This is a genomic window from Salinicola lusitanus, assembly GCF_038648475.1.
Classification (GTDB): Bacteria; Pseudomonadota; Gammaproteobacteria; order Pseudomonadales; family Halomonadaceae; genus Salinicola; species Salinicola lusitanus.
Genome location: NZ_CP151919.1, coordinates 1,141,164 through 1,371,849 on the forward strand (window position 1 = coordinate 1,141,164; position 230,686 = coordinate 1,371,849).

General features: G+C 65.3%; 203 protein-coding genes (2 of these 203 only partly in view). 117 read left to right on the forward strand and 86 right to left on the reverse strand.

The window, feature by feature from the left end; genetic code table 11:
- Together hldE and AAGT95_RS05300 are read right to left on the reverse strand one after the other, a co-directional pair.
- Positions 1–229: the 5' portion of a bifunctional D-glycero-beta-D-manno-heptose-7-phosphate kinase/D-glycero-beta-D-manno-heptose 1-phosphate adenylyltransferase HldE gene (gene hldE, locus AAGT95_RS05295; protein WP_342595777.1), read on the reverse strand. Its footprint begins 1,202 nt before the window's first position; 229 of the gene's 1,431 nt are visible here — the first part of the coding sequence; it begins with the start codon at positions 227–229; its stop codon lies beyond the left edge, outside the window.
- The gene (locus AAGT95_RS05300) at positions 219–1,328 is read right to left on the reverse strand and encodes a glycosyltransferase family 9 protein (RefSeq protein WP_110601571.1); all 1,110 of its coding nucleotides are present in this window, start codon (positions 1,326–1,328) and stop codon (positions 219–221) included. Before AAGT95_RS05300 ends, hldE begins: the two co-directional genes overlap by 11 nt.
- Before the next feature lie 125 nt (positions 1,329–1,453).
- On the opposite strand from AAGT95_RS05300, the gene AAGT95_RS05305 reads away from it, so the two are divergent.
- Positions 1,454–2,662, forward strand: a complete 1,209-nt coding sequence (locus tag AAGT95_RS05305) for a glycosyltransferase family 4 protein (RefSeq protein ID WP_342595778.1) — start codon at positions 1,454–1,456, stop codon at positions 2,660–2,662.
- Between the two features lie 3 nt (positions 2,663–2,665).
- On the opposite strand, the gene AAGT95_RS05310 is transcribed toward AAGT95_RS05305, so the two are convergent.
- On the reverse strand, positions 2,666–3,793 hold the full coding sequence (locus tag AAGT95_RS05310) for a glycosyltransferase family 4 protein (RefSeq protein WP_342595779.1): 1,128 nt from the start codon (positions 3,791–3,793) through the stop codon (positions 2,666–2,668).
- Positions 3,794–3,976: 183 nt separating this feature from the next.
- On the opposite strand from AAGT95_RS05310, the gene AAGT95_RS05315 reads away from it, so the two are divergent.
- From AAGT95_RS05315 to AAGT95_RS05340, 6 genes are all read left to right on the forward strand, one after another.
- Positions 3,977–4,714, forward strand: coding sequence for a 3-deoxy-D-manno-octulosonic acid kinase (locus AAGT95_RS05315; RefSeq protein ID WP_342595780.1), 738 nt, complete (start codon positions 3,977–3,979; stop codon positions 4,712–4,714).
- Between the two features lie 5 nt (positions 4,715–4,719).
- Positions 4,720–6,561 carry a DUF3413 domain-containing protein gene (locus AAGT95_RS05320; protein ID WP_342595781.1) on the forward strand — a complete coding sequence of 614 codons (1,842 nt, stop codon included), beginning with the start codon at positions 4,720–4,722 and terminating at the stop codon, positions 6,559–6,561.
- Positions 6,562–6,678: 117 nt separating this feature from the next.
- Positions 6,679–7,467: a glycosyltransferase family 2 protein gene (locus AAGT95_RS05325; protein ID WP_342595782.1), complete on the forward strand. Its 789-nt coding sequence runs from the start codon at positions 6,679–6,681 to the stop codon at positions 7,465–7,467.
- 4 nt (positions 7,468–7,471) lie between these two features.
- Positions 7,472–8,542: a glycosyltransferase family 4 protein gene (locus AAGT95_RS05330; protein WP_342595783.1), complete on the forward strand. Its 1,071-nt coding sequence runs from the start codon at positions 7,472–7,474 to the stop codon at positions 8,540–8,542.
- Between the two features lie 110 nt (positions 8,543–8,652).
- Positions 8,653–9,750: a D-alanine--D-alanine ligase gene (ddlA, locus tag AAGT95_RS05335; protein ID WP_342595784.1), complete on the forward strand. Its 1,098-nt coding sequence runs from the start codon at positions 8,653–8,655 to the stop codon at positions 9,748–9,750.
- 125 nt (positions 9,751–9,875) lie between these two features.
- Positions 9,876–11,438, forward strand: a complete 1,563-nt coding sequence (locus AAGT95_RS05340; protein ID WP_342595785.1) for a sulfatase-like hydrolase/transferase — start codon at positions 9,876–9,878, stop codon at positions 11,436–11,438.
- A gap of 170 nt (positions 11,439–11,608) precedes the next feature.
- Here AAGT95_RS05340 and AAGT95_RS05345 read toward each other — a convergent pair whose 3' ends face one another.
- Together AAGT95_RS05345 and AAGT95_RS05350 are read right to left on the reverse strand one after the other, a co-directional pair.
- Positions 11,609–12,553, reverse strand: coding sequence for a hypothetical protein (locus tag AAGT95_RS05345; protein WP_198655647.1), 945 nt, complete (start codon positions 12,551–12,553; stop codon positions 11,609–11,611).
- A gap of 107 nt (positions 12,554–12,660) precedes the next feature.
- A complete protein-coding gene (locus AAGT95_RS05350) occupies positions 12,661–13,833 on the reverse strand; it encodes a glycosyltransferase (RefSeq protein ID WP_342595786.1) in 1,173 nt (390 codons plus the stop codon).
- An 84-nt stretch (positions 13,834–13,917) separates the two neighbouring features.
- On the opposite strand from AAGT95_RS05350, the gene AAGT95_RS05355 reads away from it, so the two are divergent.
- On the forward strand, positions 13,918–14,880 hold the full coding sequence (locus AAGT95_RS05355) for a glycosyltransferase family 8 protein (RefSeq protein ID WP_110601592.1): 963 nt from the start codon (positions 13,918–13,920) through the stop codon (positions 14,878–14,880).
- A 52-nt stretch (positions 14,881–14,932) separates the two neighbouring features.
- On the opposite strand, the gene waaF is transcribed toward AAGT95_RS05355, so the two are convergent.
- Both waaF and rfaD read right to left on the reverse strand, forming a co-directional pair.
- Positions 14,933–15,979 (reverse strand): lipopolysaccharide heptosyltransferase II, encoded by a 1,047-nt coding sequence (waaF, locus tag AAGT95_RS05360; protein ID WP_342595787.1) that lies wholly within the window; start codon positions 15,977–15,979, stop codon positions 14,933–14,935.
- On the reverse strand, positions 15,972–16,940 hold the full coding sequence (gene rfaD / locus AAGT95_RS05365) for an ADP-glyceromanno-heptose 6-epimerase (protein WP_342595788.1): 969 nt from the start codon (positions 16,938–16,940) through the stop codon (positions 15,972–15,974). Before rfaD ends, waaF begins: the two co-directional genes overlap by 8 nt.
- Before the next feature lie 181 nt (positions 16,941–17,121).
- Between rfaD and glyQ the strand changes: the two genes are divergently transcribed.
- The 4 genes from glyQ (at position 17,122) to AAGT95_RS05385 (ending at position 23,215) form a co-directional block, all read left to right on the forward strand.
- On the forward strand, positions 17,122–18,084 hold the full coding sequence (gene glyQ / locus AAGT95_RS05370) for a glycine--tRNA ligase subunit alpha (protein ID WP_342595789.1): 963 nt from the start codon (positions 17,122–17,124) through the stop codon (positions 18,082–18,084).
- A 2-nt stretch (positions 18,085–18,086) separates the two neighbouring features.
- Positions 18,087–20,153: a glycine--tRNA ligase subunit beta gene (gene glyS / locus AAGT95_RS05375; protein ID WP_342596518.1), complete on the forward strand. Its 2,067-nt coding sequence runs from the start codon at positions 18,087–18,089 to the stop codon at positions 20,151–20,153.
- A 225-nt stretch (positions 20,154–20,378) separates the two neighbouring features.
- Entirely contained in the window at positions 20,379–20,990 is a 612-nt protein-coding gene (gene gmhB, locus AAGT95_RS05380; protein WP_342595790.1) for a D-glycero-beta-D-manno-heptose 1,7-bisphosphate 7-phosphatase, read from the forward strand.
- Between the two features lie 143 nt (positions 20,991–21,133).
- Positions 21,134–23,215 carry an AsmA family protein gene (locus AAGT95_RS05385; RefSeq protein WP_342595791.1) on the forward strand — a complete coding sequence of 694 codons (2,082 nt, stop codon included), beginning with the start codon at positions 21,134–21,136 and terminating at the stop codon, positions 23,213–23,215.
- Between the two features lie 220 nt (positions 23,216–23,435).
- Here the strand turns inward: AAGT95_RS05385 and AAGT95_RS05390 are convergent, their stop codons facing one another.
- Positions 23,436–23,834: a hypothetical protein gene (locus AAGT95_RS05390; RefSeq protein ID WP_157958444.1), complete on the reverse strand. Its 399-nt coding sequence runs from the start codon at positions 23,832–23,834 to the stop codon at positions 23,436–23,438.
- Between the two features lie 203 nt (positions 23,835–24,037).
- Here AAGT95_RS05390 and exaC point away from each other — a divergent pair, with 203 nt between their 5' ends.
- Both exaC and AAGT95_RS05400 read left to right on the forward strand, forming a co-directional pair.
- Entirely contained in the window at positions 24,038–25,558 is a 1,521-nt protein-coding gene (gene exaC, locus AAGT95_RS05395) for an acetaldehyde dehydrogenase ExaC (RefSeq protein ID WP_342595792.1), read from the forward strand.
- A gap of 186 nt (positions 25,559–25,744) precedes the next feature.
- Entirely contained in the window at positions 25,745–26,053 is a 309-nt protein-coding gene (locus tag AAGT95_RS05400) for a hypothetical protein (protein WP_162302631.1), read from the forward strand.
- Positions 26,054–26,071: 18 nt separating this feature from the next.
- Here the strand turns inward: AAGT95_RS05400 and AAGT95_RS05405 are convergent, their stop codons facing one another.
- A complete protein-coding gene (locus tag AAGT95_RS05405; RefSeq protein ID WP_342595793.1) occupies positions 26,072–27,046 on the reverse strand; it encodes a threo-3-hydroxy-L-aspartate ammonia-lyase in 975 nt (324 codons plus the stop codon).
- Between the two features lie 107 nt (positions 27,047–27,153).
- Here AAGT95_RS05405 and AAGT95_RS05410 point away from each other — a divergent pair, with 107 nt between their 5' ends.
- Positions 27,154–27,627, forward strand: coding sequence for a GNAT family N-acetyltransferase (locus tag AAGT95_RS05410; RefSeq protein ID WP_342595794.1), 474 nt, complete (start codon positions 27,154–27,156; stop codon positions 27,625–27,627).
- Positions 27,628–27,725: 98 nt separating this feature from the next.
- On the opposite strand, the gene gabT is transcribed toward AAGT95_RS05410, so the two are convergent.
- Together gabT and AAGT95_RS05420 are read right to left on the reverse strand one after the other, a co-directional pair.
- Positions 27,726–29,003 (reverse strand): 4-aminobutyrate--2-oxoglutarate transaminase, encoded by a 1,278-nt coding sequence (gabT, locus tag AAGT95_RS05415; protein WP_110601610.1) that lies wholly within the window; start codon positions 29,001–29,003, stop codon positions 27,726–27,728.
- A gap of 91 nt (positions 29,004–29,094) precedes the next feature.
- On the reverse strand, positions 29,095–30,516 hold the full coding sequence (locus AAGT95_RS05420) for an APC family permease (RefSeq protein ID WP_342595795.1): 1,422 nt from the start codon (positions 30,514–30,516) through the stop codon (positions 29,095–29,097).
- Between the two features lie 178 nt (positions 30,517–30,694).
- On the opposite strand from AAGT95_RS05420, the gene AAGT95_RS05425 reads away from it, so the two are divergent.
- Complete coding sequence (locus AAGT95_RS05425) at positions 30,695–32,131, forward strand: PLP-dependent aminotransferase family protein (RefSeq protein WP_342595796.1); 1,437 nt, start codon at positions 30,695–30,697, stop codon at positions 32,129–32,131.
- A 33-nt stretch (positions 32,132–32,164) separates the two neighbouring features.
- On the opposite strand, the gene AAGT95_RS05430 is transcribed toward AAGT95_RS05425, so the two are convergent.
- From AAGT95_RS05430 to dnaA, 8 genes are all read right to left on the reverse strand, one after another.
- Positions 32,165–33,319: an ABC transporter ATP-binding protein gene (locus AAGT95_RS05430; RefSeq protein WP_342595797.1), complete on the reverse strand. Its 1,155-nt coding sequence runs from the start codon at positions 33,317–33,319 to the stop codon at positions 32,165–32,167.
- A 7-nt stretch (positions 33,320–33,326) separates the two neighbouring features.
- A complete protein-coding gene (locus AAGT95_RS05435) occupies positions 33,327–34,202 on the reverse strand; it encodes a carbohydrate ABC transporter permease (protein WP_110601618.1) in 876 nt (291 codons plus the stop codon).
- On the reverse strand, positions 34,199–35,104 hold the full coding sequence (locus AAGT95_RS05440) for a sugar ABC transporter permease (RefSeq protein WP_342595798.1): 906 nt from the start codon (positions 35,102–35,104) through the stop codon (positions 34,199–34,201). The genes AAGT95_RS05435 and AAGT95_RS05440 overlap by 4 nt, the downstream gene beginning before the upstream one ends.
- Before the next feature lie 54 nt (positions 35,105–35,158).
- Positions 35,159–36,451 carry an ABC transporter substrate-binding protein gene (locus AAGT95_RS05445; RefSeq protein ID WP_342595799.1) on the reverse strand — a complete coding sequence of 431 codons (1,293 nt, stop codon included), beginning with the start codon at positions 36,449–36,451 and terminating at the stop codon, positions 35,159–35,161.
- Positions 36,452–36,892: 441 nt separating this feature from the next.
- The gene (gene gyrB, locus AAGT95_RS05450) at positions 36,893–39,307 is read right to left on the reverse strand and encodes a DNA topoisomerase (ATP-hydrolyzing) subunit B (RefSeq protein WP_110601622.1); all 2,415 of its coding nucleotides are present in this window, start codon (positions 39,305–39,307) and stop codon (positions 36,893–36,895) included.
- 19 nt (positions 39,308–39,326) lie between these two features.
- On the reverse strand, positions 39,327–40,412 hold the full coding sequence (recF, locus tag AAGT95_RS05455) for a DNA replication/repair protein RecF (protein WP_110707393.1): 1,086 nt from the start codon (positions 40,410–40,412) through the stop codon (positions 39,327–39,329).
- Between the two features lie 221 nt (positions 40,413–40,633).
- Complete coding sequence (gene dnaN / locus AAGT95_RS05460; RefSeq protein ID WP_110601626.1) at positions 40,634–41,737, reverse strand: DNA polymerase III subunit beta; 1,104 nt, start codon at positions 41,735–41,737, stop codon at positions 40,634–40,636.
- A gap of 166 nt (positions 41,738–41,903) precedes the next feature.
- Positions 41,904–43,382 (reverse strand): chromosomal replication initiator protein DnaA, encoded by a 1,479-nt coding sequence (dnaA, locus tag AAGT95_RS05465; RefSeq protein ID WP_110601628.1) that lies wholly within the window; start codon positions 43,380–43,382, stop codon positions 41,904–41,906.
- A gap of 604 nt (positions 43,383–43,986) precedes the next feature.
- Here dnaA and rpmH point away from each other — a divergent pair.
- The 4 genes from rpmH to mnmE all read left to right on the forward strand — a co-directional run bounded on the left by rpmH (position 43,987) and on the right by mnmE (position 47,846).
- Positions 43,987–44,121 carry a 50S ribosomal protein L34 gene (rpmH, locus tag AAGT95_RS05470; protein WP_019019264.1) on the forward strand — a complete coding sequence of 45 codons (135 nt, stop codon included), beginning with the start codon at positions 43,987–43,989 and terminating at the stop codon, positions 44,119–44,121.
- Positions 44,122–44,132: 11 nt separating this feature from the next.
- Positions 44,133–44,516 carry a ribonuclease P protein component gene (gene rnpA, locus AAGT95_RS05475; protein ID WP_110601631.1) on the forward strand — a complete coding sequence of 128 codons (384 nt, stop codon included), beginning with the start codon at positions 44,133–44,135 and terminating at the stop codon, positions 44,514–44,516.
- A gap of 105 nt (positions 44,517–44,621) precedes the next feature.
- A complete protein-coding gene (gene yidC, locus AAGT95_RS05480) occupies positions 44,622–46,310 on the forward strand; it encodes a membrane protein insertase YidC (protein WP_110601633.1) in 1,689 nt (562 codons plus the stop codon).
- Between the two features lie 144 nt (positions 46,311–46,454).
- Positions 46,455–47,846, forward strand: coding sequence for a tRNA uridine-5-carboxymethylaminomethyl(34) synthesis GTPase MnmE (mnmE, locus tag AAGT95_RS05485; protein ID WP_110601634.1), 1,392 nt, complete (start codon positions 46,455–46,457; stop codon positions 47,844–47,846).
- 80 nt (positions 47,847–47,926) lie between these two features.
- Here the strand turns inward: mnmE and AAGT95_RS05490 are convergent, their stop codons facing one another.
- On the reverse strand, positions 47,927–49,363 hold the full coding sequence (locus tag AAGT95_RS05490; RefSeq protein ID WP_342595800.1) for a PLP-dependent aminotransferase family protein: 1,437 nt from the start codon (positions 49,361–49,363) through the stop codon (positions 47,927–47,929).
- A gap of 194 nt (positions 49,364–49,557) precedes the next feature.
- Between AAGT95_RS05490 and AAGT95_RS05495 the strand changes: the two genes are divergently transcribed.
- The 5 genes from AAGT95_RS05495 to ggpS all read left to right on the forward strand — a co-directional run bounded on the left by AAGT95_RS05495 (position 49,558) and on the right by ggpS (position 55,810).
- The gene (locus AAGT95_RS05495; RefSeq protein WP_342595801.1) at positions 49,558–49,791 is read left to right on the forward strand and encodes a DUF1127 domain-containing protein; all 234 of its coding nucleotides are present in this window, start codon (positions 49,558–49,560) and stop codon (positions 49,789–49,791) included.
- A gap of 43 nt (positions 49,792–49,834) precedes the next feature.
- Positions 49,835–50,734 (forward strand): PhzF family phenazine biosynthesis protein, encoded by a 900-nt coding sequence (locus tag AAGT95_RS05500; protein ID WP_342595802.1) that lies wholly within the window; start codon positions 49,835–49,837, stop codon positions 50,732–50,734.
- Between the two features lie 68 nt (positions 50,735–50,802).
- On the forward strand, positions 50,803–51,882 hold the full coding sequence (locus AAGT95_RS05505) for a lipoate--protein ligase family protein (protein WP_110601638.1): 1,080 nt from the start codon (positions 50,803–50,805) through the stop codon (positions 51,880–51,882).
- Between the two features lie 208 nt (positions 51,883–52,090).
- A complete protein-coding gene (locus AAGT95_RS05510; RefSeq protein WP_342595803.1) occupies positions 52,091–53,386 on the forward strand; it encodes an MFS transporter in 1,296 nt (431 codons plus the stop codon).
- 144 nt (positions 53,387–53,530) lie between these two features.
- Positions 53,531–55,810 (forward strand): glucosylglycerol-phosphate synthase, encoded by a 2,280-nt coding sequence (gene ggpS / locus AAGT95_RS05515; protein ID WP_342595804.1) that lies wholly within the window; start codon positions 53,531–53,533, stop codon positions 55,808–55,810.
- A 42-nt stretch (positions 55,811–55,852) separates the two neighbouring features.
- On the opposite strand, the gene AAGT95_RS05520 is transcribed toward ggpS, so the two are convergent.
- The 4 genes from AAGT95_RS05520 to rdgB all read right to left on the reverse strand — a co-directional run bounded on the left by AAGT95_RS05520 (position 55,853) and on the right by rdgB (position 59,383).
- Entirely contained in the window at positions 55,853–56,704 is an 852-nt protein-coding gene (locus AAGT95_RS05520) for a 23S rRNA (adenine(2030)-N(6))-methyltransferase RlmJ (protein WP_342595805.1), read from the reverse strand.
- A gap of 88 nt (positions 56,705–56,792) precedes the next feature.
- On the reverse strand, positions 56,793–57,473 hold the full coding sequence (locus tag AAGT95_RS05525; protein ID WP_110602101.1) for an OmpA family protein: 681 nt from the start codon (positions 57,471–57,473) through the stop codon (positions 56,793–56,795).
- A gap of 108 nt (positions 57,474–57,581) precedes the next feature.
- Complete coding sequence (hemW, locus tag AAGT95_RS05530) at positions 57,582–58,754, reverse strand: radical SAM family heme chaperone HemW (RefSeq protein ID WP_342595806.1); 1,173 nt, start codon at positions 58,752–58,754, stop codon at positions 57,582–57,584.
- Positions 58,751–59,383: an RdgB/HAM1 family non-canonical purine NTP pyrophosphatase gene (rdgB, locus tag AAGT95_RS05535; RefSeq protein WP_110601646.1), complete on the reverse strand. Its 633-nt coding sequence runs from the start codon at positions 59,381–59,383 to the stop codon at positions 58,751–58,753. Before rdgB ends, hemW begins: the two co-directional genes overlap by 4 nt.
- A gap of 432 nt (positions 59,384–59,815) precedes the next feature.
- Between rdgB and AAGT95_RS05540 the strand changes: the two genes are divergently transcribed.
- A complete protein-coding gene (locus AAGT95_RS05540) occupies positions 59,816–60,493 on the forward strand; it encodes a LuxR C-terminal-related transcriptional regulator (RefSeq protein ID WP_110601647.1) in 678 nt (225 codons plus the stop codon).
- A 63-nt stretch (positions 60,494–60,556) separates the two neighbouring features.
- On the opposite strand, the gene AAGT95_RS05545 is transcribed toward AAGT95_RS05540, so the two are convergent.
- The 5 genes from AAGT95_RS05545 to AAGT95_RS05565 all read right to left on the reverse strand — a co-directional run bounded on the left by AAGT95_RS05545 (position 60,557) and on the right by AAGT95_RS05565 (position 66,875).
- A complete protein-coding gene (locus tag AAGT95_RS05545) occupies positions 60,557–62,119 on the reverse strand; it encodes an AAA family ATPase (protein WP_110601648.1) in 1,563 nt (520 codons plus the stop codon).
- Positions 62,120–62,150: 31 nt separating this feature from the next.
- Positions 62,151–63,440, reverse strand: a complete 1,290-nt coding sequence (gene hemL / locus AAGT95_RS05550; protein ID WP_110707380.1) for a glutamate-1-semialdehyde 2,1-aminomutase — start codon at positions 63,438–63,440, stop codon at positions 62,151–62,153.
- A gap of 10 nt (positions 63,441–63,450) precedes the next feature.
- Positions 63,451–64,158: a thiamine phosphate synthase gene (gene thiE / locus AAGT95_RS05555; protein WP_110601651.1), complete on the reverse strand. Its 708-nt coding sequence runs from the start codon at positions 64,156–64,158 to the stop codon at positions 63,451–63,453.
- A gap of 2 nt (positions 64,159–64,160) precedes the next feature.
- The gene (gene thiD, locus AAGT95_RS05560) at positions 64,161–64,988 is read right to left on the reverse strand and encodes a bifunctional hydroxymethylpyrimidine kinase/phosphomethylpyrimidine kinase (protein WP_110707378.1); all 828 of its coding nucleotides are present in this window, start codon (positions 64,986–64,988) and stop codon (positions 64,161–64,163) included.
- 132 nt (positions 64,989–65,120) lie between these two features.
- Complete coding sequence (locus tag AAGT95_RS05565; RefSeq protein WP_425356047.1) at positions 65,121–66,875, reverse strand: chloride channel protein; 1,755 nt, start codon at positions 66,873–66,875, stop codon at positions 65,121–65,123.
- 260 nt (positions 66,876–67,135) lie between these two features.
- Between AAGT95_RS05565 and erpA the strand changes: the two genes are divergently transcribed.
- From erpA to glmU, 18 genes are all read left to right on the forward strand, one after another.
- On the forward strand, positions 67,136–67,489 hold the full coding sequence (erpA, locus tag AAGT95_RS05570; protein WP_110602104.1) for an iron-sulfur cluster insertion protein ErpA: 354 nt from the start codon (positions 67,136–67,138) through the stop codon (positions 67,487–67,489).
- A gap of 132 nt (positions 67,490–67,621) precedes the next feature.
- Complete coding sequence (locus AAGT95_RS05575) at positions 67,622–68,383, forward strand: transporter substrate-binding domain-containing protein (protein WP_110602105.1); 762 nt, start codon at positions 67,622–67,624, stop codon at positions 68,381–68,383.
- 136 nt (positions 68,384–68,519) lie between these two features.
- The gene (locus tag AAGT95_RS05580; protein ID WP_110601654.1) at positions 68,520–69,188 is read left to right on the forward strand and encodes an amino acid ABC transporter permease; all 669 of its coding nucleotides are present in this window, start codon (positions 68,520–68,522) and stop codon (positions 69,186–69,188) included.
- Positions 69,185–69,976 carry an amino acid ABC transporter ATP-binding protein gene (locus AAGT95_RS05585; RefSeq protein WP_342595807.1) on the forward strand — a complete coding sequence of 264 codons (792 nt, stop codon included), beginning with the start codon at positions 69,185–69,187 and terminating at the stop codon, positions 69,974–69,976. The genes AAGT95_RS05580 and AAGT95_RS05585 overlap by 4 nt, the downstream gene beginning before the upstream one ends.
- 749 nt (positions 69,977–70,725) lie before the next feature.
- Entirely contained in the window at positions 70,726–72,621 is a 1,896-nt protein-coding gene (gene mnmG, locus AAGT95_RS05590) for a tRNA uridine-5-carboxymethylaminomethyl(34) synthesis enzyme MnmG (RefSeq protein ID WP_342595808.1), read from the forward strand.
- Positions 72,618–73,265: a 16S rRNA (guanine(527)-N(7))-methyltransferase RsmG gene (rsmG, locus tag AAGT95_RS05595; RefSeq protein ID WP_342595809.1), complete on the forward strand. Its 648-nt coding sequence runs from the start codon at positions 72,618–72,620 to the stop codon at positions 73,263–73,265. The genes mnmG and rsmG overlap by 4 nt, the downstream gene beginning before the upstream one ends.
- 111 nt (positions 73,266–73,376) lie before the next feature.
- Positions 73,377–74,144 carry a ParA family protein gene (locus tag AAGT95_RS05600; RefSeq protein WP_110601659.1) on the forward strand — a complete coding sequence of 256 codons (768 nt, stop codon included), beginning with the start codon at positions 73,377–73,379 and terminating at the stop codon, positions 74,142–74,144.
- Between the two features lie 28 nt (positions 74,145–74,172).
- Positions 74,173–75,087, forward strand: a complete 915-nt coding sequence (locus AAGT95_RS05605; RefSeq protein WP_110601660.1) for a ParB/RepB/Spo0J family partition protein — start codon at positions 74,173–74,175, stop codon at positions 75,085–75,087.
- A 234-nt stretch (positions 75,088–75,321) separates the two neighbouring features.
- The gene (locus AAGT95_RS05610) at positions 75,322–75,732 is read left to right on the forward strand and encodes a F0F1 ATP synthase subunit I (protein WP_110601661.1); all 411 of its coding nucleotides are present in this window, start codon (positions 75,322–75,324) and stop codon (positions 75,730–75,732) included.
- Between the two features lie 3 nt (positions 75,733–75,735).
- Positions 75,736–76,602: a F0F1 ATP synthase subunit A gene (gene atpB / locus AAGT95_RS05615; protein ID WP_110601663.1), complete on the forward strand. Its 867-nt coding sequence runs from the start codon at positions 75,736–75,738 to the stop codon at positions 76,600–76,602.
- Positions 76,603–76,676: 74 nt separating this feature from the next.
- Positions 76,677–76,925 (forward strand): F0F1 ATP synthase subunit C, encoded by a 249-nt coding sequence (gene atpE, locus AAGT95_RS05620; protein WP_011508579.1) that lies wholly within the window; start codon positions 76,677–76,679, stop codon positions 76,923–76,925.
- A gap of 67 nt (positions 76,926–76,992) precedes the next feature.
- On the forward strand, positions 76,993–77,463 hold the full coding sequence (locus AAGT95_RS05625; protein WP_110601664.1) for a F0F1 ATP synthase subunit B: 471 nt from the start codon (positions 76,993–76,995) through the stop codon (positions 77,461–77,463).
- An 11-nt stretch (positions 77,464–77,474) separates the two neighbouring features.
- Positions 77,475–78,017, forward strand: coding sequence for a F0F1 ATP synthase subunit delta (locus tag AAGT95_RS05630; RefSeq protein ID WP_110601665.1), 543 nt, complete (start codon positions 77,475–77,477; stop codon positions 78,015–78,017).
- 16 nt (positions 78,018–78,033) lie between these two features.
- A complete protein-coding gene (gene atpA / locus AAGT95_RS05635) occupies positions 78,034–79,578 on the forward strand; it encodes a F0F1 ATP synthase subunit alpha (protein ID WP_110601667.1) in 1,545 nt (514 codons plus the stop codon).
- Between the two features lie 81 nt (positions 79,579–79,659).
- The gene (gene atpG, locus AAGT95_RS05640) at positions 79,660–80,550 is read left to right on the forward strand and encodes a F0F1 ATP synthase subunit gamma (RefSeq protein ID WP_342595810.1); all 891 of its coding nucleotides are present in this window, start codon (positions 79,660–79,662) and stop codon (positions 80,548–80,550) included.
- A gap of 81 nt (positions 80,551–80,631) precedes the next feature.
- The gene (gene atpD, locus AAGT95_RS05645; protein WP_110601669.1) at positions 80,632–82,011 is read left to right on the forward strand and encodes a F0F1 ATP synthase subunit beta; all 1,380 of its coding nucleotides are present in this window, start codon (positions 80,632–80,634) and stop codon (positions 82,009–82,011) included.
- 27 nt (positions 82,012–82,038) lie between these two features.
- A complete protein-coding gene (locus tag AAGT95_RS05650; protein ID WP_110601671.1) occupies positions 82,039–82,464 on the forward strand; it encodes a F0F1 ATP synthase subunit epsilon in 426 nt (141 codons plus the stop codon).
- 161 nt (positions 82,465–82,625) lie between these two features.
- Positions 82,626–84,002: a bifunctional UDP-N-acetylglucosamine diphosphorylase/glucosamine-1-phosphate N-acetyltransferase GlmU gene (gene glmU, locus AAGT95_RS05655; RefSeq protein ID WP_342595811.1), complete on the forward strand. Its 1,377-nt coding sequence runs from the start codon at positions 82,626–82,628 to the stop codon at positions 84,000–84,002.
- Positions 84,003–84,217: 215 nt separating this feature from the next.
- Here glmU and AAGT95_RS05660 read toward each other — a convergent pair whose 3' ends face one another.
- Entirely contained in the window at positions 84,218–85,330 is a 1,113-nt protein-coding gene (locus AAGT95_RS05660) for a DUF1615 domain-containing protein (protein ID WP_342595812.1), read from the reverse strand.
- The gene (gene argE / locus AAGT95_RS05665) at positions 85,327–86,499 is read right to left on the reverse strand and encodes an acetylornithine deacetylase (RefSeq protein ID WP_342595813.1); all 1,173 of its coding nucleotides are present in this window, start codon (positions 86,497–86,499) and stop codon (positions 85,327–85,329) included. Before argE ends, AAGT95_RS05660 begins: the two co-directional genes overlap by 4 nt.
- Before the next feature lie 260 nt (positions 86,500–86,759).
- On the opposite strand from argE, the gene kdpA reads away from it, so the two are divergent.
- The 11 genes from kdpA to AAGT95_RS05720 all read left to right on the forward strand — a co-directional run bounded on the left by kdpA (position 86,760) and on the right by AAGT95_RS05720 (position 103,130).
- Positions 86,760–88,454 (forward strand): potassium-transporting ATPase subunit KdpA, encoded by a 1,695-nt coding sequence (gene kdpA, locus AAGT95_RS05670; protein WP_342595814.1) that lies wholly within the window; start codon positions 86,760–86,762, stop codon positions 88,452–88,454.
- A 74-nt stretch (positions 88,455–88,528) separates the two neighbouring features.
- Complete coding sequence (kdpB, locus tag AAGT95_RS05675) at positions 88,529–90,571, forward strand: potassium-transporting ATPase subunit KdpB (protein WP_342595815.1); 2,043 nt, start codon at positions 88,529–88,531, stop codon at positions 90,569–90,571.
- Positions 90,572–90,603: 32 nt separating this feature from the next.
- Positions 90,604–91,215, forward strand: a complete 612-nt coding sequence (gene kdpC / locus AAGT95_RS05680; RefSeq protein ID WP_342595816.1) for a potassium-transporting ATPase subunit KdpC — start codon at positions 90,604–90,606, stop codon at positions 91,213–91,215.
- A 70-nt stretch (positions 91,216–91,285) separates the two neighbouring features.
- Positions 91,286–94,036: a sensor histidine kinase KdpD gene (locus tag AAGT95_RS05685; RefSeq protein ID WP_342595817.1), complete on the forward strand. Its 2,751-nt coding sequence runs from the start codon at positions 91,286–91,288 to the stop codon at positions 94,034–94,036.
- 59 nt (positions 94,037–94,095) lie between these two features.
- Positions 94,096–94,800, forward strand: coding sequence for a response regulator (locus AAGT95_RS05690; RefSeq protein WP_342595818.1), 705 nt, complete (start codon positions 94,096–94,098; stop codon positions 94,798–94,800).
- Between the two features lie 242 nt (positions 94,801–95,042).
- On the forward strand, positions 95,043–95,813 hold the full coding sequence (locus tag AAGT95_RS05695; RefSeq protein ID WP_342595819.1) for a DeoR/GlpR family DNA-binding transcription regulator: 771 nt from the start codon (positions 95,043–95,045) through the stop codon (positions 95,811–95,813).
- Positions 95,814–95,830: 17 nt separating this feature from the next.
- Entirely contained in the window at positions 95,831–97,660 is a 1,830-nt protein-coding gene (glmS, locus tag AAGT95_RS05700) for a glutamine--fructose-6-phosphate transaminase (isomerizing) (RefSeq protein ID WP_342595820.1), read from the forward strand.
- A gap of 194 nt (positions 97,661–97,854) precedes the next feature.
- Positions 97,855–98,706 (forward strand): ABC transporter ATP-binding protein, encoded by an 852-nt coding sequence (locus tag AAGT95_RS05705; protein ID WP_342595821.1) that lies wholly within the window; start codon positions 97,855–97,857, stop codon positions 98,704–98,706.
- Positions 98,707–98,906: 200 nt separating this feature from the next.
- On the forward strand, positions 98,907–99,719 hold the full coding sequence (locus tag AAGT95_RS05710; protein WP_342595822.1) for a dipeptide/oligopeptide/nickel ABC transporter ATP-binding protein: 813 nt from the start codon (positions 98,907–98,909) through the stop codon (positions 99,717–99,719).
- Positions 99,716–101,329, forward strand: a complete 1,614-nt coding sequence (locus AAGT95_RS05715) for an ABC transporter substrate-binding protein (protein ID WP_342595823.1) — start codon at positions 99,716–99,718, stop codon at positions 101,327–101,329. The genes AAGT95_RS05710 and AAGT95_RS05715 overlap by 4 nt, the downstream gene beginning before the upstream one ends.
- A 13-nt stretch (positions 101,330–101,342) precedes the next feature.
- Positions 101,343–103,130 carry an ABC transporter permease subunit gene (locus tag AAGT95_RS05720; protein ID WP_342595824.1) on the forward strand — a complete coding sequence of 596 codons (1,788 nt, stop codon included), beginning with the start codon at positions 101,343–101,345 and terminating at the stop codon, positions 103,128–103,130.
- Positions 103,131–103,207: 77 nt separating this feature from the next.
- Here the strand turns inward: AAGT95_RS05720 and AAGT95_RS05725 are convergent, their stop codons facing one another.
- A complete protein-coding gene (locus AAGT95_RS05725; RefSeq protein ID WP_342595825.1) occupies positions 103,208–104,293 on the reverse strand; it encodes a GTP-binding protein in 1,086 nt (361 codons plus the stop codon).
- 254 nt (positions 104,294–104,547) lie between these two features.
- Here AAGT95_RS05725 and AAGT95_RS05730 point away from each other — a divergent pair, with 254 nt between their 5' ends.
- The 4 genes from AAGT95_RS05730 to AAGT95_RS05745 all read left to right on the forward strand — a co-directional run bounded on the left by AAGT95_RS05730 (position 104,548) and on the right by AAGT95_RS05745 (position 108,830).
- Positions 104,548–105,732, forward strand: a complete 1,185-nt coding sequence (locus tag AAGT95_RS05730) for an S-(hydroxymethyl)glutathione dehydrogenase/class III alcohol dehydrogenase (protein WP_342595826.1) — start codon at positions 104,548–104,550, stop codon at positions 105,730–105,732.
- 244 nt (positions 105,733–105,976) lie between these two features.
- Positions 105,977–107,008, forward strand: coding sequence for an ABC transporter substrate-binding protein (locus AAGT95_RS05735; protein WP_342595827.1), 1,032 nt, complete (start codon positions 105,977–105,979; stop codon positions 107,006–107,008).
- Positions 107,005–108,069 (forward strand): iron ABC transporter permease, encoded by a 1,065-nt coding sequence (locus AAGT95_RS05740; RefSeq protein WP_342595828.1) that lies wholly within the window; start codon positions 107,005–107,007, stop codon positions 108,067–108,069. The genes AAGT95_RS05735 and AAGT95_RS05740 overlap by 4 nt, the downstream gene beginning before the upstream one ends.
- Positions 108,066–108,830 (forward strand): ABC transporter ATP-binding protein, encoded by a 765-nt coding sequence (locus tag AAGT95_RS05745; protein ID WP_342595829.1) that lies wholly within the window; start codon positions 108,066–108,068, stop codon positions 108,828–108,830. Before AAGT95_RS05740 ends, AAGT95_RS05745 begins: the two co-directional genes overlap by 4 nt.
- A 58-nt stretch (positions 108,831–108,888) precedes the next feature.
- Here AAGT95_RS05745 and AAGT95_RS05750 read toward each other — a convergent pair whose 3' ends face one another.
- From AAGT95_RS05750 to AAGT95_RS05760, 3 genes are all read right to left on the reverse strand, one after another.
- A complete protein-coding gene (locus AAGT95_RS05750) occupies positions 108,889–109,815 on the reverse strand; it encodes an electron transfer flavoprotein subunit alpha/FixB family protein (protein WP_342595830.1) in 927 nt (308 codons plus the stop codon).
- Positions 109,816–109,826: 11 nt separating this feature from the next.
- Entirely contained in the window at positions 109,827–110,576 is a 750-nt protein-coding gene (locus tag AAGT95_RS05755; RefSeq protein ID WP_342595831.1) for an electron transfer flavoprotein subunit beta/FixA family protein, read from the reverse strand.
- Between the two features lie 113 nt (positions 110,577–110,689).
- A complete protein-coding gene (locus tag AAGT95_RS05760) occupies positions 110,690–111,337 on the reverse strand; it encodes a TetR/AcrR family transcriptional regulator (RefSeq protein ID WP_198651690.1) in 648 nt (215 codons plus the stop codon).
- Between the two features lie 221 nt (positions 111,338–111,558).
- Between AAGT95_RS05760 and AAGT95_RS05765 the strand changes: the two genes are divergently transcribed.
- The gene (locus AAGT95_RS05765; protein ID WP_342595832.1) at positions 111,559–113,601 is read left to right on the forward strand and encodes an NADH:flavin oxidoreductase; all 2,043 of its coding nucleotides are present in this window, start codon (positions 111,559–111,561) and stop codon (positions 113,599–113,601) included.
- Positions 113,602–113,625: 24 nt separating this feature from the next.
- Here the strand turns inward: AAGT95_RS05765 and AAGT95_RS05770 are convergent, their stop codons facing one another.
- Together AAGT95_RS05770 and AAGT95_RS05775 are read right to left on the reverse strand one after the other, a co-directional pair.
- Entirely contained in the window at positions 113,626–114,435 is an 810-nt protein-coding gene (locus AAGT95_RS05770) for a hypothetical protein (protein WP_342595833.1), read from the reverse strand.
- Positions 114,432–114,953, reverse strand: coding sequence for an RNA polymerase sigma factor (locus AAGT95_RS05775; RefSeq protein WP_110707352.1), 522 nt, complete (start codon positions 114,951–114,953; stop codon positions 114,432–114,434). The genes AAGT95_RS05770 and AAGT95_RS05775 overlap by 4 nt, the downstream gene beginning before the upstream one ends.
- Positions 114,954–115,139: 186 nt before the next feature.
- Here AAGT95_RS05775 and AAGT95_RS05780 point away from each other — a divergent pair, with 186 nt between their 5' ends.
- Both AAGT95_RS05780 and AAGT95_RS05785 read left to right on the forward strand, forming a co-directional pair.
- Positions 115,140–116,213, forward strand: a complete 1,074-nt coding sequence (locus AAGT95_RS05780; protein WP_342595834.1) for a catalase family peroxidase — start codon at positions 115,140–115,142, stop codon at positions 116,211–116,213.
- Positions 116,210–116,758 carry a cytochrome b gene (locus AAGT95_RS05785; protein WP_342595835.1) on the forward strand — a complete coding sequence of 183 codons (549 nt, stop codon included), beginning with the start codon at positions 116,210–116,212 and terminating at the stop codon, positions 116,756–116,758. Before AAGT95_RS05780 ends, AAGT95_RS05785 begins: the two co-directional genes overlap by 4 nt.
- 274 nt (positions 116,759–117,032) lie before the next feature.
- Here AAGT95_RS05785 and AAGT95_RS05790 read toward each other — a convergent pair whose 3' ends face one another.
- Positions 117,033–117,395 carry a hypothetical protein gene (locus tag AAGT95_RS05790; protein ID WP_342595836.1) on the reverse strand — a complete coding sequence of 121 codons (363 nt, stop codon included), beginning with the start codon at positions 117,393–117,395 and terminating at the stop codon, positions 117,033–117,035.
- A 108-nt stretch (positions 117,396–117,503) separates the two neighbouring features.
- Complete coding sequence (locus tag AAGT95_RS05795) at positions 117,504–117,842, reverse strand: helix-turn-helix domain-containing protein (RefSeq protein ID WP_342595837.1); 339 nt, start codon at positions 117,840–117,842, stop codon at positions 117,504–117,506.
- 124 nt (positions 117,843–117,966) lie between these two features.
- On the opposite strand from AAGT95_RS05795, the gene AAGT95_RS05800 reads away from it, so the two are divergent.
- A complete protein-coding gene (locus AAGT95_RS05800) occupies positions 117,967–118,740 on the forward strand; it encodes an SDR family oxidoreductase (RefSeq protein ID WP_342595838.1) in 774 nt (257 codons plus the stop codon).
- A 4-nt stretch (positions 118,741–118,744) separates the two neighbouring features.
- On the opposite strand, the gene AAGT95_RS05805 is transcribed toward AAGT95_RS05800, so the two are convergent.
- On the reverse strand, positions 118,745–119,674 hold the full coding sequence (locus AAGT95_RS05805; protein WP_342595839.1) for an oxidoreductase: 930 nt from the start codon (positions 119,672–119,674) through the stop codon (positions 118,745–118,747).
- 103 nt (positions 119,675–119,777) lie between these two features.
- On the opposite strand from AAGT95_RS05805, the gene AAGT95_RS05810 reads away from it, so the two are divergent.
- Complete coding sequence (locus AAGT95_RS05810) at positions 119,778–120,347, forward strand: HdeD family acid-resistance protein (protein WP_110715281.1); 570 nt, start codon at positions 119,778–119,780, stop codon at positions 120,345–120,347.
- 46 nt (positions 120,348–120,393) lie between these two features.
- Here AAGT95_RS05810 and mltA read toward each other — a convergent pair whose 3' ends face one another.
- A complete protein-coding gene (gene mltA, locus AAGT95_RS05815; RefSeq protein WP_342595840.1) occupies positions 120,394–121,518 on the reverse strand; it encodes a murein transglycosylase A in 1,125 nt (374 codons plus the stop codon).
- A 186-nt stretch (positions 121,519–121,704) separates the two neighbouring features.
- Here mltA and pdxY point away from each other — a divergent pair, with 186 nt between their 5' ends.
- The 9 genes from pdxY (at position 121,705) to AAGT95_RS05860 (ending at position 129,419) form a co-directional block, all read left to right on the forward strand.
- On the forward strand, positions 121,705–122,577 hold the full coding sequence (pdxY, locus tag AAGT95_RS05820) for a pyridoxal kinase PdxY (RefSeq protein WP_342595841.1): 873 nt from the start codon (positions 121,705–121,707) through the stop codon (positions 122,575–122,577).
- Complete coding sequence (locus AAGT95_RS05825; RefSeq protein WP_342595842.1) at positions 122,558–123,445, forward strand: DUF72 domain-containing protein; 888 nt, start codon at positions 122,558–122,560, stop codon at positions 123,443–123,445. Before pdxY ends, AAGT95_RS05825 begins: the two co-directional genes overlap by 20 nt.
- 184 nt (positions 123,446–123,629) lie before the next feature.
- Positions 123,630–124,031: a MerR family transcriptional regulator gene (locus AAGT95_RS05830; protein ID WP_110601712.1), complete on the forward strand. Its 402-nt coding sequence runs from the start codon at positions 123,630–123,632 to the stop codon at positions 124,029–124,031.
- Between the two features lie 69 nt (positions 124,032–124,100).
- A complete protein-coding gene (locus tag AAGT95_RS05835; protein WP_342595843.1) occupies positions 124,101–124,484 on the forward strand; it encodes a nuclear transport factor 2 family protein in 384 nt (127 codons plus the stop codon).
- A 552-nt stretch (positions 124,485–125,036) separates the two neighbouring features.
- Positions 125,037–125,534, forward strand: a complete 498-nt coding sequence (locus AAGT95_RS05840; protein WP_342595844.1) for a hypothetical protein — start codon at positions 125,037–125,039, stop codon at positions 125,532–125,534.
- A 93-nt stretch (positions 125,535–125,627) separates the two neighbouring features.
- Positions 125,628–126,395: a DUF1883 domain-containing protein gene (locus AAGT95_RS05845; protein WP_342595845.1), complete on the forward strand. Its 768-nt coding sequence runs from the start codon at positions 125,628–125,630 to the stop codon at positions 126,393–126,395.
- A gap of 761 nt (positions 126,396–127,156) precedes the next feature.
- Positions 127,157–127,642 carry a protein-tyrosine phosphatase family protein gene (locus AAGT95_RS05850; protein ID WP_342595846.1) on the forward strand — a complete coding sequence of 162 codons (486 nt, stop codon included), beginning with the start codon at positions 127,157–127,159 and terminating at the stop codon, positions 127,640–127,642.
- A gap of 432 nt (positions 127,643–128,074) precedes the next feature.
- On the forward strand, positions 128,075–128,629 hold the full coding sequence (locus tag AAGT95_RS05855) for a hypothetical protein (RefSeq protein WP_342595847.1): 555 nt from the start codon (positions 128,075–128,077) through the stop codon (positions 128,627–128,629).
- A 94-nt stretch (positions 128,630–128,723) separates the two neighbouring features.
- Positions 128,724–129,419, forward strand: coding sequence for a class I SAM-dependent methyltransferase (locus AAGT95_RS05860; protein ID WP_342595848.1), 696 nt, complete (start codon positions 128,724–128,726; stop codon positions 129,417–129,419).
- Between the two features lie 63 nt (positions 129,420–129,482).
- Here AAGT95_RS05860 and AAGT95_RS05865 read toward each other — a convergent pair whose 3' ends face one another.
- The 8 genes from AAGT95_RS05865 to AAGT95_RS05900 form a co-directional block, all read right to left on the reverse strand.
- On the reverse strand, positions 129,483–130,394 hold the full coding sequence (locus tag AAGT95_RS05865; protein ID WP_342595849.1) for a hydroxymethylglutaryl-CoA lyase: 912 nt from the start codon (positions 130,392–130,394) through the stop codon (positions 129,483–129,485).
- 153 nt (positions 130,395–130,547) lie between these two features.
- On the reverse strand, positions 130,548–132,701 hold the full coding sequence (locus AAGT95_RS05870) for an acetyl/propionyl/methylcrotonyl-CoA carboxylase subunit alpha (RefSeq protein ID WP_342595850.1): 2,154 nt from the start codon (positions 132,699–132,701) through the stop codon (positions 130,548–130,550).
- Positions 132,698–133,534 (reverse strand): enoyl-CoA hydratase-related protein, encoded by an 837-nt coding sequence (locus AAGT95_RS05875; RefSeq protein ID WP_342595851.1) that lies wholly within the window; start codon positions 133,532–133,534, stop codon positions 132,698–132,700. Before AAGT95_RS05875 ends, AAGT95_RS05870 begins: the two co-directional genes overlap by 4 nt.
- A 119-nt stretch (positions 133,535–133,653) precedes the next feature.
- Positions 133,654–135,261, reverse strand: a complete 1,608-nt coding sequence (locus AAGT95_RS05880) for a carboxyl transferase domain-containing protein (RefSeq protein WP_342595852.1) — start codon at positions 135,259–135,261, stop codon at positions 133,654–133,656.
- A gap of 88 nt (positions 135,262–135,349) precedes the next feature.
- Positions 135,350–136,519 (reverse strand): isovaleryl-CoA dehydrogenase, encoded by a 1,170-nt coding sequence (locus AAGT95_RS05885; protein WP_342595853.1) that lies wholly within the window; start codon positions 136,517–136,519, stop codon positions 135,350–135,352.
- 149 nt (positions 136,520–136,668) lie between these two features.
- Positions 136,669–137,136 (reverse strand): MaoC family dehydratase, encoded by a 468-nt coding sequence (locus AAGT95_RS05890; RefSeq protein WP_342595854.1) that lies wholly within the window; start codon positions 137,134–137,136, stop codon positions 136,669–136,671.
- Positions 137,137–137,167: 31 nt separating this feature from the next.
- A complete protein-coding gene (locus tag AAGT95_RS05895; protein WP_342595855.1) occupies positions 137,168–138,838 on the reverse strand; it encodes an acyl-CoA synthetase in 1,671 nt (556 codons plus the stop codon).
- 4 nt (positions 138,839–138,842) lie between these two features.
- Positions 138,843–140,228, reverse strand: coding sequence for a GntP family permease (locus AAGT95_RS05900; RefSeq protein WP_342595856.1), 1,386 nt, complete (start codon positions 140,226–140,228; stop codon positions 138,843–138,845).
- Between the two features lie 305 nt (positions 140,229–140,533).
- Between AAGT95_RS05900 and AAGT95_RS05905 the strand changes: the two genes are divergently transcribed.
- Positions 140,534–140,959, forward strand: a complete 426-nt coding sequence (locus tag AAGT95_RS05905; RefSeq protein WP_342595857.1) for a hotdog fold thioesterase — start codon at positions 140,534–140,536, stop codon at positions 140,957–140,959.
- 40 nt (positions 140,960–140,999) lie between these two features.
- Here AAGT95_RS05905 and AAGT95_RS05910 read toward each other — a convergent pair whose 3' ends face one another.
- Positions 141,000–141,344: a helix-turn-helix domain-containing protein gene (locus tag AAGT95_RS05910; protein ID WP_342595858.1), complete on the reverse strand. Its 345-nt coding sequence runs from the start codon at positions 141,342–141,344 to the stop codon at positions 141,000–141,002.
- Positions 141,345–141,445: 101 nt separating this feature from the next.
- Between AAGT95_RS05910 and AAGT95_RS05915 the strand changes: the two genes are divergently transcribed.
- Positions 141,446–142,180, forward strand: a complete 735-nt coding sequence (locus tag AAGT95_RS05915) for an SDR family oxidoreductase (RefSeq protein WP_342595859.1) — start codon at positions 141,446–141,448, stop codon at positions 142,178–142,180.
- 103 nt (positions 142,181–142,283) lie between these two features.
- On the opposite strand, the gene AAGT95_RS05920 is transcribed toward AAGT95_RS05915, so the two are convergent.
- The 6 genes from AAGT95_RS05920 to AAGT95_RS05945 form a co-directional block, all read right to left on the reverse strand.
- Complete coding sequence (locus tag AAGT95_RS05920) at positions 142,284–144,020, reverse strand: AMP-binding protein (RefSeq protein WP_342595860.1); 1,737 nt, start codon at positions 144,018–144,020, stop codon at positions 142,284–142,286.
- 60 nt (positions 144,021–144,080) lie between these two features.
- Positions 144,081–145,271: an acetyl-CoA C-acyltransferase gene (locus AAGT95_RS05925; protein WP_342595861.1), complete on the reverse strand. Its 1,191-nt coding sequence runs from the start codon at positions 145,269–145,271 to the stop codon at positions 144,081–144,083.
- Between the two features lie 189 nt (positions 145,272–145,460).
- On the reverse strand, positions 145,461–146,231 hold the full coding sequence (locus tag AAGT95_RS05930; RefSeq protein WP_342595862.1) for an SDR family NAD(P)-dependent oxidoreductase: 771 nt from the start codon (positions 146,229–146,231) through the stop codon (positions 145,461–145,463).
- Complete coding sequence (locus tag AAGT95_RS05935; RefSeq protein ID WP_342595863.1) at positions 146,218–147,381, reverse strand: enoyl-CoA hydratase/isomerase family protein; 1,164 nt, start codon at positions 147,379–147,381, stop codon at positions 146,218–146,220. Before AAGT95_RS05935 ends, AAGT95_RS05930 begins: the two co-directional genes overlap by 14 nt.
- Positions 147,378–148,208, reverse strand: coding sequence for an enoyl-CoA hydratase (locus AAGT95_RS05940; RefSeq protein WP_342595864.1), 831 nt, complete (start codon positions 148,206–148,208; stop codon positions 147,378–147,380). Before AAGT95_RS05940 ends, AAGT95_RS05935 begins: the two co-directional genes overlap by 4 nt.
- The gene (locus AAGT95_RS05945) at positions 148,205–149,371 is read right to left on the reverse strand and encodes an acyl-CoA dehydrogenase family protein (protein WP_342595865.1); all 1,167 of its coding nucleotides are present in this window, start codon (positions 149,369–149,371) and stop codon (positions 148,205–148,207) included. The genes AAGT95_RS05940 and AAGT95_RS05945 overlap by 4 nt, the downstream gene beginning before the upstream one ends.
- Positions 149,372–149,695: 324 nt before the next feature.
- Between AAGT95_RS05945 and AAGT95_RS05950 the strand changes: the two genes are divergently transcribed.
- From AAGT95_RS05950 to AAGT95_RS05970, 5 genes are all read left to right on the forward strand, one after another.
- On the forward strand, positions 149,696–150,904 hold the full coding sequence (locus AAGT95_RS05950) for a thiamine pyrophosphate-dependent dehydrogenase E1 component subunit alpha (RefSeq protein WP_110601749.1): 1,209 nt from the start codon (positions 149,696–149,698) through the stop codon (positions 150,902–150,904).
- Positions 150,901–151,878, forward strand: a complete 978-nt coding sequence (locus tag AAGT95_RS05955) for an alpha-ketoacid dehydrogenase subunit beta (protein ID WP_342595866.1) — start codon at positions 150,901–150,903, stop codon at positions 151,876–151,878. Before AAGT95_RS05950 ends, AAGT95_RS05955 begins: the two co-directional genes overlap by 4 nt.
- An 8-nt stretch (positions 151,879–151,886) precedes the next feature.
- On the forward strand, positions 151,887–153,602 hold the full coding sequence (locus AAGT95_RS05960; protein WP_342595867.1) for a dihydrolipoyllysine-residue acetyltransferase: 1,716 nt from the start codon (positions 151,887–151,889) through the stop codon (positions 153,600–153,602).
- A gap of 9 nt (positions 153,603–153,611) precedes the next feature.
- Positions 153,612–155,441: a protein kinase domain-containing protein gene (locus AAGT95_RS05965; protein ID WP_342595868.1), complete on the forward strand. Its 1,830-nt coding sequence runs from the start codon at positions 153,612–153,614 to the stop codon at positions 155,439–155,441.
- 214 nt (positions 155,442–155,655) lie between these two features.
- Entirely contained in the window at positions 155,656–157,002 is a 1,347-nt protein-coding gene (locus AAGT95_RS05970) for a sodium-dependent transporter (RefSeq protein WP_110601756.1), read from the forward strand.
- Between the two features lie 133 nt (positions 157,003–157,135).
- Here the strand turns inward: AAGT95_RS05970 and AAGT95_RS05975 are convergent, their stop codons facing one another.
- Positions 157,136–157,324 carry a PA3496 family putative envelope integrity protein gene (locus AAGT95_RS05975; protein ID WP_110601757.1) on the reverse strand — a complete coding sequence of 63 codons (189 nt, stop codon included), beginning with the start codon at positions 157,322–157,324 and terminating at the stop codon, positions 157,136–157,138.
- 216 nt (positions 157,325–157,540) lie between these two features.
- Between AAGT95_RS05975 and hexR the strand changes: the two genes are divergently transcribed.
- From hexR to AAGT95_RS06025, 10 genes are all read left to right on the forward strand, one after another.
- A complete protein-coding gene (gene hexR, locus AAGT95_RS05980; protein ID WP_110601759.1) occupies positions 157,541–158,398 on the forward strand; it encodes a transcriptional regulator HexR in 858 nt (285 codons plus the stop codon).
- 195 nt (positions 158,399–158,593) lie between these two features.
- On the forward strand, positions 158,594–159,205 hold the full coding sequence (imuA, locus tag AAGT95_RS05985) for a translesion DNA synthesis-associated protein ImuA (RefSeq protein ID WP_342595869.1): 612 nt from the start codon (positions 158,594–158,596) through the stop codon (positions 159,203–159,205).
- Positions 159,206–159,209: 4 nt separating this feature from the next.
- A complete protein-coding gene (locus AAGT95_RS05990) occupies positions 159,210–160,634 on the forward strand; it encodes a DNA polymerase Y family protein (RefSeq protein ID WP_342595870.1) in 1,425 nt (474 codons plus the stop codon).
- On the forward strand, positions 160,631–163,963 hold the full coding sequence (locus tag AAGT95_RS05995; RefSeq protein ID WP_342595871.1) for an error-prone DNA polymerase: 3,333 nt from the start codon (positions 160,631–160,633) through the stop codon (positions 163,961–163,963). Before AAGT95_RS05990 ends, AAGT95_RS05995 begins: the two co-directional genes overlap by 4 nt.
- A 285-nt stretch (positions 163,964–164,248) precedes the next feature.
- Positions 164,249–164,815 (forward strand): ZapG family protein, encoded by a 567-nt coding sequence (locus tag AAGT95_RS06000; protein ID WP_342595872.1) that lies wholly within the window; start codon positions 164,249–164,251, stop codon positions 164,813–164,815.
- A gap of 111 nt (positions 164,816–164,926) precedes the next feature.
- Positions 164,927–167,167 (forward strand): DNA helicase II, encoded by a 2,241-nt coding sequence (gene uvrD, locus AAGT95_RS06005; RefSeq protein WP_342595873.1) that lies wholly within the window; start codon positions 164,927–164,929, stop codon positions 167,165–167,167.
- Positions 167,168–167,338: 171 nt separating this feature from the next.
- Positions 167,339–168,073: a phosphate signaling complex protein PhoU gene (phoU, locus tag AAGT95_RS06010; RefSeq protein WP_110601770.1), complete on the forward strand. Its 735-nt coding sequence runs from the start codon at positions 167,339–167,341 to the stop codon at positions 168,071–168,073.
- 291 nt (positions 168,074–168,364) lie between these two features.
- The gene (gene cysZ / locus AAGT95_RS06015; protein WP_110601771.1) at positions 168,365–169,093 is read left to right on the forward strand and encodes a sulfate transporter CysZ; all 729 of its coding nucleotides are present in this window, start codon (positions 168,365–168,367) and stop codon (positions 169,091–169,093) included.
- Between the two features lie 298 nt (positions 169,094–169,391).
- Complete coding sequence (locus AAGT95_RS06020) at positions 169,392–170,003, forward strand: superoxide dismutase (RefSeq protein WP_110601772.1); 612 nt, start codon at positions 169,392–169,394, stop codon at positions 170,001–170,003.
- A 176-nt stretch (positions 170,004–170,179) separates the two neighbouring features.
- The gene (locus tag AAGT95_RS06025; protein WP_342595874.1) at positions 170,180–171,238 is read left to right on the forward strand and encodes a siderophore-interacting protein; all 1,059 of its coding nucleotides are present in this window, start codon (positions 170,180–170,182) and stop codon (positions 171,236–171,238) included.
- A gap of 12 nt (positions 171,239–171,250) precedes the next feature.
- On the opposite strand, the gene AAGT95_RS06030 is transcribed toward AAGT95_RS06025, so the two are convergent.
- From AAGT95_RS06030 to AAGT95_RS06055, 6 genes are all read right to left on the reverse strand, one after another.
- Entirely contained in the window at positions 171,251–172,102 is an 852-nt protein-coding gene (locus tag AAGT95_RS06030; RefSeq protein ID WP_342595875.1) for a M23 family metallopeptidase, read from the reverse strand.
- Positions 172,103–172,198: 96 nt separating this feature from the next.
- On the reverse strand, positions 172,199–173,869 hold the full coding sequence (locus AAGT95_RS06035) for a methyl-accepting chemotaxis protein (protein WP_342595876.1): 1,671 nt from the start codon (positions 173,867–173,869) through the stop codon (positions 172,199–172,201).
- 229 nt (positions 173,870–174,098) lie between these two features.
- Positions 174,099–175,436: a phosphate regulon sensor histidine kinase PhoR gene (gene phoR / locus AAGT95_RS06040; protein WP_110601778.1), complete on the reverse strand. Its 1,338-nt coding sequence runs from the start codon at positions 175,434–175,436 to the stop codon at positions 174,099–174,101.
- A gap of 8 nt (positions 175,437–175,444) precedes the next feature.
- Complete coding sequence (gene phoB / locus AAGT95_RS06045; protein WP_110601779.1) at positions 175,445–176,134, reverse strand: phosphate regulon transcriptional regulator PhoB; 690 nt, start codon at positions 176,132–176,134, stop codon at positions 175,445–175,447.
- 145 nt (positions 176,135–176,279) lie between these two features.
- The gene (ubiA, locus tag AAGT95_RS06050; protein WP_342595877.1) at positions 176,280–177,173 is read right to left on the reverse strand and encodes a 4-hydroxybenzoate octaprenyltransferase; all 894 of its coding nucleotides are present in this window, start codon (positions 177,171–177,173) and stop codon (positions 176,280–176,282) included.
- Positions 177,174–177,256: 83 nt separating this feature from the next.
- Positions 177,257–177,739: a chorismate lyase gene (locus tag AAGT95_RS06055; protein WP_110601782.1), complete on the reverse strand. Its 483-nt coding sequence runs from the start codon at positions 177,737–177,739 to the stop codon at positions 177,257–177,259.
- Between the two features lie 221 nt (positions 177,740–177,960).
- Between AAGT95_RS06055 and AAGT95_RS06060 the strand changes: the two genes are divergently transcribed.
- The 3 genes from AAGT95_RS06060 (at position 177,961) to AAGT95_RS06070 (ending at position 180,092) form a co-directional block, all read left to right on the forward strand.
- Positions 177,961–179,163, forward strand: coding sequence for an NAD(P)/FAD-dependent oxidoreductase (locus AAGT95_RS06060; protein WP_342595878.1), 1,203 nt, complete (start codon positions 177,961–177,963; stop codon positions 179,161–179,163).
- Positions 179,164–179,331: 168 nt separating this feature from the next.
- Complete coding sequence (locus tag AAGT95_RS06065; RefSeq protein WP_035472794.1) at positions 179,332–179,607, forward strand: HU family DNA-binding protein; 276 nt, start codon at positions 179,332–179,334, stop codon at positions 179,605–179,607.
- A gap of 128 nt (positions 179,608–179,735) precedes the next feature.
- Positions 179,736–180,092, forward strand: a complete 357-nt coding sequence (locus tag AAGT95_RS06070; protein WP_110601786.1) for a hypothetical protein — start codon at positions 179,736–179,738, stop codon at positions 180,090–180,092.
- A gap of 106 nt (positions 180,093–180,198) precedes the next feature.
- Here AAGT95_RS06070 and AAGT95_RS06075 read toward each other — a convergent pair whose 3' ends face one another.
- The 4 genes from AAGT95_RS06075 to trpB all read right to left on the reverse strand — a co-directional run bounded on the left by AAGT95_RS06075 (position 180,199) and on the right by trpB (position 183,914).
- A complete protein-coding gene (locus AAGT95_RS06075) occupies positions 180,199–180,798 on the reverse strand; it encodes a YceI family protein (RefSeq protein WP_342595879.1) in 600 nt (199 codons plus the stop codon).
- 77 nt (positions 180,799–180,875) lie between these two features.
- Positions 180,876–181,583, reverse strand: a complete 708-nt coding sequence (locus AAGT95_RS06080) for a pirin family protein (protein WP_342595880.1) — start codon at positions 181,581–181,583, stop codon at positions 180,876–180,878.
- A gap of 130 nt (positions 181,584–181,713) precedes the next feature.
- Complete coding sequence (gene trpA, locus AAGT95_RS06085; protein WP_342595881.1) at positions 181,714–182,589, reverse strand: tryptophan synthase subunit alpha; 876 nt, start codon at positions 182,587–182,589, stop codon at positions 181,714–181,716.
- A complete protein-coding gene (gene trpB / locus AAGT95_RS06090; protein WP_342595882.1) occupies positions 182,586–183,914 on the reverse strand; it encodes a tryptophan synthase subunit beta in 1,329 nt (442 codons plus the stop codon). The genes trpA and trpB overlap by 4 nt, the downstream gene beginning before the upstream one ends.
- 114 nt (positions 183,915–184,028) lie before the next feature.
- Between trpB and AAGT95_RS06095 the strand changes: the two genes are divergently transcribed.
- A complete protein-coding gene (locus tag AAGT95_RS06095; RefSeq protein WP_342595883.1) occupies positions 184,029–184,931 on the forward strand; it encodes a LysR family transcriptional regulator in 903 nt (300 codons plus the stop codon).
- Here AAGT95_RS06095 and AAGT95_RS06100 read toward each other — a convergent pair.
- A complete protein-coding gene (locus AAGT95_RS06100; RefSeq protein ID WP_342595884.1) occupies positions 184,922–185,806 on the reverse strand; it encodes an oxygenase MpaB family protein in 885 nt (294 codons plus the stop codon). The two genes, AAGT95_RS06095 and AAGT95_RS06100, sit on opposite strands and share 10 nt — an antisense overlap.
- A 15-nt stretch (positions 185,807–185,821) precedes the next feature.
- The gene (locus AAGT95_RS06105) at positions 185,822–186,895 is read right to left on the reverse strand and encodes a DUF4105 domain-containing protein (protein ID WP_342595885.1); all 1,074 of its coding nucleotides are present in this window, start codon (positions 186,893–186,895) and stop codon (positions 185,822–185,824) included.
- Positions 186,896–187,213: 318 nt separating this feature from the next.
- Between AAGT95_RS06105 and yccS the strand changes: the two genes are divergently transcribed.
- On the forward strand, positions 187,214–189,436 hold the full coding sequence (yccS, locus tag AAGT95_RS06110; protein ID WP_240612433.1) for a YccS family putative transporter: 2,223 nt from the start codon (positions 187,214–187,216) through the stop codon (positions 189,434–189,436).
- 105 nt (positions 189,437–189,541) lie between these two features.
- On the opposite strand, the gene AAGT95_RS06115 is transcribed toward yccS, so the two are convergent.
- Positions 189,542–190,585: a zinc-dependent alcohol dehydrogenase family protein gene (locus AAGT95_RS06115; RefSeq protein ID WP_342595886.1), complete on the reverse strand. Its 1,044-nt coding sequence runs from the start codon at positions 190,583–190,585 to the stop codon at positions 189,542–189,544.
- 166 nt (positions 190,586–190,751) lie between these two features.
- Between AAGT95_RS06115 and AAGT95_RS06120 the strand changes: the two genes are divergently transcribed.
- Entirely contained in the window at positions 190,752–191,216 is a 465-nt protein-coding gene (locus AAGT95_RS06120) for an Lrp/AsnC family transcriptional regulator (protein ID WP_342595887.1), read from the forward strand.
- A gap of 30 nt (positions 191,217–191,246) precedes the next feature.
- Here the strand turns inward: AAGT95_RS06120 and recG are convergent, their stop codons facing one another.
- Complete coding sequence (recG, locus tag AAGT95_RS06125; protein WP_342595888.1) at positions 191,247–193,325, reverse strand: ATP-dependent DNA helicase RecG; 2,079 nt, start codon at positions 193,323–193,325, stop codon at positions 191,247–191,249.
- Positions 193,322–194,242, reverse strand: a complete 921-nt coding sequence (locus AAGT95_RS06130; protein WP_110601802.1) for a hydrogen peroxide-inducible genes activator — start codon at positions 194,240–194,242, stop codon at positions 193,322–193,324. The genes recG and AAGT95_RS06130 overlap by 4 nt, the downstream gene beginning before the upstream one ends.
- A 136-nt stretch (positions 194,243–194,378) precedes the next feature.
- Between AAGT95_RS06130 and AAGT95_RS06135 the strand changes: the two genes are divergently transcribed.
- The 15 genes from AAGT95_RS06135 (at position 194,379) to AAGT95_RS06205 (ending at position 207,196) form a co-directional block, all read left to right on the forward strand.
- On the forward strand, positions 194,379–195,257 hold the full coding sequence (locus AAGT95_RS06135; RefSeq protein ID WP_110601803.1) for an NAD(P)H-binding protein: 879 nt from the start codon (positions 194,379–194,381) through the stop codon (positions 195,255–195,257).
- Positions 195,258–195,534: 277 nt separating this feature from the next.
- On the forward strand, positions 195,535–196,359 hold the full coding sequence (phnC, locus tag AAGT95_RS06140) for a phosphonate ABC transporter ATP-binding protein (protein WP_110601804.1): 825 nt from the start codon (positions 195,535–195,537) through the stop codon (positions 196,357–196,359).
- A 62-nt stretch (positions 196,360–196,421) separates the two neighbouring features.
- Positions 196,422–197,465 carry a phosphonate ABC transporter substrate-binding protein gene (phnD, locus tag AAGT95_RS06145; protein WP_342595889.1) on the forward strand — a complete coding sequence of 348 codons (1,044 nt, stop codon included), beginning with the start codon at positions 196,422–196,424 and terminating at the stop codon, positions 197,463–197,465.
- A gap of 95 nt (positions 197,466–197,560) precedes the next feature.
- Entirely contained in the window at positions 197,561–198,355 is a 795-nt protein-coding gene (gene phnE, locus AAGT95_RS06150; protein WP_110601807.1) for a phosphonate ABC transporter, permease protein PhnE, read from the forward strand.
- A gap of 178 nt (positions 198,356–198,533) precedes the next feature.
- Positions 198,534–199,346 carry a phosphonate metabolism transcriptional regulator PhnF gene (phnF, locus tag AAGT95_RS06155; RefSeq protein ID WP_157958447.1) on the forward strand — a complete coding sequence of 271 codons (813 nt, stop codon included), beginning with the start codon at positions 198,534–198,536 and terminating at the stop codon, positions 199,344–199,346.
- Positions 199,343–199,783 carry a phosphonate C-P lyase system protein PhnG gene (gene phnG, locus AAGT95_RS06160; protein WP_342595890.1) on the forward strand — a complete coding sequence of 147 codons (441 nt, stop codon included), beginning with the start codon at positions 199,343–199,345 and terminating at the stop codon, positions 199,781–199,783. The genes phnF and phnG overlap by 4 nt, the downstream gene beginning before the upstream one ends.
- A gap of 2 nt (positions 199,784–199,785) precedes the next feature.
- Positions 199,786–200,484: a phosphonate C-P lyase system protein PhnH gene (phnH, locus tag AAGT95_RS06165; protein ID WP_342595891.1), complete on the forward strand. Its 699-nt coding sequence runs from the start codon at positions 199,786–199,788 to the stop codon at positions 200,482–200,484.
- Positions 200,484–201,608, forward strand: coding sequence for a carbon-phosphorus lyase complex subunit PhnI (locus AAGT95_RS06170; RefSeq protein WP_342595892.1), 1,125 nt, complete (start codon positions 200,484–200,486; stop codon positions 201,606–201,608). The genes phnH and AAGT95_RS06170 overlap by 1 nt, the downstream gene beginning before the upstream one ends.
- A 1-nt stretch (position 201,609) precedes the next feature.
- Positions 201,610–202,443, forward strand: a complete 834-nt coding sequence (locus tag AAGT95_RS06175) for an alpha-D-ribose 1-methylphosphonate 5-phosphate C-P-lyase PhnJ (protein ID WP_110601812.1) — start codon at positions 201,610–201,612, stop codon at positions 202,441–202,443.
- Positions 202,440–203,249: a phosphonate C-P lyase system protein PhnK gene (phnK, locus tag AAGT95_RS06180; RefSeq protein WP_110601814.1), complete on the forward strand. Its 810-nt coding sequence runs from the start codon at positions 202,440–202,442 to the stop codon at positions 203,247–203,249. Before AAGT95_RS06175 ends, phnK begins: the two co-directional genes overlap by 4 nt.
- Before the next feature lie 13 nt (positions 203,250–203,262).
- Positions 203,263–204,015 (forward strand): phosphonate C-P lyase system protein PhnL, encoded by a 753-nt coding sequence (gene phnL / locus AAGT95_RS06185; RefSeq protein WP_342595893.1) that lies wholly within the window; start codon positions 203,263–203,265, stop codon positions 204,013–204,015.
- The gene (locus AAGT95_RS06190) at positions 204,012–205,160 is read left to right on the forward strand and encodes an alpha-D-ribose 1-methylphosphonate 5-triphosphate diphosphatase (protein WP_342595894.1); all 1,149 of its coding nucleotides are present in this window, start codon (positions 204,012–204,014) and stop codon (positions 205,158–205,160) included. Before phnL ends, AAGT95_RS06190 begins: the two co-directional genes overlap by 4 nt.
- A gap of 25 nt (positions 205,161–205,185) precedes the next feature.
- A complete protein-coding gene (phnN, locus tag AAGT95_RS06195; RefSeq protein WP_342595895.1) occupies positions 205,186–205,737 on the forward strand; it encodes a ribose 1,5-bisphosphokinase in 552 nt (183 codons plus the stop codon).
- Positions 205,734–206,489, forward strand: a complete 756-nt coding sequence (phnP, locus tag AAGT95_RS06200) for a phosphonate metabolism protein PhnP (RefSeq protein ID WP_342595896.1) — start codon at positions 205,734–205,736, stop codon at positions 206,487–206,489. The genes phnN and phnP overlap by 4 nt, the downstream gene beginning before the upstream one ends.
- A gap of 59 nt (positions 206,490–206,548) precedes the next feature.
- Complete coding sequence (locus tag AAGT95_RS06205; RefSeq protein ID WP_342595897.1) at positions 206,549–207,196, forward strand: DapH/DapD/GlmU-related protein; 648 nt, start codon at positions 206,549–206,551, stop codon at positions 207,194–207,196.
- Positions 207,197–207,216: 20 nt separating this feature from the next.
- Here the strand turns inward: AAGT95_RS06205 and thpR are convergent, their stop codons facing one another.
- The 3 genes from thpR to AAGT95_RS06220 all read right to left on the reverse strand — a co-directional run bounded on the left by thpR (position 207,217) and on the right by AAGT95_RS06220 (position 212,297).
- Entirely contained in the window at positions 207,217–207,741 is a 525-nt protein-coding gene (gene thpR, locus AAGT95_RS06210; protein ID WP_342595898.1) for an RNA 2',3'-cyclic phosphodiesterase, read from the reverse strand.
- Between the two features lie 87 nt (positions 207,742–207,828).
- Positions 207,829–211,011, reverse strand: a complete 3,183-nt coding sequence (locus AAGT95_RS06215) for a multidrug efflux RND transporter permease subunit (RefSeq protein WP_342595899.1) — start codon at positions 211,009–211,011, stop codon at positions 207,829–207,831.
- A gap of 104 nt (positions 211,012–211,115) precedes the next feature.
- The gene (locus AAGT95_RS06220; RefSeq protein WP_342595900.1) at positions 211,116–212,297 is read right to left on the reverse strand and encodes an efflux RND transporter periplasmic adaptor subunit; all 1,182 of its coding nucleotides are present in this window, start codon (positions 212,295–212,297) and stop codon (positions 211,116–211,118) included.
- 484 nt (positions 212,298–212,781) lie between these two features.
- Between AAGT95_RS06220 and AAGT95_RS06225 the strand changes: the two genes are divergently transcribed.
- Entirely contained in the window at positions 212,782–213,750 is a 969-nt protein-coding gene (locus AAGT95_RS06225) for an AraC family transcriptional regulator (RefSeq protein ID WP_110715353.1), read from the forward strand.
- 36 nt (positions 213,751–213,786) lie between these two features.
- Here the strand turns inward: AAGT95_RS06225 and AAGT95_RS06230 are convergent, their stop codons facing one another.
- The 4 genes from AAGT95_RS06230 to gmk all read right to left on the reverse strand — a co-directional run bounded on the left by AAGT95_RS06230 (position 213,787) and on the right by gmk (position 217,875).
- Positions 213,787–214,176, reverse strand: a complete 390-nt coding sequence (locus AAGT95_RS06230; protein WP_110601828.1) for a RidA family protein — start codon at positions 214,174–214,176, stop codon at positions 213,787–213,789.
- Positions 214,177–214,505: 329 nt separating this feature from the next.
- A complete protein-coding gene (locus tag AAGT95_RS06235) occupies positions 214,506–216,668 on the reverse strand; it encodes a RelA/SpoT family protein (RefSeq protein ID WP_342595901.1) in 2,163 nt (720 codons plus the stop codon).
- A 113-nt stretch (positions 216,669–216,781) separates the two neighbouring features.
- Positions 216,782–217,039: a DNA-directed RNA polymerase subunit omega gene (gene rpoZ / locus AAGT95_RS06240; protein WP_075561565.1), complete on the reverse strand. Its 258-nt coding sequence runs from the start codon at positions 217,037–217,039 to the stop codon at positions 216,782–216,784.
- Between the two features lie 173 nt (positions 217,040–217,212).
- The gene (gene gmk / locus AAGT95_RS06245; RefSeq protein ID WP_342595902.1) at positions 217,213–217,875 is read right to left on the reverse strand and encodes a guanylate kinase; all 663 of its coding nucleotides are present in this window, start codon (positions 217,873–217,875) and stop codon (positions 217,213–217,215) included.
- Between the two features lie 173 nt (positions 217,876–218,048).
- Here gmk and AAGT95_RS06250 point away from each other — a divergent pair, with 173 nt between their 5' ends.
- Both AAGT95_RS06250 and pyrC read left to right on the forward strand, forming a co-directional pair.
- Positions 218,049–219,257 carry an MFS transporter gene (locus AAGT95_RS06250; protein ID WP_342595903.1) on the forward strand — a complete coding sequence of 403 codons (1,209 nt, stop codon included), beginning with the start codon at positions 218,049–218,051 and terminating at the stop codon, positions 219,255–219,257.
- A gap of 68 nt (positions 219,258–219,325) precedes the next feature.
- A complete protein-coding gene (gene pyrC, locus AAGT95_RS06255; RefSeq protein ID WP_342595904.1) occupies positions 219,326–220,375 on the forward strand; it encodes a dihydroorotase in 1,050 nt (349 codons plus the stop codon).
- Positions 220,376–220,659: 284 nt separating this feature from the next.
- Here the strand turns inward: pyrC and AAGT95_RS06260 are convergent, their stop codons facing one another.
- From AAGT95_RS06260 to AAGT95_RS06275, 4 genes are all read right to left on the reverse strand, one after another.
- Positions 220,660–222,768, reverse strand: a complete 2,109-nt coding sequence (locus AAGT95_RS06260; RefSeq protein ID WP_342595905.1) for a TonB-dependent siderophore receptor — start codon at positions 222,766–222,768, stop codon at positions 220,660–220,662.
- A 25-nt stretch (positions 222,769–222,793) separates the two neighbouring features.
- A complete protein-coding gene (locus AAGT95_RS06265; protein ID WP_342595906.1) occupies positions 222,794–223,999 on the reverse strand; it encodes an ABC transporter substrate-binding protein in 1,206 nt (401 codons plus the stop codon).
- Between the two features lie 109 nt (positions 224,000–224,108).
- The gene (locus AAGT95_RS06270; RefSeq protein ID WP_342595907.1) at positions 224,109–224,681 is read right to left on the reverse strand and encodes a histidine phosphatase family protein; all 573 of its coding nucleotides are present in this window, start codon (positions 224,679–224,681) and stop codon (positions 224,109–224,111) included.
- A gap of 57 nt (positions 224,682–224,738) precedes the next feature.
- A complete protein-coding gene (locus AAGT95_RS06275; RefSeq protein ID WP_342595908.1) occupies positions 224,739–226,181 on the reverse strand; it encodes an aminotransferase class V-fold PLP-dependent enzyme in 1,443 nt (480 codons plus the stop codon).
- 143 nt (positions 226,182–226,324) lie between these two features.
- Here AAGT95_RS06275 and AAGT95_RS06280 point away from each other — a divergent pair, with 143 nt between their 5' ends.
- Positions 226,325–226,789 (forward strand): Lrp/AsnC family transcriptional regulator, encoded by a 465-nt coding sequence (locus AAGT95_RS06280; protein WP_342595909.1) that lies wholly within the window; start codon positions 226,325–226,327, stop codon positions 226,787–226,789.
- Positions 226,790–226,920: 131 nt separating this feature from the next.
- On the opposite strand, the gene AAGT95_RS06285 is transcribed toward AAGT95_RS06280, so the two are convergent.
- Positions 226,921–228,318, reverse strand: a complete 1,398-nt coding sequence (locus tag AAGT95_RS06285; RefSeq protein ID WP_342595910.1) for a PLP-dependent aminotransferase family protein — start codon at positions 228,316–228,318, stop codon at positions 226,921–226,923.
- A 127-nt stretch (positions 228,319–228,445) separates the two neighbouring features.
- Between AAGT95_RS06285 and AAGT95_RS06290 the strand changes: the two genes are divergently transcribed.
- A complete protein-coding gene (locus tag AAGT95_RS06290; RefSeq protein WP_342595911.1) occupies positions 228,446–229,201 on the forward strand; it encodes an alanyl-tRNA editing protein in 756 nt (251 codons plus the stop codon).
- The gene (locus AAGT95_RS06295) at positions 229,198–229,800 is read left to right on the forward strand and encodes a LysE family translocator (RefSeq protein WP_110601850.1); all 603 of its coding nucleotides are present in this window, start codon (positions 229,198–229,200) and stop codon (positions 229,798–229,800) included. The genes AAGT95_RS06290 and AAGT95_RS06295 overlap by 4 nt, the downstream gene beginning before the upstream one ends.
- Positions 229,801–229,813: 13 nt before the next feature.
- On the opposite strand, the gene nfsA is transcribed toward AAGT95_RS06295, so the two are convergent.
- A complete protein-coding gene (nfsA, locus tag AAGT95_RS06300) occupies positions 229,814–230,536 on the reverse strand; it encodes an oxygen-insensitive NADPH nitroreductase (RefSeq protein WP_342595912.1) in 723 nt (240 codons plus the stop codon).
- Between the two features lie 80 nt (positions 230,537–230,616).
- Positions 230,617–230,686, reverse strand: partial view of a DUF924 family protein gene (locus AAGT95_RS06305; RefSeq protein ID WP_342595913.1) — the end only. It continues 479 nt past the right edge of the window; only the last 70 of its 549 coding nucleotides appear in the window; its start codon lies beyond the right edge, outside the window; it ends in the stop codon at positions 230,617–230,619.

Below are 230,686 nucleotides of genomic sequence, written 5' to 3' on the forward strand. Positions count from 1 at the left end.
CGTCGTGCCCCACCACGCCCGCCAGGCTGGCGTGGCCTCCCAGCGAGGCGATGTTGAGGGCCACGTTGGCCGCCCCGCCCGGACGGTCGTCGGCGTCCTCCACCTTCACCACCGGCACCGGCGCTTCGGGCGAGATCCGCGACGTCGCGCCATGCCAGTAGCGGTCGAGCATGACATCGCCCACCACCAGCAGACGGGCGTGCTCCAGTTGCGAAAGATCAACCTTCATGCGGCGGCTCCGTTACGTCGTCGGCGTTGGCGGTATCGCGTGTCGCGGTCATCAGTCCATCCAGGTGCTCGACCACGTCGTCCAGCGTGATCAATCCCATGGCATCGGCGTGGCGCACCCGCGTACCCCAGTTGACGCTCTCGACGGACTTCTTCAGGTAGCGGCGCACGGCGTCAGGGTAGCGATTGACCACGTGATCACGCCAGCAGTACGGGGCCGCGCGATCCGGATTGGTGGTGGCGTAGAGCCCCAGCGTCGGCGTGCCCAGCGCATTGGCCATGTGGACCGGGCCGGAGTCGGGTGCGATCACCACGCGCGCCCGATCCAGTAGGGCCAGCAAGCCCTTGAGCGAGGTCCGCCCGATGGCGTCGATGATCTCGATCTCGGGCACCAACCGGCGGATCTGCTCGCCCATGTCGCGCTCCTGGGGACTGCCGCCGCCGCTCATGACGGTTCTCAACCCGTAGCGCTGCCAGACGTGCTCGATCACGGCGGCGTAGCCCTCGGCGGACCAGTTGCGGAAATTGCGCAGGCGCGGGTTGGCGCATGGGCTGATCACCAGGTAGGGCCGATCGCCGGTCAACTGATGCGCTTCCTGGTAGGCGGCATCCGGCACCGGCAGCGACCAGTCGAGCCGGGTATCCTCGACCCCCAGCAGGCGGGCGAAATCCATGAAGGATTCGAGCACGTGCGCACGCGGATGGGGGGCCAGTTGGCGATGGGTGAACCAGTGCTGCCAATCCTTGGCCCGCGCCTTGTCGTAACCCACTCGCACGTCGCATTTCAGCCCCAACGACAGTACGCTTGCGCGCAGCGCCTGCTGCATGTGCAACAGCACATCGAAGCGAACGTCCTCGAGCTGACGCCAAATCGCACGCATGCCCTGGAAACCGGTGGACTTGTCGTAGGCCACCAGATCGACGCCATCGAGGCCGTCCAGCAGGGCGTGTTCGGTCTTGCCGACGATCCAGGTGATCCGCGCCTCGGGCCATTGACGCTGCAGCGCGCGCACCGTGGGCACCAGGTTGCAGACATCGCCCAGCGCGGAGAGACGCAGGATGCCGATATGTCGCGGACGCTCTGGCAGAGATTGCTTCATGGGCCTGAATGAATTCCCATTGGGTAAAACGCCCATTCTAACGGAAGTTGACCGGGCATGACTCGCAACCCGACCAACGCGCGTCAATCATGGCGCCTCGACCGAACCCTCCAGATAAGACATTCATGATCGAAGAATCTGCTCGCGGCACCACCAGCCGCATCGGCCATCTCGTCAGCCTCAGGAACCTGGGCGGCGTGGAACGCTACTTCACCCGCTTCTACGCCCGTCATACCCCCCAGCACGACCACCACGTGCTGCTGCAGACCGACGAAGTCCATTCACTGCTCGAGCCGGCTTACGCCCCTCACCGCGCGGGGCGGATGCACAGCATCAAGGGCGGGCGCTGGCGGATTCCCAAGTTCCTGCCGAGCGTGCGCCAGCGTTACCAGCTCGCCATGATGCAGCGCCTGGGCCTGGACGCCGTGGTGGTCTGGAACAAGATCGTCAATCATCCGCTGGCGTTCGACGACGACATCCCGCTGATCCACTTCGAACGCGGGAGTGCATGGCTGGCCGCGGATGCACCCGGCCTGAGGCGTTATCTGTCGCGCCTGGACGGCGTGCTGTGCAACTCCTACGCCGGCCTGCGGATGCTCCAGCTCAAGTGGCAGCTCGATCCCGACATTCCCTATCGCGTGCTGCAGAACGCCATCCGCCTCCCGGACCAGGCCGCCACTCACCCCAGCGATCGCTTCAGGCTCGGTTTCGCGGGACGGATGACGGGCCTGAAGGCGCCGATGGTCGCCCTGGAAACCTTTGCCGAACTCAAGCAGCGCTGCCCCGAGGCGGAGCTGTGGATCGCGGGGAGTGGGCCACTGGAGCCGGTATTGAAGCGGTGGACGGCACAATGGGGATTGAACGACAGCGTTCACTTCAAGGGCCTGGTCGACGATATGTCGGGCTTCTACGCCTCGCTCGACGCCTTCATCTGCCCCTCCTGGCGCGAACCCTTCGGCAACGTGGTCCAGGAGGCCCTGGCTCATGGTCTGCCCACGCTGGTCGGCAATGCCGATGGCCTGCCGGAGCTCGTGCACCACGGCGTCAACGGGGCCGTCCTGAACCCCGGTCGTTCGCGCCAAAGCCTGGCGCGCTACGACCCGCGCTGCGCCCAGGGGCCTGACGAGGTCTACGACCCGACCACCGACCGCCTCGTCGAGGCGGGCGTTCTCGAGCCGACGGAGGCCGCCACGGTCCTCGAGGGCTGGGCCCGGGATCCAGCGCTGCGACGGCGCATGGCCAGCGCTGCCCGCGAGCAGGTCGCACGCGAGTTCGATCTCGACCGCTACGGGGAGACGCTGGTGGATTTCGTCGACAGCGTGATCCGTTCCTAGGGTTCACAGTGAGGCGAAGGAGGCCCGCAGCTTCTCGGTCTGACGGCGGTAGGAGTAATCGCTTACCAGCTCGGCGAGCTCGGCACCCAGCGACTCGAGGTCCGATGTCGTCATCAGCGCCTCGAGGCGGTCGACCCAGCCTCGGGTGTCGCGACTGTCCAGCATCAGCTCGGCATGGTCGGCCTCGAGCAGTTCGGCGGCACCGGTGGTGGACGAAAGCAACACCGGCGTGCCGCAGGCCATGGCCTCGAGCGACACCCGGCCGAACTCCTCGATGTGCGCCGGCAGCACGAACAGATCGAGCGCGCCATAGAGCGTCTCGACATCGCTGACCGTGCTGCGCCAGAGAAACCGCTCGGCGATGCCGGCTCGTTCGGCCTGGCGCTGGTAGGGGGCGAAATCGTCCTTGCCGACGACGAGGAAGCGGCACCGTCCCGGCAGGCGTTGCTCCAGCCCGGCAGCCATCTCGATGAAGCCGGCCACGTTGCGTTTGGTGAAATTGCCCGAGGTGATCAGCCCGACCAGGCGGGTCTCCTCGGCGAGGCCCAGCTCGCGTCGGCGCGCCTCGCGGCCTGCCGAGGCCCGCTCGAGGTTGAAGACGTCAGGGTCGTAGCCGGGGTAGCTGATCTCGATTCGCGAGTCGTCGATGCCGTAGCGATCGCGAAAATCTTCCGCCATCATCCGTGAATTGACCGCCAGGCGACGAAACCGGGCCCCGGTCAGCACCTGGTCGTGGATGGCGGCCACCTCGTGACCGGCGGGCAGGTCGCGGCCATGGATGCGCTGGCTGGCGAGGTGCACGCAGTTGTGCATGTAGACGACATCGGGCGTCTCGACATCGCCGTGGCTGACCAGCATCGCCGGCCGATGACGTCGGCACCAGGCCTGCACGCGGCGGTTGAACCAGAACCGCCGAAACGGCCCCTTGAAGGGCCAGCGCTTGAGCCGGACCAGCTCGGCACCGGCGGCCTCCGCCAGCTCGCGCCGGCCTCGCTCGGCCAGGATCGTCACCCGATAGCCCAGGGCTTTCAGTGCCGCGGCCTGCTCGAAGGCATTGCGGCTGGCGCCGGTGCTCTTCTCCACCTGGCGAATGGCGATCACGGCCAGTGGCGCTTGCGAATCTTCGGTCACGGCAGCTTCCTCGAGTTCATTGGACGCCCGACGGGTCGACGAATCCTCGACGGTCCGAGACGCCGACATGCGACAGCGGGTCTGCCCGGTTACAATGCGTCCCGCGGCTCGTCGCCGCCCGGCATGTCGCCGCGCTTTCGGCGCCATGCCAATCCCGCTTCGGCTCTACGTCAAGGATCGGCCATGTCGCTATCGACCTACCATCATCGGGACGCGCATATCTTATACGATCCGACGCGCCTCGCTCAGCCCGACCTGCCGATTCTGCCCGAATTCGGCGAGGCCTGGCTCGATCCGGCTGCCTGGGCCGAACGCGGCCTGGTGGTCGGCTCGGCGCCCGGCCGCGGCGACAGCCAGTTCCTGGCCGTCGACGGGGCCGACTGGGTGCTGCGGCCCTATCGTCGGGGCGGCATGGCCGCCAAGGTCAGTCAGAGCGACTATCTCTGGACAGGACTGGAGCGCACCCGCGGTTTCCGCGAGATGCGCCTGACCCGCGCGCTCCACCAGCGGGGCCTGCCCGTCCCGGCACCGGTGGCGACCATCGTGTCGAGACACGCCCTGCGCTACCGCGCGGCACTGATCACCGAGCGCCTGCCTGGCAGCCGGGCGCTGGCGGAGCGCCTGCCCGATGCCTCGCCGGCACTGCTCGCCGATGTCGGCGCCACCATCCGCCGGTTTCACGACGCCGGGCTCGACCATGTCGACCTCAACGCGCGCAACCTGCTGGTTTCAGACGACGATAAGGTCTGGCTGATAGATTTCGACCGCTGCCGACTGCGTCCGAGAGGCGCCTGGCGCCAGCGCAATCTGTCACGACTCGAACGCTCCCTCGTTCGTTTCTCGCCCGCCAACGCGGGATCACTCTTCACCGCCATCGTCGAGGGTTACCAGAACGCTCCGGTGGATCACCACGAGGTCTGACCTCCATGCAAGATACGCTGAGGCGCCGTTGGCGCGGCACGCTCCTATTCGCTCTGGTGCAACTGCCGCTGGTGTGGCTGATCGCCCTGCGTTACTCGCCCTACCTCGCCATGCCGCACGACGCCATGGGGATCGCCTATCTGATCCTGACCTGGATCGGGCACTTCGGCATGCTGGTCCTGCTCGGTTGGCTACCGCTGGCCGCACTGGCGCTGGTGCTCAAGGCCCGCTGGCTATGGCTGCCGGCGACCCTGCTCGGGGCACTGGGGTTGAGCGCGCTGCTGCTGGACACGGTCGTCTACGCCCAGTACCGCTTCCACGTGAACGCTTTCATGGTGTCGCTGTTCCTCAACGACAAGGATGGCGAGATCTTCAGCTTCACCACCACCACCTGGCTGATGGTGGTCGGCAGTGTGGTCGCGGCGCTGGCGCTCGAGGGCTGGCTCGCCCGGCGCCTGATCGTGGCCAACCGTGGCCGCCGCGTGCCGGTGGGGCTCTGCTGCGGCATCGTGCTGGTGACGCTGCTCGGCAGCCACGGCCTGCATATCGTCGCCGATGCCCGCTACCATCGCAGCGTGACCCAGCAGGTCGGCATCTATCCGCTGCTGTTTCCGGCTACCGCCAAGGATTTCATGGAGCGACACGGCTGGCTCGACCCCCGAGCCGCGCGTGCCGAGCGGGCCGATATCGGCGCCACGCAGGCGCAGAATCTCGACTGGCCGAAGAACCCGCTGAGCTGCCAGCCCAGCAACAAGCCCAACGTCATGGTCGTCCTGATCGACTCCTGGCGCGCCGACGAATACGGCCCCCGGAACACGCCCAATCTCTACGCCGCGTTGAACGACAGCGGCCGCCGCTATCTCCAGCACTACAGCGGCGGCAATGCTACCCGCAACGGAACCATGAGCCTGTTCTATGGCCTCAGTGGCAACTATTACGCCTATCTGGACGACACCCAGACGCCCCCGCTTCTGATCACGCAGCTGCAGAAGCAGGGCTACGCGCTGGGCATCTTCTCCTCGGCCAGCCTCGACGGCATCGGCTTCGACCGCACGATCTTCAGCTCGGTCGACCCGCTGCGACTGAGCACGCCAGGGGACTCTCCCGCTAGTCGCGACCGGCGAATGACCGAGGACTGGCTGGCCTGGTTCGACCAGCAGGCGCAGCAGGAGGACACCCCCTGGTTCAGCATGCTGTTCTACGATGCGCCCCACGGCTACGACGTTCCCGAAGGCGCCGCCCAGCCCTACCAGCCTTCGGTGCAGGGCATGGATTATCTGGACCTGGGCCCGGACACCGATCCGGTCCCCTACGCCAACCGCCACCGCAATGCCGTGCACTACGATGACGAGCTGCTCGGCCGGGTGATCGACGACCTCAAGGCCAAGGGCGAGTGGGACGACACGATGCTGGTGGTCACCGCCGATCACGGCCAGTCGTTCAACGATTTCGGCAAGAACTACTGGGGCCACAACAGCAACTTCGCCTCGCCGCAGACCCACGTGCCGATGATCGTCACCGGCCCGGGGGTCGAGCCCGGACGCGTCGAGGGCATGACCAGCCATCTCGATGTCGCGCCGATGCTGATGCGCCACGCCCTGGGCTGCACCAACCCGCTCGCCGATTACGCCCAGGGCCAGGATCTGCTGACGCCGGGCATCGATCATCCCTGGGTCGAGGCCAGCAGCTACATCGACTACGGGATCATCGAGCCGGACCGCATCACCGTGGTCGACGGCACCGGCCAGTGGAACATCGTCGACCGCCAGCTCGATCCCATCGACGACGCCGAGTTCTCGCCGGCGGTGTTCGAAGCCATGCAGTGGTTCCGTCAGTTCTATCGCTGACGAACGCCGCGCTACAATGCCTCAGGCGTCGACCGGGGGAGGGGCGTCGCGTGGCTCGCGATGCCCCTCCCCCGGCCGCCGAATGACGCTCCACTCCCCGATGACCCAGGACTGCCCATGGCCGCCATTACCGGCGTGGTGATCACGCTCGACGAAGCCGACAACATCGAGGCCTGCCTGGCCTCGCTCGCCCGCGTCTGCGACGAGCTGATCGTGGTCGACTCAGGCTCCCGCGACGACACCGTCATCCGGGCCGAGGCGTTCGGCGCCCGCGTGATCCATCAGCCTTACCTGGGCGATGGCCCCCAGAAGCGAGTCGGACCGCAGGCCGCCGGCCATCGCTGGGTGCTGTCGCTGGATGCGGACGAACGGCTCACCGACGAGGCGGTGGCAGCGATTCTGGCGCTCGACCTGGACGACGCCGGTCACGATGCCTATGCACTGCGCCGACGCAATTTCATCGGCAGTCGCTGGGTTCGCCACTGCGGCTGGTATCCGGACTACTGTATCCGGCTGTTCGATCGCGAGCGCACCGGCTTCTCCGACAGCCGCCAGCACGCGTCGGTGCCGGCGACGAATCCGCAGCGCCTGGACGCCGATCTGGAACACTATTCGTTCGCCAACCTGGCCGAACTGTTCGGCAAGGCCAGCGGCCGCTTCTCCAATCGCGCGGCCAAGATCATGTATCTCAAGGGCAAGCGAGCCAACGGCTGGTCGCCGGCACTGCACGGCGCCAATGCCTTCGTGCGCAAGTACCTGTTCCAGCGAGGATTCGCCGGCGGCCTCGACGGCGTCTCGGTGGCGCTGTCGGCAGCGGTCAACGCCTACCTGAAATACGCCAAGCTGCTCGAACTGCAGCGCGATGCCAAGGTGCGCGACGCCGAAGACTTCGACCGGATCTGGTGAATCGATGGAAGCTCACCCGCTGCACATTCGTCACGTCAACCTGGCCCGCGGCTTTCGCGGTGGCGAGCGCCAGACGCTGCTGCTGATCGAGGCGCTGGCCCGGATCGACGACGCGCGGCTCGAGATTACGCAGAGCCTGGTCTGCCGGCGCGACTCGCCGATGCGCGCGGCGCTGGCCGACCGGGAACTCGACACCGAGATCGAACTGATCGACGCCGATCACGCCCTCGCCGGGCATGGCCGACATTCGCGGGCAACCCTGGTTCACGCCCACGAGGCCAAGGCGGTGCACTGGGCGTGGGTCGAGCGTCGCCTGCGCGGCACGCCCTACCTCCTGACACGGCGTGTCCCCCAGCCGGTCAAGGACAAGCGCTTCAACCGCTGGACCTACCGCGCTGCGGCAAGCGCCGTGGCGATCTCGTCGGTGATCGAGCACCATCTTCGCGATCGCGGCTGGTGTCCCGTCACGCGCATCCCCAGCGTGCTCTCCGGCCACCCAGGCGATCCCGCCAAGGTAGCCGCGCTGCGCGAGCGTTTCGCCGGCCACCGCGTCATCGGCCATATCGGCGCGCTGGTGGATCGCCACAAGGGGCAACGGGTCCTGCTGGCGGCGGCGCGGCGGCTGCGCGAGACGCATCCGGACGTTCGCTTCCTGCTGCTGGGCGAAGGCGACGACGGCGCGGCACTGAAAGCCGAGAGCGCCGATCTGGACAACGTCATCTGGGAGGGCTTCCAGCCCGATGTCGGCGACTATCTCGAGATCATGACCCTGTTCGCATTCCCCTCCCGCAACGAGGGACTGGGCTCCACCCTGCTCGATGCCATGGATCACGGCGTGGCGATCGTGGCCAGCGACGTCGACGGCATTCCGGACCTGATCGAGGACGACGTCAGCGGCCTGCTGGTGCCTGCCGGCGATGCCGATGCGCTGACGGCGGCGCTGATCGCGCTGCTGGAGGATCCCGTCCGGCGGCAACGGCTGGCGGCCACCGCCAGCCAGCGGCTCGCCGCCTTTACCCCCGAAGCCATGGCAGCGGCCTACCTGGCGCTCTACCGCCGGATCATCGCCCGCTAGCGTGGCCTCGGCGCAGGGCGCGATACTTGCGCGGCGGGATCGTGGCATCATGACGCCCGAAAGGCCGCGCCCGAGCGGCACCGAGATCGTCAGCGAAGCGGAGCATAACCATGAGCAAAATTCGGGTCGGCGTCATCTGCGGCGGCAAATCGGCGGAGCACGAGGTCTCGTTGCAGTCGGCCAGGAACATCGTCGACGCGCTGGATCGCGAGCGTTTCGAGGTCACGGTCATCGGGATCGACAAGCAGGGGCAGTGGCACATCAACGATGCCGCCGACTTCCTGCTGAATGCTGACGATCCGAGCCGGATCGCCCTCAACCCCTCCGCCGGCGACCTCGCGCTGGTGCCAGGTCGCGACTACCAGCAGCTGATCGCCACCGAGTCTTCCCAGGGCACGCTGGGACAGCTCGACGTGGTGTTCCCCATCGTCCACGGCACCCTCGGCGAGGACGGTTCTCTGCAAGGCCTGCTGCGCATGGCCAACCTGCCCTTCGTCGGCTCCGGCGTGCTCGGCTCGGCCGCCGGCATGGACAAGGACGTCGCCAAGCGCCTGCTGCGCGATGCCGGTATTCCCGTGGCGCCCTTCGTCACCCTGACCCGCCGCTCGGCCGCCGAGGCCGATTTCGACGCCCTCAGCGCGACGCTTGGCTCGCCGCTGTTCGTCAAACCCGCCAACCAGGGTTCATCGGTGGGTGTCAGCCGGGTCGAGACCGCGCTCGAATTCCAGCAAGCGCTGGCGCTGGCGCTGGCCTTCGACCACAAGGTGCTGGTCGAATCCGCCGTGGTCGGCCGCGAGATCGAGTGCGCGGTACTGGGTAACGAGGAGCCGGAGGCGAGCGTCTGCGGCGAGATCGTGGTCGAGAACGGCTTCTACTCCTACGACACCAAGTACATCGACGACGACGCGGCCACCGTCGCCGTGCCCGCCGACATCGATGCCGGCGCGAGTGAAGCGATTCGCGACATCGCGATTCGCACCTTCCAGGTGCTGGAGTGCGCCGGCCTGGCACGGGTCGATGTCTTCCTCACCCCGGAGGGGAACATCGTCGTCAATGAAATCAACACGCTGCCGGGTTTCACTCGCATCAGCATGTACCCCAAGCTATGGCAGGCCAGCGGTCTGAACTACCCGGCGCTGGTGACGCGCCTGATCGAGCTGGCCATGGCGAGGCACGCCGGTGACATGGCGCTGAAGAGCGCCCGCTGAAACCGGCGGGAACTCGTCGATAACCTGCTCGTCACGGATCGGTCATGATAGAGTCTTGATGACTCCTCACGCGGTGCCCGGAATCGGCATCGAACGAATACGACGTTCACGGATCGAAGCGCGTCATGACCATCTCTCGCGACATTCGACGTTGGTGTGCACTCACCTACATCGGCCTCTGTATCGGTTACGCCATCATGGTGGTCTGGGTCCTGCCCTGGTGGACCCCCCTCGTCATCGCGCTCGCCTGGCTCGCCATCGGCCGTCGCTTCCATTGGGGCCACGTCTCCCAGCGCGCCACCCAGCGCAAGGCGTGGCCATGGTCCGCTCTGCCACTGATCCTGTGGTGGGTCTATATCTACCTCGACGACAGCTTCGGCCAACTCGACCTGGGGGCCGTGATCTTCCATCTCCAGGCCGGTATCGAGGAGAACGGCAGCACCGATCGCCAGATCGCCGGGGTCCTCTACACCGTGGCCGCCATCGCCATGCTGGTCGCCGTGACCTGGCTGGTCCGGGCCGATCATCGCTGGCGCCTGTGGGAACGGGTGCTGAGCCTGTTCCTGCTGGCGTTCAATCCGCTGCTGTTCGGATTGTCGCTGCGCGGCGCCTCGGTGATCGACGACGACGAGAGCTGGCTCGACGATCGCTACCGGCCACCGGAGATCGTCGCCGGAGTGCCCCAGCCGCCCAATCTGATCTATCTCTACATGGAGAGCACCGAGCGCACCTACGGCGATACCCAGCGCTTCGGCAACGCCTACGAGGACCTTGCCAGGCTGGGCCAGGAGGGCGTGGTGTTCCATGGCGTCAAGCAGCTCGACAATACCGGTTGGACGATGGCCGGCATGGTCGCCAGCCAGTGCGGAGTGCCGTTGATGCCAGCCGGCCTGATGCACGACAACCAGTTCGAGCCGCTGTCGGACGTGCTGCCGGGGGTCGACTGTCTGGGCGATCTGCTGCACGCGCGGGGCTACGACCTCACCTACATGGGCGGCGCCAGCACCAAGTTCGCCGGCAAGGCGAAGTTCTATCGCGGCCACGGCTTCGATACCGTCCTGGGCCGCGATGAACTGGAGGACAAGGCACCGGCCGGATATCTCAACGACTGGGGGCTCTACGACGATACGCTGCTCGACCTCGCGGAGAAGCGGATCCGACGGCTGCACGACAGCGGCAAGCCCTACGCCTTCTTCGGACTCACCCTGGCGGGCCACCCGCCGTTCGGCCATCCGTCCCAGTCCTGTATCGACAATCAGGGCGACTTCGACGGTACCGACATTCTCTATTCGGTCAAATGCACGGGCTGGTTGATCAGGAATTTCATCGAGCGGCTTCGCGCCGAAGGGCTGCTGGACAACACCCTGGTCGTGGTCGCCAGCGACCATCTCTCGATGAAGAACTCGGCGTGGGAGGAGCTGATCGCGGAAGAGCGCGAAAATACGCTGATGATGCTGGGCAACGGCCTGCGTCCCCGCGTCATCGAACGTCCATCGAGCATGGTCGATGTCCTGCCGACACTGCTGGAAGCCATGGGCTATACCATTCCGGACCATCGGGCCGGGCTGGGCGTATCGCTGTTTTCCTCGTCTCCCACCCTGATCGAGCGCTACTCGCTGGACGAAATGAACCAGCGCATGCGAAGCGAGAACCGTCTGCAGGAGCAGCTCTGGAACGGCGTCAACTGAGACGCCGGGACGTTCGGCGTGCCTGGATTGGCTCGGCGACATCAGGCGCCGACTGAACCCTCGCCGAGCCTAGCCGGACGCGGCGGAGGTCGGTGCAGAGCATCGGGGAGACGTATCCGTCCACGCCGGACGGATGAGCCTGTTGGCCGGGCTGGCGCGCCAGCCGATGGTCAACGCCGCCCGCTCGAGCGCAGGCTCTCTTCAGACGAGACGTAACGAGGCCGTGGCCACTCGATCGGCCCCAGCTCGTCGCCGGGATCCAGCATCCCCGGTTCGGTTTCCGGCGTACACGAGCCCAACGCCTCGGCCACGCGGGTCAGGGCTTCCTCGCCACGGCAATCGCCGACCACGCGCTCCCACCACTGCCGATGCACGGCGCGGACGACAACGGGTATCGACGCCAGCCCCAGACGCTGCGCCATCGCCAGCCGGTGAAGCCCTCGGTTGACCTTGAGCAGCCGGCCCTCGCGGGTGACCGCGACACCCAGATCATCCTTTCCCAGCTCGAGGTCGAATCCTCGGACCGCCATGTCGTCGAGGAAGCCGAGGTAGGTTCGCAGGTAGGCAAGTATCTTCTCTTCCGTGTCGAGCAGGATGCCCTGCTGGTAGGAGGACCAGGGGTGCCCCGACTCGAGCCGGGAGCGGTACTGCCGAAAGCGTTCGGTCTGGGTCAGGTCGTCCCGGTGCTCGTCGATATCGCTGACGAAGCGGTAGCGCGAGCCCCGGCGAAGATCGCCACGACTCAAATCCCAGTCGCCGTCCCAGAGAAAAGCCGAGGAGGAGGGGCGTTTCCCTCCGATCCCCTTGGCGTTGAGGTCGCGGATCAGCTCGCGCGGATCGACATGGACCACCAGCGCCTCCGCCAGCCTCGCCTCGATCGAGCGCCGTGGCAGGCCGTGACGCTCGATCCACCGGCCACCGACCTTGCCCTGAGCCCAGCGGCGGTAGAGCGCATCTTCCAGGGGCACACCGACGCGCCGTTGGAAACCGTCCCGGAACGCCGCCTGCCACCGCGCCCGACGAACGCCCCACTTCATGCGGGGATCGTGCAGTTCGCTGAACGCGTCGTCCTCGGCGGGCAGACGCGGGGAAGCTGGCGAAGAGGGCCGAGACATGAGCAGTTTACACGGTCGGAGGGGAAGGAATCGGTGTTATCAAACACTGTTCGTGATCGATTCAGTCTAGCATACCACATTAATAAGCATGCTACGCAATTTCCCGGCTACCGCGCCTGCCCGCTCATCGCGTCGGATGTCGTCGGCAGATCGAGGAACTGCTGCATGATCCGGGTATCCCGGAATCGCTCGATCAACTCCGGATCGCCTTCCAGCGATGGCGGATTCGCCAGCCCTTCCCGGATCTTGGCTGCCAGACCGGTGACGCTGTTATCGGCGATCAGGCGGGCCTGATCGTGAATCAACACGTTGCGCACACCGCCTGGGCAGTCGACCGCCACGCAGGGCGTGCCGCAGATCATGCTTTCGGCCAGCACGATACCGAAGGCTTCGCTGCGCGAGCTCAGCACGAACAGCCGGGCGTGTTTCATCCAGGGGTAGGGATTGGGCCGGCTGCCGATGAAATGGATCCGCTCACTCGCCCCCCGCTCTGCGACCAGCGTCTCCAGGCTCTCTCGCTTGGGTCCATCGCCGACGATGACCAGATCCTCTTCGATCCCCGCCTCCAGATAGGCCAGGATCAGCCACTCCTGGCGCTTGACGTCCGAGAGCCGTGAGACGTGGACGATGAACGGCCTGGCCGGCAGCTCCACCGGTTCTTCGGCCTGGCGGCGGATGGCCTCGATATCGCACGGGTTCATGATGGTTGCCCACCGATGAGGGCGAATCCCATGATGACCGAGCTGCTTCTCCAACTGCGCCCGCACGTTGGGCGTGTTGCAGACCACCTGCTTACCCTCATAGAGCCGGCGGAGATAGAACCCCTTCAGCCTTCCGCCCTCGCTTCCAGGCCAGGAGACCGTCACCTGCCACAAGCGCGGGTCGCGCCAGGACCAGACCGTCTCGAACGCGCCCTGCCCGCGCATGATGACGCGATCGATCGGGCCGTGTTCCCGTTCCAGCCTGGCAACGAAACGCTTCAGGTAGCGGCCGCCGTAGAAGCCGCGCCACAGGAAACCCGATCCCGGCAGCATGGGCTTCAGCAGCGCTCGCGTGATCAGGTCGTATGCCAATCCCAGCCCGGTCTTGCGAAACGCCTTGTCGAAGTCGAGGCGATGGACCGTCACCGCGTCGTCCGGAACAAGTTCGTGCCCCCCCTTGAGCACCAGGACGTGCACATCGTGTCCCTCCCGGGCCAGCACGTTGGCCAGATTGACCGTGACACGCTCGATGCCACCGATGCTCAATTTGCGTACGACCAGCAATACTCTCTGGGTCATGATGGGCCCTAGCGCTTCTTTGCTTACCGTGGATGGAACGGGCAATATAACTCCCCATCCATTCTCGCACATTCCGGTGAAACGATGGCTCAGACAGCTCAAGACCGGGTCAGTCTGGTGCTGGCCAGCGATGAGAATTATGCCCTCTGGATGGGTGTGGTCATCTTCTCCTGTCTGGATAAGACCGCACACCCGGCGCTATTGGATTTCTACATTCTGGACGCGGGGATATCACCGTCCACCAGGTCACGGCTCGAGCGTCTGGTGGCCAATTACCGAGCCACCTTGACCTGGATAGCGCCGGACAGGAATAGATTCCAGGGTTTCCCCCTGAAACGATATGGCATTGCCACTTACTATCGGTTGGCAGTGGCCAGTTTGGTGCCCAGGCATTTGAACAAGGTGATCTATCTCGATTGTGACCTGCTTGTCGCCCGGGACATCGTGGAGCTCTGGCAAAGTCCACTGGACGGGAACATCATCGGGGCCGTCGAAAACCTTGGCGTCTCGCCCAAGGACATTGATATCGACCGACAGGATTACTTCAACGCCGGGGTACTTCTCATCGATCTGGCCGCCTGGCGTGACGGCGATATCGAAGCCGCCTTGTTCGAGCGCATGAGTACGCTGAATGAGCGCCTGCAGTATCTGGACCAGGATGTCCTCAACCTGGTATTTCGTCAGCGATGGACGCGGCTCCCCCTTCGCTGGAACCTCCAGCCTAGCGCCTGGAGTAAAGTCGAGAAGAACAAGACCGTCCAGACCGGCTACCCACACCGCGAATTCGTCACGGCACTACGGGAGCCGGGAATCATCCATTTCCTGGCCAAGAGCAAGCCATGGAAATTCCCTACATTCCACCCCTACAAACAGACCTACCTGGAGATTTCCCATCAGCTTTTCCCCGATGCAATCGAGTCGAACAAGGTTACGGCCATGGAAAAGCTGACTCGCCTCTGGCAAGTCGAAAAACACATCAAGAATTTTTTCCGAAACAGGAAATCGGGCGCTATCCGCTACACGGTACCGCCGCAGAGACAACGCTGACATCCCCCGACAAGGCAACTTCGGTGGCGCTCCAGCGACCTGCGTGACAACGCTAGGTGTGAAGTTTCATCAGCACGCTCTCCGGCGACATCTGCTTGAGGCAGTTGCGATGCCCCAGCGGGCAGGTGCGCTCGAAACAGGGCGAGCAGGACAACGCCAGATAGTGGATGTCGGCATTGTCGGTCAACGGCGGCGTATAGGCGGGCGACGACGAGCCGTAGAGCGCCTGGATGCGGGTGCCGACCGCCGCGGCCACATGCATCAGCCCGGAGTCGTTGGTGACCACCTGCTGGCAGGCGGCCAGCAGATCGACGGCATCCGCCAGCCGGGTCTTGCCGCACAGATCGTGGGCGTGATCCAGCCCTTGGGTAATGACGCCGCCAGCCTCGGCATCCTTGGGCCCCCCCAGCACCCAGACGGCGTACCCCCGCGCGATCAACGATTCGGCCAGCTCGCGGAAGTAGTCGAGCGGCCACTGCTTGGCCGGGCCGTACTCCGCCCCGGGCATCATGCCGATGGCGGGCCGCTCGCCCAGTGCCAGCTCGCCACGCAGCGCTGGCTGACGCGCCGTGTCGACTCGGAGCCGCGGGTGCGGCGTCTCGAAATCGCCGCTGGCCGCCACGCGGGCATCCAGCCCCAGCGCGACGAAGCGCTTGACGGTCTGATCGAGCACCGTCTTGTCGAGCCTGCGCCGGTCGTTGAGCAGCACGTAGCGCTGCTCGCCGGTGAAGCCGGTGCGGCGGGGAATGCCGGCCAGGAACGGCACCAGCGCCGCCTTCAGCGAGCGTGGCAGCACGATGGCGTGATCGAAGCGCCCTTTCAGCGAACGTGCGACCTCACGTCGTGTCTTCCAGCCGAACTCGCCGTGCTTCACGTCCAGCGCGATGGCTTCGTCGACCTCCGGCATGCGCTCGAGAATCGGCAGCGACCAGCCCGGCGCCAGCACGCCGATCGTCGCGCCCGGATGGCGTCGTTTCAGGGTGATGAACAGACTCTGTGCCATGACCATATCGCCGACCCAGGAGGGGCCGACGACGAGAAACCGTGGCGCGGCGTCGATGTCGACGACCTTGGCGTCGGCGACTGGCGAATCAGCCATTCAGCCATTCCAGATAGGCGGAAACGCCCTCGCGAACGGTCTTGAATTCGGCGCTGTAACCCGCGTCGCGCAGGCGACCGATATCGGCCCGGGTGTAGCTCTGATAGCGCCCCTTGAGCTCGTCGGGGAAGTCGATGTACTCGATCTGCCCCTTTCCATAGAAGTCGATCGCGGTCTCGGCGATCGCCTTGAACGGCTCGGCTCGGCCGGTGCCCAGGTTGAAGATGCCGGAGACCTCCGGGTTGTCCAGAAACCACAGGTTGACGTCGACCACGTCACCCACGTAGACGAAGTCGCGGCTCTGCATGCCGGCCTCATAGCCATCCCAGGCACCGAACAGCTTGGGATTCTCGCCGCGCTGCACCTGGGTGTGGTGATGGTAGGCGACGCTGGCCATCTTGCCCTTGTGCTGTTCCCTGGGGCCGTAGACGTTGAAGTAGCGAAAGCCCACGACCTGGCTGTCGAATTCGTCCCAGCGCGCGCGGACATACTGGTCGAACAGCAGCTTGGAGTAGCCGTAGACGTTGAGCGGCTTCTCGTGCTCGGGCGCCTCGACGAACACTTCGCTGCCGCCGTAGGTGGCGGCGGATGACGCATAGAGGAAGGGAATCCGCTTGGCCTGGCAGTACTCGAGCAGCACCTTCGAGTATTCGAAGTTGTTCTCCAGCATGAAGCGGCCATCCCACTCGGTGGTATCCGAGCAGGCGCCTTCGTGAAAGATCGCCTCGATCGGGGGCAGGCCGCCGATCCCGCCGCGCATCTCACCGCTGAGTTCTGCCTTTACTCGAGCCAGGAAATCGTCCTTGTCGAGATAGTCACCCAGCGTGCAGTCCGCCAGATTGACGAATTTGGTGCCATCGCTGAGATCGTCGACCACCATGACGTCCTGATGGCCGCGCGCGTTGAGTGCCTTGACCAGATTGGCCCCGATGAAGCCGGCCCCGCCCGTGACAACGATCATGTCGTAACTCCTCTTCGATCGACCCGGTTATCGGGCGTGACGACTCCGACCCCGCAAGTCGCCCGACGTTCGATGACGCGCCATCAACGATAGCGCCCGATCGTCGCCGGTGCCTATAACCGATTGAGCGCTAATTGTATACTTGGCGGCTCACGAATTCATGGGCAACGGTGCGCAGTCAATGACAGACTCGACGGCAGATGCGAAAACCTTTCAGGGGCTGATACTCGCCCTTCAGCAATACTGGGCGGAACGGGGCTGCGTGATCATGCAGCCACTCGACATGGAAGTGGGTGCCGGCACCTTTCATCCGGCCACGTTCCTGCGTTCGATCGGCCCGGAGAGCTGGAATGCCGCCTACGTCCAGCCGTCGCGCCGCCCCACCGACGGCCGTTATGGGGAAAACCCCAATCGTCTGCAGCACTACTACCAGTTCCAGGTGGTGATGAAGCCATCGCCGAAGGACCTTCAGGATCTCTACCTGGGATCGCTGGAGCGGCTGGGGATCGACCCGCGGGTTCACGACATCCGCTTCGTCGAGGACAACTGGGAATCCCCGACCCTCGGCGCCTGGGGGCTGGGATGGGAAGTCTGGCTAAACGGCATGGAAGTGACCCAGTTCACCTATTTCCAGCAGGCCGGAGGCATCGAGTGCTACCCGGTGACCGGCGAGCTGACCTACGGACTCGAGCGGATCGCCATGTACCTGCAGGACGTCGACAGCGTCTACGACCTGGTGTGGACGATCGCCCCCGACGGCAGCCGCGTCACCTATGGCGACGTCTACCTGCAGAACGAGCGAGAGCAGTCTACCTACAACTTCGAACATGCCGACGTTCCCTACCTGTTCGAGGCTTTCGATCACTGCGAGGGCGAATGCAACAAGCTGCTCGAGGCCAATCTGCCGCTGCCGGCCTACGAGCAGGTCCTGAAGGCATCTCACACCTTCAACCTGCTGGACGCCCGCCACGCCATCTCGGTGACCGAGCGCCAGCGCTATATCCTCAGGGTTCGCACCCTCGCTCGTGACGTCGCTCACGCCTACTACGCCTCACGGGAAGCCGCCGGCTTCCCGCTGGCACCCGAAGCGCTGCGTCGAGAGCTCACGCAGGCAACCTCGGAAACTCAACAGGGAGACGCATGAGCATGGCAGTCAACACGCTACTGATCGAACTGGGCGTCGAAGAGCTGCCGCCGGGAGCGCTGGCCAACCTCGCCTTCGCCCTGCGCGACGGTGTCGCCAAGGGGCTCGACGAGGCCGAGATTCCCCATGGCACGGCGCATGCCCTCGCCTCGCCGCGGCGTCTTGCCGTGCGCATCGAGGCGCTCGCTGACAAGCAGCCTGATCGGGAGGTCGAAAAGCGCGGCCCGGCGCTGGCAGCCGCCTACAAGGACGGCCAGCCGACCAAGGCAGCCGAAGGTTTCGCACGCTCCTGTGGCGTCACGGTAGACGATCTGATCCACCTGGAGACCGACAAGGGCACCTGGCTCGGCTACCGTGAACGACAGCAGGGAGACACTGTCGAGACGCTGCTGCCCGCTATCGTCAATGCCGCCATCAACGCCCTGCCGGTCCCCAAGAACATGCGCTGGGGTGCCTCGCGCATCGAGTTTTCGCGTCCGGTCCACTGGCTGGTGCTGCTTTACGGCGATCAGGTCGTGCCGGCCAGCGTACTCGGCCTGGAGTCCGGTCGTACGACACAGGGGCATCGCTTCCACGCCCCGGACCCGATCGAACTCGCCCACGCCGACGACTACGAGTCCGTGCTCGAGAATGCTTACGTGCTGGTGAGTCTGGAACGCCGTCGCGAGCGCATCCGCGAGCAGGTACTGGCCGAAGCGGAAGTGCACGACGCCCAGGCGGTCATCGACGACGATCTGCTCGAGGAGGTCAATGGCCTGGTCGAGTGGCCGGTAGCGCTCACCGGCAGCTTCGACGAGCGCTTCCTCGAGGTGCCCGCCGAGTGCCTGATCTCCTCGATGAAGGCCAACCAGAAGTACTTCCACCTGCTCGATGCCGACGGCAAGCTCAAGCCGCAGTTCATCACGCTGGCCAATATCGACAGCGAAGACCCGCAGCAGGTCATCTACGGCAACGAGAAGGTGATCCGCCCACGCCTGGCCGATGCCGCCTTCTTCTTCGAGACCGACCGTAAGAAGACACTGGAGGCCCGCCGCGAATCCCTGGCCAGCGTCGTGTTCCAGCGCGAGCTGGGATCTCTCGCCGACAAGGCCGCGCGCAGCGAGGTCGTCGCACGGTTCATCGCCGGCAAGATAGGCGGAGATTCCCAGGCGGCGGCCCGCGCCGCCCAACTGGCGAAGTGCGATCTGGTCACGGAGATGGTGCTCGAATTCCCGGAACTGCAGGGCATCATGGGCACCTACTACGCCCGTCACGACGGTGAATCGGAAGCCGTTGCCGAAGCCATCCACGAGCAGTACCTGCCGCGCTTCGCCAGTGACGGGATTCCGAGCACGCCCACCGGCATGGCGATCGCCCTGGCGGACCGCCTGGATACGTTGACCGGTATCTTCGGTATCGGTCAGCGGCCCACCGGCGCCAAGGACCCCTTCGCCCTGCGTCGCGCCACCATCGGCGTGCTCAACATCCTGATCAAGGGTGAGCTGGATCTGGACCTGCGCGAGCTGCTGGAACTCGCTGCCTCCCAGCACCGGGCCCTGCCCAAGGCCGATGGCCTGGTGGACGACGTCATGGCCTACATGCTCGATCGATTCCGGGCCTGGGCCCAGGACGAAGGCTTCCCGGTAGATGTCTACCTGGCCGTGCGGGCCCGGCCGGTGACCCGCCCGCTGGACTTCGCCCGCCGTCTCCGCGCCGTCCACCGGTTCAGCCAGCGCGAAGAAGCCTCAGCGCTGGCCGCCGCCAACAAGCGGGTCTCCAACATTCTGGCCAAACAGGCACACGCCGCCGGTACCGACGTGGACACCCACCTCCTCTCGGAAGAGGCCGAGATCGCCCTGGCCAACGCCGTCGCCGATTGCCGCAATCAGGTCGAACCCCTGTTCCGCGAAGCGGCCTACGCGGAGGCGCTCGACATTCTCGCCACACTGAGGGCGCCGGTGGATCGCTTCTTCGACGAGGTCATGGTCGCGGTGGATGACGATGCCGTACGGGCCAATCGACTGGCGCTGTTGGCCAGCCTGCAGGCGCTGTTCCTCGAAGTCGCCGACATCTCGGAACTGCAGCAGTAGCCGCTGGCTTCACTGTTTCACGTGAAACAGCAGGGCCCGGCGTTCTGATCTAAGATCAGGGCGCCGGGCTTTTTCGTATTCGGGCGGGGTACCGCAAAGTCCAGGCAAAAGTTTGGCCGCCCGGGACCTGAGCCCGTCGGCGCCAAGCTCAAGCCGATGTTTCACGTGGAACAAGTTCGCCATCCAAGACGCATCCGGTTTCAACTATTGCCATCCAGGAAAGTCTTGGACCCACCCTCTGATGGCAACGCCCAGGGAGGCTGCAGCGTGGAGAAAGTGATCATTCTGGATCGAGACGGCGTCATCAACGAAGACTCCGACGCCTACATCAAGTCAGTGGACGAATGGCACCCCTACCCCACGGCCTTCCAAGCCATTGCGCGGCTGGTCGCCGCGGGCTGGACGGTCGCGGTGGCAACCAACCAGTCTGGCGTCGGCCGCGGCTACTACAGCGAAGAGACCCTCACGGCCATCCACGAAACGATGCTGGAAAAGGCTCGTCTGGCCGGTGGTGAAATAGCCCGAGTGCTTCACTGCCCTCATCGTCCGGAAGTCGGGTGTGAATGTCGTAAGCCCAAACCGGGCATGCTGTTGCAACTGCAGCGGGAGCTCGCCATCCCGAGCCTCGAGCAGAGCTGGATGGTCGGCGACAGCCTGCGCGATATTCAGGCCGGCATCGCGGCGGGCTGCCGTACCGCACTGGTCGAGACCGGAAAGGGCCAGCGCTACGTGGACCAGGTGCGAGCTGCGTTCCCTTCGACGTGGATATGCCGAGACCTCGACCAGTTCGTGACCAGACTGACTGGCGATGAGAACGGCGAGGAGCAGTACCCGTGATGACCCCGTGTCCAGGACGGCACCATGGTGTGTTTCACGTGAAACAGGTCACTGAGGCCAGTGGCTGTCGTCACTTTAAATCACAAACGCAACCCTCGTCCTGAACTACCCTTGGGTTATCCCCAACGGACGGGCTTACGGAAATGACTCTGGGAAAGAAGATCAGCCTATGGGTAGTGGCGGTCGTCATGATCATCCTGGTGGCGATGATCGTCATCATTCTCACCTTCGACTGGAACCGCCTGAAGCCGACTATCAATCAGCGCGTGTCGGAAGCCATTCACCGCCCCTTCGCCATCGAGGGGGATCTCAGTCTCGATTGGCAGCGCCCGGAAGGCGAGTCCGGTTGGCACGGCTGGATCCCGTGGCCGCACCTGCGCGCCGAAGATATCCACCTGGGTAGCCCCGACACGGTTACCGATGCCGATCTGGCGAGCCTGACTGCACTCGACATCGTGCTGTCACCGCTACCCCTGCTGCACAAGAGGCTTTCCATACCCCACATCGAGTTCACCGGCGGCGAGGCGACACTGGTCCGCCTCCAGGATGGCAGCAATAATTGGACATTCGATCTCGGTACCGGCGATGACGCATCGCAGCCGGATGACAGTGATCAGCAAGGCGGCTGGACTGTCGACGTGGGGGAGATTGCCTTCGACCCCATCGACCTTCATTACCAGGATGCAACGCTGGCGGCCAATGTCGATGCCACGGTGGAGCTACTGGGTGAACCGATCGCCTTCGACGCGCTGACCGACAGCGAGAGTGCCGCCGGCCAGGCCGTCGCCGAGCAGCAGGTCGCCGACTATCGTTTCGGATGGCGCGCCCAGGGCAGCTACCGAAATCAGACTTTCGAGGGCAGTGGTCGGCTGGGCGACCTGGCGGCGTTACGTCAGCGCGGTGCCGCCTACCCCGTACAGGCGGATCTACACGCGGGGGCGACCCGAGTGTCGGTCAACGGCACACTCACCGATCCTCTCGCTCCCAAGAAGATCGACATGGATCTCAGTTTCTCTGGCCAGAACCTGGGGGATCTCTACAACGTGATCGGCGTGACCTTGCCGGACACGCCCCCCTACTCTACCCGAGGGCATCTCACCGCAAACCTGGACAGCCAGGAAGCGCTGTCGTTTCGCTATCAGGACTTTGACGGCCAGATCGGGGAGAGCGATATCCATGGTGATCTCACCTACCTGCTCGGCGAGCCGCGACCGTCTCTCACCGGCGAGGTCGTATCGCGCCAGCTGAGATTCGCCGATCTGGCGCCGCTGATCGGTGCCGATACCGGCAGCGAAGATCAGGGCGAAGGGAACCAGGATGGGGAGAGCCAGCAGCCGCCGGACAAGGTGCTACCGGTCAGCGAGTTCCAGACCGCCCAGTGGCGGACCATGGATGCCGACGTCAAGTTTACGGCTCAGCGCATCGAACATGGAGATTCGCTGCCGCTGGACGACCTCTATACCCACGTGACCCTGAAAGACGGCGAGATTCTGCTGGATCCACTGCGTTTCGGCGTCGCCGGCGGCAACCTCAATACCACGCTGCGGCTCGATGGTAGCCAGGAGCCGATGCAGAGTCGTGTGGACATGCACATTCGCCGCCTGCTGCTCAGCGAGATGTTTCCCGATGTCGACCTGATGCAGAACAGCCGTGGCGAACTCAACGGCGATGCCACGCTCAGTGGCACGGGCAACTCGGTGGCCGCCATTCTCGGCAGCAGCAACGGCAGTTTGCAGATGTTGATCAGCGATGGCGTCATCAGCCAGAACCTGATGGAACTGGCCGGACTCAACGTCGGGAACTATCTCGTGGGCCAGCTGTTCGGCGACGAGCAGGTCGATATCAACTGTGCGGCCACCAACCTGGAGGTCGACGACGGTTTGGCGACGACCCGCTTCTTCGTCATCGACACGGAGAACGCTCTGATCCGGGTCGACGGCACGGTCAATTTCAAGACGGAAGGCCTGGATCTGAATATCGAACCGGAGAGCAAGGGCGCGCGCGTGTTCACCTTGCGCTCACCTCTCTACGTGCACGGCACCATGAAGAATCCGTCGCCCGGGGTCGATGCCGGCTCGCTGTTGGCACGGGGTGCGGTAGGGGCATTCCTCGGGACCGTGGCGACGCCAGCGGCAGCGCTGTTGGCACTGGTATCGCCGAGCGCCGATGAAACCACGCCATGCAACGACTTCCTGAGTCAGATTCAGACCGACGCCTCCTCTTGAGAGGAATGTTTCACGTGAAACACCTCACTCTTTATACGTCACAACCCAGAGCACCGATGCCGCGGAAGGAGGGGCCGGAGCTAGCCGGCCGAGTCAGGGGGCTAGTACCCGACAAGCATATTGCCGAGCTGGGTGATGCCAAGGGAACGTCAGTACGAAATCCGCCATGGCTGAACGCGAACTACTCACCGTGGCGGATTTCAAAGCGGTAGGGATGACATTATTGAGAGTTCTTGCGGTACTGCTCGCCCAACGACTCCAGCGCACCAATGAGCTTCTCGATCTCGGCATTGAAGCGCTGCTGCTGTTGAGCATAGAAATGGCGGGTGTACGAGGAGCCTTTATGCTTGTTCACCAGGTTGGAAAACTGTGATTCCAGCTGCTCGGTATGGAAACGCAGACGCTCGGTCAGGAACTCGGCGTGCCCCTGATGGCAGGCCACGTCCATCAATGCCCTGACCTGAACCGTCAGCAGATAAAGCTGCAGGACATTGCGGTCCTGCACCTCCTTCTGTGTGGAGACGCTATCGTCCAGCAGGTTGATCGAACTCATCTGACAGCAGCCGCTATCGTCGGTCAGCGGGCGATTCTGGGCACTCTCTTGCTGAGTCTGGAACATGGTCAGACCCTCCTCTAGGTCGCTGAACCATACGATCCATGGTACCACCAGCATGTTTCCTGACCGTTCGCCATTGGTCGAACCCTCCGCCGGCTCATTGGCCAAGGAAGTCGCCTAAAGCGTAATGGCATGAAGGCAGTGGAGAGCGCAGATTGGGAGAGAAAGCCAGAGGTCGCTACCCTCAATAATCGGAGACGCTCATCATGCGCTACGCCAACCCCAACACAGCCGATGCCATCGTCGGCTTCGAGAAGCGGTACGAGAACTACATCGGCGGTGAATGGATACCGCCGGCCGAGGGGCGGTACTTCGAGAACATCACCCCGGTTACCGGGGAAGTCTTCTGCGAGGTCGCCAGGTCCAGTCAGAAGGATATCGATGCCGCGCTGGACGCCGCCCACAGGGCGGCTCCGGCGTGGGGAAAGACCTCCGTCCAGGAGCGCTCGACGCTGCTGCTGAAGATCGCCGATCGGATGGAGCAGAATCTGGAAATGCTGGCAGTCGCCGAGACCTGGGACAACGGCAAGGCAGTGCGCGAGACACTGGCAGCCGACATCCCGCTGGCGATCGACCATTTCCGCTATTTCGCCGGCTGCATCAGGGCCCAGGAAGGGACCACCGCCGAGATCGACGACAACACGGCGTCCTACCATTTCCACGAACCGCTGGGCGTCGTCGGTCAGATCATTCCGTGGAACTTCCCGATCCTGATGGCCACCTGGAAACTGGCGCCCGCACTGGCCGCCGGCAACTGTGTCGTGCTCAAGCCCGCCGAACAGACCCCGGTATCGATCTTCAAGGTCATAGAGATCATCCATGATCTCCTGCCGAAGGGCGTCATCAATATTGTCAACGGCTATGGCGAAGAGGCCGGCCAGGCACTGGCCACCAGCAAGCGCATCGCCAAGATCGCCTTCACCGGCTCTACGCCCATCGGCTCGCACATCATGAAATGCGCCGCCGAGAACATCATTCCCTCCACGGTGGAGCTGGGCGGCAAATCCCCGAACATCTACTTCGAGGACATCATGTCCGCCGAACCGGCGTTCATCGACAAGTGCGCCGAAGGGCTGGTGATGGGCTTCCTCAACCAGGGCGAAGTCTGCACCTGCCCTTCCCGCGCCCTGGTCCAGGAGAGCATCTACGACGAGTTCATGGCCAAGGTCCTCGAGCGAGTCAAGAAGATCAAGCGTGGTCACCCACTGGATACCGAGACCCAGGTCGGCGCCCAGGCGTCCCAGGAGCAGTTCGACAAGATCATGTCGTACATGGACGTGGCGCGGGACGAAGGTGCGGAGTTCCTCTCCGGCGGCGAGCGGGAATCGCTCTCCGACGACCTCTCTCGGGGTTACTACATCCAGCCCACGCTGCTGAAGGGCAACAACAAGATGCGCGTGTTCCAGGAGGAGATCTTCGGCCCGGTGGTCTCGGTCACGACCTTCAAGGACGAGGAAGAAGCCCTGGCCATCGCCAACGACACCGAATTCGGACTGGGTGCCGGGGTCTGGACCCGCGACATCAACCGCGCCTATCGCATGGGCCGGGGCATCCAGGCCGGCCGGGTCTGGACCAACTGCTACCACCAGTATCCAGCCCATGCCGCCTTCGGAGGGTACAAGAAGTCCGGTGTGGGTCGGGAAACCCACAAGATGGCGCTGGAGCATTATCAGCAGACCAAGAACCTGCTGATCAGCTACGACATCAATCCCATGGGTTTCTTCTAGACCGACCGATGAGGTCCGGGGTCCGCAAGGGCCCCGGCGCGCGGGTGGTAGGGGTGGCGAGCTCGACGGCTTCGCCACCCTTCGGCGCGCCCGGTTCACGGACGCCGGCTTGATCCACGTTGTGTCGGGCCGATCTTTACTTGGCTACAGTGAGATGAGGACAGACTACAGAAGAGGGACAGCGCCATGACCAACATGACGACCTTCCTGGGCAGTCTCGATCGACCGTCTCCCCCCGCCGATCTGAATCGCGAGCTGCGCGCACTCTGGTGGGCCGGCAAGTCCGAGTGGTCCAAGGCCCACGATCAGGTGGATTCCGCAGCCGGCCGCCGGGCCGCCTGGGTGCACGCCTATCTTCACCGCTGGGAAGGCGATATCGGCAATGCCGGTTACTGGTATCGGCAGGCGGGACGCCAGGTGCCGGACCAGAGCCTCGACGACGAGTGGCAGGAGATCACCCGGTCACTGCTCCGAGAACTCGCGCCTCAACTTTGATCCACGCCGGAAAGCGGATTATGCCTGGGCCGACTGGATCAGTTCGGCGAAGCGGTTCAGGTCGACGTTGCCGCCAGAGAGCACGATCCCGACACGCTGCCCCTCGATCCTCGTATGGCCGGCCAAAGCCGCCGCCGCCGCCAGGCAGCCCGTGGGCTCGACGAACTGCTTCATGCGACCGGCCAGGAAGCCCATCGTCTCGACCAGCTCGGCGTCGGTGACGGTCATGATCTCGTCGACGCACTGCTGCAGTACCGGGAACGTCAGGCTGCCCAGCGCCTGGGTCTGGGCGCCATCGGCGATCGTGCGCGGGGTGGCAATCGAGACGATCTCGCCACAGGCCAGGCTTCTCTGGGCATCGTTGCCGGCTTCCGGCTCGACCCCGATGATCCGGCAGCTCGGGTAGCGCGCCCTGGCGACCGTGGCACAGCCCGACAACAGCCCGCCACCGCCCAGCGGCACGATCAGCGCATCCAGCTCGCCGACATCGTCGAACAGCTCCTTGGCGGCGGTGCCCTGCCCGGCCATGACGTGCGGGTGATTGAACGGCGGAATCAGCGTCAGGCCCTCGGCCTCGGCCAGTCCCCGGCCCAGCGCCTCGCGATCCTGGGTATAGCGGTCGTAGAGCACCACTTCGGCACCGTAGCCCCGCGTGGCCGCGATCTTGATCGCCGGCGCATCCTCGGGCATCACGATGACGGCGCGAATGCCATGCAGCCTGGCCGAGAGCGCGATCGCCTGGGCATGATTGCCGGAGGAGAAGGCGATCACTCCCGCGGCCTTCTGCTCACGATCGAACTGGCTGATGGCGTTGTAGCCACCCCGAAACTTGAAGGCGCCGATGCGCTGGAGATGTTCCGCCTTGAAATGCAGCGAAGCGCCGCTGCGCTCGTCTGCCGCCGTCGAACGCAGCACGGGGGTGTGGTGGGCAATGCCCGCCAGCCGCCGGTGCGCCGCCGCCACGTCGTCGTAATCGATCGCCAGGTTGGTCATGCTCTCTCCTGTCTCCGGCGCCACTGACATTCCGCGGCGCGCTGCGTAATATGCCAGCCAAAGTGTCATCGATGATGATGGCTCGACGGCTGCAAGGAAAGGGACAGATGCGATCATACGACTGGATATGGCAGACCGGGCCAGAGCTCGACCCCGCCGGGCTGTATACCCTGCTGTCGCTGCGCGAGGCGGTGTTCGTGGTCGAACAGCAGTGTGCCTATCAAGAGCTGGACGGCCGCGACCTGGCGGCATCGACGCACCACCTGCAGGTCCTGGCGGCGAACCAGCTTGCAGCCACCCTGCGGCTGCTGGTGCCCGATCCGGTCGACCAACCGGCCTCCATCGGGCGCGTCGTCATCCACCCCGCCCATCGCGGTGGCGGCCTGGGCCACGACCTGATGCGAGCCGCGCTGACGCGCATCGAATCGCTGTGGCCGGGCCGCAGCGCCCGGCTGTCCGCCCAGGCGCATCTACGAGCCTACTACGGCCGTCACGGGTTCGAACCGATCGGCGATATCTATGTGGAAGACGGCATTCCGCATATCGATATGCAGCGGACGCGAGACGAACAAGGTAAGTAAGCGTTCACTTTATCGAGGCGAAAAAAAGCCGACGCTAGACAACAGCGTCGGCTCGTTTCGGCATGCCACCCCGCCAGGCGGGGTGGACATCGCGCCGTTCAGGCGCCGAATTCGCTCAGCATCGATTCGATCAGGTCGAGCCCCTCCTCCAGCACGTCGTCGCCGATGGTGACCGGCATCAGGAAACGGATGGTGTTGGCGTAGAGACCACAGGAGAGCAGGATCAGGCCGCGCTCGCGAGCGGTCTTGCAGAGCTTGCCCGCCAGTTCGGCATTGGGCACGCCGCTCTTCTTGTCGCTGACCAGATCGAACGCCGCCATGGCACCCAGGTTGCGCGCGTTGGCGACCGAGGCGTAGTCCTGCTGCCACTTGTCGAAGCGCACCTTGAGCTTCTCGCCCAGCGCCTGGCTCTGTTCCAGGATGCGCTCTTCCTCGAACACTTCCAGCACGGCCAGTACCGCGGCGCAGGAAACGGGGCTACCGGTGTAGGTGCCGCCCAGCGAGTTGCCGCCGGAGGCGTCCATGACCTTGTCGGTGCCCACCACGGCCGAGATCGGCATGCCGTCGGCCATGCTCTTGGCCATGGTCATGATGTCCGGCTCGACGCCGCTGTGCTCGATGGCGAACAGCTTGCCGGTACGGCCGAAGCCGGACTGCACCTCGTCGACGATCAGCAGGATGCCGTGCTCGTCGCAGATCTCGCGAAGCGCTTTCAGGAAGCTGGCCGGCGCCGCATGGAAGCCACCCTCGCCCAGCACCGGCTCGATCACGATGGCGGCGGTATCGCTGGGGTTGGCATCGGTCTTCAGCACCATCTTGAGGTGGCGTAGCGCCTCTTCCTCGCTGACGCCGATGGACGGCACCGGGTAGGGCGCGCGGTAGACCTGGCCCGGCATCGGGCCAAAGTCGTTGCGGTACGGCGCCACCTTGCCATTCATCGCCATGGTCATGAAGGTACGCCCGTGGTAACCGCCGGTGAAGCAGATCACACTGGAGCGCCCGGTGGCGGCCCGCGCCACCTTGACCGCATTTTCCAGCGCCTCGGCGCCGGAGTTGGCCAGCATCACCTTGGCGTGGCCACGGACCGGCGTCACTTCACTGAGCTTCTGCGCCACGCGCACATAGCCCTCGTAGGGCATGACCGTCTGGCAGGTGTGCATGACACGGTCGAGCTGCGCCTTGACCGCCTCGACCACCTTGGGGTGGCGATGGCCGATATTGAGCACGCCGATGCCACCAGCGAAGTCGATGAAGCGCTTGCCGTCCTCGTCCCAAAGTTCGGCGTTCTCCGCCCGCGCGGCGAACTCGACCGCCGGGCTGGCCGCACCGCTGGCCACGTAGCGCTGCTTGAGTTCGTTGAGTTCTGCATTGGTCATGGATCACTCCTCCTGACACGGCATCGGATGCCGTTAACGTGAATCGCGCGTCGTCGTCGGTTTCGGCAGGCGGCGCGCCATGAAATCGGGATCAGGTTTTATCGTAGGCTGCCCGAATGAGGCGATCGCCCATCTCTCGACCGTAGTGCCGCCGAGCCCATCCGTACAGTGCCAATCCGGCGATCATCCAGCCACCGAAGATGGACCACTCGACGGAAGTCAGCGCCGAGGGGCTGCCTGGCAGGTAGAGACAGGTCATGCCCAGCGACAGCAGCACTGCCAGCACACCGACCAGCTTGCCGGCACCGACATGATAGGGACGCGGCATGTCAGGCTCGCGATAGCGCAGGATGACGAACGATAGCGCCACGAACAGATAGGCGAGCACGATGCCCAGGCCGCCGGCATCGACCAGCCATACCAGCGCCGGACGCCCGAAGAACGGCGCCGCGGTGGAGAGCACGCCGATCAGGATGATGGCGTTGGTCGGGGTCTTGTAGCGTGGATGCAGCTTGCCCAGGAAGGCGGGCAGCATGCCGGAGTGCGCCAGGGCGTAGATCGCCCGCGATCCACCGATGTAGAACGCATTCCAGCTGGTGATGATCCCGGCGATCCCCGCCAGCACCATCAGATTGCCGGCCCAGTCCCCGTCGAACACCGCCGTCATCGCGTCCGGGACGCTGAGCGAGCTCCCCTGGAGCGCCTCGTTGTCGAGCATCAGGCTGGTGCCGAGAATGATCAGGGTGTACCAGCACACCGCCATGATGACCGAGAGCACCAGCACCTTGCCGATATCGCGGAATGGCAGGTTGATCTCCTCGGCCGCCTGGGGAATCACGTCGAAGCCGACGAACAGGAACGGGACCAGCACCAGTACCGCCACGATGCCGCCGAAGGCGCCGTGCTCGCCGCTGGCGAACAGCGGCTGCATGTTGCCGCCGTCGCCGGTGAACAGCGATCCGGTCACGAACATCACGCCCGCCACCAGGATCAGCCCGGTGACGACCTTCTGCAGCAGCGCCGCAGTGGAGATCCCCACGTAGTTGACGGCCATCATCGCCAGCGAACCGAGTACGCCCACCGCGACCCAGGTCGCCTTGACGTCCCAGCCGGCGATGGTCCACAGGTCGCCGACGGCGTAGCCGGGGAACAGGTGCTCGACGACCGTCGGCAGCGCCACCGCCTCGAACGACGCCACGCTGACGTACCCCAGCACGATGCTCCAGGTGCAGACGAACGAGGCGAAGTGGCCCAGCGCGCGATAGCTGTAGACGTGCTCGCCGCCGACCTGCGGCATCGCCGACGCCAACTCGGCATAGGTCAGCCCCACCAGCAGCACCGCAATGCCGCCGATGACGAAAGCGAGTATCGCACCCACGCTACCGCCATCGAGGATGGCGCTACCGGTCAGGACTATCCAGCCCCAGCCGATCATGGCGCCGAAAGCCAGGGCCAGGACATCCGCTCGTGCAAGGACTCGCACGAGCTCCGCGGGTTGAGGAGCATTCGACATGAGGGGGTCTCTTCAGGTTGTTTTTGATAGGCCGGATCCCGCCGCGGGACTCGGCCCTGACGCCACGCTATCACTCCGCTGGGCAAGCGGGACTAGACCACTTCCCGACGGCGGTGGACCACATGGGGCTCTCCCCGCATAATCCGCGGACGTTTCCGCGTCTCTCGTGAGGTAGGCCATGGACGACCGTCGTCAGGCGCTGGACCACATCCGGCAAGGCTACCTGGCCCAGCCCGACCACCTGACCAAGTACTGCCGTCTCGAGCAGACCCTGCTGACGCTCATCGAGCAGCGGTGGCAGAACGGCCAGCGGCTGCCCGGGCATCGCACCCTGTGTGGCGCGCTCGGCATGGCCCGCAACACGCTGGCCGGCGTCGTCGAGAGTCTGATCCGCCAGGGCCACCTGGTGACCGACCACGGCAAGGGCACCTGGGTATGCAAGCACTCACCCCTGCGAGAGCAACGAGTTGCCGACATCGGGCCGATCTCCCGCCGCGCTGGTGATCTGCTGAATGACGTGGGGGCCAGCCCGCTGCAGAGCGGCGCCTTCGTGCCGGGCGTTCCGGATATCGCGCACTTCCCCATTGCCCGCTGGCGACAGCTCTACTCGCGGATCACCGTACCCCACAACACGCTGCTGCTCGCCTACGCATCCGGCGGCTACGGCCCCTTGAAACGCGCCATCGCCGGCTACCTCGCCCGGTGGCGGGGCATCGACTGCGGACTGGACCAGATCGTCATCACCGAGGGCGCCCATCATGGCTTGCAGCTATGCGCCCTGACGCTGGCCGACCATGGCGATCGTGCGGTGATGGACTCGCCGTTCTACTGGGGCGCGCGCAACGTCTTCCAGGCCGCCGGCCTCGAGATAGACCACGCCATCTGGGAGCCGCGTCACGGGTATGTCGGTTCGCTGCCTCGGCCACACCCCAGACTGCTCTACTTCACCGGCGCCCACCATTATCCGTTGGGGGTGTCATCAGTAAGCACTCACAAACATGGGTTGATCGACGTTCTCGAACCGGACTGGATTCTGGAGGACGACTACGAGTTCGGCGACGGCGGTCACCACGAGCTGGCCTTCGATCCCGAGCGCGGCAACCAGATCCTGGTCGGATCCTTTTCCAAGCTGATGTTTCCGGGCCTGCGTCTGGGATACCTGATCGTGCCGAGGGGGCTGAGCACCGCGATCAACCGGGTACGCACCGGCGTCTTTCGCGAAGGGCGCCTGCTGGATCAGGCGGTGCTGGCCACGTTCATCGACGACGGCGATCTCGACCGCTGGTGTCGACGCATGGCGCAGGAGTACCTGGAGCGCCAGCAACGGCTGCACGAGCTGCTGGCCGACGTCCCCGGGGTCGCCGATCTCTCGCCGCCGGCCGGCAATATCAGCTTGAGTCTGGCACTCTCGCCCACACTCGACGACGAGCGCCTGGCGCAACAGCTGCTGAACCGGCACCACCTGGTCACCCGGCCGCTGAGCCGGGTCTGCGGACCGGGCGACCCTCGCCGCGGGCTGATACTCGGTGTCGGCATGGTCGAAGGCGAAGCCCTGGAGCGCCAGGGCCGGCGCCTGGCCGAAGGCATCCGCGAGTTCGTCGCCCAGCAGCGCTGAGCGGCTCTCGGCGCCGCTGCCCCCCTGCCCCTGTCAGGCCGTCTCCCCGATCGGGGTGGCCTCGGCGACGCGCTCGTCGCGAATACGCCGCTCGGACTCGGGGTCGAACACCACCATGCGCGAGACGTCGAAGGCGAACCGGGTCCGCTCGCCCGGACGTAACGGCGTGCAGGGGCGCATGCGAGCGTTGACATGGGTTCCACCCAGCGTCGTCACCACATAGAGATCCGCCCCGGTCGGCTCGACCAGCGCGACCGGCAGCTCCGCCTCGTGGATGTTGCCCTCGCGATGATTGGCACTGGCCGGGTCGGTGATCGCCTCGGGCCGCAGCCCCAGGATGACGTCGCGGTCGCACCAGTCACGCAGTGCGTCACGGTCGCGCACGACCGGCAGTGTCAGGGTGGACGCGTCCGTCGCCACCTGGGCAACCGGCAGCCCATCCTGCTCGACGATCCGCGCCTTGACCAGGTTCATCGACGGCGAGCCCATGAAGCCGGCGACGAACAGGTTGTTGGGGTCGTCGTAGACCGCCTGCGGCGTTCCCAGCTGCTGCAGCTCGCCGCCACGCATGACCGCGATCCGGGAGGCCAGCGTCATTGCCTCGATCTGGTCGTGGGTGACGTAGACGATCGTGGTGCCCAGGCGCTGGTGCAGCTGCTTGATCTCGGTGCGCATGTCGACGCGCAGCTTGGCATCCAGGTTCGACAGCGGCTCGTCGAACAGGAACAGCTGTGGATCGCGCACCAGCGCCCGCCCCATCGCCACCCGCTGGCGCTGGCCACCGGAGAGCTGGCCCGGCTTGCGGTCGAGCAGGTTCTCGATCTGCAGCAGCTTGGCGACCCGGTCGATCGCTTCACGGCGCTGCTTGCGCGGGACCTTGCGCATCTCCAGCCCGAAGCCGATGTTGCCGGCCACGGTCATGCTCGGGTAGAGCGCATAGGACTGGAAGACCATGGCGATATCGCGCCGGGAGGGGTGGACGTCGTTGATGCGGCGGCCGTCGAGCAGCAGTTCGCCCTCGCTGATCGAGTCGAGTCCGGCGATCATGTTCAAGAGCGTCGACTTGCCGCAGCCCGATGGCCCCACCAGGACCAGGAAGTCGCCCTGCTCGATCGCGATGTCGATGCCCTTCAGGACATGGGTCTCGCCGAAGCGCTTGTGAACGTTGTTGATATGCAGAAAGCTCATGTGATCCTCAGCCCTTGACCGATCCCGACATCAACCCGCGCAGGAAATACTTGCCCGCGAGGATATAGACGATGAGCGTCGGCACCGCCGCCACCATCGCTGCCGCCATGTTGACGTTGTAGGCCTTCACCCCGGTGGAGCTGTTGACCAGATTGTTGAGTGCCACCGTGATCGGCGCGCTGTCGCCGGACGCGAACGAGACGCCGAACAGGAAGTCGTTCCAGACGTTGGTGAACTGCCAGATGATGGTGACCACGATGATCGGTACCGAGGCCGGCAGCAGGATCCGGAAGAAGATGGTGAAGAAACCGGCGCCATCGAGTTGCGCCGCCCGTACCAGTTCGTCCGGAAAGCTGGCGTAGAAGTTGCGGAAGAACAGGGTGGTGAACCCGATGCCATAGACGATGTGGACCAGCACCAGCCCACCGGTACTGTTGGCCAGATGCAGAATGCCCAGCACCCGGGCCATCGGCAGCAGGATGATCTGGAACGGAATGAAGCAACTGAACAGCATCAGGCCGAACACGATCTTGTGGCCGCGAAACTTCCACTTGGTCAGCACGTAGCCGTTGAACGCGCCCAGCAGCCCGGAGATCAACACTGCCGGCACCACGATCTTGATGCTGTTGAAGAAGTAGCCGTGCACGCCGTTGCACTCGAGACCGATGCAGGCGCTGCCCCAGGCCTCGCGCCAGGGGTCCAGGGTCCATTCCCCGGGCAGCGCCAGCATGTTGCCCTGATGGATCTCCTCCAGCGTCTTGAACGACGTGGTCAGCATCACGTAGAGAGGCATCAGATAGACGACCGCAAACAGCGCCAGGATCGCGTAGAGCACCGCCCGGGTCGCCAGACCCCGGCGTGCAGTGAAGGAAGCGGCACTCATGATCGGGGCTCCCGCAGCTCGGAGTAGAGATAGGGGATGATCAGCGCGGCGATCACCGCCAGCATGAACACCGCGCTGGCCGCGGCGATACCCATTTCGTTACGCGAAAAGGCGTAGGAGTACATGAAGGTCGCCGGCACCGCGGTGGCATTGCCCGGCCCGCCGCCGGTCATCGCCACGATCAGGTCGAAGCTCTTGATCGCCAGATGCGCCAGTACCACGACTGCGCTCAGGAAGACCGGTCGCAGCTGGGGAATGATGATGCGGGCATAGATCTTCCAGGCCGGGGCGCCGTCGATCTGGGCGGCCTTGATCATCTCGCCGTCGATGCCGCGCAACCCCGCCAGGAACATCGCCATGATGAAGCCGGTGGCCTGCCAGACCGCGGCGATCACCACGGTGTAGATCGCCATGTTGGAATCGATCAGCCAGTTGAAGCTGAAGCTCTGCCAGCCCAGGTCGTGCATGGTTTTCTCCAGCCCCAGTCCGGGGTTGAGAAACCACTGCCAGGCGGTACCGGTGACGATGAACGAGAGCGCCATCGGGTAGAGATAGATGGTGCGCAGCACGCCTTCGGCCCGGATCCGCTGGTCGAGCAGAATCGCCAGTATCAGGCCCAGCACGATACAGCTGATGATATAGAGCAGCCCGAAGACCCAGATGTTGTGCAGCGCGATCCCCCAGGTCCAGGAGGTCCACAACCGCGACCACTGGTGCAACCCGACCCAGGTGTAGTCCGGCATCATGCCGGAGTCGCTGAACGAGATGTAGCTGGTCCAGGCGATGAAGCCATAGACGAAGAACAGGACCAGGACGCAGGAGGGCGACAGCACCAGCTTGGGTAGCCAGCGCTGCAGTCGCTCCCGCGCGCTATCGTCCCGCTCCGAAGAAGCATTGGACATCACATCACTCTCGGCTCGTGAACGAGACGCCCCGCCTGGCGGCGGGGCCGATCATCAGGACGTTGCGCCCTGCACCGCCATCGCCAGCTGCTTGGCGGCGACATCGCTGGGCATGTCGCTGTTGACGAACGAGGAGATGATGTCGAAAACGGCGTTCTTGACCGACGCCGGTGCGGCATAGCCGTGCGCCATGCTGCCCATCAGCGTGTGGTTCTTGGCCGCGGCCTTGACCTGCTCGTAACCGCGCTGGGCGCAGGCGTCCAGCTTGTCGGCGGAGAGGTCCATGCGCGCCGGCACCGAGCCCTTGATCTGGCTGAAGGCGATCTGGAACTCGGGCGAGCCGATGATCGTGGCCATGGTCTGCTGCATCTGCTGCTGCTGGGCATCGTCGGTATCGAACATGATCATCAGGTCGCTGTTGAAGGTCACGGCGTCCTGGGTGCCCGGGGTGCGGAAGCACATGAAGTCCTTGCCCGGCGCGAGATTGGCGTTGAGGAACTCCCCTTTCGCCCAGTCGCCCATGATCTGGTAGAGCGCCTTGCCGTTGATCACCATCGCCGTGGCCAGATTCCAGTCACGGCCGGGCGAGTTGTCGTCCTTGTACTGCAGCAGCTCGCGCAGATGGTCGAACGACTGGGCCATGGTGTCGGAATCGAGCGCCTCGGGATCGAGGTCGATCATCGCCTTGCGATAGAAGTCGGCGCCACCGGTAGCCAGCACCACGTTCTCGAACACCGTGGTGTCCTGCCATGGCTGGCCGCCGTAGGCCAGGCCGGTGTAGCCCGCCTCCTTGGCCTTCTTCAGCGACGCGATGAAGTCGTCCCAGGTCTTGGGCTGCTCGATATCCAGCTCATCCATCAGCGACTTGTTGGCCCAGACCCAGTTGGTCGAATGGATCTCGAACGGCGCACCGATCCAGTGGCCCTCGTACTTGGCGAACTGCTGCAACGGCTGCGGGAAGACCTCGTCCCAGTTGCCCGCCTTGGCGACCTCGTCGAGGGAGCTCAAGGCGTCGCGCTTGGCCCAGTCCTGGGCATCGTAGCCGAGCACCTGGGCCGCCGTCGGCGGGTTGCCAGAGGTGATCCGCGAGCGCAACACGGCCATGGCGTTGGTGCCGGCGCCGCCCGCTACCGGCATGTTCTTCCAGCCGATTCCCTGCTCCGACAGCCCATCCTTGAGCGCGCCCAGCGCCTTGGCCTCGCTACCCGAGGTCCACCAGTTGAGCACCTCGACCTCGCCGCTGGTGGCGGTATCGGCAGCCACTGCACTCGTCGGCAGCGCAAACGCGAATGGCAGCAAAGCCAGTCCCAGGCAGTTCATGACGATCTTGTTTCGATTGGCGTGCATCCCTTCGATTCCTCTTCTTGTTGGGGAGCGGTATCTCGTTCTTTTACGAAACGGCCCACTTTATTCGATGCCTTGGTGGGGTGATCGCGACTATTGCCCAACCGCTTTTGCCTAACAATACAACCATGGATGCACGCCCGGCCGCGTCGGGTGCCCCTGGCCGACGCCACCGCGCATGGTGGTGCGCTTTCCGGCCAGACGGGCTCGGCCTATCCACCCAAAGTCGCATCGACCAATGCGCTATATCGCGGGGCCGAGGTCACGGCCGATTGACTTCGACAAGGCGGGCTGCCGCGCCAACGACAGGCAAAAAAAAGGCCCATCCCGAGGGATGAGCCGCTGGTTCGACGGGCCCGCGCTGGCGGACCCGGTGCTAGGGCCTTGTCCAGTCACGCAACGAAGCCTGGGCGGATTCGACGCGCAACCGGAAGGGACGGGCCCCTAGATGTCCAGATTGGCCACCAGCGCGAAGCGCTCGATGAAATCACGACGCGGCTCGACCTCGTCGCCCATCAGGGTGTTGAACATCTGGTCGGCGGCGACCGCATCCTCGATGGAGACCCGCAGCATGCGTCGTGAGCCCGGATCCATGGTGGTCTCCCACAGCTGATCCGGGTTCATCTCCCCCAGCCCCTTGTAGCGCTGGATGCTGAGCCCGCGTTGCGCTTCCAGCATCAGCCACTCGAGCGCATCGTAGAAGTTGCCGATCGGCTTCTGGCGCTCGCCACGGGCGATATAGGCGCCCTCTTCGATCAGGCCATCGAGGGTCTCGCCCAGGGTGGCCAGCGCGCGATAGTCGGCGCTGCGGAAGAAGTCGATACCCCAGACATAATCCGTGGTCACGCCGTGAGCCGTCAGCGCCACGCTCGGCATCCACAGGCCGCGCTCGGTGTCTTCCTGCAGTTGGAAGGTATAGCGCGGACCGCCCTCATGGGCGATCAGCGAGTCCATCGCCACCTGGAGCTCGTCGATCCAGTTCTGCATGGTGTTGCGGTCGTCGAGATTGGTTTCGTCGAGCTTGACCGCGTGGACCATCTTGCGCAGCACGGCGTTGGGATAGACCCGTGAAAGCCGGTCGATGCGCTTCATCACGTCACGATACTGGTTGACCAGCGCTTCCAGATTCTCGCCCGCGATGCCCGGTGAGTCCGCATTGACGTAGAGCCGCCCGCCGTCCAGCGCCGTGGTGGTGAGGTAGTCGGTCATCGCCTGCTCGTCCTTCAGGTACATCTCCTGCTTGCCGCGCTTGATCTTGTAGAGCGGCGGCTGGGCGATGAAGACGTGGCCACGCTCGATCAGCTCCGGCATCTGGCGGAAGAAGAACGTCAGCAGCAGCGTGCGGATGTGCGAGCCGTCGACGTCGGCATCGGTCATGATGATGATCGAGTGGTAGCGCAGCTTGTCCGGATTAAACTCCTCGCGCCCGATGCCGCAGCCCAGTGCGGTGATCAGCGTGCCCACCTCGGCGGACGAGAGCATCTTGTCGAAGCGCGCCTTCTCGACGTTGAGGATCTTGCCCTTGAGCGGCAGGATCGCCTGGGTACGCCGATCGCGCCCCTGCTTGGCGCTGCCGCCGGCGGAGTCGCCCTCCACCAGGTAGAGTTCGGAGAGAGCGGGGTCCTTCTCCTGACAGTCGGCCAGCTTGCCGGGCAGCCCGGCGATATCCAGCGCACCCTTGCGCCGGGTCATGTCGCGGGCCTTGCGCGCGGCTTCCCGGGCACGGGCGGCATCGATCATCTTGCTGACGATCGCCTTGGCCTCGTTGGGATGCTCGATCAGGTAGTCGGAGAATTGACGGCTCAGCTCCTGGTCGACCGCGGTCTTGACCTCGGAAGAGACCAGCTTGTCCTTGGTCTGCGACGAGAACTTGGGATCCGGCACCTTGACCGAGATGATCGCGGTGAGACCTTCACGGGCGTCGTCGCCGGCGGTCGCCACCTTGGCCTTCTTCTGGATCTCTTCCGCTTCGATGTAACTGTTGAGGGTGCGCGTCAGCGCCGCGCGGAAGCCCGCCATGTGGGTGCCGCCGTCACGCTGCGGAATGTTGTTGGTGTAGCAGAACACGTTCTCGGTGAAGGTGTCGTTCCACTGCATCGCCACTTCCACGGCGATACCGTCTTCACGCTGGATCTCGAAGTGAAAGACCGGGTTGATCGCGGTGCGATTGGTGTTGAGGTGGTCGACGAAGGCACGCAGGCCGCCTTCGTAGTGGAACAACTCCTCGCGGCCGTCGCGCTCGTCGACCAGGCGAATGGCGACGCCAGAGTTGAGGAACGACAGCTCGCGCAGGCGCTTGGCGAGAATGTCGTAATGAAACTCGATATTGGCGAAGGTATCGCTGGACGGCTTGAAGCTGATCTGGGTACCGGACTTCTCGGTCTCGCCGACGATGGCGAGCGGCGCCTGCGGCACACCATGGTGATAGATCTGTTCGTGGACCTGGTTGTTGCGCCAGATGGTCAGCTTGAGCTGCTCCGAAAGCGCGTTGACCACCGAGACCCCCACGCCGTGCAGGCCACCGGACACCTTGTAGGAGTTGTCGTCGAACTTACCGCCGGCGTGGAGCACGGTCATGATGACCTCGGCCGCGGAGACGCCTTCGGCGTGGATATCGGTGGGAATGCCACGGCCGTCGTCGGAGACGGTCACCGACTCGTCCGGATGGATGACGATCCGGATCTCGCTGCAATGACCGGCCAGCGCTTCGTCGATGGAGTTGTCGACGATCTCGAACACCATGTGGTGCAGCCCGGTACCGTCATCGGTATCGCCGATGTACATGCCGGGACGCTTGCGCACCGCGTCCAATCCCTTGAGGACCTTGATGCTCGATGAATCGTAGGCCTGTTCGCTCATTGCTCACTCCATGGTGAAATCATTCCGAATGCAGCCGCCCGCCGGCCAGTGTCGATGCCACGACATCCGTTTGTGGCTGCCAGACGTCGGCCAGCGCCGCGCGATCGACGCTGGTGATGAAGACCTGGCAGTTGAGCCGCTCCAACCATTGGCAGAAGATCCGCCGATGATCACCGTCGAGCTCCGCCGGCAGGTCGTCGATCAGGTAAAGGCAGGTGCCTCCCGTCAACTGCTCGAGCAGGCGCCCCTGGGCCAGTTTCATGGCGCTGACCACCAGTTTCTGCTGACCGCGCGACAGTACCTCCACCGCGGGATGGCGGCCGACGCGAATACGCAGGTCGGCACGCTGCGGCCCCTGCTGGGTAAAGCCCATCTGGCGATCGGTGTCGCGCCCGGCCTCGAACACCTCCAGCAGGGCCCGCTGCCGATCCCAACCCCGCGAGTAGCGCAGCGTCAGATCCGGCAGTGGCAACAGCGCCGCCAGGGTCTCTTCGAACACCGGCAGGAAGCGCGTCATGTAACTCGCGCGCAGCCCGTCCAGACGCTCGCTCCAGTGGGCGAGTTCACGCTCCCAGACATGGATCGACTGGACGTCGATTCTATCATGTCTGAGCAGGGCATTCCGATGTTTCAAGGCCCTTCTGACCCGCTTCCAGCTGTCCAGAAACTCCCGTTCGGCGTGAAACACGCCCCAATCGAGGAACTCGCGTCGGGCGGCCGGCGAGCCTTCGAGAAGACGGAAAGCATCGGGGTTGATCAACTGCAGCGGCAGCGCCTCGGCCAACTGGGTGATGCGCGAGGCGCGTTCGCCATTGACCCGCAGCTCGAGCTCGGTGCCATCGCGGCGGCGACGTACCCCGACCGGCAGTGGCGGATCGCCGGCCAGCCGCCCGAACAGCGTCACCTCATCGGCGTCGTGGTCGATCAGCGCCTTGAGCTTCTGGGTCCGGAACGACCGCGCCATTCCCAGCACGTGGATGCCCTCCAGCAGCGAGGTCTTGCCGCTGCCGTTGGGCCCGGTGATCAGATTGATGTGCGGCCCGGGCGCCATCTCGAGCGCACCCAGATTGCGCAGGCCGTGAAAACTCAACCGATCGAGCGGCATGGCACGTGAAAACTCATGGCAAGAGACGAGAGAAAACGCCCGACCACCGCGGAAGACGTTGGCGAGCGATGATCGGCCACACCGACGCTGACGGGTAATCGGCGAGCGCGATGAAGCGCGCGGCGCAGGCCGCCCGAGAAGCGAGACATAACGACGGGGTTAGGCGAGCTTGACGGGCGGCGTGCAACAACGCGATTCGCGCGCGCAGCCATTACCGCTCGTCAAAGGCGCATCGGCATGACGACGTAGCGCGCGTCCCCACCACCCGGCTCTTCCATCAAGGCCGAGCTGTTGGCGTCCGACAGCGTCATCTGCATGCGGTCGGCATCCAGCACGTTGAGCACGTCGATCAGATAGCCGACGTTGAAGCCGATCTCCAGCGCGTCGCCCGAGTACTCGATGCTGACGTTCTCCTCGGCCTCTTCCTGCTCGGGATTGTTGGCCATCACCTTGAGGTTGTTCTCCTCGAGGTGGAGGCGCACGCCGCGGTACTTCTCGTTGGAGAGGATCGCCGTACGCGCCAGGTTCTGGCGCAGCTCGCCGCGCTCGGCGATGAACACCTTGTCGCCGCCCTTGGGAATGACCCGGTCGTAATCGGGGAACTTGCCATCGACCAGCTTCGAGGTGAAGGTGAATTCACCGGTGTTGGCGCGGATGTGGTTGGAACCCAGCATCAGCTCGACCGGCTCGTCGCTGCCGTCGAGCAGACGCGTCAGCTCCAGCACGCCCTTGCGCGGCACGATCAGCTTGCGCGGTGCCTCCATCTCGATCTCGGCGCTGCGTTCGCAGACCGCCAGACGGTGGCCGTCGGTGGCGACCGTGCGCACCAGATGGTCGGCCAGTTCGAGCAGCATGCCGTTGAGGTAATAGCGCACGTCCTGCTGGGCCATGGCGAACGAGGTCGAGTCGATCAGGTACTTCAGCGTGCCCCGCGGCAGCGACAGGGTGGTGTCGTTCTGGCCATCTTCGATGTTGGGGAACTCGGCCACCGGCAGCGTGGAGAGCGTGAAGCGCGAACGCCCGGCGCGCAGCACGACACGGCCGTCCTCCAGCGAGAAGCTGATGTCGGACTGGTCCGGCAGCGACTTGCAGATATCCATCAGCTTGCGCGCCGGCACCGTGACGGACCCTGGCTCGTCCACCAGCGCCGGCGTGGCACGGCCGATCAATTCCACCTCGAGATCGGTACCGGTCAATGCCAGTTGTTCGTTCTGGACTTCGATCAGCACATTGGAGAGCACCGGCAGGGTCTGGCGGCGCTCGACCACCCCGGCCACCAGCGTCAGCGGGCGCAGCAGGGCTTCGCGAGAGATGGAAAATTTCATTGGGGCTCCGTTGTTGGTTCAATAAGCCTGAAGTTGAATCCGGTAACCGGTGGATCGCTTTGCATCATGGGACGGACGAGCAGACCGTCGGGCCGCGCCGTCTCATTCTTGCCGTGCCGGTCGTCGCTAGCAATCCCCGCGGCCAGGGAATTCGTCACGCGCCGCCTCAACTGGTCAGCAGTCGCATCAGATTCTTGTAGTCCTCGCGGATGTCCGCGCTCTCCTCCTTCAGCGCCACCACCTTGCGACAGGCGTGCAGCACCGTCGTGTGGTCGCGGCCACCGAAGGCATCGCCGATCTCGGGCAAGCTGTGGTTGGTCAGCTCCTTGGCCAGCGCCATCGCCACCTGGCGCGGCCGCGCCACCGAACGCGAGCGGCGCTTGGAGAGCAGATCGGCCAGCTTGATCTTGTAGTATTCCGCCACCGTGCGCTGGATGTTCTCGATCCCGACCTGCTTGTCCTGCAGTGCCAGCAGATCCTTGAGCGACTCGCGGATGAAATCCTGGGTGATCGGCTTGCCCATGAAGTGGGAGTCGGCAATCACCTTCTTCAGCGCCCCCTCCAGCTCGCGCACGTTGGAACGGATTTTCTGGGCAATGAAGAACGCCGCATCGTGGGGCAGATCGACCTCGGCCTGATCCGCCTTCTTCATCAGGATCGCCACCCGGGTCTCGAGTTCCGGCGGCTCGATCGCCACCGTCAACCCCCAGCCGAAGCGCGATTTCAGGCGCTCCTCGACGCCGCTGATCTCCTTGGGATAGCGATCCGAGGTCAGGATCATCTGCTGCCCGCCTTCCAGCAAGGCGTTGAAGGTGTGGAAGAACTCCTCCTGGGAGCGCTCCTTGCCGGCAAAGAACTGGATATCGTCGATCAGCAGCGCATCGACGCTGCGATAGAAACGCTTGAAATCATTGATCGCGTTGAGCTGCAGCGCCTTGACCATGTCGGCGACGAAGCGCTCGGAGTGGAGATAGACCACCTTGGCGTTGTCTCTGAGACCCGCGAGGTGGTTGCCCACCGCATGCATCAGGTGGGTCTTGCCCAGACCCACGCCGCCGTAGAGGAACAGCGGATTGTAGGCCCCGCCGGGGTTCTCGGATACCTGGCGCGAGGCGGCCCGCGCCAGCTGGTTCGACTTGCCCTCGACGAAGGTTTCGAAGGTGAAATTGGGATTGAGTCCGCTGCCGTGCTTGAGGCTACCCTCGACCTGGACCTGGCGTTCGCTGCCCCGGCGTCCACTCTCCTCGCGTTCACGGGTACGATCGAGCTGCTTCTCCTCGGCCGCCTCGTTGGAGCGCGGGCTCGTCTGAATCCCCGGCGCCGTGGATCGCTGAGGCTGACGACTCGGGGCGGAAACCGGCGCGCCAAGATCCCGCGGCGACACCGCCGCGGCCCGCCGGCTCCCCACCGTCAGGTGGACCTTGGGAGGCTTGCTGCTGGAGGCAACCTCGCGCAACAGTTCGTTGATCCGCTTCAGGTACTTGTCGCTGACCCAATCACGGACGAATCGGTTGGGGGCCAACAGACAGAGTTCGTCCACTTCGCCGTCCTCGGCCTGCAGAGGACGAATCCAGGTATTGAATTGCTGAGAGCTCAACTCATCCTGCAGCGAGTTCAGACATTGTTGCCAGAGAGCGACAGACACACGACCTCACCGAACGTTGAGAGAGAATAGAAAAAACGGCCGCACATTGTAGCGTCGGCCTGCCAGGTTATCCACACGAAGTCGACTTTCCAACAACTGTGGATAACTCGCCCGTCACCGCTGGCAATACTGTGGATGTCCAGGGTAATCCGCGTGGACAAGGCGGTGTGGACGGTCTTGCCACACGCCGGCGATCCTCACCCTATGCACGGCTCGTTCGCAACTTCCCCACAACCCAAAAAAGCCATTAAACCAATGATAGATATTGATTTTATAGGGTTATCCACAAAGGTTATCCCCGTCGTTAACCACATGGTGTGATTGACACCCTCAAGCAACTTCGATCTCGCATCCCGAGCCGATTACCGGCATCGCCACGACAATCGTCGATGGCCACTCACGCCACGGGTCTCCCGTTCGGGGCGTAACGGCTGGCGATCCACTCACAACGGGGTGTGGATAATTCACGGAAAAATTGCACCCGAACCGCGGATTCACTAGAATTCCCGCTCTTGAGTCGAGTGAGCCCGCTTCCCGCGAATGCGCCGGGCGTCCCGCTTCAACCAGTTTTCTTTAGAAATCAACTAATTGGGAATTAGCAACTATGAAACGCACCTTCCAGCCCAGCGTTCTGAAGCGTAAGCGCGTCCACGGTTTCCGCGCCCGCATGGCCACCAAGAACGGCCGTCAGGTCATTGCCCGTCGCCGTGCCAAAGGCCGTAAACGCCTGAGCGCCTGATCGGACGCCGGGTGTCCGATCAGCGTTTTCCCCGGCAGCTGCGGTTGCTGAATGCCGGGGACTACAAGCACGTCTTCGACCACGCTCCCTACAAGGTCCATGGTAAAGGATTGCTGGCGTTGGCCCGACCCAACGCTCTGGGCCATCCACGGATCGGGTTGATCTTCAGCAAGAAGAACGTGCGCCGTGCCGTCGACCGCAATCGCCTCAAGCGCCTCGTGCGCGAATCCATTCGCCATCAACAGCATCGTTTACCGGCAGTGGATATCGTCATACTCGCGCGACGAGGGGTACATGAGCTGGACAACGCCAGCGTCGCCCGCCAGCTCAATGGCATGTGGCGACGCCTGGAGAAGTCCGCTCGCCAGATGCGTCAAGACGTTTCGTCTTCCTGATCGGACATCCCCGCGCCGAAGGCCGGGGAGCACCGGCGAACCTCGCCGGTCGATCGCCGATGCCCGGCGCCCACCGACCCATTCCCTTACCGGGCAGACCCCTATATGGATTTGAAACGACTCCTTTTCGTGATTCCGTTGGCCGTGCTGGCCTACCTGCTGATCATGCAGTGGAATCAGGACTACGGTCAGCACGTCGTGAACAACCCGGCGCCGGAGATGGCGGCCTCATCGGGTAACGGCAATGACGGCGAGGGCAGCGCCCTGTCCGCGCCGACGGGCAGCAACGGTAAAGCCAAGCCGATTCAGGACGACATGCCCGCCGACGCCGATCCGGCCAAAGGCAGCAACCTGATCCAGGTCCAGAGCGACGTGCTGGACCTGCGTATCAATCCCAACGGCGGCGATATCGTCTACGCCGCGCTGTTCGGTCATGACCAGGCGCTCGACTCCGATACCCCCTTCGTTCTGCTCAGCGACAACAACGTGCGCAGCTACGTGGCCAAGTCGGGGCTGCAGATCGAGGGCCACTCCGGCCGGATCCCGTTCACCGCCGACCAGAACAGCTACAAGCTCAGCCAAGGTGAAGACTCGATCAACGTCGACCTGCATGGCAGCGTCAACGGCGTCGATATCATCAAGCGCTTCGTGATCGACCGCGACAGCTACGCGATCAAGGTCGAATACCTGATCGACAACGAGAGCCAGCAGCCGGTCACCGCCCGCTTCATCGGCCAGCTCGCCCGCGACCAGAGCGCCGACCCGACCAGCGGCCAGGGCGTCGGCATGCACTCGTTCCTGGGCGCCGCGTTCTCCTCGCCGGACGAGAAGTACAGCAAGGTCGACTTCGACGACATCCGTAAGGGCAACTTCCAGAACCGCGACGTGAAAGGTGGCTGGGTCGCGATGATCCAGCACTACTTCACCTCCGCCTGGGTGCCCAACCCGGACCAGCAGAACCTCTATTACGGCAGCGTCGACAATCGCGATCGTACCGTCGCCGCCTTCGCCGGACCCAACCAGACCCTCGAGCCCGGCCAGAAGGCGACGCTCGCTGCCACCCTGTTCGTCGGCCCGAAGGTGCAGGATCGCCTCGAGGCGGTGGCACCGAACCTGGAGCTGACCGTCGATTTCGGCTGGCTCTGGTTCCTGGCCAACCCGCTGTTCTGGCTGCTGGAGAAGATCCATGGCCTAATCGGCAACTGGGGCTGGTCCATCGTCCTGCTGACCGTCTGCGTCAAGATCGTGCTCTTCCCGCTGGCGGCCAAGGCCTACAAGTCGATGGCCCGGATGCGCAAGATGGGCCCGGAGATGAAGCGGCTCAAGGAGCAGTACGGCGACGATCGCCAGAAGATGTCGCAGGAGATGATGAAGTTCTACCAGAAGGAGAAGATCAATCCTCTGGGAGGCTGCCTGCCGATGGTGATCCAGATGCCGGTGTTCATCGCGCTCTACTGGATGCTGATGGAGTCGGTGGAGCTGCGCCACGCGCCCTTCATCCTGTGGATCCATGATCTCTCGGCCAAGGACCCCTACTTCATCCTGCCGATCATCATGGGCGCCACCATGCTGCTGCAGCAGTTCCTGAACCCGACCCCGCCAGACCCGATGCAGGCGAAGATCATGAAGATGCTGCCGGTGGTCTTCACCTTCTTCTTCCTGTGGTTCCCGGCCGGTCTGGTGATCTACTGGATCGTCAACAACTCGATCTCGATCCTGCAGCAGTGGTTCATCACCAACAAGGTGCTCAAGGAGGATGCCGGCAACGGCAAGGCCGTGAAAGCCAAAGGCTGACACGGCTCTCCCCCGCACCACCAGACCCCCGCCACGGCGGGGGTCTGGCGTTTCAGGCTCTGGCTTTTCCGCACTGGCATTCCACCGAGAGCCCCCGGACAATGCCCGCCAGGCCAGCTACGATATCGATTCTCGGAGAAGCTCATGAACGCGCCGTCCCCCTCTGCCCACGCGCCGCTTTACCGCCAGGACACCATCGCGGCCCTGGCTACGCCCCCTGGGCGCGGCGGCGTCGGCATCATCCGTATTTCGGGGCCGTCGGCAGAGGCCCTGGCGGAGCGCATTCTCGGGCATCATCCGACCCCGCGATACGCCCACTACGGGCCGTTCCACGGTGAGGGTAGCGTCATCGACGAAGGCATCGCCCTCTACTTCCCCGGCCCGAACTCGTTCACCGGCGAGGACGTGCTCGAGCTCCAGGGCCATGGCGGTCCGGTACTGATGGACATGCTGCTGGAGCGCTGCGTGGCGCTTGGTGCGCGGCTGGCCCGGCCCGGCGAGTTCTCCGAGCGCGCCTTCCTCAACGACAAGCTCGATCTGGCCCAGGCCGAGGCGATCGCCGACCTGATCGACGCCAGCTCCCGCGCCGCGGCGGAAAATGCGCTGCGCTCGCTGCAGGGCGAATTCTCCAGCCGCGTCTCGCAACTGGTCAGCGAGCTGATTCAACTGCGTCTCTACGTCGAGGCCGCCATCGACTTCCCCGAGGAGGAGATCGACTTCCTCGCCGACGGCGTGGTCGCCGCCAGGCTGGCAGCCCTGCGCCAGACACTGGAAACCGTCCGTGCCGCCGCCAACCAGGGTGCACTGATGCGCGAGGGCATGAGCGTGGTGATCGCCGGGCGACCCAACGCCGGCAAATCGAGCCTGCTCAACCGTCTCACCGAGCGCGACAGCGCCATCGTCACCGAGATCGAGGGCACCACTCGCGACGTGCTGCGCGAGCATATTCATCTCGACGGCATGCCACTGCACGTGATCGACACCGCCGGCCTGCGCGACACCCCGGATGCGGTGGAGCAGATCGGCGTCGCCCGCGCCTGGACCGAGATCGAGAAGGCCGACCGCGTACTGCTGCTGGTCGACGCCCGCACCACGCAAGAGACCGACCCTCAGGCGATCTGGCCCGAGTTCGTCGCCCGCCTGCCCCACCCCGAGCGGCTGACGCTGGTGCGCAACAAGATCGACGAGAGCGGCGAGGGCAGCGATTTCGACCTATCCACAACGCCTCCGGTGATCCGGATATCGGCGGAGACCGGCGCCGGTGTGGATAACCTCAAGACCCACCTCAAGGCGGTGATGGGATTCGATGCCACCACCGAAGGCCGCTTCTCCGCCCGCCGCCGTCATCTCGATGCGCTCGACCGAGCGGCCCAGGCACTGGCCAGCGGCACGGCCCAGCTCGAGGGCGCCGCCGCCGGCGAGCTGCTCGCCGAGGACCTGCGCGACGCCCAGCAGTCGCTCAACGAGATCACCGGCGAGTTCACCGCCGACGATCTGCTCGGCGAGATCTTCGGCAGCTTCTGCATCGGCAAGTAACACGGCAAGTGAGCCGATTAGAGGTGATATACGGCTCATCTTGTGAGCCGAATAGGCTTACCGGGATTTTCGCCAGTGCCTCAGGCCAGACGCCTGGGCCGGCACCCCTCGCTCGCCGGCTCGCCCACCATCTCACCTACCCGCGCCACCGCCCGGGCGATCGCGGCATCGAACACGGCGTGGTTGAGGCGCAGGCAGTGGCGATACTTGCCGGTGGCGGAGAACATCACGCCGGGGGCGATACGAATCTCCTCCGCCATCAGCCGCTCGTTGAGCGCGACGGTGTCGATATCGCCCTCGCACTGCAGCCATAGCATGAAGCCCCCGGCCGGATAGCTGACCCGGGTCGAGGCCGGAAAGGCGTCGGCGATCACGTCCAGCATCAGATTGCGGTTGCGCTGATACTGGGCTCGCATCCGGCGCAGGTGGGGATCGTGGTGCCCCTCGCGGATGAACTCGGCCACCGCCATCTGGCCGTGGGTGGCGGTAGCGCCGGTACCGACGTACTTCATGTGCAGCGCCCGCTCGTGATAGCGGCCGGGCGCGATCCAGCCGAGGCGCAGCCCCGGGGCCAGGGTCTTGGAAAACGAACTGCACAGCAGCACCCGCCCCTCCTCGTCGAAGGACTTGATCGTCGCCGGGCGTGGGAAGGCGTAGCTGAGATCGCCATAGACGTCGTCTTCGATGATCGCCACGTCGAAGCGCTGCGCCAGGGCATAGAGCGCCCGCTTGCGCTCGAGCGACAGCGTATAACCGAGCGGGTTGTTGCAGGTCGGCGTCACCTGGATGGCACGAATCGGCCACTGCTCCAGGGCCAGCTCCAGCGCCTCCAGGCTGATCCCGGTTTCGGGGTCGGTGGGAATCTCCATCGCCTTCATGCCGTAGGCGCGAATCGACTGCAGGGCGCCATAGAAGCTCGGCGAATCCACCGCGATGATGCCGCCGGGTTCGCACACCGCACGCATGGCGATCGAGATCGCCTCGTGACAGCCGGTGGTGACCACGATGTCGTCGGGGTGCAGCCGGCAGCCGTGGCCGACCGCGAGGCGCGCGATCTGTTCACGCAGTTCGGGGCGCCCGTGCAGCGTATCGTAGTTGAGCCCGATCAGATCCTGGCGCCGGATGACACGGGACAGCGCCCGGAGCAGCGGCTTGAGCGTCGGCGCATCGATGTCCGGCATCCCTCGGCCCAGGTTGTGCATGCTGGCGTCCGGCAGCACGCAGGTGCCCTCGCGCACCTGTTCCCACTGCGAGACTTCCACTGGCCGCTGCGCCGTTCGTCCGGCCGGTGGCGGCAGCGGCCGCTCCCGCTGTAGCGAGACGAAATAGCCCGACTTGGGCCGCGCCTCGATCAGTTGGGCGTCTTCCAACTGGTGGTAGGCGTGCTGCACGGTAGAGAGGCTGACCCCATGTGCCTGTGCCAGGGCGCGCACCGAGGGCAACCGGTCGGCGGGCCGGTAATAGCCCTGCTGGATACGCTCGCGCAGATGATCGGCCAGTCGTTCGTAGCGATGCATGGGACCTCCGGAGACTATGACCTCATTGTGTATGCTCGTTGCCGTCACTTCACGATACAGATGAGGCCAAAGTCGGGCATACAGATGGCTTCATCGGGCTTCTGTATCTTTTATATAGCATTTTTCTGGATCTGTATGGCACTACCTCCCTCGCCTTAATCTGGACCCCTCATTCAGATACCGGGAGTCGTCCCATGCGCCTTGCCCTGTTTTCTCCGCTGTCTCCGGCTTTCTTCCGCTGGAGAGCCGCGTCGAGCACAAGTCAGAAGCCCTGCACCCAGGACACCCGAGGCGTCTACCGCCCCGGGCCCTGGATGCGCTGGCGTACCCGCCAGCAATTGGCCCAACTGGATGCGCGGCAGCTGGCGGATATCGGATTGACGCGAGCTCAGGTCGATAGAGAGGTACGTCAAGCCTTCTGGCGCTAGTCTCCAACCCCGAGAAGAGGTTCATCCACGACAAGGAGAGGACATGAGCCAAGCGTTACGAACTCAGATGCCGGTCGGAAAACGCCAGCCCCATCGCTACCTTCTGCTGGATGTCTTCACCGATACCCCTTTCGCCGGCAATCCACTGGCGGTATTCCCCGATGCTGCCGACCTGGATGGCGATGCCATGAAGCGCATCGCCAAGGAACTCAATCTTTCGGAAACCGTATTCATTACCGATCGCCAGCAGATCGATAACGTCAGCATTCGGATATTCACTCCCGGGGGAGAAATTCCTTTTGCAGGACACCCCACCGTGGGTACCGCTTGCTTGCTGAGAGCGCTGGGGTGGCACGATGGTGAGCGCCCCCTGCTGTTGAGGGAAGGCGTTGGTGATGTGCCAATCCGCTTCATGGGCAACCGTGCGCGCCTGACCACGGCGATGCCGCTCAAGATCACCGAGTCTCCTCTCACGATCGAGATGGCAGCAGAATCACTCGGCCTGCCGACGAGCGCCATTGCCTCACGACCCGTGGCGGCGTCCTGCGGGATACGATACAATTTGATCGAGATAGCCGACCTCGACAGTCTCCGCCAGGCCCAGGTCAACGGCGCCCGACTTCAAGCCGTGTTCCCGAATCCCGCTGACCGCGATCTCTATCTCTATGTTCGCCAGTCGGCACGGCAGCTGCGCACACGCATGTTCGCACCCTCGATGGGGATTCCCGAAGATCCCGCCACGGGTAGCGCCGCAGCGCCTCTGATCGGTTATCTCTCCCGCCAGGAGTCCTTCGATCGAACGCTGGACTGGCACGTGATACAGGGCGTCGAGATGGATCGCCCAAGCCATATCTACGGCCAGGTCGAACATGGGACCCACGGAGACATCATTCATATCGAAGGCGAATCCGTCATCATCGGCGAGGGGACTCTCTATCTCTGAGCGACATTCTCCCGCGCCAGCGAGCGCTATACTGGCGGCAGTGCGAACGTTCAGGGCGAGGCGAGACGATGTCGGAAGCGGTCAACGGTGACGCAGGGACTTACCACGGCGAATACAAGGTACCGGGCGGGAAACTGCTGGTGGCGGATGTCACGGTCCGCGACGGGCGACTGGCATCGGTACAGCTGTCCGGGGATTTCTTCCTCGAGCCCGACGACGCGCTGGAAGCAATCGACCGCGCCCTCGAGGGCGCATCGGTCGATGCCGACGCCAACACCCTGATCGCGACGATTCGAGCCGCGCTGCCACCGCAGACCGAGATGATCGGACTCTCCGTGCCGGCCATCGCCACCGTGATACGACGCGCGCTCTCCCGGACCTCGGATTGGCGGGACCACCAGTTCGGCCTGATCCACCGCGCGCCGGAGCCACCGCTGCTGCACATGGCGCTGGACGAAGTGCTGACCCGCGAGGTGGCCGAAGGCCGCCGCGGCCCGACGCTGCGGGTCTGGGAGTGGGATCGCGCCGCCATCATCATCGGCGTGTTCCAGTCGCTGGCCAACGAGGTCGACAGCGATGCGGCGGCGGCCGAGGGCATCGAGGTGGTCAGGCGCATCAGCGGCGGCGGCGCCATGTTCGTCGAGCCGGGCAACACCATCACCTGGTCGCTGATCGTGCCGGAAACCCTCGTCCAGGGGCTGACCTTCGTCGAAAGCTACGCCTTTCTCGACGACTGGGTGATCCAGGCCCTGGGCGACATGGGCATCAAGGCCTGGTACGTGCCGATCAACGACATCACTTCCCCGGGCGGCAAGATCGCCGGCGCCGCGCAGAAGCGCATCAATGGCGCCGTGCTCCATCACGTCACCATGGCCTACGACATCGACGCCGACAAACTGACCCGCGTGCTGCGGATCGGGCGCGAGAAACTCTCCGACAAGGGCACCGCCAGTGCCGGCAAGCGCGTCGATCCCCTCAGGCGCCAGACCGGGCTCGAGCGCGAGACGATCATCCAGCGCATGATCGACTCGTTCGCCGCACGCTTTACCCTGATGCCAACGTCTCTCACCGAGGGCGAGCTGGAACGGGCACATGCCCTGGCCAACGACAAGTTCTCGAGCGAGGCCTGGTTGCGACGCGTTCCCTGACGTAACACGGCAGTTTCACTTACAGCTGCTAAGCTGAATCGGGTCAGCCGATATGCACCCTGCGAGTGCACGGCACCGAATAACATCGGCTATGGTTACGACCACGAGTCAATAATATCATCTTATAATAAAGGCGATTTTTGCGATCTCCATCCCCTTCGGCACGCTTACTGCATGGATTGAATCGAGCGATGGCAAGGAGAAGGCTATGTGGTCGTTACTGCGACCCATTCGGGCGTTGTTGGGGAGCGTAGCGCTACTGCTGCTCGGCAATGGCCTGATCAACACCCTGTTGACACTGCGTGGCGCCGATGAGGGATTCTCGACCAGCCTGATCGGGATCATCATGTCCGGTTACTTCATCGGCTTCATTGGCGGTACCTGGATCAGCGGCCGGCTGATCAAACGCATGGGCCACATCCGTACCTTCGCGTTCTGTGCCGGCCTCTGCGCCTCGTCCGCGCTGCTTCACCTGATCTTCATCAACCCCTGGGTCTGGCTGGGTCTCAGGGTGATCTACGGCCTCTCCTTCATCACCCTGATGACGGTGATCGAGAGCTGGTTGAACAGCCAGGCCTCCAGCCACCAGCGAGGGCGGGTCTTTGCGATCTACATGGTGGTCAACCTGGGGGCGCTGGCCATCGCCCAGCAGATCCTGCGCCTGGATACCCCGGACGGCTTCCTGCTGTTCGCGCTGGCGTCGATCCTGATCAGTTGGGCGCTATTGCCGATCACGATCACCAAACGCAGCCAGCCGGTCATGAGTGCTCGCCCGAAAAGCAGCCTCAAGGCGCTGCTGAAATTCGCACCGCTGGCCGTTGCCGCCTCGATGATGTCCGGGCTGGCGATGGGAGCTTTCTGGACGATGACACCGGTGTATGCGCGCGGCGTCGGCTTCGACGTGGCCGGGGTCGGCGTGGTGATGAGTTGCGCCATTCTCGGCGGCGCACTGCTGCAGATACCCATCGGTCGATTTTCCGATACTCACGACCGCCCCCGGGTCATGACCTACGTCGTGATTCTGGCCGCCGTCGCGGCGATCGCCATGCCGTTCGCCCCCAACCAGATGACGCTGCTCGGACTATATTTCGTCTGGGGCGGTCTATCGTTCTCGATCTACCCGATTGCCGTGGCCCAGTTGGTCGATCAGTTGCATCCCGACGAAATCGTCGCCGGTTCAGCTGATATGCTGGTCGTACAAGGTGCCGGCAGTGCCGTCGCCCCGATTCTGGCCGGAGTGATCATGCATAACGTCGGCAACCAGGGATTACCGTTCTACATCGCCGCCGTCCTGGCGATGCTCGCTGGCTACGCCATCTACCGCCGACGTCGCGTCTCGGTGCTGGTCAGCGGTGATACGGCCCATTTCGAACCCATGACACCCACCAGCAGCCAAGCCCTGGAGATGATGTACGACGACGTGCAGAGGGATCTGTTCGCCGACCCCAGTTTCTACGAAGAGCACGAACGCCAGCGAATCGTCGAGATGGCCGGCAAGGCCTGATCCCGAACCCAGGGGCTGTCGCCGTTTCATGCACGGCTGCGCCGAAACGGCAACGGCCTCTGCGCCACAGCCACTCGACGAACGCATGAGCCGCTCGCGCAGGGAAAATCGTTCCGGTCCCTTGAGGCCGGACAGGAGGAAAACATGCTACTTGCAACCGATCTCGACGGCACCTTTCTGGGCGGCGACTCCGAAGCCCGCCTGAGCCTTTACCAGACCATCGCCGCGCATCCGGACATCAAGCTCGCCTACATCAGTGGCCGCAGTCTGGAAGCGATCCTGCCGCTGCTGTCCGACCCGACGCTGCCTCAGCCGGACTATATCGTCGCCGATGTCGGCGCCAGCCTCTATCTGGGTGACAGCCTGCAGCCGATCCAGCCGCTGCAGAACGAGATCGATTCCCGCTGGCCCGGCGAATCCCGGATCGCCAGCGCCATGCAGCGCTTTCCCGATGTGGTGCGCCAGGACGAACCGCAGCTGCGACGCTGTTCCTACTACTGCCCGCCCGAGCGCGCCACGGACGAGGCCCTGGTCGCCCTCGCCCGGGAACTGGACTGCGAGATGCTCTACTCGGCCGAGCGCTATCTCGACTTCCTGCCAAAAGGGGTCAACAAGGGCAGTAGCCTGCAGAAACTGGTCGAATGGCTCGAAATCGACGAGGAAGAAGTGCTGGTGGCCGGCGATACCATGAACGACCTCGCCATGCTCACCGCCGGTTTCAAATCTGTCTGCGTCGGGGGATCCGAACCCAAGCTGCTCGAGCAGACCCAGAACCAGACGCGGGTGATGCACGCCGAGAACACCGGCTGTGCCGGCATCATCGAAGCGTTTGCCCACTTCGGCTTTCTCGGTGCCCATGGCGTGGCGGCGGAGAACCGTCGCGACGAAACCCAGACCGGCAAGGCCGAGCTGGTGATGGTCTACCACCGCCTGCCTTACGAAGAGTATCGGGTCGATGGCAAGATCCAGCGCCGCCGTCCGACCTCGCCCAACGGCATCATCCCGACGCTGCTGAGCTTCTTCGCCGACCAGCGCGGTTCGTGGATCGCGTGGTCGATCTACGAGGAGGAGGACGAAGAGAAATTCGTCACCCACACCAGCGTCGATGCCAAGCAGTATCCGCTGCTGACGGCTGCCCGCGTTCCGCTGACCAAGGTGCAGGTCGACACTTTCTACAAACGCTTCTCCAAGGAGGCGTTCTGGCCGACCTTGCACACCTTCTGGGAGCGCGCGCACTTCCGCGAGGACGACTGGGAAGTCTACTGCGAGGTGAACCGCGCTTTCGCCGAACGCACCGCCGAAGAGGCCGCCGAGAATGCACTGATCTGGATTCACGACTACAACCTGTGGATGGTGCCGGCCTATCTTCGCGAGATGCGCCCGGATCTGCGCATCGCCTTCTTCCACCACACCTATTTCCCTTCGGCGGATGTCTTCAACGTGCTGCCATGGCGCCGCGAGATCATCGGCAGCCTGCTGCAGTGCGACTATGTCGCCTTTCACATCCCGCGCCAGGTCGAGAACTTCGTCGATGTCGCCCGCGGCGTCGTCCCGCTGACCACGCTGTCCCGCCAGAGCTGCGCGCCGCGATTCCTGACCTACGGCTGCGCGGTGGGACTCGAGACCATGACCACGGCGGTCGATACCGGCTCTCGGGTGGTGAGGCTCGGCGCGCATCCGGTGGGACTGGATCTCAACCGGATCAGGAATGCGCTCGACCAGGAGGGTGCCAGTTCGCGCATGGCCGAACTGCGCCAGGAGTTCGAGGGCGTCAAACTGATCCTGTCGGTCGAACGGCTCGATTACACCAAGGGCATTCTCGAGAAGCTCCAGGCCTATGAACTCCTGCTCGACGAGAACCCCGAGCTGCGCGGCAAGGTCACCCTGGTCAGCATCTGCGTGCCCGCCGCCCGCGAGATGACCATCTACAACGAGCTCCAGACCCAGATCGAGCAGACCATCGGTCATATCAACGGCCGGTTCGCCGATGTCGGCTGGACGCCGGTTCAATTCTACTTCCGCGGGTTCCCGTTCGAGGAGGTCGTCGCCTGGTACGCCATGGCCGACGTGATGTGGATAACACCGCTGCGTGACGGCCTCAATCTGGTCGCCAAGGAGTTCGCCGCCACTCAAGGCATGACCCAGGGCTGCGGCGTGCTGGTGCTGTCGGAATTCGCCGGCGCGGCAGCGGAGTTGAAGGGCGCGATCCTGACCAACCCCCACGACCTCCACGATCTCGCTCGAACCTGCTACCTGGGGCTCAACCTGCCTCGCGCGGAGGCGGAGGCACGCCTGCGCCAGTTGAACGACATCGTCGAGTACAACGACATCCGACGCTGGGGCGACGAATTCATCGCCGCCATCCAGGGCCAGGAACCCGAAGGCACCGAAAGCCCATCCAACCCGACCAACGACCTGGTCTGACGGGTTACGAAAGCAGCAGGATGACGGCGCCGGGCGGCGCCGTCACGCCTCGCCGGTCCACCATTGGCCCTGGTGCCTGGCGTCATCGGCCAGTACCGATGCCAGCGTGGTGAAGGCCTGGTCGAGCTCGATGTCGAGCTGCCAGGGCGGATTGAGCATCAGCAGCCCGCTGCCGTACATGCCACGCTCGGCAGCCGGCTCACGGATTTTCAACTCGCTGCGCCACAGCTTGGGTATGCCGGCCTGTCGCAGCGTGTCCAGCAGCAGTCGATGGCGTCCGGCCGGCAGCAGCGGATACCAGATCAACACTACCGCATGCCGCACCTTTCGCACGACCTGGATCAGCGTTTCGGCGACCTCTTCGTACTCATCTTTTTTCTCGTAGCTGGGATCGACCAGCACGCACAGCCGCGGCGTGGAGACCGGCACCAGCTTGACCAGCCCCTTGAGGCCATCCGCGTGTCGGCGCTGCACGCCGGCGTGGGGCGATACCGTCTGATCCGACAGGTGGCGGTGCTCGCCCGGGTGCAGCTCGAACAGCGTCAGCCGGTCCTGGGGGCGCAGCATCGAACCCAGCCACCAGGGAGAGCCGGGGTAGCGACTCAGTTCGGTCCCGGACTGCAGTGTCGCCAACGAGGCCAGCCACTCTCCGACGGGCGACTCGACGGCAAAACTGCGACGCTTCTGCCACAGTCGCTCGACACCGTCGCGAAACTCGCCGAGCTTCTGCGTTTCTGCCGCAGCCAACGGGTAGAGACCGCGGCCCGCATGGGTATCGACGAAGCTGATGGCGGAGGATTTTCGCGTCATCGCCGAGATGAGTCGCCTCAGGCCGAGGTGCTTGTGAACATCGGCAAAATTGCCGGCGTGATAGGCGTGCTGGTAGGCAAGCATGTGCGTCTGTCCATCAAAAAGGGCGCGGCACTTGGCCACGCCCGGATTCGAGATCGATACGTCGACCGTCTCGTGACGGCGGGTCGTCTCAGGACTGCCGGGTCGGCGTCAAAGTGATTTCGACGCGACGATTCTGGGCGCGCCCGGCATCGGTCTCGTTGCTGGCGATCGGGTTTTTCTCGCCGTAGCCGACTGCATTGATCCGACCGGCTTCGACACCACCCTGCTCGAGATAGGTCGCCACCGACTGCGCGCGGCGCTCGGAAAGCTTCTGGTTGTAGCTGTCCGAGCCGGTGCTGTCGGTGTAGCCGGCCACGTTGATCCGGGTTTCCGGGTAGGAACGCAGCACCGCGTTGACGTCGTTGAGGGCCTGCCGGGCCGGTGTCTGAAGGTCGCTGGAATCGACTTCGAACGTCACGCTGCTCGGCATGTTGAGGATCAGGTCATTGCCGTTACGCTCGACACCGATGCCCGTGCCGTCCAGGCGATTGCGCAGTTCCTTCTCCTGGGAATCCATGTAAGCACCGACGCCACTGCCGATCGCCGCGCCCGCTGCCGCACCGATCAAGGCACGGTCCCGCGTGCTGCTGCCGCCATCACCGGTGAGCGCCCCGACGACGGCACCCGCCACCGCACCGATGCCAGCACCACCCCAGGTATTGGAGTTGCCGCCGCCTTGCTGCTGCTGGGTGTCGGCACCGTTGGAGGCGCAGCCTGCCACCCCGACCGCCACGGCAACCGGAATGGACAACCAGAACGTCTTTTTCATCATCTTCATGCTTGGAGAGCTCCTTGCTTGCCGACCGTCACGCTTCCCCCTGTCGTGAGGTGCGTGACGATGAATCCATCACTGCCCGGCCTTCGCCGGCGGGGAGAGCTAAGCCTCCTCGTCGAACAGCGCGAGCAGATCGTTCAAGAATAACAGGCCTTGCGGGGTCGCTTGCAGACGTGATGGCGAAGTCGTCAGCAGACCCTTGTGTCGCGCCGCGTCCAGGCGAGGCGTCAGTTCAGACAGCGGTCGCCCGGTATGGTTTTCCCAATCCTCGGCATCGACGCCTTCGGTCAGGCGCAGGGCGTTCATCAGGAATTCCAGCGGCAATGCCTGACCATCCACGTGCTGACTTCCCGCCACGAATCCTCGCGGGTCGTTCATGCGGCGCAGATAGGCTTCCGGCTGCCGAGTCTTCCAGCGCCGCTCGATCCGCCACTGCCCCGCCGGGTCGATAGAGGACAACTTGCCGTGGGCCCCGGCACCGATACCCAGATAGTCGCCGAAGCGCCAGTAGTTGAGATTGTGACGCGCCTGTCGCCCGGGTCGGGCGTAGGCGGAAATCTCGTAGCGCGAGAAGCCGGCCGACTCGAGCAGATCATGCCCCGCATCCTGGATATCCCAGAGCCTCTCCTCATCGGGCAGCGGCGGCGGATGGGAGAAGAATTCGGTGTTGGGTTCCAGTGTCAGTTGGTACCAGGACAGATGTGTCGGCTCCAGCGCCAACGCCTGCTCGATATCCCCCAGCGCGGTCGCCAGCGTCTGCCCCGGCAGACCGTGCATCAGATCGAGATTGACGTTGTCGAAGCCCGCCTCCCGGGCGCTGGACATCGCGCGCTTCGCTTCCCCGCCGCTGTGGATGCGTCCCAGTGCCTCGAGTTGATCGGCGGCAAAACTCTGGACGCCGATGGAGAGCCGATTGATCCCCGCGCGCCGATATCCCTCGAAGCGCGCCTGCTCCACCGTCCCCGGGTTGGCCTCCAGCGTGATCTCGATGTCCGGGGCAAAGACGAGACGCTGACGCAGACCGTCGAACAGCCGCTGGTAGGCCGCGGGGGAGAACAGGCTCGGCGTCCCTCCGCCGATGAAGATGCTGACGATCTCGCGACCCTGCACCGCCACCAGCTCCTGCTCGAGATCGGCCAGCAAGGCGTCGACGTACCGACGTTCCGGCAGCTCGGCGCCTCGACCCACGCCGTGCGAATTGAAGTCGCAATAGGGGCACTTGCGCACGCACCAGGGTACGTGGATGTATAGCGCCAGCGGTGGTAGATCCATCATTCCCGGTGCTTTTCCGATTCCCTGAGCTGCGCCAGCAATGCCTGCAGCGCTCGTCCCCGGTGGCTCAGCCGATTCTTCTCCTCGGCGCTCAGCTCGGCGACGCTCATGCCCCGTTCGGGAACCCAGAACAGCGGATCGTAACCGAACCCCCCCTCGCCACGCGGGTAGGCCAGGATATCGCCAGGCCAGTCGCACTGGACGATCAGCGGTACCGGGTCATCCGCATGGCGCAGGTAGACCAGCACGCACCAGTATCGTGCCGTTCGTTCCCCTTCGGGGATCTCCTTGAGCGCCTCCAGCAGCTTGGCGTTGTTGGCGCTGTCCCGGGACTCGCCGCTTCCGGTGTCCCCGGCATAGCGCGCCGAGTAGATGCCTGGCGCACCGGCGAGGGCATCGACCGCCAGACCGGAGTCGTCGGCCAGCGCCGGCAGGCCACTGGCACGGGCGGCGGCCCGCGCCTTGAGGATGGCATTTTCGACGAACGTCAATCCGGTCTCCTCGACGTCGTTGACGCCGAAGTCCGACTGCGGCTGGACCTGCAGTCCCAAGGGAGCGAGAAGCTGTTGAAATTCAACCAGCTTTCCCGGGTTGCCACTGGCGACGACCAGATTCTCTATGGACGGGTTCATGGAGGGGCTTCCTGACAAAACGTTCATTCTACGGGGCGTGGCATTCGAGGCATAGGATACCTGGGCCGGGAAGCCATCAGTCACTCATCATATCGGGATGAGAAACCTCAGTAATTCGCCTGCCGAGGCTTCCGGGTCCTCGTGAGCGCGAGCGTGTTTTTTCTCGAAAAGGAAACATTGTTTTTTAAAAAGTTTGTGGAAATATGGCAGATAAGCCATTGATTAAAATCATTTAATTAGAGAAATTAAGCGCCGCTTAATTGCCGCCTTCGTGTCAATTTTTGAAAACCTCAATACCCTATATTTACAACGCATGGGTTTTATTAACACTATTGAGCTCCAACAATCACGGAGCCGCAGTAGGTTGCTCAGCCAAGGGTCACAGCGAAAAAGCGTAAAACACTAATTAAAATCCTTCGAAGGGATCAGACCATGAACACCGAACACACCGACATCGTTCTTGTTACAGATTGTAATTCACAGTCCGTACTATTTCTGGATTACATACACCAGAAAACGGGTTGCCGAGTCTCGGCACTCAGTCCCCAGGATCGTTTCCCGGTACCCGAAGGCAGCAGAGTGCTCGTACTACTGGATGGAGATCACGTCCAGGAGAAAGACCTGCTGGCCTGGAACACCAGAGCCGAAGAGAGCGATGCCATCATCCTGTCGGCTTTCAATGTCCGCGACAACAAGCAGGTCATGGAGCTGCTGATCGGCATCCACCTCCGCGGCGTCTTCTATCGCCAGGACAGCCTCGAGCTCATCTGCAAGGGGATCATCAAGCTTCTCGGCGGAGAGCTCTGGATCTCCCGGCCACTCTCGGCGATGTTGATCGACTTCTATCGTCGCCAGCAGGTCAACACCTACCGGCCCGTGTGCGGTCTGACACGAAGGGAACTGGAGATCGTCACGCTGCTGGTTTCCGGTGCGAGCAATACGGAGATCGCGGAAAAGCTGTTCGTGAGCGAGCATACGGTCAAGTCGCACCTCTACAACCTCTTCCGCAAGATCAACGTTCACAACCGCATCCAGGCGACCAACTGGGCACGACAGAACCTGGGGACGATTCCGGTCATGGCCTCGCGCTATGCCAACGGGCGTCGCTGAAGCCGCCAGGTAACCGCCAGTCACTCAGCCGGGAAGCCAGTGAAACACGGCTTCCCGGCCCTCTCAGTTTAGCCGCATCCGCTCCTGGATCAGAGAAGCTAGCGTCAGGTTGGCATCCGGCGCGGTGGTATCGAGATGCACCAGGTGGGTCGTCTCGTCACTCGCGAATGGCTCGAAACGCTGAAGTTGACGCTCCAGAATCGAAAGACTCCGCTCGGACGGCTCTCCGCTACGCCTGGCGCGTTTGACGATACGGGCCCGCAAGGTCGCCCGGTCGGCCTCGAAACTGACGATCAGTACCGGCAGACCACGCTTCTCGGCTTCGAAACGTAGCCGCTTGCGCTGTTCCAGCAGCAGGCAGGTGGCATCGATGCAAGCCGGCAATCCGGCTTCGAGTACCGTGCCCGTCAGTTCGGCCAGGCGACGATAGGTCTGGTCGGTCGCTGTCTCGCTGTAGACGGCTTTCGCATCGTCGGGTGCCGCGGTGAAGTCGAAAAGCCGCTTGCGCTCGACATCGGAGCGTATCCGCACCCCGCCCAGCCGTCGCACGATCTCCTCGGTGAACCGGCTCTTGCCACTGCCGGAGACGCCGACCGCCAGGATCAGGTAGGGAAAGCGGAATTCGCTGTACTCCTGGGCCATCGTCAGATAACGGCGGAAGACCTCTATCGGCTCGCCACCGGGCAGATCGTCCATCACCCCGGCATCGTGGTCCCGCACCAGTTCGATCCGGGCTCTGAGCAGGGCTCGATAGCGCTTGTAGAAGTTGAGCAGCCGTACCGCCTGGTAGTCGCCGGACAGCTCGAGGTACCGGTTGAGCGCATAATGGGCGAACTCCCGCTCGCCACGGGCTTCCAGATCCATGATCAGGAAGGCGAGCTCGCAGGCCACGTCGCACCAGCGCAGACGATCGTTGAACTCGATGCCGTTGAACAGGATCGCCTTGCCCTCGAACCGCACCGCATTGCCGAGATGGATGTCACCATGGCTCTCGCGAATGAAGCCCTCTCTCCAGCGCGATGCCAGAATGGGTTCCAGACGCGCGAAGCTCTCGAGCGTCAACGTCTTGACGTTGGCTAGCTGCTCGCGATCGCCAGGCGATTCCAGCAGCGGCTCGATCACGTCGAACTCGCCGACCAGCATCTCGTGAATGCTCGGCGGCGACCCCAAAGGATTGTCCCCCGAGGCGCTGGGAGCGGATTCGTGAAGCGCCACCAACTGGTCGATGAGATCGTCGATCAACTCCGCCGACAGCTCTCCGCTGGCCTGCAGCGAGCTCAGCAGATGGCGGGTGCTGAACTGACGCATCTTGACCGCGTACTCGATCGGCGCGCTGTCGTCGTTGACCCGGGGTGCCTCCTCGGTGCCCGAGATGGCCACGCAGCCAAGGTAGAGCGCCGGCGCCACGCGACGATTCAGCGCGACCTCCTGCTCGCAGAGGCGCCGGCGCTTCTCCAGCGTCGAGAAATCGAGAAAACTGCCGTAATCCAGCGACTTCTTGATCTTGTAGGCGTAATCGCCGGTCGATACCACCCAGGAGATGGGGGTTTCGAACACTTCGACGGCGCCGATCGGATGATCGAAACAATCACTCTCCTTGAGCGCCTGTATCAGCGTTCGGCTCATGCGTCGTCTCCCTGTCAGTGGCGTTCGTGACTCATTGTTGACGCATGGCGGCGAAGGCACGCTCGCTGGCCATCAAGGTCGTCTGAATATGGTCATGGGTGTGAGCGCTAGACATGAACCCGGCTTCGAATGCCGAGGGTGCCAGGTAGACGCCGGACTCGAGCATGTGCGAGAAGAAGTCGCGGAACGCCTGGGCATCGCACGCCATGGTCTGGCCAAAATTGTCGACCCGCTGTTGGGCGGTGAAGAACAGGCCGAACATGCCGCCGGCACGCTGGGTGATCATCTCGATACCGGCATCGCGGGCACGTGTCTCGAGCCCGTCGCAGAGCGTCTCGACCCGGGTGGACAGCGCCTCGTGGAAGCCCGGCTGGCGGACTTTCTCGAGCAGGGTGATACCGGCCGCCATCGCCAGCGGATTCCCCGATAGCGTACCGGCCTGATAGACCGGACCCAGCGGCGATATCTGTTCCATTATGTCGCGCTTGCCACCGAAGGCGCCGACCGGCATGCCACCGCCGACGATCTTGCCGAGGCAGGTCAGATCCGGCGTGATTCCGTAGTGCGCCTGGGCACCGCCCAGGGCCACCCGGAAACCGGTCATCACCTCATCGAAGATCAATACGCTGCCGTGGCTGTCGCACACCTCGCGCAGGGCTTCCAGGAAACCGGGCTGCGGCGGTATGCAGTTCATGTTGCCGGCCACCGGCTCGACGATGATGCAGGCGATCTGTTCGCCCATGGCCTCGAAGCATTCGTGCACGGCTTCGATGTCATTGTAAGAGAGCGTCAGGGTGTGCTCGGCCAGTGACGCCGGCACGCCGGGCGAACTGGGCTCGCCGTGGGTCAAGGCACCGGAACCGGCTTTCACCAGCAGCGAGTCCGAGTGGCCATGGTAGTTGCCCTCGAACTTGACGATCTTGTCGCGGCCGGTATATCCCCGCGCCAGCCGGATCGCCGACATGGTCGCCTCGGTGCCGGAGTTGACCATGCGCACCATGTCGATGGAGGGAATGATCTCGCAGATCAGGTCGGCCATGGTGGTCTCGATCGCGGTCGGCGTCCCGAACGAGAGCCCGCTGTCGAGCCGTTCGCGGACGGCGTTGAGCACCTCGGGATCGGCATGTCCGGTGATCATCGGCCCCCAGGAGCCCACGTAGTCGATATAACGCTTGCCCTCGACGTCGAACAGATAGGCTCCCTGAGCGCGCTCGATGAAGACCGGCGGCTGGGACATGCCCTTGAAGGCTCTTACCGGAGAGTTTACGCCGCCGGGAATGTGGCGGCAGGCACGCTCGAAGAGCTCGGCGGATGTGGTCATGGTGTTCTCTCTAGCGTTGATCGATTACAGAATGACGGCCGATCCTGGTATTCGGCGAAGCGCCATCGCCCATCTGGAGTTTGAGTTCGCGCACCGCCCGCGCGATATCCGGCCTACCGAAGACGGCATGGACCACAGCCAGGAGCTCGGCACCGGCCTGTCGTGCCTCGGGGGCGGTGCGAGCGTCGATGCCACCGATGGCGACCCGGGGCAACCCCAGATGAGCCACCTCCTCGAGTATCGATAGCGACGCCGGCGCGGCCTCCGGCTTGGTGCGCGAGGCGAAGAAGCGTCCGAACGCCAGATAGCTGGCACCGGACTCGGCTGCCTGGCGCGCCAGGACCGGGGAGTCATGGCAGGTGGCACCGACGATGGCTCGGTCGCCCAGCCGTTGCCTGGCGGTTGCCAGCGAGACGTCGTCCTGACCGACGTGCAGTCCGACGATATCCCCCCAGCGCTGCTGCAGTCGCAGCGCCAGTTCCAGATCGTCGTTGACGATCAGCGGCACCGCATGGCGCTCGCACAGTGCGGCCAAGGCATCGCCCTGCCGCCAACGCCGCGCGGTATCCGCGGACTTGTCACGGTACTGCAGCAACGCGATCCCCTCGCTCAGCGCCGATTCGCAGGCCGTGAGCAGCGTGCGATCGTCCGGCAACAGCTGGCTGTCGGTGATCGCGTAGAGTCCATTCAGGGTCGATGAAGGCGGGCGCGTCGACATCATCACTCCAGCGTGGCATCGAAGTCCGGCGCACGCCAGACCCGGTCCGGTAGATACTGGCCCTGACCCAGCGCCAGACCGTTGTCCAGCGTATCCCAGGTGAACCGCTGCGCCTGGGCGCAGGCCGCTGCGAGCCCCTCGCCGGCGGCCAGCCGGGTCGCCAACGCCGACGCCAGCGTGCAGCCGGAGCCGTGATAGTCGGCGGGCAGGCGCGGCCACTGCCACTGTCGGTTGAGTTCGGGCGTATGCAAGGTGTGAACCACGTGGGCCTGCGTCGACTCCTGCCCCAGGGGATCGGTACCGGTCACCAGCACCGCGGCACAGCCCAGCGACATCACCTCGACCACCCGAGCCACTTCATCGGCGTCGTCGATCGTGGAGAGCAGCGCCAGTTCGCGACGGTTGGGTGTCAGGATATCCACAAGGGGTAGCAGGCGATGGCGAATCGGCTCGATCAGAGCGGGTGTGGATAATTCGGAACCGCGGCCGCTGCGCAGGACCGGATCGACGATCAGCGGCGTGCCGGGGCTCATCCGGGCGACGTCGATCACCGCTTCCAGCACCTCGAGATCGGGGATCAACCCCACCTTGATCGCCGCGATACGGAAGTCGTCGAACAGCACCCGGGCCGCACGACGAATGAAATCGCCGCTGCACGATTCGACGCTGACCACGTCGCGGGTCGACTGGACGGTCATGGCGGTGGGCACGGTCACCGGCCAGCCACCGCAGCCGCGCACGGCCTCGGCATCCGCGACCAGTCCCGCGCCGCCGCTGGGATCGTGGCCCGCCAGCACCATGACCACGGGCTTGTCTTCGTAGCGAATCATGACGTCCCCCCCGGGACGCTCGTCACCGCCAGGGAGCGTGTGGCGAGATGGCCATTCATCTCTCGCATGGGAGCTCTCCTCATCGATCGCTTCGGTGTGTCCTGAGTCTCGACACCAGGCGCGTTCATCCTATCAACGTTTACGTCGATAATAGTTCTCGATCGCCTCGCGAGTGATGATACCGGAAATCTTGCGAATCATCGGCGCCGTGGTGTGCTCGACATAGAGCGCGTCGACACCGGATTCGTTGAGCGTGTCGTAAGCCTCGGAGAGCGTCGCCTCCAGGTGAACCGGCGCCAGATCGAGACGCTGCCCCGGCACCTCCTCGAGATCGATACGCTCGTGCTCCGCGAGCCACTCCTCATCGTGCAGCACCCGCGCCAGGTGAGCAGCCTTCATCGCCAGTGGCGGCTTGTCCTTGTTGTCCTGGACGATCACCAGCCAGGTCGGCTTGGAATCGAGCAGCGCCTTGGCCCTGTCATGATCGATGACTCTCGGCGTACGGACCAGATTGCGCTCCATCACCGCCGGTACGGCAACCCGCGACAACGCCTGCATCAACGGCTGCTGCAGCGGATGGAGCCCCTGCTGGGTCAGGCTGGAGAGGAAGAATCCCTGACAGCGGCAGAGCTGGCGTGCGGTGAGAACGGCGACCACTACCGCCAGCATGCCCGGCAGCATGATCGATGAGTTGCGGGTCAGTTCCAGCAGCGCCAACAGGGCTGCCAGCGGGGCCTGGAGCGCCGCCGCCATCATCGCCGCCATGCCCAGTACCGCGTAGAGATTGGGCGTGGTGACCACGCTCGGCAGCAGCGCCCCGCCGACCATGCCCATCACCGCGCCGACCGCTGCACCGGAAACCAGCATCGGCCCGATCACGCCCACCGGCACGCCACCCGCCATGCAGAGTCCGGTCAGCGCCAGCTTGACCACCGCCAGCACCAGCAGCACGTCCAGCGCCATCGGCCCGTTGAGCATCTGCTCGAGACTGTCGTAGCCGATTCCCTGCACCTGCGGGTACCACCATGCCACGGCTCCGGTGAGCAGACCGATGGCAGCCAGCCGCAGGGCGAAGGGTACCCGGGAGATCGATGGATGCCCCTGGGCCAGGCGCACGAAGCCACCGGCCAGCAAACCGACGACCAGCGCGGTCAGCACGATCCAGGGCAGATCCAGCAACGAATTGAGCTGCAGCGGCGGCACGCTGAACGCCGGCTCCGAGCCGTAGACCGCCCACGACACCAGCGCGCCCATGGTGGCGGCGAGTATCACCGGCATGAAGCCGGCGATGGTGTACTCCATCATCACCACTTCCATGGCGAAGATGACGCCGGCGATGGGCGTGTTGAACGACGCGGAAATGCCCGCTGCGGTGCCGCAGGCCACCAGCACGCGCAGGCTGTTGTGCGGCAGCCGCAGCCGCGAGCCGATCCAGCTCGAGGCCGCGGAGCCGAGGTGGATCGCCGGCCCCTCGCGGCCGGCCGACAGCCCGCCGATGACCGAGATCACCCCGACCCACCACTGGTTGATCCAGTTGCGCAGCGGCATCTTGCCCTGGTGATAGGCGAGGCGCTCGATGACATGGCCGATCCCCATCTTCAGCGCCCGGCTAGGCTGCGGCCACAGCCAGAGTCCGATCAAGGTGACCGCGATCAGCGGCAGCACCGCGCGAAACGTCGGCGGCAGCGTCTCGAAGGCTTCCGGATCGTCACCGGGCATGAACAACAGGGCGCCGAACTCCAGCAACAGTCGGAAAACGACCATCACGGAACCCGTCAGAATGCCGGCGAAAATCCCCAGCAGGCAGAGTTGGGGCATGGCATCGACGCTCGCCAACTGGCGTCGGAAACGTTCGAGGCTGGGACGTCGTGGGACGAACCGCGGCACGCGTGACAAACTCTCCTCCTTGCCCGATCTCGATCGCTCGTCTTTGGTGCGCGATACCTGCCAGGGTGGGCGGTCACATCGTGCGAGCGTTACGTAACTGACATCATACACCGATCCTTGATGGTCGGCGGTGAGTGCCCTCGACACTAAAGTTGACCCTTTTACTCGGTATTAACGATAATGGAGGTGTGATGGCGGCCCCGCCGCCCTACGTCATTATCGACAGCCCGGTCACGGCCGGCACCAACGGGAGCGTGACGATGAGTACAGTGGAGTCCTTCGCTCCAACCCCGATGTTCTTCACCGATGCCGCCGCCAGGCGAGTCAGAGCCCTAGTCGCCGAAGAGAACAACCCCGAGCTGAAGCTGCGGGTCTATGTCACGGGCGGAGGCTGTTCGGGGTTCCAGTATGGATTCGATCTCGGCGACAAGACGGCCGAGGACGATACCGTCATCGACAACGGCGACGTCAGCCTGGTGGTGGATCCTCTCTCCTACCAGTATCTGGTGGGTTCGACGGTGGATTTCGAAGAGGGGCTCGCTGGCGCCCGATTCGTCATCAAGAACCCCAACGCCCAGTCCACCTGCGGCTGCGGGGCCTCGTTTTCCGTCTGAAGCGGCAGTGACGAACGGTCCATCGTCCCTGGCTGCGGCCTAGGTCGACTTGACCTTCAGTAACAATCTTCCTCAAGGTAGTCATCGATTGTCCCGATCGAACAATGACTTGAGGAACTTATGAAAAACAACATGACGCCGAGCCACTGGCTCGCCATCCCCGCCGTCGCACTCTCCCTGAGCGTTTCCGGTCTGGCTTCGGCTCAGGACACCACGCTCAAGGCCGTCACCGACCCCAGCTTCGTCCCATTCGAGATGATGGATCAGGAGAGCGGCGAGATGGTCGGTTTCGATATGGACATCCTTCACGAGATCGCCGATCGCGCAGGTTTCGACGTCGATCTCAACACCATGGATTTCAACGGCATCATCCCCGCCGTGCAAACCGGCAACGTCGATCTGGCCATCGCCGGCATCACCATCACCGACGAGCGCCAGCAGATCGTCGATTTCAGCGATCCTTACTACGACTCCGGCCTGCGCATCCTGGTTGCCGATGGCAGCGACGTCGGCTCGCTGGACGACCTGGAAGGCAAGCGCATCGCCACCAAGATCGGCTCCACCAGCTACGACTACCTGCAGGAGAAACTGGGCGATAGCGCCGAGATCACGCCCTATCCGGGCAGCTCCGACATGTACATGGCCCTGATGGGCGGCAGCGCCGATGCGGTCTTCTACGACGCGCCCAACGTGGGCTATTTCGCCCAGACCAAGGGCGAGGGCAAGGTCAAGACGGTCGGTCCGCTCTACGAGGGCCAGCAGTACGGTATCGCCTTCGCCAAGGGGAGCGACTGGGTCGAGCCGGCCAATGAGGCTCTCGAGGCCATGCACGAGGACGGCACCTACGACGAGATCCACAAGAAGTGGTTCGGCGAAGCACCGGAATCCGAGTGACCTCGCCCGCCTGACCTAGGGCCGCGCCACTGGCGTCGGCCCCCGGATGGTTTGTGGAGAATGCCACTCCCAGAGTGGCCGGAGATCTCTCGTCGTGACGCGATGAGAGATCTCATCGTTGCCAACGGAGAACCTCGTGGAATTCAACTTCCAGTTCGACTGGCAGGCGGCAATCGATTCGCTGCCGTTCCTGCTCAAGGGCTTGCCCTACACCCTGCTCATCTCCTTCGCCGGCCTCGCCATCGGCTTCGTCATCGGCATCGTCTTCGGATTGATGCGAATCGGCCCTTCCCGCTGGATACGCTGGCCCGCCGTGGTCTACGTGGAGGTGTTTCGCGGCACCCCGGTGCTGGTCCAGGTCCTGTTCATCTTCTATGGCCTACCGACGCTACTCGGTGGCCCCATTGACGCGCTGACCGCCGGGATCGCGGCCATCGCCCTCAACGCCGGCGCCTATATCTCCGAGATCGTGCGCGGCGGCGTGCAGTCGATCGAACGGGGCCAGCGCGAGGCCGGACTGTCGCTGGGGCTCTCCCCGCCCCAGACCTTCCGCTACGTGATCTGGCCCCAGGCGCTGCGCCGGATGATTCCCGCGCTCGGCAACCAGGGCATCGTCAGCATCAAGGACACGTCGCTGTTCTCGGTCATCGGTGTGGGTGAGCTGGTCCGTCAGGGTCAGGTCTATATCGCCAATACCTTCACCGCGCTGGAGGTCTATTTCATGATCGCCCTGCTCTACCTGGCGATTACCCTGAGTCTGTCGTTGGCTCTGAGTCTGCTCGAACGCAAGGGGTTAGTGGGATGAACGATAGCGCAAACCGGCAAGCGACCGCTCGATCGTCCGGATCGTCGCCGATCGTGCGTCTCGAAGGGGTCAACAAGCACTTCGGCCGTCTGCACGTGATGCAGGACATCGACCTGAGCGTGGCCCAGGGCGAGGTCGTGGTGATCATCGGCGCCAGTGGCTCGGGAAAATCGACGCTGATCCGCTGCGTCAATGGCCTCGAGCCCTTCCAGTCCGGTCGTATCGAGGTCGACGGCAAGACGCTGCTGCCCAATGGCGCCAGCGGCAAGTCGCTCCAGGCAGTCCGTACCGAGGTCGGCATGGTGTTCCAGCAGTTCAACCTGTTCCCGCACCTGTCGATCCGCGACAACGTCACCCTGGCGCCCCGCAAGGTCCGCGGCATGACCCGGCGGCAGGCCGATGCCATCGCCGACAGGCTGCTGGCGCGGGTCGGCATCTCGGATCAGGCCGACAAGCATCCGACTCAACTCTCCGGGGGGCAGCAACAGCGCGTGGCGCTGGCCCGGGCGTTGGCCATGGAACCTCGTCTGATGCTGTTCGACGAGCCGACCTCGGCGCTGGATCCGGAGATGATCGGTGAAGTGCTGGATGCCATGCGGGAACTGGTCAACGACGGCATGACCATGATGATCGTCACCCACGAGATGGGCTTCGCCCGCGAGGTCGCCGATCGCGTGGTATTCGTCCATGGCGGCCAGATCGTCGAACAAGGTCCACCCGACCAGCTGTTCGATCAGCCCCGCCACGAGCGCACCCAGGCGTTCCTCTCCCGCGTGCTCAAGCACTAGCGATCGGTTTCTCAAATAGCAGGCACGGATGGATCTCCTCCGTGCCGCCCACCCCCTACACCCTCTCCCTCTCTTCCCTTTCATTGATTCGTCCAGACCGGTTCTGGCCGTCGTGCGATCGAGATCGTCGGAGCCGGAAAAACGGTGGCGTGACCCGGATTTCATCGCTCGTGAGTTATCCCGGGGCGTATTTTTCGCCTGTGGACAATTTTTTCGTCGATTCGTCTCCAGCCCTGACGCCTCAGTCGCTCTGGCGTGATCGGGGGTTTGTTGACCGTCGCGGTAACAGCTACCGTATGCAGCGGTGGATAACCCGTGCGCGGTCGCGCCTGTGTACAAGAGGCGAAGCTGTCCACAGGAATCAACGCCCTTGTCAGCAGGCTCGCCAGAGCTTTTCAAACAATCGAATAACAATTCAAGAATATGATTCTATTGGTGATTTTTTACTTATCCCCGGAAATTGTCCACACCAATAGTCACTACCACTACAGAACTTCTTTATATATTTTTCATTTTTTTAATAATGAATCTGATGACTGACGGATCGCCTCGATCCCGATGTGGAAAACCCCTGACGGTTACCCACAGGAGGTTTATACTGGGCGGCTTTCGTGGCCACCGAACCCTCCGGGGCCGTGCCATCGCCGTCGTGAACAGGACGGTAAAATCGGCCTGGCCGATTTCGTGATCCATTCATCGTCGGGTGCCCGCTCGAGCCATAGCGCTACGGGCACCTCGTGAGGTAAACCGTGGAGTATCCCGACCGTTTTCAGGTCATCGTGATCGGCGGTGGCCATGCCGGAACCGAAGCCGCACTGGCGTCGGCACGAAGTGGTGCCCGTACGCTGCTGCTGACGCACAACATCGAGACCCTGGGCCAGATGTCCTGCAATCCCGCCATCGGCGGGATCGGCAAAAGCCATCTGGTCAAGGAGATCGATGCCCTGGGTGGGGCCATGGCCCAGGCTACCGACCTGGCCGGCATCCAGTTTCGCGTGCTCAACTCACGCAAGGGCCCGGCGGTTCGGGCCACCCGAGCCCAGGCCGATCGCGTCCGCTACAAGGCCGCCATTCGCGGCATGCTGGAAAACCAGCCCAATCTCACGCTGTTCCAGCAGGGCGTCGACGATCTGGTTGTGGAAAACGAGACCGTCGTCGGCGTCACCACCCAGACCGGCATTCGCTTCATGGCGGATACCGTGGTGCTGTGTACCGGAACCTTCCTGGGCGGTGTGATCCATATCGGTCTGGATCACCATGCCGGTGGCCGCGCCGGCGATCCGCCGGCCAATGCGCTGGCCCAGCGGCTGCGAGCGCTCCCGTTCCGGGTCGATCGGCTGAAGACCGGCACGCCACCGCGGATCGACGCCAAGAGCGTCGATTTCTCCAGGCTCGAGCGCCAGCCCGGCGACACGCCGCTGCCGGTGATGTCCTACCTGGGCAGCCGCGAACAGCACCCGCGTCAGGTCGACTGCCATATCGCCCACACCAACGAGCGCACCCACGAGATCATTTTCGCCAATCTCGATCGCTCGCCGATGTACTCCGGCGTGATCGAAGGCGTGGGCCCGCGTTACTGCCCGTCGATCGAGGACAAGGTCCACCGCTTCGCCGACAAGACCAGCCATCAGGTCTTCGTCGAACCGGAGGGCCTGGATACCCACGAGCTCTATCCCAACGGGATCTCCACGTCACTGCCGTTCGATGTCCAGCTGCAGGTCGTGCGCTCGATCGAAGGGCTGGAGAACGCGCATATCACGCGGCCGGGTTATGCGATCGAGTACGATTTCTTCGATCCGCGGGATCTCAAGCACTCGCTGGAAACCAAATTTATCCACAACCTGTTCTTTGCCGGCCAGATCAACGGCACCACGGGTTACGAGGAAGCCGGCGCCCAGGGGCTGCTGGCGGGACTCAACGCCGCTCGCCGAGCGCTGGGCGAATCGGTCTGGTGGCCGCGTCGCGATGAGGCCTATCTCGGGGTGCTGGTCGACGACCTGATCACCATGGGCACCCAGGAGCCCTATCGGATGTTCACCTCGCGGGCCGAGTATCGTCTGCTGCTGCGTGAGGACAACGCCGACCTGCGCCTCACCGCCACCGGTCGCGAACTGGGGCTGGTCGACGATCACCGCTGGTCCGCCTTCGAGACCAAGCGCGACAAGATCGAGAACGAGAGTGCTCGCCTGCGTGCGACGTGGATCCAGCCGAAGACCGAAGCCGGTCAGCGTGTCGCCGAAAAGCTCGGCCAGCCGCTGGCGCGTGAATACAGCCTGATGGATCTGCTCAAGCGCCCCGAACTCGGCTACGCAGACGTCGCTTCGCTCAAGGGCGAGGCCGTCAGCGACGAGCCGGTCGCCGAGCAGGTGGAGATCGAGGCCAAGTACGAGGGCTACATCGCGCGGCAGCAGGACGAGATCGACCGCCTGCGTCGCCACGAAGCGACGCCGCTGCCCGACTCGCTGGACTATGCCAGGGTCGAGGGGCTCTCCAACGAGATTCGCCAGAAGCTCGAACAGGCGCGCCCGCAGACCCTGGGCCAGGCCGGCCGTATCTCCGGCGTCACGCCGGCCGCGGTGTCGATTCTGCTGATCCATCTCAAGAAGCGGCGATTGATCGACGATAGCCGGGCCTTGAGCGCATGACCCCGAGCTGTGAACGGATTCTCGATGAGGGACTGGCGGCGCTGAAGGTCCCTTGCGACGCCGGTCAGCGTCAGCGATTGCTGGCGCTGCTCGCGCTGTTGCACAAGTGGAATCGCGCCTATAACCTCACCGCAGTACGCTCGCCCGAGGCGATGGTCAGCCGTCATCTGCTGGATAGCGCCAGCGTCGCTTTCGCCGTGGGTGGCACCAACTTGCTGGACGTCGGCTCGGGACCGGGTTTTCCGGGACTGGTATTGGCGATTCTGGATCCCGGCCTCCAGGTCACGCTACTGGACAGTAACGGCAAGAAAGTCCGTTTTCAGCGCCAGGCGGTGATGGAACTGGGGCTAGCGAACGTGCGCTGCGAGCAGGTTCGGGTCGAATCCTTCGACGCCACGTTCGACCAGGTCATCTCGCGTGCCTTCGCCGCACTGGGGGATTTCATCGGGCTTACCGAGCCGTTGCTGGCCCAAGGCGGCGAGTGGCTGGCGATGAAAGGGGGCCTGGAACCCCGGGAACTCGAATCGTTGCCGCCCCACGTCGTGGTACGCGAGCAGCTTGCCCTGGCGGTGCCCGGCGTGGACGACGTCGAACGCCAGCTGCTCCGCCTCGGGCGGGACGAGCAGGCGGGCCATCGCCAGTAGGCTCGTCATGGGCCAGACGTGAGGAACACCGGCGTCGTCGACGCCGGGCCGGATCAGCGCCAGCGGATCGCTCGCGATCCACAGGATCAGTCTCGACGAAGGGAGTCGCCAGTGACCAGAATCATTGCATTGACCAACCAGAAGGGCGGCGTGGGCAAGACGACGACCGCGGTCAATCTGGCGGCTTGCCTGGCGGCCCTCGATCGACGCGTATTGCTGATCGATCTCGACCCCCAGGGCCATGCCACCATGGGCAGCGGGGTCGACAAGCACGACCTCGACGGCAGCGTCCTCGATGTGCTGCTCGGCGACAAGAGTGCCGCCGAGGTGATCGTCGACTGCGCGGTGGCCGGCTACGCACTGCTGCCGGGCAACGGTGACCTGACCGCCGCCGAGGTCGATCTGCTCGATCGCGATGGCCGCGAACGGGTGCTTCAGACCGCGATCCAGAGCGTTGCCGCCGACTACGACGTGGTGATGATCGACTGTCCCCCGTCCCTCAACATGCTGACGGTCAATGCGCTCACCGCCGCTCACGGTGTATTGATCCCGGTCCAGTGCGAATTCTATGCGCTGGAGGGACTGTCGGCGCTGCTCGACACCGTCGAGCAGATCCAGGAGAGCGTGAATCCCACCCTCGAGATCTTCGGCATCGTGCGAACCATGTACGACCCGCGCAACAGCCTGACCCGCGACGTCAGCAAGCAGCTCGGCCAGTATTTCGGCGATTCTCTACTCAAGACCACCATCCCGCGCAACGTGCGGGTGGCGGAAGCGCCCAGCCACGGCGTGCCCGTCACCAAGTACGCGCGGCTCTCGCGTGGCAGCCAGGCGCACCGCGTCCTGGCCAAGGAACTGATTCGCCGGCTGGCGCTGTAATGACGATGACTGCTGCGAGGAATACCCCATGACGACGCGCAAACGCCCGCTGGGCCGCGGTCTCGATGCCTTGATCGGTTCCAGTGCCCGTCGCCGCGACAGCCTGTCGCCGGAGTCGGGCTCCGACAAGCCCTCGCCAGCCCAGGCACCGCCGGAGTTCGATGCATCCGAGGAGCGGCTCGAGCGCCTGCCGTTGCGACAGCTGACCCGCGGCAAGTATCAGCCGCGGCGCGATATCCAGCCCGAGGCGTTGGAGGAGCTGGCCGATTCGATCCGCGCCCAGGGTGTCATGCAGCCGATCGTGGTGCGACAAATTGGCGCAGAGCGTTACGAGATCATCGCCGGCGAGCGCCGCTGGCGAGCGTCGCAACTGGCCGAGCTCGAGACCATCCCCGCGGTCATTCGCGAGGTCAGCGACGAGGTCGCCCTGGCGCTCGCGCTGATCGAGAACATTCAGCGCGAGAACCTCAACCCGGTCGAGGAGTCGATGGCGCTCAAGCGTCTGCTCGACGAGTTCGAATTGACCCAGCAGCAGGTGGCCGATGCGGTCGGTCGGTCGCGGGCCCAGGTTGCCAATCTCCTTCGCCTGCTGGCGCTGGATCCGCAGGTGCTGACGCTGCTCGAACGTGGCGATCTGGACATGGGCCACGCCCGTGCGCTGCTGAGCCTGCCGGCCGCCAAGCAGCGCCATGCGGCCCATGAAGTCGTGGCTCGCGAACTCACCGTGCGTCAGACCGAGGCCCTGGTCAAACAGATCGCCAGTGGCCAGACCAAGGCCGATGCCAAGAAGCCGCCGGCGGACGTCGGTCGGCTCGAGAATCGCCTCGCCGACCTGCTGGGCGCGCCGGTCAAGATTCACCACAACAGTTCCGGCAAGGGACGAGTCACCATCCGTTACACCAGCCTCGATGAGCTGGATGGCATACTCGGGCACATCCGCTGAATCCGCATCGGCCTCCGGCGTCTCGAGCCGTCAAAACATTTAGCGCGTTAACGGAATTTACGCACTTTTCGTGATCTTTTGCTCGAGGAGACGCCTCAGATCGGTGCAGGTTCGGTTGAAGCGGCATGACCGCTTCTCTATAATCCGCCGAGATTTGCCAGGCTGACGCCGAACGCAGACAGCGCACGCGGAAATGTCACTTTCATCCCAGGACTCAACGGCGAGACCGACGCCATGCAACCAGCGGCACCGGCCAAGCTTCCCAGACCGCGAATCGCGGGGTTGATCCTGTTACAGTGCGGCGTGGTGATGGGGCTGGTCCTCATCGGTTGGGGGTTCTGGGACCGCGGGACGGCGTTTTCCGCTTTGACCGGTGGTCTCGTTGCCGCCATGCCCAACGCCTTCTTCGCCTGGCGCGCCTTTCGCTATCAGGGGGCGGCGCAGGCGAGATACATCGTCAAGAGTTTCTACCACGCCGAGGCCGGCAAGTTCGGTTTGACGGCGGCACTGTTCACGCTGGTGTTCGTGGCCGTGCCCCCCTCAAACCCCGCTTTCTTCTTTGGCGCTTATGTCGTGACGCTGCTGGCGCACTGGTTGGGGCCCTGGCTCCTGCGCCGCCCGTCACACATTCAATCTCGAGGCTGAACCATGGCTGGCAACAACATGACGAGTACGGAGTACATCCAGCACCATTTGCAGAACATGACCTATGGTCTGCATCCGGAAAACGGCTGGTCGATGGCTCATTCCGCTGCCGAGGCCAAGGCCATGGGATTCTGGGCCATCCACGTCGATACCATGCTGTGGTCGATCGGCCTCGGGGTGCTGTTCCTGTACCTGTTCCGCCTGGTCGCCAAGCGCGCTTCCACCGGTGTGCCCACCGGACTGCAGAACTTCGTCGAGATGATGGTGGAGTTCGTCGACAGCTCCGTGCGCGAGACCTTCCACGGCAAGAGCCGCCTGATCGCGCCGCTGTCGCTGACGATCTTCTGCTGGATCTTCCTGATGAACATCATGGACCTGGTGCCGGTGGACTTCCTGCCGATGCTGGCGCAGAAGATCGGCGCCTGGTTCGGTGCCGACCCGGCCCACGTCTATTTCAAGGTCGTGCCCACCACCGACGTCAACGCCACGCTCGGCATGTCGCTCTCCGTCTTCGCGCTGATCATTTTCTACTCCATCCGTGCCAAGGGCCTGTCCGGTTTCGTCGCCGAACTGACGTTGCACCCTTTCAGTACGTCCAATATCTTCGCCCAGATCCTGTTGATCCCGGTCAATTTACTGCTTGAACTCGTTACCTTGTTGGCCAAACCGATCTCGCTGGCGTTACGACTGTTCGGTAACCTCTACGCCGGCGAACTGATCTTCATCCTGATAGCCATGGTCGGCTTGTGGCAGCTGCCGCTGCACTTCCCGTGGGCGGTGTTCCACATCCTGATCATCACGCTGCAGGCCTTCATCTTCATGATGCTCACCATCGTCTATCTCAGCATGGCGACGGAAGAGCAGCATTGAGTAGCGTTTCCCGTTAACCCCTGACCCTTAGCAAAACTCGACTGAGCAAGACTCGACTGAAACTGGAGAGAACCATGGAAGCACAAGTTCTGGGCATGACCGCGATTGCCGTTTCCCTGCTGATCGGCCTGGGTGCCCTCGGCACCGCTATCGGCTTCGGCATCCTCGGCGGCAAGTTTCTGGAAGGCGCCGCGCGTCAGCCGGAAATGATCCCGCAGCTGCAGGTCAAGATGTTCATCGTCGCCGGCCTGCTCGACGCCGTGACCATGATCGGTGTCGGTATCGCTCTGTTCTTCACCTTCGCCAATCCGTTTGTCGGTTAACGTCGCCTCAAGGCCCTCGAGGCCCCGGTGACCCTAACCCCAAACCCGTGACGCGAGAGGTGCTGGCGTGAATCTGAACCTTACACTGATTGGTCAGGCCATTGCCTTTGCCGTCTTCGTCTGGTTCTGCATGAAGTATGTATGGCCGCCGGTCATGCAGGCGCTGCAGGAACGACAGAAGAAGATTGCCGATGGTCTGGATGCAGCCAGCCGTGCGACCCGTGATCTCGAACTGGCTCAGGAAAAAGCCGAAGAGACACTGCGGGAGAGCAAGGAGCAGGCGCAGCAGATCCTGGAACAGGCCAACAAGCGGGCCAATCAGATCGTCGAAGAAGCCCGTGACAACGCGCGGGCCGAAGGCGAGCGCATCATCGAGAGCGCTCGCAGCGAAATCGATCAGGAGATCAATCGCGCGAAGGAAGAGCTGCGTGCCCAGGTATCGCTGCTGGCCGTGGCCGGCGCCGAGCGTATCCTGGAGTCCTCCATCGACGAAGCCAAGCATCGTGAGCTCGTCGACAAGCTCGCTGCCGAGCTCTAAGGAGGCGCACCATGGCTGAATCGTCTACCGTCGCTCGACCCTACGCCAAGGCGGCGTTCGAGTTCGCGCGCGATAACAAGGCGCTCCAAGCGTGGTCCCAGAGTCTGTCACTGGTCGCCCAGGCGGCCGGTGACACCGATGTCCGTGAACGCATACTCGGCAACCCGCGGCTGACCTTCGAGGACAAGACCCGGCTGCTGCTGGAAGTCTGCGAAGACCAGCCCTTCGACGAGAGCGTGGGCAACTTCCTGCGCCTCGTCGGCGAAAAGGGGCGCCTGGCTGCGTTGCCCGACATCTTTGACGAGTTCGAGGCGCTGCGCGCCCAGGAAGAGAAGCGGGTCGATGTCACCATCGTCTCCGCCTTCGAACTGGACGATGCGCAGCAGAACGTGCTCGCCGAGGCTCTGAAGAAGCGCCTTAATCGTGAAATCTCCATTACCACTCAGGTGGACCGCGAGCTGCTAGGCGGCGTGATCCTGCGTACCGGCGACACCGTCATCGACGGTTCGGTACGCGGTCGATTGCAACGTCTGCGCGAAGCGCTCACCGCCTGAGTTCGAGGGACATGGCATGCAGCAACTGAATCCTTCCGAGATCAGCGACATCATCAAGCAGCGTATCGAAAAGCTGGATGTCGCCTCCGAGGCCCGTAATCAGGGCACCGTCGTCAGCGTCGCTGACGGCATCGTCCGCATCCACGGCCTGGCCGACGCGATGCTGGGCGAAATGATCGAATTCCCCGGTAGCGTCTTCGGCATGGCGCTCAACCTCGAGCGCGACAGCGTCGGCGCCGTGGTCCTGGGCGACTACCTCGAGCTCGAAGAGGGCATGACCGCGCAGTGTACCGGTCGTATCCTCGAAGTGCCGGTCGGTCGCGAACTGATCGGCCGCGTGGTCGACGCACTGGGCAACCCGATCGATGGCAAGGGCGACATCGACGCCAAGATGACCGACGCGATCGAGAAGGTTGCGCCGGGCGTCATCACCCGCCAGTCGGTCGACCAGCCGGTGCAGACCGGCCTCAAGTCGATCGACGCCATGGTGCCGATCGGTCGTGGCCAGCGCGAGCTGATCATCGGCGATCGCCAGATCGGTAAATCCGCGGTGGCGATCGACGCGATCATCAACCAGAAGGGTACGGGGATCACCTGTATCTACGTGGCCATCGGTCAGAAGCAGTCGACCATCGCCAACGTGGTGCGCAAGCTCGAACAGCACGGCGCCATGGATCACACCATCGTGGTCGCCGCCGGCGCCGCCGATCCGGCCGCCATGCAGTACCTGGCGCCCTACGCCGGCTGCACCATGGGCGAGTACTTCCGCGACCGCGGCGAAGACGCGATGATCGTCTACGACGACCTCTCCAAGCAGGCCGTCGCCTATCGTCAGATCTCGCTGCTGCTGCGTCGTCCGCCGGGTCGTGAAGCCTATCCGGGTGACGTCTTCTACCTCCACTCGCGTCTGCTCGAGCGCGCCGCGCGCGTCAACGCCGAGTACGTCGAGAAGTTCACCAACGGTGAAGTGAAAGGCAAGACCGGTTCCTTGACCGCGCTGCCGATCATCGAGACCCAGGGCGGCGACGTCTCCGCGTTCGTTCCCACCAACGTGATCTCGATCACCGACGGCCAGATCTTCCTCGAGACCGGCCTGTTCAACTCCGGTATCCGTCCGGCCATCAACGCCGGTCTGTCGGTATCGCGTGTCGGCGGTTCGGCCCAGACCAAGATCATCAAGAAGCTCGGCGGCGGTGTGCGTCTGGCCCTCGCCCAGTATCGCGAGCTGGCCGCGTTCTCGCAGTTCGCGTCCGATCTCGACGAAGCGACCCGCAAGCAGCTCGAGCACGGTCAGCGCGTCACCGAACTGATGAAGCAGAAGCAGTACTCGCCGTTGTCGGTGGCCGAGATGGGCGTCACGCTGTACGCCGCCAACGAGGGCTTCCTGGACGACGTCGCGGTCGACAAGGTGCTGGATTTCGAGCGTGCCCTGCACGACTACATGAAGTCCGAGCACGCCGATCTGCTCGACAAGATCAACCAGAGCGGCGGCTACGACGACGAGATCCAGAAGGGTCTCAAGTCGGGTCTCGAGTCGTTCAAGTCCACTCAGACCTGGTAAGTGGCATGGCCCGACTTCTCGTCCACGGACGAGAGCGGGCCGGCCCGCCCGACTGAGCGGCATGAATCAGGGTGATCCGAGATGGCAGCTGGAAAAGAGATCAAGTCCCAGATTGGGAGCATCAAGAACACGCAGAAAATCACCAGCGCCATGGAAATGGTCGCTGCGTCGAAAATGCGTCGGGCTCAGGAGCGCATGGCGGCCAGCCAGCCCTATGCCAAACTGATCCGCCGGGTGGTCGGCCACGTCGCCAAGGCCAATCCGGAATACCGTCACGACTACATGATCGAACGCGACGTCAAGCGCGTCGGTTATATCGTCGTTTCCAGTGATCGCGGGCTCGCCGGCGGCTTGAACGTCAACATGTTCAAGGCGGTGGTCAAGCACGCACGTGACTGGGACCAGAAGGGCGTGGGCGCCGATTTCGCGGCGATCGGCAGCAAGGCCGGTGGTTTCTTCCGCAAGCGCGGCGGCAACCTGCTGGCAGCCAAGAAAGGTCTTGGTGATGCGCCGGAAGCCCAGGATCTGGTCGGTAGCGTCAAGGTGATGCTCGATGCCTTCGATGAAGGCAGTCTGGATCGGCTCTACGTGGTGTACAACGAATTCGTCAACACCATGAGCCAGAAACCCGTCGTGCGTCAGTTGCTGCCTCTCGAGGCTGTCGACGACGAAAACGATGGGGAAGAACAACCCGGTTCCGGCGACACGCACAAAAGCTGGGACTACCTGTATGAGCCGGATGCCAAGACCCTGCTCGATCACCTGCTGGTTCGCTACGTCGAATCCCAGGTGTACCAGGCCGTGGTGGAGAACGCGGCTTGTGAGCAGGCCGCGCGCATGATCGCGATGAAGAACGCGACCGACAACGCCGGCGATCTGATTGACGATCTTCAACTGGTGTACAACAAGGCGCGTCAGGCGGCCATTACCCAGGAAATTTCGGAAATCGTCGGTGGTGCCGCGGCGGTATGACGACATCGCCGTCTGCGTGACGGCGATCTCGAGTACGGCTTGGCCCAACAGGTTTCATTTGCAGGTTTACGAGGAACCACTATGAGCGGACGTATCGTACAAATCATAGGCGCGGTGGTTGACGTAGAATTCCCGCGGGACGACGTTCCCAAGGTCTACGACGCGCTGACGGTCTCGGGTAAAGAGGCCGTTCTCGAAGTGCAGCAGCAGCTCGGTGACGGCGTGGTTCGCGCCATCGTCATGGGCTCCAGCGAAGGTCTCCAGCGCGGCATCGAAGTGGTCAACACCGGTGCTCCGATCTCCGTACCGGTGGGTACCGAGACGCTGGGTCGCATCATGAACGTGCTGGGTGAGCCGATCGACGAGGCCGGCGACATCGGTTCGGATGCCAAGCGCATGCCGATCCACCGCCAGGCCCCCGGCTACGCGGATCAGGCCGCCTCCAGCGATCTGCTGGAGACCGGCATCAAGGTCATCGACCTGGTCTGCCCGTTCGCCAAGGGCGGCAAGGTCGGCCTGTTCGGCGGTGCCGGTGTCGGCAAGACCGTCAACATGATGGAGTTGATCCGTAACATCGCCACCGAGCACAGCGGCTACTCCGTGTTCGCTGGTGTCGGTGAGCGTACGCGTGAAGGTAACGACTTCTACCACGAGATGGACGAGTCCAACGTTCTCGACAAGGTCGCGCTGGTCTACGGCCAGATGAACGAGCCCCCGGGCAACCGTCTGCGCGTCGCCCTGACCGGCCTGACCATCGCCGAGAACTTCCGTGACGAAGGTCGCGACGTACTGCTGTTCGTCGACAACATCTACCGCTACACCCTGGCCGGTACCGAAGTGTCGGCACTGCTGGGTCGTATGCCGTCGGCGGTGGGCTATCAGCCGACCCTGGCCGAAGAGATGGGCGCCCTGCAGGAGCGTATCACCTCGACCAAGACCGGCTCGATCACCTCCGTCCAGGCCGTCTACGTGCCGGCGGATGACTTGACCGACCCGTCGCCGGCCACCACCTTCGCCCACCTGGATTCCACCGTGACGCTGTCGCGCTCCATCGCCGAACTGGGTATCTACCCGGCCGTCGATCCGCTCGACTCCACGTCTCGCCAGCTCGATCCGCTGGTGGTCGGCGAAGAGCACTACAACACCGCTCGCGGTGTCCAGAACGTGCTCCAGCGTTACAAGGAGCTCAAGGACATCATCGCCATCCTGGGGATGGACGAGCTCTCCGACGAAGACAAGCTGGCCGTGGCCCGGGCGCGTAAGATCCAGCGCTTCCTGTCGCAGCCGTTCTTCGTCGCCGAGGTCTTCACCGGTGCACCGGGCAAGTACGTGTCGCTGCAGGAAACCATCCGTGGCTTCCAGGGCATCCTCAACGGCGACTACGACGACATGCCCGAACAGGCGTTCTACATGGTCGGCACCATCGACGAAGCCGTCGAGAAAGCCAAGAGCATGAAGTAAGCCTGCAGACACCCGGGAGACATCGCTATGGCCACATTTCAGTGTGACATCGTCAGTGCCGAGAAGGAGATCTTCTCGGGCAACGTCGAGCAGCTCATTGCTGCCGGCGTGGCCGGCGATCTGGGTATCCTGCGCGGTCACGCGCCGCTGCTGACCGAGCTCAAGCCCGGTCCAGTGCGCGTGATCCAGGAGAACGGCGAAGAAGAGCTCTACTACGTCACCGGCGGCTTCCTCGAAGTGCAGCCGGACGTGGTCTCGGTGCTGGCGGATACCGCCACCCGAGCCAGCGATCTCGATGAGGCGGAAGCCGAGCAGGCGCGGCAACATGCGCTGGCCTCGCTCAACGAGAAACAGAGCGAGCTCGACTACGCACGAGCCTCCGCCGAACTGGCCGAAGCCTCCGCTCAGCTGCGCACGCTGCAACAGCTGCGCCGCAAGGGCGGTCGCGGCTGACGCGCCAGGCGCCCAGGCAGCATGTGCTGATGGCAGTACCCGAAGGCGACTCCCTGGAGTCGCCTTTTTCATGCCTGGAGGCCAGACGATCGGATTCTGTCAGGCTGCCTCCGACACGCTAGAATGACGCCCGGTTTTCATTGATCAGAAGGAAGAACGCCATGACTCTCGACGTCGTGATACTGGCCGCCGGCCAGGGCTCCCGCATGCGCTCGAAGACGCCGAAGGTGTTGCACAAGCTGGCGGGGCGTTCCCTGGTTCAGCACGTCGTCGACACGGCATCGGGGCTGGAGCAGGCGCGGCTGCACGTGGTCGTCGGTCATGGCGGCGAGATGGTGCGCCAGGCGTTGTCGACGCCTGCGGACCGCGAGCTCGCCTTCTGCGAGCAGGCCGAGCAGAAGGGCACCGGGCACGCCGTGGCGCAGGCGCTGGATAGCCTCGGCGACGGCAAGGTGCTGGTGCTCTATGGCGACGTGCCGCTGATTCAGGCCAGAACCCTCGAGACACTGCTCGAGGGCGTCGACGAGCGTCACATGGCGCTGTTGACGGTGACACTCGACGACCCGACCGGTTACGGCCGCATCGTGCGTGACGGCAAGGGTTCGGTCGTCGCCATCGTCGAGCACAAGGATGCCGACAACCAGCAGCGCGCCATCCGCGAGTGCAATACCGGGATCATGGCCATGACCGCCGCCCAGCTCCGATGCTGGCTGCCCGAGCTCTCCGCCGAGAACGCCCAGGGCGAGTACTACCTGACCGACGTGATCGCCATGGCCGCCGCCGACGGCGTCGAGGTCACCGCCAGCCAGCCGGGTTCGCCGGTGGAGGTCGAGGGCGTCAACGATCGCCGCCAGCTCGCCTCGCTGGAGCGGGCCTTCCAGCGCCGTCAGGCCGATCGTCTGATGGCGGCGGGCGTGGGGCTGGCCGATCCCGAACGCTTCGATCTACGTGGCGACGTCACCGTCGGGCGCGATATCCAGATCGACGTCAACGTGATCCTCGAAGGCCAGGTGATCCTGGAAGATGACGTCGTCATCGGCCCCCACTGCGTGATCAAGGACAGCGTCATCCGCCGTGGCGCGGTGATCAAGGCGAATAGCCACCTCGACGGCGCCGAGATGGGGGAGGAGAGCGACTGTGGGCCGTTCGCCCGGTTGCGTCCCGGCACCCGGCTCGGCGCGCGTGCCCATGTTGGCAACTTCGTCGAGACCAAGAACGCGACGCTCGGTGAAGGCGTCAAGGCCGGACATCTCAGCTATCTGGGGGATGCCGAGATCGGCCGCGACACCAATATCGGCGCCGGCACCATCACCTGCAACTACGATGGCGCCAACAAGCACCTCACGCGGATCGGCGAGCGGGTCTTCGTCGGCTCCAACAGCGCCTTGGTCGCCCCGGTCACCATCGGCAACGGAGCCACCGTCGCTGCTGGTTCCACCATCACTCGCACAGTGGAAGACGATGAACTGGCCATCGCGCGTAGTCGTCAGGTCGCCAAGCAAGGGTGGCAGCGGCCGGAGAAGACACCGAAGCGTTGATGCTGCGTCTGGCCGATGTTCCAAGAGGGTGTTTATAAACCCTCTGATGATGGGCGCCGGGGGCAGGGCAAAGCGAGGGTCCTTTGCCATGGATGGCAAAGGTAGCGCCCAGGGAAGGGTTCACAGCGCCCTCGCGACGCCCTGCCGCCGGATAAGCCCACGTCATCCACCGGTTGGAAAGGCGTTCTAAATCGGCATTGGCCATCCCTTGGCGTCTACCCCTTCGCATCCGTCGACCGAGCGCGAGCCATGCACTGCTGCCAGCGGTCGTCGACCCGCTTGGCGAACCAGGCGGTGGTCAGGTTGCGGGTGATCTTGGGGCTTTCGAGCTTGATCCCCGGCAGGCGTGCGTAGGGGATGGGCTGACCTTCCTGCTGTAGCGCCAGCGAATAGACCTTTTCGTAGAGCGCGGTCCGTTCGAAATCGAGGGAATCCTCTTTCTCCAGCGCATCGCGAATCTCGCCGTCATCCATGCCCAGCCGGCCTTTCAGCGTGCGTACCGCGAGTTCGGTCTGCCCGGCCTGGCGTGAGCCGGGGATGATCAGGTCGCCGTCGAGGGCGAGCGGAATCCCGGAAAGCTGGGTGACGGCGGCCTGGAAGGCGGCGTTGCGGCTGGCGTACCAGCCGGCGTTGAAGTCGGCGAAACGGTAGATCGGCTCGTCGTAGTTGGCCGGATAGCCGAGCAGGTGGGCGATGCCGAAGTAGAGTCCGCCGCGCCGGGTGAACACCTCGTGACGGATCGAGCCGTCGATCGGGTAGGGGTAGTCGTCGGCGTGCTTTTCGGCGAAGTCGACGCTGACCTGCATCGGGCCGCCGGTGTGCACCGGGTTGAGGCTGCCGAACAGCTCCCGCCCGAGCGGCGCCATGTCGATGAAATCCTCGAAGATCTCGCTCATCTCGCGCTCGGTGGTGATGTGATCGAGGCGCTCGCTGTAGCTCTCGCCGGTGGGCGATTCGAGATTCAGACCGGCAGTCACCAGGAAGCCGGGGATATGTAGCGCGCTGGCCCGGCGCTCGATCTCCTGGCGGGCGATGACGGATAGATTGGGCACGCTGGGATCGGCGTCGTAGGTCGATTCCTGCTCGATCACCGCCAGCGTGGCGCAGAGGTTGTCCTTCGTCGCGGGCAGGTTCTGGGCCGAGAAGGCGGCGGTGATGTCCGTCGCCCAGCCGTCGCGGTCCTCGGTCGAGGCCGGTATCAGGCCGACCAGCTCGGTTTTTACCGCTGCCGGGCGCTGCTCGAAGCCGGGCTGCGGTGGCTGGGTGCTGCAGCCGACCAGCAGTGTCAGGCCAAGGGCGGGTGCCCAGCGGAGTCGCCCGGGAATCATGAATCTCCTCGTGCGCCGAGATGCTTCACCAGCCGCTGCAGCATCGCGTCGCAGCGTTCGAGCTGCTCGATGGCGATGAACTCGTCCGGCTTGTGGCCCTGATCCATGCAGCCGGGGCCGCACACCACGGTGGGAATGCCGGCCTCGTGGAACAGCCCGCCCTCGGTGCCGTAGGCGACCGTGCCGAAGTCATCGCGATCCGCCAGGGTGGCGATCAGTCGCGCCACGTCGCTCGACGCCTCGGTGGTCAGCCCCGGATAGGCCTGCAGCGGCTCGAAGCGGATATCGGTGTCGGGCTCGACGGCGCGCATGCGCGGGAGCAGCTCGGTATCGGCGTAGTCGCGCATCTCGCGCTCCACCTCACCGGCATCGAAGCCTGGCAGCGAGCGCACTTCCCAGTCGAAGCGACACTCCGAGGGCACGATGTTGAGTGCCCGGCCGCCCTCGATCACGCCGGTCTGCACGGTCGAGAAGGGCGGATAGAAGCGCTCGTCGTGATGGGCCGGGTCGGCCAGTCGTTCACCGATCTCGGTGAGCTTGGTGATCATCTTCGCCGCGGTCTCGATGGCGTTGACCCCTTCCGGTGCATAGGCGGAGTGGCAGGGCGCGCCCTTCACCTGGCAGCGCACGCCGAGTTTGCCCTTGTGGCCCAGCACCGGCTTGAGTTCGGTCGGCTCGCCGATGATGCAGGCGATCGGCCGATGCGGCCTCTCCTCCAGCATCGAGATGATCGAACGCACGCCAAGGCAGCCCACCTCTTCGTCATAGGAGAACGCCAGATGAATCGGCGTCTCGAGGTCGGCCGCCTTGAAGCTCGGCACCGCCGCCAGCACGCAAGCGATATAACCCTTCATGTCGGTCGATCCGCGACCGTAGAGCTTGCCGTCCCGTTCGGTCATCTCGAAGGCCGGTACGGTCCATGGCTGGCCATCCACCGGCACCACGTCGGTGTGTCCGGAAAGCACCACGCCGCCACGGTCGGCGGGGCCGATCGTCGCCCACAGATTCGCCTTGCTGCCGTCCTCGTTGTGGATTAGTTCGCTATCGACGCCCTGCTCGGCGAGGTAATCGCGCACGAACTCGATCAGGGCAAGGTTGGAGTCGCGGCTGACGGTGGCGAAGCCGATCAGCTTCTCGAGGAGCGCTTGGCTGTTCAAAGAGGTCGACATGGCGCTTGTCCTTGTGAAGTCGGTGGTCATCGGTAGTCGATGATGCCGCTCGCCGGTTCGTTGTGCCACCTGGCTTGGCATTTTTACGTTTTCTTGACGCCTTGCGCCGACTTTCCTCATCGAATTTTTACGCCCTTCGACTCGACACTGGATCTCTCTCGAACGAGGAGGTGAGCCATGTCCTACCTGATGCTGGCGGTCGCCCTCGCGACCGCCGTCTACCTGCTGGCGACGCTCTGCTGGCCGGAGCGATTCTAGCCATGAATGCAATGATGCTCTGCTACGCCCTGCTGATCGGGCTGGCGCTGCCGCTCGGGCTCTATATGGGCCGCGCGCTGGATACGGACCGCCCCAGCGTGATGGATCGTCTCTTCGGGCCGGTGGAGTCGGTCCTGATGCGCCTGGCCGGTGTCGATCGCCGCGCCTCGATGTCCTGGTCGGCCTATCTGCTGGCGGTGTTGAAGCTTCATCTGCTGTTGGTCGCGCTGGCCTGGCTGGTCTTCATGGGCCAGGGAGTCCTGCCGCTCAACCCCGACGGGATCCCCGGCATGAACTGGGATACGGCGCTGCACACCGCCGTCTCGTTCGCCACCAACACCAACCAGCAGCACTATTCGGGCCAGGCCCAGCTCTCCTACCTGAGCCAGACGCTGGCCATCGTCACGCTGCAGTTCCTGACTCCGGCGACGGGGCTGGCGGTGCTGCTCGCCATCACCCGGACGCTGCTGAGGCGCCCGGCTGCCACCAACGCCGGGGGCGGGGTGGGTAACTACTACGTCGACCTCACGCGGATCGTGATGCGGGTGCTGCTGCCGCTATCACTGGTCGTGGCCCTGATTCTGGTATGGCAGGGCGTGCCGGCGACGTACCAGGGCGCCGAGCGGGTGATGATGCTCGATGGCGGCGCGACCCAGGTGATACCGCGCGGTCCGGTGGCACCGATGGTGGCGATCAAGCAGCTCGGCACCAACGGCGGTGGCTGGTACGGCCCCAACTCGACCGTGCCGCTGGAAAATCCGACCGGGCTGTCGAACCTGATCGAGACGATCGCACTGATGCTGATACCGGTGGCGTCGCTGATCGCGGTGGGCGTCATCAGCGGCCGGCGCCGGCTGATGATGGGGATCGGCGCGGTGATGATCGCGTTCTCGCTGATCACCACCAGCCTGATCGTGGTGTCGGAGCGACTGCCCAACGCCGCCCTGGCCGGGCTCGTCGTCGCCGACAGCCCCAATCTCGAGGGCAAGGAGCTGCGCTTCGGCAGCGACCTCTCCGCGCTCTGGGGCAGCTGGACGACTCAGACCTCCAACGGCTCCGTCAACGCCATGCACGACAGCTTCAACCCGCTGGGTGGTCTGGGGCTGCTGATGGACATGTTCGTCAACGTCACCTTCGGCGGCATCGGCGTGGGCCTGATCGGCTATCTGCTCTACCTGATGCTGGCGGCGTTCATCGGTTCGCTGATGATCGGCCGCGCTCCGGAACTGTTCGGCAAGCCACTGGAGACCCGCGAGATGCGCTGGATCTCGCTGGCGATCCTGGCGCAGCCCCTGATCATTCTCGGCCTGAGCGCGATCACCGTGACCTTCCCCGGCCTGACCGGCAACTCCAACCCCGGCTTCCACGGCCTTTCCCAGGTGCTCTACGAATTCACCTCGGCGTTCGCCAACAACGGCTCCGGCTTCGAAGGGCTCGGCGACGCGACGCCGTGGTGGAACCTGACCTGCGTGGTGGCACTGGCGGTCGGCCGCTTCCTGCCGATGCTGGTGCCGCTGGCGGTGGCCGGCTGGCTGGCGGGCAAGCGCACGGCGCCGCAAGGGCGTGGCAGCCTGGCCATGGAGAACGGCGCCTTCGTCGGACTCACCGCCGGTGTCATCGTCATCGTCAATCTGCTCGGCTTCCTGCCCGCCCTGGTGCTGGGGCCGATCGCCGAACAACTGGTACTCGCCCCATGAAGCCCATCGATGACAGTACCTTCGTTTCCCGTTCTCGAACGGGAAGAGACAGCGGGAGCGATAGGGAGAGCCCTGTGAAGCGTGACCTGACCAGACGCCAACCCCGTGCCAAGGCAACGACCCTGCAGGTGCAGCCGCTGCTCCTGCTGGTGGAGTCCTTCAAGCGCCTGAATCCGACCAGCCTGGCGCGCAACCCCGTGATGGCGGTGGTCGCCATCGGCACGCTGATCTGCGCGCTCTACACCACCCTCGCCTTTGCCGAGGCCAACGGCCAGGGTGGTTTCGCCTTGAGCGTGACGCTGATCCTGCTGGCCACGGTGCTGTTCGCCAACGCCGCCGAGGCGATGGCCGAGGCCCGTGGCAAGGCCCACGCCGGCAGCCTGCGCGCCACCCGCGGTGAGTTGAAGGCACGACGGCTGACCCGCAGCGGCGAGGAGACGGTCGCCGCCGACCAACTGCGCCGCGGCGATCGTGTCCGCGTATCGGCCGGCGAACTGATCCCCGCCGACGGCGAGATCGTCCAGGGCGCCGGTTCGATCAACGAGTCCGCCGTCACCGGCGAATCCGCGCCGGTCCTGCGCGAGGCGGGCACCGACAACAGCGGCGTCAGTGCCGGGACCAAGCTGCTCTCCGATGAGCTGATCGTCGAGGTCAGCGTCGACCCCGGCGAGTCGCTGCTCGATCGCATGATCGCCCTGGTGGAGGGCGCCAGCCGCCAGAAGACGCCGAGCGAGCTGGCGCTGTCGGTGCTGCTCTCCACGCTGACGCTGGTGTTCCTGATCGTCGTGGTCACGTTGGTGCCGATGGCGCGATTCGTGGGGATCGAGACCTCGACGGTGATGCTGGTGGCGCTGCTGGTCTGCCTGATACCCACCACCATCGGCGGGCTCTTACCGGCCATCGGCATCGCCGGGATGGAGCGGGCCATGCGCGCCAATCTCATCGCCAAGTCCGGCAAGGCGGTGGAGATCGTCGGCAGCATCGACACCCTACTGCTCGACAAGACCGGCACCATCACCCTGGGCGATCGTCGCGCCACCGAGTTCGCACCGTGCCACGGAATCGACATGAAGCGGCTGCGCGAGGTCGCCGGTATCTGCTCGCTCGAGGACCCGACGCCGGAGGGGCGCTCCATCGTCGTGCTGGCGAGAGAGCAGGGTGCGGCGCTGGTGCCTGTCGAAGACGCCGAGGTGGTGCCGTTTTCCGCCACCAGCCGGGTTTCCGGCCTCGATTTCGCCGACGGCCGACGCTGGCGCAAGGGCGCGCCCAACGCCATTGCGCGACAGGTGCAGGAAGCCGGCGGGCGGCTACCGGACGATTACGAGGCGCTGGTCGAACGGATCTCGCGCCACGGCGCCACGCCGCTGGCGGTGGCCGAGGACAACGTGCTGCTGGGCGTGATCGCGCTGTCGGACGTGATCAAGCCAGGCATCGCCGAGCGCTTCATGCAGCTTCGCGAGATGGGGGTGAAGACGGTGATGATCACCGGCGACAACCCGATCACCGCCTCGGCGATCGCCGCCGAGGCCGGGGTCGACGACTACATTGCCGAGGCAACGCCGGAGCGCAAGCTGGCGCTGATCCGCGAGGAACAGGCCGCCGGTCGGCTGGTAGCGATGATGGGCGACGGCACCAACGACGCCCCGGCGCTGGCCCAGGCGGACCTGGGCCTGGCGATGAACTCCGGCACCCAGGCCGCGCGGGAGGCGGCCAACATGGTCGACCTCGACTCCGACCCCGGCAAGCTGCTCGAGGCGGTGGAGATCGGCAAGCAGCTGCTGATCACCCGTGGCGCGCTCACCACCTTCTCGCTGGCCAACGATGTCGCCAAGTACTTCGTCATCCTGCCGGCGATCTTCGCCGCCAGCGTGCCGGCATTGGGTGGGCTCGACGTGCTCGGCCTGCACTCGCCGGCCTCCGCCGTGCTGTCGGCGGTGATCTTCAACGCCCTGGTGATTCCCGCGTTGATTCCGTTCGCCCTGCGCGGGGTGCGGGTCCGTGCCAGGAGCGCCAGCGCCATGCTACGGCGCAACCTGCTGATCTACGGTCTCGGCGGCCTGCTGCTGCCGTTCCCCGCGATCAAGCTGATCGATCTGGTCGTCGGGCTGTTCGTCTAGCCGATCGTCCCTTGCCAACGGAGGTTCTCGAGATGTCATTCGCCTCGTTTCTGAACAGTGCCCGCCTCGGCAGCGCCCGCCGCGACAACGCCGGCGGCGCAGCGACGGCGCTTCGCTTCACCCTGCTCATGGCCGGGCTGCTCGGTCTGCTCTATCCGCTGGTCGTCGTCGGCCTGGGGCAGCTGGCGTTTCCCCACCACGCTAACGGCAGCCTGCTGAGCGACCGGGAAGGCCGTGTCGTCGGCTCCGCCCTGATCGGCCAGCGATTCACCGGCGACCGCTATTTTCAGGGTCGCCCCTCGGCGGTGGACTACGCCGCCGATGCCGTCGCCGGCTCCAATCTGGCGCCGAGCAACCCGGCATTGCGGCAACGTGCCGAGGCCGACGCCCGGCGAATCACCGCCCGTGACGGGGTCCCGCCGGGGCGGATACCGGCGGATCTGCTGACCGCTTCGGGTTCCGGGGTCGACCCGCACATCAGCCCCGAGGCGGCGGCCATCCAGGTCGCGCGTATCGCGAGGGTGCGCGGTCTGGCGCCGTCGGCTGTCACGGCGCTGGTCGAGCGCTATAGTGACCGCGGGGACCTTGGCGAGCCGAGAGTCAACGTGCTGGCGCTCAATCTGGCGCTGGACGGGCGCGAGTGATGCCATTCGCGAGACATCGAGTGCCCGCCGGAGTGTCCCGGACGGGCGAGTGACCGAGGGAGATCGTGCCGTGAATGAGCCTCTTGCCATGCGCCGCCCCGACCCGGACGCGCTGCTGGATACCACCCGGGCCCGCGCCGGTGGCGCGCTGCGGATCTTTTTCGGCGCCGCCCCCGGCGTTGGCAAGACCAGCGCCATGCTGCGCACCGCCCGGGAGCGCTTCGACGCCGGGGCCGACATCGTGCTGGGAGTGATCGAGGCCCACGGTCGCGAGGAGACCGAGCGGCTCTGCGACGGCCTGCCGAATCTGGCGCTGACGCCCAGGGAACGCCATGGTCGCACCTTTCCTGAATTCGACCTCGATGGGGCGCTGGCTCGGCACCCGGCGATCCTGCTGGTCGACGAGCTGGCCCACCGCAACATTCCGGGTGGGCGCCACGCCCGGCGCTGGCAGGATATCGAGGAACTGCTGGAGGCGGGGATCGAGGTCTGGACCACGCTCAACGTCCAGCACGTCGAGAGTCTCAATGACGATGTTGCCCGGATCACCGGCATCCGCATGCGCGAGACCGTGCCCGATCGCCTGATCGCCCGGGCCCGGGACGTATCGCTGATCGACCTCACCCCACTGGAACTGATCGAGCGGCTCAAGCAGGGCAAGGTCTACGTTCCCGAGCAGGCGCGCGCCGCGCTGGAGCACTACTTCTCGCCGGGCAACCTCACGGCGCTGCGCGAGCTGGCGCTGCGAGTGATGTCGGAACGGCTGGATGCGGACGTTCGTCAGGTGATGGACGCCAGCGGCGTCGCCGGCCCATGGCCGGTACGGGCGCGACTGCTGGTCGTCGTTGAAGGCCGCCGGGTCGATCACGTCCTGCTGCGCGCCGCCAGCCGCTGGGCACAGCGCCATCAGGCACCTTGGCAGGTGGTGCAACTGACGCCGTTGCGGGACGCCGACCCGGCCACCGAGAGCGAGTCGAGCAACCTGCGTCAGCAGGCCGAACAGCTCGGCGGCAGTTGGGAGACCCTGAGCGGCGACGATCCGATGGCGGAGCTGCTCGATCATGCCGCGCGTCACAACATCACCGCGCTGATGATCGGGCGTGGCGGTGCGAATCGCCGTGCGGGGCGAACATCGAGCGAAATCGGCTGGCCCGCGAGCGGATGGCGGCGCCCGCTGGTGGAGCGGTTGCTGGCGCGACGCCCGCCGTTCGATCTGATCGTGCTGGCCGACGACGACAGCCCCGCCCGGCGCTCCCGGCCACGCTGGCAGTGGCCGCAGGCCCGCGAATGGCTGTGGCCGATCGCGACGACCGCGCTGGCGGCGCTGGCGGCACAGCTGCTCTCGACTCAGGTACAGCTGGCCAACCTGTCGCTGATCTTCCTGACCGCCGTGCTGGCGAGCGCGCTGCGTGCCGGTACCCGGGCGGCGATGCTGACGGTGGCGTTCAGCGCCCTGACCTACAACTTCCTGTTCACCGAGCCACGCTTCACCCTGGCGATGATCCAGCAGGACCAGATCCTGACGCTGGTGATCTTTCTGCTGGTGGCCGTGGTAGCGGGCCAACTGGCGGGCAAGGTGCGTCGACAGCTCGGTGCGCTGCGTCAGAGTCGTCATCAGATCCAGGAGATGCTGTCGATCTCACGTGCGCTGGCGGGGGCAGCCGATCATGATCGCGTTCGCGACATCGCGCTCAAGGCACTGGCCGATTCGCTGGCGCTACCCTGCGTATTCGTCGAGAGTGACGATCCGGCCGAGGCGCCTCGCGCCACCGCCGCCTATCCGGGCAGCCTCGCCCTCGAGCCCGCCGCGCTCCAGGCCGCCCGCTGGACCCATCAGCACGGCAAGCCGAGCGGGCACGGGACCCAGACCCTCAGCGCCCAGCGCTGGCGATTCCTGCCGGTGGGCGGGAGCGGTGCCACCCGCGGCGTGCTGGGGCTGGCGCTGGGCGATCGCCAGCAGCCGCTCGGTGTCGCCGAAGAGGCGCTGATCGACAGTCTGATCAATCAACTGGCCAGCGCGCTGGCGCGCACCCGACTGGTCGCCGATCTCGGTGCCGCCCGGCTGGCGGAGGAGAACGAACGCCTGCGCTCGGCGCTGCTCTCATCGGTCTCCCACGATCTGCGCACGCCGCTGGCCTCGATCATCGGTTCGGCCAGCTCGCTGCGGGAGCTCTGGTCGCAGCTCGGTGAGGGCGACCGGGAGGAGCTGCTGGATGGCATCCTTGGCGAGAGCGAGCGGCTCAACCGTTACATTCAGAACCTGCTCGACATGACCCGACTCGGCCACGGAGGGCTCAAGCTCGAGCGGGACTGGGTAGCGCTGTCGGATATCGTCGCCTCGGCGCTGAAGCGTCTCGGCTCGGTGGTCGAAACGCTCGAGATCGAGCGCCACATCGCCGCCGACCTGCCGCTGCTCTACGTGCACCCCGCGCTGATCGAACAGGCGCTGATCAACGTCATCGAGAACGCGGCCCGCTTCTCGCCGCCGGGTGGGCGGCTGCGGATCACCGGGGAGCGGGAGGCCGATCGCATCGCGATCCAGGTCAGCGACCAGGGGCCGGGCATTCCGGAAGCGCTGCGCGAACGCATCTTCGACATGTTCTTCAGCGGTGGCGAGGGGGATCGCGGCCCCCAGGGCAGCGGCCTGGGGCTGGCCATCTGCCGTGGCATGATCGGTGCACACGGCGGCGAGATCAGCGCCGGCCCGGCGGCGTGGGGCCTGGGCACCACGATCCGGATCCTGCTGCCGGTCTGGACGCCGCCAGCGGAGGAAGCGACAGTCGGGGACGGCGTCGAGAATGCCCGCGAAAACGGGATCTGACGTCCAACCCACAACGAGAGAAGGCAGCGCATGCAGCAACCACCCACGGGGCGTGAGCCATGAGCGATTCGACGCCCGACCAGCGCGGTCCGCGCATTCTGCTGATCGAGGACGAGCGTCAGATCCGGCGCTTTCTGCGCATCAGCCTGACCTCGCAAGGGTTCGAGGTCGTCGAAACGGAGCATGGCAACGCCGGAATGGCGGCATTCAACCGCCAGCGTCCGGATCTGGTGCTGCTCGATCTCGGGCTGCCCGACATGGATGGCATGGAGGTGCTGGACGCCCTGCGGGCCCAGAGCGAGGTGCCGGTGATCGTGGTCTCGGTGCGAGCCAGCGAAGCGGAGAAAGTCGCCGCACTGGATGCCGGGGCCAATGATTACATCACCAAGCCGTTCGGGGTGCAGGAGCTGCTGGCACGGGTGCGGGCGGCGCTGCGCAAGGCCACGCCCGGCACCGCCGGCGAAGGGCTCAGCCTCGGCGACGTGATCATCGATCTGGCCGGGCGCCGGGTCACCCGGCACGGCGAGAGCATCCACCTCACGCCGCGAGAGTTCAGCGTGCTGGCTGCGCTCGCCCGCCAGCCCGATCGGGTCATCACCCAGCACCAACTGCTGTCGGATATCTGGGGGCCGGTACATGTCCATGACACCCACTATCTGCGTATCGTCATCAGCCGCCTGCGCCAGAAGCTCGGCGACGACCCGGATGCTCCCGCGCTGATCCAGACCGAGGCCGGGATCGGTTATCGCCTGCTGTTGCGCTGAGGCGAAGGCGCGTCGAGTCAATCTATCCACAGCCGGAGGGCAGCGTGACCCGTGCGCTGTGTTGTCCACACCCGCTTCTTCCAGCCTGGCACGCTCTCGCTGTTCCGTTCGCGGTCGTTCATTCGTCGCCATTTCGCGCCGACGCCGAGCACCGATACTTGACCCGATGGCGCGATTGGGTTTTGATTCGAATCCATTATCTTTCGAATCGAAACTTAAAAGCGGATTTCGAAACTCACGCCATGCCGAAACGCGATACTGCTCAGCGACGTCATGCCATCCTTGCCTACGTCAACGCCCATGGCGAAACGCCGGTCGAGGTGCTGGCGTCGCGCTTCGCCATCTCCGAGGTCACGGTGCGCAAGGATCTCTCCTCGCTGGAGAGCAGCGGTCTGCTGCTGCGCCGCTACGGTGGGGCGGCGCCGCTGCCCCAGGAGATGCTCGCCGAACCGGCACAGGTGCTCTCGCCCCACAAGCGCGCCATCGCCCGGGCCGCCCGCGCCCGCATCCGCGAGCACAACCGCATCATCGTCGACAGCGGCACCACCACGGCGGCGCTGATCGGTGAACTCGGTGGCCTGCGTGGGCTGGTGGTGATGACCAATTCGCTCGCCGTGGCCGGCGCCCTGCGCGAGCTCGAACCCGAGCCGGCGCTGCTGATGACCGGTGGCACCTGGGACCCGCACTCCGAATCCTTTCAGGGTCAGGTCGCCGAACAGGTGCTGCGCGCCTATGACTTCGATCAGCTCTTCGTCGGTGCCGACGGCATCGATCTCGACCGCGGTACCACCACCTACAACGAGCTGTTCGGCCTCACCCGCGTGATGGCGGAGGTCGCCCGCGAGGTGGTTGTGATGGTCGAGGCCGACAAGCTCGGCCGCCGCATCCCCAATCTGGAACTCCCCTGGGCTCGTATCGACACCCTGGTGACCGACTGGCGTCTCGAGGCGGCGGATGCCGCCGCCATCGAGGCCCAGGGCGTGACGCTGGTGGTCGCCGACGCGCCCCAATAGCTTCGAGGACATCGAACATGTGTGGAATCGTCGCCGCGCTGGCAGCGCGCAACGTGCAGGGCATCCTGCTGGAAGGACTCAAGCGGCTCGAGTACCGTGGCTACGACAGTGCCGGCATGGCCGTGCTGGATAGCGCAGGCGCGCTGGCGCGCCTGCGTGCGCTGGGCAAGGTCGCGGCGCTGGAGGAGAAGCTCGCCGATGGTGACCTCAAGGGGCATATCGGTATCGCCCACACCCGCTGGGCGACCCATGGAAAGCCCTCCGAGGCCAACGCCCATCCCCATATCGCCGGGCGCCTGGCGCTGGTGCACAACGGCATCATCGAGAACTACGAACCGCTCAAGCGCGAGCTCGAGGCCGAGGGCGTGGTGTTCGAGTCCGAGACCGACACCGAAGTGGTGGCGCATCTGCTCGAACGCGCCTTCGACGCCCACGGCGATCTGCTCGCCGCGGTGCAGGCGACCCTGGCCCGGATCGACGGCGCCTACGCGCTGGCCGTGATGCACGTGGAGGCGCCGCGCGAGATCGTCGGCGCGCGCAAGGGCAGCCCGCTGGTGGTCGGCGTAGGGATCGACGAGCACTTCCTCGCCTCCGACACCCTGGCGCTTTTGCAGGTCACCGACCGCTTCGTCTATCTGCAGGAGGGCGACGTGGTGCGCCTGTCGGATGCCCACGGCATCGAGATCTTCGCCGACGGCGAGCCGGCCGAGCGGGCGGTGCACACCTTCGAGCATGGCGACAGCGCCGCCAGCCGCGGCGAGTATCGCCACTTCATGCTCAAGGAGATCCATGAGCAGCCCGCCGTGATCGCCGCCACCCTGGAGGGCCGGCTGAGCGGCTCCCATGTGCTTGAGAGCAGCTTCGGGGTCGGGGCCAAGGCGCTGTTCGCGCGCGTCAGGCAGATCCATATCGTTGCCTGCGGCACCAGCTATCACGCCGGCCTGGTGGCGCGTTACTGGCTGGAGAAGCTCGCCGGTATCCCGACCACGGTCGAAGTCGCTTCGGAGTATCGCTACCGCGAGGTGGTGGTGCCGGAGAATACCCTCTTCGTCACCCTCTCCCAGTCCGGCGAGACCGCCGACACCCTGGCGGCGCTACGCTACGCCAAGGGGCGTGCGGCCGGCTATCTTGGCGCCTTGGCGATCTGCAACGTGCCGGGCAGCTCGTTGACCCGCGAGTCGGATCTGGCGCTGATGACCCAGGCCGGCCCGGAGATCGGCGTCGCCTCGACCAAGGCGTTCACCACCCAGCTGGTGGCGCTGTTGCTGCTCACCCTGGCGCTGCGCCGCGAGCGCGGCGATGCCCGCGAGACGGCGCTGGTGCAGGCCCTGCGCGGGCTGCCGGCGCTGCTCGAACAGGCGCTGGAGATGGATGGCCCCATCGCCGAGCTGTCGGAGGCGTTCGCCGAGAAGCATCATGCGCTGTTCCTGGGCCGCGGCACCCAGTTCCCGATCGCCCTGGAGGGCGCGCTCAAGCTCAAGGAGATCTCCTACATCCACGCCGAGGCCTATCCGGCGGGGGAGCTCAAGCATGGCCCGCTGGCGCTGGTCGACGCTGATATGCCGGTGATCGCGGTGGCACCCAACGACGAGCTGCTGGAGAAGCTCAAGTCCAACCTGCAGGAAGTGCGCGCCCGCGGTGGTGAACTGTTCGTCTTCGCCGACGAAGGCGTTGGGCTGACCGCCGCCGCCGACCTGCGCGTGCTGCACCTGCCGCAGATCGACGAAGTGCTCGCGCCGATTCTCTACACCCTGCCGCTGCAGCTGCTCTCCTACCATGTCGCCGTGCTCAAGGGCACCGACGTGGATCAGCCGCGCAACCTGGCCAAGAGCGTGACGGTGGAATAGAGCGCGCCGACGCGACGGGCCCCAGCGGGGCCCGTCGTGCCAGCCGTTGCCTCGAATCGTCCCTGACGCCAGGCAGCCCAATGTCTCCCCCGCACATACCGACCTCGCAAGCCGCTCAGACGGCGATAGCACATCTCTGAATCGTTATGTTATAACTTCGCGCTTCTCGGCCTTTCCAGCAGGAGCGTGGCGTGGTGCCCGAGCCCAGTGAGCCCGTGTTGCGGGTGGACAATCTGTCGGTGCATATCGGCACGCAGCGCGTGGTGGCTGGTCTCGACTTCACCGTCGGCGCCGGTGAGCGCGTCTGTCTGATCGGCCCCTCGGGTTCGGGCAAGTCGCTCACCGCGGCGGCGATCCTCGGTATCACCCCCTCCACGGCAAGCGTCGGCGGCAGCATTCGCTTCGGCGCGCATGAGGTCGCTGGTGTGGCGGCGACGCAGCGCCCGCGAGCGCTGCGCATCGGCATGGTGTTCCAGAACACCCAGGCGGCCCTGAACCCGCTGGTGAGCGTGGGCGCCCAGTTGAGCGAGCCTTTCGTGCGCTTCCATGGGCTGTCGCGGCGGGCGGCGCGGGCCGCTGCCGCCGAGCTGCTGACGCGCATGCGCCTCACGGCGGCCACCGAGCTGTTGACGCGCTCGCCCGCCGAACTCTCCGGTGGCCAGCGCCAGCGGGTCTGCGTGGCGCTGGCGCTGGCCTGCAAGCCTTCACTGATCGTGGCCGACGAGCCGACCACGGCGCTCGATGCGCTGACCCAGGCGGAGGTGCTGACGCTGCTGCACGAGACCACCGGTGGCGCCGGGAAGCCTGCGCTGCTGTTCATCTCCCACGACATGGGGGGGGCCAGCCGGCTGTGTCAGCGGGCGGTGATTCTGGAGCAGGGGCGGATGATCGAGAGTGGCCCGCTGGCGGATCTGGTCGCGTCACCCCAGCAGCGCTTCACCCGCGAGCTGGTGGCTGCGATGCGCAGCGCCGAGATAACGCCCGAGATGCTGGCGGCAACTGACGCCTACTCCATCTCCGGCGCTGCTGCGGTGGGGGCGCGATGAGACACCACGACGATTGCCATCCGTCGAAAGGCGACGACGACGTTCGCCCAGACGCTGATGGCTTTTCTCCAAACGCTGACGGCGCTTCTCTAAACGCTGACGGCTCTTGTTTAAACGCTGATGGTTCTCTCCTTAGCGCTGATGGCTCTTATTTAAACGCTGATGGCTCCCTTCTGCGCGTCAGCGGGCTGAGCCGCTGGGTGGCGGGGCCGCGTCGCTGGGGTTGGCGGCGCGAACGGCAGCCGATCCTGAAGGCGGTGGATTTCGCCATCCGCCCGGGAGAGTTGATCGGTCTCGCCGGCGTCTCCGGGGCGGGCAAGTCGACGCTGCTCAATCTGATGCTGGGTCTGGCACGTGCCGACAGCGGCGAGATCTGGTGCCAGGGCCGGCGTATTCAACCCGGCTCGGTGCGTGTGCTGCGCTGGTACCGCCGGGTGGTGCAGTACATCCCGCAGGACCCCGCTGCCTCCCTCGACCCGCGTATGCGGGTCCGCGAACTGGTGCGCGAACCGCTGGTGCATCTGGGCATCGATGGCGATCACCGGCGGCGGGTGAGCGAAGCGCTGGCGCAGGTGGGGCTGGATGGCAGCTTTCTCGAGCGGCGCCCCGAGTCGCTCTCGGGCGGGCAGGCGCAGCGCGTGGCGATCGCCCGGGCGATCGCGGTGCGGCCCCGGCTGCTGCTGGCGGACGAGCCGCTGAGCGGGCTCGACCTGCCGGTCCAGGCCAAGGTCACCCAGGTGCTCAAGTCGCTCAACCACGACGCCGACATCGCCCTGCTGCTGATCTCCCACGATCTCTCGGTGGTGTGCCGGCTGTGCCAGCGCACGCTGATCCTCGATGCCGGTGCGATCATCGAAGATCGCCCCACGGCGGCGCTGTTCCGCCAGCCGGCCCAGGCGCACACCGCAGCGCTGCTGCGCGCCGCCACGACCTTTTCTACCACCTTGTCCATGCCCGTTCCGCCCTCGGAGGCCGCTGGGCGCCACCCCACGACCCAGGAGATCCCCTCGTGACCTTCTCTGCCTCTGTGATGCCCGCCACCGCCGCGACGCCCCGGCGCGCCTCGGCCACACGCCGCCCGGTCAGCCTGCTGCGGCGTGCCCTGACGCTGCCGCTGATGGTGCTGTCGTTCTCTCTTCTCGCCGGCTGTGGGCAGGATGAGGAGACCTCGGCGGCGCGCGACGATGCCCCCGGGAAGACGCAGACGCAGGATCGGCGACTCCGCGTCGCCATGCTGCAGCCGCCCCGCTCCGGGCTCAATCCGCTCACCGACGACGCCTTCAAGCTGTCGCGCTGGCGCACCGCCGAGACGCTGATTCGGCTCGATGCCGACGGCGATCCGCAGCCGTTTCTGGCCACCGAATGGGAGCAGCTCGACCCCCAGACCTGGCGCTTCACCATCCGCCCGGACGTGACCTTCCATGACGGCAGCGCGCTGACCGTCGAGCAGGTGGTCGCCTCGCTCACCGCCGCGACCAACGCCGTGCCCAAACCGCGCATTCTCGATGGGGTCGAGATGCGCATCGAGGCCGACGGCGAGAATGCGGTCATCGTGCGCACCGCAGATACCGACCCGCTGGTGCCCAACCGGCTCTCCAGCCCGCAGTTGGCGATCATGGCGGCGAGAGCCTACGCCCAGGCGGGTCACGTCGATCCCATCCGTGCGGGTACCGGGCCCTTCGTGCTCACCGAGATCAATGGCACCCAGAGCGCCACCCTCGAGCGTTACGACGGCTACTGGGGCGAGCGTGCCGAACTCGCCGGTATCGATGCCGACTACGTGCCCGATGGCACCGCCCGTGGCGCTGCGCTGCGCACCGGCACGGCGGATGTGGTCGAGGCGGTGCCGGTGTCGCAGGTGGCGCTGATCGACCCATCGCTGATTCATGAAGTGCCGATGCCGCGCACCAACACCCTCTATCTCAATACCGCCTCCGGGCCGTTCCAGGCCCCGACCCTGCGTGCGGCGGCGCGTGAGGCACTGGATCGTGGTGCCCTCGTGCGCACCGTCTACGAGGGCCGCGCCGACGTCGCCGAAGGGCTGCTGGGCCCGGCACTGGCCTGGGCGAGCGAGCTGCGCCAGCCGCTGGCCCAGCGCACCGCGGCCGCCGAGCCCGATGGCGTTCGCATCACCCTGGCCACCTTCACCGATCGTGCCGAGCTGCCGGAAGTGGCGGTGCTGCTCGAACAGCAGCTCGAGGCGGCGGGTTTCGACGTCCAGCAGGAGGTGCGCCAGTACGCGCATATCGAATCCGACATGCTGGCGGGCAAGTTCGACGCCTTCATCCTGTCGCGGGCGACCCTGCTCGACTCCGGTGATCCGGTCGCCTACATGGTCAGCGACTTCTCCTGCGCGGGCTCGTTCAATATCGCCCAGCTGTGCGACCCGGCGATCGATGCGGCGCTGGCCAAGGCCGGCGATCTGCCGCCGGGGCCCGAGCGTCGTCAGGCGATCATCGCGGCCGAGGCGGCGATCCTGGAAACGGACGCCGCGGTACCCATGCTCCACGAGCGGGTGATCCAGGGCGAAGCCACCGATGTGGTCGGGGCGCTGCGCGACCCGCGCGAGCGTGAGTTGATCGACGAGCACACCCACTTCCGCCAGACTGCCGATGCCCGCTAGTGAGCCAGCGAGTGTGACCCCGCGGTCTACCGGGGTGGCATGGCACTGGGAGGCGTGGCAGCGGCTGTTGCCGACGCTGTCGCGGCTGGTGACGCTGGCCGGCGTGGTGGTACTGGTGGGGCTGCTGCCGTGGCTCTCCGGGCGCGACCCGGCGCTCAGCATTCTGCGCGCCCGGGCCGGCGATCAGAACCCGAGCGCGGAGGCGCTGGACGCCATCCGTGCCCAGCTCGGCCTCGCCATGGGGCCGTTCGAGAAGCTGGGGCACTGGCTGAGCGGGCTGTTCCGGGGCGATGCCGGGGTGTCGTGGATCTCCGGCACGCCGGTGCTGCCGGGCATGCTGCAGGCAGCGCAGGTCTCGCTGACGCTGATGGCGGCAGCGCTGGGGGTGGCGCTGGTGGTCACCCTGCTGATCTGCCTGCCGACGCTCAAGCGCGGGCTAGCCGGCGAGGCGACGCCGACCTCCGGTGCGCTGGGGGCGACGCTCACCGCGCTGCCGGAGTTTCTGCTCGCGGCGCTCTTGCTGGTGGTCTTTGCCGCCTGGCTACGCTGGTTGCCGCCCTATGGCTGGGGTGACTGGCGCCATCTGATCCTGCCGGCGGTGGCCCTCGGCCTACCCGGCGGTGGTCTGCTCGGGCGGCTGTTCGGCGATGCGCTGACGGCGGCGTTCTGCGAGCGCTGGGTAGTGACCTGGCACGTGGCCGGCTTTGCGCGCCGGCGTATCGCCCTGGCGGCGATCCAGCGCACCCTGCCCAGTCTGCTGCCGCAGGTGGGGCTGGTGATGGTGGGGCTGACCGGCGGCGCGATCGCGGTGGAGCAGGTGTTCTCCATTCCCGGACTGGGGCGGGCCACCCTGGGGGCCGCCTCGGCGCAGGATCTGCCGGCGCTGCAGACCGGTATTCTCATACTGATCGTCATCGCCATCGTACTCGGCGGGAGCGCCAATCTGTGCCGGACGCTGCTGCTGGGGCGTACGCTGCGTGCCGGCGCGGTGCCGGTGACAGTGACGCCACCCCAGCCCGGGCGCTGGCGCTGGCTGGTACCTGCCCTGGCGGCGTTAGCGCTCGCGCTGATCATCGTCGCCGGGTTGGGGCGCGACCCGCTGAGTTCGGCCTATCTGCGGCTGCAGCCGCCGAGCCTGGCGCTGCCGCTGGGGGCCGACGGGATCGGTCGCGACATTCTGGCGCGGGTGAGTCATGGCGCGCTCTCGACCATGGGCATGGCGCTGCTGGCGGTGGGCATCAGCTTTCTGCTCGGGGTGACGATCGGACTGATGCCGCGCCTCGCCGCGGGGCCGATCGAGATCACCAATGCCACCCCGCCGGTGATCGCCGGGCTGATCGTCGCCGGCCTGCTGGGGCCGAGCGCCAGCGGCGCGGTGATCGCGGTCACCCTGGTCAGCTGGGCGCCACTGGCGGCCCATACCGCGGCGCTGGTGGCCGAGACGCTGGGCCAGCCGCATGTGCGCATCACCCCGATGCTCGGGGTGGGGCGGCTGCGGCTGCTCACCCGCTATCTGCTGCCGGCGGTGGTCGGCCCGGTGTTCCGCCACGCCATGCTGCGCCTGCCGGGCACCGCACTGGCGCTGGCGGCGCTGGGCTTTCTCGGGCTGGGGCCGCGGCCACCGGCACCGGAGTGGGGGCTGCTGCTGGCCGAGAGCCTGCCCTATCTCGAACGCGCGCCCTGGGCGGTGCTGGTACCCGCGCTGGCGCTGGTGCTGATGTCGATCCTGGCGGTCTCGCTCTCCAGCGCCGGGTCGCTGCCGCGGTGGCGCCCGCGGGGAGCAGCGCCGGCCCCGGCCTGAATGCCTCCGGCAACGGCGATCCTCGCCGGACCCGACGCCCCGCGGCACCGATAACATCTCGGTGCCGCGGGGCGTTTCTACGTGACTGCCACCAGCACGCTCTCCAGCGATTCGCGCGGGATGTCCCGGGTGATGAATACCAGCCGCGAGCGGCGGTCGTCATCGGGCCAGGCGTCGAGCTCCACCGGCGGGTGGAAGATGTGCTGCACGCCGTGGATCACGGTGGGGCGCTCGCGCCCGGCGAGGTTGAGGATGCCCTTGATGCGCAGCATGTTCTCGCCCATCAGCGCCGTCATCAGCTCGAGCCAGGCTTCGAAGCGGCCGAGTTCGATCGGTGCGTCCAGGGTGAAGCAGTGGGCGCGAATGCGGTCGTCGTGGCGGTTGGGGTCTTGCCCGGGAGTGTCGCTGCCCGCCGGGGCGAGCAGTGACCCGGCAGCCGCGGGGCCGGTGCTGAAGGCCAGCCCGGCCAGACTCGGTGGCTGGGCGTAGGCGTCGATCCAGCGGGCGAGATCGGGGCGGGTGCCGTCTGCCCCCATCAGCCCCAGCCCGGTCAAGGCGGCGGCTTCGATCTCGCCCTGGACCACCTGGCGCTGGCCGGCCCCCGGATTGATCTCGGCCAACCGCCGGGCGAGTGCTGCCAGCGCCTCTAGAGGCGCCAGATCGGCTTTGGTCAGCAGCAGGCGGTCGGCCACCGCGGCCTGCTTGAGCGCTTCCGGGTGGTGGTCGAGGGTGGCGCTGCCGTGGACGGCATCGATGGTGGTGACGATGCCGTCGAGCCGGTACTGACCGACCAGCCTGGGCTCGGTCATCAGGGTGTGCAGGATCGGCGCCGGATCGGCCAGGCCGGTGGTTTCGATCACCACGCGGTCGAACTGGCGCCGGCCCTCCCGGGCGTAGCGCCAGGGCGCATCGCGCAGCGTGCGGGCGAGGTCGCCGCGGATGGTGCAGCACAGGCAGCCGCTCTCCAGCGCCACCACCTCGGTCTCGTCGGTGGCGCTGAACAGGCGGTGATCGAGCCCGATCTCGCCGAACTCGTTGATGATCACCAGGGTGCGGTCCATGTCGGGCTGGCGGACCAGACGATTGAGCAGGGTGGTCTTGCCGCTGCCGAGAAAGCCGGTCAGCAGGGTGACGGGGATCGGGGTCGTCGCGGTCTTGGGCATGGCAGGCGGACCAGAGGGCGGATGAGTGTCGTCGGTGGAAAGCTTTTTGTCGGAAACCGATAGCGCGTCAGAGTTGTTATGTTATAACGTATCTTACGTTAACCATGTCGGTATCGTCACGAGTGTAGCGTGTCGACCCGCCGACGTGACGCCCTCAAGGTCACTACGCCACGTCTCGACTCAACGTCGCTCTTCACAGTCACGACTCAGGGTCACTGAGACCTTGCCTCACTTTTCCGTTGACGGAGGTCCTCATGAAAACGCGCGCCGCCATTGCCTGGGAGCCGAATCGCCCGCTGGAGATCGAAGAGATCGATCTCGAAGGGCCCAAGGCGGGCGAGGTGCTGGTCCGGATCGTCACCACCAGCCTCTGCCACACCGACATGTTCACGCTCTCGGGGCGCGATCCCGAAGGACTCTTCCCCTGCGTGCTGGGGCACGAGGGCGTGGGGATCGTCGAGGAGATCGGCAAGGGCGTGACCTCGGTCGCGCCGGGCGATCACATCATCCCGCTCTACACCCCGGAAGATCCCGACTGCCCCTATATCCGGTCCGGCAAGACCAACCTGTGCCAGACGATACGCAAGACCCAGGGGCAGGGGCTGATGCCGGACGGCACCAGCCGCTTCTCCTACAAGGGCAAGATGCTGCGCCACTACATGGGCACCAGCACCTTCAGCGAGTACACCGTGCTGCCGGAGATCGCGGTGGCCAAGATCAACCCCGAGGCGCCGCTGTCCAAGGCGTGCGTGATGGGCTGTGCGGTGCCCACCGGCATCGGCGCGGTGCGCAACACCGCCAAGGTGCAGCCGGGGGATACCGTCGCTGTCTTCGGCCTCGGCGCGGTGGGCATGGCGGTGATCCAGGGTGCCAAGCTGCAGGGCGCGGGGCGGATCATCGGGATCGACGTCAATCCGGCCAAGTTCGCCCTGGCCGAGTCGCTGGGCGCCACCGAGTGCCTGAATCCGAACGAGCACCCCGAGCCGCTGCACGAAGTGATCATCGACATGACCAACGGCGGTGTCGACTTCTCCTTCGAGTGTGTCGGCAACGTGCGCCTGATGCGCGCGGCGCTGGAGTGCTGCCACAAGGGCTGGGGCGAGAGCATCATCATCGGCGTCGCCGGCGCCGGTGAGGAGATCGCCACGCGCCCGTTCCAGCTGGTCACCGGGCGGGTCTGGCGCGGCAGCGCCTTCGGTGGCGTGCTGGGGCGCTCGGAGCTGCCGGGCATGGTCGACGAGTGGCTCTCTGGGCGCTTCGACGTCGACCCCTACATCACCCACAACATGACCCACGATCGCATCAACACGGCGTTCGATCTGCTCCACCGCGGTGAGGCGATCCGCTCGGTGATCCACTACCAGCCGCAGGAGACGATGACCGGGGATCTGCCCGGGGTGACCCTCGGCGACAACCAGAAGACCCCCGAGCCCGCCTGATCGCGGCGCTTCCGCTCCGCCCGAGGTCGCAGGGACGCCCGGCTCGTCAGAGTCGGGCGTTTGCGTGCTGACTGTTCAAAGCGGGTTGTCGGGGAAGTGGCTTCAGATAGCCATAGATATGTTATATCATAACATTTCATTGCTGTCCGGGTGGTCTGCGGCTCTGCCCGCTCGCGGTCCGGGCCGCTTCGTTTGTGACCGCATCGAGACCTCCAGCGAGTTTCGGACACGACTCAGGCAGCCCATGTACAAGCCATTCATCAAAGCGCTTCCCGGGGTTCTGGGCGTACTCGCAGCCGCGATCGCGCTCCCGGCAACCGCCCAATCCACCCACTATCCGCTAACGCTGGACAACTGTGGCGTCACGTTACGCATCGCCGCCCCGCCTCAGCGAGTGGTCACGGTGGGCCAGTCAGCAACCGAAATTCTCTACTCGCTGGGGTTGGCTGACAGGGTGAAGGGGACCTCGGTCTGGTTCACGCCGGTGTTGTCGCAGTTTCGCGAAGCCGATGCCAGCATCGAACGCCTGGCCGACAACGATCCGAGCTTCGAATCGGTGGTCAACAAGCACCCGGACCTGGTGGCCGCGCAGTATGAGTGGCATGTCGGCCCCACTGGCAGCGTGGGCACTCGGGAACAGTTCGCAGAGCTGGGCATCGCGACCTACGTGATGCCCGCCGACTGCGATAGCAAGGACAATTCGACCGGGGGTGACGGGACGCGCACGGCTGCCTTTTCACCCGCTTCGGTCTACAAGGGCATCGCCCAGCTGGCGCAGATTTTCGATGTCGAGCCCGTCGGAGCGCGTCTGATCGCGTCGCTGAAGGCGCGCCAGGCGGATGCCGTCGCCAGGGCCAAGGCACTCGATCTGCCCGAGGATTTGTCGGCGGTCTTCTGGTTCTCGTCGCCGGATACCGGGGTGGCGCCCTATGTCGCCGGTCGCAAAGGGGCGCCGGGCTACATGATGCAAGTGCTGGGTATCCATAATGTCATCCGTTCCGACGACGAATGGCCAACCGTCGACTGGGAGACCATTGCGCGTGCCGATCCGGACATCATCGTGATCGCCAGCATGGATCGCCGTCGCTACCCCGCCGATTCGGTGGCGGTGAAGCGTGCCTTCCTGCATCAGGACCCGGTGGCGCGGGAAATGAGGGCGGTGAAGCAGGGACACATCATCGAGATGAACGCTCACGCCATGAGCGCTACCCTGCGCACGATCTACGGGCTCGACACGCTGGTCGATGCGCTGTCGACGATGTCGTTCACGCGATGACGGCAGTCGCCGCGAAAGGCGGGGCGTGGGGGTGGGGCCACTGGCTGTGGCTGGCGCCTTGTCTGATGTTCGGTGCGCTGCTGGCGGGTAGCGCGATCGGTGAGACCACGATCGCGCCGCAGACCATCGTCAAAGTGCTTGCCAATCGCCTCACTGGCGCCCACTACGCCGTCGATCGTATCGATGCCGGCATCATCTGGAACTATCGCTTGAGTCGCTCCGTCATGGCGGGCTGCTGCGGCGCCGGGCTCGCGCTGGCCGGGGTGGTGCTGCAGGCGCTGCTGCGCAACCCCTTGGCCGACCCCTACCTGATGGGGATTTCCGCCGGCGCCTCGACCGGCGCCGTGCTGGTCGCCGTCGCTGGCTGGGGGGCCGGGGCCGTCACGCTCTCCTCGGGGGCGATGGTGGGGGCGGTGGGGGCATTCATTCTGGTGACGCTACTGGCGGGAGCCGCTGGCGGCAGCGCGGGGCGCGGCAGCACGATGCAAGCTTCCGGCACGATCATTCTGGCGGGGATTGCCGGGTCCAGCCTGTTCAATGCGCTGACCGCCTTCATCATCGCCAGATCGGCGAGCGCCGAGCAGGCCCGTGGGTTGATGTTCTGGTTGATGGGCAATCTTTCCGGTGTGCGCTGGGACGATACCCGGCTGGCGGTGCCCACGGCGCTGATCGGGCTATTGGTGTGTCTCTGGTATCGCCGGGCGCTCGATGCCTTTACCTTCGGTGCCGACAGCGCGGCTTCCCTGGGCATCGCCGTGCGCCGGGTGCGTGGCATCCTGATCGCTAGCGTGGCTCTGGTCACGGCGGTGATGGTGTCTCGGGTCGGCGCCATCGGCTTCGTCGGCCTGGTGGTGCCACACGCGGTGCGCATGCTCGTGGGCAGTCACCACGCTCGGCTGGTGCCGATCTCGGCGCTGGCCGGGGCACTCTTTCTGATCGCCGCCGACATTGTCTCGCGCATCATCGTCGAGGGGCAGGTACTCCCGATAGGCGTGATCACCTCGCTGATCGGCGCGCCCTGCTTCGCCCTGATCCTACTGCGTGGAGCGCATGCGAAATGAAGCTCGTCGCCGACGATGTCACGTTCTGGGTGCGTGGTCAGTATTTGCTCGAGGGGATCGATCTGACGGTCCATCCCGGCGAAAAACTGGGTCTGATCGGACCCAACGGCTCGGGCAAGTCGACCCTGCTGAGGCTGCTCGCCGGTCTCGACAAGCCCAAGCGCGGGCGTGTCCTGCTGAACGAGCGCGACATTTCGCGCCTGTCGCGGCGCGACGTGGCACGCGCATTGGCACTGGTCGAGCAGCAGGCCACGACCGACGCGCGTATCGAAGTCCAGCAGGCGGTCAGCCTGGGGCGCACGCCCTTTCTCTCGCCACTGCGCCCGTGGCGTGACGAGGATGCACGTATCGTGGCACGCGCGCTGGATGCTGTCGGCATGGGGCATCTGGCGGCGCGGCGCTGGCAGACGCTCTCCGGCGGCGAGCGTCAGCGTGCCCATCTGGCCCGGGCTCTGGCGCAACAACCGGGTCTGCTGCTGCTCGATGAGCCGACCAATCACCTGGATATCCATCATCAGCTCGCGCTGTTCCAACTGATCGAGCATCTGCCGTTGACCGTGGTCGTCGCGCTGCACGATCTCAATCAGGCGCTGGCCTGTGATCGTCTCGCGTTACTCGATCGGGGGCGCCTGGTCGCCGTCGGGGCGCCCCACGAGGTGCTGACCGCCGCCCGGCTGCGGCAGACCTTCGGTGTGCACGCGGACATTCTGCATCTGCCCGACGAGCCGCTACCGGTGATGCGCTTTCGCCAGGCGGTATGAGGCGCGCCTCGCTTGAGCCGCAACAGGTCAAAACACTCAAGCGCTGGAGGCGCCAGATCTACAGCCGGCTCTCGAGGGCCGGTATCACTTCGAACAGGTCACCCACCAGCCCGTAGTCGGCGATGCCGAAGATCGGCGCCTCCTCGTCCTGGTTGATCGCCACGATCACCTTGGAGTCCTTCATCCCGGCGAGATGCTGGATCGCGCCGCTGATGCCCACGGCAATATAGAGATCCGGCGCCACCACCTTGCCGGTCTGGCCCACCTGCAGGTCGTTGGCGGCATAGCCTGCGTCCACTGCGGCGCGCGAGGCACCGATGGCCGCCCCGAGCTTGGCCGCGACGCCGTCGAGCAGCTTGAAGTTCTCGCCACTGCCGAGGCCACGCCCGCCGGACACGATCACCCGTGCGCTGCCGAGTTCCGGCCCGTGGCTGGTGGCGAGTTCGTCGCCGACGAAGGTGGACAGCGTGTTGTCGACCACGATACCGAGCGCGCGGATCTCGGCGCTGCCAGTCTCTGCCACGGCATCGAAAGCGCTGGTGCGCACGCTCACCACCTTGAGCGGGGCGTGGTTGCTCAGCGTGGCGATGGCGCTACCGGCATAGATGGGGCGCTTGAAGGTGTCGGGCGCCTCGATGGCGATGATGTCGGATATCTGCGGCACGCCCTTGAGCGCGGCAACCCGCGGCAGGATGTCCTTGCCGCTGCTGGAGGCGGCTGCGAGGAGGTGACTGTAGTCGTCCACGCAGGCGACGATCAGCGCCGCCATCGGCTCCGCCAACTGGTGGGCATAGACCGCATGATCCGCCGTGAGAACCGCACGCACGCCGTCGAGACGGGCGGCGGCAGCGGCCACGGCGTCGATCCCTTCACCGGCCACCAGCAGGTCGACCTCTGTGCCCAGGGCGCGGGCCGCGGCGACCACGTGGGCCGTGGAGGCGGCCAGGGCGCCATCCCGATGCTCTACCACGATCAGTGTGCTCATGGACTCTCCTGTCACAGGACTTTGGCTTCGTGTTTGAGTTTGTCGACCAGCTCATCGACCGAGGCGACCTTGCTGCCGCCCTGTCGTGCCGCCGGGGTCTCGACTCGCTCGAGGCGCAGATAGTCGTTGGCGGCGAGGCCGACGGTGTCGATCCCACGGCTATCGATGGGCTTCTTCTTGGCTTTCATGATGTCGGGCAGGCGCGCGTGACGCGGCTCGTTGAGACGCAGATCGGTGGTGATCACCGCCGGCAGGCGCAAGGCCAGCGTGCGCAGGCCGCCGTCGACCTCGCGCGTTACCTGGACTTCCTCATCCGTCACCTCCAGGCGCGAGGCGAAGGTGCCCTGGCCCATGCCGGTGAGGGCGGCGAGCATCTGCCCGGTCTGATTGTTGTCGCTGTCGATCGCCTGCTTGCCCAGGATCACCAGCCCCGGCTGCTCCTCGGCGACGATTCGGGCCAGCACCTGGGCGACCTCGAGCGAATCCAGTCTCTCCTCGCTCTCGATGTGGATGGCGCGGTCGGCGCCCAGCGCCAGCGCCGTGCGCAGCTGCTCCTGAGCCGCCTTGGGGCCGATGCTGACAGCCACGATCTCGCTGGCCACGCCACGCTCCTTGAGTCGCAGCGCCTCCTCCACCGCGATCTCGCAGAACGGATTCATGGCCATCTTGGTGTTGGTCAGATCGACATCGCTGTGATCCGGGCGCACCCGTACCTTGACGTTGTAATCGATGACCCGTTTGACGCCGACGAGCACCTTCATGTGTCTACCTCTCGAGTGGGGTGGGAATCAGCGGATACCGGCGGCTATGTCCTAAGGTGCGGCGTCCCAAGGTACGGCCCGCCGGGTGTCGAACTGGTCGACCTTCGGGAAACTCATGTGGCGCTCTTCGCCGCTGGGGTCGCCGACGTGCGAAAGCGCGCGCGGTGACGGTCGGCGAAGCGCGCGATATCGCTCTCGGTGCAGGGCTGGCCGGTAAAGATGCGCACGTATTCGGCGATTCGGGTGATGCGCGTGTCCTTGCTCTCCTGGATGTGCATGGAGATGTAACCGATCTGCAGTAGATAGACGGTACGCGCCCGGGTATCGGCTTCCAGCTCGGGATAACCGAAGCGCGCGAACATCGCTTTCAGCGCGCCCAGGCGTGCGCTGTCGGCCCTCTGGACGCGGGTGGCCACCGCCGGGTCCTGCAGGCTCCAGCTGCGCACGGCGTACTCGAACTCGGAATCGAAGATCGCCGGGTCGAACCAGCAGTCGAAGACGTTGAGCGTGGCCTCGACGATCGTCGCCGCGTAGCGCTCGCTCTGGGTAATGACGGCCTGCGTGTTCTGCGCCTCCCAGCGCGCCAGCAGCGCCTCCAGAATCTCCTCGCGATCCTTGAACAGCCAGTAGAAGCTGGTCCGCGAGGTCTTCAACTGCTTGGCCAGCGGCACGATCTTGACCGCACCGACCCCGGCGCCGATCAGCAGCGTGTAGGCCGCATCGACCCAGGCCTTGCGATTATTGGCGAGTTCGTCTTTCACGATGAGTCCTTGGTGACGATGGGCAGGACGCTGAGCGTAGCAGGCCGGAGGCCGGTGTTTTAGATCGCCACGAGCACCTTGGCCCCGGCGTGAACACTGCTTTCGGCATTTCCTGAACATCAGACGTCGACATCCGTGTACACAACTGTATTCTCAGTTGACACTGGTGTACAGCGAGCGCTAGCGTGGTGTCAACCCCACGACAACAAGGGTGCCTGACCGTGAAGAACGATCCCCTGCTGCAGCCGCTGACGCTCAAGAACCTGACGCTCAAGAACCGCGTCATGCTGACTTCCCACGAGCCCGCCTATCCCGAGGACGGCCTGCCCAAGGCGCGCTATCGGGCCTATCACGTCGAGCGCGCCAAGGCCGGTGTGGCGCTGACCATGACCGCCGGCTCGGCGGCGGTATCCCGCGATAGCCCGCCGGTGTTCAACAACATCCTCGCCTACCAGGACGAGGTGGTGCCGTGGATGCGCGAGCTGAGCGACGCCTGTCACGAGCACGGCACGGCGGTGATGATCCAGCTCACCCACCTGGGACGACGTACGCGCTGGGACAAGGGCGACTGGCTGCCGGTGGTATCGGCGTCCCACCACCGCGAGGTCGCCCACCGGGCCTATCCCAAGAAGGCCGAGCCGTGGGATATCGAGCGTCTGATCCAGGACTATGCCGATGCCGCCGAGCGCATGCATGCCGCGGGGCTCGACGGGCTCGAGATCCAGGCCTATGGCCATCTCATGGATCAGTTCTGGTCGCCCCTGACCAACGAGCTCGACGGCCCCTACGGCGGCAGCCTGGACAACCGCCTGCGCTTCACCTTCGAGGTGCTCTCGGCGATTCGTGCCCGGGTCGGCGACGACTTCCTGCTGGGCGTGCGCTACACCGGCGACGAGTGTCTGCCTGGTGGCCTCGACGCCAATGACGGCATGGAGATCTCGCGCCGGCTCAAGCACAGCGGACTGATCGACTTCCTCAACGTGGTCAAGGGGCACATCGACACCGATGCCGGCCTCACCGACGTCATCCCCATCCAGGGCATGCCCAGCGCGCCGCACCTCGACCTGGCCGGCGACATCAAGCGCGAGGTCGACTTCCCCCTCTTCCACGGCGCCAAGATCCAGGACGTCGCCACCGCACGTCACGCCATCGCCTCGGGCAAGGTCGACATGATCGGCATGACCCGCGCGCACATGGCCGATCCGCACCTGATGCGCAAGGTGATCGAGGGGCGCGAGGAGGAGATCCGACCCTGTGTCGGCGCCAACTACTGTCTCGACCGCATCTATCAGGGCGGTGCCGCCTACTGCATCCACAACCCGGCCACCGGGCGCGAGACGAGCATGCCGCACACCATTGCGCCGGCCGTGACGCGGCGCAAAGTGGTGGTGGTGGGAACCGGCCCCGGGGGGATGGAAGCGGCCCGGGTCGCCGCCGAACGCGGCCACGAGGTGGTGGTGTTCGAGGCCGCCGACGCCCCGGGCGGGCAGATTCGCCTCACCGCCCAGAGCGAGCGTCGGCGCGAGATGATGGGCATCATCGACTGGCGCTACGAGCGCTGCCAGGCGCTGGGCGTCACCTTCCACTTCAACGTCTTCGCCGAGCAGGAGGAGGTGGCCGCCGAGTCACCGGACGTGGTCATCGTCGCCACCGGCGGGCTACCCAACGAGCAGGCGCTGAGCCAGGGCAACGAACTGGCCGTGACCGGCTGGGACATTCTCTCGGGGCACGTCAAGCCGGGGCGCAATGTGCTGGTCTACGACGATGCGGGTGATCACACCGCGCTGCAGGCCGCCGAGATCATCGCCAGGAGCGGGGCCCGGGTCGAGTACATGACCGCCGACCGCGCGCTGGCGCCCGAGGTGATGGGGATGAACCTGGTGCCCTACCTGCGCTCGCTGCAGGTGCTCGATACCACCTTCACGCCGACCTTCCGCCTGGTCGCGCTGCGCCGCGAGGGCGACGAGCTGGTGGCTTCGGTGGAGAGCGATTACACCCGCGTCGGCAAGGAGCGCCGCGTCGATCAGGTGGTGGTCAACTTCGGCACCCTGCCGATGGAGGATCTCTACGAGTCGCTCAAACCGCTGTCGAGCAATCAGGGCGCGGTGGACTACGACAAGCTGATCGTGGGTGACCCGCAGCCGATCGTGAAGCCTGCGGATGCGGCCGAGGGCTTCCAGCTGTTCCGTATCGGCGATGCGATCTCCCATCGCAACACCCATGCCGCGATCTACGACGCCCTGCGTCTGGTCAAGGATCTGTGAGCGACGTCACGCGAATGGCACGGCTCAACTCTCGCGCAGCATCTGCTCCAGCATCGCGGCGTTGGGGTCGTCGGGCTGGCTGACGATGGCATAGTTGTAGTTGCCCTTCGACCAGTACTGCGCCATGAGCTTGCCGTCGACTCGCTTGCCCGGCGCCAGCATGTGGTGACCGGCCCCCGGCGGGCGGATATACATCATCATCTGGCGCCCGCTCCGGTCGCGATAGACCACCATCGCGGCGGGCCCTTGGTCGGTGGCTAGCAGGCGGGCGTCGGTCATCTCCAGGCCGGCGGCGCTGAGATCCGGGGGCATGATCCCGTCGCTGAAGTGGGCCTGGAATAACCTGGCGATCTGTTCCCGACCGTGGCTGGCCGGCGCAGGCGCGGTGGTGTCACTGGCATCGACGATAGGGTCCTCGTCGATGGCGTCATGGCCGTCGAACGAGGCGTCAGCGGTGAACAGGCGGTAGGCCTGGACCGCATCCGCCATCGGCGGTGGCGAGTCCGGAGTCGTCATGTCGCGCATCGTCCAGCCGCCGGTCAGGCCGATACCCAGGGCCATGACCAGCATGGCGGCCGTGGCCAGCCAGCGCCGCTGCCCCGCTCGCTGACGGCGGCGAATCGCGGCCGGATCGAGTGCGGGATTGGCCGGCCACTGTTCCGGATTGGCGTAGCGCGCGCGCAAGTGTTGGGCATCCCGACGCCACGCCTCGAGTTCCGCCGCCCGCTCCGGGTTGGCCTGGAGCCAGGCTGCCACCCACTGCCGGCGCTCGGCGTCCAACTGGTCGTCGAGATAGGCGTGCAGGTCCTGTTCGGTGGGTCGGTTCGGGTTCATTTGAGCCTCCTGAGTGACGGTGCCGGACGCTTCTCGCGCGGTTCTCCCTCATCCAGCTCGCGCAGGGATCGACGCGCTCGCGAGAGTCGCGACATGACCGTCCCCATCGGAATATCCAGGGTCTCGCTCACCTCGCGATAGCTCAATCCCTCCACCGAAACGAGCATGAGCAGGGCCCGCTGCTCGGGGGGCAACTGGTCGAAGGCGTCCCAACTGGCGTTGGCCACGACGATATCTTCCGCCGAGGCGCTGGTCTGGGGTTCGCTGGTGAACAGCTGCAGCAGCCGGGCATAGCGCCCGGCGCGACGCCGACCGTCGAGGAACTGCCGGTACAGAATCGAAAACAGCCAGGCGCGAAGATCGCCGTCGGGGCGGCGGCGCTGCCAGTGGCCGATCGCTTTCTCCATCGTCGCCTGCACCAGATCGTCGGCATCACCGGGATCCTGGGTCAGCGACACGGCGAAGCGCCGCAAACGGGGCAGTATGTCACGCAGTTGATCGTCATCGGGTGGATTCATGGAGGTTCCAGCGTATCGAAGGAAGTCGCTGTAGGACGAACCGGAGGGGATTCTATTCCCTTTCGTCGTCAAGGGAATCGTCAATTGCTCGACGGCGGGGTTCGGGCAACGGATGAGCGAGCGGGAATAAAGTATCGGCAGCGGCGTCCTACTCGCTCCATGCAGGCCACTCACCCCGGAGCAGACATGACCCCGAAACCCCCACCACCGCTGAACACGCTATTCCGGTTCACGGTCATCGGACTCGTAGTCGCCATCCTGGCGACGGCCTTCGCCTATGTTGGCGGCTGGCTGGACCCCGATCGGCTGACCCCGGATCGGATGATCGATACGCTGGAAGACAATGCCGGCGTTCACGAAGGTTACCGCCGCAATCACGCCAAGGGGTACTGCGTGGTGGGCAGTTTCGAGAGCAGTGGCAATGCGGAGAGCCTGTCGCGTGCCACGGTTTTCGCGACGGGACAGGTCAGCCCGCTCATCGGCCGCCTGGCGATCCCCGGAGGCAACCCCCATGCCGACGATGGCATGCCGCCGATTCGCAGTTTCGCGCTGCAATTCGAGTTGCCGAACGGCGAGCAGTGGCGAACCGCGATGAACGCGATGCCGGTGTTCCCGGTATCGACGCCACAGGCGTTCTGGGAACTGTTGCAAGCCTCCCAGCCGGATTCCCGCAGCGGCAAGCCGGACCCCGCGAAGATGGGGGCCTTCTTTGCCGACCATCCGGAAACCAAGCCATTCCTGGCCTGGGTGAAAACCGCGCGGCACTCCTCGAGTTTCGTCAATGTCGAGTACAACAGCCTCGATGCCTTCCGCTTCATCGATGCCGGCGGGACGACCCACTTCGTACGCTGGGGGCTGGTGCCGGAAGCGCCCTTCACGCCGATGACCGATGCCCAGAAGCAGGATCCCGATTTCCTCTCCCGAGACCTGCAGGAACGCCTGGATAGAGGGCCCCAGCGCTGGCACCTGATCGTGACCGTGGCCAACCCCGGCGATCCGACCGACGATGCCACCCTGGCCTGGCCCGCGGACCGCCGCCAGATCGACGCCGGCATCGTCACCATCGATCGGGCCCAGGATCAGGCCGACGGCCCCTGTCGCGACATCAACTACGACCCGCTGGTGCTGCCCGACGGTATCGCCGGCTCCGATGACCCGCTGTTGAGCGCCCGCTCCGCCGCCTATTCGGAATCCTACAACCGACGCACTCGCGAGGAGGCCGAATCGGCGACATCCTCGACCCAGGAGCCACGATCATGAACCCGCGGACTGCCGTTACCTTCTCCCTCCCTGCCCGTCTGCTTCACTGGCTGATGGCGATCATGATCCTGACGATGCTGTTTGTCGGCGTCGGCATGGTGGCCACGGTGTCCGAGCGTCACGTATGGCTCGTGCAACTGCATAAACCGCTGGGAATCGCGATTCTCGCGCTGGTCATCGTGCGGCTTCTGGTGCGCTGGCGATACGGCACCCCGGCGCTGCCCGCGGACCTGCCGCCCTGGCAGCGCCTTTCCGCCCATCTCTCCCACTGGATGCTGTATGCGCTGATGCTGGCGATGCCGCTGATCGGCTGGACCATGCTCTCGGCTGGCGGTTATCCGGTCACCCTCTTTGCCGGCGTCACGCTACCGGATCTGGTCTCTCCATCTCCCACGCTCTACAGCGCGTTGCGTTTCGCCCACACCTGGTTGGCGCTGAGCCTGTTCGCGCTCATCCTCCTTCACCTGGCGGCAGCCTTGTACCACGGCTTGATTCGTCGGGATGGCGTATTGGCCAGCATGACGAAAGGCCATCGTAAGCCCTGAATCATGGGTCGCCTTTTCAGGGAAAAGACGATTGGCTTTCGACTTGAAGAAAGCGATCGGGGGAGGCGTGATTCCACGCCCGATCGCTGCCAGCCTTTCCCTGGCGATATCAGGCAATTGCCATGTCGATATTGATAAAAAGAAGTGAATACCGGTATGGAAAGCAAGAAATAACCGCGAGCTATAGGGAAGATTTATAGAGTGGTAAGACACTAAAAAGCCGAGGCGATCAGCCTCGGCTCTGACATCGCGGCCGCTCTCCATCAAGCGTCTTTCAGGCGGGGTCCACGCGGTAGAGACGTTTCACAACGTCCATCTGCGCCGCACTCTGCCCTTCCGCTATCAAGCTCTGCTGGGCCCGGCCCAGCGCTTTCATGGTGGTCATGCCGGTGCGGTGCTGTTCGGCACGCAGCGCATTGGCGCTGGCTTCGCTTTGGCCGGCGCCGATATCCAGGCGCCAGGCGCCGAACTGGTTGGCCGTCACCATCGCCGGCTGCAGATTCAGCGGCTGGTGCAGTCGCTGCATGGCTTCCTGCTGGGCGATGCTATCGTCGGCCTGCGCCAGCACGGGCAGAAATCCGGCAAGCGCCACGGCGGCGGCGACTCGGGCCAGGTGGGACACTATCGGGGTTTTCATCATCGACTCCTGTCATCGAAATGCCTGCGACCTCGACATGGGGCCGCGGTCGACAGCGGAAGAATTCCTGTCACTGTCGGCTGCAGGTAAGACGAGTGACGCAGCGATCTATTCCCCTTTTGGTTCCTCGAATTTCTCCTTCCATTTCAGAAGCGCGTCCAGGGCGGGGCAAAGATCCTGACCCCAGGAGGTCATCCGATAGTCGACCTTGGGCGGCACCTCGGGATAGACCTTCCGGGAGACGATGCCGTCGTTTTCGAGCTCGCGAAGTTGCTGGGCGAGCATCTTCTGGGAAATGCCCGGGATCTGGCGTTCGAGATCGGAGAAACGCTGAACCTTGCCATCGAAGAGGTGGAAGATGATCAATAGTTTCCATCTCCCTTTCAGCAGTTTGAATATCGATTCCAGCTCGAGCGCGGCGCTCTCCGGCGTGTGATTCTTGGCCATAACTTTTGGGTTAGCCCCTTACTATTTCGTGCGTTCTTGTTTCCCTTTCAGCAGCGAAGATAATGACATTTCACCGAGCGGGTTGGCTTTTTGAACCAAGACGATAGCTAAAAAAGGAACGATCATGGACCTGGGCTTACAGCATACTCGTGTCTTTGTGACCGGCGGTACCAAAGGTATTGGCAGAGCCGCCGTCGAGCTTTTCCTCGACCTGGGGGCGAGTGTGGTCACTGCCGCTCGCCACAGGCCTGACAAGATGCACCCGGAGCACGTCATAACCGCGGATCTCACCACCAACGAGGGCTGTCGCCTGGCGGCGGAGTCGGCCCGCGAGCGGCTGGGGCATATCGATGTCGTGGTGCATGTCCTGGGCGGGTCGTCGTCGCCGGGTGGCGGCTTCACCGCCCTGGGCGAGGATGAGTGGAGGCAGGAGCTCGATCTCAATCTGTTTCCCGCGGTGCGGCTCGATCGCCATCTGGTACCGCACATGGTGGCGCGCGGTTCAGGCGTCGTGATTCATGTGACGTCCATTCAGCGAGCGCTGCCACTGCCGGAGTCGACCACGGCCTACGCTGCGGCGAAGGCGGCGTTGTCCACCTACAGCAAGAGCTTGTCCAAGGAGCTGGCGCCTCAAGGCGTGCGGGTCGTGCGGGTGTCGCCGGGCTGGGTCGAAACCGAGGCGTCGGTCGCGCTCGCCGAGCGATTGGCCGAGGAGGCGGGCACCGACTACGAGGGCGGCAAGGAGATCATCATGCAGTCGCTCGGGGGCATTCCGCTGGGACGGCCCTCCTCGCCCGGGGAAGTGGCCAATCTCATCGCTTTCCTGGCGTCATCTAGGGCGGCGAGCATCACCGGGTCCGAGTTCGTCGTCGACGGCGGTACCATTCCCGTGGCGTGAATCTTCAACCATCCGCTGACCACGCCGCCCCGGTCAATTCACACGACACCGTCCACAGCCGATCTTCCACCGCCTGGTCCCTGGCCGCGGTGCTGCGATGGGCGCGCTTGGGTGCGCCGCGGGTCTCGCTGAAGCCGTCGGGGCCGAAGTAGTCGCCGGGGCCCACGTCGTCGGCGAGCGCGGCGTGAAGCGTGGGCCTGGCGCCCTGGTCGGCGGTTTGGCTGATCAGCGGCATCACCAGCTTGAACGCCTGGCCGATCAGGGCGCGACTCTTCACGCCGGCATCGAACAGCGCCGTGCGGGAGAGCCCGGGATGGGCGGCGACGCTCAACAACCCCCAGCCGTGCCGGTCGCTCTGCCGCTGCAGCGCCTGGGCGAACAGCAGCATGGCGAGCTTCGATTGCCGGTAGGCGCGCCACGGGTCGTAGTCGCGCTCGCCATTCAGATCATCGAAAGCGATCTTCCCGCCGCGATGCGCCAGGCTCGAGAGCTGGACGACGCGGGCAGGTGCGGAATCCCCCGACGAGGCGGCGACCAGCAGCGGCAGCAGCAGGCTGGTGAGCAGGAAGTGGCCGAGATAGTTGACCCCGAACTGGCGCTCGAAGCCGTCCTCGGTGCGCTCGCGCTTGGGCAGCGCCATGATGCCGGCGTTGTTGATCAGCCGGTGCAGCTCGGTTTCGCGCTCGCGCAGGCGCGCGGCGAACTGGCGCACCGACGCGAGACTGTCGAGATCGAGCCACTCGAAGCGAATCTCTGCGCCGGGCTGATGGGCACGCACCGCGTGGCAGGCGAGCTTGCCCTTGTCGGCATTGCGCCCGGCGACGATGACGCGATACCCGTTCGCTGCCAGGCCCTTGGCAGTCTCCAGTCCGAGTCCGGCGGTGGCGCCGGTGACGATGGCCAGCGGCGCTGCCGCCGGGGCGGATTCGGTCATCGAAGTCACTCCCGTGAAGGTCTATGTTAAAGATCGGTATTGAACGATGGAGTCGGTGCAGCGTTCAGGTTTCCTCGAACAGGGATATCAATGGGAGTCGTCAATGGCAACGAGAAGTCTCATCGGACGTAGCTGGTGGATCCTGATGGCGTTCGGCGTCATCGCCATCGTATTCGGCCTGATCGCGGTGTTTCAGCCGCTGGCCGCCATCGCGGCGTTGACCTGGATCATGGGCATCATGGCACTGGCGGAAGGCGTCTCCACGCTGTTCATGACGGCGACGGCCTATCGAGGCGCGGGCAAGGGATGGCTGATCGGCTACGGCGTGCTGTCGATACTGTTCGGCCTGCTCGCGATTTTCGATCCGCTCTCCATGGCCAGCGCGCTGCTGGTGCTGGTGGGTATCTGGCTGATCATCGCCGGCGTCTATCGCCTGCTGCTGGGGCTGCGCATTCGCCGCCCGGTGGCCGGCCAGGGCTGGGCCGCGCCCGGCGAGGGATGGACCGTTCTCAGTGGGGTGCTGGCGCTGCTGCTGGGCATCCTGCTCGTCGTCAGCCCGCTCAGCGGCCTGGTGGCCACTGCGCTGTGGATCGGGATCGTCGCGCTGGTCTACGGCGTCATCCAGGTGATCGCGGCGTTGCGGGTGCGCAAGATGTTCGCCGGCCCTCGCTAGCGAGGGCCGCAATGTCCAGAGAGCGCCCAAGCGATTGGGCGCTCTCTCATTTGGGCATCAGCACCCACATCTCGCCCCGCTGTTTCATCCGGCTGGCGGCCTCGCCGGCAGCGTCGCCGTGGCCCCAGTAGAAGTCCGCTCGCACCGCGCCCTTGACCGCGCTGCCGGTATCCTGAGCCACCATCAGGCGCTGCAGCGGCTGGTTGGAAAGCGGCTGGGTAGTGGAGAGGAACACCGGCGCGCCGAGCGGGATCTCGTCGGGGTCGACCGCGATGCTGCGCTCGGAGGTGAGCGGCACCCCCAGCGCGCCCACCGGGCCGCTGGTATCGGCCAGCGCTTCGCTGCCCTTGAGCTCGCGGAAGAACACCATGCGTGGATTGACGTTGAGCATCTCCTCCACCTGGCCCGGGTGGCGGCGGGCCCAGTCGCGCACGCCGGGCAGCGTGGCCTGGGCGGGCGTGATCTCGCCGCGGTCGATCAGGCGCTTGGCGAAGGAGCGGAACGGCTGGTTGTTGGTGCCGGCGTAGGCCACCCGCATGGTGGTGCCGTCGGTCATTTCGACACGGCCGGAGCCCTGAATCTGCAGGTAGGCTGCCTCCACCGGGTCGTCGACCCACACCAGTTCGGTGCCATCGAGATCGCCGCTGCGCATCAGTTCGGCGCGGGTCGGGCCGACGTGGGTGTGTCGCTTCCAGTATTTCGGGTACTGGTAGAGCGGCGTCTGGTAGGGCCCGCCGCGCACGCGGGAGCCGCGCAGGATCGGCTCGTAGTAGCCGGTGATCAGGCCGGTCGCGCTGCCGTCGCTGTTGGTCACGCGATACGGCACGAAACGGCTCTCGAAGAAGTTCTGGATCGCCAGCGCATTGAGCGGATCGACCGACCGGGCGTCGTGGCAGACGCTCTTCCACGTCGGCTTGCGCTCGAGCCGCTTGCAGCTCTCCCGGAATGCGCTCCATGCCGCCATCGGTTGGTCCCGGTTCCAGCCCGGCAGGTGGTGCCAGGTGGTCTTGCGCGCCGGCTGTTCGACCCGCGCCTCCGGGCTACCGCTTGGTGCCGGGGTCATGACCGGACCGCTGGAGCAGCCCGCCACCAGCACGGCGAAAAAGAGAGCGGCCAGCAGCCAGGAGAAGCGGAGTGACGATGCGCGCTGGCGCGGGGCGCTTGAAAGCATGCAGATTCGATCCTTGAACACGATGCACAGACGAAGGCGGATAAACGGGACGATGGATAAAAGCTGGAGCGAGCATATCGCCGCCGCTCGATGGCGTCGAGCGAGGTATCGACCAAAGACAGCCGCTGCAAGTTCCTTCCCCCTCGCATTACACTGTGCGCTTTGCTCTCGCGGCAGGACCGTCTCATGACCCATGTCATCTCCATTCAGAGCCACGTCGCCTATGGCTACGTCGGCAACCGTGCCGCCGTGTTTCCGCTGCAGCGGCTGGGGCTGGAAGTCACCGCCATCAACACCGTCCAGTTCTCCAACCACACGGGCTATGGCGCCTTTACCGGCGATGTCTTCAGCCCGGACCATCTCAGGAACGTGCTGGATGGGGTCGAATCGCTGGTCGGGCTCGACGATGTCGACGCCCTGCTTTCCGGCTACATGGGCGACGAAGGCATCGGTCGCGCCGTGCTGGATAGCGTCGACCGGGTCAAGCAGGCCAATCCGCAGGCGCTCTACTGCTGCGATCCGGTGATGGGCGACGTCGGGCGCGGCTTCTTCGTCCGCGAGGGGATCCCCGAGTGGATGCGCGACCACGCCATCGCCCGCGCCGATATCGTCACCCCCAACCAGTTCGAGCTCGCCTTCCTGGCCGGGCGGGAGGTGAACACCCTGGAAGACGCCCTCGCCGCCGCCGCCGCACTACGCGCCAAGGGCCCCAGGGTGGTGTTGATCACCTCGCTGGAAGTCGCGGGTGACGACCAGCGACACATCGGCATGCTGGTGGACGCCCCCAGTGGCAGCTGGCGGATCGCCACGCCCAAGGTCGACTTCGCCATCGCGCCCAACGGTGCCGGCGACTTCACTGCCGCGATGTTCCTCGCCCACAGCCTGCGCGCCGGGCTCACCGAAGAAGGCCCCGCCCGCGCCCTGGAGCAGACCGCCGCCGCGGTGCAGATGCTGTTCGAGCACACCCGCCGTGCCGGCACCCGCGAGCTGGCGATGATCGCCGCGCAGCAGGATATCGTTTCGCCTACGGTGACCTTGCATGCCGAACGCCTCAGATAACCTCGCCACGACCCATGAACCCCCGCTCTACCTGGGCATGGCGATGTGGGCCAACACCGACTGGCAAGGCAGCCTGCTGCCCGCCCACGGCGACGTGGAGCTGCGCGACTACGCCAGCGTGTTCAACGCTGTGGAGGGCAATACCACCTTCTACAGCGGCATTCCCAAGGCGGAGACGGTCGCGGCCTGGGCCGAGCAGGCGCCCGAGACCTTTCGTTTCTGCTTCAAGCTGCCCAGCCAGCTGACCCATGGCAAGCGCCTGCGCGACATCGACAATGAGTTCGAACGCTTCATCGAGCGCCTCTCACCGTTGAAAGATCGTCTAGGGCCGATCATGGTCCAGCTACCCAGAGATTTCGGCCAGGGCGAGCTGCCGACCCTCGAGCGATTACTCACTCACTGGCCACGGGAGATACCCTGCGCGGTCGAGGTCCGGCACAGTGATTTTTTCCACAAGGGGGCACCAGAACAGGCATTCAACCGCTTGTTGATAAGTCAAGACGCCAATCGGGTCATGCTCGACGTGCGCGCGCTCTTTGCCACACCCTCAGGGCTTGACAACCGGCTCGCCAAGGCGCAGGGCGAAAAGCCGAAAGTCCCATTACACGTGCTCTGCACGGCGGTCAATCCCGTTATTCGATTTATCGGGCACTTCGACGAAGCCATTAACCTGGCCCGTTTCGAACCGTGGATAGAACGCCTCACCCTGTGGATAAAACAGGGGAAAACCCCTTTTCTCTTTGTGCATACACCGGATAACCGCCAGGCGCCGGAACTGGCACGAAAGTTCTACAGTCGTATCGCCGAACGGATCGAATTGCCGTCGCTGGCCGAGTTCCCGGGAGAGCGACAGAATTCGCTGTTTTAGACAAATCTGAAACAGGCTGTTGATAACTCGAGCACGCTTCTTCGACCCCATGTCGCCCATCACGCAGGGTCAGTGACCGCCTGTCTGCGGTGCCGATGCGTGGGGAATACTCCGCTTAAAGTTGATCTTCACGTAAAGGTTAAACGGCGCTAGGGTAGGGAAAATCAGAAAAGAGAATAACGTTGTGTCCGGCCAGACCTACGCCATTGGCGAACTCGCGCAACACTTCGATGTGACCACCCGCACCATCCGCTTCTACGAGCAGGAGGGCCTGCTCTCCCCCGAGCGGCGCGGCAAGACTCGCGTCTACCACGAGAAGGATCGCGTTCGCCTCAAGCTCGCCCTGCGCGGCAAGCGTCTCGGTTTCTCGCTGATCGAGATTCGCGAAGTGCTCGATCTCTACGACACCCGCCATGACGGCAGCATCCGCCAACTCGAGCGCCTGCTCGAGATCCTCGCCGATAAACGCGCCAACCTCGAACGCCAGCTCGAAGACATCCGCATCATGCAGCGCGAGCTGGATCAGGTCGAAGAACGGTGCAAAGGTGCATTGGGAGAGTTGAAGGCGGCGGAACAGGGTCACTGAGCGCTGGTTGGTACACACGGTTCTGCTCTACGGCTCCTTCGATGGTAGTCATCTGCACGGAGCAACGGCATGCAACATGACCTGGAAGCCAACAAGCGCAATGCGATCGCCTTCTATCGCACGGCCTATCTCGGCGACCCTGCCCTTGCCGTCGAGACATATGTCGGCGCCGATTACATCCAGCACAACCCGGTAGTCGGTAATGGAAAGCAAGCGTTCATCGACTACTTCACGGCAATGGCTGAGCAGTATCCCGGGAAGGAAATCGAGTTCCTGCGCGCGGTGGCCGAAGCCGATCTGGTATCCCTACACACGCACCAGACCTGGCCCGACGGCGATGAGTACGTCACGATGGATTTTTTCCGTTTCGACGACAACGGCAAGATCGTAGAACACTGGGATTCCATCCAGAGAATTCCGCATGAAACCAAGAACGGAAATCCGATGTACTGAGTACCTGCGGCTAGCGCTTCAATCTGGCCGTTCCCGTGACGGCAAGCGGCCAGTGACCCTCATACTTCCTAAATAATCTTCGGTTCTCGACGTACCGGCGCCCTCGACCTGACGCCAAGACTGATTAATGCTTTCGTGGCGTTGTTTCCAATGTAATGCTTGGTTACTGTGCGTAGAACTACATAAAAGATGGCTTACAGAGTCACAAGCTCACAAGGGACAGCCGCGCTGGGATGATGGCAACTATCGTCATCCTCCATGGCTGGCGGTAGCGTGGCTGCCTTCACCAAAAAACCAACCGGACGACCCACCGCTACATGGCTGTGTCTATGTACAGTCATATCGGGCTCAGCAAAACGCGCGAGCACGCGACTTCTGCAAAGCACGCGTAATTATTCTGCGAGTCCTTTGAAATCAATGTGCTAAGCGTGAAAGAGCGTTATAGATAAAATTATTGAACGCGGGAGCTTGTTAAAATGGCAAACGGAGCGGGCTACCTAATACCTGTTATGAATATCTATACAGGAAAGCCCGGCCTTGAGGAGCGCATAGATGAATGATGAAGCTGAACATGAGCTAATAATATCTGTAGATTTCGACAATTTTGTAACCAGATTTGATCTGGACGAAATTTTGGGCTCGATTGATAGAATCATAGAACAAGAGATATTTTGGGGTGTCTATCCACCGTGGCTCTTGGAAGAGGAGGTCTTTGGCCCCTTATACGAGCACAGATTCCATCAACCAAGAATGACCTATTTGGGTATTCGGTCTATAAATTCCGGATCGCTCATCATTGGTGCGTTTATAGGCGGTGCAGTTCTCACTTATGTAGGTACAAGGTTTGCGCGGGGTGTAGATGAAAGCCTCTTCGCTGATGAGCTAAAAAGATCTGGTCGTATAATGGGGGATTCATTAGGCAGAATGCTCTCGAGAATTAATGCCTGGGCAGAGCGTTATGTGAAAAAACAATACGAAAAAGGCGGCAATGTCAGGGCGATTAAAGCAATGGCCAAGCCAGACGATGAGCAAACGCACAAAAACTCATAACCAGCGCAGGCACAGCGACGGCTTTTCGTTGCGGCTTTGCCTTCACTACAAATTCGCGCGTGCTGCGGGCATTATGCCTGAAAGGAGTCGACATTGAATTTCTTAAAGTATGATCTTGGTAATCTCAAGAGAGGCGAGGTGGTTGAGGTAACTTTGTCTAGTGGCGCGAATGTTCGGTTGATGGATAGCTCTAATTTCAACAGCTATAAGAACGGACGGAGACATAGATTCTATGGTGGGTTAGCTAAGAAATCACCAATACGAATAGCAGTTCCGAATTCTGGCCACTGGTACGTTGCTGTTGACATGCAAGGATTGCGCGGCAGTACAAATGCCTCTGTTCGTGTTGTGCCGGGGGTCTTGCCCGAAATCCAGGAACGCCCGCTTTCTGAAGTACCGAGTTTGGTGCGGGACAATGTTCCACCTCCTACAGAAACTGGTGGAGATACGCATGATGTGTTTATCTCTCATGCGTCAGAAGATAAAGATGAATTTGTTAGGCCACTCGCCAACGCATTAATAAATGAAGGCCTGAACGTTTGGTACGACGAAATGACGCTTAGGATTGGAGATAGCCTGAGGCAAAAAATTGACAGAGGCTTAGCTAATAGTCGCGTTGGGCTGGTAGTTCTTTCCCCTTCGTTTATTTCAAAGGGCTGGACCAATTACGAACTTGACGGAATTGTTACGCGTACAGTCTCAGGCGAGCAGGTTCTACTGCCGATTTGGCATAATATTACAAAGCAGCAAGTTGTTGATTATAGTCCGTCTCTGGCTGATAAAGTTGCTAGGAGCACCGCCACTCATACCATCAATGAAATCGCGGCTGAAATCGCCGAGCTTATAAGGTCGAGGGCATAAAAAATTGCTGCTCTTGGAAAAATTATTCGCTACGCTCGCACTTTTCCGGTGCGCGAGCATTAAAGGGGTGCGAGCTAAATTGGCTCATATAATCCGAGAAGAAAAGCTCCGCAAACAGCGGATAGGAAAAGTTCAAAGAAGGAGGCATCTGGCTCAATTTTACAGAAAAACGGATCAACAGGAAGTAAAAGTCGGGGCTTTGTGCACTCTGTAGTGTGAACCAAGCTTCTACTCGCGATCACTTCCCCCCAAAACTATCTTTCCTACGCCTCGGCCTACTTTGATTAACTTACCCGCTTGTTTTGAGTGCAACAATTCGGCTTCCGATCTCGATGATCTCTTCAATGTCTATCTCAGCATGCATACAGATGTAAATAACGATATCGCTCGGCAGCTTTTTACTGATAAAATCACTCGAAATTTGCGACAGGATCAAAACCTCCTGCAGCGCATACATAAAAAATCCAGGCGTGTCTTTTTTTGAATAAAGCGGGTCAGCTAAAGTCTCGTTTAGGAGTATTTTAGGATTAAAGAGCGCATACGGAAGTGATTTAAAGAACGATCAGGCAAGTTGCCTATAAATATGCAGTCGCTCCGGAAGATCCAAGACATTCCCTATGGATTTTTGAGTTTTATGGTGCTCATTGGGTAAGCGGCTACACGTTGCCTGCCCAGCTTTAAAAAGTGCAGATTGTTGGACAGCTACTACGCTGCGCTCCGTACCTGCCGCAATTGAAAGCGTTATATTTTGGTAAGTATAAATGATGAATTCAATATACAAGATTGAGGGGCTTTGTGATAATCAGTTTGCTATCATGCCTCACCCGCAAGGTGGTGATTTTCTCGAACAGAGTATAGAGGAAATCAGGTTGTCAGGTTATGACGTCGTTGTTTCCATGCTGACGAGTGAAGAACAAGCGGAGCTCGAACTTCTTGCTGAAGGAGACGTTTGCCAGAACAAGGAAATTTTGTACCTTAACTTTCCGATCAGAGATGAAGTGGCCGATAGTGATACAGAAGTGATGCAGTTCATCGATTCCTTGGCGCTTTTGCAACAAGAGAAGAGAAAAATAGTATTTCACTGTCGGGGGGGCGTAGGGCGCTCGTCGATGATGCTAAGCCTTTTGGCTGCAAGGCTGGGAGTGGAACCAGAAAACTCCTTCGAATTAATTACGATATCTAGAGGTGAGCAAGCGCCCGAGACGGAGTTCCAAGGGCAGTGGGTAGCCAGGTTATCAAAAAGCTGATCGGACTCATGCACCTTGCTTCAAACAATAATCATAATACGTAAAGCTCGGGCCAGTTTATCAATGGCTGCGGGCTTTTCTGTTTTCAGCGACGCGATAACTGCGCCGCCGGAGCCACACCCACCTTGGACCGATTCGGCCTGTCAGTGGGTTTTATTATCTATATACCTGTCTCCGCCAACTTCTTCCAGATCCACGCCGCCGACGGTGCCGAAGCCTTTTGGTAGGTAAATCACGTCTTCCGTCGAGATATGACTGACGATGCCTGAGCGTCAGACTTACGCAGGTATCTCTACGCATCGCTGCATGTGCTTTTGTCAGCCGCCCCTACCTGAGAGGGCTCGCAATTTTTCATCCCTGCACCAACCTGGAACTCTGACTGTCAGCTCGCGCAGTCACGACCATGCACGCGGGATCAACCGAGTACTGACGATGGATTGGCTGACATTCATTTCGAGCCTTGTCCGGTCGCTGGCCTGGCCGGTGTTCGCCCTGATTCTCGCGCTTCTCTTCCGCGACCAGATCCTGCAGTTTGGGTCCTTCATCAAGAAGCTGCGGGCCGGACCCATCGAGGCTGAGTTCGAGCACGACCTCGAACAGTTGCGCTTGCTGTCGCCGGGTCGGGGTAACCTCGTCGGTGTGCGTGCTGGTCAAGAGGAGACGTTTCTCACCGAGCTGGCCGAGCGCCATCCTCGCACGACTATACTGGAGGCGTGGACTCGGCTGGAGCGTGCGGCCCGCGCGTCGCTATCGTCACAGGAAAGCGGTGAGCGGGGCCCGGGCGAGGTATCAGCGGCTCGGCTACCGGAGCTGCTGGTAAGGGCAGGGCTGATCGATCAGCCGCAGGTGACGCTGTATCACGAGCTGCGGCGTCTGCGTCGCGAGGTGGCTCGCGATCTGGAGCCGACAAAAGAGGCAGCACACGCCTATGTCGAGTTGTCTCTAGCGTTTCAGTCTCAGCTAGATCGCGCAGCCCTGAACAGTTGATCCATAAATGGCTAGCGCGCCGCCAACGCCACATCCACCTTCGACCAATTTGGCCTGCCGAGTGTCAGCGTCAGGATTAACCGCGGGGAATAACATGAACCAGGACGAGATCAAGGCACTGTTCGACCAGCAGGCGGCAAGCTACGACCAGCAGTGGGCCAAGACGTCACCGATTCGGAATTGTCTGCATCTGTTGCTGGGGTCGTTGTTCGCGGATTTGCCGGCGGAGGCACGAATCCTCTGTGTCGGGGTGGGGACGGGCGATGAGCTGTTCTATCTCGCCTCACAGCATCCTGGTTGGCGTTTTACGGCCGTGGAGCCGTCGGGGCGTATGCTCGACGTCTGTCGGGAAAGGGCCGAGCAGGAAGGTGTGACGTCTCGCTGCACCTTCCATGAGGGGTATCTGGAGTCACTACCCACCGCCGAGCTACACGATGCCGCGACCTGCCTGCTCGTCTCGCAGTTCATCACGAATCTCGACGAGCGCTCCGGTTTCTTCCGTGGCATTGCCGCGCAACTCAACTCGGGTGGCATTCTCGCAAGCGCCGACCTGGCGTCAGACATCGCGTCACCCGAATATGACGTACTGCTTCACGCGTGGATGAACATGATGTCCGCGGCCGATGTCTCCGAAGAGATGATGGCGCGGATGCGCCATGCCTATGCGCATGATGTCGGTGTGCTACCGCCAGCGCGAATTGCCTCGATCATCGAGGCAGGCGGTTTCGAACTTCCGGTGCCGTTTTTCCAGGCGGGGTTGATCCATGCATGGCTTTCCCGCCGGGCTTGAGTGAATACCCCTCTATCCTTGGAAGCGATTCCTGCAAGCCCGTGAGTTGGCTAGGGGGTTCCATTATGAAGAGGTTCGCTTCGCAGCCAGCGCCACCCCCACCCTCGACCGATTCGGCTTGCCGATGGTCTGTGTTATCCGCACCCCTGTCTCTGCCAAGTTATCCAGATCCACGCCGCTGTCGATGCCGAGGCCGTTGAGCAGGTAGATCACGTCTTCCGTGGCGACGTTGCCGGTGGCGCCCTTGGCGTAGGGGCAGCCGCCGAGGCCGGCGACGGCGCTGTCGATCACGCCGATGCCCTCTTCGAGCACGGCGTAGAGGTTGGCCAGCGCCTGGCCGTAGGTATCGTGGAAGTGGGCGGCGAGCTTGTCCCTGGGGATATCGCGGCCCACGGCGTCGAGCAGGCGCTTGGCCTCGAGCGGGGTGCCGACGCCGATGGTATCGCCCAGCGAGATTTCATAGCAGCCCATCTCATAAAGCGCGTGGGAGACCTCGGCGACCCGCTGGGGGGCGACTTCGCCTTCGTAGGGGCAGCCGAGCACGCAGGAGACATAGCCGCGCACGCGCACGCCGGCTTCCCGGGCGCGTTCGACCACCGGTTCGAAGCGCGCCAGCGATTCGGCAATCGAGCAGTTGATGTTCTTGTGCGAGAAGGCTTCGCTCGCCGCCGCGAAGACGGCGACTTCCTCGACGCCGCATTCGAGCGCGGCTTCCAGCCCTTTGAGATTGGGCGTGAGCGCGGAGTAGATCACGCCCGGCCGGCGGCGAATGCCGGTCATTACCTCGCGGTGATCCGCCATCTGCGGCACCCATTTGGGCGAGACGAAACTCGCCGCTTCGATCCGCTTAAGCCCCGCCGCGCCGAGCCGCTCGATCAGTTCCAGCTTGGCGGCGGTGGCGATGGGCTCGGCTTCGTTCTGCAGTCCGTCCCGCGGGCCGACCTCCACCACACTGACTTGCTTCGGCATCCCCATCTCACTTTCCTCGGCTCTGTCTGAAAAATGCCTGCGCTCGCCCATACTGCGTTAAAAATTGGCTCAAGATACTCATTTACACCCGCGTAAACTCCGCTCTTTCGCCAATTTTTGCCTTGTCTGGCCTTCGCTCGCCGACTTTTCAGATAGAGCCTAATTCGCTTCGGCACTGGCGTCGGCGTTGGCGAATGCGAGCAGCTCATCCCCCTGCGCCACGGCGTCCCCCACCGCGACATGGAAGGCTTCCACCGCGCCGTCGGCGGGGGCGCTCAGGGTGTGCTCCATCTTCATCGCTTCTACCACCACCAGCGGCGTGCCTTTCTCCACTGTCTGTCCGGGGTCGACCAGCAGCGCCACCACTGTGCCGTGCATCGGCGCGGTCAGCTTGGCTTCGGCCTCTTGCGGTAGATGGTCGGCGCGGTCGGCGCGGCGCCAGATCAGGCGCGATTCCACACTGGCGGCGGTGAGCACGATGGTGTCGCCTTCGCTGGCTGGGTCGAGCCGGGCGAAGAGGCGCTGGCGATGGCCATCCAGGGTGAGCGCCAGGGTGTCGTTATCGAGGCGCTGGCACTGCCCGGCGAGCCGGCTCGTCTCCTCGCCGCCGCGCTGCACCTGGAGCTGCCAGGTCGCCTGTGCTGGCTCCTGTGCTAGACCCTGAGTCAGCCCCTGGGTGGCGATCACCTCGTACGCGCCGCTGCCGTCGGTCTCCTGAAAGGCGAGACGTAGCCGGCGCGGCGCGTTGAGCCGCCAACCGTCGCGACGCTGCCAGGGGTCGTCTGTGCGCGGCGCTCCGTCGATGTGGCTCCTGGCGAGCTGATCTCTCGTAAGCTGATTCATGGCAAGCCGATCTATAGCAACCAGGGCCGCGCGGGCGATATCGGCGTCGGTGGCGTGGGGCGCGGCGAACAGATCGTCGTGATGATGCTCGATGAAGCGGGTATTCAGCTCGGCGGCGATGAAGTCCGGGTGGGTCACCAGCCGCTGCAGGAAACGGCGATTGGTGGTCACGCCGCTGATATCCAGCGCGGCCAGGGCGCGGGCCATCTCGGCCAGGGCCTGGCCGCGATCCTCACCGTGGACGATCAGCTTGGCCAGCATCGGGTCGTAGTGCATGGTCACCGTGTCGCCGGCCTCGACGCCGCTATCCAGGCGGATTCGGCCGTCCCGGTCCGCCAGCGGCAGCGTAAAGCGCAGCAGCTTGCCGGTGGCGGGGAGGAAGTCGTTGTCCGGGTCTTCGGCGTAGAGCCGCGCTTCGATGGCGTGGCCGGTGAGCGTCAATTCGTTCTGCGCCTTGGGCAGCGCCAGGCCGGCGGCGACCCGTAGCTGCCACTCGACCAGGTCCTCGCCGCTGATCATCTCGGTCACCGGGTGCTCGACCTGCAGCCGGGTGTTCATCTCCATGAAGAAGAACGGCGAGCCGTTCTCCTGCGTGGTCTCGGCGGCGGCATCCAGCAGGAACTCCACCGTGCCGGCGCCGACATAGCCGATCTCCTGGGCGGCGCGCACCGCGGCCTCGCCCATCTCGCGACGCAGCGCCTCGGGCAGGTGGGGCGCAGGGGCCTCTTCGAGCACCTTCTGGTGGCGCCGCTGCACGCTGCAGTCGCGCTCGAACAGGTAGACGCCGCCCCCGAGGCTGTCACAGAACACCTGCACTTCGACATGGCGTGGCTGGGTCAGATACTTCTCGATCAGCATGCGCTCATCGCCGAAGGCGGCGCGGGATTCGCGGCGGCAGCCGTCGAGCGCCGCCTGGAACTCGCGCTCGGACTCGACCACCCGCATGCCCTTGCCGCCGCCACCGGCGCTGGCCTTGAGCAGCACCGGGTAGCCGATCTTGCCGGCTTCTTCCCGCAGCAGGGCATCGTCCTGCGCTTCGCCGTGATAGCCGGGCACCAGCGGCACGCCGGCGCTGGCCATGCGCGCCTTGGCCGCGGCCTTGTCGCCCATGGCGGCGATGGCGCTGGCCGGCGGGCCGATGAAGACGAGCCCGGCGGCGTCGCAGGCGGCGACGAACTCGGCGTTCTCGGAGAGAAAGCCGTAGCCCGGGTGAATGGCGTCGGCGCCGCTGCGCTCGGCGGCGGCGATGACCTTGTCGATGGCGAGATAGCTCTCGCCGGCCGCCGCCGGGCCGAGGCGGATCGCTTCGTCGGCCTCGCGCACGTGGCGGGCGCGGGCGTCGGCATCCGAATAGACCGCGATGGTGCGCAGGCCAAGGCGCCGCGCGGTGCGGATCACCCGGCAGGCGATCTCGCCGCGGTTGGCGATCAGCACGGCGCGCAGCGGGCGGGGCGCAGTGGCGAGACTCATGAGCGCGGCTCCTTGTCGCCGCCGCTGGCCACGAGCCAGGCGGGCGGGCGTTTGTCGAAGAAGGCGGCCAGCCCCTCCTGGCCTTCGGCGCTGACCCGCAGCTCGCTGATGGTGCGGCACGCGGCCTCGCGGGTGGCGTCGCTCTCCGGTTCGCGGGCGATCTGCGCGAGCAGCGCCTTGGTGGCGCGCTGGGCCTGGGGAGAGGCGGCGAGCAGGGTGTCGATCTGGCGTTCGATCTCTTCATCCAGCGCGTCGCCAGTCACCACCTGGTGTACCAGCCCCAGTTCGCGGGCGGTGGCGGCGTCGATCACCTCGGCGGTCAGCGCGTAGCGGCGCATCTGGCGGGCGCCGATGGCGCGCTGGACATAGGGCCCGACCACTGCCGGCGAGAGGCCGATCTTGACCTCGGAGAGGCAGAAGCGCGCCGCATCCGAGGCGATCACCAGATCGCAGCAGGCGGCCAGCCCCACCGCGCCACCGTAGGCCGCACCCTGCACCCGGCAGAGCGTGGGGCAGGGTAGGGTGTCCAGCCCGTGCATCAGGCGCGAGAGCTGGCGCGAGTCGGCCAGATTGTCGTCGACGCTGTAGTCGACCATGCGCTTCATCCAGGCGAGATCCGCCCCGGCGGAGAAGTGCTTGCCCTGGGAGCCGAGCACCACCACCCGCACCTCGCCGCTCGCAGCCATGGCGTGGAGGCGCTCGAGATGGGCGTTGAGCGCGGCGATCAAGACGTCGTCGAAGGCGTTGTGCACCGCGGGGCGGTCCAGCGTCAGCTGCGCGACGCCGCGAGAGTCGATGGTCAAACGAGTGAAGCTATCGGATATGGCTGCCATGGCGGCCTCTCATGATCATGTTTGCTTCGAGCTTCGAGCTTCGAGCTTCGAGCTTCGAGCTTCGAGCTTCGAGCAGCTCGTGGCTCGCTGCCCGTCGCTCGTGGCTTGGCGCGAAGCGCCTACATCCGGAACACGCCGAAACGCGTCTCTTCGATTTCGGCGTTTAGAGCCGCGGAGAGTGCCAGGCCGATCACATCGCGGGTCTGCAATGGATCGATCACACCGTCGTCCCACAGCCGGGCGCTGGCGTAGTACGGGTGCCCCTGGCGCTCGTACTGTTCGCGAATCGGCGCCTTGAAGGCGGCTTCCTCGTCTTCCGGCCAGCCGCTGCCGTCGCGCTCCATCTGCTCCCGTTTCACCTGCGCCAGCACGTTGGCCGCCTGTTCGCCGCCCATCACCGAGATGCGCGCGTTGGGCCACATGAACAGCAGGTTGGGGTCATAAGCACGGCCGCACATGCCGTAATTGCCGGCGCCGAAGCTGCCGCCGATCAGCACGGTGAACTTGGGCACCTTGGCGCAGGCCACGGCGGTGACCAGCTTGGCGCCGTGCTTGGCGATGCCCTCCTGCTCGTACTTGGAGCCGACCATGAAGCCGGTGATGTTCTGTAGAAAGATCAGCGGGATCTGGCGCTGGGCGCAGAGTTCGATGAAGTGCGCGCCCTTCTGCGCGGACTCCGAGAACAGCACCCCGTTGTTGGCGACGATGCCCACCGGGTGGCCGCACCAGTGGGCGAAGCCGGTGACCAGGGTGTCGCCGTAATAGCGCTTGAACTCGTCGAAGTCGGAGTCGTCCACCAGCCGCCCGATCACCTCGCGCACGTCATACGGCTTGCGCAGGTCGGTGCCGACGATGCCGTAGAGCTCCGAAGGGTCGAGCCGCGGCGGGCGGGATTCCCGCAGCGCCAGCTTGCCGCGCTTGCGCCAGTTGAGCCGGGAGACCGCGCGGCGGGCGAGCTGCAGCGCATGGGCATCGTTCTCGGCGTAGTGGTCGACCACGCCGCTGATCTTTGCGTGCACATCCGCGCCACCGAGATCCTCGGCGGTGATGGTCTCGCCGGTGGCAGCCTTCACCAGCGGCGGCCCGCCGAGAAAGATGGTGCCCTGGTTGCGCACGATGATCGATTCATCGGCCATCGCCGGCACGTAGGCGCCGCCGGCAGTGCAGGAGCCCATCACCACCGCGATCTGCGGGATGCCAGCGGCGGAGAGCGTGGCCTGGTTGTAGAAGATGCGGCCGAAGTCGTCGTGGTCGGGGAAGACCTCGTCCTGCGCCGGCAGGTAGGCGCCGCCGGAGTCGACCAGGTAGAGGCAGGGCAGGCGGTGCTTGCGGGCGATCTCCTGGGCGCGCAGGTGCTTCTTCACCGTCAGCGGGAAGTAGGTGCCGCCCTTGACCGTGGCGTCGTTGGCGACGATCACGCACTCCACACCGCTGACCCGGCCGATGCCGGCGACCACCCCTGCAGCGGGCACCGGGGTGTCGTAGACCTCGTGGGCCGCCAGCGCGCCGATCTCGAGGAAGGCCGCGCCCTCGTCGAGCAACTGGTCGATGCGCTCGCGCACGAACAGCTTGCCGCGGGACTCGTGCCGGGCGCGTGCCTTGTCGCCGCCGCCCCGGGCGATCTCGGCGCTCAGCGTGTGGAGCTTGTCGACCTCCGCTCGCAGCGCCTGGGCATTGGCCTGGAAGGCCTCGGCGCGGGGGTTGATCTGGCTACTCAGTATGGCCATGGAAATCCTCTTACGAGCTACGAGCTACGAGCTACGAGCTACGAGCTACGAGCAGTTCGAGGCTCGAAGCCCGAAGCCCGATGCTGATTTATGCCGATTCCGCGAAAAGCTCGCGCCCGATCAACATCCGCCGAATCTCGCTAGTGCCGGCGCCGATCTCGTAGAGCTTGGCGTCGCGCAGCAGCCGCCCGGTGGGGTACTCGTTGATATAGCCGTTGCCGCCGAGCAGCTGGATGGCATCCAGCGCCATCTGGGTCGCCTTCTCGGCGCAGTAGAGGATCACCCCGGCGGCGTCCTTGCGGCTGGTTCGGCCGCGGTCGCAGGCGCCGGCCACGGCGTAGAGATAGGCGCGGCAGGCGTTGAGCGTGGTGTACATGTCGGCGAGCTTGCCCTGGATCAGCTGGAACTCGCCGATCGCCTGGCCGAACTGCTTGCGCTCATGGACGTAGGGCACCACCACGTCCAGACACGCCTGCATGATCCCGATCGGGCCGGCGGCGAGCACCGTGCGCTCGTAGTCGAGCCCGCTCATCAGTACGCGTACGCCACGGTTCTCCTCGCCCAGCACGTTCTCCGCCGGCACCTGGCAATCCTCGAACACCAGCTCGCAGGTGTTGGAGCCGCGCATGCCCAGCTTGTCGAGCTTCTGCGCGGTGGAGAAACCGGCGAACCCCTTCTCGATCAGAAAGGCGGTGATGCCCTTGGCACCGGCCTCCGGGTCGGTCTTGGCGTAGACCACCAGCACGTCGGCGTCGGGGCCGTTGGTGATCCACATCTTGTTGCCGTTGAGTACGTAGTGATCGCCGTGTCTGTCGGCGCGCAGACTCATCGAGACCACGTCCGACCCGGCGCCGGGTTCGGACATCGCCAGCGCCCCCACGTGCTCGCCGCTGATCAGTTTGGGCAGGTACTTGGCCTTCTGCTCGGCGGTGGCGTTGAGCTTGATCTGGTTGACGCAGAGATTGGCGTGGGCGCCGTAGGAGAGCCCCACCGAGGCGCTGGCCCGGGAAATCTCCTCCATGGCGATACAGTGGGCCAGGTAGCCCATGCCGCTGCCGCCGTCGTCTTCGCTGACGGTGATGCCGAGCAGGCCCATGTCGCCGAACTTCTGCCACAGGTCCGCGGGGAAGACGTTGTCGTGGTCGATCTGGGCCGCGCGCGGGGCGATCTCGTCGCGGGCGAAGGCGTTGACCTGCTCGCGCAGCATGTTCAGCTCGTCGTCGAGGCCGAAATCGAGCTCGGTGTAGGGGGCGTGCATCGGATGATCCTCCGCTGTCGATGGACGAGAACGCCGGGCCGCGGGCGAATAGGCTCGCAGGTGTTCTCGACTTTATACGTTGACGTTAACGTCAATAATCAGATGCGGCTAGAGCCCCTCGACCATGGTCTAGGCTCTTCAAGAAAGATCTAGGATCGTCGGGCCTCCTCCGGCACCGCCGCCCGATCCAGCAGCAGGATCTTGCCGTCGGCCTCGGCGACGATCTCGTCGCGCTGGTTGCGGCAGTGCCCCGCCAGCACCGCAATGCCGCCCCGATGGTGAGGTTTGGCGATCAGCTCGGCGATGCGCCACTCGGTGGTCAGGGTGTCACCGGCGAGGACCGGGGCCAGAAACCGACAGTCGTGCGCCAGATAGGCCACCGCGGTGGCATAGAAATACATGCCGATGGAAGCGGTCATGTAGGCCGAGGTCATCGGCCCGTGCAGGATGCGCTGGCCGAAGCGTGTCTGTCTGGCGAAGGCGTCGTTGCTGTGCAGCGGGTTGAAGTCGCCGAACAGGCCACAGGCCTGGACGATATGCGCCTCGGTAATGGTCAGGGTCTGGCCGAAGGTGTCATCGACGGCGATCTCGTCGAAAGCGTTGCCGACAAAATTCATGCAATCACTCCTGGGCTCGCAAGGGGCGTGTTCATGGGGTCTCGTCGCGATCCAGCGTTCGCAGTGCCTTGCGCACGATCTTGCCGGTGGCGGTCATCGGGAATTCGTCGACGAAGTGGATCTCGCGCGGGTATTCGTGGGCCGCCAGGCGCGAGCGCACGTGCTGCTGCAGCGTCTCCACCAGCGCCGGGGAAGCGTCCCAGCCGTCGGCGAGCACCACGTAGGCGGCGACGATCTCGGTGCGTAGCTCATCGGGTTTGCCCACCACGGCGGCCATGCGCACCGCCGGGTGGCCCAGCAGGCAGTTCTCGATGGGGGCAGGGCCGATGCGGTAGCCGGCGCTGGTGATGACGTCGTCGTCGCGGCTGAGGAAGGTGAAGTAGCCCTCGGCATCGCGCCGACCCATGTCGCCGGTCAGCAGCCACTCGCCGGCGAACTTGGCCGCGGTCGCCTCCGGCTTCTGCCAGTAGTGCAGAAACATCACCGGGTCCGGCGCGCGCACCGCGATATGGCCGGTCTCGCCGTCGGCGAGCCGTTCACCCTCGGCGTCGACGATGGCCAGCTCGTGCCCCGGCACCGCCTTGCCGATCGCCCCCGGGCGGTGCACGCCGAGCGCCGCGCAGGCCGAGAGCACCATGTTGCATTCGGTCTGGCCGTAGAACTCGTTGATGGTGAGGCCGAAGGTCTCCTGCCCCCACGCCAGCAGCGCTTCGCCCAGCGACTCGCCACCGCTGGCGACGCTGCGCACGTCGAGCCGCCAGCGGCGTTGCGGCTGCTCGACCCGGCGCATCAGCTTGAGTGCGGTCGGCGGCAGGAACAGGTTGCGCACGCGGTGGCGCTCGATCAGCGCGAATGCCGCCTCCGGCGAGAACTTGAGCATGCGGTGGGCGACGATCGGCACCGCGTGGTAGAGCGCCGGCAGCAGCACGTCGAGCAGGCCGCCGATCCAGGCCCAGTCGGCCGGGGTCCACAGGCGGTCACCGGGCTGCGGCAGCAGGTTATGGGATATCTCCACCCCTGGCAGGTGTCCCAGCAGCACCCGGTGGCCGTGCACCGCGCCCTTGGGGCTGCCGGTGGTCCCGGAGGTGTAGATGATCAGCGCCGGCTCGTCGGGATGGGTGTCGCGGGTGACGAAAACCTCGCTGGCGGCGGCCAGCTCGGCGTGGAAATCGAGCGCGTCAGCGGTGGCGCGCCCCGGTTCGGGCACGGCATCGACGGTGTAGATCGCCTGCAGCGCCGGTAGCTGGTGGCGAATCTCGTCGAGCGTCGCCAGGCCGCGGGCATCGCTGACGATGGCGCGCATGCCGCAGTCGGCGAGCCGGTGATTCAGCGCCTCGGGGCCGAACAGGCTAAACAGCGGTACCGCGATCGCCCCCAGCTTGAAGCAGGCCAGATGCGCCAGCGCGGTCTCGTGACGCTGGGGCAGCAGCACCCCGACCCGGTCGCCGGGCTGAATGCCCTGGGCGACCAGGCTGTTGGCGAGTCGGTTGGCACCGCGCTGGAGCTCGGCGAAGGTGACCTCGCGGGTGCTGCCGTCGTCGCCGATCTCGATCATCGCCAGGCGCTTGGGGTTCTCCGCCCAGCGGTCACAGCAGACGCTGGCGATGTTGAACCGCGCCGGCACCTCCCACGCGAAGGTGGCGTGGAGGCGGTCGTAGTCGAGCCCTGCTGTCAGCAGTGCGCTGGGGTGGGCATCGTTCATCGGCTCAGAAACTCCCGAACAGAGTGCCCAGGGTGATCACCGCGACCAGGGTGATCATCGGCACCACGATGGTGACCGCGGCGATGTTGGGATAGGCCTGGCGATGGGTGAGGCCGCAGATCGCCAGCAGCGTGATCACCGCGCCGGAGTGGGGCAGGGTATCCATGCCGCCGGCCGCGATGGTGGCGACCCGGTGCAGCAGTTCGGGGTTGAGACCGACCGCATTGGCCATGCGCAGATAGTCGTCGCCGAGCACGCTGAGGGCGATGCTCATGCCGCCGGAGGAGGAGCCGGTGACCGCCGCCAGCACGTTCATCGAGACCGCCTCGGAGATCAGCGGATTGCCCGGCGCCAGGCTCAGCACCGCATCGCGGATGATGACGAAGCCGGCGAGGCTGGCGATCACCGCGCCGTAGCCGACCTCGGAGGCGGTATTGAACACCGGCAGCATCGAGCCGAAGCAGCCCTTGTTGATGGTCTCCTTGAGATCCACCCAGTGGCGCCAGCGGCTGACGACCAGCCAGGCGCAGGAGGTCAGCAGCGCGATGATGATCGCCCACAGCCCGAGCATCGAATTGGGGTCGAGGGCGCCGAAGCGTTCTTCCGGCAGCTGCGAGAAATCGAGACTCGGCAGAATCCAGTAGGTCAGCAGGCCGTTGAGCAGAATCACCATCACCAGCGGGGTGAAGGCAGCGACGGTGCCAATGACCGGCACCTCGGCGATATCGATCTTCTCGTTGGGGTGATGCCCGTAGCCCTCGCCCTGGCGCATCGCCTTGCTGGCACGGGACTGCAGCCACCAGGTGCCAAGACCCAGCATCATCGCGCCGGCGATGATGCCTAGCCCTGGTGCTGCGAAGCTGGTGGTCTGGAAGAACGGGATCGGGATCGCGTTCTGGATCGCCGGCGTGCCGGGGAGCGCGGTCATGGTAAAGGTGAACGAGCCCAGGGCGATGGCACCGGGAATCAGCCGCTTGGGCGTGCCGGTCTCGCGGAACAGCGCCGCTCCGATGGGGAAGACCGCGAACGCCACCACGAACAGCGACACGCCGCCGTAGGTGAGAATGGCGCAGGCCAGCACCACGGTCAGCACCACGTGGCGGGTGCCGAGGCGCTTGATGATCCAGTTGGCGATGGCATGCGCCGCACCGGAGTCGGCCATCAGCTGGCCAAACAGGGCGCCGAGAATGAACAGCGGGAAGAACTTGATCAGATAACCGCCGAGCGCACTCATGAAGGTGCTGGTATAGATCGGCAGCAGCAGCCCGGCTTCCCCGGACAGCAGTACCGCCAGCGACGCCATCAGCGGTGCCAGCAGCAGCACGGTGATGCCGCGATAGGCGAGGACGATCAGCAGGATCAGCGAGACAACGATAGCCAGTGTGCTCATGGGTCGATGGCCTTGGTCGGAGCTCCGGCACCATGACGGGTAGCGAGAGCCTTGTTGTTGTGGATGGACGTTGTTGTGAAAGGGCGTTGTTATGGTTGAGCGTTGCTGACAACGAGGTTTGCTGTGGATAAGTAGTGGGTAAGTCCCGGTAAGGGTGTGAATAAGCACGCCTGCCCGCTTCGGGACCCCATGGGACGAGATGACGATAGGTATTGATTAACGTTAACGTCAACGTGTTAATACGAGAACTAGCCTAAAGAGGGAGGCGTCGGCCTCCTTCGCTGTCTTCACCGGAGATCCCTGTCATGTCGATCTGGAAACGTCCCGCTTCCCTGGAAGCCCTCGCCACCCAGTGCCAGCAGACGCTGGTGGCGCATATCGGGATCGAGTTCACCGAGCTGGGTGACGACTGCCTGCGCGGTCGTATGCCGGTGGATGCGCGCACCCATCAGCCCTACGGTCTGCTCCACGGCGGTGCCTCGGTGGTGCTGGCGGAGACGCTGGGCAGCATTGCGGCGAACCTGTGTCTGGCCGACGAAAGCAAGATGGCGGTGGGGATGGAGATCAACGCCAACCACGTGCGCGCGGTGCGTGAAGGCTGGGTCGAGGGGTGTGCCCGGCCACTGCATCTGGGCAGCACCACTCAGCTTTGGGAGATCCGCATCGAGGACGAGCGCGGCCGGCTGGTATGCATGTCGCGACTGACCATGGCGGTGGTCAATCGGGGGTGACTCACTGACGCCGCCAACGTAGAGCCGAACGAGCGGGTGGCTACGCTTCGCGCTTTTCCAGCATGGTGGCGATCATCTCGGTGTGCTGGTCTCCCCAACTGCACAGTGGCCTGAGTGCTTCGCACAAGCTGTGGCCAAGCGGCGTCAGTGCGTAATCCACGCGGGGAGGAATCTCCCCGTGATCCGTCCGCGACACGACGCCATCCCGCTCCAGCATCTTGAGCTGCTGAATCAGCATCTTGTGACTGATGCCTCGGATGCTGCGCTTCAGCTCGCCATAGCGCAGTGAGCCACCCGCCAGGAAGTGGAGGATAAGCGGCTTCCACTTGCCGCCCATGACATGGAGCGTGGCGTCGAGACCACAGATGAAAGGGGAGGGTGCCAAGGTTTTCTCGTTCATTTTGATACTTACCAAAAGGTGCATACTTGTAGAAAAGAATGTTAATTCTTAACCTGCCTCCACCTCAATACCAGGAGTGCAGACGGATGGGTAAGCTACAGGGAAAGACCGCCGTGATCACAGGCGGTGCATCGGGGATCGGCCTGGCCACGGCGAAGCGTTTCACGACGGAAGGGGCGTTCGTCTACCTCTTCGGGCGCAGACAGCAAGCTCTCGACGAAGCAGTGGCCGAACTCGGCTCCCATGCGCGTGCCGTCCGGGGTGACGTCACGAAGTCGGCAGATCTCGATCGCCTGTTCTCGACGGTGAAATCCGAAAGGGGCAGTCTCGATATCCTGTTCGCGAACGCCGGGGTCGGTGAGCTGGTGGCTCTCGGTGCGATCACACCCGAGCATTTCGACCGGACGTTCGATATCAACGTCAGGGGCACGCTGTTCACGGTGCAAAAGGCGCTGCCTTTGATGCCAGCCGGCAGTTCGATCATTCTGACGGGGTCAACGGTAGGCGTGACGGGGACGCCGGCAATGAGCGTCTACAGCGCCTCCAAGGCGGCCGTTCGCAACCTCGCCAGGAGCTGGGCCCAGGATCTCCGAGGCAGCGGTATTCGGGTCAACGTGCTGTCACCCGGTCTGACGGAGACGGACACGGTGAAAGGGCTACTGAGCGACGACATCTTGACCGGACAGATGCAGGCAACGCCACTTGAACGGATGGGGGATCCCGCCGAAACGGCTGCGGTAGCCGCGTTTCTCGCTTCCAGTGACAGTAGCTACATGACCGGTGGCGAAGTCTTCGTCGATGGCGGCTACGCACAGGTATAGCGTCCTCGAGGGCGATCGTCATGGGATGGCAATCCGAAGGAGCCTGTTGCCTGGGGCGCGGTGCGAGACGACTTTTCGTACGAACCTAGACCGTGTCCAGCGGTTACTCCAGCCCCAGTTCATTGCTGGTGGTCTGGCGCATGCGGAATTTCTGCACCTTGCCGCTGACGGTCATCGGGAAATCGTCGACGAACTTCACGTAGCGCGGAATCTTGTGGTGGGCGATGCGCTCGCGACAGTAGGCGCGCACGCCCTCCTCGTCGAGCTCGGCGCCCTCCACCAGGCGAATCCAGACCGCCACCGCCTCGCCGTAGTGGTCGTCCGGCACGCCGAACACCTGGGCATCGGAGATCGCCGGGTGGGTGTAGAGAAACTCCTCGATCTCGCGCGGGTAGAGGTTCTCGCCGCCGCGGATGATCATGTCCTTGATGCGCCCGGTGATCGCCACATAGCCCGTATCGTCCATCATCGCCAGATCGCCGCTGTGCATCCAGCCGTGGGTGTCGATCGCCTGGCGGGTGGCGTCGTCGTTGTCCCAGTAACCCTGCATCACGCTGTAGCCTCGGGTGCAGAGTTCGCCGCTGGTGCCGCGCGGGAGCACCTGGCCGCTGGCCGGGTCGATGATTTTCACCTCCAGGTGCGGGTGAATGGTGCCGACGGTGGCGACGCGCTTCTCCAGCGGCGCGTCGGTGCGCGTCTGCAGGCTCACCGGGCTGGTCTCGGTCATGCCGTAGGCGATGGTGACCGCTTCCATGTGCATGCGCTCGATCACCCGTTTCATCACCTCCACCGGGCAGTTGGAGCCGGCCATGATGCCGGTGCGCAGGCTGGAGAGATCGAAGTTGGCGAACTCGGGGTGTTCGAGCTCGGCGATGAACATGGTGGGCACGCCGTAGAGAGCATCGGCGCGTTCCGCTTCCACCGCACGCAGGGTGGCCGTCGGGTCGAAGGCGGCGTTGGGGTAGATCATGGTGGCGCGGTGGGTGAGACACGCCAGGTTGCCCATCACCATGCCGAAGCAGTGGTAGAGCGGCACCGGGATCACCACGCGTTCCGCGGGCTGCAGGTTCATGCCGGCGCCGACGAAGTAGCCGTTGTTGAGAATGTTGTGGTGGGTCAGCGTCACCCCCTTGGGCGCGCCGGTGGTGCCGGAGGTGTACTGGATATTGATCGGGTCGTCGAACTGCAGTTCGGCCTGCAGTGCCGCCAGTCGTTCGGTGGGTACTGCCTCGGCAAGGGCGTGCAGCTCCTCCCAGTGCCACATGCCCGGGGTGGCGAGCTCGGGGTCGAGACATACCACCTGCCTGAGCTGGGGCAGGCTGGCGCAGTCGAGCCGGCGCTGCTCGTTGTGGGGGGTAGGGGCGTCGCGCAGTTCCGGGGCGAGCTGGCAGAGGATATCGACGTAGTGGGAGCGGATCTCACCACCGGCCCGGTGGGCGCCCTGCAGCACCAGTACCGAGAGCCCCGACTGCAGCAGCGCGTGCTCCAGCTCGCGTGCGCGGTAGGCCGGGTTGAGATTGACCAGGATCGCGCCGATCTTGGCGCTTGCCAGCTGGGTGAGCGCCCACTCCGCACAGTTGAGTGACCAGATACCGACCCGGTCGCCACGCTCCACCCCCATCGCCAGCAGGGCACGGGCGATGCGGTCGGCCTCCGCGCGCAGTTCGGCGTAGGTGTAGCGCAGGTTCTGGTGGCAGCTCACCAGCGCCTCGCGCTCCGGGCAGGCAGCGGCGGCGGCATCGAGGCAGTCGCCGATGGTCAGTCCCAGCAGCGGCTGCTCGCTGGTGCCGCTGACGTAGCTGGGTTGGTGACTGGGTGTGGCGCGGGTTGGCCCGGTCATCGTCATACCTCTCCTGGAGTGGATGTCGTGCGGCAGGGATGCCGGCACTCGCGTCTGCGGCTACGCGAGCCGTTCGATACCTACCGCCGTGGCCTCGCCGCCGCCGATACAGATCGCCGCGACGCCCCGGGTCATCCCATGGTGGGCGAGCGCGTTGAGCAGCGTGACCAGAATGCGCGCGCCGGAGGCGCCGATCGGGTGGCCCAGGGCGCAGGCGCCGCCGTGCACGTTGACCCGCTCGTGGTCGAGATCGAGTTCGTGCATGGCCGCCATCGCCACCACGGCGAAGGCTTCGTTGATCTCGTAGAGATCGACGCTCTCCCGCGACCAGCCGAGCCGCTGGTACAGCTTGCGCACGGCGTGGATCGGCGCCACCGGGAAGTCACCCGGGCGCATGGCGTGGCTGGCGTGGCCGTGGAGACGCGCCAGCGGGGTCAGCCCCTGGCGTTCGGCCTCGCGCTGGCGCATCAGCACCAGCGCCGCGGCGCCGTCGGAGATCGAACTCGAGTTGGCCGCGGTGACGCTGCCGCCCTCGCGAAAGGCGGGCTTGAGCTGGGGGATGCGCTCGAGATTGGCCTTGTGGGGCTGTTCGTCCTGGTCGACCCGGCGGGTGTCGCGGCCGGCGGGGGCGTCGAGGGTGACGATCTCATCTAGAAAGACGCCACTCTCGATCGCCTGGCGGGCGCGGGTCAGCGAGGCGATGGCATAGGCATCCTGGGCCTCGCGGCTGAAGCCGAAGGCCTGGGCACAATCTTCGGCATAGGTGCCCATCAGCCGCCCCGGCTCGTAGGCGTCCTCGAGCCCGTCGAGGAACATGTGATCGAGCACCTGGGCATGCCCCATGCGCAGCCCGGCGCGCGCCTTGGGCAGCAGATAGGGGGCGTTGCTCATGCTCTCCATGCCGCCGGCGATGGCGTGGGCGGCGTGACCCAGCGAGAGGGTATCGAACGCCTGCATCACCGCCTTCATGCCGGAGCCGCACATCTTGTTGACGGTGGTGCAGGGCGTCGACTCGGCCAGGCCCGCACCGAGTGCCGCCTGGCGCGCCGGTGCCTGGCCCTGCCCGGCGGGGAGCACGCAGCCCATGATCAGCTCGTCGAGGCTGTCGGGCGCCAGGCTGGCCTGTTCGAGGGCGCCGCGAATCGCCGCTGCGCCCAGCTGCGGGCAGGCAAGCCCGCCCAGGGCGCCTTGAAAAGCGCCCATCGGCGTGCGCTTGGCGCCGACGATGACGATCGGGTCGGGGGTGTTCATAGTCGGCTCTCCCATGCTGGTGAGGGATCGATACTCAGAGGGTGTTTACAAAATGCCTGCGCTCGACAATACGGCGTTGAAATCGACCTCAAAATACTCATTTACCCCTTGTAAACTCCGCTTTTTCGGCCGATTTCGCCTTGTCTTGCCTTCGCTCGTCGAATTTGTAAACACCCTCTCAGTCGCTTTTCACCGCGCACTCATGCGGATGGCGCCATCCAGGCGTATCACCTCGCCATTGAGATAGCGGTTCTCGAGGATCTGGCAGGCGAGCGCGGCGTACTCCTCGGCGTGGCCCATGCGCGGCGGGAACGGCACCTTGGCGTTGAGGCTCTCGCGCACCTCCTCGGGCATGCCCTGCATCATGGCGGTGTCGAAGATGCCGGGGGCGATCGCCATCACCCGGATGCCCGAGCTGGCCAGTTCGCGGGCGGCTGGCAGGGTCAGGCCGACCACGCCGGCCTTGGAGGCGGCATAGGCGGCCTGCCCGATCTGGCCCTCGTAGGCCGCCACCGAGGCGGTGTTGATCACCACCCCGCGCTCGCCGTCGTCCTCCGTCGCCGGGTTCTCCTGCATCGCCGCCACCGCCAGACGCAGCATGTTGAAGGTGCCGATCAGGTTGATGTCGACCACCCGGCGGAAGCTGTCGAGGCCGTGTACGCCGCGCTTGCCGTGGATCTTCTCTGCCGGCGCCACCCCGGCGCAGTTGATCAGCCCGTGGAGGGCGCCGAAGCGTTCGAGCGTCTCGGCGATCGCCCGCTCGCCGTCGGCTTCGCGGGTGACGTCGGCCTGCAGCGCCAGCGTGCGGGTGCCAAGCGCTTTTGCAAGGCGGCGGGCCGCTTCGATGTCCTGATCGACCAGCACCACGTTGGCGCCGTTGTCGACGAGCATGTTCGCCGTGGCGGCGCCCAGGCCGGAGCCGCCGCCGGTGACGATGAAGGTGCGTTCAGTCAGTTGCATGGGTCGGTTCCTCGTCGACAGCTCGATCGCCGAGATCGCGCAGGGGATGGCCATCGCGATCCCAAGGGGAAACGAAGCAGGCTGCGATATCGGCGTCGGATACCTCGCCGTGCCGGTGTTGCCATCGGGGAGTCTTGTCCTTGTCGATCAGCAGCGCACGCACCCCCTCGGCGATATCGCCGTGGGTGGCGCAGGCCAGCGACAGGTCGAGCTCGCTGCGCAGCGCCTCGGCCAGTGAGACGCGCCGGCAGCGCGCCAACTGGCGCAGGATCAGCCGCGCCGAGAGCGGTGAGCCGGCTGCCAGGCTGCGCGCGGCGCGGGCGATCCAGGCGTCGTCGCTGTCGCTGGCGGCGATGATCGCGGCGATCAGATCTTCGTCGCTGTCGGCGTCGGTCAGCGCGGCGATCGCTTCCTGCCGTGGTGCGACCTCGGCGGCCGGGGCGAGATCGCGGCTCGCCTCGGCGTGGGTGCGCAGCACCCGTTCGAGGGCCGGGCGCGGCCGGGACCAGTCGGCATTGAGCAGATCGTCGATCACCGCGTCGCGGCGTTCGGCGGCGATCAGGCGGTCGGCGAGACCGACGAACAGGGCGTCGGTGGCGTTGAGGCGGGCACCGGTCAGGCCGAGGAAGGTGCCACTGGCCCCCGGCATGCGGTTCAGGAACCAGCTCGCGCCCACGTCCGGGTAGAGGCCGATGGTGATCTCCGGCATGGCCAGCATCGAGCGCGGTGTCACCACCCGATGCGAGGTACCGGCCAGCAGCCCCATGCCGCCGCCCATGACAATGCCGTCGCCCCAGGCGACGATCGGCTTGGGATAGGTGTGGAGGGCGTGGTCGAGGCGATACTCGTGGGTGAAGTAGCGCGCCACGGCACCATCCGCGGCCTCGGGGTCACGGCCGGTGTGGCCTTCGGCGATGGCGCGATAGAGGGCGACCACGTCGCCGCCGGCGCAGAACGCCTTGTCGCCGGCACCCTCCAGCCACAGTGCGACTATCTCGGCGTCCTCGGCCCAGGCGTCGATCTGCGCCTGGATGGCATCGATCATCTCCAGCGACAGCGCATTGAGGCTCTTGGGGGCATCGAGGGTGATGCGCCCGAGGCGGTGGCCGTCGGCGGTGGCCAGGGTGTCGAATTGTACCGGCGCGCTCATGCCTGATCTCCGTCGCGGGTGTCATCGACGGCGCCCGGGGTCGCGTCCTCGCGCCAGCGCGGCGGGCGCTTGTCGAGGAAGGCGCCGATGCCCTCCCCCGGGGCGGCGGTGTCGAACAGCTCCATGAACAGCTCGCGCTCCATGCGGTAGCCGTGGGGCAGGCCGTGGTCGCGGGCGTTCATGATCAGGCGTTTGCAGCGCGCCAACGCGTCCGGGCTCTGGCCGCCGCTCTGCTCGGCCAGAGCCAGCGCGGTGGGCAGCGCCTGGCCGGCGTCGACCAGCTCCTCGACCAGACCGATACCCAGCGCGCGCTCGGCGTCGATGCGCTCGCCGCACAGGATGATGCGCTTGGCCCAGCCCTCGCCGACCAGCCACGGCAGGTGCTGGGTGCCGCCGGCGCAGGGCAGCAACCCCACCTTGGCCTCGGGCAGCGCCAGCTTGGCCTGGCGCTCGGCGATCCGGATGTCACAGGCCAGCGCGCACTCCAGCCCGCCGCCCATGGCGTAGCCATTGATCGCGGCGATGGTGACCCCGGGGTAGGCGCTCAGGGTCTCGAAAGCGCGGCCGAAGCGGGTCGCCATCTCCAGCGCGGTGGCCTTACCTTCGGTGAAGCGCTTGAGGTCGGCCCCGGCGGAGAAGAACTTGTCGCCGGCGCCGGTGATCACCAGTGCCGGTGGCTGGGGCTCGGCCGCCAGCGCGTCGAGATGGTCGGCTAGTGCTGCTAGCGAGCCTTCGTGCCAGGTGTTGGCGGGTGGATTGTCGATGGTCAGCACGGCGATGGCGCCGCGGCGCTCCAGGCGCAGGCCGTCGGCGGGATGATCGCTCATATCAGGGTCTCCAGGTCGTCCTTGTCGAGCAGGCGGCGGGCGATCACCAGGCGCATGATCTCGTTGGTGCCCTCGAGAATCTGGTGTACCCGACAGTCGCGAACATGACGCTCCAGCGGGTAGTCGCGCAGGTAGCCGTAGCCGCCGTGGAGCTGCAGGGCCTCGTTGCAGATGGCGAAGCCCTGGTCGGTGGCGAAGCGCTTGGCCATGGCGCAGTAGAGCGTGGCGTCGGGGTCGCCGCGATCGAGCTTGCTCGCCGCCAGACGCACCATCTGGCGCGCCGCGACGAGCTGGGTGGCCATGTCGGCGAGCTTGAACTGCAGCGCCTGGAAGCTGGCCAGCGGGCGTCCGAACTGTTCGCGCTCGTTCAGGTAGCGGTGGGCGGTGGTGAGCGCGGCCTGGGCGGTGCCCACCGAGCAGGTGGCGATATTGATGCGCCCGCCATCAAGGGCGCGCATGGCGATACGAAAACCTTCACCCTCTTCGCCGAGGCGGTGGTCCGCCGGCACGCGCACGCCGTCGAAGCTGATCGCCCGGGTGGACTGGCTGTTCCAGCCCATCTTCGCCTCTTTCTTGCCGTAGCCGATGCCCGGCGTGTCCGCCGGCACGGCGAAGGCGGAGATGCCGCCGGCGCCGCTGTCCGGCGCCCCGGTGCGGGCCATCACCACCAGCAGCTGGGTGTCGCCGGCACCGGAGATGAACATCTTGTTGCCGTCGATCACATAGGCATCGCCATCGCGACGCGCTCGGGTGCGCAACGAGGCGGCGTCGGAGCCGGCGTTGGGCTCGGTGAGGCAGTAGGAGCCGAGCTTCTCGCCGCTCAGCATGGCGGGCAGCCAGGCCTCGCGCAGGGCCTCGTTGGCGTAGCTGGCGAGAATCCAGTTGACCATGTTGTGGATGGTCAGAAAGGCGGTGGTGGAGGTGCAGCCCTGGGCCAGCTCCTCGATGATCAGGGTCGCATCGAGGCGGCTCAGGCCCAGCCCGCCGGCGGCTTCCGGGGTGTAGAGACCGCAGAAGCCGAGGTCTCCGGCCTGACGCAGGACATCCACCGGAAAGACGCTGTTGGCGTCCCATTCGGCGGCGTTGGGCGCCAGTTCGCGCTGGGCGAACTGGCGTGCCGCCTCTCGGTAGGCCTGCTGGTCGGCGTCGAGTTCGAAGTCCATGAGCTGTCGACACTCCTCGTCTGGGAAAAGCCTCTCTTCTGGAAAAGCCTCTCGTCGGGAAACCCCTCATCGCGAGAGGGCGCACGCGGCTGACCGGGTAGGTCGTGCGCGGCATGGCTCTCTGTTCTAGCGACGCTCTGTCGAGCAGGACAATAGGACCTAGTGCTGAAAGACCAAGGTCGGATGGCGACAAGTTGACATTGACGTCAAGGTCACATGTTGAGGCGGCTGTCGAAACCGGTCGTTTCCCGACCTGTCGGCTCATGGGAAAGGGCGGCTCACGAGGCGGCTCGACCCCTGGTCATCGATCTCAGGACATGTCAGATGAAAAAGACCCGATCCACGGCGAAACCCGTCCACAAGCCGGTTTTTGCCAACGGCGACGACATCCAGATCCCCGTGTTCACCCTGCTCAAGCCCGACGGCACGCTCTATGCCGGGGCCGGGGCGACCTCTCTCGACGAGACCACCGCACGGCGCATCTACCGTGCCATGCTCTACACCCGGGTGCTCGACGAGCGCATGATGGCGGCCCAGCGCCAGGGTCGGCTCAGCTTCTACATGCAGTGCACCGGCGAGGAAGCGGCAGTGATCGGCAGCACGGCGGCGCTGGCCGACGCCGACATGATCATGGCCCAGTACCGCGAGCAGGGGGCGCTGGCCTACCGCGGCTTCACCACCGACGAGTTCATGGATCAACTGTTCGGCAACGAGCGCGACACCGCCCACGGTCGCCAGATGCCGATCCATTACGGCTCGCGAGACCTTCACTACCTGACGATCTCTTCGCCGCTGGCGACCCAGATTCCCCAGGCCACCGGCTACGCCTATGGCCAGAAGCTGGCCGGCCAGGGCCACTGTACGCTGACGATATTCGGCGAGGGGGCGGCCTCGGAGGGGGATTTCCACGCTGCGCTCAACATGGCATCGGTGCACAAGGTGCCGGTGATCTTCCTGTGCCGCAACAACGGCTACGCCATCTCCACCCCGGTCACCGAGCAGTTCGCCGGCGACGGTGTCGCCGCGCGCGCCTTCGGCTATCGCATGCAGTCGATCCGGGTCGACGGCAATGACGTGCTGGCGGTCTACGAGGCGACCCGCGAAGCCCGACGGCTGGCGGTGGAGGAGAACGAACCGGTGCTGATCGAGGCGATGACCTATCGCCTGGCGGCGCACTCCTCCTCCGACGACCCCTCCGGCTATCGCAGCAAGAAGGAAGAGGAGGCGTGGCACAAGAAGGATCCCCTGCGCCGAATGCAGCGCTGGCTGATCGAGCGGGGCTGGTGGAACGAGGACGAGGAGCGCGAGCTGACCGAGTCGTTGCGCCGTGAGGTGCTGGAAACCATGAAACAGGCGGAGAAGCGTCGTCCGCCGGCGCTGGAGACGCTGGTCAGCGATGTCTACGCCGAGACACCGGCACTGCTGCGCGAACAGCTCGCGACGTTGAAGGCCCATATCGGACGTCATCCCGAGGCCTATCCCCGAAGCGCGCCCTGGCTGGATGGCGACACCGAGACGGAGGGCCAGGCATGAGCCGGATGAATCTGCTCCAGGCCGTCAACAATGCGCTGGATACCGCCATGGCCGCCGATGAGCGCGTGCTCTGCTTTGGCGAGGACGTCGGTGTCTTCGGCGGCGTGTTCCGTGCCACCAGCCACCTGCAGGAGAAGTACGGCCGCGATCGCTGCTTCAATACCCCGCTGGTGGAGCAGGGTATCGTCGGTTTCGCCAATGGCCTGGCCGCCCAGGGCTCGGTGCCGGTGGCCGAGATCCAGTTCGCCGACTACATCTTCCCCGCTTTCGATCAACTGGTGAACGAAACCGCCAAGTTTCGCTATCGTTCCGGCAATCTGTTCGATGTCGGCGGGCTGACGGTGCGCGCGCCCTACGGCGGCGGCATCGCCGGTGGTCACTACCATTCGCAGTCGCCGGAGGCCTACTTCGCCCACACCCCGGGGCTGACCGTGGTCGTACCGCGCAATCCGCACCAGGCCAAGGGGCTGCTGTTGGCCTCGATCCGCTCGCCGGACCCGGTCATCTTCTTCGAGCCCAAGCGGCTCTATCGCGCATCGGTGGGCGAGGTGCCCGACGACGACTACGAGCTGCCGCTGCGTCAGGCGGAGGTGGTCAAGGAGGGCAACGACATCACCCTGCTGGCCTGGGGCGCCCAACTGGAGGTGGTCGAGCAGGCGGCGGAGATGGCCGAGGAAGCGGGTATCTCGTGTGAAATCATCGACCTGCGCACCATCGTACCGTGGGATATCGATACCGTGGTCGAGTCGGTGCTCAAGACCGGGAGATTGGTGGTGAGCCACGAGGCACCGCTGACCGGCGGCTTCGCCGCCGAGATCGCCGCCACCATCCAGAGCCGCTGCTTCCTCTATCTGGAGTCGCCGATCGAGCGCGTGGCGGGACTCGACACGCCGTTCCCGCTGACGCTCGAGAAAGAGTACATGCCGGGGCCGTTGAAGGTGCTCGATGCCATCCACCGCACGATGGACTTCTAGGAGGTGAGATGAGCGATTTCCTGCTGCCCGACATCGGCGAGGGTATCGTCGAGTGCGAAGTGGTGAAATGGCTGGTCAGCGAGGGCGATACCATCGCCGAGGACCAGCCTGTCGCCGAGGTGACCACCGACAAGGCGCTGGTGGAGATTCCCGCCCCCGAGGCCGGCCGCGTCACGCGGCTCTATGTCCGCGAAGGGGAGACGGCACGGGTCCATGCGCCGCTGTTCGCCATCGAAAGCGTTGCCGATGGCGCCCGATCCGGCGCCGACACCCGGCCCCATCACGATGCTCGGCCACCCCAGCCGGCTGCCGCCACTCCCGAGGACGAGAACCCACAACCGCCCGGGCCGGACGAAGGGGAGGCGAAACCGGCGAGATCGAAGGATTTCATCCTGCCCGACCTGGGCGAAGGCATCGTCGAGTGCGAGGTGGTGGCCTGGCGCGTCGAGGAGGGCGACGAGATCGCCGAGGACCAGCCGGTCGTCGAAGTCAGCACCGACAAGGCAGTGATGGAGATCACCGCGCCGGAGGCGGGCCGGCTGGTGCGCCGGTACTGTCAGCTCGACGAGGTTGCCAAGGTGCACTCGCCGCTGTTCGCGTACATTCCGCAAGCCGGCGATGACGCCGCCCCGTCCGGTGACACCCCGGCGGCCACCGGCGCTGTTCCACGTGAAACGCACGCCGAGGCCGGGACGGCCGCGACTCATGCCGCCCAGAGCGGAGCCGGAGCATCGTCATTCGCTCGCTCGATGCGGGACGATACCGGCCGGCGGCGAATTCCCGCCAGCCCGGCGGTCCGCCGGCGAGTGCGCGAGCTCGGCGTGCGTCTCGAGGAAATTCCCGGTAGCGGCAAGGATGGCCGGGTGCTCAAGGAGGATGTGCTGGCGTTCCAGCAGCGCCGTGACAGCGCCGCCGACACAGCGCAGCCCACGGCCGAGCGCGACGCCCAGAATCAGACCCAGACCCGGAGCCAGAACAAGGCCCAGAGCCAACCCCCGACCGCTGGCGAGACAGTGGTGGGGGATCGGGTCGAGCCGCTCAAGGGGATTCGTGCGGTGATGGCGCGGCGGATGAGCGAGGCCGCGGCGAGCATTCCTCACTTCGCCTACGGCGACGAGTTCGATGTCACCGAGCTGCTGGCGCTGCGGGAGCGCCTGAAAAACGATTTCGAGGCGCGCGGCGAGCGATTGACACTGATGCCGCTGCTGATGAAGGCGCTGGCGCTGGCGGTGAGCGAGTTTCCGCTGCTCAACTGCCGCTTCGATGCCGACGCCGAGGCGATCCACTATCAGGACGGCTGCCATATCGGCATGGCGGTGGATAGCCAGAGCGGCCTGCTGGTACCCAACGTCAAGCATGTGGAGGGGCTGAGCCTGCGCCAGGTGGCGGCCGAGGTCGAGCGCCTGACGCGGGCCGCGCGGGAGGGGCGGGTCGCACCGGCGGATCTCAAGGGCGGCACCATCAGCATCTCCAACATCGGCGCGCTCGGTGGCACCTATGCCATGCCGATCATCAACGCGCCGGAAGTGGCGATCGTCGCTCTCGGCCGGGTGCAGCGGCTGCCGCGTTTCGATGCCGAGGGGCGGGTGGTGGCGCGTTCGATCATGACCGTGACCTGGTCCGGCGATCACCGCGTGCTCGACGGCGGCACCATGGCGCGCTTCTGCAACCGCTGGAAGGGCTATCTGGAAGCGCCGGAGAGCATGCTCACCGAGCTGCGCTGAGGCGACCCCATGAGCCTCGAGCCGACGGGAATTCAGCAGTTCTATATCCCCGAGGAGCAGTCGGTCTACCTGCTCAGCCAGAGCCAGGCACGGCAACTGCGCGAGTGGATCGAGCGCTGCCGCCACCAGCTCGCCCAGGTCGGCTACCGGGAGGTGGAGCTGGTCGGCAAGGGCGCCTACGGGTTCGTCTTCGCGGGTATCGATGGCGCCGGCGCCAGCCACGTGTTCAAGTTCACGCGCCAGAACCTGCCCCAGGCGTTCCATGAGCGCCTGGAGGAGGAGGCGTTCATGCTCGAACAGGTGGACCATCCTCGCGTTCCCCGCCTGATCGCCTATCGCGCCCTGCGCCATCAGGCGATGCTGGTGATGCAGCGCGCCCCGGGCATCAACCTGGAGGAGTACTCGCTGCGCCACGGCCGCCTTCCGGCGCGGCTGATCATCGCCATCGCGGCGCAGCTCGCCGATATCCTGCGCACGCTGCGGCGCGAATCCGCCGAGGGACGTCTGGTGGTACACGGGGATATCAAACCCTCGAACCTGATGTTCGACGCGGGAACCGAGCAGATCGCGTTGATCGACTGGGGCTCGTCGGTCTTCGCCCAGCTCGATGCCGAGGGCCAGTTCCTGTCGCGCAACGTGATGGCGCTGATGTCCGACGATCTGCAGCACACCAACGCCCGCATGGGTGATGTCTACTATATCGGCGAGGAGCAGCTCGAGGGCGCGCTGTCGTCGCCGCGCTTCGACGAACAGGGCGTCGCCGCGACCCTCTATGCACTTGCCACCGCGCAGTCCAGCCGCTTCGGCCGCGAGACGATCCCGGCCACCTCGCTGGGGTTGCCGATCGAGTTCGCCCGGGTACTGGATGCGATGCTGAGCGAGGACCCCGGACTGCGGCGTCGGGCCGGCGACTATTTTCTCCAGCACATGCCGCGGATCGCCCGGACGATCATCCGTGAGCCACCGGAGTCACCGGAGATCCCGCTGGTCCCGGTATGGGTACGTTCGCTGGAGCAGGAGATCGAGACGGTGGTCTACAGCTCGCGCAAGGCTTTCCTGCGTGATGACCATCGTCAGGATGACGCGCGCGACGATACCCTGAGCGCCATCAACGATATCCAGCTCGATCGCTACTACAAGCACTTCATGCAGGGCATGGGCGATCTCGAGAAGGCTTTCCTGGTGGCGGTGGGGCGGCTGGGCAAGTATCCGGTGGTGGGCGGACTGGCGGTGCGCTGGAGCGACGCCGGCGTCGAGTTCGACACGACGCTGAGCCTCAACGAGCCGTCGCTCCGGACCGCCTTCGTCGCGGCGGTGAACAACATGGTCAATCTCGCCCGGGCGATCCGTCGCCGCGACGGCGTGTTCAAGGCGTGCCTGTTCAACGCCCGGCGCACCCTGCACGTCGACCGTGACGATGCCTCCCGGCCGTTCGTGCCCGACGCCGCTTGCGCGATCCCCTACGAGGTCAGCCCCACGCCGGAGCTGGAAGATGCCAGCCGCGAGCACTCCTACTTCGAGGATGGTCCGGATCCCGAGGAGTTCCTGCGCCTGCCGCCGGTGATGATCGAGGCGCTGTCGCGGCTCAATGCCATCCATCACACCGGCATGATCATCTTCGAGGCGTTGGCGACCCATCTGAAGATCCACAGCTACTACCGCCTGCTCGATCCGGCCCGCGAGGAGGAGTTCCGCGACTGTCTGGAGACGCTGCTGGCGGCGGTGCCGCAGATCGACGGCCTGGGGGTTTCCGGCTACATGAAGATGCCCTACAAGAACACGCGACATTTCACGCATCGAGCGCGGCTTCCCGATAGCCCCGATAGCGCGAGAGGATGAGTCGTCCGCCAGGCGGCTGGCATGGTGCATTCTGCGAAATCGTTGCGGTTTCGGGACGCTTTACACCGATTTTGGACGGTTACAGGGAGGAAAAAGGGAAGAAACGGGTTCGAGCCGTTATAATCCGCGCCGACAAGAGAAGCCCGTCCGGGTGCCTGGCGCCGTCACGGGGCGCTGCGGGTTTCCGACAACAGCATTACTCGATGGTGAATTCATGGCCAAACAATCCCATACCCATGCGCAGTGGTCCTCCCGCACGGCCTTCGTCCTGGCGGCGACCGGTTCGGCCGTGGGGCTCGGCAACATCTGGAAGTTTCCCTACATGGTGGGCGACAGCGGCGGCGCCGTGTTCGTGCTCGTCTACCTGGTCTGCATCGCGCTGATCGGGCTGCCGATCCTGGTCTCCGAGTGGCTGCTGGGCCGGCGCGGACAGTCCAACCCGATCAACACCATGCAGACGGTCAGCCGCGACGCGAAGAAATCGCCGGACTGGGTGCTGGTGGGGATCGCCGGCGTCCTCGGCTCGTTTCTGATCCTCTCGTTCTACAGCGTGGTCGGCGGCTGGTCGCTCAACTACACCTGGAGCACGCTGACCGGCGACCTCGGTCAGTCCAGCGGTGTCAGCGTGGGTGATTACTTCACCACCCTGCTGGGCCAGCCGGGCACGCTGCTGTTCTGGCACACGCTATTCATGCTGTTGACCTTCGGCATCGTCGCCGGTGGGGTCAAGGGTGGCCTGGAGCGTGCGGCCAAGTGGCTGATGCCGCTGCTGATCGTGGCGCTGGTCGTGCTGATCGGCTTTGGCATGTCCACCTCGGGCTTTGGTCAGGCGGCCGAGTTCATGTTCTCGCCCGACTGGAGCAAGTTGAACGGCGGCGTCATTCTCGCGGCGCTGGGTCACGCCTTCTTCACCCTGTCGCTGGGGATGGGGATCATGATGGCCTACGGCTCTTACCTGGGGCAGGAGGTCGATCTGATCAAGACCGCGCGTACCGTGGTGATCCTGGATACGGTGATCGCGCTCGGCGCCGGCATGGCGATCTTCCCGGTGGTGTTCGCCAATGGTCTGGACCCGAGCGCCGGCCCGGGGCTGCTGTTCGTGACCCTGCCGCTGGCATTCATCGACATGCCCTGGGGGCTGGCGTTCGGCACGATCTTCTTCGCCCTGCTCACGGTGGCCGCGATCACCTCGGCGATCTCGCTGCTGGAGCCGGTGACGGAGTTCCTGGAGGAGCGCACGCCGCTGTCCCGCCTGGGCTCGGCGTTCGTCGCCGCCCTGGCAACCTGGACGCTGGGGATCGCGGCGCTGCTGGCGTTCAACCTCTGGTCCGGCTTCCAGCCGTTCGGCTTCAACGTCTTCGACCTGCTCGATGCCCTCACCAGCAAGCTGATGCTGCCGCTGACGGGACTGGCTGCCATCGTCTTCACCGCCTGGTTCCTGGATAGCGAAGACGTCAAGCGGGAGCTGGGACTGGGGCCGAAAGGTCGGGTCGTATGGCACTACGTATCGCGTTATGTCGCACCGATCGGCGTGATCGTGGTGTTCTTCAACAGTCTGTAGTGAACCGCCGTCACGTCTTGGGGCGTGACGGGAGTTTCCGCGCCGGAGAGGATCCCGGCGCGGCAGGCAGTGGCCGTTGCCCTCGGGGTGACGGCCACTGATCGTTGGGTAGCTGTCTCCGACCGACTGGACGCTACTCGGGCAGCTCGGCGATCTCTTCCGCTAGCTGGCGCTTCTCCAGACGCTGCTCGATGCCGCGCCGGGCCTTGAGGTATCGCACGGCTGCCTTGCGCTTGCGCTGCTCGTGCTCGTTGACCTCCAACGTCATGAAAATATCGAAAATTTCGCTCTTCAGGGTGTGAAGATGTTCGATGTCCTTCATTGATCGAATCTCCTGGCATCCTCGGAACCGTCGGTTTTCGCCCGACATGCATACTATACTCAACTTTACAAGATAATGACGGTTCACTTTTTTCATGCTTCCAACGCGCCGTGTCGGCGTATTCCCGCCAGCCCGAGTCGGGCATACTAGGCCGCGAACTCCTGATCGAAATCCAGAGACACGAGACCGCTTGATGTCGCCATCCGAGGGCCAGCCATGAGTCGTTCGCTGTTCGATGAATTGCGCGTTCACATGGATCGTCTGCGCCGTTCCGAGCAGAAGGTGGCGCGCTTCGTGCTGCGCAATCCGGAAGAGGTGATCCTGATGCGGATCACCGACCTGGCCAGCGAGGCGCAGGTCAGCGAGCCCACGGTAGTGCGCTTCTGTCGCGCCATGGGCATGGCCGGATTCCAGGAGTTCAAGCTGAAACTGGCGCAGATGATGGCCAAGGGAAGTCAGTACGCCCAGTTCACCATGAACGACGGCGATAGCGTGGCCGAGTTCTCCCATGGCATCTTCGACAGCACCATCGAGACCCTCGAACAGGTCCGCGATCGTCTCGACAATGAGGCGCTGGGCAAGGCAATCGCCGCGCTGGCAGTCGCCAACCGGGTCGAGTTCTACGGTTATGGCGCATCGGGTATCGTCGCCGCCGATGCCCAGCACAAGTTCTTCCGTCTCCAGATCCAGACGTCGGCCTATGCCGATCCCCACATGCAGGCCATGTCCGCCGCCACCATGAAGGCGGGCGACGTGGTGGTGGCGATCTCCCAGACCGGCCGCACCCGGGCGCTGATCGCCAGCGCGAAGACGGCGGTCAAGGCCGGCGCTACCGTGATCGGCCTGTGTCCCAGCGATTCGCCACTGGCTCGCGAGGTGACCCTGACACTGCCGGTCGACGTGCAGGAGGACACCGAGGTCTACATCCCCATGACCTCGCGCATCGCCCACCTGTTGACCATCGACGTGCTCGCCGTGGGCGTGGCCAAGAATCGTGGCCCGCAGATCAGCGATCAGCTCAAGGCGATCAAGCGCAGCCTGGGGTCGCTGAGGGTTTCCAACAGCGTCTCCTGAGCCGCTCGCATCCCGGGAAACGTCGCTTGAGGTGGCGTTTTTTTACGTATCGAATACTGTATATATAGACAGTATTCGTGTTCTGAGTGACACTGTTGGCAACGATTCAACTCTCCCGAGCACCGCCATGTCGTCACTCGCTTCCTGCTGTTTTCGATGGCTACCGCTGCCACCCCTCGCCAAGGAGGCCGGCCGATGAGCAGCCTGGAAACCCTGCTCGACAGCCGCCAGGTCTGGCGTGCCCAGGCCAATACCGCCGGCGATCGAGGCGAGGCGATTGCCAGCGGACACGCCGAGCTCGATGCGCTCCTGCCGGGCGGTGGCTGGCCACCGGCCGCGGTCAGCGAGCTGCTGTCGAACGGCGCCGGCAACGGCGAGCTGGCCCTGCTGTGGCCCGTGCTCTCGCGGATGACACGGCAAGGCAGGCCGATCGTGCTGATTTCGCCACCGGGGGCGCCCTACCCGGCAGCGTGGCGGCAGGCGGGTGTGGCGCTCGGGCAGTGCCACTGGCTCGAAGTGCAGGGTCGCGAGGCGTTATGGGCGGCGGAGCAGTGTCTGCGCGCCGGCTGCTGCGGGGCCGTCATGGCCTGGCTGCCGCAGGCCGATAGCCGTCTCATGCGCCGGTTGCAGGTGGCGGCGGCCAGCGGGAATACGCTGGCCTTCGTGCATCGTCCTTTGGTGAAGGTGGCCGAGGCATCACCGGCGCCACTGCGGTTGCGATTGCACCGGTACGCCGAGCTGGAAGTCCTCAAGTGTCGCGGCGGCTTGGTCTCCTCGCGTCGGATCGCCTTCGGCGGCGGGACGTGACCGCATGCGTTGGGTCTGCCTGCTGTTCCCGCGTCTGGCGCTGGAGGGCGCGCTGCGTCGCCGCCCCGATCCCGGCGCTCCGTTCGCACTGATCGACGGGCCGCCACCGCGTCAATGCATCCGTGCTGCCAATCGCGCGGCCCGCGAGCGAGGCGTCAGGCCCGGACAGGCGCTGGGCTTCGCCGAAGCGCTCTGTGACAGCCTGGAAACCGCGCCGTTCGATGCCGAATCCGTCGAACGTTGGCGCCGACGTCTGGCCGCCTGGGCCTATGGCTTCAGCGCTCAGGTCAGCCTTCACTATCCCCATGCGCTGGTGTTCGAAATCGCCAGCAGTCTCGATCTGCTCGGCCCCTGGCCACGGCTGGAGGCGCGTCTGCGCGCGGAACTCGGCGAGCTCGGCTTTTCGCACCGACTGGTGATCGCCCCCAATCCGGCGGCGGCGCGGGTGCTGGTCAATGTCCATGATGGCCTGGCAGTGGACGAGAGCGGGCTGGAAGCGGCATTGGCAAGCCTGCGTCTCGATCGGGCCGGGCTGGCGAGTCTCGATGCCGATCGTGACATCGTGCAGACCCTGACCCGCAGTGGCTTCCAGCGTCTGGGCGAGCTGTTCGCCCTGCCGCGCAGCGCCCTGGCCCGACGTTTCGGGGGCCGCCTGATGCGCCATCTGGGCGAACTGCGGGGAGAGTGGCCGCTGGCGCTGGATTACCACCGCCCGACGCCGCGGTTTTCTCGCACCTTCGCGTTCGATCGGCCAGTGCATGCCATTGCCGGCCTGGCCTTTCCGCTCAAGCGTCTGCTGCAGGAACTGAGCCTGTTTCTGATCGGCCAGGACGCCGGGGTCGAGCGATTCCAGGTCACGTTCGAACTGGAGGACGGCCCGCCGCAGACCGTCGAGATCGGTCTGTTGTCGGTACAGCGTGACCCCGAGACCCTGCTCGAGCTGACCCGAGCGCATCTGGAGCGTGTGCGCCTCGTCGGCCCGGTGATGGCCTTGACGCTCTTCGCACCTCGGCTCTCCGACTATGCCCCGACAAGACGCGAGTTGCTGGAGGGGCCGGCGCGCCAGGCCCAGGCCTGGGCGGCGCTGCACCAGCGGCTGGTGGCGCGATTGGGGGAGTCGGCACTCCGGCCGCTGGTCGAACATCGCGAGTATCGGCCGGAGAAGGCGGTGCTGAACGGACTCGGGCCACGGGCGCGTGACGCCAGCGCCGGCCCGCCTCGTCCCGGCTGGCTAGTGCCTGCGCCGCAGCGCTGCGATGGCGACGTGGTGCAACTGCTGGCGGGGCCGGAGCGAATAGAAAGCGGCTGGTGGGACGGTGGCGACATTCGACGCGACTACTATCTGGCCCAGTGGGTGGATGGTCGCCACGCCTGGGTCTGGTGCGAGCCGGGACGGCAGGGCTGGTATCTGCACGGATGGTTCGGATGAACGAGCTCTTTCCACTGCGGCCCGACGCTGTCGCCTTATCGCGGCCCGACGCTGCCGCTTCGGACACCCGTGAGTCGGTAGGCGCAGATTCGGGCGCCTGTAGGATCGACGCGGATTCGGAAGCCCGGGAGCCGATAGGCGCGGGTGCGGGCGCCTGTAGCATCGGCGCGACTGCGGGCGCCTATGAGGCCCCGGGACACGAGGCCAACGCCTACGCCGAGCTGCACTGCCTTTCCGCCTTCAGCTTCCAGCGCGGGGCTTCCACTGCGGATGAACTGTTCGAGCGGGCGGCGCGGCACGGCTATCAGGCCCTGGCGATCACCGACGAAGCCACGCTGGCCGGCATCGTGCGCGGCTGGCAGGCGGCGCGTGAGTACGGCATCGACCTGATCGTCGGGGCCGAGTTTCGTACCGAGTGCGGTATCAAGCTGGTGCTGCTGGTGGAGAATCGGCGGGGTTACGAAGCGCTCTGCGGATTGATTACCCGCGTTCGTGGCCGTGCTCCTAAGGGCGAGTACCGGCTGCTTGCATCGGATCTCGAGGGACTCGATGGCGGTGACGGCCTGTTCGCGCTGTGGATTCCCGGCGCGGTACCGGATCCTGATGTCGGGAAGCGATTGGCCAGCCTCTTTCCCGATCGGCTGTGGCTGGCGGTGGAGCTGCACTACGGCTTCGAGCAGGGCTGCGACAACGCGGCGCGCCTGGCCCAGTTGCAGGCCCTGGCCGAGTCGCTGGGCATTCCGGCAGTGGCGACGGGAGACGTTCACATGCACGCCCGTGGCCGGCGGGCGCTGCAGGATTGTCTCACCGCCATTCGCCACCACCAGAGCGTATTCGAGGCCGGCGATACCCTGTTCCCCAACGGCGAGCGCCATCTGCGCACGCGTGACGCGCTGTCCGCGATCTACCCCGCCGCGCTGATGGCCGCAAGCGTCACACTGGCGTCGCGCTGCCGCTTCGATCTCGGCGAGCTCGAGTACACCTACCCCCACGAGGTGGTGCCGGACGGCAAGACCCCGGCCGAATGGCTGCGCGAACTGACCGCTGAAGGGTGCCGGCGGCGATGGCCGGATGGGGTGCCCGAGAAGACGGCAGGGCAGATCGACCACGAACTCGCGCTGATCGAAGAGCTCGGCTACGAGCACTACTTCCTGACCGTGCACGACATCGTCGACTTCGCGCGACGCCAGCACATCCTATGCCAGGGGCGCGGCTCGGCGGCCAACTCGGCGGTCTGTTTCGCACTGGGGATTACCGAGATCGATCCGTCGCGCACGGCGCTGCTGTTCGAGCGTTTCATCTCCCGCGAGCGCGACGAGCCACCGGATATCGATGTCGATTTCGAACATGAACGGCGGGAGGAGGTGATCCAGTACGTCTTTCGCCGCTACGGGCGGCATCGGGCGGCGCTGACCGCCGTGGTCAGCCATTACCATGCCGCCGGGGCGATTCGGGATATCGGGCGGGCACTGGGTTTCGCGCCGGAGCGGATCGATCGACTCGCCCGCTGTGCCGGGCGCTGGACCGATCACATTCCCGATCCGGCACGACTGCGCGAGCAGGGGTTCGAGCCCGACGAGCCAGCACTGCAGCGGCTGCTGGTGCTGGCCGGCACGCTCATCGGTTTTCCACGCCATCTCTCCCAGCATCCGGGGGGATTCGTGATCTCGGATGCGCCGCTGCAGACGCTGGTGCCGGTGGAAAACGCCGCCATGCCGGAACGCACCGTGATTCAGTGGGACAAGGACGATCTCGACCTGGTCGGCCTGCTCAAGGTCGACGTGCTCTCGCTGGGCATGCTGACGGTGCTGCGGCGAAGCCTGGATCTGCTGCGCCGACATCGCGGACTCGACTACGAGCTGGCGACGATTCCCAAGGAGTGCAACGAGACCTACGCCATGATCCAGCGCGCCGACACCCTGGGCGTGTTCCAGATCGAATCCCGCGCGCAGATGGCGATGCTGCCCCGGCTCAGGCCGGCCAAGTTCTACGATCTGGTGATCGAGGTGGCGATCGTGCGCCCCGGGCCGATCCAGGGCGACATGGTGCACCCCTACCTCAAGCGGCGCAGCGGCGAGGAGCCGATCACCTACCCCTCGCAGGCGTTCGAGCAGGTCTTCGCGCGTACCCTGGGCGTACCGCTGTTCCAGGAGCAGGTGATGGCGCTGGCGGTGGAGGCCGCGGGCTACAGTCCTGGCGAGGCCGACCAGCTGCGCCGTTCGATGGCCGCCTGGAAGCGCCACGGCGGGCTCGAACCCCATCGCCAACGGATCGTCGACGGCATGCTGGAACGGGGCTACGCCAGAGAGTTCGCCGAGCGCATCTTCGAGCAGATCAAGGGCTTCGGCAGCTACGGCTTTCCCGAATCCCACGCCGCCAGCTTCGCCCTGCTCACCTATGCCAGCTGCTGGTTCAAGTGTCACGAGCAGGCGATCTTCGCCTGCGCCCTGATCAACAGCTGGCCGATGGGCTTCTACTCGCCCGATCAGGTGCTGCAGGACGCCCGTCGCCACGGCGTCGAGGTGCGTCCGGTCGACATCCGCCAGAGCCAGTGGGAGAGCACGCTGGAGCCGGCGGACGAGAGCACCCCCGCGACCACCGGCGCGCTGGCGATCCGGCTCGGGCTTCACATGATCAAGGGCTTGGCCGAGAGCGACGGCCAACGCCTGCTGGCGGCGCGCGACACGTCCGGCTGCGACAGCGTCGAGCGCCTGGCGGCGAGGTCCGGGGTCAAGCGGGCGGTCTTGTCACGGCTCGCCGATGCCGGCGCGCTGGAAGGGCTGGCGGGTGATCGCCATCGGGCGCGCTGGGCCGCGGCCGGGATCGAGGCGTCGCTGCCGCTGTTTTCCGAAGTCGATAGCGAAGAGGAACCCCTCGCGCTGCCGGCCATCGAGATCGGCGAGGCCATCAAGGCGGATTACGCCACGCTCGGTACCACCCTGGGGCCGCACCCGCTGGCGCTACTGCGCCAGCGCTGCCGCTCGGGTGGCACTCGTGGCCTCGGTGGCGTGGTGGATTCACGCCGCCTGGCCACGCTGCCCGGCGATATCGACGTGGCGATCGCCGGGCTGGTGGTCGGGCGCCAGCGCCCGGGCTCGGCCAAGGGCGTCACCTTCCTCACCCTCGAGGATGAGTTCGGCATGGTCAATGTCGTGGTCTGGCCGCGGCTCGCCGAGCGCTATCGCCGTATCCTGCTCGAATCCCGCCTGCTGCGGGTGGCCGGCAAGCTGGAGAGCCAGGAGGGTGTCCGTCATCTCATCGCCCGGCATCTGACCGACCTCACCGGTCTGCTGGAGGGGTTGAGTACGCGCAGCCGGGATTTTCACTGATCCGAGCTACGAGCTACGAGCTACGAGCTACGAGCGAAAGGCAAGCGTAAAACGTCACGACCGGCTTCAGGCCGCCTTGGCGCGATAGTGAGCGTAAACCGAAATGGGAGCCGGCGAGTCGCGAGCGGCTGGCCGAACGAGGCTGAACTATGGTTAGGTGCTGAGATAAGGTTGGGTATTGAACCATCCCGCCGTGCGATCTGTCTTCAATCGTGGTGCGGCAAGGACCGATGGTATTTGTCTTTCATACACTGGAATTGTCTTTCAATAAGAGGCGGCTGATTTATGGAGAGCATTGGCGTAGGGCCCTGGATCGCGATCGTCGTGGCGGTGGGCGCCGTTGGCGTATTGGTCGGTTACTGGCTGGGTACCAAGATGGGGGGCCACAACACCGAACCGATGCGCGAACTCAACCGCGAACACACCGCCTACAAGGAGGACGTCCGCGAGCATTTCGAACAGGTCTCCGCGACCATGACCCGTATGGTCGAGGATTATCGCGAGATGTATCACCACGTCGCCAAGGGCGCCGAGAAGCTCGCCGACATGCACCACGAGACGGTGATCGAGCCGCCGCCCAAGCCCGAGGCGATCACCCAGGACCGGCCTGCCGGCGGCGAGGCGGCAGATACGCCGAGTGCCGACAAGGAGAAGGCATCGGCGGCTTCGCCGACTCCCCGGGAAGCGCCGTCGGCGACGGCTCCCACGACCTCCGGCGCGGCGGCGAAATCTTCCGCCTCCTCCTCGGCGACCGGTGCCGCCGGAGCCGGAGCGTCGTCTGCGCCCGCGCGTCCCCAGGATGCGGCGATCCGGGCTGCGGCCGAAGACGCCGCCACGTCGCAGAAGCGCTGATCGCCCCGCGCCACTCAGCCGTGGCGGGCGTCATGTCAGGTGGAGCGGGTCGGCTATGTTAAGCTGGCGCGCTCTTCTCTATTTCCAGCAGCAGGCCCCGCACGGTTCCCAATGGATGATGTCTCGGCACTAATCGACTCCCTCAACGCCAACCAGCGCGAGGCCGTCGCCGCGCCGCCCGGCAATATGCTGGTGCTGGCCGGTGCCGGTTCGGGCAAGACCCGGGTTCTGGTGCATCGCATCGCCTGGTTGATGCAGGTGGAGGGCGTCTCCCCCTACGCGATTCTGGCGGTGACCTTCACCAACAAGGCGGCCCGCGAGATGCGCACGCGTCTCGAGGCGCTACAGGGCGCGTCGCTGCGCAACATGTGGGTCGGTACCTTCCACTCCATTGCTCATCGCCTGCTGCGCACGCACTGGCATGACGCGCGGTTGCCCCAGCATTTCCAGATCATCGACAGCGACGACCAGCTGCGGTTGGTCAAGCGCCTGCTGCGGGATCACAACGTCGACGACGAGCGCTATCCGCCCAAGCAGGTGCAGTATTTCATCGGCGGTTGCAAGGAGGAGGGACTGCGCCCGCAGCAGGTGGCGACCCACGGCGATCCCTACATGGCTAAGATGGTCGAGCTCTACGAGCTCTATCAACTGACCTGCGAGCGGGGCGGACTGGTCGACTTCGGCGAGCTGCTGCTGCGCAGCCTGGAGCTGCTGCGCGACACGCCGGCGCTGCTCAAGCACTATCGCGAACGCTTCGGCCATATCCTGGTCGACGAGTTCCAGGATACCAATACCCTGCAGTACGCCTGGCTCAAGCTGCTGGCCGGCGCCGATGGCAATGGGGGGAGCGATGCCGATTGTGCGGCCATGATCGTGGTCGGCGACGACGATCAGTCGATCTACGGCTGGCGCGGGGCCAAGGTCGAGAACATCCGTCGTTTCGAGAGCGAGTTCGCCAATACCCGGACCGTGCGCCTGGAGCAGAACTACCGCTCCACCAGCGTGATTCTGGATGCCGCCAATGCGCTGATCAGCCAGAACAGCGGGCGCATGGGGAAGGAGCTGTGGACCGATGGCGAGACCGGCGAGAAGATCTCGGTCTATGCCGGCTTCAACGATCTCGACGAGGCGCGCTTCATCGTCGATACCATCGGCGAGCAGGGCCGCAACGGCTTCGCGCGCCGCGAGATGGCGATTCTCTACCGCTCCAACGCCCAGTCGCGGGTGATCGAGGAGGCGCTGATCCGCAGCGGCGTGCCGTATCGCATCTACGGTGGCCAGCGCTTCTATGAACGGCTCGAGATCAAGAACGCGCTGGCCTATCTGCGGCTGCTGCTCAATCGCGAGGACGACGCCTCGCTGGAGCGGGTGATCAACGTGCCGCCCCGCGGGATCGGTACGCGCACGGTGGAGATCCTGCGTGGCCGCGCCCGCGACACCAACGTGTCGCTGTGGCAGGCACTGCACGACAGCCTGAGCGACGGCACGCTCAAGGGGCGGGCCGGGAATGCGATCAACGCCTTCGCCGAGCTGATCGAGCGCCTCGACAACGACACCGCCGGCATGGCGCTCTACGAGATCATCGATCACGTCATTCAGGTCTCCGGGCTGATCGAGCATCACCGCAGCGAGAAGGGCGAGAAAGGCCAGGCGCGGGTCGAGAACCTCGAGGAGCTGATCAACGCGGCCCGAGCGTTCTCGCAGAGCGCCCAGGCCAATCCGATCGACCTGCAGGAGGTGGGCGAAGGCGCCGCGGCACTGGAGCCGTTCCTGGCCGAGGCGGCACTCAATGCCGGCGATCACGAAGCCGACGAGTTCGAGGATTGCGTCCAGATGATGACGCTGCACTCGGCCAAAGGGCTGGAGTTCCCGGTGGTGTTCGTGGCCGGTATCGAAGAGGGGCTGTTCCCGCACAAGATGTCGCTGGAGGAGCCGGGGCGCCTCGAGGAGGAGCGCCGGCTCTGCTACGTGGGCATGACCCGTGCCATGCGCAAGCTCTATCTCACCTACGCCGAGATTCGCCGCCTGCACGGGCGTGAGACCATGGCGCGACCCTCGCGGTTCTTGCGGGAAGTCCCCGAGGAGCTGCTCGAGGAGGTGCGCCTGCGCGGCCAGGTATCGCGACCGGTGACCTCCCGGCCCAGCGTGGGGCCGGCGCGTCAGCAGGGCGTCGAGGGCGGCGACGATCTGCCATCGCTGTCGCTCGGCCAGCGCGTCAGCCATCCGCTGTTCGGCGAGGGCGTGATACTCGATGCCGAGGGTGAAGGGGCTCGGGCTCGGGTGCATGTCAGTTTCGAGGGCGAGGGCGACAAGTGGTTGGTACTGGGATTCGCCAAACTGACCCCGCTGTGAATCCGTCATCGTCACGAAGTTGCAACAATTCCGTGCGATGATCGCGGCTATAGGTGTCTCTACGCCTGTCGCGTTCAGGCCATCGAAGACAGATCCTTGCTGGCAGGCTCGACTGCCCAGTCACAGTGCCAGATACGTCAACGCCCCCAAGACAAGCCGTCGGAGTCACGCATGGATATCACCAGCGATACCCACAGTCAGCACATCTCGCAGCAGTACAATCAGGATCTCGAGACCATCAAGACCCAATTGATGGCCATGGGAGGGCTGGTCGAGAAGCAGCTCCAGGAAGCGCTGGATGCACTGTTGGATGGCGACAGCCAACTGGCGATTCGGGTGCGCGACAACGACACCAGCGTCAACGACATGCAGCTCAAGATCGACGAGGAGTGCGTGCGGATCCTGGCGCGTCGCCAGCCGGCAGCTTCCGATCTGCGCCTGGTGATCGCGGTCATTCGGGCTACCAATGATCTCGAGCGGATGGGCGACGAAGCCAACAAGATCGCGCGCAACGCCATCGATCTGATCGAGTCGGGGCGTATCCCCCAGGGCAGCGTGGAGATTCGTCACATCAGCGAACACGTGCGCAGCATGTTGCGCGATTCCCTGACCGCCTTCGCCCGCTTCGATACCGAACTGGCCTTGAAGGTGGTTCAGGAAGACGCGTCGGTGGATAGCGAGTACACCACGGCCATGCGATCGCTGGCGACCTTCATGATGGAAGACCCTCGCTCCATCGGTGGCGTGCTCAGCGTCATGACGGTATTGCGCGCGCTCGAGCGTATCGGCGATCACGCCGACAACCTCGCCGAGCACGTCATCTATCTGGTGAAGGGGCGCGACATCCGCCATACCTCGGTGGACGAGCTCGATCGGGAAGCCCTGGGCCGAAGCGACAAGCGCTAGGTCTGGCTAAAAAGCCGACGGGCGCAGGCCGATCCTGGGCCCATACTCCGCGGGTCGCCGTCCTTCCCCCCTGGCCCGTGGGCCGCAACGCAGGATCGGCGGCAGAGAGGACCGGATTGGTGCGCCAGTCGAGCGTTGACGCCGTATCGGCAAGGGCCGGGGTTTTCATACTTCGCGCCAGGGCCCGTCGCTCGCCGGCCGGGGGCATGCGGGGTCAGGATTGACGCCGCGCCGCAGGGAGTGTGTTAGCGTGTCGATCACGCAACATTTTGTCTGGTCGACGGATTCAGCATGATCTATCCCCTTCAAGCGATTATCCAAGGCACGCGCCTGGTGTTCGAACCCGGGCTGCGCCGCTTCGTGATCGGTCCGATTCTGGTCAACCTGCTGCTGTATGGCGGCACCATCTACTATCTGATCGGCAACTTCGGCGGCTGGCTCGACTACGGCATGCGCCAGGTGCCGGGCTGGCTGACCTGGCTCGAGTGGCTGATCTGGCCGCTGCTGGTGGTTGCCCTGGCGCTGATCGTCTTCTTCACTTTCACCCTGGTCTCCAACCTGATCGCGGCGCCGTTCTACGGCTTCCTGGCCGAAAAGGTGGAAACCCGGGTCACCGGGCGGCCGCCCAGCGACGAGCGCGGCTGGATCAAGACCGGCGTCGATGCGCTGGGGCGGGAACTGGTCAAGCTGGGCTATATCCTGCCGCGCATGGCGGTGCTGTTCCTGCTGGGGTTCGTGCCGGGGCTGAACCTGATCACCCCCTTTCTGTGGGCGGCGTTCTCGGCCTGGATGATGGCCGTCCAGTACCTCGATTACCCGATGGACAACAATCAGGTCAGCTTCACCGACATGCGTCGTCGGCTGCGCGGGCGCTGGTGGCCGACGTTGACCTACGGCGCTTGCATGTCGGTGGCGACCTGGGTGCCGGTGCTCAATCTGATTCTGTTGCCCGGCGGCGTTGCCGGTGGCGTCATGTTGTGGGATCGCTACTACCGCTCCATGGTGCCGGCCACCCGCTGATGGCGCACGACTGGCGCGCACCAACGAGGCCTGGGTCGACAAGAAAAATGGTGGATGGGGTTGAAAGCCGCCTTGGAGCACGCCATCTAGACTGGTACGGCAGGGAGATTTGCCGAAGCAGTGAGGTCAGCTTTGCCAAGGCTTCGGAAAATCTTTTGAAATCAATGTGATATTTCATCGTAGCAACGCTGTGCGAAGATCGGGCTCGCTTGACACCGCGACGCGTTGCTCACTATTTTGATTCACCCGAGAGGCGCCCACGTCGGGCAATGCCTCCTCATGAAAGGGAGTTTTGATCATGGCTCATAGCTTACCGTCGCTACCCTACGCTTATGACGCGCTGGAACCCAAGATCGACGCGATGACGATGGAGATCCACCACACTCGTCACCATCAGACTTACGTCAACAACCTCAACGCCGCGCTGGAAGGCACGGGTCTCGAGGAGGTGCCGGTCGACAAGCTGATGGCCGATATCGACAAGGTGCCGCAGGACAAGCGCCAGGCCGTCATCAACAACGGCGGCGGTCATGCCAACCACTCTCTGTTCTGGACCGTGATGTCCAAGGATGGCGGTGGCGAGCCGACCGGCAAGGTGGGCGAGGCCATCAGCAGCGAGCTGGGCGGCTACGAGACCTTCAAGGAAGAGTTCAAGAAGGCGGCAGCCGGCCGTTTCGGCAGTGGCTGGGCATGGCTGGTGGTGACGCCCGAGAAGAAGCTCAAGGTCATCAACACCCTCAACCAGGATAGCCCGCTGATGGAAGGCCTGACGCCGATCCTGGGACTGGACGTCTGGGAACACGCCTACTATCTGAAGTACCAGAACAAGCGTCCGGACTATATCGCGGCGTTCTTCGACGTCATCAACTGGGACGAAGTCAACCGTCGCTACGCCGAAGCGACTGCCTGATCATCGGGTCGATATTCCGATGTCAGGCCGTTCAAGGATGCCCCCGTTTCGGGGGCATCCTGCGTTGGTACCCGCCTCGGCAAGGATTCCCCCCGTAGCGCCTTTTCTGATACGCTGATCGCGCTGGCGTCCTGCCGGCTCCGCTCATCGATCCACCCTCGCGACGATCCGATACCATGACTGCACAACGCTGCGACGCCACACTGACGCTTACCGATGTGAATGATTTTCGATTGCGCCTGATATCGTTTCTGGATGAGTACGATGTGGCCTACCGCAGCGACGAGCGCCAGGTGGCGATCGATCTGCCGGGTGGCGAAGCACGCTTCTCGGTGAGCCGGGTCGGCCTTCACCTCGAGGCCGAAGCCGACGCGAGAGATGGGTTGGAGACGCTGCGCGGCATTATCGAGCACTACGTCTCGCTGTTCGCTGGCGAGAACGCCCTGCCACTGCACTGGCATGGCGACGTGGTGGCGGCACCGACCTTCGCCAATTTTCGCGAGATGCGGGTGACCCGGGTCGAGGAGCTCAGCCCCAGCATCCGTCGTTTGACCCTGAGTGGCGAAAACCTGGCGCGCTTCGATCATCCGCAAGAGTGGCACGTGCGGCTGCATTTCCCCCCGGTCGGCATCGATCGCCCCCAGTGGCCCCGACCCACCGCGGAAGGCGGTACCCAATGGCCGCCGGAAGATCGACGGGCCGAGATTCGCTACTACACCATTCGCCGCCTGGACGTCGTCAGCGGCGAGGTGGAGATCGATTTCCTGCTACACGAAGCGCCGGGGCCGGGAGGCGATTTCGCCCGCCGAGCCAAACCGGGCGACATCTGTGGCATGGCCGGTCCCTACGGCCGGGGCGTCGCCGACGCATCCCACTACCTGCTGGCCGGCGACGAGACGGCCATTCCCGCCATCGCGCGGTTGCTGGAGACATTGCCGGCGAGCGCGCAGGTCGAGGCGTGGCTGGAGGTCGAATCGCCGGTGGATGAGCTGGAGCTGCCGGTCGCCGATCACTGCCGCATCAGCTGGCGGCACCGCTGTCGCGGTCACGCGCCGAGCGAGCAGCTTGCCTCGGCGGTGGTCGAGGCGATGCCCGATACCCGCGACGATCTGTTCGTCTGGTTCGCCGGTGAAGCCGATGTCAGCCAGCGCCTGAGGAAGCGGCTCAAGCAGGAGTTCGGGCTGCGGAAGGGGCAGCATCTGGTCACGGGCTACTGGAAACGGGAAAGCGCCTAGCTGCGTTCGTGACTAACGGCCTCGCTCCAGTACCAGCAGCGGGTCGATGCGGGTATCGAACCAGTTCATGCCCCAGTGCAGGTGGGGCCCGGTGGCGCGCCCGGTCGCCCCCACCGCACCGATCACGTCGCCCTGCTCGACGCGATCGCCGACCTTCACGTCGATCCGCGACAGATGCAGGAAATTGGAGCTGATGCCGTAACCGTGGTCGAGCAGCACCGTACCGCCGGTCAGATAGAGATCGTCGGCGAAGGTGATCACGCCGCTCGCCGGGGCCTTGATCGGCGTGCCCTCGGCGGCGGCGATGTCCATGCCCGAGTGCGCCGATCCCGGCGTGCCGTTGTAGATGCGCTGGTTGCCGAAACGCCCGCTGATGCGCCCCTCCACCGGCCAGACGAAGGTCTGGGCGAACCCCACCCGGTCGTCGTTGCGCTTGCGCTCGGCGCTGACGGCGGCCTGCTCGCGGGCGATGCGGGCGGCGATCTCCGGCGGCGGCGAGACGGTCCTGGGCGGCACGCCGTCGATGCGCTCGATCGGCCAGTCCCGGGGCGTGATCGCGACCGCCGCGCTCTGCTGGCGCCCATCCGGTGTGGTGATCGACACTGTCTGACGACCGCTGGCATCGCGGCCGACACCGAAGACTACGGTGCCGTAGCCGGTAACCCGGAGATCGTGTCCCGCCACGGTGACCTGGCTGCCGGGCGGCACGCGTCCGATCACCATCGAGCCCTGCTGGACGCTGTCGGGGAAGGTGACCGGAACCGCATCGGCGCGTGTTTCGACCATGACGCTCGACAGCAGCAGCACGAAGACGGTGGCGCCGAGTCGTCGGCACCACCAGAGAGAGGAGGGGATCGATATCACCTGTCGGCACTCCGTATCGCGGGATGCCGCCACCATAACCCGAGCCGGTGGCGGAAGACAGGCGGATGGGAGACAGGGCCGGGTCGAGAGGGCGCTCTAGAACGACTCCCAATCGTCGTTATCGCTCGGTGCCGAGCGTGTCGCGGTCTTGCCTCCCGGCGAGGAGGCCGCCGCCAATATCGGCGCCGGGGTCGAGGGTGACGGCGAGCGATAGCGCGACACCCTCTCGTCGTATTCGGCATCGGGAATCTTGAACCCGGCCAGTGCCCGCTCCAGCGTCGCCACCTGCGCATTGAGCGTGGCGGCGGCCGCCGATGCCTGCTGTACCAGCGAGGCGTTCTGCTGGGTGACGTGATCCATCTGCACGACGGCCTCGTTGACCTGGTCGATACCGTTGGACTGTTCGCCGGAAGCGATCGAGATCTCCTCGATCAGATCTGTCATGCGGGCCACCGAATCCACGGCACGACGAATGGTCCCGCCGGCTTGCCCGACGATCTCGGAACCGGCATCGATCCTGCGATTCGAGGCGTCGATCAGTTCGCGGATCTCGCGGGAGGCCTCGGCGCTGCGGCTGGCCAGGGTGCGGACTTCATTGGCGACGACCGCGAACCCCCGACCCTGCTCGCCGGCCCGGGCGGCTTCCACCGAGGCGTTGAGCGCCAGGATATTGGTCTGGAAGGCGATCGAGTCGATCACGCCGACGATCTCGGTGACCCGGCGCGAGCTGTCGGTGATGCCCTGCATGGTCGAGACGACCTGATCCATCATCTCGCCGCCCTCCGCGGCGGTGGCGCGGGCCTCACCGGCCAGGCCGCTCGCCTGGCGGGCGTTGTCGGCATTCTGGCGCACGGTCTGGGTCAGCTCCTCCATGCTGGAGGCCGTCTCGCCGACGGAGGCCGCCTGCTGCTCGGTTCGCGCCGCCAGGTCCTGGTTGCCGCTGTGGATCTGGCCCACGCCGACGGTGATGGTGGTCGAGGCGTGGCGAACGTTGGTCATCGATTCGGCCAGGTGAATCCGCATGCCCTCGATGGCCGCGAGCAGGCTGTGGCGGTCGCCGGCGCCGATCTTCAGCGCGGTGGTGAGATCGCCCTCGGCCATGCCCCGGATCGCGTTTCGCGCCTGGCGCGGGTCGCCCCCCAGGTCGCCCAGCACGTTGCGGATGATCCAGCCCATGATCAGCGTGATGATGATGCCGATGGCACCGGCGATCAGGCTCATCTTCAACACGCCGGCCCAGAACGCCTGCTGGATGTCGCTGATATAGACGTTGGCGGCGAGATACCAGTCCCACTCGGGGACGTAGCGCACGTAGTTGAGGCGCGATATGTCCTGGCCATCGGCGTTGGTGGAGGTGTACTCCAGGGTGCCGTCGTCGGGGGAGTCCGCCAGCGCCTTGAGCTCGCGATAGAAATAGATGCCGTTGTCGTCGCGGAAACCGCTCATGTCCGTGCCGATTTCGCGCTTGGGGTGATAGACCAGATGGATGTTGCTGTCGAAGGCGTAGACATAGCTGCCGTCGAGATCCAGCGCCGATAGGTTCCTGCGCGCGAAGTCCTTGGCGGCTTGTTCGGAGAACTCGCCATCGTTGGCGCGTTGGACATAGCGCTCGACCAGTGTCTGGGCGCTGGCCACGAAGCTCTTGAGACTGCTGACGCGCTCGGCCATCAACGTATCGCGCTTCTCCAGGGCCATCCAGCCCACCAGCACCAGCATACCGAACCACATCAGTCCCACCGTGATCCAGAGTTTTTGCCGCATCGTCATCGCGAAAACCGTTCCTTTCCGAGGTATCTGTCGATTCATATGGAGGATTAAACTAATAATCCGCTCACTTTATCGGCAGGTTCTAATCAAGGTTGAGATCGATTCGTGCGATTTCGCCGCGATGCGCGTGATCGGGCCGGATTGGGGTACGCCGACGTTGCCCGACGCGATTCGGCGGCCATGCCGGCCTGGAGGGAGGAGGGTCCGCCGTGAGCAGCGACGGCGCCGTTCAGGGGGACGGCGCCGACCCTGTGTCAGGCTCGACCAGTCGGGCAGCGGGAAACACGCAGCGGAAGCGCGCGCCGAGCCCCGGGCGGCTGACGATTTCCAGGCTGGCGTCGTGGCGCAGCAGCACGTGCTTGACGATGGCCAGGCCCAGCCCCGTGCCGCCGGTGGCGGCGCTGCGACCCTTGTCGACGCGATAGAAGCGCTCGGTCAGTCGCGGGATATGGATGGGATCGAAACCCTCGCCGTTGTCTTCCACTTCGATGGCGGCGCCGTCATGCCAGGGCTTCCAGCGCAGGGTGATGGTGCTGCCTTCCGGTGTGTAGCGAACGGCGTTGAAGACCAGGTTGGAGACGGCGCTGCGTATCTCCTTGGTGTTCGCCAGCAGCCGCCGCGACTCGTCGGCTTCTATCGACAACTGGTGGCGTTGGGCGCTCAACTCCCGGGCATCGGCGACGATCTCGCCGAGCAGCGTCGTCACGTCCAGCGTATCGCGGTCGTCGTCGGGGCTATCGATCTCGAGCCGGGAGAGCAGCAGCAGATCCTCGACCAGATTCTGCATGCGCGTGGTCTGCGCCTGCATCTGCGAGAAGCCTCGCTGCCAGCGTGTCGGCAGCTGGTCGGCGTGGTCCGAGTAGGTTTCGAGATAACCGGCCAGCACCGTCAGCGGCGTGCGCAGCTCATGGGAGACGTTGGCGACGAAGTCGCGGCGCATCATCTCCAGCTGATGCAGCCGGGACACGTCCCGCGCCATCAGCAGGCGTTCGTTGTCGCCGAACAGGGTGAGATGGAACTGCAGGGTACGATTGGCCTGGACCGGGGAGGGAATCAGCAGCGGCTCGCGGTAGTCGCCCGTCTCGAAGTAGGCGATGAAACGGGGATCGCGCAGGAAGTTGGTGATCGGCTGACCGCGGTCGTGATCGGGCTGCAGGCCGAGCATGTCGCCGGCGGCGCTGTTCCACCACTCCAGGTCGCCATTGGGATCCAGCATCACCACGCTGTCGCGCATCGCCTCGCAGGAGTCCTGGATGCGCCGCAGGATATCGCGCAGTCGTTGCTGCAGCTGGGTCTGGGCTTTCTGATAGTGATACAGGCGATCGAACAGGTCACCCCAGACTCCGGTGCCGGGTGGTGGCGCCTCGCGGGGATTCTTCAGCAGCCAGACATAGAGCATGCGCACGTGGCGCAGGTGCAGGAAGACATAGAGCCCCAGGCCGGCCGCTAGCCCCCAGCCCAGCCCGGCGAGCAGGTCGTCGCCCAGCTCGCCGAGCAACAGTCCCATGGCGCCGAGCCCGAACAGCATGTAGCCGAGGCGCCACAGTTCGTTGATCCAGTAGCGCACGTCCTGACTTACTCCCTGACCGAAAAGCGGTAGCCGGTGCCGCGCACGGTCTGGACCAGATGCTGGTGCGCTTCGCCGAGGGATTTGCGCAGCCGGCGGATATGCACATCGACGGTACGCTCTTCCACGTAGACGTTGCCGCCCCAGACCTGATCCAGCAACTGGCTGCGGGTGTAGGCGCGTTCCTGGTGGGTCATGAAGAACTGCAGCAGACGATACTCGGTCGGGCCGATCTCCAGGGCGCCACCATGGGAGGTGACGCGGTGGCTGGAGGGGTCGAGCCGCAGCCCCTCGACCTCGACCGCCTCCTCGATACCCGGCGGCGTGGCCCGGCGCAGTACCGCCTTGAGTCGGGCCACCAGCTCGCGCGGCGAAAAGGGCTTGGTGATGTAGTCGTCGGCGCCCGCCTCCAGCCCCTGGACCTTGTTGTCCTCTTCACCCTTGGCGGTGAGCAGGATGATCGGCATCTCGGCGGTAGCCTCCTCGCGCTTCAGCCGACGCGCGAGCTCGATGCCGCTGGTGCCGGGCATCATCCAGTCGAGCAGCATCAGGTCGGGTTTCTGATCCAGCGCCATGGCGTGGCCGGTCTGGGCGTTGTCGGCTTCCAGTACACGATAATCGGCCATTTCCAGGGCAACGGCGATCATTTCGCGGATGGATGCTTCGTCGTCAACGATGAGTACGGTCTTGGAGCTCATGCGCAGTGCCTCGAGTGAGCCGCCGGTTCGCTTTGTTGCGTGGCGTCGATGACGCCATCGGGCGTAGCGACCGGCCGTGACAGAACGGTGACGATTACATCGTGAAAATATGACATCGATATGACAGTTACGACAATCGCGCCTTTCAGGCCGGCGGCCACAGCGCCAGCACCAGTCCGGCGAACAGCAAGAGTCCCGACCAGAAGTTGTTGAGGAAGGCCTGGAAGCAGGGGCCGCGCTCGCGCTCCCGGATCAGCCACTGCTGGTAGACGAAGGTCGCCGCCATCGCGGCCAGCCCCAGCCAGAAGAAACCGCCCAGTGCCAGCCGCGCTCCGACCCAGGTCAGCAACGCCAGGGTCAGCAGCTGCAGCAGACCGATGATCAGCTTGTCGGCGCGGCCGAACAGGCGCGCGGTGGACTTCACCCCGATCTTGATGTCGTCGTCGCGGTCGACCATGGCGTACTGGGTGTCGTAGGCCACGGTCCAGGCCAGGTTGGCCAGCAGCAGCAGCCACGCCTCCAGCGGCACGCTGCGACTCACCGCCATGAACGCCATCGGGATGCTCCACGAGAACGCCAGCCCCAGCACCACCTGGGGCAGGTGGGTGTAGCGCTTCATGAAGGGGTAGAGTGCGGCCAGCGCCACCCCGACGAAGGAGAGCAGTACCGTGGCCAGGTTGGTGAAGCAGACCAGCACGAAGGCCGCCGCCACCAGCGCCGCGAACAGGATCTTGGCCTCGCGCTCGCGGATGCGTCCGGTGGCCAGCGGGCGCTCCCGGGTGCGCTTGACGTGGCCGTCGATCTTGCGGTCGGCGTAGTCGTTGACCACGCAGCCGGCAGCGCGCATCAGATAGACGCCGAGCACGAAGATGATCAGGTTGGCGCGATCCGGCAGGCCGCCGGCGGCTAGCCACAGTGCCCACAGCGTCGGCCACATCAGCAGCCAGGTGCCGATCGGCTTGTCGAGCCGGGTCAGGCGCAGGAAGTCCGGCAGGCGGGCGAGGCCGCGGGGCGTGGAAGGGGAACCGGCGCTGGGCATACGAATCTCCGAAACGGCAAGGCCTCTGAATCGGCAACGACTTTACTGCAACTGCGGCCTCGCTTCGAGGTGGGAGCCGTCGTTCAGGCCGTCGGTCGTCGTTCCGGGAGAGCCAGGCCCAGGTCCTCCGCCATTTCATGCAGGAAGCACTCCTGCACCAGCAGTTGAATGCTGCCGTGCCGGAAACGTGATCGCCGCAGCCACACGCCCTCTGCGTCCGCGGAGACTCGCGCCACCTCGATCGGGTCGCGTTGCAGGTCGGGCTGCGCGAATAGCCAACTCCCCAGCGAACGCTCGCCCAGCGTGCGCAGGCGCCGACAACCGGTACGATCCAGTGGAGCGACCGAGCGCGCCGCCACCCACGGTCGCTCGCCGCTCATCAGCGTGACCTCGCGTATCCAGGCGAGATCGGTAGGCGCCAGCCCCAAGGCAAGCGCCTCGTCGCGGCGCGGTCGTTCGACGCCCTGGTGTTCCAGCCTGACCCGGAAGGGGCGCCTGGAGGCCGCGACCAACCGGGCGGTGAGCGAATCGGTAGAGCCTACCCACTGCCACCAGGCGGCGCTCATGCAAGGTCGGCGGGTGACGGCGGGAGCCCAGCGAATCCATCGCCAGGATCGTTCGGCGGGCGACAGTGCATGGCAGTAACAAGCTGAGGGCACGCGAAGCGACTCCATCAGGACGCATCAGGAAAGCGCCGTGGAACGGTCAGGGACCACCGGGACGGCGCGGGTCGAAGGCGGCGTAGTGTAACATGAGGCCTCGAGACGACCGACCGACGAGCCCCGCAATGAGTCAATCCGATCCCTCCAACGCGCCCCTGACGATCATCGGCACCGGGATGGCCGGCGTGGGCCTGGCCCGAGCCGTTCGGCGCCGTGATGGCGAGCGGCCGATCACCCTGATCAGTGCCGACAGCGGCGACGAGTACACCAAGCCGCTGCTCTCCAGCGCCTTCGCCAAGCGGCAGACGCCACAATCGCTGGCCATGCACGATGCGGTGGGCCTGGCCGCGACGCTGAAGGCGCGGGTCCGTACCCGGATGCCCGTCGATGCCATCGACCCCGTCGGCCACCGGCTGGTGATCGGTGCCGAGACGCTGCCCTACGGCCAGCTGGTGCTGGCGACCGGCGCCGCCCCCCGGCAGCCGTTCGAGGTGGCGTCTTCGCTGCGCGACCGGGTCTTTCAGATCAACGATCTCGATGACTATCGTCGCTTGCGCGGGGTGCTGGATCGTCATCCCGGCCAGCAGGCCCGCATCGCCATCATCGGCGCCGGGCTGGTGGGTTGCGAGTTCGCCAATGATCTCCATGCAGGAGGCCACCGGATCGCGCTGGTCGCGCCCGAGCCGACGCCGCTGCCACGCCTGCTGCCACCACCGTTGGGGCGGGCACTCGGCGAGGCCTTCGCCGAGGCCGGTATTAGCGGCTATTTCGAACGTCAGGTGACAGCGCTTCACGACGATGGCGACGGTGTGACGCTGGCACTCGACGATGGCGAAGTGCTGGCAGCGGATCTGGTACTGGTCGCGACGGGGCTGCGCCCACGTACCGGCCTGGCCGAGGCCGCAGGGCTGGCGGTGTCGCCGGCCGGTATCCTGACCGACCGCCGGCTCGCGACCAGTGCGCCGGATATCTTCGCGCTGGGTGACGTGGCCTGTGTCGACGGGCTCGGCGCCCCGACCGGCGGAGTGAGCGCCATGTACGTTCAGCCACTGCAGGCCGCGGTCAAGGCGCTGGCGGCAACGCTGACCGGCGCCCCGACCGAGGCGAGCTACGGCGCCTGGCCGGTGGTGGTCAAGACACCGCTGCTGCCGGTTGTCGCGCTGCCACCGCGTGAACCCCCGCACCACTGGCGGATCGAGGGAGAGGCCAGCGATTTCAGCGCCCTGGCCGAGGATCAGACAGGGCGGTTGCTGGGCTTCGCGCTGACCGGGCGCTGCGTTCGTCGTAAAGTCGAACTGGCGCGAGCTGCCCCCCCGTTGCTAGGCTAGCCTCGGTGGCTACGGTTGTATCAGCCATGAATCGTCACCTGATGCTGGACAAACCGCGCCCCGAGCGGCTTATTATGCGTTCGGAGGGCATTCCCCTCATCGAGAACAACAACTCGTTTTAGATGCGAGGCGTTTCAGGTGACGCCATAGCCAAACTAGGAGGGCTCTATGCGTAAGCCAGAACTCGCTGCGGCGATTGCCGAGCGTGCGGATCTTTCGAAGGACAAGGCCAGTCAGGTGCTGAACGTCATTCTCGACGAAATCACCGGGACGGTTTCCAAAGGTAGCGATGTCACCTTGATCGGTTTTGGTTCATTTACGGTTCGCGAGCGTGCCGCACGGACGGGTAAGAACCCGCAGACTGGCAAGCCGCTGAACATCCCGGCCAGCAAGACCGTGGCCTTCAAGCCCGGCAAGGCTCTCAAGGACGCCGTCAGCAAGTAAGTTCGGGTTTCGAATTCCCGAGTCGCTCATCCGCCAATGAGCGCAGCGATAGCCGATCCGTCCCGATACCGGCGGGTCGGCATTCTTCGATACATTCCCTGTCCTGTTGATCGGTCGTGCGAGGTGGCATGAAGCTCAAGTTGATGCTCTGGTGGCTTGGCGTGATGCTCAAACGCGCGCGTTCGCGCAAGGCGGCATTCCGCGACACGCTGGAAAAGCTCCGTCGGTTCGACTGGGGTGTGGCCACCGAGGACCTGTCGATTGCTCGGCACTATCGCATGACGCCCCAGGCAATCCAGAGCGCTCCCGGCCTGCCGGTGGATCTGGCGCTGGAGCTGCGCTTTCGTGACGCCGACAGCGCGACTCGCTTTCTCCGTAAACCGTCTCAGCGCGCCTTCCGCGAGGGGCTGTTCGATGGCCGCCTGCGGCTGGTGGGCGACTCCCGCGATCTGGAACGACTGCAGGGACTGCTGAAGCATCTCTAGCCGATCCTGAGTATGCGCCGGCCCTGAACCGCAGCGCCCCTGGCAGTGATGAACTGCCAGGGGCGCTTGTTATCGGCCGGCGGGAATGCCGGCCGGCATCCCGTCTTTACTGTGCGGTGGACGGCTTGGCGGCTTCGGCTTCGCTCGACAGGCGAATGGTGATGTCATCGCTGACATTGGGCACATACTGATCCAGGCCGAAATCGCTGCGCTGAAGGGTCGTCTCGGCGTCGAAGCCCAGCGCCGGCACCTTCGCCATCGGATGCTCGCCAACGCCATTGAGCGTGGCGTGCAGCACGACCGGCTTGGTCACGCCCTTGAGAGTCAGGTCGCCATGCACGTCGTACCGATCGTTACCCATCGATTCGATCTCGGTACTCTTGAACGTGGCGTCGGGATACTGCGCAACGTCGAAGTACTCGCTGCCCAGGAACTCCTCGTTGAGCGCCGGCACCTTGGTGTCCACGGTCTTGACCGGAATGGTCACCTCGACACGGGAATTGGCGACGTCGTCCTCGTCGAACTGAATGGTGCCGGTCACGTCCGAGAACGTGGCCGTCGGGTGGGAGAACCCGAAGTGGCTCCAGGAAGCCACGACGCTGGTATGCGTGGGATCCATCTGGTACGTCGTGGTATCTGCCATCGCGCTGACGCTTGCCGTCGACGCCAGCAGGGCTGCAGCCAGGACGATCTTGTTCGACATCATCGGTAACTTCCTCGAGTTGGGTGGTCTTTCACGCTGTTCGAATGGCGGACACCCGTAGGTGGCCGCCAAGATTCAGATCAGGATATCGTCGGCAGATCGAATACCAGCACTTCGGCATCCTCGCCGTGTTCCAGGGTCACGCCTGGCTCTTCCACCAGCATCAGCGCATCGCCGCCCTCGAGCGCCTGGCCGTTGACGCTCACCTTGCCGCGCACCACATGGACGTAGCTCTGACGGCCATCGGCCAGTGCCAGCTCGACACGCTCGTCGGCGTCGAGTAGCGACGCGTAGATGAAGGCGTCCTGCTGCAGGGTGAGCGAACCGTCGCGACCGTCAGGAGAGAGAATCAGGCACAGCCGGCCACGCTTGTCGGCATCCGTGAAATCCTTCTCGGCGTAGTGCGGGGTCAGGCCGCGCTCTCGCGGGAACAGCCAGATCTGCAGGAAGTGGACCGGTTCGCTGGTCGAGTGGTTGAACTCGCTGTGCTCGACGCCACTTCCCGTGGTCATGATCTGCACCCGGCCGGGGCCGATCGAGGAGCCGTTGCCCAGGGTGTCCTGATGACCCAGCTCGCCGCTCAGAACATAGGAGAAGATCTCCATGTCCTGATGGCCGTGCCGGCCAAAGCCTTGACCGGGCGCCACGCGATCTTCGTTGATGACCCGCAGTACGCTGAAGTGGACGTGCTTCGGATCGTGGTAGCCGGCGAACGAGAAAGAGTGATAGCTCTTGAGCCAGCCGTGATCGGCGTAACCGCGCTCGCCAGCGTGTCTGATCGTCAACATGGAGTGTCTCCTGGTTGCGGGCGCCGAGCGTCAGCCGCGGCGCGATGGAGACAGTTTATCGATCAATTAATCGAACAAAAGCGCGTTTTTATGCATGTATCGATGCGCAAAATCGAACGATTGCGCGCACTCAGGATTCGCCGATTCGCGCACCTCGGATCGAATCGGCCAGTTCCCGGATCAACGCCAGCGCACCCTCCGGACCTGACTCGGCGAGTCGCTCGATCAGCGCGCTACCGACGACCACCGCGTCGGTGACCCTGGCGATGGCGGCGGCCGTGTCGCCGTCGCGCACGCCAAAGCCGACGGCGACAGGCAACGGCGACTGCCGCTTGAGATCGTCGAGCGCGCGACCCAGCTCCGCCGCGATATCGAGTCGCCGACTGCCGGTCACGCCGTTGAAGGCGATGCGATAGACGAAGCCATCACCCTGCGCCAGCAGGGCAGGTAGTCGATCGGGCGGTGTCGTCGGCGCCACCAGCGGGATTCGCGCCAGACCCAGGTCGCGTGCCCTGGCCGTCAGCGCGGCGCCGTGCTCCGGCGGCAGATCGACCAGGATCAGTCCATCCACACCGGCCTCCGCTGCCGCTTGCAGGAAGCGATCCTCGCCGAAGCGCTGGAGCGGATTGAGATAACCCATCAGCACGATCGGCGTCTCCTCGTCGCGCTGGCGAAAATCGCGCACCATCTCCAGGGTTCGCGCCAGGGTCTGGCCATTCGCCAGGGCCCGCTGTCCGGCACGTTGGATGGCCACGCCGTCGGCCATCGGGTCGCTGAACGGCATCCCCAGTTCGATGATGTCGGCGCCCGCGGCCGGCAGCCGGGCGAGCAGGTCGCCGCTGGTGACGGGATCGGGGTCGCCGGCCATCACGTAGGTCACCAGCGCGGCGCGATTCTCGACACTCAGCGCCGCGAAACGGCGCGCCAGGCGTGAATCGGTCAGGGGAGAGACAGGGCGCGGGGTCTCGGTCTGCTGCGTGTCGATCGTCGATGACGGTGCGTTCATGATTCGGCCTCCTCGGGCATCAGGTGACGAGTGATGGTGTCCATGTCCTTGTCGCCGCGACCGCTCAGGCAGACCACGATGATCTGGTCCGCTTCCTGCCTGGCGGCCAGCCGCCCGGCATGATGGAGCGCGTGGGCCGATTCCAGTGCCGGCAGGATCCCTTCCAGCCGGCAGCAGAGCGCGACGGCCTCGAGCGCCTCCTCGTCGGTGACCGCGACATAGCTCGCCCGGCCGCTGTCGTGAAGATAGGCGTGCTCGGGGCCGATGCCGGGATAGTCGAGTCCCGCGGAGATCGAGTGCGCATCGCGAATCTGGCCGTCGTCGTCCTGCAGCAGATAGGTACGATTGCCGTGCAGGATGCCGGGCGCGCCGCCGTTGAGACTGGCGGCGTGGCGGCCGCTCTCCAGCCCTTCCCCGGCGGCCTCCACGCCGACCATGGCAACCGCCGCGTCGTCGAGAAAGGCATGGAACAGTCCCATGGCGTTGGAGCCGCCGCCGACGCAGGCGACCAGCGTGTCCGGCAGACGACCCTGCGCCGTCAGCAGCTGCTCGCGTGTCTCGAGACCGATCACCGTCTGGAAATCCCGCACCATGCGCGGATAAGGCGCGGGCCCCGCCACCGTGCCGATGATGTAGAAGGTGTCGTCGACGTTGGCGACCCAGTCGCGCAGCGCCTCGTTCATGGCGTCCTTGAGCGTCGCCGTGCCACTGTGGACCGGCACGATCTCGGCGCCGAGCAGGCGCATGCGCTGAACGTTGGGCTGCTGGCGCTCGATATCGGTCGCCCCCATGTAGATCACGCAACCCAGGCCGAGCCGCGCGGCGATCGTGGCGACGGCCACGCCGTGCATGCCGGCCCCGGTCTCCGCGATCAGCCGCTGGCGGCCCATGCGCTGCGCCAGCAGCGCCTGACCCAGGGCGTTGTTGATCTTGTGCGCGCCGGTGTGATTGAGATCCTCACGCTTCAGGTAGATCCGCGCACCGCCGAAGTGTTCGGTCAGACGCTCGGCGAAATAGAGCGGAGTGGCGCGCCCCACGTAGTCGCGCTGAAGCTCCTCCAGCCTGGCCTGGAAGGTGGGGTCGAGGCGGGCCTCGTCATAGGCGGCTTCGATCTCGCCGATCAGCGGCATCAGCGTCTCGGCGACATAGCGCCCGCCGTAGCCCAGGTTCGACGGCGTGTCGTGGCCATCGTCCGCGCTGCCATCCAAAAATTCCCGGGGGAAATTTTTGGCGTCGCGCCGGCGACGGCCCGAAGGGTGGCCGCCAGGGGTGGCGGGTACAAAAAAGCCGTTGTGGTCGGGGAGAGTCTTCAATGTCGAGTTCATCGTTCAGATCCGGTCATCGATTCGATGCCCCCAGACTAGGCTGGCGGCGAGAGGGAAAAAATCGATAAACTCTCCGCGTAATGTGAGAAAAAATCACCTAATGAGGGGCCTGCGATGGCCACGTTACCGTCTCTCAATGCGTTGCGCGCGTTCGAGGCCACCGCCCGCCTGGGCAGCGTCAGTGCCGCCGCCGAGGAGCTTCATGTCACGCATGGTGCGGTGAGCCGCCAGTTGCGAACGCTGGGAGAACACTTTGGCGTCGAACTGTTCGAGAAGGCTGGGCGCGGGCTCGTGCCGACGAGTCACGGTCGTCTGCTATACCCCGCCGTGGGTGAGGCTTTCTCACGCTTGAGCGAGGGCTGCTCGGCGCTGACCCGCCATCTCGACGAGGCGCCGTTCACGCTGGCCTGTCCCGGCAGCCTGCTGGCACGCTGGTTGATCCCGCGGCTCGACCGGCTCAATGCCGACCTGCCCGAGCTGCGCCTGCGGGTGGTCTCCAGCGAAAACGAACTCGACCCGCGTCGCGAGGATGTCGATGCCACGCTGCGTTTCGCCGCGCCGCCCTGGTTTGATGACATGCCGGTGTTCGAACTGATGTCGGAGCGCATCGTCGCGGTCGCGACACCGGCGATCTGGACGACGGCAGCGAAGGGGTCGGCCAGGGCAATGCTCGAGCGGCTCACGCTGCTGGATACGGCGTCGCGGCCGCAAGCCTGGCCCCAGTGGGCAGCGGCCATGGGCGTCGATGATGCGACGCTGGCCGACGCGCGCGCCAGGGGGCGCAGTTTCGAGCACCTCTACTATCTGCTGGAGGCTGCGCTGGCCGGCCTGGGCGTCGCCATCGCGCCCGAGTTGCTGGTGGCGAGCGAGCTGCACCAGGGGCGGCTGATGGCGCCGTGGCCGGCGATCGAGACCGATGCGTCTCTGGGGCTGTGGCTGGCGCCCGGCATCGATACCCGGCGCGGCGAGCGCCTCGCCGAATGGTTGCGCCGCGAGCTGACCGGCGTTCAGCGCTGAGCCTGCTCTCTCGCCTGCATCCGTTCCAGGGCCCGGCGATAGGAGCCGTTGCGCACCGCCCAGCGCATCACCGGGGCGATGGCGCGGATGCCGCCGCGAACCGCGTGGCGCTCGAGTCGCGACATCTCGAGGCTGAGCAGTGTCGCCGCCCAGGAGGGCAGCAGATCGATGCCGGCGCGCATGAACAGCGTCCCGGCCGACCGGAAGATCGGGTTGGGCGGCAAGGCGTGCAGCAGCACGTCGGTCACGTCGCGGGTCCGTGTGTCGCAGACGAGATACCGACGCTGACGTTCCAGATAGGCGTCGATCGCCGCGCGCGATCGGGGCACGTGGCGCGCGCCCAGTGCCTCGGCGACGCGTGCGGTTTCATCGAAGTAGCGATCCTGGTTCTCGAGGCTGAGCCGGGGATTGCGATAGCGCATGTGGGCGGCCAGGAAGCGGCTCATTTCGGCCACGTGGACCCACACCAGCAGCTCGGGATCGTTGGCGGCGTAGGGCGTGCCGTCGGCGGCGTGACCGTGGACGCCATCGTGAACCCGGCGTACCCGCTCGATGACCCGCTCGGCGTCATCGCGGGCACCGAAGGTGGTGACGGCGATGAACTGGCTGGTACGGCGCAGCCGGCCGATCATGTCCTGGCGGAAGTGGGAGTGATCCCAGATGCCGGCCAGGGCCAGCGGGTGCAGCGTCTGCAGCAGCAGCGCGCTGACACCGCCGCACATCATCGGCGTGAACTCGCCGTGGACCTGCCAGGCGACGGTATCCGGACCGAACAGGCCGGGATCGCCCTTGGGCTCGGTGTAGTCGACCCCGCCCAGCGTGCGGCCGGTCAGGTGGCTGATGCGCTTTTCGATGGCGTCGCGCAGGGAAGTCATGGCATTGGGTTCGGGTCAGGGCGGTGACGCATGAACGGTCTCGCCGTCGGCGACGGGGACGCCATCGCGGATGGCGCGGGAAAAGGCCTCGCTCCCCGCATTGTACGGGATCTGCCGGGCGCGCGGATTGATATGGCCCCGCTGGCGCAGGAATTCGAGCGAATGGCTGCTGTCCAGCCCACCGATGTCGTAGACGTACGCCGGCAGATAGCCGGAGAGAATCAGCCGGATATCCCTGGGCAGGCCCGGCACGATCTTGTCGACCATGTCGAAGACGATGGTGGTGCAGTTGCTGGTCAGGGTGTTGTAGAACGCGGGGTCCGCGCGCAGCCTGTCGGCTTCGTCGAGATAGGCCAAAAACAGCTCGCGCCGGGCGGCCGGCGACAGCCCCACGTTGTAGAGATAGACGTCTTCGCCTCTGACGTTGCTGCGCAGGCGCAGAATATCGTTCTCGTCGGCGGCGATCAGGTTGACCTCGAACTGCTTGAAGAAACCGCCGCTGATCGAGAACGCTTCATCGCGCTCGCGACGGATCTCCACCGAGAAGGTCAGGTGCCGGCCATCGTCGAAGCCGAAACTGACCAGGGTGTGGGCGATTGCCGGTCCCATCCAGTAGGAGACGATCATGTCGACACGGTCGAGCTGCGACAGATCGTACTCGCGGGTCTCCCAATGCGGTGTCGCGGTCTCCGGTGTATGCCACTCGAAATCGCGAACGTCATGTAGCGTCACCCGATCGCCCTCGCGCTCGTGGGAGAGCTGGCGGGCGACATCGGGGGCCCAGTCGCGGTCGCTGCGGGGAGTCAAACCCTGCCACCAGGCAACGAGGGTGATCAGCGCGATGACGAAGCTGCAGCGTGCCGCCAGCGCGAGGTGCGGCCGCGCGCGTTGCCAGAGCGGCGCCAGCAAGGCGACGCCGCCGACCAGGCACCAGACGGCAAGGGTCGAGATCACCACGCCGGGCGAGCCGGGCAGCTCGAAGTGGATTGCGAGAGCGCCCCAGCCGATGGTGGCGATCAAGGCGATGGCGCGCACGCTGTGGCCGAGGATGCGAAGCGGGCGGCGAGTCGGACGAACGGAGAGGGCCATGGCGCTCCATGAGACGGTGGCGTACGGAGACCGCCAGTGCCCAACGGAGAGTGCGGGCGCGAGCGGCACCTCCTGCGGACACGGTGGCGGAAAGGGGCGATGGTGCCGGACAAGCGCGAGGGAATAAAGCGCTGTCGGAGCTGTGGTGAATCGGGGTAGCGGCGTTATACTAAAGTCTAATGCGTGATGCCGGGTTCGCATGCCGATAACGGCTACCAAGCACTTGAGTTCGTTTCGGCTCTTCGACTCAAGACGCCTGTCAACTTCTTGTCCGACAGGCTATCGTGCCTCGAGAGCCACGACCCTGGAGAAGCCGAGATTTCCGATTCGCTGTCCCACTCGCTGCGCCGTCTCTGGACGCTCGACAAGTTCGCCTACAGCCTTCGTGTCTTCCTCGCTTTCAGCGGTGCCATCGCGCTGAGCTGGACTCTCGATCAGATCGCGCTCGCCATCCCGCTGTTTCTGGGCATCATTGCCAGCGCCCTCTCCGAGACCGACGACAACTGGGAAGGCCGGGTCCGGGCCCTGCTGGTCACGCTGATCTGCTTCTTCGTCGCCTCCACCTCGGTGGAGCTGCTGTTCCCCTGGCCGTGGCTTTTCGCACCGGGGCTCGCGCTGTCCGCGTTCGTGCTGATCATGCTCGGTGCCATCGAGCAGCGCTATGCCACCATCGCTTCCGCCACGCTGATTCTCTCCGTCTACTCGATGATCAACATCGAGCAGCACGGCGGTACCACCGATGGCAATTTCTGGCATCAGCCACTGCTGCTGGTCGGCGGCGCGGCCTGGTATGGCCTGATCTCGGTCATCTGGTGCCTGCTCTTCTCGCGCCAGCCGGTCAAGCAGAGCATGGCCCAGCTCTACCGTGAGCTGGGCGAGTACCTGATCATCAAGGCGACGCTGTTCGAGCCGCTGCGCGGGCTCGACGTGGAGGCCCGGCGCGTGGCGCTGGCGCGCCAGAACGGGCGGGTGGTGATGGCGCTCAACCAGGCCAAGGAGATGATCTTCCGGCGTCTCGAAGGCCAGCGTGGCAGCCGCAAGCTCAATCGCTACCTGCGGCTCTACTTCATCGCCCAGGACATCCACGAGCGAATCAGCGCTTCGCACTACCCCTATTCGGCGCTGGCCGAGACCTTCTTCCACCACGACGTGCTGTTCCGCTGTCAGCGTCTGCTCGACCAGCAGGGGCGAGCCTGCAAACGGCTCGGCAAGGCGCTGCTGCTGCGTCAACCGTTCGACCACAGCCTGAGCGAGCAGGCTCTCGAGGACCTGCGCGCCTCGATCGTCTACCTGCGCGCCCAGCGCAACCCGGCGTGGACGCCGCTGCTACGCTCGCTGCAGGCGCTGGCGCGCAATCTGGCCACGCTCGAGGATCAGCTCTCCAGTGCCCACAACCCCGACGCCGTCGCCGACCAGAAGGATGCGAGCCTGTTCAATCGCTCGCCCCGCAGCTTCAAGGACGCCTGGGAGCGGGTACGCCTCAACCTGACCTCGGGTTCACCGACCTTCCGCCATGCGCTGCGTCTGTCGATCGCGCTGCTGGTCGGCTACGGCGTGCTGCACCTGGTTCATCCGACCCAGGGCTTCTGGATTCTGCTCACCACGCTGTTCGTGTGCCGGCCCAACTTCGGTGCCACCCGGCGCTTCCTGCGCCAGCGCATCATCGGCACGGTGGTGGGGCTGGTGGTCGGCTGGGCGCTGATCAGCCTGTTTCCCGATCCGCTGATGCAGTCGCTGATCGCCATCGTCGCCGGTGTCGTCTTCTTCGCCAACCGCGAGCAGCACTACGTGATCGCGACCGCCGCCATCACCACGCTGGTGCTGGCAAGCTTCAACCAGGTCGGCGACGGTTTCGACCTGATCATGCCGCGGCTGATCGACACGCTCATCGGCGCGCTGATCTCGGGGCTCGCGGTCTTCTTCATCCTGCCCGACTGGCAGGGACGCCGGCTCCACAAGGTGGCCGGCGCGGCGCTCACCGGCAGCAGTGCCTATCTGCGCGAGATCGTTCATCAGTACGAAGCCGGCAAGCAGGATGACCTCGCCTATCGCCTGGCCCGGCGCAACGCCCACAACGCCGATGCCGCGCTCTCGACCGTGCTCGCCAACATGCTCCAGGAGCCCGGGCACTACCGCAAGAAGGATGCCGACGAAGGTTTCCGCTTCCTCGTCGTCTCGCACACGTTGCTGGGCTATCTCTCCGCGCTGGGGGCTCATCGTGGCGCGCTGGCGGCGAGCGAGAGCGATACCGACACCTACGTCGCCGCGCGCCGGCTTGCCGATGGTTTCGATGCCATCGCCGCCGGGCTGAGCGCCCGCGAGGCGATACCCGACTTCAAGACCGAACAGAACGACCTCGTCGCCATCTTCGAGCAGGAGCCGACCAGTGCCCAGGACGACGGCGACGACGAGCGTCGCCTGATCCAGGCGCAGCTCGCCCATATCAGCCGCCAGCTGGTGCCGATGAGCGAAGCCGCGACGCGCCTGATCGAGACCCAGACGCAGACCGCGCACGACGAGAAGGCGGTCGGGGCGAGCTGAGACGCCGGGCGCCGTGGCCCGTGCCTCGAGGTCTGGAACTGCCCATCCCTGCCGGCCTCGTCGCCCAACCAGCAGCGGATCGGCGGGAGGCTTCTTCCAGCAGGCCTAGCGGAAGTCGGTGATCACCGTGGCCCCCACGCCCTGGAACGAATCCATCGCCATCAACGCCGCCGGCGCTTCGGTCAGGCTGATGCGCTGGCCGACCAGGCGCGCCGGGTCGAGCCGGCCATGGCGGACCATGTCGAGCATGGCGCCGTAGCGGTGCGCCTGCATACCGTGGCTGCCCAGAATCTCCAGCTCCTCGGCAATCACTCGATGCATGGGCAGCGGCGGCGACTGCTGGTCCCCCGCCATCAGCCCCACCTGCACGTGCTTGCCGCGGGTGCGCAGACTCAGGATCGAGTTCTGGCAGGTGAGCCGGCTGCCCAGCGCATCCAGCGAGACGTGGGTGCCGCCCTGGCTCAGTTCGCGTACCGCCTCGACGACATCCGCACACTGCGTGGCATTCAGCGTCACCGTGGCGCCGAGCTCTTGGGCCAGGCGCAGCTTGGCGTCATCGATATCGATGGCCACCACCTGGGCACCCAGGGCGCTGGCGATCATGATCGCCGAGAGACCGACCCCGCCGCAGCCGTAGACGCTGACCCACTGCCCGCCGCTGACCCGGCCCTGATCGACCACCGCCCGGAAGGCGGTGGCGAAACGACAGCCGAGACCCGCGGCGGTGGCGAAATCCATGCTCTCTGGCAGCGCGACCAGGTTGAGATCGGCATGCTGCAGGCTGGTGTACTCGGCGTAGGAGCCCCACTGGGTGAAACCGGGCTGCACCTGGTGGTGGCACACCTGCTGGTGGCCGCTGCGGCACTCGTGGCAGGCGCCGCAGCCGCTGACGAAGGGCACGGTGACCCGCGCCCCCGGCTGCCAGCGGGTGACATCCTTGCCCACCGCGACGATGGTGCCGGCCAGCTCGTGCCCGGGGACGTGGGGCAGCACGATGTCGCTGTCGTGCCCCATCCAGGCGTGCCAGTCGCTGCGGCACAGCCCCGACGCTTCCACTCGCACCACCACGCCGTGGGGCGCGGGGGAGGGATCGGGAACGGTCTGGATGCTGGGGGGTGTCTGGAAGCTTTCGAAGACCACGGCTTTCATGGCGATGACTCATGCACTGGAGGGTTGGCGGGAAGCGGCTGACGAATGGCGATTGTAGGAGACAGGCTACCTCAGATGGCCGAAATATCTTTGCCTTCTTGCTCCGTTTTGCCGCCTGGTGGCAAGCTTGTTTTAGCGAATCACCAGAATAGAGAAGGATCTTCCCTTGAAGCCGCTGGATGACATCAACCTGCGCCTGCTGGATCTGCTCCAGCAGGATGGCCGCATGACCAACGCCAAGCTGGCCGAAGCCCTGGCGCTGAGCGAGACGCCGTGCTGGCGGCGGCTCAAGCGGCTGGAGGAGGAGAAGCTGATCACCGGCTATCAGGCCAACCTGGATCGCAAGCGGCTGGGGCTGGGGGTGCTGGCCTTCGTCCAGCTCAACTGCTCGGAGCACCACGCGGGCTCGGTGGCGGCGTTCGAGCGGATCATCCACGCCAGTCCCAATATTCTCGCCTGCCACAACACCACCGGCGATGACGACTTCCTGCTGATCATCGTGGCCAAGGACCTGGACGACTACAGCCGGTTCGTGGAGCGCGAGCTGCGACGGTTGCCGGGGGTGACCAATATCCGCTCCAGCCTGTCGCTGCGCGAGGTGAAGTCGACCAACCGGCTGCCGCTGGGCTGAGATGCCCGTGCCGACGCGGCGTTGGCCGCGTTATACCTGCCCGTAGCGCCCGGCTTCATCGCCGAGCCAGCGGCGGATCAGCGGCGTCGCGGCGCCGGGGGCTTCTTCCAGCAGCGCCTGGGCCAGCGCGGTGACGGTATCGAGCAGGTCGCGGTCGCGCTCCAGGTCGGCGATCTTCATCTGCGCCAGGCCGGTCTGGCGGGTGCCGAGCACTTCGCCGGGGCCGCGCAGTTCGAGATCCTTCTCGGCGACCTTGAAGCCGTCGGTGGTGTCGCGCAGGATGCCGAGCCGCTGGCGGGAGTGGTGCGACAGCGGCGGGTGATAGAGCAGCACGCAGTAGCTGTCGACGCGCCCGCGGCCGACCCGGCCACGCAGCTGATGCAACTGGGAGAGCCCCAGCCGCTCCGGGTTCTCGATGATCATCAGGCTGGCGTTGGGCACGTCGACGCCGACCTCGATCACCGTGGTCGCCACCAGCAGGTCGAGCTCGCCGCTCTTGAAGGCGTCCATCACCTCGCCCTTCTCCTGCGCCTTCATGCGCCCGTGGACCAGCCCGACGTTGAGTTCCGGCAGCGCTTCGACCAGGGTGTCGCGGGTCACTTCCGCCGCCTGGCAGGTGAGCGCTTCCGACTCCTCGATCAGGGTGCAGACCCAGTAGGCCTGGCGCCCCTCGGCGCAGGCGTTGCGGATACGCTCGATCACCTCGGTACGGCGCTCGTCGGGCACCGCCACGGTATGTACCGGGGTGCGGCCCGGCGGCAGCTCGTCGATCACCGAGAGATCGAGATCGGCGTAGGCGCTCATCGCCAGGGTGCGCGGGATCGGCGTGGCGGTCATGATCAACTGGTGCGGGGTCAGGCCGCCGGACTCGCCCTTCTGGCGCAGTGCCAGGCGCTGGTGGACGCCAAAGCGGTGCTGCTCGTCGATCACCGCCAGCCCCAGCCGATGGAAAGTCACGTCATCCTGGAACAGCGCGTGGGTGCCGACGGCGACCTGCACGCGACCGTCGGCGATGGCCGCCTTGGTATCCAGGCGCGCCTTGCCCTTGAGCTTGCCGGCCAGCCAGCCCACCTCGATGCCCAGCGGTTCGAGCCAGGCGCGGAACTGGCGGAAGTGCTGCTCGGCGAGGATCTCGGTGGGTGCCATCACCGCCGCCTGACAGTCGCCGGCGATGGCGTTCAGCACCGCCATCGCCGCGACCACGGTCTTGCCCGAGCCGACGTCGCCCTGGACCAGCCGCAGCATCGGCACCTCCCGCTCCAGGTCACGGCCGATCTCCTCCAGCACGCGACGCTGGGCCTGGGTCAGCGAGAACGGCAGCTGGGTCAGAAAGCGCGCCTGCAGGTTGCTGGCGGCGGCCAGCGGGGGGGCGCCATCGGCCTGAATGCGCAGCCGCACCTGGCGCAGGCTCAACTGGTGCGCCAGCAGCTCCTCCAGCGCCAGCCGCCGCTGGGCCGGATGGCGACCATCGGCCAGACGCTCCTGGGGGGCGTCGGGCGGCGGTTCATGGAGATAGCGCAGCGATTCGATCAATCCCGGCAGCCGAAAGCGGCCCCGCAGCGGTTCGGGAATCCACTCCGGCAGGCTCTCTGGGGCCGCCGCCAGGCGTTTCAGCGCCTGCTGGATCAGCGCCCGCAGGCGCGGCTGCGCCAGGCCCTCGGTGGCCGGGTAGATCGGCGTGAGATGTTCGTCCACCGGCGTGGCGTCGGACTGGATCAGGCGATATTCCGGATGATAGATCTCGAGTCCGGTGCTGCCGGCGCGGGCCTCGCCGAAGCAGCGCACCTGGACGCCCTTGACGAACTGCTGCTGCTGGGCCGGCGAGAAGTGGAAGAAGCGCAGGCTGAGGATGCCGGAGCCATCCTTGAGCCGCACCAGCAGGCTGCGCCGGCGACCGCGAACCACCTCTGCGGCGCTCACCTCGCCCTCGACCACCGCCTCGGTGCCGGCGCGCAGGGTGCCGATCGGGGTGATCCGGGTCCGATCCTGATAGCGCAGCGGCAGGTGGAACAGCAGGTCGGCGACCTGCTCGATGCCCAGCCTGGCCAGCTTGCCGGCCAGGGCCTCGCCGACGCCGGAGAGCTCGGTGACTGGCGTGTCGAGGCTCATGCCGCCTCGACGTCGCTACCCTGGATTTTATCGATCGCCTGGATCAGGGCATCGATCGCCTTGGGTCGCGGGAAGCTGGCACGCCAGGCCAGGGCGACGCTGCGCATCGGCACATCGCCCTTGAACGGCCGGCTTTCCAGCAGCCCGCCTTCGTAGTGGCTGGTACCGATCGCCAATTTGGGCAGTACCGTGATGCCCAGACCGGAGGCGACCATGTGACGAATGGTCTCCAGCGAGCCGCCCTCCGCAATCAGGGTGTTCTCGGGATTGTTGAGCTGGGCGCTGATCGCCGGGCACGCCTCGAGGATCTGGTCGCGGAAACAGTGGCCCTCGCCGAGCAGCAGCAGGCGCTCGGTAAGCAGGTCCTCCTTGTCGATCGCCGCCTTTTCCGTCCACGGATGGCCGGCGGGCAGCAGCACCTCGAACGGCTCCTCGTAGAGCGTCTTGGTGACCACGTCGGGCTCGTTGAACGGTAGCGCCACGAAGATCGCGTCCAACTCGCCGCTGCGCAGCTTGCGCCGCAGCACGCCGGTGAAACTCTCCTCGATATACAACGGCATCTGCGGGGCGATGCGCGACAGTGCCGGGATCAGGTGCGGGAACAGGTAAGGGCCAATGGTATAGATGGCGCCGATGCGCAGCGGGCTGATCAATTGATCCTTGCCTTCGCTGGCCATCTCCCGGATCAATGTGGCCTGCTCCAGCACGCGGTGGGCCTGCTCGACGATTCGCTCGCCCAGCGGTGTGACCTGAACGGTGGACTTGGAGCGCTCGAACAGCGCGATGCCGAGTTCGTCCTCGAGTTTCTTGACGGCCACCGACAGCGTCGGTTGAGAGACGAAGCAGCGCTCGGCGGCGCGGCCGAAATGACGCTCCTGGGCCAAGGTTACGATGTAGCGGAGTTCTGTTAGAGTCATTGGCTGGGACCGAAAGGCTCCCTGTCAGCGCGATTTGGCAAGTGAACAGCGGTACGCAATTCTCGTGGTCACGCTCGTGCGTGCGCGTCCTCAGGGACGAATCATCAAGGACGTTTTACCAAGAGGCTAGGGAAAGGTGAAGAAAACAACGCTAATTCTCGGCTGTGGCGATATCGGCACTCAGCTCGGGAAGCAGTTGATCGCTGCCGGTCATCGCGTGATCGGCGCGCGGCGCAATGTCGGCGCGCTGGAGGGAACCGGCATCGAGGCGGTGGCGCTGGACGTCACTGACGAAGCGGCGCTGGCGGCACTGCCGGATGCCGACATCATCGTCTACGCGGTGACCGCGGATCGGTTCGAGGAGTCGGCCTACGAGACGGCGTATCCGACCGGGCTGAAAGCGGTGCTCGAAACGTTCGGGGCCCGCGAGAAAAAGCCGGAGCGAGTGCTCTTCGTCTCCTCGACGAGCGTCTACGCCCAGCAGGGCGGCGAGGAGGTCGACGAAACCTCGGAAACCGACCCGAACGGTTTCTCCGGCACGCTGATGCGCGAAGCCGAGCAGGCGCTGCTCGCCCACGATCTGCCCGGCACGGCGGTGCGTTTCTCGGGTATCTACGGCCCGGGGCGCGATCGGCTCATCCGCCAGGTGCAGGAGGGCCGGATCGCGGCCTCGAACCCGCCGATGTACTCCAACCGTATCCATCGCGACGACTGCGCCGGGGTCATCGCACATCTGGTTCAGCTGTCATTGGAAGGCAAGCCGCTGGAGCCGGTCTACCTGGCCAGCGACTGCGACTCCGCGCCGCTGCACGAAGTGATGGCGTGGATCGCCAAGCGACTCAAGGTCGAGACGCCGGAGGTGATCCAGTCGCCGTTGCGGCGTCGCTCGAGCAAGCGCTGCAATAACCGGCAGCTGCTCGATTCCGGCTACACGTTTCGCTATCCCACCTTCCGCGAAGGTTACGAAGACGTGCTCCAGCAGGGCGGCTTTCTGTCGGCCAAGGAGAAGGCGTGACGTCAGGGCGCTAGCCCGGTGCGTCATGTCGCTCGTCTGTGACGTTTCGACGGCGAATCGATGTCGATCCGATGACACGATTTCTCAATCCGCTGAAATATCTGATAAAGCGCCTCCGGGCGCTTTTTTTGTGGCTCGTACCACCGTCCAAGCTGTCATCGTTTCTTAATTGTCTAGATAAATAACCGTCACACGACGTCGCCAGACTGTGTCCAACACTTCGGGGCCAGGGATTCGTAGTCCGAATCACGGCCCGACACTTTCCGGGACGAATCGTATGACCGCCATCGTTAGCGTCGAACGGCTCGACAAATCCTTCGGTCACCATGCGGCGCTGCGCGAGATCGGTTTCGAGATCCACGCCGGCGAGCTGGTCACGTTGATCGGGCCCTCCGGCTCGGGTAAGTCGACCCTGTTGCGCCATCTGATCGGCCTGACACGCGCCGATCGTCAGTCGCACAGCCATGTCCGGGTGCTGGATCGCGACGTGCAGCGCAACGGGCGTCTGCTCGGGGCCAGCCGCGAACAGCGGCGTCGCTGCGGCTACATCTTCCAGCAGTTCAACCTCGCCGGCCGGTTGAGCGTCATGACCAACGTGCTGGTCGGCCACCTTGGCGCGATGCCGCGCTGGCGGGCCCTGACCGGCCGTTTCACCCACCAGGAGCGGGACAAGGCGCTGCAGGCCCTCGAACGGGTCGGCATCGTCGGGCTGGCCCACCAGCGTGCCAACACGCTGTCGGGCGGCCAGATGCAGCGCGTCGCCATCGCCCGGGCGCTGGTGCAGGAGGCGGAGGTCATCTTCGCCGACGAGCCGATCGCCTCCCTCGACCCGCGTAGTGCCCGCGAGGTGATGGAGATCCTGCAGCGCATCAATCGCGAGGATGGCCGCACCATCGTCGTCACCCTGCATCAGGTCGATGTTGCCCGCCGCTACTGCCGCCGCGCCATCGCATTGAAGCAGGGGCGCCTCTACTACGACGGGCCGATCGCCGGCCTCACCGATGCTCGCCTGCAGGCGCTCTACGAGAACGCCGGTCTCGACGAGCTCGAGTCCCGTCAGCCTGGCCACCGGATCGCGCCGCCGCTGCATGCGGTGGGCTGATCCGGGCAGGCATTCGACTCAAGACCCACGATTCATCACCCACGACACCTCGAGGAAACGACATGATCTCATCCCTGTTGCGCCGCACGGCCCTGCCGCTGATCGCCGGGCTCGGACTGCTCGGCGGCACGCTTGCCGTCGGTTCCGCCCAGGCCGCCGACGAGCCGCTGCGCTTCGGCATCATCTCCACCGAATCGAGCACCAACCAGGCGACCCAGTGGCAGCCGTTCCTGGATGACATGTCCAAGGCCCTGGGCGTCAAGGTCGAGCCGTTCTTCGCCACCGACTACGCCGCGGTGATTCAGGCGATGCGTTTCGACAAGATCGACCTCGCCTGGTACGGCAACAAGTCGGCGATGGAAGCGGTCGATCGCGCCGGCGGCGAGATCTTCGCCCAGACCGTCGCCGCCAACGGCGACCCGGGATACTGGAGCCTGATGATCGTCAACAAGGACAGCCCCTATGACAACGTTCAGGAGATCCTCGCCAACGCCAGCAAGCTGACCTTCGGCAATGGCGACCCCAACTCCACCTCGGGCTATCTGGTGCCGGGCTACTACGTCTTCGCCAAGAATCATGTCGATCCCAACACCGCGTTCAAGCGCACGCTCAATGCCAGCCACGAGACCAATGCGCTGACCGTGGCCAACGGCCAGGTCGATGTCGCCACCTTCAATACCGAGGGCATGGAGCGCCTGGAGCTCACCCATCCCGACAAGGCTGCCCAGCTCAAGGTGATCTGGAAGTCGCCGCTGATCCCGTCCGATCCGCTGGTCTGGCGCACCAATCTGCCGCAGCAGACCAAGGACGAACTGCGCCAGTTCTTCCTCGGCTACGGCGACACCGAACAGCAGAAAGCGATCCTCGAGCCGCTGCAGTGGTCCGGCTTCGCCGCTTCCGACAACGATCAGCTGCTGCCGATCCGTCAGCTCGAGCTGTTCAAGCAGCGCGCCCAGGTCGCCGCCGATGATTCGCTCGATGCCGATGCCAAGCAGCAGCAACTGGCGGATCTCGACGCCCGTCTCGACACGCTGAACCAACGCATGGAAGCCCGCGACGCCGCCCAGGCCGAGCGCGCCGACAACACCACGGCGATGGTCGACTAGGACCGCGTTCATCGCTGGCGGCGGGCCGCGGACAGCGCCCTGCCGCCAGCGATAGCGCCATCCCGGTCTTCACCGACTGCGTCAGGACAACACTTATGCAAAGCGCCGCTTCCTTCGACATTCGCGCCCGATCCGGCAGACGCCGCTGGACCACCCTGCTGGGCTGGGCCATTGCCGTCGTCGTGCTGGGCTGGGCCTGGCAGGGCGCCGAGATGGCGCCGAGCCTGCTGTTCCAGAACGCCGGCAACATGGCGACCCTGGCCGCCGACTTCGTGCCGCCCACCTTCGGCCGTCTCGACCACTACATCGACCAGATGCTGGTCACCATCCAGATCGCCATCTGGGGCACGCTGCTGGCGGTGCTGTTCGCCATCCCCTTCGGCCTGCTCTCGTCGGAAAACCTGGCGCCGTGGTGGATCAACCAGCCGGTGCGGCGGTTGATGGACGCCTGCCGTGCGATCAACGAACTGGTGTTCGCGATGCTGTTCGTGGTCGCCGTCGGGCTCGGTCCCTTCGCCGGCACCATGGCGCTGTTCGTCCATACCACCGGTGTGCTCGCCAAGCTCTTCTCGGAAGCGGTGGAGGCCACCGACGCCGGGCCGATGGAGGGCATCCGCGTCACCGGTGCCGGGCGGCTGGAGGAGATCGTCTTCGGCCTGATCCCCCAGGTACTGCCGCTGTGGATCTCGGTCAGTCTCTATCGCTTCGAATCCAACATCCGCTCCGCCACCGTGCTCGGCATGGTCGGCGGCGGCGGTATCGGGGTATCGCTGTGGGAGACCATGCGCGGTTTCCAGTACACCGAGACCGCCACGATCATGCTGGTGATCATCGTCGCCGTGACGCTGCTGGACATGGTTTCGCAGCGTGTTCGCAAGCGCTTCATCTAGGCCATGACGAAAACTGCCTGCGCTCGCCCATACCGCGTTAAAAATCGGCTCAAAATGCTCATTTACACACACGTAAACTCCGCTTTTTCGCCAATTTTTGCCTTGTCTGGGCGTCGCTCGGCGACTTTTCGTAGACGGCCTGGAGGATATTCCAATCCAGGTTTGAGCGTATCCGATGATGTCTAGACAAGTTTTGACACTACCCCGCTACCGCGAACTGGCCGAGGTGCTGGTCCGCGAGGTCCGTGCCGACTACGCCCCGGGCGATCTGCTGCCGACCGAGGCACAGCTCGCCAAGCGCTTCGCGGTCAACCGCCACACCGTGCGGCGCGCGCTGGACGAACTGGTCGCCGCCGGCATGGTGACCCGCCATCAGGGGCGTGGCACCCAGGTCGTCGATCGCCGACTCGACTACGCCGTCAGCGCCGGCAGCAAGGTGACCCAGAACCTGGCCGGCCTCGGGCTGCCCTCGACGACCTGCTGCCTCGAGCAGGGGCTCGTGAATCCTCCCGAGGCCATCGCCCAGCGCTTCGGACGGCCTGTCAGCGAGCCGCTGCTGCGGGTCGATACCGTGCGCACCGTCGACGACGCCCCGCTGATGCGCCTGCGCCACTGGTTCGATCCTGAGCGGGTGCCTGGCTGGCTGGCGCGCTATCGCGGCGGTTCCACCCGCGCCCTGCTGACCCAGCACTACGGCCTGCAGCTGCATCGGCGGCGGGTGCGCATCGACGCCGTCGGCGCCGATCGCGACGACACCCGCTGGCTACAGTGCCCGCTCAACGCCCCGCTGCTGGTGATGACCAGCGACAACACCGACGCCGAGGGGGCGCTGGTGGAGGTCTCCGTGGGGCGGGCGCGGGCCGATCGGCTCTCCTATCACATCGATTTCGAGGAAGCCGCGGGCCGGGATTTCGAGGAAGCCGCGGGCCGCCGTCACGACGGCGCCAGCGATCCTTCCGCTCTCTTTCCATCCGACGAGGACGACGCATGACTCGCACCTCCCGAGGCGCCCGCCAGCGACTGCTGGCGCTCTCCTCCCGTCACCACATCGAAGCCCGCTGGGGCGCGCTGGGCCGACTGCCCAGCCACCGCTGCCTGCGCGGGCCGGAGACCGGCATGGCGATGCTCAAGGGGCGCATCGGCGCCACCGGCAACGCTTTCCACCTGGGCGAGATGACCCTGACCCGCGCCAGCGTGGCGCTCGATGACGGCACTGTCGGCCACGGCTGGGTGCGCGGGCGCGATCATCGTCACGCCGAACTGATCGCGCTGGCCGATGCCGTCGCCCAGCACGCGGAGTGGCAGGAAGCACTCGAGACCCAGGTGCTGGCGCCGCTGGCCGACGAGCTCGCCGCGCGCCAGCGACGTGATGCGGCCACCGCTGCCGCCACCCGGGTCGATTTCTTCACGCTGGTCAGGGGAGAGTGACGATGACGCAGAGAGATATCACGCCGCAGAGCGAGAGCGGGAAGAGAGAAGCAGTGAGTGCAGCCTGGCCCGGGCTGGATGACCCCGCCCACGACAGCCAGCGTCTGTTTCGCCAGATTCTCGGCGCAATGTCCGAGCCGGGCACGCTCGAGACGCTGGTCGTGCCGACACCGCCCCAGGCACCGCCGAGTGACGCCCTGGGCGCCGCACTGTGGGGGGTGGTGCTGACGCTCTGCGATCTCGAGACACGTGTGTGGATCGCCGCCGATCTCGACTCGCCGGCCCTGCGCCAGGCGCTGGCCTTCCACACCGGGGCGCGCATCACCGACGACCCGGCGAGCGCCGATTTTGCGCTGCTGACCCATGACGCCTTCGATCCAGAGATGCCGTTTGCGCTGGGCAGCGATACCTACCCCGACCGCGGCACCACGCTGCTGGTCGCCGTCGAGCGGCTGGAAAACGATTCGAACGAGGCACGCGGCGATACCAACGGCTGGCGGCTCAGTGGCCCCGGTATCGCCGACTCGCGGCTGCTCGATATCGGTGACAGCCCCGGCTGTCGGCGGCTGATGAGCCGCCTTGGCGCCAATCGCACCAGCTTCCCCCAGGGGCTGGACATGATCTTCGGCTGCGGCGCGCGGCTGGCGGCGGTGCCACGCAGCACCCGCGTCACGCGCGCCGATGCCAAGGAGGTGAACTGATGTACGTTGCCGTCAAGGGAGGCGAGCAGGCGATCGCCAGTGCCCACCGCTGGCTGGCCGACCGCCGTCGCGGTGACCGCGAGCGCCCAGAACTCGAGGTCGCCCAGATCGGCGATCAGCTGCGGCTGGCCGTCGACCGGGTGATGAGCGAAGCCTCGCTCTATGATCCCGAGCTCGCCGCGCTGGCCTTCAAGCAGGCCAGCGGCGATCTCACCGAGGCCGTGTTCCTGCTGCGCGCCTATCGCACCACGCTGCCGCGCCTGGCGGTCAGCGAGCCGCTCGACACCGCCGGCATGCGCATCGAGCGGCGCATCAGCGCTACCTACAAGGACATTCCCGGCGGCCAGATTCTGGGCCCGACCTACGACTACACCCATCGGCTGCTCGATTTCCTGCAGCTGGCCGGCGCCGAGGTGCCGCCTGCCGAGACCCGGGATAACGTCACCGACGCCGAGCCCTGCCCGCAGATCCTCGAGCTGCTCAACGACGAGGGCCTGGTGGAGCAGGCGATCGACGACGGCAGCGAGCCCATGGATATCACCCGCGATCCGCCCGATTACCCGATGAACCGGGCCGCCCGGCTGCAGATGCTGGCCCGCGGTGACGAGGGCTACCTGCTGGCGCTGGGCTACTCCACCCAGCGCGGCTACGGCCGCAACCATCCGTTCGCCGGCGAGATTCGCCTGGGCCAGGTGGAAGTGGAGATCCACGTCGAGGAGTGGGACGAGACGATCTGCGTCGGCGAGATCGCGCTGAGCGAGTGCCAGATGATCAACCAGTTCGGCGGCTCGCGCGAAGCCGCGCCGCAGTTCACCCGGGGCTATGGCCTCGCCTTCGGCCACAACGAGCGCAAGACCATGGCCATGGCGCTGGTCGATCGCGCCCTGCGCGCCGAGGAGCTGGGCGAGCCGATCAGTGGCCCGGCGCAGCAGGCGGAGTTCGTGCTGGCCCACGCCGACAGCGTCGACGCCTCCGGCTTCGTCTCCCACCTGAAGCTGCCGCACTACGTCGACTTCCAGTCCGAGCTGGATCTGCTCAGGCGGCTGCGTCGCGAACATGCCTCGCGCCAGGCCGAACTTGATAGTGCTCGCGATACGGCCAGCCCCCAACCGGAGGAGCGTTGATATGAACGGATACAACTTCGCCTACCTCGACGAACAGACCAAACGCATGATCCGCCGCGCGCTGCTCAAGGCGGTGGCGATCCCCGGCTACCAGGTGCCGTTCGGCGGCCGCGAGATGCCGATGCCCTACGGCTGGGGCACCGGCGGCGTGCAGCTCACCGCCAGCATTCTCGGCGCCGACGACATCCTCAAGGTGATCGACCAGGGCGCCGACGACACCACCAATGCGGTCAGTATTCGTCACTTCTTTCAGCGCGTGGCCGGGGTCGAGACCACCACTGCGACCACGGCCGCGGACGTGATCCAGACCCGCCACCGGATTCCCGAAACCCCGCTGCGCGCCGGCCAGATCCTGGTGTTCCAGGTGCCGATCCCCGAGCCGCTGCGCTTCATCGAACCCAGCGAGCAGGAGACCCGGCTGATGCACGCGCTGGAGGAGTACGGCGTGATGCACGTCAAGCTCTACGAGGACATCGCCCGCTACGGCCATATCGCGACCACCTACGCCTACCCGGTCAAGGTCGACGGGCGCTACGTGATGGATCCCTCGCCGATCCCCAAGTTCGACAACCCCAAGCTCGACGGCAATCCGGCGCTGATGCTGTTCGGCGCCGGTCGCGAAAAGCGGCTCTACGCGATTCCGCCCTACACCCGGGTCGAGAGCCTCGACTTCGAGGATCACCCGTTCGAGATCCAGCGCTGGGAGCACGCCTGCGCGCTGTGCGGCAGCGATCACAGCTATCTGGACGAAGTGATCACCGACGACCAGGGCGGGCGGATGTTCGTCTGCTCCGATACCGACTACTGCCAGAGCCGGCGGGGAGAAGTGGCATGAAGAAGCCGGTGCTGGAACGCCCGGTCCTGCTGGATGTGCAGGGCATCACCCGACTCTACGGCCCGGCCAAGGGCTGCGAGGCGATCGATTTTCAACTCCACGCCGGCGAAGTGCTGGGCATCGTCGGCGAGTCCGGCTCCGGCAAGTCGACCCTGCTGCGGGTGCTCGCCGGCCTGGAAGCGCCGGATGCCGGACAGGTCCTGTACCGCCGTCAGACGGATGATGCGGGGGCCGAGGAAGCCGAGCTCGATCTCTACGCCATCGGCGAGGCGCGACGCCGGGCACTGCTGCGCCTCGAGTGGGGGCTGGTGCATCAGAACCCCCGCGACGGCCTGCGCATGGGCGTGTCCGCCGGGGCCAACATCGGCGAACGGCTGATGGCCCAGGGTCAGCGCCACTACGGCCAGCTCCGCGCCACCGGGCAGACGTGGATGCGCCAGGTCGAACTCGACCCCGGGCGTATCGACGATGCCCCGCGGACCTTCTCCGGCGGCATGCAGCAGCGGCTGCAGATCGCCCGCACTCTGGTCACCCAGCCACGGCTGGTGTTCATGGACGAGCCCACCGGCGGGCTCGACGTCTCGGTACAGGCGCGGCTGCTCGACATGCTGCGCACGCTGGTACGCCAGCTCGGCCTGTCGGTGGTGCTGGTGACCCACGATCTCGCCGTGGCGCGCCTGCTCGCCCACCGGCTGATGGTGATGCGCCGCGGCCAGGTGGTCGAGACCGGCCTCACCGACCAGATTCTCGACGACCCGCAGCACGAATATACGCAGCTGCTGGTGTCTTCTGTCCTGACGCCTTGAGGAAGGAATTTCAATGCATTCCATGACGAACGCCCGACCTCGCCTCACGGTGAACGGGTTGCACAAGCAGTTCCTGCTTCACGGCCAGGGCGGGCTCGAGATCGACGTGATGCACGATCTCTCGCTGACGCTGCAGGCCGGTGAATGTCTGGTGCTGGCCGGACGCAGCGGCATCGGCAAGAGCACGCTGCTGAAGATGCTCTACGGCGACTACCGCATCGATCAGGGCCGGATCCGGCTGCACTTCGATGATGGCGACCTCGATCTCGAGACTCTGCCGACCTATGCCTGGCATGGCCTGCGCCGCGACGTGATCGGCTATGTCAGCCAGTTTCTGCGGGTGGTGCCGCGGGTCGCCGCCGTCGATGTGGTGATGGAGCCGCTGCTGGCCCGCGGCGCCGACGAAGCCGACTCGCGCCAGCGAGCCGAGACGCTGCTGGCCCGGCTCAATCTGCCCGAGCGGCTGTGGCGACTGCCCCCCGGGACCTTCTCCGGTGGTGAGCAGCAGCGCGTCAATATCGCCCGCGGCTTCATCGGCGAGCATCCGCTGCTGCTGCTCGACGAGCCCACCGCCTCGCTGGACGCCGCCAACCGCGACGTGGTGATCGCGCTGATCGGCGAGGCCAAGGCGCGCGGTACCGCCATGCTCGGGATCTTTCACGACGAGGACGTGCGCGAGCGCGTCGCCGACCGTCTGCTGCCGCTGGATGGCAACCAGGGCGGCTTGTCCAACGCCAGCCAGCACTACCGGGAGAGCCTGTCATGAGTGCACGGGAACAGATCCTGACCCACGCCACACTGGTGCTCGACGACGAGACGGTCGACGGCACGCTGGTGATCCGCGACGGTCGTATCGCCGCGGTCGATCACGGTGCCAGTCAGGTCGCAGCCGCCATCGACTGCGAGGGCGACATCCTGCTGCCGGGGCTGGTCGAGCTGCATACCGACAACATGGAGAAGTATTTCCAGCCGCGGCCCAAGGTCGAGTGGCCGGGGCTACAGGCCGCGCTGGCCCATGACGCCCAGATGGCGGCCAGCGGCATCACCACGGTCTTCGACGCGGTCTCGGTGGGCGACGTCGACGAGCAGAGCATGCGTCACGGCTCACTCGACGATATGTGCCAGGCCCTGGCGCGGATCGCCCACGACGGCCTGGCGCGGGTCGATCATCGTCTCCATCTGCGCTGCGAGGTGAGCCACCCGAACACGCTGGCACGCTTCCACGAGCTGTCGTCATCGCCGCTGCTGGGGCTGGTATCGCTGATGGATCACGCCCCCGGTCAGCGCCAGTTTGCCAGCCTCGAGGCCTATCGCATCTACTATCAAGGCAAGTACAAGCTCGACGACGCGGCCATGAATGCCTTCATGGCGTCCCAGATCGACAACAGCCAGCGCTACAGCGCCGAGCATCGTCGCGCCATTGCGGCGATCTGCCGCGAGCGCGGTCTGGCGATCGCCAGCCATGACGATGCCACCGTCGAGCACGTCGCCGAAAGCGCCGAGTACGGCACCCGGGTGGCGGAGTTCCCGACCACCCTCGAGGCGGCCGAGGCCTCCCACCGGGCCGGCATGGCGGTGATGATGGGCGCGCCCAACGTGGTTCGTGGCGGCTCCCACTCCGGCAATATCGCCGCCGCCGCGCTGGTCGCGCTGGGCGTGCTGGATATCCTGTCGTCGGATTACTACCCGGCCGCGCTGCTCGATGCGGTGTTCAAGGTGGCGGCGATGGAGAACGGCTACGCCTTGCCCCATGCCGTTGCCACCGCGACCCGCATTCCGGCCGAGGCGGTCGGGCTGGTGGACCGCGGCCGTCTGGCGCCGGGGCTGCGTGCCGACCTGCTGCGGGTACGCGTGATCGACGGGCATCCGGTGGTGCAGAGAGTTTGGTCTGCGGGCCAGCAGGTGCATTGATGGCGTATTTTCCGAGAGGTCCGAGATGTCGCGTCTGATCTACGTCATGGGCGCCAGCGGGGTCGGCAAGGACAGCCTGCTGCGCGAACTGCGCCAGCGCCGTCCGGATCTGCTGGTGGCGCATCGCTATATCACCCGGGCCAGCGGTAGCGGCGAGAACTGTGTCGAACTGAGCGCCGCCGAGTTCGCCTGGCGCCGGAAGCAGGGGCTGTTCTGCCTGGCCTGGTGCGCGCATGGGCTCAACTATGGCGTCGGCATCGAGATCGAGTCCTGGCTGACGGCGGGGCATACGGTGGTGCTCAACGGCAGTCGCCGCGCGCTGGCGCTCGCGCGGGCGCGCTTCGGTGAGTCGCTGGTGCCACTGCTGGTGGTGGCGGATGCCGAGGTGCTGCGCCGACGTCTGCTCGCGCGTGGGCGCGAGACGCCGGCCGAGATCGAGGCGCGGCTGGCGCGGGGCGGCGACGAGGAGACCCTGGGCGACATCCCGCGGCTCGACAACGGCGGCGAACTGGCACAGAGCATCGAGGCGCTCGAAGCTTTCGTCGAGGCGTCGCCCGCGACGGCATCGCCGCCATGAAGCTGCGTTTCGCCGGCACCGGCGACAGCGCCCAGGTGCCCTGCTTCGGTTGCGACTGCCCGGCGTGTCAGCGGGCGCGGCTGCTGACTTGCCACCGCCGCGGGCCGTGCGCCGGCGAGATCGAGCTCGATGGCGAGCTGATCCTGATCGACGCCGGCCGCATGGACCTGGCCGAGCGCTGCGAGCGTCAGCGCCCGGCCGCGATCCTGCTGACCCACTACCACGCCGATCACGTCCAGGGGCTTCTGCACCTGCGCTGGGGGCGGGGCGAGGCGATTCCGGTGTATGGCCCCAAGGATGCCCAGGGCTGTGCCGACCTGCACAAGAACCCCGGCATCCTCGACTTCCGCCCCGGCCTCAAGCCGTTTCGGCCCCTCACCCTCGGCGGCCTCACGCTGACGCCGCTGCCGCTCAATCACAGCAAGCCGACGCTGGGCTATGCGATCGAAGACGGCGCCCAGCGCATTGCCTGGCTCTGCGACACCGTTGGCCTGCCCGGGGCCACCGAGCGCTTCCTGAGCGAGTGGCAACCCCATGGCGTGGTGATCGACGCGACCCATCCGGATTCCTCTGACACGCCGCGTAACCACAACAACCTCGCCATGGCGCTGGAGATCATCGAGCGTCTCGACCCCGCCCGCACCTGGCTGACGCATATCAGCCACGAGCTGGACGCTTCGATGATGACAGGCAGTTCGCCACTGCCGGTCGGGGTCGAACTCGCGGCAGATGGTCTGGAAATTCTGGTTTGAAGATTTCGCCGCCGACGACCGCTCCAACTCGACGAAACCGCCAACGGGAAGAGGTACGAATGTCGACTATCAATCCGCCGAGCGCTGCAAAACTTTCGACTACGGTCATCGATCACAGCGTGAAAATACGTGAGAGCTCGATCGGCGAACAGTGCGAGATTCTGGCTCACACCTACATGGAATACAGCGAGCTGGGGGATTTTTCCTACCTCGGCGAATATTGCCATGTGGCCGATTGCTCGATTGGCAAGTTCACCGCCATCGCCAATCATGTGCGCCTTGGCGCGCCCAATCACCCCATGGGACGACCTTCCCAGCACCGTTTTACCTACTGCCCGGAATACTACGATTCCGATCTGCAGCGCGACGCGGGCTTTTTCGCCCAGCGTCGCGAACAGCGCGTGACGATTGGTCACGACGTTTGGATCGGGCATGGCGTCACGGTGTTGCCCGGTGTCCATGTCGGTAATGGCGCGGTGCTGGCGGCGGGCGCCGTGGTGACGAAAGACGTGGCCCCGTATGCGGTGGTGGGCGGCGTCCCCGCGCGCGCGATCAAATCCCGCTTTCCGCCCGACATCGTCACCCGACTGCAAGCCATCGCTTGGTGGCACTGGCCGTTCGAGACGATCAGCGCAAGGCTTTCCGATTTTCAGGACGACGACGTGGTCGCGTTCTGTGAGCGTTGTGAAACCGCGCACGAGTGCTAGCTGGATAGGTCATCGTGATCTCAGCCTGAACGGCAAGCCAGGGTGCGATAGCGCGAGCCGCCGTCGCCGAGCTGCGATTCCACCAGCGCGAGATGGTCGAAGCGCCAGCGCAGCGGGGCGGGTAGCCGTGAATCCGGGGCCGCAAGGTCGGCCTGGCGAACCAGGCTGACATGCGGGGTGAAGTCACGCTGTGGCGCGGTGAAACCGTGACGGGCGAGTGCCTGCCAGAGCTCGGCATGGAGTGCCAGCAACGCAGGGTCCGGCGTCTGGCTGCCGGCCCAGACGATGCGCGGCTGAGGGAAATGGCCGAGCCGATCCAGCGTCCACTCGCCCTGCGGCGCCGGCCACGCCCGGGTCAGCTCGAGCAGCGCCGCCAGCCGCGAGGCATCGACACTGCCCAGAAACGCCAGCGTGATATGCATGTTCTGCGCCGGTAGCGGGTAGCCGCCGCAGCGGGGTGCCAGGCGTCCGGCCTCGGCGGCCAGCGCCCGACGACTGGCGTCGTCGGGCCACAGGGCGAAGAAGAGTCGGCGAGAAAGGATCACGATGGCGGCTCCCGATGGCGTTGCCTGCAGGGTGGCGCATCGTTCCCCTCGTTGCCAACGGTTTCCCGGTATGCGCGTGGCTCCCGCTCAGGCGGGGCCGTCGTGGGGCCGAGGCTCCTCGCCCTCCATCGTCGAGCCGTGATCCTGGCGCAGCGGGCCGGCCAGCTTGCGCAGCGCGACATAGAAGACCGGCGTCAGGAACAGGCCGAACAGGGTCACCCCGAGCATGCCGGCGAAGACCGCGATGCCCAGTGCCTGGCGCACCTCGGCACCGGCGCCGTGACCCAGCGCCAGCGGTATCACCGCCGCGGTGAAGGTGATCGAGGTCATGATGATCGGACGCAGTCGCAGGCGGCAGGCTTCCAGCGCCGCCTCCACCACGCTGCGACCCTGGAACTCGAGCTCGCGGGCGAATTCGACGATCAGAATCGCGTTCTTGCAGGCCAGCCCGATCAGCACCACCAGCCCCACCTGGACGAAGACGTTGGTGTCGCCGCCGGAGATCCTGACGCCGACCAGCGCCGAGAGCAGGCACATCGGCACGATCAGGATCACCGCAAGCGGCAGGGTCCAGCTCTCGTAGAGCGCGGCCAGAACCAGGAACACCAGCAGTACCGCCAGCGGGAAGACCACCAGCGCGGCATTGCCCTGGGTGAACTGCTGATAGCTGAGGTCGGTCCACTCGAAGTCGATGCCATCCGGCAGTACCCGCTCGCCGATATCGGACAGCACGCCCATCGCCTGGGGCGAGGAGAGCACCCGCGGGTCGGCTTCGCCGGCCAGGTCCGCCGCCGGATAGCCGTTGAAGCGCAGCACCGGGTCGGGGCCGAAGCTCTGGTGGATATCGATCATCGAGCCGATCGGCACCATCTCGCCCAGGGCATTGCGGGTACGCAGCCGGGCGATGTCCTCGACGCTGTCGCGGTAGGGGGCGTCGGCCTGGGCGATGACCTGCCAGGTGCGGCCGAAATTGTTGAAATCGTTGACGTAGGTGGAGCCCAGATAGGTCTGCAGGGTGTCGAACAGGTCGCTCACCGCCACGCCCTGGGTCTTGGCCTTGAGGCGATCCACCTCGGCATCGAGCTGGGGCACGTTGGCCTGGTAGCTGGTGATCGGATAGGACATGCCCGGGGTCTGCACCACCGCGCCCTGGAACGCGGTCACCGCCTCCTGCAGCGGGCCGTAGCCGAGCCCGCCACGGTCCTCGATGAACAGCTGATAGCCGGAGCCGTTGCCGAGCCCGAGGATCGGCGGCGGCATGAATGAGAACGCGATGCCGTCCTTGAGGCCGGCGATCCTGCCCGCGATCTCGGCGTTGATCTCTGCCGCGGTACGGGTGCGCTGGTCGAATGGCTTCAGGGTCAGGAACGCCAGCCCGGTGTTGGCGGTGTTGGTGAACTGCAGCGCGTTGAGGCCGGGGAACGAGATGGCGTGCTCGACGCCGTCGGTCTCCATGGCGATATCCACCACCTGACGCAACAACTCGTCGGTGCGCTCCAGCGAGGCCCCCTCGGGGAGCTTGACGCCGGCGATCAGGTACATCTTGTCCTGAACCGGAATGAACCCGGGCGGCACCAGCTTGAACAGATAACCGGTGGTTCCCAGCAGGATCAGGTAGATCACGAACACCGCGCCGCGACGGCGCAGGCTACCCGCGACCACGCCCTGGTAACGATTGGAACTGGCGTTGAAGAAGCGGTTGAACGGCCGGAACAGCCAGCCGAACAGGAAGTCGATGATTCGGGTCAGGCGATCCCTGGGCGCGTCGTGGGACCTGAGCAGCATCGCCGCCAGCGCTGGCGACAGGGTCAGCGAGTTGATCGTCGAGATGACCGTGGAGATGGCGATGGTCACCGCGAACTGACGGTAGAACTGGCCGGTGACCCCGGAGAGGAATGCCATCGGCACGAATACCGCGCACAGCACCAGGCCGATGGCGACGATCGGGCCGGAGACCTCGCGCATCGCCTGGTGGGCGGCGGCCCGCGGTGCCAGCCCCTGGCCGATGTTGCGCTCCACGTTCTCCACCACCACGATGGCGTCATCCACCACGATGCCGATCGCCAGCACCAGCCCGAACAGGGTCAGGGTATTGATCGAGTAGCCCAGCAGGTAGAGCACCGAGAACGTGCCCACCACCGAGACCGGCACCGCCAGCAGCGGAATCAGCGAGGCGCGCCAGGTCTGCAGGAACAGCGTCACCACCAATACCACCAGCAGTATCGCCTCCAGCAGGGTCTGGATCACCGAGCGGATCGAGTCGCTGACGAACAGCGTGGTGTCATAGACGGTGCGATATTCCACCCCCGGCGGGAACTGGGTGGCCAGCTCGTCCATGGTTTGGATCACCTGGTCGCGGATCTGGAGCGCGTTGGCGCCGGGCGACTGGAAGATGCCGATCGCCACCGCGTCCTTGCCGTCCAGCCGGGAGCGCAGGGTGTAGTCGCCCGCGCCCATCTCGAGCCGCGCGACATCGCGAAGCCGAAGTACTTGGCCGTCGGCACCGACCTTGAGCACGATGTTGCCGAACTCCTGCTCGGTGGACAGCCGGCCCTTGGCGTTGATCAGGGTGAGAAAATCGCTGTGCGGCATCGGCTCGGCGCCGATTTGGCCGGCGGAGACCTGCACGTTCTGCTCGCGCATGGCGGCGACCACGTCGCCGGCGGTGAGACCATGGGAGGCAATGCGGTCGGGATCCAGCCAGGCGCGCATGGCGTAATCGCCGCCGCCGAACATCTGGGCCTCACCGACGCCGGAAATCTTCGCCAGCTGGTCGCGTACGTGCAGGCGGGCGTAGTTGCGCAGGTAGAGGGTGTCGTAGCTGTCATCCGGCGAGACCAGGTGCACCACCATCAGGAAGGTGGGCGATTGCTTCTGGGTGGTCACGCCCTGCCGCCTCACCGCCTCCGGCAACCGCGCCAGCGCCTGGCTGACCCGATTCTGGACCCGCACGGTGGCCTGTTCGGGATCGGTACCGGGCTGGAAGGTGATGGTCATCTGCAGCACGCCATCGGAACCGGCCACCGACTTGAAGTACATCATGTTCTCGACGCCGGTGATCGCCTCTTCCAGCGGCGTCGCCACGGTTTCCGCGATCTCCTTGGGGTTGGCGCCCGGGTAGGTGGTGCGGACCAGCACCGAGGGCGGCACCACTTCCGGATACTCGCCGATCGGCAGGTTGGGAATGGAGATCAGGCCCACCGCGAAGATGATGATCGAGAGCACCGCGGCGAAGATCGGCCGGTCGACGAAAAAGCGGGAAAAATTCATGACAGCAGGCTCCTGGGCGGCGGGGACGATGCCCGCCGCGTCTTGTCATTCAGAGGAGAGAAGCGCTTCAGGAAGCGTTGAGTGGATCGGCGCGCAGGGCTGCCTCAGGATCGAGTGGCAACCGCCTTGCCCGCCTCCGCTTCCCGCATGGCGATCGGGTTCGGCGTGACCGGCATGCCGGGTGCGAACACCTTCTGGGTGCCATTGACGATCACCCGTTCTCCGGCCTCGAGGCCTTCCTCGACCACCACCAGGTCGCCCACCTCGCGGCCAAGCTGTACCTGTCGGGGCATCACGGTGTTGTCGTCGCCGACCACGTAGACCAGACGTCGGTCCTGATTGGCGAGCACGGCCTTGCGATTCACCAGCGTTGCCTTGGCGAGATTGGCGACGGGCATCTCCACGCGGGCGAACTGGCCGGGCCTGAAGGCGCCATCCGGGTTGGGCAGCACGGCGCGATAGCGTAGCGTGCCGGTATCGGCGTTGATCTGGTTGTCGACGAAGTCCAGTTGCGCCGGATGCGGGAAACCCGTCTCGCCGGTCAGGCCGATATGCAGCGTGGCGCTCTTGCCTTGATTCAGCAGTGCCTGGGCGCTGGGGGCTTCGGCTTCGTTGCTGTCGAAATAGACGTACAAGGGGTCCACCGACACCAGCGTGGTCAGGACCGACTGGTCGGCACTGGCGAGATTGCCCTTGGTGACCATCGCTCGTCCGGTACGGCCCGTCACCGGCGCGATCACCTGGGTGTACTGCAGGTCCAGTTCGGCACTGGTCAGCGCGGCCTCGGCCTCGGCCTCCTGGGCCTGGGCATTGAGCGCCGCCGCCTGGCGCTGATCGTGCTGCTCCTGGGAAATCATGTGTTTCTGGATCAACTGGCGGGAGCGGCCGGCCTCGACTTCGGTGAGCCGGCGCTGGCTGCGCGCCTGTGCCAACGATGCCTTGGCGGCCTGGACGCGAGCTTCGTAGGGGCGCGGGTCGATCCGGAACAGCAGGTCGCCGGCCTCGACCAGCTCTCCCTCCTCGAAGGCCACCTCGTCGATATAGCCGCTCACTCGTGGCCGGACCTGCACGGTCTGCGGTGATGCCACGCGGCCGGTAAAGGTCTCACGCAATGTGATCGGTTCCACCAGCACCGTTGCCACGTCGACTTCCGGCGGCGGTGGCGCGGCGGCGGAGTCCGCTTCGCCATGGGCATCGCAGCCGGCCAGCAGCGCGATGACGAGCATCACGCCTAGGCCGCGAGTCAGACCCGTTTTCGACAGACGCTTGTGGTCGGACTTGTTCATTGTTGGGCTTCCCTTGTTTCATTCCCGGTCATCGATCCCTTGCCCCACCTTTCACGGCGGATCGCCCTGGGGTGCCTTCGAGTCGGTTTCGGGGGTTATCGACCGACGGCGCCGGCAGCAAGGGGCGTCGATCAACCGATGAAGACGAGGCGAGTGGCGCCGGTCAAAACGCGCCGTCGCCCTTCGCAAGACGGCAGGTGCCGGCGGGGGATCATGGCCTGACAATGTACGTTCGCGCCGCGAGCGGGCGTTATCGGTTTCCTCCGTATTGATTGCCTGATCCTGTCAATATCGCCAGTCTTCGAAGCAGAATACCTATTGGCCTCTGCCGGTCTTAGGGGATCGTCGGTTGACTTGCCCGTTTCTTCAAAGGTCTTGCCCAATCCTGCATAAGTCCTCAAATCGTCATAAAAGCACCGTTATGACGGCATATACTCGCGATACATCCAAGATCGAGCATTGGCGATCCATACGGGGTGAGAACATGAGTATCGTGCAACCGGTTTTTCAGACATTAGATGACGAGCTCGCCCAATTGGCGAAAACTCTAGCCCGTCAGATTCAGAAGTGGGCACCGGAAGAGGGCCTGACGCCCACATCGGTGCCAGGGCTGGAGTTGGTGCGCGCCAACTCCTCGCACACCAGCTGTCTCGGTTCGACGGTCTACGACCCCTCGCTCTGCCTGATCGCGCAGGGCAGCAAGCGTATATGGCTGGGGGATCGGGAGATCGACTATGGGCCGCTGAGCTGCATGGTGTCGGCGGTGCATCTGCCGGTGCTGGGCAAGGTGACCGAGGCCTCGGCGGAAAGGCCCTACCTGGGGCTGAAGCTCGCCGTCGATGCCCAGGAGATCACCGCGCTGGTACTGGAGCTGGGGGAGGGCGTGGGTGAGATGGAGATGCGGGAGTGTGCCGAGACGGCTTGCGGCCTGAGTCGCGTGCAGGCCGAGAAGGGCCTGGTGGAAGCCATGCTGCGGCTGGTCAACCTGCTCGATTCACCCCAGGACATTCGCATCCTCGCACCGTTGGTGCGGCGCGAGATCTTCTATCGTGCACTGATCGGCGAGATCGGCCTGCACATGCGCAAGTTCGCGGTGGCCGATACCCAGACCCACCGCATCGCGAAGGTGATCGCGGCACTCAAGGATCGCTTCACCGAGCCGCTGCGCGTTCGCGAACTGGCGGAGATGGTGAACATGAGCGAGTCGTCGCTGTTCCACAGCTTCAAGCAGGTCACCCGGATGTCGCCGGTGCAGTTCCAGAAGAAGCTGCGGCTCCATGAAGCGCGCAGGCTGATGCTGACCGAAGGGATGGAGGCGGCCACCGCCAGCTTCCGCGTGGGGTACGGCAGCCCATCCCATTTCAGCCGCGAATACAGCCGCCTTTTCGGAGTGCCGCCGCGCGCGGACGTGAGCAAGCTGCGCGGCGAACTACCGCAGACCGCGCGTGCCTGATGGTGCGCCCCGATTCCGGCGGGCCGAGCAACGGACTCAGTCGCCGATGACCATGACCGCTTCGGCTTCCACCTGGCTGCCCTTGGGGAGCTGCTTGACGCCGACCGCGGCGCGAGCCGGGAACGGCGCCTGGAAGAACTCCTCCATCACCTGGTTGACCACGCCGAAGTTGTCGAGGTCGGTCAGGTAGAGGTTGAGCTTGACGATGTCCTGCAGCGAGCCGGCGGCTTCCTGGCACACGGCGGACAGGTTGGTGAAGACCTGGCGGGCCTGGGCCTCGAACTCCTGGGAGACCAGTTCCATGGTCTTCGGATCGAGCGGAATCTGACCCGAGAGATAGACGGTGTTGCCCGACTTGATCGCCTGGGAATAGGGGCCGATGGCGGCCGGGGCGTTGTCGGTGTTGATAACGGCTTTGTTGCTCATGGCGTACCCTCCAGCATTGTTTCAATGTCTGCGTGGACTCGGCGGCCCCGGTAAATCGCGTCGTTGTGCGGTGCCGGTGTGCCGGTCCGATCTCAATCCTCACCTATATCCATAGGCTTCGGTCGACTCGAAACCTGCGGGGTCGTCCGTCGGACGTCCGCTTCGCTTCGAGTCTGTGCTTGCGCCTTGCGCTTCATCCCGCTCGCCGATCCATCCGGCGTTCCTGACATCCAAACCGCGTTTCGGCGATATCGCCGTCCATGGACGGAGCCATGACGCAAAAAACGTTGCCCCGCCGTGTTGGCCACGGCGGGGCAACGATCCTGCGATTAGTTTCGGGCGCGGACGATGCGGCCGATATGGTTCAGATTGCGCAGGCGCTTGATGATTCGCGCCAGATGAACACGCCCCTTGACCAGAATGGTCAGGTTGACGATCGAGAGCCTGGCATCGCGCTCCTCGATCCCGATACGCTCGATATTGGCGTCGGCATCGGTGATCAGGCTGGCCAGTTCGGCGATCAGGCCGCGCCGGGTCTCGACCTCGATCCGCAACGGTACCGGGAAATCCTGATCGATCTGCTTCGACCAGGTCAACGAGACCAGTTTGTCGGGATCGTCGCGCAACTCGTCGAGATTACCACATTCGTGACGGTGGACGACGATCCCCTTGCCGATGGAGAGGTGGCCGATGACCGGGTCTCCCGGTAACGGGTGGCAGCAGCGGGCAAAGCTGATCGCCATGCTCTCGGAACCGTTGATCACGATCGGACCGTTGTGAGGCGAATCCTCCAGCAGCCGCTCCAGCGGGTCGTCGCTCGCCCCGGTATCCACATCCGTGGTGAGTTCCCGCGCGACCAGGCGCCGCGCCGTGGCATGCGCCAGGCGGGTACCGAGGCCAATGGTCTCGAGCAGATCGTCCTCGGTCTTGAGGTCCAGCTCCTCCAGCAGCGCCGGGAGCCGTTCCGGCGGCAGCTTCTCCAGGCTGGTCTCGAAGCTGCCCAGCGCCCGGTTGAGCAGGCGGCGGCCGAGCTGAATCGCTTCGCTGCGCTGCTGGCTCTTCAGCGCATGACGAATCGCCGAGCGCGCCTTGGCGGTGATCACGAAATTGAGCCAGGCGAGATTGGGACGTGCGCCGGGGGCCGTGATGATCTCCAGGGTCTGGCCGCTCTCCAGCGGGGTCGACAGCGGCGCGAGATGACGATCGATGCGGCAGGCGATGCAACTGTTGCCGATGTCGGTATGGACACTGTAGGCGAAGTCGACCGCCGTGGCCCCCTGCGGCAGCTCCATGATGTCGCCTTTGGGGGTGAAGATGTAGACATCGTCCGGGAACAAGTCGTTCTTGACGTGTTCGATGAACTCCAGCGAGTCACCGGCGTGGCGCTGCATCTCGAGCAGGCCACGGACCCATTCGCGGGCCCGGGCATGGCTGCCGGCGGCGATGGGGCGTTCGGTCTGGCCGGCCTTGTAGAGCCAGTGGGCGGCGATGCCGTTATTGGCCATCGCCTCCATCTCGCGGGTACGGATCTGCACCTCGATCGGCATGCCGCTGGGGCCGAACAGCGTGGTGTGCAGGCTCTGGTAACCGTTGGCCTTGGGGATGGCGATGTAATCCTTGAAGCGCCCCGGCACCGGCTTGTAGAGATTGTGCACCGCGCCCAGCACGCGATAGCAGTTGTCGACGCTGTCAGTGATGATACGGAAACCGAACACGTCCATGATCTCGGCGAACGGTTTACGCTGGTCGTGCATCTTGCGGTAGATCGACAGCAGGTGCTTCTGGCGCCCGACCACGCTGCCGGTGAGGTCGTCTTCGTCGAGCCGGCGCTGCAGGCTGGTCTGGATCTGGCGCATGGTCGAGCGGCGGTTGCCGCGGGCGCTGGCCACCGCGCGCTTGATGCGCTCGGCGCGCATCGGGTGGATCGCCTGGAACGAGAGGTCCTCGAGCTCGACGCGAATGGTGTTGATGCCCAGCCGCCCGGCGATGCGGGCGTAGATCTCCAGGGTTTCGCGGGCGATGCGGCGCTTCTTGTCCGGGCGCAGTGCACCCAGCGTGCGCATGTTGTGCAGGCGGTCGGCGAGCTTGACGATGATCACCCGGATGTCCCGGGACATCGCCATCACCATCTTCTGGAAGTTCTCGGCCTGGGCGACCGCCTTGTCCTCGAAGGTGATCTGGGTCAGCTTCGAGACGCCGTCGACCAGCTCTGCCACGGCCTCGCCGAACTGCGCTTCCAGCGCTTCCCGGGAGACGCCGGTGTCCTCGATGACATCGTGCAGCATGGCGGCCATCAGGCTCTGATGGTCCATGTGCATGTTGGCGAGGATATTGGCGACGGCGAGGGGATGGGTGACGTAGGGCTCGCCGGAACGACGCTGCTGGCCGTCGTGGGCCTGTTCGGCGTAGTAGAAGGCGCGTTTGACCTGCTGAATCTCGTCGTCGGGGAGATAGCCGCCGAGGCGATCGGCCAGGTCATCGATGGTGAACATGCGGCGCGCCTATTTTTTCGTTAACGACCCGTCTTACATGGCCCGTCTGGCAACCGGCTCCGTGGAGACCGCGACAACGGCCCGGGGGCCGTCGGCCATGCCGGGAGAGTGGCTCAGATGTCGTATTCCTGGGTCGGCTCGGGACGCGGGCGCGGCGGGGCGGCTTCGACCGGCTCGTCGAGAATGCTGTCACCGATCTGGCCGGTGGCGATCTCGCGCAGGGCCATGACGGTCGGCTTGTCGTTTTCCCAAGGCAGCAGCGCATCGCGGGAGCCGCGCGCGAGCTGGCGGGCGCGTTGGGACGAGATCATCACCAGCTTGAAACGGTTCTCGATGTGGTCCAGACAATCTTCGACGGTCACTCGTGCCATGAGGGTAGCCCTGCCAAACAAATTGGGTGAACGCGCCCCGGACTGCGGGGTCTGCGGGACCGAGCAGTCTACTGGAGTGGCGCGCTGTCTGACAAGAGGCCTCGACGGGTGGCAAGAGTCCTCGACGAGTGACGAGAGTGCATCATGACCGGCAGGTGCACGCCAATGGCGGTTCAGTCGATGCCGTTCAGCAGCTCGTGGAGCAGCGTCGCATGACGTGCCTGCATCTTGTCGAGACGCGACCGGCGCGCATGAACGATGCACTCGAGCTCGGTCAGGGCGTGCTCGAAAGTGTCGTTGATGACGACATGTTCGTACTCGTCGAAATGCGACATCTCGCTGACCGCATCGCGCATGCGCCGTTCGATCACCGCCTCGTCGTCGGTCCCGCGCCCGGCAAGCCGCTCCCTCAGCGCCTCCCGCGACGGCGGCAGGATGAAGATCGACTCGGCATCCGGCGCCTGTTCGCGAACCTGCCGAGCCCCCTGCCAGTCGATCTCCAGAATCACGTCCTCGCCCACCGCGAGTCGCTTCTCGACCTCGACTCTCGAGGTGCCGTAGTGGCGGTCGAAGACCCAGGCGTGCTCGAAGAATTCGCCGCGTTCGACCATTGCCTCGAACTCGGGCTGGGCGACGAAGTGGTAGTTGACCCCATCCCGTTCGCCGGGGCGCATCGCCCGTGTGGTATGGGAAACCGAGACGCCGATGCCCGCGTTGCGCTGGAGCAGGGCACGGACCAGGCTGGTCTTGCCGGCACCGGATGGCGCGGAAATGATATAGAGCGTGCCGACTGCCGGCGCGGCGGTGGCGTGCGATGCGGAAGTACTTTGCGACATGGCGAGACGGCCGTGAGGAAGTGCGTGAAGCGGCTCAGTATGCCATGAATCGAAGCGATTGGGGCGGCCCGACGGGTTCGGTCGTGCGCTAGAATGGTGGAGGTCGGCGAGTCTCGCCTGGCGTTCGAGATCACTCGACGATGCCCAACCCGATTCCACTCCGAAGGAGTTCCATGGCCTCTTCACAACCTGCGGCGGCCGGCAGCCCGGTCGCCTTCATCGGTGCCGCGTTCGCCTTCGTGCTCACCATGATCGGCACCACCATGCCGACGCCGCTCTATCCGATCTATCAGCAGCAGTTCGGTTTCTCCCAGCTGACGATCACGATCATCTTCGCGGTCTACGCAGCCGGCGTGATGGGCGCGCTGCTGCTGACCGGACGCTGGTCGGATCAGCTGGGACGGCGCCCGATGCTGTTCGCCGGCCTGGCCGCGTCGGCGTTGAGCGACCTGGTGTTCTGGCATGCCGGCGGTCTCGGCATGATCCTGGTTGGTCGCGTGCTGTCCGGTATCTCGGCCGGCATCTTCACCGGTACCGCCACTGTCGCGGTCATGGAGCTGGTGCCCGAGGCCTGGAAGCGGGCCGGCCCGCTGGTCGCCACCGCGGCCAACATGGGCGGGCTGGGGCTGGGGCCGATGCTGGCCGGGGTACTGGTGGTGGCGTTCCCGATGCCGCTGATCCTTCCCTACGTCGTCCACCTGGCCCTGGTCGTGCTGGCCGTGCTCTGCCTGTGGCGGGCGCCCGAGACGGTGGAGCGCCCGGCGCGGATTCGGCTCAGCGTGCAGCGGCTCGGCGTGCCCGAAGGGGTTCGCGGCATTTTCATTCCCGCCGCGATTGCCGCTTTTGCCGGCTTCATGGTGTGTGGGTTCGCGACCTCGGTGACGCCGGCTTTTCTCGGCAAGGAGCTTGGCCATCACAACCCGGCGCTGATCGGCTTCGTGGCCGGACTGCTCTTCATCGCCTCCACCGCGGGGCAGATCCTGCAGGGCAGGCTGCCGGCCGCGCGCCGCCTGCCGATCGGCTGCGGCATCCTGCTGATCGGCGTGCTGTCGATCGCCTGGGGTATCGGCGCGAAAACGCTGACGGGATTCATCATCGGCCCCGTCGTCGCCGGCATCGGCCAGGGCATCGCCTTCCGTGCCGGGTTGGGCGCCATCGCGGCGGCAAGTCCGTCGGCGCAGAAGGCTTCGGTGGTTTCGACCTTCTTCGTGGTGGCTTACATGGCCATCTCGCTGCCCGTGATCGGTATCGGCGTGGTCGCCTCCTTCATCAGCCTGCAGCTGACCGGGCTGCTGTTCGCGCTGCTGGTGGCACTGCTCTGTTGCGTGGCGCTGGGCCTGCTGCTCCGACCGTCCCGACGGCAGCGCTTGGAATCACCCTGATCCGCTCCTCTCTCGGCGCTCTGGTATCATGAGCGCCGATTCGTTTCACCGACTGCCAGGAGCCCCCGATGACCGCCGCGCCCGATACGCTTACCCTCCGCCGCCCCGACGACTGGCACTTGCACTTCCGTGACGGCGAGGTCATGCAGACCGTGGTGCCCTACACGAGCCGGACCTTTGCCCGTGCCATCGTGATGCCCAACCTGGTGCCGCCGGTCACCACCATCGAGGCCGCCAGTGCCTACCGTGAGCGGATCATGGCGGCAGTTCCCGCCGGTCACGACTTCACCCCGCTGATGACCTGCTATCTCAATGAGAGCGTCTCCCGCGAGACGCTGGAGCGCGGCCACGCGGACGGCCTGTTCACCGCCGCCAAGCTCTACCCGGCCAACGCCACCACCAACTCCCAGCACGGCGTCAAGCACATTGCCGACGTCTACCCGCTACTGGAAGTGATGCAGCGGATCGGCATGCCGCTGCTGGTTCATGGTGAAGTGACGCGTGGCGAGATCGATATCTTCGATCGCGAGAAGGTCTTCATCGACGAGGTGATGACCGACATTCGCCGCCAGTTCCCGGCGCTCAAGGTGGTGTTCGAGCACATCACCACCCGGGACGCCGCCCAGTTCGTGCTGGAAGGCGACGAATTCCTGGGCGCCACGCTGACCCCCCAGCACCTGGCCCAGAACCGCAACGACATGCTGGTCGGCGGCATTCGCCCGCATCTCTACTGCCTGCCGATCCTCAAGCGGCAGGAGCATCAGCAGGCGCTGCGCCAGGCCGTGGCCAGCGGCCATCCGCGCTTCTTCCTCGGCACCGATTCCGCCCCCCACATCACCGCCGCCAAGGAGACGTCCTGCGGCTGCGCCGGGGTGTTCAATGCCGAGGCTGCGCTGTCGGTCTATGCCGATGTCTTCGAGCAGGAGGGGGCGCTCGAGCACTTCGAAGCCTTCTGTTCCGAGAACGGCCCGCGGTTCTACGGCCTGCCGCTGAACCAGGGCACGGTCACCCTGACCCGGCAGCCGACCCCGGTGGCGGCCAGCGTGGGCGAGGGCGACAACACCTTCGTGCCCTATCGGGCCGGAGAGTCGCTGAGCTGGAAGACGACGCTGAACTGATCGACGCTTCCCGCGTCACGCAGGCATTAACGTAACGGCACCCCGGCCTGGCGCCGGCGGGCCGGTCGCTTGGCGGGCGGCACCCCCTCCACCCTCTACCCCCACGCCCCCCCCCCCCCCCACCACCCGCCCCCCCCTACAACCACACACAACACACCAACAAACACACAACACCACCCAAACCAAAAACACCCCCACCCCCACGACCGTAACGCACATTAACGTAACCCCGCCCGGCTTGGCCGGCGGCCCGTTCGCTTGTCTGGCGTGGACTCGGCAACACACTAGAACGTCACGCTGGCCTGCAGCGTGACTTCCAGCGGTTCGCCGACCACCACCCGGGTGTCGCCGATGCTGGAGGGGTAGTAGGTGGTATCGAACAGGTTCTTCACGTTCAACTGCAGATGGGTGTTGTCACCCAGCCAGCCGTTGTCCCAGGCGATGAAGGCGTCGGCGACGGTGTAGTCGTCGAGGCTGAAGCTGTTGTCGGCGTCGCCCTCGCGAATGCCGACGTAGCGCACCCCGCCGCCGACCCGCCAGCGGCCGTAGTCGGGATCGAGCCCCAGCTCTCGGGCCAGCAGCAGCGAGGCGGTGTGCCGTGCCACGTTGGGCAGCTCGTTGCCCGCCGTGCCGCCGTCGGCGTCCTCGAGTACCGCGGCATCGGTATAGGCGTAGTTGGCGAGAATCGACAGCCGGTCGGTCAGTTCTCCCTGGGCGGAGAACTCGATCCCTTTCGAGCGGCTCTTGCCGATGGCCCGCGAGACGCCGTTGTCGCTGACGACGACGTTCTCCTTGGTGATCTCGAAGTAGGCCAGCGAAGCCTGCAAGCGGTCGGCCAGGAAACTGCGCTTGACCCCCGCTTCCCAGCCGCGACCCTCCTCCGGGGCGAAGCGCTGGCCGGATTCGGCATCGGGTTCGTTGGGCACGAACGATTCGCTATAGCTGGCGTAGAGCGAGGTCTGTGGCGTCAGCCTGTAGAGCAGGCTGGCGTGGGGCAGGAAGATGTTGTCCTGGGTGTCGGTCTCGACCACGAACGGGCGGCTCCGGCCGCCATAGAGTTCGGTATGCTGAAAACGCCCGCCCAGACCGAGAATCCAGCGTTCGCCCAGATGGAGGTTGTCGTCGAAGTAGGCGCCGGTGGTGTTGATCTCGTGAAGGCGGCGACTGCTGTCTTCGAGATAGGTGGCGCCGTCCAGCGTCAGATCGCCGTGATTCGGATGGTAGATCGAGATCGTGTCGGTGGCGCCGCGATAACGGTCGGCCAGGTAGTCGCGGCGGCGTTCGTGATCGATGCCGACGGTCATCTCGTGGCGAACGCCGGCCAGTTCGACATCGCCGAGCAGCTCGGCGGCGGTATAGATCACCCGGCGGTCGAAGCCGTGGTTGGCATCGGCGCGCCGCCTGGCGTTGCCATCCTCGTCGACGCTCAGCACCCGGAGCTGGCCGTCGTCGTATTGACGCCGGTTCCAGCCGTAGCTCAAGCGGCTGGTCCAGGCGCTGCTCAGATCCTGCTCCCAGCGCGCGGTGAACGACTGATCGTGGCCGGTGACCCGCGACCACGCCTCGTCGAAGCGGCGCTTGCGCGGCACGTCGACGGGATCGCCGTCGACGAAGGCGGTGCCGCGATCCAGGGTCAGGTCGTAATCGCGATACTCATAGGCGAACCACAGCCGGGTGTCGTCGTCCTCCCAGCTCAGCGAAGGGGCCACCACCGTCTGGCGGTTGCTGCCGAAGTCGCGCCAGTAATCCTCGTCCTGCTGGCCGACGATGAACCGGAACGCCGCGCCGCTGTCGCCCAGCGGACCGGTGACGTCGACGCTGGCATCGCCGCCGCCGAAAGAGGTGCCCTTGCCGCTGATGGTGCGCGCCCACGCGTATTGCGGCTTCTTGCTGACGATGTTGACCACCCCGCCGGGCTCCTGGATGCCGTAACGAAACGAGCTCGGCCCCTTGAGCACTTCGATCCGTTCGGCGGTGAACAGCGGAAAGGTATTGCGCGGCTGGCGGATGCCGTCGCGCAGGATCGAGCCGTCGCTGTTGCTGCCGAACCCGCGCTTGATGAAGCTCGCTTCGGTGCCGCCCATGGTGTTGCCCTGGGTGATGCCGTTGACGTAGCCCATGGCGTCGGTCAACGAATCGGCACCGATGTCCTCGAGCATCCGGGCGCTGACCTGGTCGACCGTGCGCGCCTGGCTCAGGAAGTCGGTGGCGCGACCGGTGACCATGCTGGAGGGGCCTGGGCGATAGGCGTCGTCGACCGGCGCCGCCGATGTCGCCTTGACGACCAGCGGGTCGAGGGTCGTGGCGCTGGTCTCGGCGGCCTGCGCCGCGGGGAGGTACAGCACGGCCATCGCCAGCGCGGAGCGTCGGCAGAGTCTGGGGGTGATACGCATGATGGGGTTCCCGGGGGTGATCTCGTTATCGCGGGTCTCGAGACCCGTCGTTGGTATTGCCGTTCTCAGATGGGTTGCCGGCGTAGGTCGCCTGGAAGGTGCCGCTGGCATCGATCGGCATGAACCGGCGATAGAGCGACTCCAGCGTCTCTTCGGGGTCGAGCGCCGCGCATTGGCGAGGATGCAGCCAGCCGGCGATGGCCTGCAGCGCGACCACCGAGAACGGCCCCTGGTGATAGCCGTGCCAGAGCGCATGGAAGCCGCCATCGCTGACCGCCGACAGTGCCGGCCAACCCGGGCGACGGGCCACGACATCGGCCATGTCGCGCTGGGTGTCGCTCTTCTCGACGCCGAAGCCGGCGCGAACCGAACCGCCTTTCGGCCACTGCGCGGCAGTGGCGATGATGACGTCGGGGTCGCGGGCCAGAATGGTTTCAGGATTGAGCACGTTCTCGGTGCCGGGACTCATGCCGGCGGCGATGTTGTCGCCCCGCGCGTAGGCCACCAGATCGGCGAGGCCGGAGTCGAAGTTGCTGCGGCAGCAGTCGACCCTGAGCCCGGGGGCGATATCGATCAGCACGCTGGGTCGCCGGGTGACGGTAGCGAGACAGTCGTCGACCGCGGCCTGCTCGGTATCGAGCTGCTGGATCAACGCGGTGGCGCGGGATTCCGCGCCCAGGGCGCGGCCCAGCAGACGCAACGATGGGGCGGTGTCCGCCAGCGGATGCTCGCGGAAGTCGACGAACAGGATCGGTATTCGTAGCGCCTCCAGCTGCGCCCGCAGCGGCGATGTCTGCAGCTCGCGATAGCGCGAGACATCGGCGACGATCAGGTCCGGATCGAGGGTGATCAGCGCTTCGGCGCCCAGCATGGCGTTGTTCGCCGTCCCCGGCGCCGGCAGGTCGGCAAGGGCGGGCAAGGCTGCTGTCAATCGCGACTGGGCCACCGGGTCGAAGCTCTCGAGCGAGCCGCGCCAGCCGCTCATCCGCGAGACGGGATCGGGCAACAGGGCAGCGAGGGCGAACAGGTGGCGCGGGTTGTCGAGGAAGATGCGCTGCGGCGGAGCCTGCAGCGTGAGCTCCTGGCCGGCCAGGTCGGTCAAGGTGACGGGGAAGTGGGGGGCCGCGGCCGGGTCGGTACGCTCCGCCGCCAATGCGGTCGTCGACCACAGTAGCGCAGAGCCGATCGCGATGATGGCCAGGCCCAGCCGGCTGGCGAAAAGCGCTCGCATCGTTCTTCTTCTATTTGATTAAAGATAATCATTATCATTATTATTCATGGCGCGGTCAACGCGGCGCCAGCCGCGATGTCACCTTGGTCGGCGCATCGAAGGTCCTGGGCTATGACGGGCGAACCGACTCCAGGTGAGCTCTCGCGAGGGGCTCGATCGTCCACTGCGTACTGCCCATGGGAGCGATCCACAACGGAATCGCGTTGGCCGAGCGTGGCCCCGCCGGGCTGCCGTGGGTCAGCCCGCGCACGGCGCGAACCAGCCCCGAATGCCCTACGATCAGTGGCGTGTCGGCCTCCTCGAGCAGGGCGTTGAGGGTGGTGGCGATGCGCGCCACGAACGTCTCCCAGGACTCGCCGCCAACGGGCGTGCTCAGATAGGGAACGGTATCGGGGATCGTCTGGCCCTCCAGCTCGCCCCAGTGGCGCTCCATCAGCCCGTCGACGACCCGATCCGGGGCGCGGCCCAGGGCCAGCTCGGCGGTACGATAGGCGCGCTGCAGCGGGCTCGACACCGTCAGCGGCCAGTCGACATCGCCGAGCAACGCCCGGGCGCGCCGCGCCTCGTCTTCTCCCTGCGGGGTCAGTGCCACGTCGTGCTGGCCGCCGATCCGTCGTTCGAGATTGCGGGTGCTCTGGCCGTGGCGCAGAAAGACGAAGGGGCGACGGATCAGGGTGGGCATGGCGATGGGCTCCAGCGCATCAGCAAAGCGACCATCTTACCCGGCCCGGTGCGGCTGTCATCCCCCGGCGGCGTCGACCCGGAAGCGCGCGGTGACCGGATCGGCGCGATAGTGGCGGGCCCAGGCCGCTGCCTCCCGCGCCAGAGTCTGAACGCCGTCGAGGATGCGCTCCACCTGGGCGTCGTCGTGCAGAACGTTCAGGCTCAGCCGTATCCAGCCGGGCTTCTCCAGCTCGTGGCCCTGGCCCAACCGCTCGACCAGCGCTTCGGAGGCCGCGGCATCGATGCCGAGCAGGCGATGGGCGTAGGGGCCGGCGCAGGCGCAGCCACCACGAGCCTGGATGCCGTAGACGTCGGACAGCATGCGGGTGAAGAGCTGGTGATGGACCAGGTTGCCAGCATCGTCGCGCACGCGGAAGGAGAAGATCGGCAGCGCTGGCACGTCCTGGCGGCCGAGCAGTTCCAGGCGCGGTTCGTCTGCCCAGCGGGCGAGCGCGTGTCGGCGCAGTTCGGCATCGCGCCGGGCGATTTCGGGCAGCCCGATTGCCTCCTTGACCAGCAGCGCCAGCGCGGCGCGAATGTCGCCGACCACATTGGGGGTGCCGCTCTCCTCGCGGGCTTCGAGACGGCTGCTGTAGTGGTGTGTCCAGGGCGAGACGAAGCTGACCGTGCCGCCGCCGGGCAGCGACGGTGTGCGGCGGTGAACGAGCGTGTCGCGGACCACCATGACGCCGGAAGCCCCGGGTCCGCCGACGAACTTGTGCGGCGAGAAGACGATGGCGTCCTTGCGGCAGTCCGGCGCGGGCGCCATGTCCATCGCCAGATAGGGGCCGCCACCGGCGTAATCCCACACCGCCAAGGCGCCGTGGCGTTTGAGGCGCCGGGTGATGTCGTCGACGTTGCTGACGATCCCGGTGACGTTGGAGGCGGCCGAGAAGGCGCCGACGATCAGGTCGCTGCCGGCGACGGTATCCAGTGCCCGCTCCAGCGCCACGATGTCCGGCCCGCCGGCGTCGTCCTCGGGAATCTCCACCAGCACGGCGCCGCTCTCCCGCCACGGCAGGAGGTTGGAGTGGTGCTCGTAGGGACCGACCAGCACGCTGACCCGCTCGCCACGCCGCACGCGGGCGGCGATATCGAGCAGCGCCACGATCCGGTTGATGCCGGCGGTGGCGCCGCTTCCGCTGAACACCACGTGGCAATCCTCGGCGTTGAGCGCCCGCGCGATCAGCGCCCGTGCCTCCTGGCGCAGCCGGGTCATGGCCTGCCCGCAGTGCGAGGCCTCGGTGTGCGAGTTGGCGTAGAACGGCAGGATCTCTTCACTAATGAAGCGCTCGACCTGGCGCAGCGCTCGGCCGGAGGCGACGTAATCGGCGTAGAGCAATCGCCGTTCGCCGAAGGGGGTGACGAACGGCATGTCGTTGCCGATCAAACCTTCCCGCAGCCGGGCAAGCAGATCCGGTCCGGACAGGGAGCGGCGAAAATCGGCGAGCGTCGTCATGGCAGCACCTTGGTGTGAGATGAGGAGGGCGTGGAGAGGGGGAGCACGAGCCTCCAGCGCGTCCGGCTATGATATCCCGACGTTGACAGGTAAATTTCTCGATATGACCTGAAAATCAATTATTACATGAGTGTTTTGACACCATGAACGACGCCAAATTGGATCATTTCAACCTCGCCATCCTGCGCACGCTGCAGCTGCGTCCCGGTCTCCCCCAGCGTGAGCTGGCGGAGCGCGTCAATCTTTCCCAGAACGCCTGCTGGCGGCGGATCAGGCAGCTCGAAGAGGCGGGCGTGATCGAGGCGCGGCGGCTGGTGCTGAGCCGTCAGGCGCTCGGTTTCGGGCTGGTGGTGTTCTCCATGATTCGCACTCGCAGCCACTCGCGGACCTGGCTGGCGGCGTTTCGCGAACATGTGCTGGGGATTCCCGAAGTGATCGACTTCTATCGTATCGGCGGCGATTACGACTACATGCTCAAGATCGTGACGCGGGACATCGGCGCCTTCGATCTGATCTATCAGCGCCTGATCGACGGCTTCGAGATCGACACCGTGACCTCCTACTTCGCCATGGAGGCGCTGGCGGAGAGCCGCCCGCTGCCGGTGTGACACTCGTATGGTGCGGGCTCCACCCCGCGCTGGGTGCATATCACCAGTGCCGGCCTCGACTGGCTGCCGCCGCGCAGCACGTTGCCGGGGCCGCGAAGCAGCTAGCGCTGAACCGGGCTGCGGTCAGTGTTTCAAACCGTCTGCCACAGCATCGGATCCGGGTCGCCCAGCGTTGTGGCGATGACCTGCAGGGCGTGTTCGAGCGCTTCGCGGCTCTCGGCGGCGCTGATGCAGACACGAATCGCCTGGGGGGCGCTGACGCTACCGAGGCAGAAGCTTTCCGCCGTGCTGACGTTGACCCCTTGAGCCTGGAGCTGGCCCACCACATGGCTGGTACGCAACTCGCCCGGCAGTGCCAGCCACAGATAGAAACCGCCGCGATGCCCGCGCGGGGAGAACTCGCCCAGCCTCTCCATCGCGCGGTCGAAGCGCCACTCGAGCTCTTCGCGCTGCCACTGCAGCAGTGAATCGGCGTCGCCGCTTTCGATCCAGCGGCAGACCAGCGAGGCCATCAATGGCGGCGGCATCCAGCTCTGCGCCCGCAGCGCTGCCGTCAGTCGCCCGTGCAACAGCGGTGGCGCGCGCATGGCACCGACGCGCAGGCCACCGCCGAGCAGCTTGGCCACCGAGAACAGTGTCACCGTGCACTCGGGGGCCAATCGATAGAGCGGTGTCACCGGGTCATCATCGAGCTGGGGGTGGATGTCATCCTCGATTAGCCAGAACCGTCGCTCCCGGGCCAGGGCGACCAGCGCGTGGCGCCGTGCCTCGCTCAGCCTCGCGGTGGTGGGGTTGTGGCAGTCCGGCATGACATAGAGCGCGCGGAACGGCTGCTGCTCGAAAGCACGCGCCAGCGCATCGATGTCAATCCCTTCCTCGTCGTGGGCGATCGCCACGCTCTTCAGCGACAGCTGCTGTAATCCGCTGATCAGGCCCGGATAGGTCAGCCGTTCCGCCGCCAGCCGCTCACCGGGAGAGAGCAGGGCGCTGAGGCTCAGGAAGATGCCGTGCATGCCGCCCTGGTTGATCACCAGCTCGTCCGCGGGAACCGGGCGTCCGAGTGTGGTCAGCCAGCCGGCGATGACTTCCCGCTGCCAGGTCAGGCCCGCTTCCGGCTGATAATCGATGGCCGCCCGCAGCAGTTCGGGGTCGTGCTGGATCGACTGCATCGCCCGCGCCAGCGATGCCTCGCGCTGCGGATGGGGGGGCGGCAGCGACAGGCTGAGATCGACGATGCCGCTGTCCGGCGCGGCGCGACGGACATGATCGAAAGCCGGATGGGGCGCCCCGGCGCCGCGCACATAGGTGCCGCTGCCGACCCGGGCGGTGACGATCCCGCGCTGTTCGGCGAGGGCGTAGGCGCGAGTCACGGTACCGACGGTGACGCCGAGGGCATCCGCCAGGCGTCTTTGCGGTGGCAGCTTGGCGCCCGCCACCAGTTCGCCGCTGGCGGTGGCGTTGGCGATGGCATCGGCCAGTTCGCGGTAGCGCGGACCTTGACCGGGTAGAGCGGGTATCCAGATTGTCATGGTGACAAAAATCGAGTTGACCGGGAAATTAGGCGGTTTATGCTCGAATTGTTCGGTCTTTTGGCCGCAAAGTCAACAAATTGTACCCATTCAATTTCTGAGGAACGACTTCCTCGAGAGGTGTCCGATGTCTACCGCACTGACGTTTCGCGAACTCCCTTACGCCCGCGAGAGCCTGGCGACCGTGTTGGCAACGACAGGGGCCATTGGCGAGGGTGGTGTGGTAGCGAATAGCGTGGTCATTACAGATGCCACACTGTTCTACCCCCATGGCGGCGGCCAGCCGGGGGACCAGGGCGTGTTCATCACCGCCGACGGCCGCACGCTGAAGGTGCTCGACACGCGCAAGGGCGATAACGGGCAGGTCCATCATCTGCTCGATCCGGCCCACGGGCTGGAGGCGGGGCAGAGCGTCACCCAGCAGATCGACTGGGAGCGGCGCTATGCCCACATGCGCATGCACACCGCGCTGCATCTGCTCTCCGTCATCGTTCCCCACGGGGTCACCGGCGGCAGCATCGGTGCCGAGCGTGGCCGGCTCGACTTCGACCTGGGCGAGGCCAGCTTCGACAAGGACGAGCTGAGCGAGCGGCTCAACGCCCTGATCGCTGCCGACTATCCTGTCACCAGCGAGTGGATCAGCGAGGCGGAGCTCGACGCCCATCCCGAACTGGTGAAAACGATGTCGGTGGCGCCGCCCCGCGATGCGGGAGCCATCCGCATGGTGCGCATCGGCGACGTCGACTACCAGCCCTGTGGCGGCACCCACGTCGCTTCGACCGCGGAGATCGGTCCGATCCAGGTCGCCAGCATCAAGAATCGCGGCGCCCGCAACCGCCGCTTCACCCTGGTGTGGGACGAGACCGCGGAGGAGCAAGCATGACCTCGCTCGCTTGGTGGCTATCGCTGACACTCTTCGCCGCGTCGATGACCGGCTCCCCTGGGCCTAACAACGTGATGCTCACCGCCTCCGGGGCGCTCTACGGTTACCGCCGCACCCTGCCGCACATTTTCGGCATCATGGCCGGCGGTTTCGTACTCTTTCTCAGCGTCGCCCTGGGGCTCGGTGCGCTGTTCGAGCGCTATCCGCTGATCCAGCAGAGTCTCAAGGTGGTGGGCGCGGTCTATCTGCTCTATCTGGCGTGGAAGATCGCCAGTGCCCCACCACCGAACCTTGCCGCTCGTGACGGGGCGCGACCGCTGACCGCGTGGCAGGCGGCAGCCTTCCAGTTCGTCAATCCCAAGGTGTGGGTGATGGGTATCGCGCTGGTGGCGGGTTTTCTGCCCCACGAAGGGTTGCTCATCCTCAACGCTCTGGTGCTGGCGCTGGTGATGGAGAGTGTGGCGTTCTTCTGCATCTCTTTCTGGGCGGCTTTCGGCATGGCGATCGGCCGGCTGCTCAAGACGCCGCGCGCCTGGCGGATCTTCAATGGCGCGATGGGGCTCGCCACGGCAGCCTGCGTGGGGTTCATCGTGACGTGAGGTCTGCCCGGGATTAGTGCGTCGCCCAGCCTTGGCTGTGCAGGTAGTCCAGAATGAACGGCCGGGTCTCCTTGATGATCATCCGCTGGATCATCGCGCTCCAGGTCTCGGTGCGCTGCTGGCTGTCGCGCTGCTGATAGTAGCGCGTGATCTGATCGTCGTAATCGGCCAGCACGGCCGGATCGATCTTCCGGTAGCGGTTCTCGTGGACCAGCATCGCCTGGGGCAGGCGCGGTTTGAGGTCGGGTTCGGCCTTCGGCCAGCCGATACAGAAGCCGAACAGCGGCAGCACGAACTTCGGCAGTTCCAGCAGCTCGGTCACACTGGCGATGTTGTTGCGCAGCCCGCCGATGAAGACGCCGCCCAGCCCCAGCGACTCCGCTGCCACCATGGCGTTCTGCGCCATCAGCGCCGTATCCACGCAGCCCACCAGCAGTTGCTCGGCGCGCCCCAGCTGCGCTTCCGGACAGATCTGCCGGTGGCGGTTGAAGTCGGCGCAGAACACCCAGAACTCCGCCGCCTGCGCGACCCATGGCTGGCCGCCAGTGAGTTCGACGAGCTGGTCACGCAGGCGGGTGTCGGTGACGCGGACGATCGAGGAGCACTGCAGGAAGCTAGAGGTCGAGGCGGATTGCGCGGCGGCGATGATCGCCTCACGCTGGTCATCGCTGATCGGTTGGTCGGTGAAGGCGCGAATCGAGCGATGGCTGCGCAGTAGATCGATGGTCGGCGTCATGGATTGGCTCCGGATGAATGTCAGGGCCGCATGATCGCCCGTTTGCAGTCCGAAAAGAAAGTTCGCCTGCTTATTTTCTGCTAGAAGGCCGACCCCGGCTGGCGCAGGAATTCGACCTCCTCCGGCGTCGACTCCCGCCCCAGAATGGCG

Coding starts and splice junctions, on each gene's coding strand:
- AAGT95_RS05300 (WP_110601571.1), bottom strand. CDS start 1,328: ATGAAGCAATCTCTGCCAGAGCGTCCGCGACATATCGGCATCCTGCGT.
- AAGT95_RS05305 (WP_342595778.1), top strand. CDS start 1,454: ATGATCGAAGAATCTGCTCGCGGCACCACCAGCCGCATCGGCCATCTC.
- AAGT95_RS05315 (WP_342595780.1), top strand. CDS start 3,977: ATGTCGCTATCGACCTACCATCATCGGGACGCGCATATCTTATACGAT.
- AAGT95_RS05320 (WP_342595781.1), top strand. CDS start 4,720: ATGCAAGATACGCTGAGGCGCCGTTGGCGCGGCACGCTCCTATTCGCT.
- AAGT95_RS05325 (WP_342595782.1), top strand. CDS start 6,679: ATGGCCGCCATTACCGGCGTGGTGATCACGCTCGACGAAGCCGACAAC.
- AAGT95_RS05330 (WP_342595783.1), top strand. CDS start 7,472: ATGGAAGCTCACCCGCTGCACATTCGTCACGTCAACCTGGCCCGCGGC.
- ddlA (WP_342595784.1), top strand. CDS start 8,653: ATGAGCAAAATTCGGGTCGGCGTCATCTGCGGCGGCAAATCGGCGGAG.
- AAGT95_RS05340 (WP_342595785.1), top strand. CDS start 9,876: ATGACCATCTCTCGCGACATTCGACGTTGGTGTGCACTCACCTACATC.
- AAGT95_RS05345 (WP_198655647.1), bottom strand. CDS start 12,553: ATGTCTCGGCCCTCTTCGCCAGCTTCCCCGCGTCTGCCCGCCGAGGAC.
- AAGT95_RS05350 (WP_342595786.1), bottom strand. CDS start 13,833: ATGACCCAGAGAGTATTGCTGGTCGTACGCAAATTGAGCATCGGTGGC.
- AAGT95_RS05355 (WP_110601592.1), top strand. CDS start 13,918: ATGGCTCAGACAGCTCAAGACCGGGTCAGTCTGGTGCTGGCCAGCGAT.
- waaF (WP_342595787.1), bottom strand. CDS start 15,979: ATGGCTGATTCGCCAGTCGCCGACGCCAAGGTCGTCGACATCGACGCC.
- rfaD (WP_342595788.1), bottom strand. CDS start 16,940: ATGATCGTTGTCACGGGCGGGGCCGGCTTCATCGGGGCCAATCTGGTC.
- glyQ (WP_342595789.1), top strand. CDS start 17,122: ATGACAGACTCGACGGCAGATGCGAAAACCTTTCAGGGGCTGATACTC.
- glyS (WP_342596518.1), top strand. CDS start 18,087: ATGGCAGTCAACACGCTACTGATCGAACTGGGCGTCGAAGAGCTGCCG.
- AAGT95_RS05385 (WP_342595791.1), top strand. CDS start 21,134: ATGACTCTGGGAAAGAAGATCAGCCTATGGGTAGTGGCGGTCGTCATG.
- AAGT95_RS05390 (WP_157958444.1), bottom strand. CDS start 23,834: ATGTTCCAGACTCAGCAAGAGAGTGCCCAGAATCGCCCGCTGACCGAC.
- exaC (WP_342595792.1), top strand. CDS start 24,038: ATGCGCTACGCCAACCCCAACACAGCCGATGCCATCGTCGGCTTCGAG.
- AAGT95_RS05400 (WP_162302631.1), top strand. CDS start 25,745: ATGACCAACATGACGACCTTCCTGGGCAGTCTCGATCGACCGTCTCCC.
- AAGT95_RS05405 (WP_342595793.1), bottom strand. CDS start 27,046: ATGACCAACCTGGCGATCGATTACGACGACGTGGCGGCGGCGCACCGG.
- AAGT95_RS05410 (WP_342595794.1), top strand. CDS start 27,154: ATGCGATCATACGACTGGATATGGCAGACCGGGCCAGAGCTCGACCCC.
- gabT (WP_110601610.1), bottom strand. CDS start 29,003: ATGACCAATGCAGAACTCAACGAACTCAAGCAGCGCTACGTGGCCAGC.
- AAGT95_RS05420 (WP_342595795.1), bottom strand. CDS start 30,516: ATGTCGAATGCTCCTCAACCCGCGGAGCTCGTGCGAGTCCTTGCACGA.
- AAGT95_RS05425 (WP_342595796.1), top strand. CDS start 30,695: ATGGACGACCGTCGTCAGGCGCTGGACCACATCCGGCAAGGCTACCTG.
- AAGT95_RS05430 (WP_342595797.1), bottom strand. CDS start 33,319: ATGAGCTTTCTGCATATCAACAACGTTCACAAGCGCTTCGGCGAGACC.
- AAGT95_RS05435 (WP_110601618.1), bottom strand. CDS start 34,202: ATGAGTGCCGCTTCCTTCACTGCACGCCGGGGTCTGGCGACCCGGGCG.
- AAGT95_RS05440 (WP_342595798.1), bottom strand. CDS start 35,104: ATGTCCAATGCTTCTTCGGAGCGGGACGATAGCGCGCGGGAGCGACTG.
- AAGT95_RS05445 (WP_342595799.1), bottom strand. CDS start 36,451: ATGCACGCCAATCGAAACAAGATCGTCATGAACTGCCTGGGACTGGCT.
- gyrB (WP_110601622.1), bottom strand. CDS start 39,307: ATGAGCGAACAGGCCTACGATTCATCGAGCATCAAGGTCCTCAAGGGA.
- recF (WP_110707393.1), bottom strand. CDS start 40,412: ATGCCGCTCGATCGGTTGAGTTTTCACGGCCTGCGCAATCTGGGTGCG.
- dnaN (WP_110601626.1), bottom strand. CDS start 41,737: ATGAAATTTTCCATCTCTCGCGAAGCCCTGCTGCGCCCGCTGACGCTG.
- rpmH (WP_019019264.1), top strand. CDS start 43,987: ATGAAACGCACCTTCCAGCCCAGCGTTCTGAAGCGTAAGCGCGTCCAC.
- yidC (WP_110601633.1), top strand. CDS start 44,622: ATGGATTTGAAACGACTCCTTTTCGTGATTCCGTTGGCCGTGCTGGCC.
- mnmE (WP_110601634.1), top strand. CDS start 46,455: ATGAACGCGCCGTCCCCCTCTGCCCACGCGCCGCTTTACCGCCAGGAC.
- AAGT95_RS05490 (WP_342595800.1), bottom strand. CDS start 49,363: ATGCATCGCTACGAACGACTGGCCGATCATCTGCGCGAGCGTATCCAG.
- AAGT95_RS05495 (WP_342595801.1), top strand. CDS start 49,558: ATGCGCCTTGCCCTGTTTTCTCCGCTGTCTCCGGCTTTCTTCCGCTGG.
- AAGT95_RS05500 (WP_342595802.1), top strand. CDS start 49,835: ATGAGCCAAGCGTTACGAACTCAGATGCCGGTCGGAAAACGCCAGCCC.
- AAGT95_RS05505 (WP_110601638.1), top strand. CDS start 50,803: ATGTCGGAAGCGGTCAACGGTGACGCAGGGACTTACCACGGCGAATAC.
- AAGT95_RS05510 (WP_342595803.1), top strand. CDS start 52,091: ATGTGGTCGTTACTGCGACCCATTCGGGCGTTGTTGGGGAGCGTAGCG.
- ggpS (WP_342595804.1), top strand. CDS start 53,531: ATGCTACTTGCAACCGATCTCGACGGCACCTTTCTGGGCGGCGACTCC.
- AAGT95_RS05520 (WP_342595805.1), bottom strand. CDS start 56,704: ATGCTTGCCTACCAGCACGCCTATCACGCCGGCAATTTTGCCGATGTT.
- AAGT95_RS05525 (WP_110602101.1), bottom strand. CDS start 57,473: ATGAAAAAGACGTTCTGGTTGTCCATTCCGGTTGCCGTGGCGGTCGGG.
- hemW (WP_342595806.1), bottom strand. CDS start 58,754: ATGATGGATCTACCACCGCTGGCGCTATACATCCACGTACCCTGGTGC.
- rdgB (WP_110601646.1), bottom strand. CDS start 59,383: ATGAACCCGTCCATAGAGAATCTGGTCGTCGCCAGTGGCAACCCGGGA.
- AAGT95_RS05540 (WP_110601647.1), top strand. CDS start 59,816: ATGAACACCGAACACACCGACATCGTTCTTGTTACAGATTGTAATTCA.
- AAGT95_RS05545 (WP_110601648.1), bottom strand. CDS start 62,119: ATGAGCCGAACGCTGATACAGGCGCTCAAGGAGAGTGATTGTTTCGAT.
- hemL (WP_110707380.1), bottom strand. CDS start 63,440: ATGACCACATCCGCCGAGCTCTTCGAGCGTGCCTGCCGCCACATTCCC.
- thiE (WP_110601651.1), bottom strand. CDS start 64,158: ATGTCGACGCGCCCGCCTTCATCGACCCTGAATGGACTCTACGCGATC.
- thiD (WP_110707378.1), bottom strand. CDS start 64,988: ATGATTCGCTACGAAGACAAGCCCGTGGTCATGGTGCTGGCGGGCCAC.
- erpA (WP_110602104.1), top strand. CDS start 67,136: ATGAGTACAGTGGAGTCCTTCGCTCCAACCCCGATGTTCTTCACCGAT.
- AAGT95_RS05575 (WP_110602105.1), top strand. CDS start 67,622: ATGACGCCGAGCCACTGGCTCGCCATCCCCGCCGTCGCACTCTCCCTG.
- AAGT95_RS05585 (WP_342595807.1), top strand. CDS start 69,185: ATGAACGATAGCGCAAACCGGCAAGCGACCGCTCGATCGTCCGGATCG.
- rsmG (WP_342595809.1), top strand. CDS start 72,618: ATGACCCCGAGCTGTGAACGGATTCTCGATGAGGGACTGGCGGCGCTG.
- AAGT95_RS05605 (WP_110601660.1), top strand. CDS start 74,173: ATGACGACGCGCAAACGCCCGCTGGGCCGCGGTCTCGATGCCTTGATC.
- AAGT95_RS05610 (WP_110601661.1), top strand. CDS start 75,322: ATGCAACCAGCGGCACCGGCCAAGCTTCCCAGACCGCGAATCGCGGGG.
- atpB (WP_110601663.1), top strand. CDS start 75,736: ATGGCTGGCAACAACATGACGAGTACGGAGTACATCCAGCACCATTTG.
- atpE (WP_011508579.1), top strand. CDS start 76,677: ATGGAAGCACAAGTTCTGGGCATGACCGCGATTGCCGTTTCCCTGCTG.
- AAGT95_RS05630 (WP_110601665.1), top strand. CDS start 77,475: ATGGCTGAATCGTCTACCGTCGCTCGACCCTACGCCAAGGCGGCGTTC.
- atpA (WP_110601667.1), top strand. CDS start 78,034: ATGCAGCAACTGAATCCTTCCGAGATCAGCGACATCATCAAGCAGCGT.
- atpG (WP_342595810.1), top strand. CDS start 79,660: ATGGCAGCTGGAAAAGAGATCAAGTCCCAGATTGGGAGCATCAAGAAC.
- atpD (WP_110601669.1), top strand. CDS start 80,632: ATGAGCGGACGTATCGTACAAATCATAGGCGCGGTGGTTGACGTAGAA.
- AAGT95_RS05650 (WP_110601671.1), top strand. CDS start 82,039: ATGGCCACATTTCAGTGTGACATCGTCAGTGCCGAGAAGGAGATCTTC.
- glmU (WP_342595811.1), top strand. CDS start 82,626: ATGACTCTCGACGTCGTGATACTGGCCGCCGGCCAGGGCTCCCGCATG.
- AAGT95_RS05660 (WP_342595812.1), bottom strand. CDS start 85,330: ATGATTCCCGGGCGACTCCGCTGGGCACCCGCCCTTGGCCTGACACTG.
- argE (WP_342595813.1), bottom strand. CDS start 86,499: ATGTCGACCTCTTTGAACAGCCAAGCGCTCCTCGAGAAGCTGATCGGC.
- kdpA (WP_342595814.1), top strand. CDS start 86,760: ATGAATGCAATGATGCTCTGCTACGCCCTGCTGATCGGGCTGGCGCTG.
- kdpC (WP_342595816.1), top strand. CDS start 90,604: ATGTCATTCGCCTCGTTTCTGAACAGTGCCCGCCTCGGCAGCGCCCGC.
- AAGT95_RS05690 (WP_342595818.1), top strand. CDS start 94,096: ATGAGCGATTCGACGCCCGACCAGCGCGGTCCGCGCATTCTGCTGATC.
- AAGT95_RS05695 (WP_342595819.1), top strand. CDS start 95,043: ATGCCGAAACGCGATACTGCTCAGCGACGTCATGCCATCCTTGCCTAC.
- glmS (WP_342595820.1), top strand. CDS start 95,831: ATGTGTGGAATCGTCGCCGCGCTGGCAGCGCGCAACGTGCAGGGCATC.
- AAGT95_RS05725 (WP_342595825.1), bottom strand. CDS start 104,293: ATGCCCAAGACCGCGACGACCCCGATCCCCGTCACCCTGCTGACCGGC.
- AAGT95_RS05730 (WP_342595826.1), top strand. CDS start 104,548: ATGAAAACGCGCGCCGCCATTGCCTGGGAGCCGAATCGCCCGCTGGAG.
- AAGT95_RS05735 (WP_342595827.1), top strand. CDS start 105,977: ATGTACAAGCCATTCATCAAAGCGCTTCCCGGGGTTCTGGGCGTACTC.
- AAGT95_RS05740 (WP_342595828.1), top strand. CDS start 107,005: ATGACGGCAGTCGCCGCGAAAGGCGGGGCGTGGGGGTGGGGCCACTGG.
- AAGT95_RS05745 (WP_342595829.1), top strand. CDS start 108,066: ATGAAGCTCGTCGCCGACGATGTCACGTTCTGGGTGCGTGGTCAGTAT.
- AAGT95_RS05750 (WP_342595830.1), bottom strand. CDS start 109,815: ATGAGCACACTGATCGTGGTAGAGCATCGGGATGGCGCCCTGGCCGCC.
- AAGT95_RS05755 (WP_342595831.1), bottom strand. CDS start 110,576: ATGAAGGTGCTCGTCGGCGTCAAACGGGTCATCGATTACAACGTCAAG.
- AAGT95_RS05770 (WP_342595833.1), bottom strand. CDS start 114,435: ATGAACCCGAACCGACCCACCGAACAGGACCTGCACGCCTATCTCGAC.
- AAGT95_RS05775 (WP_110707352.1), bottom strand. CDS start 114,953: ATGAATCCACCCGATGACGATCAACTGCGTGACATACTGCCCCGTTTG.
- AAGT95_RS05780 (WP_342595834.1), top strand. CDS start 115,140: ATGACCCCGAAACCCCCACCACCGCTGAACACGCTATTCCGGTTCACG.
- AAGT95_RS05785 (WP_342595835.1), top strand. CDS start 116,210: ATGAACCCGCGGACTGCCGTTACCTTCTCCCTCCCTGCCCGTCTGCTT.
- AAGT95_RS05790 (WP_342595836.1), bottom strand. CDS start 117,395: ATGAAAACCCCGATAGTGTCCCACCTGGCCCGAGTCGCCGCCGCCGTG.
- AAGT95_RS05795 (WP_342595837.1), bottom strand. CDS start 117,842: ATGGCCAAGAATCACACGCCGGAGAGCGCCGCGCTCGAGCTGGAATCG.
- AAGT95_RS05800 (WP_342595838.1), top strand. CDS start 117,967: ATGGACCTGGGCTTACAGCATACTCGTGTCTTTGTGACCGGCGGTACC.
- AAGT95_RS05805 (WP_342595839.1), bottom strand. CDS start 119,674: ATGACCGAATCCGCCCCGGCGGCAGCGCCGCTGGCCATCGTCACCGGC.
- AAGT95_RS05810 (WP_110715281.1), top strand. CDS start 119,778: ATGGCAACGAGAAGTCTCATCGGACGTAGCTGGTGGATCCTGATGGCG.
- mltA (WP_342595840.1), bottom strand. CDS start 121,518: ATGCTTTCAAGCGCCCCGCGCCAGCGCGCATCGTCACTCCGCTTCTCC.
- pdxY (WP_342595841.1), top strand. CDS start 121,705: ATGACCCATGTCATCTCCATTCAGAGCCACGTCGCCTATGGCTACGTC.
- AAGT95_RS05825 (WP_342595842.1), top strand. CDS start 122,558: ATGCCGAACGCCTCAGATAACCTCGCCACGACCCATGAACCCCCGCTC.
- AAGT95_RS05835 (WP_342595843.1), top strand. CDS start 124,101: ATGCAACATGACCTGGAAGCCAACAAGCGCAATGCGATCGCCTTCTAT.
- AAGT95_RS05840 (WP_342595844.1), top strand. CDS start 125,037: ATGAATGATGAAGCTGAACATGAGCTAATAATATCTGTAGATTTCGAC.
- AAGT95_RS05850 (WP_342595846.1), top strand. CDS start 127,157: ATGATGAATTCAATATACAAGATTGAGGGGCTTTGTGATAATCAGTTT.
- AAGT95_RS05855 (WP_342595847.1), top strand. CDS start 128,075: ATGGATTGGCTGACATTCATTTCGAGCCTTGTCCGGTCGCTGGCCTGG.
- AAGT95_RS05860 (WP_342595848.1), top strand. CDS start 128,724: ATGAACCAGGACGAGATCAAGGCACTGTTCGACCAGCAGGCGGCAAGC.
- AAGT95_RS05865 (WP_342595849.1), bottom strand. CDS start 130,394: ATGGGGATGCCGAAGCAAGTCAGTGTGGTGGAGGTCGGCCCGCGGGAC.
- AAGT95_RS05870 (WP_342595850.1), bottom strand. CDS start 132,701: ATGAGTCTCGCCACTGCGCCCCGCCCGCTGCGCGCCGTGCTGATCGCC.
- AAGT95_RS05875 (WP_342595851.1), bottom strand. CDS start 133,534: ATGGCAGCCATATCCGATAGCTTCACTCGTTTGACCATCGACTCTCGC.
- AAGT95_RS05880 (WP_342595852.1), bottom strand. CDS start 135,261: ATGGCCATACTGAGTAGCCAGATCAACCCCCGCGCCGAGGCCTTCCAG.
- AAGT95_RS05885 (WP_342595853.1), bottom strand. CDS start 136,519: ATGCACGCCCCCTACACCGAGCTCGATTTCGGCCTCGACGACGAGCTG.
- AAGT95_RS05890 (WP_342595854.1), bottom strand. CDS start 137,136: ATGAATTTTGTCGGCAACGCTTTCGACGAGATCGCCGTCGATGACACC.
- AAGT95_RS05895 (WP_342595855.1), bottom strand. CDS start 138,838: ATGAACGATGCCCACCCCAGCGCACTGCTGACAGCAGGGCTCGACTAC.
- AAGT95_RS05900 (WP_342595856.1), bottom strand. CDS start 140,228: ATGAGCACACTGGCTATCGTTGTCTCGCTGATCCTGCTGATCGTCCTC.
- AAGT95_RS05905 (WP_342595857.1), top strand. CDS start 140,534: ATGTCGATCTGGAAACGTCCCGCTTCCCTGGAAGCCCTCGCCACCCAG.
- AAGT95_RS05915 (WP_342595859.1), top strand. CDS start 141,446: ATGGGTAAGCTACAGGGAAAGACCGCCGTGATCACAGGCGGTGCATCG.
- AAGT95_RS05920 (WP_342595860.1), bottom strand. CDS start 144,020: ATGACCGGGCCAACCCGCGCCACACCCAGTCACCAACCCAGCTACGTC.
- AAGT95_RS05925 (WP_342595861.1), bottom strand. CDS start 145,271: ATGAACACCCCCGACCCGATCGTCATCGTCGGCGCCAAGCGCACGCCG.
- AAGT95_RS05930 (WP_342595862.1), bottom strand. CDS start 146,231: ATGCAACTGACTGAACGCACCTTCATCGTCACCGGCGGCGGCTCCGGC.
- AAGT95_RS05935 (WP_342595863.1), bottom strand. CDS start 147,381: ATGAGCGCGCCGGTACAATTCGACACCCTGGCCACCGCCGACGGCCAC.
- AAGT95_RS05940 (WP_342595864.1), bottom strand. CDS start 148,208: ATGAGCGATCATCCCGCCGACGGCCTGCGCCTGGAGCGCCGCGGCGCC.
- AAGT95_RS05945 (WP_342595865.1), bottom strand. CDS start 149,371: ATGGACTTCGAACTCGACGCCGACCAGCAGGCCTACCGAGAGGCGGCA.
- AAGT95_RS05950 (WP_110601749.1), top strand. CDS start 149,696: ATGAAAAAGACCCGATCCACGGCGAAACCCGTCCACAAGCCGGTTTTT.
- AAGT95_RS05955 (WP_342595866.1), top strand. CDS start 150,901: ATGAGCCGGATGAATCTGCTCCAGGCCGTCAACAATGCGCTGGATACC.
- AAGT95_RS05960 (WP_342595867.1), top strand. CDS start 151,887: ATGAGCGATTTCCTGCTGCCCGACATCGGCGAGGGTATCGTCGAGTGC.
- AAGT95_RS05965 (WP_342595868.1), top strand. CDS start 153,612: ATGAGCCTCGAGCCGACGGGAATTCAGCAGTTCTATATCCCCGAGGAG.
- AAGT95_RS05970 (WP_110601756.1), top strand. CDS start 155,656: ATGGCCAAACAATCCCATACCCATGCGCAGTGGTCCTCCCGCACGGCC.
- AAGT95_RS05975 (WP_110601757.1), bottom strand. CDS start 157,324: ATGAAGGACATCGAACATCTTCACACCCTGAAGAGCGAAATTTTCGAT.
- hexR (WP_110601759.1), top strand. CDS start 157,541: ATGAGTCGTTCGCTGTTCGATGAATTGCGCGTTCACATGGATCGTCTG.
- imuA (WP_342595869.1), top strand. CDS start 158,594: ATGAGCAGCCTGGAAACCCTGCTCGACAGCCGCCAGGTCTGGCGTGCC.
- AAGT95_RS05990 (WP_342595870.1), top strand. CDS start 159,210: ATGCGTTGGGTCTGCCTGCTGTTCCCGCGTCTGGCGCTGGAGGGCGCG.
- AAGT95_RS05995 (WP_342595871.1), top strand. CDS start 160,631: ATGAACGAGCTCTTTCCACTGCGGCCCGACGCTGTCGCCTTATCGCGG.
- AAGT95_RS06000 (WP_342595872.1), top strand. CDS start 164,249: ATGGAGAGCATTGGCGTAGGGCCCTGGATCGCGATCGTCGTGGCGGTG.
- uvrD (WP_342595873.1), top strand. CDS start 164,927: ATGGATGATGTCTCGGCACTAATCGACTCCCTCAACGCCAACCAGCGC.
- phoU (WP_110601770.1), top strand. CDS start 167,339: ATGGATATCACCAGCGATACCCACAGTCAGCACATCTCGCAGCAGTAC.
- cysZ (WP_110601771.1), top strand. CDS start 168,365: ATGATCTATCCCCTTCAAGCGATTATCCAAGGCACGCGCCTGGTGTTC.
- AAGT95_RS06020 (WP_110601772.1), top strand. CDS start 169,392: ATGGCTCATAGCTTACCGTCGCTACCCTACGCTTATGACGCGCTGGAA.
- AAGT95_RS06025 (WP_342595874.1), top strand. CDS start 170,180: ATGACTGCACAACGCTGCGACGCCACACTGACGCTTACCGATGTGAAT.
- AAGT95_RS06035 (WP_342595876.1), bottom strand. CDS start 173,869: ATGACGATGCGGCAAAAACTCTGGATCACGGTGGGACTGATGTGGTTC.
- phoB (WP_110601779.1), bottom strand. CDS start 176,134: ATGAGCTCCAAGACCGTACTCATCGTTGACGACGAAGCATCCATCCGC.
- ubiA (WP_342595877.1), bottom strand. CDS start 177,173: ATGCCCAGCGCCGGTTCCCCTTCCACGCCCCGCGGCCTCGCCCGCCTG.
- AAGT95_RS06055 (WP_110601782.1), bottom strand. CDS start 177,739: ATGAGCGCCGCCTGGTGGCAGTGGGTAGGCTCTACCGATTCGCTCACC.
- AAGT95_RS06060 (WP_342595878.1), top strand. CDS start 177,961: ATGAGTCAATCCGATCCCTCCAACGCGCCCCTGACGATCATCGGCACC.
- AAGT95_RS06065 (WP_035472794.1), top strand. CDS start 179,332: ATGCGTAAGCCAGAACTCGCTGCGGCGATTGCCGAGCGTGCGGATCTT.
- AAGT95_RS06070 (WP_110601786.1), top strand. CDS start 179,736: ATGAAGCTCAAGTTGATGCTCTGGTGGCTTGGCGTGATGCTCAAACGC.
- AAGT95_RS06075 (WP_342595879.1), bottom strand. CDS start 180,798: ATGATGTCGAACAAGATCGTCCTGGCTGCAGCCCTGCTGGCGTCGACG.
- AAGT95_RS06080 (WP_342595880.1), bottom strand. CDS start 181,583: ATGTTGACGATCAGACACGCTGGCGAGCGCGGTTACGCCGATCACGGC.
- trpA (WP_342595881.1), bottom strand. CDS start 182,589: ATGAACGCACCGTCATCGACGATCGACACGCAGCAGACCGAGACCCCG.
- trpB (WP_342595882.1), bottom strand. CDS start 183,914: ATGAACTCGACATTGAAGACTCTCCCCGACCACAACGGCTTTTTTGTA.
- AAGT95_RS06095 (WP_342595883.1), top strand. CDS start 184,029: ATGGCCACGTTACCGTCTCTCAATGCGTTGCGCGCGTTCGAGGCCACC.
- AAGT95_RS06100 (WP_342595884.1), bottom strand. CDS start 185,806: ATGACTTCCCTGCGCGACGCCATCGAAAAGCGCATCAGCCACCTGACC.
- AAGT95_RS06105 (WP_342595885.1), bottom strand. CDS start 186,895: ATGGCCCTCTCCGTTCGTCCGACTCGCCGCCCGCTTCGCATCCTCGGC.
- AAGT95_RS06115 (WP_342595886.1), bottom strand. CDS start 190,585: ATGAAAGCCGTGGTCTTCGAAAGCTTCCAGACACCCCCCAGCATCCAG.
- recG (WP_342595888.1), bottom strand. CDS start 193,325: ATGAGCCTCGACACGCCAGTCACCGAGCTCTCCGGCGTCGGCGAGGCC.
- AAGT95_RS06130 (WP_110601802.1), bottom strand. CDS start 194,242: ATGACTCTAACAGAACTCCGCTACATCGTAACCTTGGCCCAGGAGCGT.
- phnC (WP_110601804.1), top strand. CDS start 195,535: ATGACCGCCATCGTTAGCGTCGAACGGCTCGACAAATCCTTCGGTCAC.
- phnD (WP_342595889.1), top strand. CDS start 196,422: ATGATCTCATCCCTGTTGCGCCGCACGGCCCTGCCGCTGATCGCCGGG.
- phnE (WP_110601807.1), top strand. CDS start 197,561: ATGCAAAGCGCCGCTTCCTTCGACATTCGCGCCCGATCCGGCAGACGC.
- phnF (WP_157958447.1), top strand. CDS start 198,534: ATGTCTAGACAAGTTTTGACACTACCCCGCTACCGCGAACTGGCCGAG.
- phnG (WP_342595890.1), top strand. CDS start 199,343: ATGACTCGCACCTCCCGAGGCGCCCGCCAGCGACTGCTGGCGCTCTCC.
- phnH (WP_342595891.1), top strand. CDS start 199,786: ATGACGCAGAGAGATATCACGCCGCAGAGCGAGAGCGGGAAGAGAGAA.
- AAGT95_RS06170 (WP_342595892.1), top strand. CDS start 200,484: ATGTACGTTGCCGTCAAGGGAGGCGAGCAGGCGATCGCCAGTGCCCAC.
- AAGT95_RS06175 (WP_110601812.1), top strand. CDS start 201,610: ATGAACGGATACAACTTCGCCTACCTCGACGAACAGACCAAACGCATG.
- phnK (WP_110601814.1), top strand. CDS start 202,440: ATGAAGAAGCCGGTGCTGGAACGCCCGGTCCTGCTGGATGTGCAGGGC.
- phnL (WP_342595893.1), top strand. CDS start 203,263: ATGCATTCCATGACGAACGCCCGACCTCGCCTCACGGTGAACGGGTTG.
- AAGT95_RS06190 (WP_342595894.1), top strand. CDS start 204,012: ATGAGTGCACGGGAACAGATCCTGACCCACGCCACACTGGTGCTCGAC.
- phnN (WP_342595895.1), top strand. CDS start 205,186: ATGTCGCGTCTGATCTACGTCATGGGCGCCAGCGGGGTCGGCAAGGAC.
- phnP (WP_342595896.1), top strand. CDS start 205,734: ATGAAGCTGCGTTTCGCCGGCACCGGCGACAGCGCCCAGGTGCCCTGC.
- AAGT95_RS06205 (WP_342595897.1), top strand. CDS start 206,549: ATGTCGACTATCAATCCGCCGAGCGCTGCAAAACTTTCGACTACGGTC.
- AAGT95_RS06215 (WP_342595899.1), bottom strand. CDS start 211,011: ATGAATTTTTCCCGCTTTTTCGTCGACCGGCCGATCTTCGCCGCGGTG.
- AAGT95_RS06220 (WP_342595900.1), bottom strand. CDS start 212,297: ATGAACAAGTCCGACCACAAGCGTCTGTCGAAAACGGGTCTGACTCGC.
- AAGT95_RS06225 (WP_110715353.1), top strand. CDS start 212,782: ATGAGTATCGTGCAACCGGTTTTTCAGACATTAGATGACGAGCTCGCC.
- AAGT95_RS06230 (WP_110601828.1), bottom strand. CDS start 214,176: ATGAGCAACAAAGCCGTTATCAACACCGACAACGCCCCGGCCGCCATC.
- AAGT95_RS06235 (WP_342595901.1), bottom strand. CDS start 216,668: ATGTTCACCATCGATGACCTGGCCGATCGCCTCGGCGGCTATCTCCCC.
- rpoZ (WP_075561565.1), bottom strand. CDS start 217,039: ATGGCACGAGTGACCGTCGAAGATTGTCTGGACCACATCGAGAACCGT.
- gmk (WP_342595902.1), bottom strand. CDS start 217,875: ATGTCGCAAAGTACTTCCGCATCGCACGCCACCGCCGCGCCGGCAGTC.
- AAGT95_RS06250 (WP_342595903.1), top strand. CDS start 218,049: ATGGCCTCTTCACAACCTGCGGCGGCCGGCAGCCCGGTCGCCTTCATC.
- pyrC (WP_342595904.1), top strand. CDS start 219,326: ATGACCGCCGCGCCCGATACGCTTACCCTCCGCCGCCCCGACGACTGG.
- AAGT95_RS06260 (WP_342595905.1), bottom strand. CDS start 222,768: ATGCGTATCACCCCCAGACTCTGCCGACGCTCCGCGCTGGCGATGGCC.
- AAGT95_RS06265 (WP_342595906.1), bottom strand. CDS start 223,999: ATGCGAGCGCTTTTCGCCAGCCGGCTGGGCCTGGCCATCATCGCGATC.
- AAGT95_RS06270 (WP_342595907.1), bottom strand. CDS start 224,681: ATGCCCACCCTGATCCGTCGCCCCTTCGTCTTTCTGCGCCACGGCCAG.
- AAGT95_RS06275 (WP_342595908.1), bottom strand. CDS start 226,181: ATGACGACGCTCGCCGATTTTCGCCGCTCCCTGTCCGGACCGGATCTG.
- AAGT95_RS06280 (WP_342595909.1), top strand. CDS start 226,325: ATGAACGACGCCAAATTGGATCATTTCAACCTCGCCATCCTGCGCACG.
- AAGT95_RS06285 (WP_342595910.1), bottom strand. CDS start 228,318: ATGACAATCTGGATACCCGCTCTACCCGGTCAAGGTCCGCGCTACCGC.
- AAGT95_RS06290 (WP_342595911.1), top strand. CDS start 228,446: ATGTCTACCGCACTGACGTTTCGCGAACTCCCTTACGCCCGCGAGAGC.
- AAGT95_RS06295 (WP_110601850.1), top strand. CDS start 229,198: ATGACCTCGCTCGCTTGGTGGCTATCGCTGACACTCTTCGCCGCGTCG.
- nfsA (WP_342595912.1), bottom strand. CDS start 230,536: ATGACGCCGACCATCGATCTACTGCGCAGCCATCGCTCGATTCGCGCC.